Genomic DNA, 230,686 nt, shown 5'->3' on the forward strand with positions numbered 1-230,686 from the left:
ATTCATCACAACCGCCCAAATTCCATACTTGAATAACGTTATGACAGCAAGTGCTTCAATATACGGTACGTTCCGATTAAATAGAAAAAATAGCAAAAAGACCGTAAAAAACAAACTAGCTGTGGGACTATCCGGAACAAACAGTAAAAAAATTCTAGGTGTATCGTAAAGTTGGAATCGGTACCAATAATAGCCATAAGCAGTACCTAATAAGTTGATTATAAATAGGATTAGTAAAAAACGTCTATTTGTTAGTATGTATCGTATCATGTCTAATATCCCTTCTTTTAAGCATGACAGAAAGCGTCTATTCAAAATGCTCATGCCTACTAAATACCTGTCTGACTTATGAAAAAACACCTTCACCAACTGTCTTGGCAAAGGTGTTTTAAGGAAAACACGTTTTTTTACTTTTCATTAACGGATACGATGAAATCTGCCAGTTTCTGTAGCTCTTCATCCGATCCGGTAAATTGGTCTGCTGGCATGGACCCTATTCCTTCTCGAGCAATTGTAGCAATTTCGTCTGCAGATTTGTCAATACCAATCAGTGCTGGTCCTGCAGTACCCTGCATATCCTCACCGTGACAGCTCATACAGTTACTCTCATATACGGCATACCCATCTGAATCCTTATCAATGTTTACTTCTTCGGATGGTGGGACAGGCTTATTCGCTTCCGCACGCTGTTCCCAGTCCACATGTGAAGCTGATTTATAGGTAAGCCAAATGGTAGATGTCAACGCCAAAAGCATCATGCCAACTGCAATTGGGCGCTGATGCGGCCGTCTTCCCGGTCCCTTATCAAGGAAGGGTGCTAACAGCAACCCGCCAAATGCTAGTCCAGGTATAATCAGGATACCGAATAAAATATAAGGGCCACTGGCAAAATTATATTTCAGTAACTCGTACAGGAACAGAAAATACCAGTCCGGCAATGGAATATAGCCGGCGGCAGTTGGATCGGCCATACCTTCCAAAGGCGATGGATGGGCAATTGTCAAACATAAAAAGCCGACTAAAAACACAGACCCCGCCAGCCATTCCTTTAATAGAAAGTTGGGCCAGAATGCCTCTGTTCTTCCGGGATATTCTGAATAGTCTTTTGGTATACTCGATTTTCGTTCTGAGGAGATACGAGAATCCCCGACGAACTTCATTCCTTTACCCTTATGCACAGCTTAACCTCCTTTGTTTACAATGGTCCGGAAATTCCTTGTCTTCGGATTAGTATGAAGTGTACTCCCAGCAAGGCAAACAATGCTGCAGGCAGGAAGAAAACATGAATCGCAAAGAACCGTGCAAGCGTTTGAGCGCCGACGATATCTGCGTCTCCAGCCAGCAATACTTTAATTTGTTCACCAATGATAGGGACATCTTCCGCAATATTCAATCCGACTTCTGTTGCGAAATATGCTTTATTATCCCATGGTAGCAAATAGCCTGTGAAACCTAATCCCAGAATGGTAAAGAACAAGAGGACTCCAACAATCCAGTTCAGTTCACGCGGCTTTTTATATGCGCCCTGGAAAAACACCCGCAATGTATGTAGCAAGAGCATTACAATAACAACACTGGCTCCCCAGTGGTGCATGCCACGAACGATCTGACCATGTGCGACTTCTGTTTGCAGATAATAAACAGAACGCCATGCATTTTCAATGTCAGGTACATAATACATGGTTAAAAACATACCTGATAATATCTGAATGACTACTACGAAAAATGTCAATCCCCCAAAGCAATAAACAAAAGCAGAGAAATGATGGGCCGGATTAACATGTTCAGGGACTTCATGGTCCGCTATATCACGCCATATAGGCGTAATGTCCACGCGCTCGTCTATCCAGTCGTATAACTTTTGCAGCATCTTCTATTACGCCTCCTCTCTCGACTGTGCTTTACCAAGGAATAACATCCCATTCTCAATTTTGTGATCATATACGTCCAATGGTGCCGTCGGTGGTGTGTTTGGAACGTTTACACCATTCTTATAATAGCGTCCGTCATGACACGGGCAGTAAAACTGGTTCGGATAGTCTTCGCTGCCTGCCCAAGAAACAATACAACCCAAGTGTTTGCAAATCGGGGAAAGTGCAACTATATCACCATTTTCATCTTTATAAACCCATGCAGATTTAGTCACTTTGGATTCGTACCAGCCATCCACCTGTTGAATTTCCCAATCGACACGCTGTGGCTCTTCTGTGATATCTTCTACAGCAAGTTTAACATTTGTGTAATCACCTGATGCTGTCGATTCTTGAAGCACCGGGTCAATTGCCATACGGATCGGTGACACCACTAGGCCAGCTGCCATAAAACCACCCACACCTGTAAGCGTATAGTTTAGAAATTGACGACGGGATACTGGTTGTTTGTCTTCGCTCATGATTTTTCCCCCCTCTATACATTTTTCACGGACAAGTTTATTAAATCAGTTTACTAGGACAATACCATGATAGCGCAAACTGTATGACGGGTCAATATAAATCCCTTGTTCTCCCAATGAAATCTTTAAGAATTAATCAGGATAGAAGCCGCATCCGATTCTTTGCGACTAAACTGCTTACGCTTTCTGATCATCTTTCCAGTAACTTCTGATCAGTTCACTGACCTGTTGCACATGTTCCCGGATAATAGGCTGCATATTCTCTGGGTTTGCTGTATCACCTGCTGTTATAGGTAGCCAAATTAAGGTCCCGGGCAGTTCTTGTTCACTTTTTTTCCAGCTTGAATCAGATGTTATAAAAAAAACATGGCGGAACGGTTGTGCTTGTACATCTCCAACCCATGATTGAAGCCGGTTCAATTCAGCATCTTTGTCTGCAGATTTTAAATAACGGTAATCAGGTGTCAGCATCACCCTTCCGGTAAGTTCTTTTTCTAGTTCGCGCAAAAATACTGACTGTGCCTCTGATTGGAATGCGTCCCTTTCGAGTTTTGCATCATCTGATAATTGAAAAGAAAGCAGCGGAACAATTGCGGTGTCTACATATTCTTTCGCTTTGACAAATTGCTGCAAGTCTTTTTTTATCCATTTCATAGTATACTTCCTGCCCTTCTGTTTATTCTTTAAAAAACAAGAAATTATTGTGCCAAGTTTATTATCCTAAGTACACAAAAAAAAATCAACCTATTCATTTAAGAATTAGGTTGATTTAATTTCTCACGGTCAATTCCGTTTAGCTGTTCAACAAGCTCAAAAAAAGTTTGTCGATCCCCTTCATCAAGCGCACGATCTATTTTTCTCTTTAGTGCTGTGCGCTGATATTCATGTACAGTCAGATCCAATATCTTTTTTGCCGCGTCCCTGTCGTGCTTGGTAATAAAATAATCGTCCGGTATAAACGGATTTTCAACAAGAACCGCTGCATAGTAACTGTTCTGGTGTGATTTATTGAAATTCAATTGAATATATAATGGCTCGTTCTGGTTCATGCGAATATCATGAAAGGATTTTTCAGCGTCCGTTGTAACGAGTTGTTTTTTATAAAAGCGGAACGGAACTTCTTCCGAGCAATGGCTGGACATAATTAAGCCTCTTGGGCAGTATTTCGCCTCACGAACGAAATGTATGTTTTTAAGCAGATTTTTGTGGTTAATTATATAGTTCAGGATCCATACACTTTCCCGTTTTTTTAACTGATAATGGTTCAAGAACCATTGAATGAAACTTTTTTTGTCTTGCACGGAAACAGGAGTCTGCATTTACAAGGATAACCTCCCTCAATATCCATTTAATGGCTATGTTTCTCGTGTCTGTTTCAATCGGGACACATATTCTTCAATATCCGCATCAAGTGGCTGTATGCGCAAGTACTCCTCAAACAATTGAATGGCGTTGTCAATCCTCCCTTCTTCGGTTAAGAAGTAGCCGTATTCTTTTAGAAAATCACTATCTTGGTTTAAGCTATTATATGCTTCTTGGTAGTGTTTTAATGCATTGTTATAAGATTCCGTTTCATTATAGGCACGTGCAAGTTCCCACTCATACAGTGGATCTTTGGCTCCTGTGTTGCTGATTTCTGTTAACAGTTCGATAATGTCTTCTGTTTTATCTTGCTGCTTCAGCAGTTCAACTAAAAATAGCACCGCCTCTTTATAATCAGGATCAAGTGTAATGGCTTCACGCACCCACTTTTCGCTTTCATTATCGTTGTTCAACTGGTGAGCCATCGAACCCGCGAAAAAATATAGTTCTTTATTAAATTCATCCACTTGGATACCTTTTAAGGCAGTGTCATATGCTTCCTGAGGCATTTCTTCTGATTCATAAGCTTTTGCCAATTGATAATAAGCCGTGTGATAATACATGTCCTGCTCGATCACATGTTTCCATGCTTTGATGGCGATATCTCGACGTCCCGCATGTAATGCAGTGAACCCGTACTTGAAGAGCGTATCTGGATCCTCGCTGTCAATATCCTGGTAAATATCAAGCGCAACTTCATAGTCACCGGATGCGGCGTACGCTTCAGCTAGCCGGTCATTGACAGATACATTGTTGATTTCTTTTGTAATGGGCAGTACCTTTTCATAATACGTGATGGCTTGGCGAAACTCTCCATTTGAAAACAGGAGTTCCCCAAGAGCAAAGTCAATAATTGGTTCATTTGGTTCATGATGTTTGGCACTCAGTAGTTTTTGCTCGGCAACTTCAAATAGGCCTTGTGCGTGATACAAATCGGCTAATTGTAATAATGTTTGTACATATGCCGGATCATCTTCATCTATCTCATCCAGCAGATTGATGGCTTCTTCATCATTATCCAGATCAATATATACATCTGCTAGCATAATTTTTATTTCACTTTCTTTAGGAAAACGATGCATCAATTCATCTAGAACATCAGCCGCATCGGTTAAAAATCCCCACTGCACGTACAGTTCAGCAATGGTGAATTTCTCTTCATCATCAGCTTTTGGTAAATAATCTTCAAGAAGTGAAATAGCTTTTTCGGTTTGTTTTGTTTCCATTAAATTAACTGCTTCCATTATGGTTGTATCCATCAGGTACATCCTTTCCGCTGTCGTACTCATTTATCTTTTCATCATACAGAATACAATTTTTTTATTCAATCAGAAAAGAATCTGCCTGGATGGGCAGATCCTTTTTAATGACGTCAAAAAGTATAAAATATGGATGACCTTATAATAAAAACTTCGGCATCGCTATAAGTCGAGGCGAATGCCGAGTTATTCTAATACACAAAAGATATATAATGCGACGTAAGTGCTAGGTTGATTTCCGTTCCAGCCAGTCGCTTTCCGCGGGCAACGCTTCAGCTTCCTCGGAAGAAAACCGCTTCCTGCGGGATCTTCAGCTGTTGCTTTTCCCGCAGGAGTCGACTGGCCTCCACTCCAATCAACCATCAAAATAGTAGTTCATTATTCTTTGTGATTTAATTATGTATAAATGTAGTTAAGCACAAGCGGAGGAAATACACGGAGACTCCTGCGGGAACAGTGGCGAAAGTGAGACCCCACAGGAACGAGCGATACATCCACCGAGTACGCTACGAGTTGCGAGGAGTGCTGCTCCACTGAAACCACTTACAACACGACGAGCACACCGGATGTCCGAGGAGGCTCACGGGTCACCCGCGGAAAGCGTAGTGTATTTCCGCAGCGGCGGTTTAACACTCATACAAAATTATGTCGCATTATATATCAAATGTGATGATAAACAACGAATCATACATCCAAAAAGTCAACTAGCGTAGTATATGTCTAACTTTCTTCATTCTTTCAAGCCTTATGTGTTCATCTTTCAGGTTGCGAAAGTTGAATGATTACTAATTATTTTGCGCAAATCCCGAAAGAAATTGGGATAGGAAATGTCGATTGAAGATACATCATCAATAACCACATTCTGTTCGGCAATTAACGAAGCCACTGCAAGCATCATGGCAATACGGTGGTCATTGTATGCTTTTGTCTGACCCCCGGTTAAAACTGAACTGCCTTTAATAACCATGCCGTCATCAGTTCCTTCGACCTTTGCACCAATGCTGGTCAGTTCTTCTACTGTGGCTGCAATACGGTCAGTTTCCTTCAATCGAAGTTCTTCAGCATCACGGATGACAGTATTTCCTTTGGCTTGCGTAGCGACAAGGGCTAAAACCGGAAGCTCATCAATTAACCTCGGGATAATATCCCCCTCAATCACAACCCCATTTAAAGGACGGTGGACAACCGTAATGTCCCCGAATGTTTCCCCACCGACTGTCTGTTGATTGGTAATGCTGATTTGTGCTCCCATTTCAGATAAGACATCAATAATTCCTGTCCGACTATGATTGAGACCGACGCGAAGCAATGTTAGCTTGCTTTCTGGCACGATTGCTGCAGCAGCCATAAAGAACGCTGCTGAAGAAATATCACCAGGCACGACCACATCTGTTGCTATTAAAGCCCGTTCATTTGTAATTCGTATATGACCATCATTATCAGCTATATCCGCACCGAATGCTTGGAGCATATTTTCCGTGTGGTTTCGTGAAGGTGTTTCCTCAATCACCTCGGTCGTTCCTTCTGCAAATAACCCGCCCAGCAACACGGCTGATTTCACCTGTGCGCTTTTAACTGGAAGCTTGTAATGAATGCCTTTAAGATTGCCGCCTCTTACTGCAAGTGGTAAGTAATTACCGTTATTTCGTCCGTCGAATTTCCCACCCATCTCAGAAAGCGGTCCTACCACACGATCCATTGGCCGCTGCGTTAAATGGGGATCACCGTATACTGAAGTGAAAATTGGCAAACCAGCCAAAACCCCCAACATTAATCTGGCAGTTGTCCCTGAATTTCCAAAATAAATTGGACTGGACGGCTCGTTTAGGGTTGTAGGGCCATTGCCATAAATCTTAAGTAAGCTGTCATTTTCCTCAATCTTCACACCAAGCTGTCGAAAAGCTTCTACCGTGCGTCTAGTATCTTCACTTCTTAAAAAATCCGTAACGGTTGTTATACCAGTTGCCAATGAACCTAATATGATAGCCCGATGAGAGATGGACTTATCCCCGGGAATCTGTAGTTTCCCAGATATCGGAGACTGTGCGGGTGCCAGTGTCAATTCTTTCATTTTGTTCCCTTCCTTTACCTATTACTCTTCTAGCATTAAATCATATCCTTTTTCTTGTAGTACCTGATAGCTTTTTTGTTGCTCCTCTTTTGTCGATACGGTCAGTCGTAAAGCACCCATTATCCCCTCACGGATTTCGAGGATCTGAATGTTGGTGATGCTTACACTTTCTTCTGCTAATAGATTAGCAACTGATGCAATGGCTCCTGTCTGGTCGCGTATATCCACATATAAATCGTAAAATGCAGGAATAGCCCCTTTTTTCTTAGCACCGAGCCCATCACGGTAATCTTTTGCCTGCTCTAAGTAGGATGTCAGCTGTTCTTTTTCATTCTCATGCAGCATCTGTTTTAGGGCCGTCATTTCCGCTGTCCAATCGTCAATCAGCTGTATCATTTTTTGTTTATTATGATAAAGAATATCCTGCCAGAGTTCCGGACTACTGGAAGCGATACGTGTTACATCACGGAATCCCCCTGCAGCTAGTTTAGGAATAAATTCGTGCGTATCCTGCCATTTCTTCGCCTGTTGAACGAGTGCCGAAGCTATCAAGTGCGGGAAATGTGAAATGACACCGGTCATCTCATCGTGCTCATTTGCCCCCAGGCGAACAACATTACTTTTTGTATCCTTCAGTACTTCCTGAAGCAGTTCGACAGCTGATGACTGGCAGCTTTTTGATGGTGCTAGTACATAGATGGCATTTTCAAACAGGTGCCCTTTTGCCGCGGTAATTCCCTTTTTGTGGGAACCAGCCATCGGGTGCCCGCCTACAAATTGTATCTTGCTATTTTGTAAACGATTCGCCGCATCAATAATCGGCTTTTTGACAGATGATACGTCGCTGAGAATAACATCATGATCATATGTAATGGTATCCAGTGTGTGCATCATCTCAATCGTTTCGGTTATTGGTGTGCCCAGGATAATAATGTCGGCTTCTTTAGCTGTCATCACTATATCCGTACTAACATCGTGAATGATGCCGTTTATCCGGGCAAATTCAATTGTTTTTCGGTCAATATCATATCCTATAACACGATTTTTATTAGATTGGGAAAGGCACTTGGCTAACGATCCACCAATCAGCCCTAATCCAATCACAAATATGGTTCTGTTCACATTGATTGCTCCTTATCCAGTTTAAGATGTAACTGATACAACACTTTCTGCAGTTGCTGCATATCTGTTTCTGTTCCAATTGTTACCCGAATTGTATTGGGAGCGCCAAGTCCTTCGCCGGCTTTGACGATAAATCCATTTTCCAGTAAATATTGAAATACACGTTCTCCGCTTATCGGTGTCGATATCAGCAGAAAATTGGTGTGTGATTCAAAGTAATGCCAGCCAATGGAGTCCAAAAAATGTTCAAACGATTGTTTAATAGCATGAATTCTGGTTATGGCTTGTTCAAGAAAGGCATCATCTTCCATTGCTTTTAAAGCTGCTTTTTGCGCTATAGTCGATACGTTGAATGGTCCTCTGACAACATCTAGTTTTCGAATCAATGTTTCTGATGCAATACCATACCCGACTCTTAATCCGGCAAGTCCATAAGCCTTGGAGAATGTACGCAGCACCATCAAATTTTCGTATTGTTCCAAATGATCCAGTACACGCAGGTTCCACTCGGCACTCACATATTCATAGTAAGCCTCATCAAGCACAACCAAAACATTTTCCGGGCATTTGTCCATAAATGCATAAAAATCGTCTTTTGAAATCACGCACCCTGTTGGATTATTCGGTGAACAAAGCCATACAACACTTGTCCTGTCATCAATGGCAGAAAGTATACCTGATAGGTCATGGCAACCGTTGACTGTCGGAATTTCCTTCACCTCAGCGCCTTCAATACGTGCGCTGTGTTTGTACTGAGGAAATGTCGGTGCCGCCATGACTGTGTTCACACCAGGATACAGAAATGCACGGCCGATTATTTGAATAATTTCATCTGTTCCACTGCCAAATATTAGCTGTTCTTCTTTAACATTTAAATTTGCTGCAGCTGTACGTCGCAGTTCTGTTGCGTATCCATCCGGATAAATGTGATGTTCGAGCATGTGGGAGATGGTTGTATTCACTTGTTCAGAATGACCAAATGGATTTTCATTTGATGCAAGCTTCACAATCCGGCTAAGACCGTATTCCTCCTTCACTTCTTCTATCTGTTTTCCGGGTTTGTATGGTGTCATTCCATCAAGTACTTTTTTATTTTTCATTTCTACTCCCCCATCTATTAATTTCTATGTGTCAATTCCTCGAAAAAAGATTCCAGATAATCAAGTAACGCGCAATCATCCACTTCAGCCATTGACGGCTGCCCAACAGCTTGTAAAAGAACCATCTGTACTTCAGAATTAAATGCCTTTTTATCCAGTTTCATTTTTGAAAGGATATCACCGGGATCAATAACAGGTAATGCTAGCGGATACCCATTATTTTTTAGCCAAGTATATAACTCGTCAAACGGGAGATTTGTGGCAAAGTTTTTTTCACTTACCCGTATTGCAAATAATAATCCAACCGCAACTAGTTCTCCATGTGTCCACTTTCCATAACCGAGCAAGGACTCCAGCGCATGACCCAATGTATGTCCAAGATTTAGAAATTTACGAATGTTAGACTCGCGTTCATCCTGTTCAACGATGGATGCTTTTATATTGATTCCTTTTCTTATATGATCGGTAAGCTGGCGATTGGTAAGTGAAGCCAGGCGCTGATTTATTAATTCGTGAAAAAAGTCCGCATCACCTAGCAGTGCCTCTTTAATTATTTCTGCATAGCCCGAACGCACTTCCTTATTGCTTAATGTATGCAGAGTGTTTATATCATAAATAACCGCATCAGGTGGATAAAAACTGCCAATCAGGTTCTTCCCTTGTTCGTGATTAATCGCAACTTTTCCACCGACACTGCTGTCGTGGGCAAGTATAGTTGTTGGCATTTGCACAAAATCAATGCCCCGCATGAATGTTGCAGCGACGAAACCCGCTGCATCTCCAACAACACCACCGCCAAGTGCGAGGATTAGTGATCGCCTGTCGAGTCCGCATGTAATTGCCTTTGTTTGCAATTGATAAAATATATCGATGCTTTTAGCTTTCTCGCCTGCAGGAATCGTGTGGGTAAACACCCGGTCATGTGCAAGGGCCTGTTTGACATCTTGCAAATAATGACTGCCGACACAATCATCGGTAATAATTAAAATTGCCGTGTATGTTTTTGATAAAAAGCGATTCACATCATGACGAAGATCTTCTCCGATGTACACAGGATATGTTTTTGTGTCTGCGTTCACGTGAAGCGTATCCATTAAAAGCACCTGATTTCTTCACGGTAATCATCGATAGCTTGTTGTAACTTCGGAAACTGGTCATGTGGAAATTGTTCTGTAATTGCCTTTGCCAGCTCAAAAGCCACCACGTGCTCCATGACTACTGAAGCTGCAGGGACAGCGCAGGAATCAGATCGTTCAATACTTGCGTTGAATGGTTCTTTTGTCTCGATATCCACACTTTGCAGCGGTTTGTAGAGAGTTGGAATTGGTTTCATAACACCTTTGATGACCAATGGCATACCTGTTGTCATACCACCCTCGAAACCTCCGAGACGATTAGTTTTTCGATAATAGCCATCTTCCTCGTCCCAGGCAATTTCGTCATGAACTTGGCTGCCGTTTTTTCGGGCCGCTTCAAACCCCAAACCAAATTCAACACCTTTAAATGCATTAATGCTCATGACGCTGCCGGCTATTCTGCCATCCAATTTTCGATCATAATGAACGTATGATCCGATACCAGCGGGCATACCTTCTACATACACTTCGATAACGCCACCAATGGAATCTCCATCCTTTTTAGCTTGATCGATGGCATCCATCATTTGTTGCTCTACATCTTTATCGAGTGTCCGGACTGGAGATTCCTCGGAAATACGCTGTCTATCAGCAATGGATAAGGAACTATTTTCTTTTGCCGTGATTCCTGCTATTTCTTTAACATACCCCGAGACAGTAATGCCTAAATGATTAAGAAGTGTTTTGGCAACTGCTCCTGCCGCCACCCGTGCCGCTGTCTCCCTTGCCGATGAACGTTCAAGGACGTTGCGCATATCACGGTGACCATATTTTAGTGCACCATTCAAATCAGCGTGTCCGGGTCTCGGCCGTGACACTGTTCGCCGTAGTTTTTTATTCGTTTCAATGGGATCTTCCCCCATGATATCAATCCAATGTTTGAAATCATCGTTATGTATAACAAGCGATATCGGTGACCCGAGCGTGTAACCATGGCGCACCCCGCTTGTGATATCGGCCATATCTTTTTCTATTTGCATTCGTTTGCCGCGTCCATGCCCTTGCTGTCTCCTGATTAATGACTGATTGATATCTTCCTGAAGAAGTGGCATGTTAGCGGGAAGCCCTTCAATAATCGTAGTCAGCTGTTTACCGTGGGATTCACCGGCTGTCAAGTAACGCATATGTTTTCCTCCTTAACGGAATTTTGTATTACTATATCATATTTTAGCAAGTTTTTGGTGGATTTCGTTAAAATTTGCTGTATCTTCTGAAGGTAAGAAAAATACGTTTGTCCTTAAACAAACGTACAGATGAACTGTTTCTATATTAAATTATACTAAGATTTACGTCATACGCTGATAAAAAAATGTATCAAGCAAGCGGAGTCCGTAGTTATCGGGTTTGAATATTTGTTCGGTGCTGCCGATAAAAATCACTCCATGTTGATTTAATGAGTGTGAAAATTTGGTATAAATAGCTGCCTTCGCATCATCTGTAAAATAAATCAGTACATTTCTACATATGATTAAATCAACATTTGATGGGTATGTATCGGCGAGCAAATCGTGTTTTTTGAAGGCAACATGTTGTTTGACTGATTGATCAACTGAATATAAGTTTTCATCCTGTTTGAAATATTTGTAAATCAGTTTATCTGGTATTCCTTTTACCGACCGTTCCGTATATACACCCTGCCTGGCCTTTTCAAGGGCGCTACGGTCGATGTCGGTAGCCAGAATATGAAAATCATAATTAGGAAAAAACTCCTTTAACATGATTGCCGTACTATATGGCTCCTCCCCCGTGGAGCAGGCGGCACTCCATATCTTAAGTTTGTTAGACAATGCACCAAGCTGCGGCAAAATAGACGTTTTTAGTACTTCCCACCGGTCAGGATTCCTGAAAAACTCGGATACATTGATTGTCATATGATCCAAAAATTCATTCAGCAGCAAATTATCCCGTTTCATTGCGCAAAAATATTGACGAAACGTTGGATAACCTCTCTTGTCCCGCAATGATACAAGTCGTCGTTTCATTTGTGTCTGTTTATACATTGTCAAATCTATGCTAAGTCTTTTTTTTACATTGTTGATAAATTCGATATAGTCATCTGTCATGCATGAACGCCTCTTTTAAACTAATTCTATTTATCAGTACAGTCAATGGATCCATTTCAACGTTTAATGGGATACCATACCAAGTTTTAAAAGCCCGTTTTATACAAAACCTCCGTTAAAAAACGGAGGCTTTAAATTTAATAAATCCACTCACTATCCTGTTTTGAATATGTTTTAATTTCACTATCCTGGAAGAAAAGGTTAATTTCCCTTTCAGCACTTTCAGGCGAGTCAGATCCATGGATGATGTTCTTCCCTACTGTCATTCCATAGTCACCACGGATTGTTCCCGGAGCCGCTTCAAGCGGATTGGTTTTGCCCATCATGTCGCGGGCTGTCGAGATGATGTTTTCACCTTCCCATACCATCGCAAAAACAGGTCCGGATGTGATGAATTCCACTAGTTCCCCAAAAAAAGGCTTATCTTCATGCTCTCCATAGTGTGTTTTTGCTGTCTCCTCAGAAATTTGCATAAGCTTAGCACCAGCAAGTTTAAAACCTTTACGCTCAAACCGGCTTACGATTTCACCGACCAAATTACGCTGAACGCCATCCGGTTTAACCATTAAAAATGTCTGTTCCATTTTCTGCACCTCTTTTTCATATGTATTTTACTAAAGACAACCGATAAGAATTTTACCAGACTTCGTACACAATAACAATATACTTATGAACGTCTTTTGCCAATATATTTGGCAATGCTCTGCAACGTATGCTTTGCTTTGTTATGTGGAATATCATCTAACTGTTTAAGTGCTTTTTGCAAATATTGATTACTGATTCGATAGGATGCCGCAATAGCATCTGTTTGCTTCAATGAGTCAAGTAGGTTGTCCATGGATGTTCTAGTAACCAGCTCCGGATCTGCAAACGTTTCACGAAGTTGTCGTTCAAATGAAGGGTCTTGCATTGCCAAAAGTACCGGCAACGTGACATTTCCTTGTAATAAATCATTACCTGCAGGTTTACCGAGTTCCCTTTCCGATGCAGTAAAATCAAGAATGTCATCAATAATCTGGTATGACATCCCGATGTAATAGCCATACCAAAACAACTTAGCAGCTCGCTTTTCGTCTACATTAGAAGCAATAGCGCCGAGTTTACAGCTTGCCGCGATAAGCAATGCAGTTTTTCTTTTGATTCTTCGTAAATAATCCCGTAAGTTTTGATTCCAGTTATATTTATCCCTGATTTGTTCAATTTCACCTTTAGCCACTTGCACCATCGTCCCGGAAAGAATGCGATGGGCAGACGGATTTTTCAGTTTGGTGATATTCTCTAATGCTCTGGCCAGAATAAAATCACCAGTATACATCGCGGTGCGGTTGCCATACAATTGTTTGATAGTGGGTTCACCTCGACGCAAAGCTGCATCATCAATCACATCATCATGAACGAGTGATGCCATATGTATCAGTTCTAACGATACAGCAACCGTTGTAACACGCTCGGCGTTATATTCCCCGAGTTGTCCGCACAACAAGACAAAAACAGGGCGGATACGTTTTCCCCCTGCCTTTAGCAACTGTGTGGAAGTTTCGCGCAAAGTATCATGTTCGGCCTGAATCGCATCGGCCAGAGCATATTCAATCATATCCAATTCTTTTTTTAAGTGCCCATATGTTTTCGTCAACTTCATGCATGTCACCTTTTTTATCCAGCTTGAACGATACCGCAGGCAAGAAGGCCATCACTTGGCACATATTAATCTGCACCGTTAAAGATTGCCGCTTTCTTTCTTTATTCCCATATGCATGGCGGCTACTCCTCCTGTATAGTGTTTCACCTTAACATAATTAAAGCCTGCTCTGTAAAACATTTGTTTAAGTTTCTTTTTATCAGGAAAATTCTTAGCAGATTCATACAACCATGCGTACTCCTGATAACTTTTTGCGAATAACTTTCCCAATAATGGCATAATAAACCGGAAATAAAGATAATACCCCTGGCGAAAACCAATCATAGTTGGTTGTGAGGTTTCCAAGCATACCACTTTTCCACCAGGTTTAACGACCCGGTACATTTCTTTCAGCACTCTCATATAGTCAGGGACATTGCGCAACCCAAATCCGATGGTAACATAATCGAATGAATTGCTTTCAAATGGTAGTTCCATGGCATTTCCTTGAATGAAAGATAGCTGTTTGTATTCTAAATTCCGATTTTTTTCTCTAGCGACAGACAACATGTTGTCACTAAAGTCCAGTCCAATTACTGCTCCGGAATTCCCTGCAGCTTCCGCCAAAGAAATTGACCAATCCCCTGTTCCACAGCATACATCCAATGCCTTGGCTCCTTTTTGGACATTCATCTGCTTCATGACGTCTTTTCTCCAAGCTTTGTGTCGCTGAAAAGAAATAATTGCGTTCATGGAGTCATAGCGGTCATATATTTTCTCAAAAACATCATGTACTCGTTCTTCTTTTGATGGTTGCTGCATGGCTATTACCCTTCTTCCGCAATCGATCTACTATTGGCAAGTGATTCATTCAGTGTCTCTTTTAATTCTGTACTTAGCCCGGCAAGACGGGACGGAAACCGAACCAAATGATGGTTAATGGATCTTAATTCCCTATTAAGGAATGTTTCAATGGTTTGACGGTCCTTACTGGCGATGTGTTCATCCCAAATATCTAGAGGTACCTCTTTGACGCCACTATCTGAAGGTTTTCGTGCGGTGGAAAGCTTTCTAATCGTCAGCCATTCAGCGGCGATATCGCGAATCATTTTTTCGCCGGTAAATTCTGCAACCCGTATAATTAAAAGTGATTCTACTTTTTTAATAAGTTGCATCGATATATAAAATGAGTCTTCATTCATTTTATAGTGTAATTCCATCTTACCCTCATTAATTTCTTTAATAGCAGTCGCAAGAACTCTAATTAGTTCAACTTCTTCTACTTCCGAAAGAAGCAAATAATATAAGCTACTATAATAATCTCCTGCCAAAACGGATAATTGCTTCGACTTTACTTCATCATCCGTTTGCAGACAATCATTTGTTTCAGGGACAGCGTCATGTATATCTAATGCCATCTGGACAAGCATGGCGGCCGTGATGTAATTCTTCTTTTTTTCATCCGGCAACGCTGTATTATTAAGAACTAATGTTAACATATATAATTTATCATCATTCAAATAAGGAACTTGTACATATTTTTCGATTAATGAATTATGTATTTTCTCATTAATTAGCACTTTTAGATTGTTTAATTCCATACTGGATGTTTGCAAAACAACCACCTGCACCCTTCCATTGACTCCAAATCATATAGCTATTATAGCATACTTCAGGAGTGTTCCATAACAAAAAATGAGCAAAAGTGAAGAAGGGGCACAGCAGTTTATAACTAGTCGTTATACATCTCTCCGTGGCTCGTTTGGATGACAGCTTTACCTCTAACTTTTACAGCAGAGGTATGCTCTGTGAACTGTGCAATCATCACTTCATTCTCATCCAATTTTTCTGAATGGTGGAAGCGCGTATCTGTCCCCCTTGTTAACCCGATTACATTCACACCATCTTCCAGTGCTTTAATAACAAAAAAGTCATTGCTTTCCATATTAACACTCCTGGACCGTTTTAATCATGTTCCTCGCAACAGCTTAAGTGGATCAAGGTCGTTCTTAAAAATGAATGGCGGTTACAGTAAACGACTGTTGAGAAATTCATCTTAAAAGTTATAAAAAAGAGCACGTCTATGCGTGCCCTTCTGCCCTATGTAAGGAAAAATTACTGTACACTTTCTTTAAGGGCTTTTCCTGGTTTGAATGCAGGAACTTTACTTGCAGGAATTTTAATTTCTTCCCCTGTCTGTGGATTACGACCTTTCCGTTCTGAACGTTCGCGCACTTCAAAGTTGCCGAATCCTATTAATTGAACTTTTTCACCTTTTTTAAGTGAATCCATGACAGATTCAAAAACCGCATCTACAGCTTTTGTAGCATCCTTCTTAGAAAGATCGCTTTTTTCTGCAACAGCATCAATCAAGTCTGTTTTATTCATGACATTCACCTCCTCCCAAGAAGATTCAAAACGACATAGGAACATTTTGCAGTTATACAATCATTCGTTCCCATTTTGTCCATTTTTATACCTGAAGCCATCAAAATCAATGATGACAAGGCTTATATTAAACGAGTTTAGAGCAAAATTCAACAATAAGCCCTGAATTTGCCCATAATTATTCTTGTTCAAGCGCAATTTTTCGCTAATCCACGCTGCTATTGAATTTTTATGGGATATAAGGCGTTCAACAGCCGAATCCGCTCTATACTGCTTATACTAAAGATATACGACATAAAATTGGTGAATCCTGCCTATATCCGAAAAACTTTTTAGCTAAAAAAAATAGCAACTATGTATAGCTGCTATAAAATAATTGCTATTAACCCGCCGGAACCTTCATTAATAATTCGTTCAAGCGTATCTTTTAATTTATACCTTGCATTTTCCGGCATGAGTGAAATCTTCGCCTGTATGCCTTCCCGAACGATAGAGCTCAAGGATCTTCCGAATATATCAGACTCCCAAATGGACAGTGGATCTTCTTCAAAGTCTTGCATCAAGTATCTGACCAGTTCCTCGCTTTGTTTTTCGGTGCCAATAATAGGTGCAAATTCTGATTCAACATCAACCTTAATCATATGAATAGATGGAGCTATCGCTTTTAGTCGGACGCCAAATCTGGAGCCCTGACGGATAATCTCCGGTTCATCCAGTTCCATATCCTCTAATTGTGGTGCCGCGATACCATATCCAGTTTGTTTTACCATTTGCAATGCACTAGCAACTTGGTCATATTCTCGTTTTGCATGTGCAAAATCTTGCATCAATTCAAGTAAATGTTCTTTGCCGCGTATTTCTTCCCCGACAATTTCTTTCAGAACCTCGTCATACAGATAGTCTGGGGCATGCAGGTCAATTTCGGCTATCCCTTCGCCCATTTCGATTCCTGCAAGGTTGGCATTGTCAATGTGCTCGTATCCGGAGAAATCCTCAACAATGCTATCTACATCCCTAAGTCTCCGGATGTTTTTCACGGTTGTCTGGATAGCTTCCTGATAGTCCTTGCGAAGCCAGTGCTCATCATGCAGCACCATTACCCAGCTTGGCAGATTCACATTGACTTCCAATACTGGGAATTCATATAATGCTTCGCGCATCACATTATAAACATCATGTTCTGACATGGATTCAATGCTCATTGCCAGTACTGGTATATCATATTTTTCCGAGAGTTCCTGGCGTAATAATTCTGTTTCATGACTGCTTGGCCGTGCAGAATTAACAACCATGATGAAAGGTTTGCCAACTTCCTTCATTTCCTCAACAATTTTCTCTTCCGGATCCTCGTAATCGGAACGCTCAATATCTCCGAACGAGCCATCTGTTGTGATGACAACACCAATTGTGGAATGTTCCTGAATGACCTTTCTAGTACCGATCTCAGCTGCATCGTGAAATGGAATAGGTTCTTCATACCATGGTGTATTGATCATTCTAGGGCCATTCTCATCTTCAAATCCTTTCGCCCCTTCTACTGCATAACCAACACAATCAACCAGTCGAACATTCACATCAAGACCTTCATCAACATGGACAGAAACTGCCTGATTGGGAATGAATTTTGGTTCGGTTGTCATAATCGTCCTTCCGGCAGCACTTTGTGGTAATTCATCTTGCGCCCTGTCACGTTCACTTTCATCAGATATATTCGGCAGTATACCCAATTCCATAAAACGTTTAATAAATGTTGATTTCCCGGTCCGGACAGCACCTACAATCCCAAGGTAAATATCTCCATTCGTCCGTTTCGAAATATCTTTGAAAACATCAACTCTCTCCAAGTGATCCCCTCCGATCTCCTTTTCCATAATCATAAAGAGCCTGCAATTTATTGACATTACAAGTCTATGATGTTGTCCTAATGAAATATGACCTAATAAGGGCTAAAAGAATCAAAAAAGATGAATAAATTTTTAAAAACAAAAATCCCTTGCAACACAATATATGTCAGAAGGGATTAATTATGATTATTTATTTTTTACAGAGACCTGGAATACCGGTTCACCATCTTGAATGGTGTATGGTAAGGAATAAGCAGGAACGAAAGGCGTATTTTCAGCAAGCAGATAACGAATATCGTCTCCTTTTTGATAATCATGCTCATATTTCTTAAGTGCTTGATTTAAATCAATACGGTAATCTACATACAGTTTTCCCTCTGTATTCATCACTATAGGGAGATTTTCTCCAGAATAGGGGCTTTTCACTTGCGGCCGTTTATCTAGTCCCATTTTTTTATAATCTAGCTGGAAAACCCCGTCTGAAATTTCGTTTCCAAATGGTGGGTAAATATTCTCATCACGGTATATTTGTAGTTTTAATGTTATTTGTCTAATCGCATCCGCAATGCGCAGATCAATCAATTTCACCCGTGGATTCTCATCAGGTGTTATGATTGTATATTGATATATACCACCATTTTCATAGGCGGTTCCGGGTACTTCCGATAACAGGTTTCGCTCTTTCAATGGCTGGAAATCAATTAAGTGTTTCCGAAATATCGGCGTATCGTTCGGTTTCGTTTTAATTGGCAAAAGCCCTTCAGTTTCTTTACTGTATTGATCGACAGCAGTTTGTACTTTTTCAAGCTGTGCTTCATTCGGTACGCTGTTTTTAGAAAGTTCTTGTTCTGGGTAAAGGCATCCGCTTAATAAAAAAACTATAAAAAACAAACAAAAAAGCCGCTTGTATGTATGGATAAACATGTGTAACCTCCTACCGTGTTGGTCCGCTAAATACAATATATATAATGATGACAGCACCAAGCAGTAATGATAGATAGGCTATAAGAGATACAATCCCGGCTAGCCACCCTTTTAGTTTATACCTGCTTAGTAAGATAAGCCCCATGGCTAATAGCAGCAGTCCCATGCCAATAAACGAAACCCACATATTCAGCATTCCTTCAGACATCACATTCACTCCAATGCATAACTGTAAACAACGAGTATTATAACATAAGCAAGATGAATAGACATTAAAAATCCGGGCCTTCCCTTGTTTAAAGCGTACCTAAGATTTATTTCATTTGTCCATCATACATTTTCGACGTGACAAAAAAATTCCCGGGAGAAGGGGGCTGACTTCATCCCGGAATGACTAAATAATACCCACAGCAACTCTATCCATGAATGCTTGTGCGTTTTAGTTTATGCAAGCATACTAAACAGTGTATCCTCACTTGCCCAGTTTGAACTATTTTTTAAACATTTTATTTAATGTCTGCATATCCACGGGCATATTATTATTCGTGATCGTTTCTACAATCCTGTCTTCCTTCGCTTTTGATATTGGTTTATCGGCCATTTGCGCTAAATGCTGAACAAGTTCCCTTACCGTCTGTTCATCTGAGAAATCAGCATTTTTGACAGAGTTTGCAACTTTATAAATGTCGTTTGTATTTATATTAGACTGCTCCTGTACCTTGCCAAAAAGATTATCCTGACTGTTACTCATTTGTTCGCCTCCTTGCATAGTCATTTCAACATATTGTATGCATAGCAGGCGATGACGTGTCAGTCACGAAAATCAGTTCGTATAAATGCAGCTAAATCGTCCATTTCCTCACGTTTACTTCGGTTCATCAATTGATCGACCACATCTCTTGGTTTTTTATCATTAAAAAGAACTTGATGCAATCCATTTGTTATCGGCATTTCAATTTGCTGCTCACGTGCAAACTGATTTGCCGCCTTTGTTGTACGGACGCCCTCAACGGCCATCCCCATCTGCTCTAGTACGTCATCAAGCTTGTGCCCTTTACCCAAAAGATTACCTGCACGCCAGTTGCGACTATGTGAGCTTGTACAAGTAACAATCAGATCGCCGACCCCCGGAAGACCCAAAAAGGTTAGTGGGCTGGCACCAAGAGATACCCCTAGCCGAGTTATTTCAGCAAGTCCTCTGGTTATAAGTGCTGCCTTTGCGTTGTCACCATAACCAAGCCCATCAGAAATGCCTGCTCCAAGTGCAATGATGTTTTTTAGCGCACCACCAAGTTCAATACCGACCATATCCGTACTTGTATAAACACGGAACGATTCATTAATAAACAAGTCTTGGGTGAACGTAGCATTCTGTTCATTAACAGAAGACACAGTGACGGTTGTTGGCAGGCGTTTACCGACTTCTTCGGCATGGCTTGGACCGGACAGTACAACAATATCTTCATAATTATATGTACTCATTTCCTCGCTAATCAACTGAGATACACGTTTGAGCGACTCCGGTTCAATACCCTTTGTTGCATGGATAAGCGTCGGCTGATGGCGAAGTTTTTCATTCAGTTCACTACAAACTTCACGGATTGCTTTTGTTGGTACAACGATTACGATTGCCGATACATCATCAATCGCCTTTTCAAGTTCATCAAATGCCTGAATTTGTTGCGGCAAATTCACTTGTAAATAACGCTTATTCGTATTAGTTGTGTTTATTTCGTCAGCTTGCTGTTTGCGATGTGTCCATAGCCGCACATCATGTCCATTATCGGCTAAAACAATACTTAATGCGGTGCCCCAACTACCGGCACCTAAAACAGCTACTTTTTGCAATGATACTCCCCCTTAAGCGCGTTTTCGTGCAAAAATGTTAATTGGTGACCCGACAAAGCCAAAAGCCTCTCTAATCCTGTTTTCCAAAAAGCGTTTATAAGAAAAGTGCATTAACGCAGGATCGTTGACAAATATGACAAATGTCGGCGGTTTAACAGCCACCTGTGTTGCATAAAGCACCTTCAGCCGTTTCCCTTTCACGGTTGGTGTCGGATTTAATGCCAAAGAATCCATAATCACATCGTTCAGAACATTGGTTGGAACTCGTTTAGCATGATTCTCGCTGGCAGTTTTTAACGCTGGTATCAAGGTATGCAACCGTTTTTTCGTTTTTGCTGATAGAAAAACAATCGGAGCATAATCGAGATACTGAAAATGAGAACGGACTTTTTCCTCAAATTCTTTCATGGTCTTTTCATCCTTATCAACAGTGTCCCATTTGTTGACGACCATGATAATTGCTTTACCGGCTTCATGTGCATAGCCGGCAATTTTTTTGTCTTGTTCCCGTATACCTGTTTCCGCATCAATAAGCGTTAAAACTACATCTGATCGTTCAATTGCCTTCAATGCACGAAGGACACTATATTTTTCAGCCGCTTCATAAACTTTGCCGCGTTTGCGCATGCCAGCCGTATCAATAATGACAAAATCCTGGCCATCATTACGCAGTCTAGTGTCAATAGCTTCTCTGGTTGTTCCCTCCACATCACTAACAATGACCCGCTCTTCATTCAGCAATGCATTAACAAGCGAGGATTTTCCAACATTCGGTCGCCCAATTACGCTGAAATAAATGGTGTCTTCGTCCTGGACTTCATCTTGCTGTTCAGGGAAGTATCCAACAACGGTGTCAAGTAAGTCACCAAGTCCGAGACCATGAGCGCCCGATATCGGGTGTGGTTCGCCAAAACCCAGTGTATAGTAGTCGTATATTGTCTCGCGCATTTCCGGATTATCGATTTTATTCACACCAAGAACAACTGGTTTATTTGATTTATACAGAATTTTAGCAACCTCATCATCTGCTGCTGTTATTCCTTCTTGACCATTGACCATGAAGATGATAACGTCCGCCTCATCAATGGCAATTTCAGCTTGGTGGCGCATCTGTACAAGGAGTGGTTCATCACTCATTTCAATTCCGCCAGTATCAATTAAGTTAAACGTTGTCGTTAGCCATTCAGCTTCGGCATAAATCCGGTCGCGTGTCACACCCGGCGTATCCTCCACAATGGATATCCGCTCCCCGACAAGCCTGTTAAAAATAGTTGATTTACCTACATTTGGTCTTCCTACAATTGCTACAACAGATTTCCTCATGAAGGGACATCCTTTCCGCTTCTCTATGTCAATACTAGGTAATTATTCTAGCAAAATAACTACGTAAGCACAATTATAGTATAAAAATTTCTTATTGTGCTTTCTTTTTAACCAATGCTTTTGGCTTTGATGATGCTTTAAAAACCATGTTTTTGAACTTTAATTTTAGTTTTAAAAGTAAATCCTGAAGTGTAAGGGCAGCTGTTAGTAAAAAAACAATATCAAAAAAACGCATGTCCCCGATGATATCTTGGAATGAATATCCGTTAAGGATGAAACTGTAAAGCCATTCTCCTCCTGATATACCAGTCAGACAGGTGATAAGTTTATTCCAAAAACCTTTAGCAAGTAGTGTTGCTAGCAGAACAAGAAGACATACAGTCACTTCAAGCTGGGGAAGAAAATGTCCCAGAGGTGTGGAAAATCCCCAAATAAACATGCCAGTGTATCCGATCATGATAGTAAATGAAATGAAAACATGGTGCATAGTCCGTGAAATCCTGGCGTGCAAACAGATAGTCACAGCAAATAAAACAAAATAACTAGCCGAAAAACTGAATTCACCAATGGTTATATAAGTATTAGAAAGGAGAATCAATACCATTATCCAGGAAGCAAGAAACGTGCGCTGTTTTGCACTTTCCATAAAAAAAGTGATGATAATCCAAAGTATCCATGCTAACCAATAAAAAATAAGTCCATTACTCATAAAAAACACCTGCCACTACCAGTATGACAGGCTTTATGATGTTTTAAACGTTAAAAGGGCTCTTTCCATACTGAAAAGAGCCCAGTTTTTCGGGTAGAATAGCCCCGGTAAGGCAGGATTTCATTTATTTATATTTATTTAACTTATCTCCAATGAAATCACCAAGCTGGAAACCTGATTGATCTTCATCTTTTTCATACTGTTTGACTTCGCTAGCCTCTTGTTCCTGCTGCAACTCCTTGATGCTTAACGATATTCGTTCATCCTTTTCACTGACATCCAACACTTTCACTTTTACCTGTTGGCCTACTTCAAGCACTTCTTGCGGTGTCCCAATATGTCGATTAGCTATTTGGGATATGTGCACTAACCCTTCAACACCTGGGAATACTTCCACAAAAGCACCAAAGTTCACAAGACGTTTAACAGTACCTTCAAGTACATCCCCCTGCGTTACACGGTCTTCAATATTTGCCCATGGACCAGGTAATGTTTTCTTGTGAGATAGCGAAATACGCTCATTATCCTTGTCAACTGACAATACTTCCACTTTTATCGTATCACCTTCAGCGACTACATCCGAAGCTTTTTCAACATGTTCATGTGCTAGCTGGGATATATGTACAAGTCCATCAATACCGCCAAGGTTCACGAACACACCAAAGTTGGTCAAGCGCTCCACTACCCCTTCGAGAACTTGCCCTTCTTCCAATGACTGGAGTACTTCATGTTTTTTCTCATTCAGCTCATCCTGTACAACATCTTTATGGGAGAGGATTACACGATTTTGCTCCCGGTCCAGATCGACAATTTTAACACGTATGGGTTGATTAATATAGTCGGAAAAATCATCTACATAGTACGTTTCCACTAGTGAAGCAGGCATGAACCCGCGTACACCCACATCAGCAACAAGTCCACCTTTTACAATTTCCTTGATTTCAGTCTCAAAAACATCACCAGTACGATACTTTTCTTCCAATGACTCCCATGCTTTTTCCGCATCTACCGCTTTTTTGGACAAGATGACTTCATCGTCTTCCATTCTCTTAACATACAACTCCAGTGTGTCATCCTCCTGTACAAGGTCACTGGCTTTCTCAATATGGAGGCTGGACAATTCACTGATGGGAATAATCCCCTCCGTCTTATAGCCGATATTAACAAGAACTTGTTTTTCTTCCACCTTTACAACAGTTCCTGTCACAATATCACCTATATTCAATTGTGGCATTTCGTTACTGGATTCACTCATACATTCGCCCTCCTTAAAATACAAACAACAAAACTAAAAAAATCCTTTTTTATAACTTCTAATATTTATAATTATTTGTCAAGAGATGCATGCTGGGGATTATAATTTTCAATCAGCTTTCCGATTTCAGCCATAATTGCATCTGCTGCATCTTTTGCGTTAGTCTTGGCGGATCGGTGTGCTTCCATGTCCATTGGTTCGCCGTAAATAACGGTTAGTTTTTTCCCGGGTTTGTAGGGGCCAATTATGGCACATGGAACGATGGCTGCATTTGACCGCAATGCAAAGAAGCCTGCGCCTGCCATTGGCTTTCCTAGTGTCCCAGTTTTGCTCCGGGTACCTTCCGGGAAAAGTCCTAATGTTTTTCCATCTTCAAGTATTTGCAATCCTTGGCGCAATGCATTACGATCTTTCATCCCTCTTTTAACCGGGAATGCATGTATTGCACGAAGCAGTTTCCGCAAAAAGACATGTTCAAAAAGTTCCCCTTTTGCCATGAAATAAATATCCCTTGGTGATGTTATTCCGACAACAGGGGGGTCAAAATTTGAAATATGGTTGGAACAAATGATAACAGGGCCATGCTTTGGGACATTTTCTTTTCCTATAACGCGAATGCGATATAAAGGATAAAAAATAGCTGATAAAATTGTTTTGGCGGCAGTATAAAGGCTCATTATCAACCCCCCCTGTTTTTCAGCACTTTATTGACCTTTTCAAGGATAGCTGCAGCAACATCATTGATGGACAAATCAGTTGTATCTAGTTCTATGGCGTCATTGGCTTGAACCAATGGGGCAACTTCCCTCTTTGAATCAATCCGGTCCCTTTGTTCAATCTCTTCTTTTAGTTTTTCCAAATCTGCAGCAAATCCTTTTTGCATATTTTCCTCATATCGCCTTCTAGCACGTTCCTCAACGGTAGCTTTCAGAAAGATCTTAACTTCTGCGTCTGGAATGACATGTGTTCCAATGTCACGTCCGTCCATGACAACACCACGTTTCCTGGCTAATTCCCGCTGCCGATTGACCATTTCTTCGCGAACAATTGCATGTTTCGCGACATAAGATACATTGTTCGTCACATGTTCCGATCGAATGACTGAAGTTACATCTTCCCCGTCCATGAGAACATGCTGTGTACTATCCGACTGCTTCAGCTGAATGTCCGTGTCAGCAAGTAAATTGGTGATGGCCTTGTCTTCATCCAAAGGAATTTGTTTCCTAAGCACTTTCAATGTCAAGGCACGGTACATAGCACCTGTATCAATATAAATATAGGCTAGTTCGTTTGCTACGATTTTGGCAACGGTACTTTTCCCGGCAGCTGCCGGACCGTCAATTGCTACTGCTATTGCATTTGTTCCCATTTCTGTCATTTGCTTCCCTCAAATCCTAAGTTACCTTCTTGTTCGCCACCTAGTATGTATCCCCTCAATATAGATGATAACATACATAAGAAAAAAAGTTCTACTCGTATTGTTCCTTACGATAATTCTTTTCTCCTGGTTTTCAGCTGTTCATCGAAGCAAAAGCGGATGATTTTTTGCTGCGCCGCGTTTGTAATTTCTTTGAATTTAAGTGAGATCCTACTTCCATTTTTTTCATGGTTTATGCGGACCACCTCAGCAGCTGCTTGAATATATTGATACTCCCCTGTACGCATTATTAATACTAACCAGACAGTTAATATTTCTTTTTCCTTTACATTAATTCCAGTCGGCAGAACAATTGATAACCCGCCGGCACTAATATCCTGTGTTACCGTAGTGAAACCAAGATTTTTTCCGTGCACCGCCACATCCACAGCAGTTTTGACGCGGACGAACCGGCGTCGCTGGATTGTTTTGATTTGCTCGGCATCAGGCAGTTGTATTGCCAGTGCCGGGATATTATCCAGCCTGTATGTTCCCGCAGCCTGTGTCTTAAACATATGAACCGATTGACCATCACCGATATAGACAGCAGTGAATTGGGTTCCTTCCCGGAAGAAAGTTGTTTTGTCTGTATGCGTATCAATCGGCAGGTTTATAAACAAATATTGCTTATTTTGGTCAATAATTTTGCTACGATATTTACTGACTTCACCACTGTCAGGGTCGCTAACTTCCAAGCTTAGCGCCATACCGATTTTCATTAAAAGCCTCCCCCTATGCTCCCTTTAAACATATTATTACAACAAAATGATCAAAGCGCAAGCACTTCGCCCAGCTTAGAAGGGAGCCGTATGAACTAACCCTAATAACACAGTGCCATGAAGAAATAGCTGTTCGCCGTCTTTTTCTTTGGATAGGAGGGTGAAATAAGTGATCAATTTTTACTGGCAAAGTAAAGCCATGTCCAGCTCCGACGTACAGAACATACTAGTGGCGGCGTGACACAAGACATAACGGCTTTAGTCGGTAAGGACGCTTGCACATTTGCTCTTATACACTAAAAAGGGAAGACATGAATCTTCCCTTGGTAATAGACGCGAAGTTAATTTCCGTGCCATCAAGTTTTTCCACTTTTTCTTCTGTACCATCCATCGCATTGATGAAAATGCGATATGTTTCATTTCCGAGTACACCTAGAAACTCGTATACCAGTACCTCGTCACCAACATCATTGTCAATGATCGCCATATGTTCTTCGTTGATGTTTACATTTGGGTTCACTTTATCCTTAGCTTCTTCAGAGGTTAACTCAGGATTAGGTATATTACGTTTTTTATGGTTCATAAAATAGTTCCTAGCGGTCAGACCAAGTAGATCACCATGATCAAGGGCAACCTTCACTTCAATCGCATCAGAATACACTCGTATACCATCCTGGTTGTAAAGGAATGAGTAAACGCCTACATTATCAAACTGATTGCTTTGAAATAACGTCATATTATCAAAATTATATTGTTCCAGATATTGTTTTGCTTTTTCCAATCCTTGATTCAAACTTATTTTTTGTTCGCTAACACCTCGGTTTACTAACAATGTGAGCGGGTGTCCCCCTTTTTGCGACATGTCGAGGTAACCACTTTTATTCCCATTTTGATAGGAAATACTGTATATTGGCAAATCGGCACCTTTACCGCTATTGGTGACTGTTAAATTATTTTTATTTTTAACATTCAATAGCGCTTTCCCCTTTTTGACTGCTTCTTTTTTATTAATCTTTTCTCCATCTAAATTTTCATATTGATGTTCTTCGGCGGAAGTGCCAGTAAGTGCGGAATCAACGTTGCTCTCAGCAAACCCTTCCACTTTCTTTTCAACCGTTTTAAAACCATCAACAATGGTGTTATCCGATTGTTCGTCCTGTGTTGCAAGGGCTAATTGAACATCCATCCACCGAAGATCTTCATCTAACACAGTGTTTTGAACCTTTCGCAATTCATCTTTCAAATCGCCGGATTGTTTGTAAAGACTTCTCAGCGTTGATTCTTCCTTTTCATTCAACGGCTTGTTGTTTAAATCCCTGACTGCTGTTCGATATGTGAAGTCGCCTATTTTAGAAAGAAACTCCTCTGTTTTGTTGAACGGCATTAATGTCAAGGGAAGCTGCCCGACGTTTGATACTGCCTCTGAAGTGAGTCTCCAAATTTCAATCATCTGCGGTGAAAGACTTTCCTTGGAGTTCATAGCCAGTGCCGTACCTATTTTGTCATTCAGCAGATCCATATGATAGGACAATTCATGGAAAGCTCGCTGATAATTGTTTTCCGCCTGTATTAAAATAGCGTTTTTCTCTTGGTGCTCCTGATAGCCCCAAAATGCGGTGCCTGCAACACCAATTGTAAGAACCCCTATCAATATCCAACGTAGCATGCTGATTACTCCTTCCTATTTGGCGTAGATATGTTTCCCGATTTTTTTTATTTGTGGTCTGGACCAAATCCAGTCCGAAGTTGCTGTATCCGGGTTAAAATAATACAAAGCATTGCCTGATGGATCCCATCCGTTAATGGCATCAAGTACTGCCTTGCGTGATGTCTCGTTTGGCTTGAGCCAAATTTGTCCATCAGCCACTGCAGTAAATGCCCTTGGCTCAAAGATCACTCCAGAAACAGTATTGGGAAACGTGGGACTCTCAACACGATTTAAAATAACAGCGGCAACAGCCACTTGACCTACGTAGGGTTCCCCTCTAGATTCACCATGGACTGCATTCGACATCAATTGAATATCATTTTTGGAATATCCCTGAGGCACGTTTGCAGCGGTAGGTTCTACATTAACATCCTCATTACCGCCAGTATCCTGATTTGATTTTGACTGTTTAGTTTTATCTACACCACCGTAATGCGTAAATTTTTTCCCTTTTTTGATTTGCTCTTTAACATAGCCTTTATCATATTCGGTGGCATCAACCAGTTTCTGCTTCGTTTTAGATCCCGCGAGTCCATCAACGTCGAGGCCGAATTCTTCTTGAAAGTTCCGTAGTGCCCAATAGGTTCCCCATCCGAAAACACCATCAATATCCCCTTTATAAAAACCGTTATACTGCAATCGTGCTTGCAATTCAATCACATCTTCGCCGGTTGTTCCGTGCTGTATAACTTGGGATGAGAAAGCACCTACCTGTTTTGGAGAAAGGGACGGCTGCAAACCTATTGCAAGTAAACATATCATCATAAACAAGCATATCTTTTTATAAGTCATCTTATTTCCTCCTGATAATCGAATATCATTCTGCTTGTATTTTTTTACGAAACATCTTTTTTATTCATCAGAAGGCCGTCAATAGAAAAGTCTCTGTACAATTTAATACAAAGCTAGTTACTTTATGGCATGTAAATGGCGGAATAAAAACTGATTGAAATTCACTTTATGTTATAGTTATGGAGAAAGGTGAATGAAAATAGACATACAGAGGTGGAAATTTTGAAGCATATTGCACTTATACATACCGGAGGAACAATTTCAATGGTTGAAAACAAACAAACGGGTGAAGTGACTACGACAGATACACATCCGTTGACAGATTTGACTTACTACTTTACGTCTTTAGCGAATGTAGATGAATTTATCCCGTTTTCACTTCCCTCGCCACATATAACACCAAGTCATATGCTGCACTTGGCTAATAAAGTAAAGGAACTATCCAATGATTATGATGGCTTCGTAATCACACATGGAACCGATACACTTGAGGAAACGGCTTATTTTCTTGATTTGGTATTGGATTTACAAAAGCCCGTTGTCATAACAGGGGCAATGCGATCTACCAATGAAATAGGCTCTGACGCCTTATATAACCTAATCAGTTCACTTCGAACGGCAACAAGTGACAGCGCATGGGATAAAGGTATATTGGTTGTTATGAACGATGAAATACATACGGCGAGAAGTGTAACAAAAACGTCTACCAGTAATGTGGCAACGTTCCAGAGCCCGCAAAATGGTCCCATTGGTATTATTACGAAAGAAACAATCATCTTTCACCATACCATTCTCGAACGGCATACGTATCCGGTAAACCAAATTACAAAAAATGTATTTTTACTAAAGGCGTATGCGGGTATGAATAAGCAAATTCTTGATACGGTAAAACAGGCTGCACCGGATGGACTCGTAATTGAGGGGCTTGGTGAAGGAAATCTGCCAAAAGACACGATTACTTCATTAAAACAGTTTATTAATCACGACATCCCTGTAATACTGGTGTCAAGGTGCTACCAGGGAGTTGTCCAACCGACTTACGGGTATGAAGGGGGCGGAAGAGAGCTTAAGAAACTGGGTATCATTTTTGCGAATAGTTTAACTGGACCAAAAGCACGACTTAAGCTGCTGATTGCATTAGAACAAACAGTTGAAATGGAAAAATTAAGAAAAATGTTTGAACGGGTTTTCTGATAATCGGGTACTTTCTACATCAAAGAGAAAACAGGAGAGATTCAGCTGTAGGCCTAGTTCTCTCCTGTTTTCTTTGTATCTTATTTTTGACCGGTTACCTGTTTTTCCGTAATTGCTTTAGCAATCTTCCCGCCATGATAGCGTCCGTTTTCAATAAAAATTTCGTTATTGTTATACCCTGCTGCTACAACGCCCGCTACGTATATATCGTCAACATTTGTCTCCATTGTTTCAGTGTTAAAGAACGGCTTTCCGGATTGTTCATCGATGATAATACCAACTTGTTCCAGAAAATGATGGTCGGGTTTATATCCGGTCATAGCAAATACAAAATCATTTTCCACCTCTTTTGTTCCCTCATTGGTGGTATAGATTACTTTATCAGTTGTAATTTGCTCTACATTTGCATTGAATTCCATGTGAACAATCCCTTTTCGGACTAATGACTCAAATTCCGGCAATATCCATGGCTTAATACTTTTGGAATATTCTTCTCCACGATACAGCACTGTAATATGGGCTCCGGCTTTATTAAGTTCCAGCGTCGTGTCAACAGCGGAATTTTTGCCTCCGATAACAACAACATTTTTGTTGAAGTACGGGTGTGCTTCCTTAAAATAATGCATGACCTTTGGAAGTGACTCTCCTGGAATGTTCATTTTGTTCGGCTGATCATAATAACCAGTGGCAAGGATAACCTGTTTGGCAGCATATTCTTTTTCTTCACCATGTTTTTTCACAGTTTTAATGTGAAAGCCGTTTTGCACTTTTGTAATACCTTCCACCTTTTCATATGCGTTTACTCGTAAGTTTTCGCGGCTAGCAATAGAACGATAGTACGCCAGCGCTTGATTGCGGACAGGTTTTTGTCTCTCGGTAATAAAAGGAATTCCGCCAATTTCTAGCTTATCACTTGAACTGAAAAACGTCTGATGGGTTGGAAAGTTATAAAGGGTATTGACCACATTCTCTTTCTCGATGATTAAGGGGGCGGCGCCACGGTTCTGAAGTTCGATAGCACAGGCCATTCCACAAGGGCCGCCGCCTACGATAATGGTATGTTCTTTTTGCATCGTACGCACTTCCTTATTAAATAATTTAGCTTCTTATTTAGTTTGGACAAAAAGCTTTGCTTGCAGTGGTTCTTTTTTAATAATACAATTTTTAGAAAATCTTTATTGTAAGGCAATCAACATTCTATACTTTTCTGCAGTTATATAACTGAAAAAACTCCTATCCTACTATACATGATAAGAGTTTTTTCGTCATATATTTTGATTTGTTCTTCGTGTTCGCCTGCTTTAACAGGCGCGAACATTCCGCTTCGGAAACGTGGGGAAGCAAGTAGTAACCAATGCAAACCACCCCTTTAATTGGTGGTTTCATTTTATAACCTACCTACGTTTATACCCATCCACGGAACCGTGCAGCTTCAGCCGTTTTTCGGACACCGACCATATATGCTGCTAAACGCATATCGACATGTCTCGTTTCCGCGGTATTATAAATGTTGTTGAAAGCTTTTATAAGGATTTCATGAAGCTTTTCATCAATTTCTTCAGCCGACCAGTAATATCCTTGATTGTTCTGAACCCATTCAAAGTAGGATACAGTTACACCACCCGAAGATGCAAGCACATCGGGAACAAGTAAAATACCACGCTCAGACAATATTTTGGTCGCTTCCAGTGTGGTTGGCCCATTTGCCGCTTCAACCACAATACCAGCTTTAATGTTGTTTGCATTTTGTTCAGTAATTTGGTTCTCAACTGCGGCGGGAACAAGAATATCGCAGTCCAGTTCCAGCAGATCCTCATTTGATATTGTGTTATTGAACAGGTTCGTCACCGTTCCGAAACTATCTCTTCGGTCAAGTAAATAGTCTATATCAAGTCCATCAGGATCATGAAGTGCCCCATAAGCATCAGAAATACCTACCACTTTGGCACCGGCGTCATACAAGAATTTAGCAAGGAAGCTTCCGGCGTTTCCGAAACCTTGTACAACGATTCTTGCTCCTTTAACATCAATGCCCTTTTTCTTGGCAGCTTCGTTAATGCAAATTGTAACTCCTTTTGCAGTTGCAGATTCTCTACCATGTGATCCACCGAGAACAATTGGTTTACCAGTAATGAAGCCGGGATTGTTAAACTCATCGATTCGGCTGTATTCATCCATCATCCATGCCATAATTTGCGAGTTGGTAAATACATCCGGCGCGGGGATATCTTTATTCGGGCCAACAATTTGGCTGATTGCGCGAACGTAACCGCGGCTAAGGCCTTCCAGCTCACGGAATGACATTTCGCGCGGATCGCAAATGATTCCACCTTTTCCGCCTCCATACGGCAAATCGACAATTCCAGCTTTTAAACTCATCCATATGGATAAAGCTTTTACTTCTTTTTCTGTAACATTCGGGTGAAATCTAACCCCGCCTTTTGTTGGCCCTACAGCATCATTGTGTTGTGCGCGATAGCCAGTAAAAATCTTGATAGAGTCATCGTCCATCCGTCCGGGATGCGCACTGTCATCAGCCGGACTGGATCTTTCAATAATTCAAATACCTCATCAGGGTAACCCAACTTCTCCAATGCATTCCTGATAACAGTCCGTGTGGAATCCAACACGTCCATACTTTCATTTTTTTCCTTGGCAGAATCTGCTGTGTTATCGGCTACCATGAATTTACCTCCTAGATAATCGAAAAATAATTAATTATAGCTGTACTCAGAGATTAGTATACACCTTCATCATAAATATGCAATAAAATAGATCGATTTTGTGACAGGTTTTAATCGAGCAATGAAAGCGGTTGCGGACATTTGTGTTAACGCAATTATTTCCTACGCATAAAACGTATTCATTATTTCTATGACAGCAGACGAATTCATAATGACTTTCCCGTATTCTTTTAGCCTGTGGGAGGTAATGATGCTTGGGGAAGCAAACTCCGACATAATGGCTATCACATCTTCCCTGTCCTTTTGCAGCAGTTCCTCTTCTTGCAATAACATATAATAGCGATGATCCATATGATATATTTGCCCACCTGTTATCGGTAATGCATTTAGATAGGAAGCTACCTGAATGATATCTTCAAATTCATTGAATGAAAAGATTAATTCACGGCTCTCGTCCAGTGTTACTTTCATTTCAACAAAGTCATCATCCCATTCTGTCTGCTCCTTTTTTTGGGTTACAACAACATGCATCCCTTGTGCCTGCATGAGCTGAACCTGAACCAGTAATACACCCTCCAATTCAAATCCTAATTCTGTACTAGCTTCATACATCATATCACTGAATAAATTTCGAACATTGGCAACGTCATACCACAAGTCTTCTTTTGTAAAACCACGGTCGATCAAATCATCAAACGTAAGAAATATCGTGAATTGGTTGTTGGATACCCGCTCCATACGCATAAAGCATCCCCCTTTTTTACGTTAAGTGTAAATCCACTCTCTGTAACAATTGCGTGTCACAGTAGCATCTTCCGTTTACTATACTATATGCTACTGAAGCAATTGTTGAACATGATAATTGTGATTATGTATAGTGATTGGGCTCTTATCATTACTTTTTTCAACCCTAGAGTACCATTATACAAATGATAACGATGAAATGAAAGATTTCCAATTAAACCTGAATAGGACAAATTTACACCGGCATAGAGTTGTATTGTGTTCAAAATTCAATGATAGGATGGGTGATTACATGGATGATTCATCAAGATACTACAAGAAAACCGGGAAGAATGAGAAAGATGAGCAACTGGAACAATACCGGGAAGCCAACACAGGTCCGGGCAAGGATTTAACAAGTGATGCCGGGCTAAAAATTTCGAATGATAGGTGGTCATTACGGGCAGGTAGACGTGGCCCTACATTATTTCAGGACTTCCATTTTTATAAAAAACAGTCGCATTTTAATCGGGAACGAATTCCGGAAAAAGTGGTTCATGCCAGAGGTGATGGAGTGTATGGGGAATTTGAATTATACAAATCCATGCGCCATGTTACAAAAGCTCACTTTTTGCAAGAACCAGGCTGCAAGACACCTGTATTTGTCCGTTTTTCTACTTTTATTGGAAATAAAGGCTCCAAGGATACTGCCGTCGATATACGCGGATTTGCAACCAAGTTTTACACGCAAGAAGGCAATTATGATATGCTGGCGCTCTCGTTTGCCGTCTTTTCTGTTATGGATGCGATGAAATTCCCGGATTTTGTGCACGCGGTTAAACCGAATCCACGTACCGATGTTCCACAAGCCACTATTGCGCACGATAATGCCTGGGATTATATTGCCAACAATCAGGAAATCGCCCATTTTATTATGTGGCTAATGTCCAGCCGAGGTCGCCCGAGAAGCTGGCGAATGATGGAAGCTTGGCCGGTTAATACATTTCGGTTTATCAACGAACATGGGAAATCGACCTTCGTCCGGTTTGTTTGGAAACCTGTTCTTGGTGTCCATTCTTTATTGCTCGATGAGGCAAATATCATTGGAGGGGTCGATCCGGATTTTCATCGACGAGATTTATATGAGGCGATTGAACGTGGTGCTTATCCAGAATATGAGTTAGGTGTACAGTTAATTCCTGAAGAAGATGAATGTAAATATGATTTTGATATTTTAGATGATACAAAATTATGGCCGGAGGAAGTCGTTCCTGTTGAAATTATTGGTAAGATGACACTAAATCGACCGGTGGATAACTTCTTTTCAGAGGAAGAACAATCTTCATTCGATCCATCAACGGTTGTTCCGGGAATTGACTTTACCAATGATCCCGTCTTGCAGGGCAGATCGTTTGCCTACAGAGATACGGATTATCACCGATTAGGAACAGGTAATATTAATGATATACCAGTCAACCAACCAATCGTTGAAAGAAATTTTAACCAGCGACAAAGTGATGTGAGACATCGTATTGATGTTGATTCCGTTCACTATCATGAAAACTCTTTAGCTAATAATACACCGTCAGAGACACCTCCCGAAAAAGGTGGGTACGCACACTACCCCGAGGAAGTAGCGGGGTACAAAACGAGAGAACGCCCAAGCGAATCGTTTTATGATTTCTTTTCACAATCTAGACTTTTTTGGAACAGTATGCCACCTGTGGAAAAACAAAATATTGTGGAGACGTTCAACTTTCACCTAGGATATGTACAAAGTAAATCGGTCAGACAGCAAGTTGTTGATATGTTTGCGAATGTAGACAAGGAGATGGCAACGGTCATCGCGGACAACATTGACGTCAATCCACCAAGCGGGGGAAATGTTCCTGTATCTGCTAGTTCTCCAGCACTTAACATGGAGAATACGCCACATTATGCTTATACCCAGAAAGTTGCCGTGTTAATTGGTAATGGGTTTGATGGACGTGAAGTATGTAGTGTGCTTGATACGTTACGGCATTGCGGCGTTTTCGTCGATATTATCAGTGAAAAACTAGGTACAATCACAGGAGCAGATGGTGCGAAACTGGAAGCCAATAAGATATTTACTTCAACCTACCCAGTTCTGTTTGACTCGCTCTATGTTGTTGGAGGAAGAAGTGAAGGTGAAGCAAAATTTGAGCAAAACATCATGCATTTTGTAAATGAAGCATACAGACATTATAAACCGATTGGTGTGGCAACGACTGGACAATGTTATATCCAGGCGTCAAAAGATAATAATCTAGCTGGTGTCGTATTTGCAGCAAACAATCCTAATTTTGGCGATGACTTTGTTTCTGCCATCGCTCAACAACGTTTTTGGCACAGAAAATAAGGCTGTTATTATGGGAATCTCCCTTGGTGGTATGCCGCCTAACCTAAACGGAATAGAGGTGCCTATTAGTTGCACCTCTATTCGCTACATACTTTTAATGAACTCCACAAGCTCTTCTCCCCACAGAAACAAAGCCCCTCCTATTAACACAACTATAATGATGATGACTGTTAGTAGACGAATGGTGATGCTGTTCATTTTAAATCTAATGCCTTTTTTGTTCTCGGTGTGTACCTCTTTACGCGGTGGTAGATCCAGTATATTAACATACCCCTCCCCTTGTTCTTGTTTTTTCGTATCATTCACATCCTCGTCTTCCTCGTCATTGCTAAGATTATTGGCGTTTTCAGATTCACTGTGGTCATCTTGAATTTCTGCGCTTTCTACTTCTTGAAGCAGTTCTCTTAAATCTTTAGCTTGGTCGTCGTATTCCTTTGTTTCTTTAGTCACTAACCCCACCCCACTTTTGAAAACGAATAATCATTCCTAAAATAAAATCAACAGTGAAATGTGCCATAATGGTTACAGCCAAGTTTTCCGTAATAACAAATATATATCCGATATAAAAGCTCACAATCAGGACAGAAATGAACAATACGGGTTTTTTAAAATAACGAACATGAATCAATGCAAACAAACAGCTTGCGGTAATATAACCGAATACAGTCTGGATCACCCCGCGGAATAACAGTTCTTCACTGATGGCCACTGACAAAGCAATCAAAAAAATCCCCGCCACCGAGCGATTTTTAAAGATCCTTTCATTTATACCACCGTCATCATAGTATTTCTTTGGAAACACATACATTAGAAGCAAATCAGCGAAAACAATCACGCATCCAGTTAATATACCATAATAAATAATTTCATTTATATCTATTCGAAATAAGTCAATCCACATTACCATCTTATCAAAGAATAGAAGGCTCAGTACAATACTTGTACCCAATAATAACAATTGAGTGAAAAACAGTTGAATAAGTAATTCTTTATCGGATAGTTGCTTGATTAGTTCACTCTGTTTCTGCATATTCATCCCCGGGTAAGAATATATTTTTTAATTTTAATTCCCATGATGGCACTGGTTGACTTTCTTTCGTCTGTTCGGGTGTCCAATTTGTAAAGGAAAACCCGCAGTTGCTGCAGCATGCGAATAATGGTGGTTTAAGTGTACTTTGAAATCCTTTATAAAGCTTTTGGCGCAAACAGTTATCTGTTTGTATCCAGCTAGTCACTTCATATAATTTCCGGATTTTCAATGATGAGCGTTTATCGATAAATTTACTAATTTCCGATAATGTGTGTTTCCAGTGGTCCTGATGATAAACAATTGTATTATTCCTGATCATACCATTTTCTTCCATTTGGTAGCGTAAGAATCGCCATTGAATTTCATTTAACTCCAACATTGGCAACAGCTCTTCCATTGGCGGCAGCGCATCCAATTGTTTCAGCTTGCCGGCAATGCTGTACAACGCTTCCTGCCCAGGCAATTCATTTTCGATGATGGAGTTTGGAATTACTTTATCAGCCGGGCTATATAAGAGTAAACTTACACTCGATTTACCGTCACGTCCTGCTCTGCCAATTTCCTGAATGTAGGACTCGATCTGCAGTGGGAAGTGAAAGTGGACAATCAAACGTATATTGTGCTTATTGATCCCCATCCCGAATGCACTTGTGCAGCAAATAACGTCGAGTTGGTCATTCATAAATTGCTGCTGAATCGTTATCCTGTCCATTTGATCCATATCTCCATGGTAAAATGCAATCCGATGCGAGGGGACATGTTCAGTGAGGAGTGCAGCAGTCTCCTCTGTTTTTCGTTTGCTGGAAAAATAAATGAGCGTTGGGACACGATATCGCTTTAATAAACTGACAAGGATGTTCTGTTTTTCTTTATCACTATTTACTTCCTTTACCGTAAACGTGATATTGTCCCGGTCCATCGGGTATATATGTTTTTTCATGGCAGGTCTATTCAACGATTTAATAATATCGTCCTGAACTTCCGGTGTCGCTGTAGCACTCAATGCCATGACAGCGGGATTACCCAATGATTTTAAAACTGTCCCAAGACGCAAATAATCTGGTCTAAACTCATGCCCCCATTGTGATATGCAATGTGCCTCATCAATAACGAAGAGCCGAATAGAAATCTGTTTTAATCGCTGAAAAATCTCATCGTACTGCAAAAGTTCCGGTGATAAATAAATTAATTTGAATTGATTTAATTCCCGAAGCACACGTTTTTTTTCCGGTACATTCATAAAACTGTTCAAGGCAGCCACTGCTTTGAATCCTGTCGCTTTTAGCTGTCTGACCTGGTCTTCCATTAATGAAATTAGTGGTGAAACCACAATTGTCATTCCCCCAAGAAACGTCGCGGGCAATTGGTAGCATAATGATTTTCCGGATCCAGTAGGAAGTATTCCCAATACATCATTTCCGGAAAGGGCATCTTTGATAATTTCGGCTTGTCCTGGCCGGAATGATTCTAGATTAAATTGTTCCCGTAGCTGCTCTTTTAACTTATGTTTATCCACTTCCATTATCTGTCCCCCTCCTTCATAGTTGTTCATCTTATTCTTCATCCATTGTGTAACAAGATAAGATTACTCACGAAAGTCTTTCCACCGCCAAGACGAGCCGGATTTGAAAATAACTGATTGATTCGTTTACTTCTTGTTTAATATCTTTTAGCTTATACGTCAATGTGCTCTGTACGGCTTTTTTGATTTCCGCTTGTTCGGCAGGCGTTACATACTGACTAAGGGGGAAATGGACATCGTACAGGGCAATTTCAACTAAATGATCATAAATGGTATTCAATTTTAGCTTTCGGATTGTTGCAATCTCTTCAGCCGTGTATTGGTTGTCCAGTAAGTTTTTTGTTTTCTCCGCTGAGTTAGATAACTCCGATTCTTTCGGAAGCTCCTTCATGATATGTGCCAGAAGTGGGCAGGTTTCCTGATTCTGTCCAATGATGGTCAACATACGGTGAGTGATGGCTGTTTTTAATAGCGGAACATCTAGTTTATCTAGACCATAATCTTCACTGATTTGAAAACTACTTAGCCCGTACTGCTGATAACCAGTCAGACTGTCGGTGAAAACAGATGCCTCAAGTTCAGAGAATTGCTGGAGTAGCGCGTGCAGTTCATCATACAGATTGCTGAGAAACGTATCTAAGTCATTCCGGCACTGATAAAATTGTTGTTTCACCCAACCGGTTACGACTGGTTTATCAACAACTGGGATAAAGTTCAAATTGCCCATTTTACTGTTTGTGAGTGTCTGAATAAGTAGCAATAAACGCTCGAAAAATACAGGGGCTAAGCGATGGAACTTACTTCCATTGAAATACTGAATCGGCAGCTTTTCCACTTGGTCGTTCATCCATTCGTAAGCAGCTTTAGACGGCGATACGGCCGTTTTGTTGATCAGCAGAAGATAATTATTCGTGCAAAGCTTATGTATGCGTTGATCAAAGTCTTGCTTCCGAAGGGTCGGATACACACCGAAAAAATGTTCCAATTGATAAAGACGAGCATCTTGCAGCGTTTGAATGGACCGCTTTCCTTTCAGCAAGTGATAAATGGCAGCGATGCTTCTCCCCTTCTGAAATCGGGAGCAGCTTGTTAAAATAATATAATCAAAAAGCATGGCATCCCCCCCTTTAAATACAACATTAATTTTACATACAACACATTCTACTTTATCTTAACACGTTACGCACCAGTTGAAATGTCCGAAATACCGTTTTACAATAAAGATATAGATAATTAAACTAAAAATGAGTTTACGAGGCAGTATTTGTGGTTCCGGCTGCATGTTGTGGTTTTGAATTACGACCTCAGTCTACAAACAGATAATCCGACTATTGCCGGATATATAGCAAAGGGATGAGTGATATGCCTAGATTTACAATCGTCGATCAAGAAACATGTATAGCGTGCGGGGCATGTGGGGTTACTGCACCTGAGTTGTATGATTATAACGACGAGGCACTTGCCTTTCATATTCTTGATGATAATCAGGGGACGGCCAAAATTCCCGAGAACTTGGAAGATGATGCACTGGATGCATACGAAGGGTGTCCGACAGACTCGATAAAGATTGCTGATTGTCCATTTGATGGCGATCCACTAAAGTTTGAGGATGAATGACGAACGGTTATGGGGCAATTGTTCTTAAATGATGGTTCCTAGTTGAATAGAATTTTTATTTCCATATAAATAATAATCACTTTTGTTTGAAAAGTCAAAAGAAAAACGTTCTTAGTGGAGCACTGCCGCTAAGAACGTTTTAACTGATTTTATGAATCTGGAGTGACAGGATTGGCACCAAGTGGAACGTTGATTGGTTTTGTTAAGTCATACGGTCCAACTGTATCGTTCCCTGTGTTTGAAAATAATACTTCCTTATAACCGAAATTTTTAGCCGTCATTAAAATTGCATCAATCATTGTAATTACTTTCTGATCGGCAATTATTCTATCCCCATTGGAGAATGCAATTTCGAGCCGCGAACCATTCGTTTCTACTGATAAATTGGCTTGTTTTGGGATTGTTTCATAAATATTAAACGGTTCTTCGTCTTTTTTCATCTCCGCTAAAGCTTGGCTAAAATCAGCCTGTTCGTTAATTGGAATCTGCGCAAGAAATTTTCTTTTGTTCTCTGCTGCGTGGTACTTTTTGTAGATTACCTTCTTTGAACGTAAAGGTAACTGTTTGACTTTTCCAATTTTGCCAAGGTTTACTTGCTTTTTGAAAACAGCCTTGTTTATACCATATGGACGAAACATAACAGCCAATTGATCCTCAAACATGGCTGCGTTTAAAGAACCTTGTAAAGAAAAATCTTTCGGAAGTTTGACGTTCACCTGATGATTGTCATCGTCGATACGGAAAGTTATATCGCTAAACATGTAGTTATTAACGCCCCACTTACTTTCTTGCAAATAACTGTCCAATTTATTTATATATGTCATTCGATTCGATGATTCCGGAACTACAAGCGATATCGGTATAATATATTGCCCTTGTAAATCTCCAACGGCACCATGAATGACCATTTTGTCCCCATCAGAAGGTTGGACGATAAGTGAATCTGATTCTTTATTCATCATCCCCGCTTCATTGTTGGCTGCATCAAATGATTTTTTATCTTGCATTATATGTGCGTCATTGCTAGATTCTTCATCATGCCCGGATCTTTCAAGCGAAGAATGATTATCCATTGCTTGATCAGCAGAACTGTCATTGGTATTTTGAATCATTGAATTATTTATTGTCGGAATGAGTAAAAGAACTAACCCAATGGCCATTATAGTAGAAATGACAGGTATAAAAGCAAATCGTTTGTGTTTTCTTAATCCCGCCGGACCGTTGATTTCTGAGGAGACACGTTGGAACAATGTATCTTTATCAACATTGCTTTCTATTTTCGGCATTTGTTTTAATGCGTCTTTGATCTGCTTTTCGTTTTCGCCTGATCGTTTCACAATGCATCTCCTCCCTCTTGCTGCTGTAGATTAATGTATTTTCGCAATTGCTTAAGTCCACGGTGTTGGGTCGTTTTCACTTTACTAATACTGAAATTCAATACTTCGGCAGTCTCTTGTATCGAGAAGGACTGAATATAACGTAGAATGAGCACACTTCGTTGATCTGGTGTACATTTATTCAAATAACGGTAAACAGTTTGGATCATTTCATTTTGCACGGCAATTTCCTCGGGAAGCGGATGTTGATCGTGGATTAATTCACCTTTCTCACTCCAGTCAAACAACTGAGAAATACGTTTGCGCTTCCGTTTTTGTTTACGAAAATAGTCAATTGTTATATGCCGGGCAATCGAAAAAAGCCATGTTTTCGGACTACTATCGCCTTTAAAGGAATCATATGAGTTCATTACTTTAATATAGACTTCCTGAACGAGGTCTTCACACGTTTCTTTGTCTTTGACCATATAAAAAATAAATTGGTATAAATCATCATGATAATTTTCATAGAAGTACGCAAAAGTAGATTCCATTCAAACCCCCCGTTCATATTAATTGACGACTGAATCTACTATAACGTTACAATGACTTACTATATAAACTGAAAAATACCAATCTGTTTAAATTGGTATTTTTCAGTAAAACCCATTATGGGCATATCTTTAAAGCAGACAATAGTAAGCGTATCCGTCAAGTCAAGGAGTATCGGTTAATAAGTGTTCAGCTGTTGATTACTGTGCATGTAAATCGAAACTCACTTGGTCACCTGGTGATAATTCGTATGCTGTAGCATCAACATTTGGCACTTCATCATTTACAGTGAATGTCCAAACTTTTTCCTCGTCTTCTTTTGGTGCCACACGTTCAATGGACGTTATTTGACCATCCGGAGCCGTTTTAACATAGAAATTTTCTTTCAGGACATCCATCAAAACCGCGCCTTTTTCAATTTCAATCTCTTTTTCATTTATATATTCCTGCTGATGATCCTTAGATATGGTAATTCGAACGATATCTTCATTCTGTTCTTCCATATCTCCATTTTCCTCTGTTTGTTGAGTTTGGTTGTCACTCTGGGACTGTTCAGCTTCATCAGCACTACACCCTACAGCAAAAACTGCAATGAATAGTAATGTTGCAATGTGTAACAACCATTTGTTCATGTCCAATTCCTCCTATTCATTCTACTGGTATGTTGAATTCAAAGGTTGTTCCTTCGTTCATTCTGCTTTTAACGTTTATAGTGCCACCATGGGCTTCTACAATATTTTTTGCAATAGCAAGTCCGAGCCCCGTACCCTTCTTCTTCCTATTTCTAGTCCGGGACTTATCCGCCTTGTAGAACCGTTCAAAGACAAACGGTATGTCATCTTCCGGTATGCCGGCCCCGTTGTCTTCAATTGACACATAAAAGTTGGATGCAGTACTTTCAATAGTAACATTTACAAAACCATTTTCTCCGGTATGCCTGATAGCATTATCAATCAAATTGGTGAAGACTTGTTCCATGCGATCCGGGTCAAAGGCAATAGTTCCTTCCTCCAAGTGTTTTTCCAAGTGTAGTGTAACATTATTCTCTTCTGCCGGACCTTTAAATTTTTTCAAGATCCGATTTGTATAGGCGCTGGCATCAATCATTTCCTTGTTCAATTGATTATGCCCCGCTTCCATACGCGCCAGGTCGAGCAGTTCATTGACAAGACGGCCCATTCGCATGGATTCATCGTGAATGATTTGTGCCAGTTCGTTTTTCTCTTCTTTCGATTCAGCAACACCATCAACGATTGCTTCACTGTACCCTTGTAACATCGATATAGGTGTACGCAGTTCATGCGAGACGTTAGCTATAAAATCCTCCCGCAGTTTATCTGATCGTCTTTCCTCTGTCATGTCTCGAAGCACCGCGACGGCACCTCGGATATAAGATTGATCATAAAGCGGGGTCATAATCATCACCCATGTACGCCCTTGTGTGGTAATTTCCTGAATCGCTTCCTTTTCATCTTGAATAACACTTTGAAGTAGCGTGTTTAAAGGTTCTGGAGCTTTGGAATTGTCTTTTGTGTTTGTAAGGTCATTTTCATAGTATAAGTTCTCAATGAACATTTCAGCGGGACGGTTCGTAATCAGCATGTCACCATTTCGGTTAAGGGTTATAACCCCATCGGCCATGGAAGTGACAATACCGGAAAATTGCTCCTTTTCCTGCCTTAAGGCATTAATATGAAATTTCAGCTGTCTACCCATCCGGTTAAACGCCATTGCCAATTCACCGATTTCATCATGGGTAAGGATGGGTACCTTCGTGTTGAACTCCCCTCTAGTAAGGTCAATCGCTGCTTCCCGCATTTTAATTAACGGCGATGTAATCCTCGTCGATAGGAAAAAAGCAAATATTGTTGTAAGTATAATGGCAATCCCGGCAGCAAGCAAAATAATTTTTGTTGTTTCAGCCTTGGTTTGATTAACGATATCTAATGATTGGTAAACAAACACGGCACCATTTTGATTGATTGGTTTACCGACAACCAAAGCCTCAATATTTGTATCAGGAAGAAGGGTTTGTTTTTTCACCTTTTCCCCTTTTGCAAAAACGTTCTTCAGTTCTTCGTCATTACGCAGCCATTTAGCATTCAGATCGTTTAAATCGCTGTCCGCACTTTCTGAGGTCCAGAACGCACCATCACCGGAAATAACAGCAACTCGACTGAGCGGGTCTTTGACTAATGAAGCGTTTTCCAGGGCAAGATCATGATCTTCATACTGCTCGATCATCCTGGATACCTTCTGTGCGGTTTGCATCATATCCTTTTCCGCCTGTTCGACATGATAATCCTCGAAAAACTCCAATAATAATATAGTTAAGATGAACAGAACAAAAGAAACTAGCAATAAGATGGTTATTGCTAGTTTACCTACAACACTGCGCCAAAACATCACGTATCATCCACCTCAAATTTGTAACCGACACCCCAAACCGTAACAATCATATTGGCAGCATCCTTGGATACTTTTGTAAGTTTTTCGCGGAGGCGTTTTACATGCGTGTCAACTGTGCGTAAATCCCCAAAGAATTCATACTCCCAAACTTCTTTAAGCAATACTTCCCTACTAAATACTTTGTCAGGTACCTCAGCCATAAAACATAGAAGTTCGTATTCTTTTGGTGTAAGACTCACTTCTTCTCCATCTGCCGTCACACGATGTGCATCATAATCAATGGTCAGATGAGGGAACACAATAAGATTTTTTGTCGGTGTCTCCGCCTCATTATAATCGTGAGAAGAGACTCGTCTAAGAATCGCCTTGACTCGCAGCACAACTTCTCTCGGACTGAAAGGTTTTACAATGTAATCATCACTTCCAACTTCAAGGCCTTCCACACGATTGGATTCTTCCCCTTTGGCCGTAAGCATAATAATTGGTGTATTTTTTTCATTGCGTAATTTCTTTGTAACCTCAATGCCATCCATTTCCGGCATCATAATATCAAGTAAAATGACATCATAATCATTATCCAACGCAAGTTCCAATGCTTCCTTACCATTTTCGGCTTCTTCTACAATAAAATCTTCTTTTTCTAAATACATTTTTACCAGCCGACGAATCCTGTCTTCATCGTCGACAACCAAAATCTTAGCATTCTTCTCCATGCAAATCCCCCTACTATTTCAAAATATAACACCCACACTCATGTTTCATGCGTACGAATGAAGGCCTGCTAACACAAGGTTAACAGCAACCAAATTAAACATAATGATTGCAAATCCTCCTACGGCAAGCCATGCTGATTTTTCACCATGCCACCCTCTTGAAAGGCGCAAGTGTAAAAATGCCGCATAAAAAAGAAATGTAACCAATGCCCACACTTCTTTAGGATCCCAACCCCAAAAACGATCCCATGCCTTTTGAGCCCAAATAGCTGCGAAAATCAGACCGCCTAGTGTAAACACCGGAAAACCGATGGCAACTGCCCTATAGGATACTTCATCAAGCATGTCCGGCTTTACCTTGCGCAGAAATGGCTGAATAAAAGCTCCAACGCGTTTGCGAAGAATCAGTCGTGCTAAACCGTATAATATCAGTCCAGTTAATATTGACCAAATAACGGTGTTAAACTTTCTGGCCGCATTGACGCCTTTCATCCAACCCGGTGCCTCAAACAACGGATTCATTCTGTCCCCTGTTATCAAGTTACCTTCATTTGGTCCGGCTATCGGTGGTAGATGATAGTCGGTCGTTACCGTTTGACCGTTAAAATTGTACTCAAATTCCGCCGAATATCCTGACAAATTAAACGAAGTAGAAATAATACTAAATCCAGCAAAAATAAACAAGGAAAGCAAAACAACCTCTAGCCATGTTGTCCGCTTACTGCTGACGGACTGATCAATCTGTCTGATTAAGTAAATCAGTCCTGCTACAAAACTGATTGATAGAATGGCTTCACCCAGCGAAACAGTTGTTACGTGAATGTACAGCCAGTTACTCTGCAGCGAAGGGACAAGTGGTGCAATTTCTGTTGGAAACATACTTGCATACGCGATAACAATGATTGCTATTGGTAATGCAAATAATCCTAAAATATTCAATTTATAAATAAAATAAAGGATGATGAACGCAAAAACAAGCGCCATGCCGAAAAATGTCATAAATTCAAATAAATTACTGACAGGAGCATGCTTACTTGCGATCCATCTTGTAATGAAGTAGACAATCTGCGCTAGAAATCCAATAATTGTGATCGTAATCCCGATTTTTCCGCTTACGCCAATCCCTTTGTGAGAGCCTTTGTTTTTATCTCTTATTGTGGCACCAAAGAAAAAGGTGGCAATCAAATAAAGGATGAACGCCGTATACAGCATGGTACTACTGACGTTGATTAGTGAATCCATATATATCCTCCTTCAAGTACACTTAGTCGGTTTAATCCGTTTCCAGTTGGTCATCAACCATGTTCACATTGGTATCGGCTATAACTTGTTCTATATCTTTTTTCAAGCCGAACCAGTTCTTATTTGTATGACCTGCAACCATGATGCCTTCTTCCTTTGGATGCAACCAGATTCTGCGATGCTGCCAGTACATGCCTTGAATGACACCTATCATAAAAATGGCTGCCCCAATGATAAAAAGTGGCAATGTGTAATCACGTCTGACAGTTAACCCACTTACATATCGTGTGTCAAAGTTTTCTATCCCCAATTTGTAGTCATTTTCCCCCGTAGCATCGATGTTTTTACCAATGCCGACGAAACTCGTTTCTGGTTCTTCATTCTCTGGAGGATGGACAGTAAAAACAAATGCCGGGTTTCTCGGATAAGGTGTTTCAGATGCCGGTTCATCTTCTTCTAGTTCATAGTCCGGATAATATTGAGTGACATCGACACTGAAGCCATCATCCAATTGGTATTTATCTTTTGGCTCGGTCAAGTCGATGGTAAATGAACCGAGCGATGTTTCCTTAGGGTCGTCGGTTTCATGGACTTTAAAGGTCATACTTTTAAATTCATTTTGTTGATAACCGGCTTGATATAGTGTATATCCGTCAAACTTTAACGGATGATTCATGCGAATTTTTTCTTCCGTCACTTTTTCCAACTCCGGATCGGCACCTGCGACATTGTCGCCTTTTTTCTTATAAATGATTGCATTGGTCTGGTAATTTTTAGCGACGTTACCTTGTTTATTTATTGCTTCTTTAAACCGTTCGTCATTTTCGTCATAAGTTTCCAGAATAAAATCTTTATTCTTAATGTAATACTCCCCTTCAGTGCCAGGTATGACGGTTTGTTCACCTTCCCTTACCCAAACATAATCATCAATATACATAAATGTCGTCATACGTAATAATGCTGCAATGAGGACAAGAATAAGACCGATATGATTGACGTAAGGACCCCAACGGGAAAAACGTCCCTTCTCAGCAAGTACGTGTCCGTTTTCTTCCCACACTTTATAACGTTGCTTTTTCAATCCGGAAACCAACTTCTCTTTTTCATCGGCTGATACTTGTTCCGTTTCACTGAATAGGCGCTGCCTTTTGAGGAATGTAGTATGACGCTTCGGTTTCTGCATTCTTAGAGCTTTATACAGCGGAACAAAGCGATCAATACTACAAATAACTAGTGAAACGCCGATGAGTGCAATCAAGAGCATGTACCACCAAGATCCATACAGGTTATGAAAGCCCAGTTGATAGTATATTTGCCCTATTGTTCCATATTGTGCTTCATAAAAAACAGATGGAGCGCGGGACGTCGCATCCGCCGGTATGTATTGTTCTTGCGGGAAAATGGTCCCTATCGCCGATGCAATTAAAGCCAAAACAATCAGCCACACCCCGACTTTAACGGAAGAAAAGAAATTCCATATTTTATCAACAATTGATTTATTGTAAGTTTGCGATCGGCGTGCACTGCCATCATACCGCATATTAAGAAGTTTCCGTTGGTCATTTCCATCAATATGCTGGTTGCCTTCAACCGGTTTACCACATGCTTCGCAAAGGACCGTTCCCTCTGGATTGACATGGCCGCACTCACATTTTATTTTATTCATTCGTATCCCTCGCAATTGGTGCATTCATTTACTGTTCAGGCAGTATCTGTTGCAAATAGCCCTCTATTTTGTTCAGCGTCATTCCGCCTTCAACCATTTCTACTATTTCCCCGTCAGGATTAATAAAAAACGTGCTTGGAATGTTTCCAACTTGATAACTGTCCCGCACCTCTTTGTTGGAGTCATATGGAACAGGGAATGTTAAATCGAACTTATTGATAAATTTATCCACAACAAGCTTTGTCGTATCAAGATTGACTGCTATGATTTCGACACCTTTTTTCTTATATTCGGGATAGAGGGACTGCATATAGGGCATTTCCTTTTTACAAGGATCACACCATGTTCCCCAAAAATTGAGCATAACACCTTTACCCTCATAATCACTCAGTTTTACGTTTTCTAGATCATTATTATCATTGATTTGTTCTAATTTGAAATCAGGTGCTTGTGAGCCAACACTGATGTCTGTTTTATCTTTATTAAAATTCGATACTAACGCATATATGACCGCAACAAGCAATAGGGCTAAAATAATTGTCCGGAAAATCAACCGGTTTCGTTTTTTGTTTTTCTTTGCAGCTTTTGCCTTTTCAACACTCATGGTCATTCACCTCCGACGTTATTGTATCATTGAACTGCTACGGCAATTTTGACTATTATTCAACAATTTTCATTGGTAGCTGAATGACGCATTTTTTTCACTTCATGCGGTGTAAGACGACGAAAGTTACCGGGATGCAACCCTTGCAAATCGAGGATGCCATACTTTTCCCGTTTCAGCTTCATAACCGGGTAGCCAAGTTCCTCCATCATTCGACGGATATGTCTATTCTTTCCTTCATGTAGTGTGATCTCCAATATTGTGGCATTTTTTCTCTTATCAGTTTCAAGTACTTTGTATTTGACCGCTTTTAATAGCTCATTATTGGAATGAATACCTTTTTTTAGTTCTTGAAGCTCTTTCTTGGTTGGAATCCCTTTAACTTTGGCCACATATATTTTATCAATCTCATATCTCGGGTGCATTAATTGGTTAGCGAACGCTCCATCATTTGTCAGCAGAAGGATACCTGAAGTGTCGTAGTCAAGCCTACCGATGGGGTATATACGTTCTGGGATATCACCAAGATAATCGGTTACTACTGTCCTTCCTTTATCATCTTTCAAGCTTGAAATAACTTCCCTAGGTTTATAAAAAAGATAATAAACGGGTTCCTCCTTTTCCAGTCGAACGCCATTTACCTCAATCTTATCTTGAGCAGACACTTTTGTTCCCAATTCCGTTATCACTTTCCCGTTAACCTTCACTTTACCGTCTACAATTAGCTTTTCCGCTTTCCTTCTGGACGTCACACCGCTTTGGGCAATCACTTTTTGTAGCCGTTCTTTCGTGTTTGTCATTATATCACCGTTTTCCCTTATTGTTACCATAATAATAGCGTTAACTATATAGTTAACGCCAGTTGCAAGGTTTATCCAAATAATAACGTAACTACAACTATAGAAGCAATTATACCAACAAGATCGGCAAGTAGTCCAACTTTTAATGCATAATGCATTTTTCGTATGCCGATTGCACCGAAGTAGACAGTTAATATATACAGTGTTGTATCGGTGCTTCCCTGCATGGTTGAGGCAAGTCTGCCAATAAACGAATCAGGGCCGTGTGTACCAATTAATTCGGTGGTCATTCCTAATGCAGCTGTTCCTGAAATGGGTCTGACGAGCGCTAGCGGAATGATTTCCGGTGGTACCCCGATGCTTACCAGCAACGGAGAAATAAGCTGAATAAACGCCTCAAGGGCACCGGAACTTCGTAAAATGGATATAGCAACGATCATCCCCACTAAAAAGGGGAGTAAAGAGAATGCCATTCTGACACCATCTTTCCCCCCTTCAACAAACACTTCATAAGCAGGAACACGTTTCCATGTTGATACAATAAGGACAATCGCGATGAAACAGGGGATTAGCCAGGTGCTGATTGTTGTTATTATACCCATAAATCATTTCCTCCTAAGACTTCTATAATAAAAGAAACGGTCAATCAACAGCGCGCTAACAGAAGATATGAGCGTTGCAATGATTGTTGTACCAACGATTTCAGTGGGGGAAACCGAATCATACTGCATCCGGATTGATATGACTGTCGTTGGTATAATGGTTAAACTTGACGTATTTAATGCCAAAAATGTAATCATGGACCTGGAAGCTTCATCCGAACCGCTCAATTCTTTCATTTGCTCCATCGCTTTAATGCCCATTGGGGTTGCAGCATTGCCTAGACCAAATATATTGGCTGTAATGTTTGATAGAATATAGCCAATCGCCGGATGGTCTTTTGGTATATCGGGAAATAACCTGATAATAATCGGCCTGAACAATTTAGACAGAAATGTAAGGATACCAGCCTTTTCAGCAACTTTCATCATTCCAAGCCAAAAAACCAATATACTGATCAACCCAATTGATAAAGTCACAGCCTCTTCAGCACTTTCAAACAATGCTTCATTAACCTTGTCCATCGTTCCATTAAACATCGCATAAACGATGCCGATAATTGCCATTGCAGCCCATATGATATTAACCATTGATATCAACCCTAGCTATTTGCCTATATATGGATACGACGTGATCAAGGAAATCGGTTTTGCGTTCACGTTTGGCGTATATAGGTGTTTCAGCAATCGGAATGCTACCTGAAAAAAATACCGTTTTACCTATTACATCTTCCCCCGAACGCTGGGAACCTTTTAATATAAATGACTTTTTATCTATTTGTAGCTGTTCATCTTTTGTAAGTGGAACGTTTACGTTTTGTTGTAAATAACCGGTGACTTGATTGCCGGTACTCTCGATGTTATACCTGGATAACCCCTTTTCGGAAATTGTTGTCATATCATAGTTTTCAAACCCCCATTCAAACATTCCAATATGGTCATTCCAATCAGCGGAAGCGTTTAATGTTACAGCAATCAGCTCCATATCGTCTTTTTTTGCAGCTGTCACCAATGTTCTACCAGCCGTACTTGTGTAGCCGGTTTTCCCTCCTATGGTGTATTGGTAGCGTGACGTCAGTAATTTATGTTTGTTACGCCAGACATATTTTTGGTCATCTGATTTATAAACCTTTGTTTGCGTCACCTGTCTGAAAACATTATTATCCATTGCATAGCGCATCAATAATGCCATATCATACGCGGTGGAATAATGATTGTCGGCATCAAGGCCATGTGGGTTAGCGAATGAGGAGTTTGTCATACCGATCCAACTTGCTTTTTTGTTCATCAAATGGACGAATCCCTCTACACTTCCGCCGACATACTCACTAATAGCAACGGCCGCGTCATTTCCGGAACGAAGCATTAATCCGTACACAAGATCTTTCAGCTTGATTTTTTCTCCTTTTTCTAAGTATATAGATGATCCAATCGCATGGACTGCTCGATTGCTGACAGTCACCGTCTCATCCAACTTCCCCGACTCGATGGCAATGATTGCGGTCATGATCTTCGTAATGCTTGCAATCGACCGCTGTTCATGTGCTTGCTTATCATATAGTACTCTCCCCGAGGACTGTTCCATCAAGACGGCATTATTCGCCGATATCCCGGGCTTCGCTTGTCCGACAGACGGCGATATCAAGGTACTAACAAGAAAAAAAACAATCATTAAAACTGCATATCCACGCATAACTTCTCCTCCTGCAGATGTGGTATCTGTACAGTTTATGCTTACTAGACAGGAACATATGACTGAAATTGGACAGCCTATCTGTAAACAAAAAATCCTTACATCTAGTAAGGATTCGGAAAATTGTATGTGTAGTTGTTACTCATCAACTGGTTCGTGAAAATTCTCAAAAAACAGATTAGCCTCTCGTTCAAACTCCTGTTCACTGAAATCTTCCGGAAGGGGTGGCAGCTCATCCAGTGACGTTAAACCAAAATATGTAAGAAATTCCTTTGATGTGGCGAATAAGATTGGCCGTCCAACGCCTTCTTTTCGACCTGCCTCCTCAATCAGTGATCTGTTCATTAATGTCTGTATTGGCCGATCACTTTTCACCCCACGTATTTCCTCGATTTCCGTCCTGGTAATAGGCTGCTGATAAGCTATAATAGCTAATGTCTCCAAGGCTGCTTGTGACATTTTTGAAGATTGTGCTGTTTCGAGGAGTTTTTTGAAATACGAGCTGTACTCCGGCTTCGTTGTCAGATGGACTCCATTGTGTGACCGCATCAGCAGTATACCTCGGTCCGTATTTCCATAATCATATTCCAATTCTTCCAGCACATGTTCAACCGCTTCGTTCGTTATATCAAGAATACGTGCAAGCTGGCTGACAGTTACCCCTTCGTCTCCACTAGCAAACAGTAACCCCTCTGTTATAGCTTTTAATGCATTCATTTCCACGATTATTCCCCCAAGTTATTGAAAACATATAATTCACCAAAGTGCTTTTCTTGGCGGCAGGTAACTTCATTGTTTTTCATCAATTCCAAAATGGCGATAAATGTAACAACGATATGAGATCGCGATGGATACGCAAACAGTTGTTCAAACGCTATACCATTCCTGCTTTGTTTTACTGTATTGAGCACTTCCGTCATTCGCTTCTCAAGCGGTATATCCCCACTTTTAACTTTTGTTTCCAGTGGTTCAGTCCATTTATGTCGCTCAGTCATTCGCTTTAGTGCATCCAGCATATCATATATGGAAATATCCCCTTTTTGCTCCGGACGGGTTATTTCTGCATGCAAAAAGGCAGTAGGTGGTCTCATAAACGTTTGCCTGGATTCTGCTTCTTTTTCTTTCAGTTGTTGTGCAGCTTCTTTATATTTGCGATACTCAACTAGACGCTGCATCAATTCCTCGCGAGGGTCTTCCATATATTCTTCATCAGGGTCTTCTATTTCCTGTTTCGGAAGGAGCATTTGACTTTTGATTTCCAGTAATGTTGCAGCCATAACGAGATATTCACTCGCTATATTCAGCTCAAGCTGTTGCATGGTATGTATATAATGCATATACTGTTCTGTTATTTGTGCAACAGGAATATCATAAATATCTATTTCGTACTGATTGACCAAATGCAGCAAAAGATCTAAAGGCCCTTCGAATGTGTCCAACTTAACACGATATGATTGATCCACAACCCGCCTCCTTTCATAAACAATTGAAATATGAGTGATTTAGCGTAATCGCCTATACAACATAGCAGATAATTTCATAGGTTATTAATGTAAGATAAATGTTGGCCAAAAAAACATTTATCCGTTAAGCAAAAAAGGAGGAATATCACTATGGGTTACAATTATGGCGGAGGATTTTCGCTGATCGTTGTATTGTTCATTCTCCTGATTATCGTCGGCGCTGCTTGGATGTAACTAACGGTACAAATTCATCTGCACGCATCACAGACGAAAGCCAGCTTTTCTAAAGAGCTGGCTTTCGTTTAGTCATTTTTATCATTTTGCTGCTCGGTGTCACTACACTTATTATAAAATTGCTGTGTCAAATCGTCGGCACAGACTGCATATTTATCCCCATACATATCATGTACTTCGTTCACCATCTTTTTGCCGACTCCCGAATTGCGATGGGAAGGATTGACCGATATATGCTGGATGACAGCGTTAATATCATCCTCAATCCTGATACCAATTGCTCCTATTACATCCTCTTCCTTCCAGAGAAAAAGGTGCCAGTTATCATTGGTCTCGTATTCTTTGATTGTCTGCTGCAGTTTTTTAACATCCTTTTCTTCAGGCATAAAAGACAGCAAACCCATTGCAATTTTTTCGTTATTCTTCTTGTAACGTATTAACATACATATCCCTCATTATGAAATGACTTGCCAGCCACTAAGAGCAAAATAATTTAACTGTTATCAAACATCGTAAGCAATTAGAATCCTAAGTGGAGCGGCTCTTTTCCTAAAAAAACAAATCTAAACGAATACGATTTTAAGCATGAAATAAATATTAATTAACTGGAATTTTTTGCGTTCACTTGTATTCGATTTACGCTTTAACAAGCATTACCAGTCTTCCATTAAGCAAACGGTGCTTTTATTTAAAGGCGATTGCTTTATAAATCGTATATCCATCCGATTGTTTTCCTCTAAAATGAAATGGAATGAAATTAATAAAAGCAATCCATAAATGCAATAGTATCAGAAGCATCATATAATCGCCCGGATAAAACAAGTAGAATACAAAACATAAGGCGGCTGCCAGAGCACTAAGCAACGGGCCGGCGAGCGCTATCAAAATCACTTCTTTCCGGTGATATGGTACTGTTGTTTCACTATAAGTCATGCCGCCTAAAAAGAAAAGCGTATGAATGTAAATGGACATATTATTCCATTCGCTATGGTGAATAACTTTACCTGAACCAATTGAAAGAACAATTTTGTTGGCTCCGACCCATTTAGCACCAAATGCGTGACCAAGCTCATGCGTAATTGTACCGATAGGACCGGCGATAAACACAAGGTAAAGCAATAGAACGATAACCATAGCTAATCTTTATTCGGAAAAGACCTTTACTTCTTTCATGACGTCACCATTTTTCATTGCTTTCGCATATTCAATCCCGGAAGTGACCTGCCCAAAAACGGTATGAACGCCATCCAGATGTGGCTGTTGTTCATGAACGATAAAAAACTGACAACTTCCAGTATCCTTCCCTGCATGGGCCATTGACAGCGACCCTTCAACATGGTGATGCGGATTACCTTCCGTTTCACATTTTATTGTATAGCCAGCTGATCCGGTACCATTTCCGTTTGGGCAACCTCCTTGGCTTACAAACCCGTCAATAACACGGTGGAATGTGAGCCCGTCGTAGAAGTTATTGTTGGCCAGTTTCTCGAAGTTGGCAACGGTATTCGGTGCTTCATTCGGAAAAAGTTTAAAAGAAATCTTATTACCGTTTTCCATCAATATGTATCCTGTCTTGTCCATTCTTCCATCTCCTTTATACATCACTGCCCAAGCTACAATCTTGCAAGCCAAGCAGTCGTTCTTATTTTATTTTATCCGACATGTTTAAAGAAAACAATATGATTATTCATACGAGATATCATTTTTCACCATATCATGATACGTTTCTCTTCTAACGACTAATTGCGCACTTCCATTTTCTGCAAATACAACTGCCGGTTTCGGAAAACGATTGTAATTATTTGCCATAGCATAACCGTAAGCTCCTGTTGAAAAGACGGCCAAAATATCATTTTCATCAACGTCAGGCAGAGGCAAATCCCATATGAGCATATCGCCTGATTCACAGCATTTTCCAGCAACAGAAACAGTATCTGAAGCAGTAGCTGATGCTTTATTTGCCAGCACACCTTCATATGTCGCTTGATAAAGTGCAGGTCGCAAATTATCCGTCATACCACCATCTACTGCGATATAGTTTCGAACACCGGGAACTTCTTTAATCGAACCGACCGTATATAACGTTAATCCGGCATTCCCGGCGATTGCACGCCCTGGTTCTATCCATATTTCTGGCATTGGAATACCGATGGAAGAAGCATGTTCTTTTACAGCGGATGTCAGTTCTTTCACAAATTCTGGATAAGGGAGTGGTTCATCTTCTCTTGTATAACGGATGCCAAAGCCACCCCCGAGATTTAGTACGTCAGGGATAAACCCATAATCAGTATGCCAGCAATCCAATTTCTTGAATAGCAGTTCAGCTGTAAGCAGCATCCCTTCAGTTTCAAACAGTTGCGATCCTATATGGGCGTGCAGTCCTTTAAAATGAATGTTTGGGTTGTTACGCAAACGCAAAAATGCCTGATCTGCTTGTCCATTGCTAAGGTTAAAACCAAACTTAGAGTCTTCATTGCCCGTCATAATATACCGATGTGTATTCGATTCAATCCCTGGGGTCACGCGCATTAGCACATCAATGGTTTTATTTTTATCACGAAGAATTCGTTCGATTAGTTCAATTTCGTGAAAGTTATCAACGACAATACACCCTATGTCATGTTCAATGGCCATAGTTAATTCTTCCAGGCTTTTATTATTGCCATGCATATGGATTTTATTGACAGGAAACTCCGCCTGCAATGCTGTATACAATTCGCCTTGTGACACGACGTCGAGGCTCATTCCCTCTTGGTTCATGACCTGCAGCATAGCGATGGTAGAAAAAGCCTTGCTTGCATAGGCAACTTGTGCACGAACTCCTAAACTTTCAAACGTGCGAACGAATTTACGGCAATTTTCTCGTATGATGGCAACATCATAAACATATAAAGGTGTACCATATGTTTCGGCTAGTTGTACCAAATCGACACCACTTGCCTCGAGATGCCCTGCACTATTTATTTTGAATGGATGATTATCCGTTATCATTTCTATCCCTCCATTCAGTCCCGGACTTTATTAAGGTGATTAAAAACAAGTATTATCTACGCTTCAGTGTGTATGATGATTATGTGATGTGTCATCCTTTGACATGTTTTGCATCGTCAAGTGTAAAAACACCTTACCATAAGAAGACAAAAAATGAAAGGGAGAAAGAATCCCCTGTTCGCGGAATATTCTTCCTCCCTATGCTGAGCAATATGACTTAGTTTCATTTACCGGTTGTTTTTGGCTGTGAGAAATCGTTCCTTGGATGAACAACACCCGGGCGTCGATTTGAATACGGTTTTGGAACACGAAAGAGGAGTTCATACATTCCTCTTGGGTCAAACGGTAACAACGGCCACATATATGGTGCCTTAATTGATTGCATACGGACAAGCAGCAGGATATAAATAGTTGTTGCAATGGTGAACCCAATCATACCGAACAGGCCGGTTATGATGACCAGACCAAATCGGCTTATTTTATTGGCAACGCCCAATTCATAACTTGGTGTCACATATATGCCGATTGCACTTACGGACACATATAAAATAACTTCTGGTCCGAACAGGCCGACGTCAATAGCAATTTGACCAATCAGCACTGCAGCAATTAATCCCATGGCAGTTGATAAAGGTGTTGGTGTATGGATGGCGGCCATTCGTAAAAACTCCAAACCAATATCGGCGATAATTAACTGTAAGGCAATCGGTATCGTCCCTTCGTCTTTTGGCCCAATAAATGTAAGTTCACCTGGAAGCAAAGTCGGTTCCAGTGCAAATAAAAGCCATATGGGTAAAAGAAAAATGGATATCATAATCGCAAGAAACCTTATCCATCGAATAAATGTCCCAAGAACTGATGTTTCACGAAATTCTTCAGCATGCTGTACATGGTCGAAAAATGTTGTCGGCAATATCATGACACTTGGTGAAGTATCCACAATTACAAGAACATGACCTTCCATTAGATGGTTAGATGCTATATCAGGTCTTTCGGTGTAGCGAACTCTAGGATATGCTTTCCATTTCTCATTAAGGATGAATTCTTCCAGCGTCTTATCAGCCATTGGAATACCATCTACTTCAATTTGGTTAATCCTATCTTTTACTTCATTTACTAGTCCTTCGTTAGCTATATCTTTAATATAACAAAGACAGACATCTGTTTTGGATCTCTCACCCACCTTTAACATTTCATGACGCAGACGTGCATCGCGGATTCTTCTTCGCGTTAGGGCAGTATTTTCAATGATATTTTCTGTAAATCCATCTCGTGAGCCCCGAACAACATGCTCTGTATCAGGTTCCTGTGGGGTCCGACCTGGATAATTACGGGTATCAGCAATAAACGCATATTTGATTCCATCTACAAATATGACAATCAACCCGGACAACATTTGGTCGACTGCTTCATCAAGCGATTCGGTTTTATTCACTTGCATGAAGATAATACGATTTTCAATAATCTCAGGCAGTTTTTTTGTATTACTTTCGTCATCGTTAATTTTTACAAGTTGCCGAATGATATGCAATACAACAGAACTGTCACAGAGACCTGTCAGGTAATACAGGTGCACTTTTCTTTTTAAAATACTCAATTCACGGAATCCAAGATCAAATGAAGTTCCAACCCCAATATTATCTTTCATATAATCGTCGTTTTTTTCAATCTTTGCATAAATAGGGCTTTTAGTTGTATCTTGCTTCATGCATAACCCTCCACTTATTAAAAACTGACTCCATCCTTATTGCGTAACATAGCAAACACAGTAAAAACGGGGACAATACTGGCGAAAATTCACTTAACAAAAATAATCCATTGAAAAAGCGATCCCGCCACTTTACCAAATACAATTGCCATCAAAAGCCAAAGCAGCTTATCATCCATCCTTATTCGCTTTGCTAATATCGGGAATACATTGAGCACCTCTGTCAATGCGGCCGCAAGCATACCGTTAAAGATGCCATGAAATAACCCCCATAAAATTAATAAAATCACCGGAAAATCCCATGTTATATCCGCAAATGACATATAAATGCCTAACTGCGATCCAATGATGACACTTGCAATATACGATTTGATGAATGTATCTGACTTGCTTAGTTGAATCAACCGTGGAATAACCCCTAAAAGTGTCAAAAATGCAACAAAACCGCCTCCTACAGCAATACCAGCAGCGAACCCAATGATTGCTTCCAGCAGGCTAATCCATACGCTTAGCATCATTCAGGTTATTCTCATAATGCGTGAGATAAGTATCTAGGTCTTGCTGATAGTTAAATATTTCCACTTCTAGAGGGCTCGGCTCATCGTTAAAACGTTTAGTAAACCAGTGATTAAAAAATAGAAGCATACCGACACCAAGACCAAGCGAATAAGGGATTTGAATCCATAACGGATAGTCACTTTCATCCCCTGTCAGTAAGTAGTGCAGCTTTTGCTGTACTTCCTGCATACTGACATCATAATGAAAATTCATGATAGTCATCGCAGTACCAATGAAAAGCAGCAGCCAAACTGCCGATACGATTAGAATATTGGTTGGCTTTTTATAATCTTTAATACGAATAATGGTTTGTGCTGGTCCAATAAGTTGAAACTCTAGATCACTATATTGTCTGTTCAGATGATCAATTACTAAAAAACTGTCAACAACTACAACATTGTGATCCTTTTTAGAAATTTTATATATCGGTGTTGCCTCTAGTTTATCTTTCCATTGGATGCCTGCAGAAATATAAGCGATGTCTTTGAGCTTCACATTTTGCGAGTACGCAAGCTCTACGTTTTTTTTCATTCGTACATAAACGATGTGTGACATACAGCAATCATTCCTTTGGTATTCATTCGTTTATATAGTGTTTACTGAAATCGGAATAATTATCACAGAGAAAAAGTACTGATTTAAGTCAGAACTAACCTTTTGTTGTTCAAGTAGTGTGAAATTTAAATTTGCCGTTCTATTAAAAATATCTTTTTCATAACTTCTTACTAAGGTCATTAATAGAGGGAAATGTTTCATAGTTGGTTCGAGGCGTGAAAGTGGTCGGTACCTCTTCATTTTTAGAGCATTATTACGGAGCCACATCAGACATTCTTACAAAAGAAAAATCAGCATACATAAGTGATTAATCTGTTGGAAAGGTTGATTATTGAATGGAGCATAAATTAAAAAACCATATTCTTGTATATTTAGCAGGCATCATTATCATATTTTTACTTATATCATTTATTTCACTGTCAAAAAGCCAAAATCGCTTTTTTCATTTTTCAATTGTCAGCCAACTGACAGAATCTGCGCTCATCTCGGAGTCTTTATTACTGATGATGAGTTCAGAGGTACCACAACTAGGGAATAATTTAAAAGAAAATGATATCGACATGCCGGATCCATCAACACTATTCTTTGAATTCACATCTGGGATAACACCGAATAATTTTACAAGTTTACTCGGGGTGGAACTACCTGGAATGAACGCGATTTCAAATGGCGCACGAATGGGAGGAATAGGATCAGGTACAGCTATGGCAATCGAGTCACCCCCTCCCGATTTTGAGAAATTGCTTGAGGAAGAAGCAAAGGAAAATCAACCTGAACAGGATGAAAATATACAGGCGAAAAAAAATGCCAATGTATTCATTTATCACACGCACGCTTGGGAAGCTTTTTTGCCGTTAATGAACGATACGAATAAAAAACCAAGCAATGCCTCAAGCATAAATAATAATGAAAATATTGTGCAAGTAGGATCTATGCTGACTAAGCAGTTGAAAAAGAGAGGAGTGACGGCGATCCATGACAAGACCAATGTTACAGCGAGCCTGCACGAACGGGGCTGGAATTACAACGATTCCTACAAATTTTCCCGACAGACACTGCAAGAAGTAACAGCTTCCAACGAGAAAATCGATTATTTTATTGATGTTCACCGAGATGCTCAGCGCAAAGATGCAACCACAGCAACGATTAATGGAAAGAAATATGCTAAGCTTTATTTCATTGTAGGCACCGGTCACAAAAACTACGAACAGAACTTAGCATTTGCTAATAAAATGAATGGCATGATTAATGAAAAATACCCTGGTCTCAGCAAGGGGATTTATAAAAAAAGCAAATCTGAGGGGAATGGTATTTATAACCAGGATATTTCCAAACGATCGGTGTTAGTTGAATTTGGCGGTGTGGACAACACTCGAAGTGAACTTAAGAATTCGTCAGAGGCACTTGCTGAAATCATTCAGGAACATCAGCAAAATGCATTAAAAGTAAACAGCGCAAAATAATCGCCTGTTTCACGGTAGTCAGCAATGGCAGCAATCCGGTCCATCGAATGGGAATGAACACCTCTAGTCAGAGAAAGGCTGTTCCAATAAAATTGGAACAGCCTTTCATTATCAATTCATATACACTTTTATTTCGTCTAAAATTTTCTTCTCAAGTCTTGATACCTGCACTTGGGAAATTCCTAGGCGCTCTGCCACTTCCGCCTGTGTTTTGTCTTTATAATACCGGAGATAAAGGATTAATCGCTCCCGTTCATTCAATTCCCTAATCGCTTCCTGTAATGAGAGTTTATCGAACCACGTTTTATCATCATCGGCAATCTGATCAAGCAATGTAATTGGGTCACCGTCATTTTCAAATACAGTTTCATGAATGGAATGCGGTGATTTGGCTGCTTCTTCAGCATGAACGACTTCCTCGGTTGTGATATGCAGTGATTCTGCGATTTCAAGTACCGTCGGTGATCGTCCCAATGTTTTGGTTAATTCATCCCGTTTTTTACGGATTCGATTCCCTGTTTCTTTAAGGGAGCGACTAACTTTGACACTGCCGTCATCCCGTATAAACCGCTGTATCTCCCCGATAATCATCGGAACAGCATATGTAGAAAACCGGACATCGTAGGACAAGTCGAATTTATCAATAGATTTAATTAATCCAATACTGCCGATTTGAAATAGATCATCCGGATCGTATCCCCGGTTAATAAAGCGTTGCACAACTGACCAGACAAGCCTGACATTCTTTTCAACAAGAATGTTGCGTGCTTCCATATCGCCTTGCTGACTTTTATGGATATACGTTTTTACCTGTTCATCCGTCAACGACTCCTGATTGTTATCTTGTTTAACGTTTACATCCATAGGCATCCCTATTTAGAAACCGTTTTTTTTGATAATTGTTTTTTCATATGGACAGTTGTGCCATTGTCAGGTAGTGATATGATTTCCAGATTATCCATGAAGTTTTCGATGATCGTAAATCCCATTCCGGATCGTTCCAATTCGGGCTTTGACGTGTATAGTGGCTGTCTGGCTTCATCCACATTTCCAATACCGATTCCCTCATCCTTAATAATTATTTCCACCTCATTTTCATCCAATACACAAGAAATGGAAACATAATGGCCTGGTTCATTATTATAGCCGTGGATGATTGCGTTCGTCACCGCTTCCGAGACAACGGTTTTAATTTCTGTAAGCTCATCCATCGTCGGATCCAGCTGGGCTACAAACGATCCGACTGTCACCCTTGCAAATGCCTCGTTTTCACTAACACTCGAGAATTCTACATACATTTCATTTTTCATGAAGCCACCCCCAACGTAGATAACGCATGTTCCTCGTTCTCCTCCAAACGGACAATTTTAAACATGCCACTCATATCAAACAGCCGGTGAACAGGTGCTGATACAGAACATACCACCATTTCTCCTCCAAGCTGCAACACTTCCTTATATCTGCCAAGGACAACCCCAAGTCCGGAGCTATCCATGAACGAAACGTCTTCAAGATTCAAGACTACATGTCTGATGTCGTTTGCATACATCATTTCTTTCCAATCGTTCCGCAATGTTTCTGATTCATGGTGGTCCAACTCACCGGACATGCGGACAATTAATACATCTTGTTTCACATCAAATGAAGTAGACAGACTCATTCCAGTTCCTCCTTAATTTCATTGTACTTATTTATTCAAGGCAGGCAGGGATAATTCCTGCCCCTCGACAAAAGAAGAAGAAATTCGCCTGAATACGCGTTATTCCACTATGTTTTTCACGGTTCGCTTCAAAAGTGTGAGATACGATGCTTTCATAACATCCTGTTTAACGACTAGTGGTGTCACAGATACTGTTTTCCCCTGCCTTTTTACAACCAGTTCACCAACTTGCTCCCCTTTATTAATAGGCAATACCAAATCGGTTTCCATTTTCACGGATGCATTCACGTCTTTCTCCGGCTCCCCTTTTTTATGAATCGTGCTGACTGATTCAGATACGGCGACATCAACTGTTTGCTCTTCTGCTTTCAGGAATTCCATCGTCGTTATCGTTTGTCCTTTTTTATATAAATTTTTAGTCTCATAGTGATTAAATGCATAATCAAGCATCTTGCTAACCGTTGCATTTCGTTTTTTCGTTGTATCCGCACCCATGACTACTGTAATCATACGCATGTCATTTTTTTCGGCAGTTGCAGTCAAGCAGTACTTTGCTTCATTTGTATAACCAGTTTTCAGACCATCAACACCTGGATAAAATTTCACCAGTTTGTTTGTGTTAACTAACCAGAATTCATCCTCCGTACCTTTTCGCAAATATTCCTCATAAACTGAAGTATAGTCTGTCACCGATTCGTATGTCAAAAGTTCTTTAGCCATGACAGCCATATCATGTGCGGTGCTATAATGGTTTTTTGCAGGCAGACCGGTAGAATTCTGGAATTGTGTATTTTTTAATCCCAATGCTTTTACTTTTTTGTTCATTTTTTTTACAAACGCTTTTTCGCTTCCGGCAATTCGTTCTGCCATGGCAACACTGGCATCATTAGCGGAGGCAATCGCTATCCCTTTAAGAAGGTCGTCAACGGTCATTTCCTCTCCTTGTTCAAGAAAAATCTGCGAACCTCCCATAGATGCAGCTTGTTCACTTACACGTACCGTTTCGTCTTTTTTGATTTCACCATCTTCAAGGGCTTCCATAATCAATAAAAGTGTCATGATTTTTGTCATGCTTGCAGGGGCAAGTTTCTCTTCGGTGTTCTTTTCGTATAGTACTTTTCCTGTATCTCGCTCCATCAAGATGGCTGATTTGGCATCTGGGGCTAGATTAAGTCCCTCATCCTTGTTATTACCTTGATCGTCCTCTGCGGCAAATATAGAGGCAGCTGGCATTAATAAACTTAAAAGCAAAACGCCAGTCAGTAAGACAAACTTTTTCATTTTCCACCCTCCAATATGTAATATAATTCTAGGATTGCCATTTGAGGGTGGTTTTATACCGTTTTGGCGCAACCAGCAAAAAAAAAGCACACTTCATAAAGTGTGCTTTTTATACAGTTAACAGCTATAAAAAATTTTGCTTATCTGACAGTACTATGAATGAGCGGCGGTGCCTCAACTGCATGGTCCGATACGTTGATGCTGGCATACAATTTTTCTTTGATAGTATCAATGGAAGAATCGTTGGTATGGATAGTTACCAGCGGCTCTCCTTCATTTACAGTATCACCGATTTTTTTATGCAGAACTATTCCAACAGAAAGATCAATTTCCGAATTCTTCGTAGACCTGCCAGCGCCAAGCATCATTGCCGCGGTTCCAATATTGTCGGCAATGATTTCCGAAACGGTTCCGGACTTCGTGGCAGGCAGCTCAATTTTATGTGTCGCTTGTGGTAATAATTCGGGATGATCAATAACACGGGAATCGCCGCCCTGCGATTCCACAAAGGTTTTAAATCGCTCCAGCGCTTTTCCATTATTGAGATTTTCGGTCAAACGTTTCTTCGCCTCTTCGACTGTATCGGCCTTACCAGCTAAAACGGTCATATGGCTGCCGAGTTCAAGGCATAACGCTGTCAAATCACTTGGGCCATTACCTTGTAATGTGTCAATCGCTTCTTTTACTTCCAGCGCATTTCCGATTGCTTTTCCCAGTGGCTGGTTCATATCAGAAATGATCGCCAAGGTATCTCTGCCAACATGATTGCCTATAGATACCATCGCTTCAGCCAATGCTTTTGCATCGTGATAGTCTTTCATGAATGCACCAGCGCCTGTTTTAACATCAAGGACAATTGCATCCGCGCCGGAAGCTATCTTTTTGCTCATAATGGAACTGGCAATAAGCGGGATAGAATTAACCGTAGCAGTAACATCTCGCAAACTGTATAACTTTTTGTCTGCCGGTGTTAAATTACCTGTCTGTCCGACTACGGCAACTTTATTTTTATTGACCGAGTCGATGAATTCATCATTGCTTAGCTCAACATGAAAACCTGGAATTGCCTCCAACTTATCAATCGTTCCACCGGTATGGCCAAGTCCACGTCCACTCATCTTAGCAACCGGGACTCCCACCGAAGCAACAAGCGGTGCTAGGATAAGCGTTGTCGTATCCCCTACTCCGCCTGTTGAATGTTTATCCACCTTCACACCGGAAATCGCCGAGAGGTCTATCTGTTCACCAGAAGCCACCATTGAAGCAGTCAATTCCGCACGTTCGGCTTCGGTCATATCCCGAAAAAAAGTAGCCATTAGCAGCGCACTCACCTGGTAGTCCGGGATGTCGCCATTTGTATAACCATCAATAAAAAAATGAATTTCGTCTTTAGACAATTCTTTTCCATCACGTTTTTTTTCGATGAGATCATACATTCTCATAATTATCACCTGCATTTTTATTTTGGGAATGTACGAATGATTTCACTGATAAACCGCAGAAAATCATCGCGTACTTTTTCAGTTGTTTCCATCACTTCTGAATGCGTAAGCGGCTGGTCAAGCATCCCGGCAGCCATATTTGCTATACATGAAATGCCAAGGACACGTAAGCCAGCATGGGCAGCCGTTATCACCTCGGGAACAGTAGACATGCCAACTGCATCCCCGCCCAGGGTCCGGAGCATTCTGACCTCTGCCGGTGTTTCATATGCCGGACCGGTATTCCCGATATAAACACCTTCCTGAATGGTTATGCCTAGTTTTGCTGCACAATCCTTTGCATGTCTTAGAAGCGGTCTATTATACACTGTGACACGTCTGGAAAACGTTCGCCCATCGTTTCATCATTCGGTCCGATCAGTGGATTGTCACCCATATTGTTAATATGATCTGTTATAAGCATTAAGTCACCTGGGCTAAACAATTTATTAATACCACCAGCCGCATTAGTAATAACAATCGAATCAATTCCCAGTGCTTTCATGACACGTACAGGAAACGTCACCTGCTTCATGGAATATCCTTCGTAATAATGAAAACGCCCCTGCATTGCAATTACCTGCATCCCTTCTAAATTTCCTGCTACAAGCTGTCCCTTATGCCCTGCAACAGTAGATTCGGGAAAATGCGGTATGTCTTTATATGGAATGGTGGTCGAATGGTCTATCTTATCGGCTAACACACCAAGACCGGATCCCAATATGAGTCCGATTGTAGGAATGTCGGAGAACCTTTCCCTGACATATGTCGCTGCTTCGTTGATTGCTTTTTGATCCATACAAAGCCCACCTTTTTATTTAATTTTATTCAAAAAGCTTTTTCCGTGCTCTGGCAATTTAATGTTGAAATTGTCTGCGACGGTAGCACCGATATCAGCAAATGTCTCCCTAATTGGCAGTTCTTTTCCTGATTCCATACCAGGATGATGGATGAGCAGCGGCACATACTCCCTTGTGTGATCTGTCCCATGATGAATAGGATCATTGCCGTGATCAGCTGTAATAATCAACAGGTCATCTTCATTCAATTTGTCCATTACTTCTGGAAGTCTGGCATCAAAAGCTTCCAAAGCCTGTCCATACCCTTCAGGATCGCGTCGATGGCCATACTTAGCATCAAAATCGACCAGATTGAGAAAGTTTAATCCAGTGAAATCTTTAGACATGGATTCAATAAATTTTGTCATTCCATCATTATTATCTGCTGTGCGAATGGCTTCTGTAATACCTTCACCATCATAAATGTCTGAAATCTTCCCCAAGGCAACAACATCAAAATCATTATCTTTCAGTTCATTCATCACGGTGCGACCAAATGGCTTCAGCGCATAGTCATGACGGTTCGGTGTGCGCTCGAAATTGCCTGGCTCCCCAATGAACGGACGTGCAATCACACGACCAACCATATATTTTTCATCCTTTGTCAGTTCACGGGCGGTTTCACAGATGGAATATAATTCATCAAGTGGAACCACCTCTTCATGAGCGGCAACCTGTAGAACAGAATCCGCCGATGTATAAACGATTAATGATCCTGTGTCCATATGCTCCTTACCTAATTCTTCAATGATAGCAGTGCCTGATGCCGGTTTATTAGCAATAATTTTTCTTCCCGTTTTTGTCTCCAGTTCTTTGATCAATTCATCTGGAAATCCGTCTGGGAATGTTCGAAATGGTTGTTGGATATGCAACCCCATAATTTCCCAATGGCCAGTCATGGTGTCCTTCCCATTAGATGCCTCTTGCATTTTCGTGAAATGAGCCATTGGGGATGTTGCTTTTTCAATACCTTTAATCTCTCTAATATTACTTAGTCCCAGTTTTGCCATGTTAGGCATGTTAAGACCATCCATTCGTTCGGCAATGTGTCCGAGTGTATCGGCACCCTCATCTCCAAAAGCTTTAGCATCCGGTGCCTCCCCAATACCGACTGAGTCCAATACAATAAGAAATACACGCTTGAAATTTTGCATATCACATATACCTCCTTAGTTTTGTTTTACCCTTTTTTGCTTTTTAATATGTTTCACCATTTTGTTGTATGATGTCTGACAACTGTGTTGAAAAAATTATGCTCGCGGATGATGTTCCCGATAAATATCCTTCAAACGGGCTTTTGTTACATGTGTATAAATCTGCGTTGTTGAAATATCAGCATGCCCTAACATTTCTTGAACAGAACGCAAATCTGCACCATTCTCCAATAAATGTGTCGCGAACGAATGTCGCAATGTATGCGGCGTAATTTCTTTCTTTATCCCGACATCGCGAGCGAGCTTTTTGAGAATTTTCCAGAAGCCTTGTCGTGATAGTGGTCGTCCGTGCTGATTGACGAACAATGCATACTGATCCTCATTCCGTTTTACAAGGCTTGTTCTGGAAAACCGTAAATAATCGTCAACAGCTTTTCTGGCAACGTCTCCAAGGGGGACAATTCGCTCTTTTGATCCTTTACCAAGACAACGAACAAACCCCATGGTCAAATGTAGGTCACTCACCTTTAACGAGACCAGTTCACTCACTCTAAGCCCTGTCGCATAAAGCAATTCAAGCATTGCTTTATTGCGCATCTCTAGAGGTGTATTCCCGCTAATTGCTAGTAGCGTATCCACATCCTGATTAGACAGAATCCCAGGTAGCTTTCTTTCTTTTTTCGGTGTTTCAATATGTATCGTTGCATCGTGATTGGTTATCTGTTCCCTGACAAGAAACCGGTGAAACGAACGGATGGATGAAATAGTCCGTGCAATGGTAGCAGATGATTTCCCGTCATCCTTCAGTTTATATAAAAAACTGGTAATATCAGTCCGGTCAATATCGTTCCATGCTGACTTCTGGACCCTCTTTTCAATATACAACAAATATTTTTTCAAATCTCTCTCATATGACTTTAATGTGTTCTCTGAAACGCCCTTCTCCACCTGTAGGTAATGCATGAATTCGTCAAAAGCGGGCTTGAGCATGATCACTACTCCCCCAACTGAAAAAATAAATTCAAGCGGTCTATTAAACTCTTATCAGCATCAGTATTGAACACTTTCACCGAAGGACCCTCAGGCGGATCGTATCGATGATATTGTTCATATTCAGCATGTATGTAACGCAGACCTGCATAGAACAGACATGTGCAAACGATAAAGATGACAAAAACTTTCAACGTATCCCACAGCGCCTGCTTCATCTTCCATCACCTCTTTTTTGGCTTTCTATTATTAAATCTATGCCAAAAAAGGAGGACAATATACATATTTAGAAAAACTTATAAGCTACCCTATCCTTAAAATAAACCATTTCTCTATAAAAGTAAATAAAGAAGAATCAGCCAGCGATGAGCTTTCTAAGCGAAGATGATTACCTTAAATTCACTGATTGTGATTGTCCGAACCTTGAAAATGCGCTAAGTAATGGTTTCTTACCGTCAAAAAACAAAAAGCCTTTCTTCTCATTCAGAAAAAAGGCAGTCCCATATGAATATCAATTATTTCGTTGACTCGACTACTGCTTCCTGACATTGTTTACAAATGCCATGAAAAGTGAGCCGGTGATCTTTCACTTGAAAACGCCAGTCCTTTTCGACGATACGTTCAACTTCTTCTAAAAGATCTTCTTCAATTTCCTCAACAGACCCGCATTCGATGCAAACGAGATGGTGATGAAAATGCTCCGCCCCTTCTTTTCGCAAGTCGTAACGTGACACACTGTCACCAAAATTTATCTTATCAACAATTTTCAATTCCGACAACAATTCAAGGGTCCGGTAAACAGTGGCCAGCCCTATTTCGGGAGCTTTTTCTTTAACGAGCAAGTATACATCCTCAGCACTAAGGTGATCTTCTTCACGTTCAAGCAATACTCTAACCGTTGCCTCGCGCTGCGGTGTAAGTTTGTAGCTTTGAGCATGGAGCTGCTTTTTTATCTGTTCCAACCGATGTTCCATGGCAAGTCTCCTCCCTAATATATCCCCTATATCCCCACTTTCATTATAGGTACAGATACAAATTGTGTCAAAGTATAATTATTATAAATTGTTATGTGGAATTATTATTATATAATAATCATTGTTGACTATAAAAGGATTTTATGATCAATTCCATACCTTCATTTGCAATATAGGCTTCCAACACTGCGGCGGCTAATGAAACGACGATTAGGGAGACAAATGCCATTACATACTTACCAAACGGCTGTAATACCGGTCGGGAGAACTTCCGGGAAAAAAGCTTGTTCAATAGAGTTAGGGAGAATATCATCGACAAACTACCTGCAGCGATATATACCGGGATTACAAGAATGTTTTGCGGTGCAATGGATATCGAAGCCAGAAATAGCCCCTTCATTCCCAGTTGATTAACGATAAAACCAACCGAAAAACCAACAATCATCCCCTTCAGAAACAGCAAAACCCAGACCACCGGCAGCCCGATAACTGATAAACCCAAAACAAACAATATAAATAAATATTTCACATGATAAAAAAAACTGTCTTTTAATATGGCATTATTTCCAGCTTGTTCGTCAGCAGCTATATCACCAAAAAAGCGTTCAAGATAAAAAAACAGGTCCTGCTTCTGGATAAAGTTCATACTGTTTACAATGATTGCACCAAAAATAATCCCTGTCAAAAACAGGATTATCATAAAAATATAAATGGTTGCGTGCTCTTTTACGTGGTCTACTAGAAGCGTCCGTTTATTGTACATTGGAATCCTCCATTGCCCTGTTTTTTCCGGTGTCCTTTTGTGAACATCCTCTACTAGAATCTATGAAGAATCCCAAATAAACATACCAAATGTTTTTTAAAAAAAGATAAGAAAATATAAAATGAAGCGATACAATTTTCACTGGCGAAGTTAAGCCACGTCCGGATCCAGCGCCTTTATTCAAATGATATCAATAAGTTGAAACACTTCCATATTTTCCACCACCACCGGCTTTAATAGCCAATTTCCCTTCTCTCATATCGATGATGGATGTTGCTAGTTTTTCCGGTACGACCTTATGCAGTTCATGAAATGGGACATGATGGATCACATTCATTTCCGTTTGAAAATGCTCCAGTAATTTTGTAAACGTCTTAGGGCCGAGTGACGGCAAATATTCTAAAGGAACCTGGTATAAATAAGGCGGGCGGTTCGTTTTTACGGAATCAGCATCCTGCAGCTCTTTGATACGGTCGAACACGCCTTTTACAATTTTTTTCGAACCACAATTATGACATTCCAAGGCACTGGCGGCAAGGGGTTTCAGACATTGGCTGCAAACAGTTGTGTAGTATTTTCCCAGATGGGGATTCATGCCGAAATTGCGCTTTATCCCACGGTCATGCACCTGATGCAGCGCCCAGTTAAATTCTTTAAACGAGGCCTCAGCCATGATTAATTCCTGGTATTCTCTTGCTATCTTCGGAAGCGAATGAGCATCTGAATTGGACAGAAAGGTAAAGTCATGCAGTTCACTTATTTGATCGGCCATTGCTGTATCCGAGCTGAGCCCCAATTCAATTGCGTCCAGCAAATCCGGGTCGAACACTTCTGTCATTGACCGATCGACACCTTTTCCATACATACTTTTAAAAGGTGTGAAAACATGTGCAGGAATGAAAATGCCTGAAAGCTCCTTTACTTTGTACTGCAAATCTTTGGCGGTTCCATAATAGCGCTGGGAACTTAGCGTAATGTTTTTCATTTTCGTTGTCAGCCATGCTGAGAACTTTTCCATTTGATCCAATGTTGGAAGAAAGCAGAGAACGTGGATGGGGCCCCAACAATGTTCATCATAAATTTCGATTTCCGAACCGAGTAGTAATGTTACATTTTCAAAACGGATACCCCCGTCATTGAGTTCATAGGCGTGCCCGGACTTGATAAGTTCTTTGATTTCCTGCTGCACAGCTGGGGCATGACTGTCAATCACGCCAACGAGATGAATCCCTTTATTCCGGCTTGCCTCTTTCAGAACATTTGTCAGTGTTAAGGTTTTAGCTCCGGTTATTTTTACCGGGTGATTATACATATCACGTCCAATGTGAATATGCATATCGGCAAAAAACGATTGCAGCATCGAACTACATCCTTTCTAACGATTCCAGGTATAGTATGGCGTAATTGGTTTTCGCATCATGAATCTTTCGTTCATTCACATATTGCTTTGCTTCTTCTAGCGTTAGTTCCACTCGCTCGACAAATTCATCCTCATCAGCTGCCGCGGCGTCATCCACCGATTCTATGTTCTTCGTCAAATAAAGGTACATCACCTCATCAGCAAATCCGGGCGAGGTATAAAACGACGTCACAAACTGCAAGGAATCTGCCCTATACCCTGTTTCCTCTTCCAGTTCACGCAATGCTGTCACTCGTGGATCTTCGCCGTCTTCCAGTTTTCCGGCCGGTATCTCTACTAGCGATTTCTCCAGCGGTTTTCGGTATTGTCTCACAAGAACAATCTTATTATCTTTTGTAATTGGGATAACCCCTACCGCCCCGGCATGTCTGATAAGTTCTCGCTTGGATGTTTTCCCGTCTGGCAGCCTCACGTCATCTACCTGCAGTTTGACAATTTTACCGTCATATATATGTTCTGTGCGAATGGTTTTTTCTTCAAATTCCTTCATATCTGTTTCCCCCTTTAATAGCAGAATCCTTCTTCTATTGTAGCACACCGTAAAACATTGTACTTGTACCGGCCCCTCTTTTACAATGGAATGAAAGGATAACGAATGGGAGGTTCATAAGATGAAAAAGAATCAGCTAGGACAATCGGATTTATATGTTTCTGAGCTGACACTCGGCTGTATGTCGCTTGGAACGGACAGCAACCAGGCAAAAGCAATCATTGACCGTGCATTGGATGCTGGCATCAATCATTTGGATACAGCGGATTTGTATAGTTTCGGCCGAAATGAAGAAATTGTCGGCAGTGCGATAAAGGATAAACGGGATCAGATCATTTTAACAACAAAAGTTGGTAACCATTTTGATAGAGATCAACAGGACTGGTTCTGGGATCCATCCAAAGAACATATTGAACAAGGTATCAAGGATAGTCTGCACCGTTTGGGGACGGATTATATCGATTTTTATATGCTCCATGGCGGAACAATTGACGACCCGATCGATGAAACCATCGAAGCATTTGAAAGCCTAAAATCGGAAGGGCTCATTCGGGCGTACGGCATCTCCTCCATCCGGCCAAATGTCATTCGCGAATATGTGCAACGTTCTCATATGGATGCGGTTATGATGCAATATAATATGCTTGACCGCCGTCCTGAGGAAGAAATATTGGATCTTTTGCACGACAATCAAATCAGTGTTTTAACGCGTGGTCCGCTGGCAAAAGGCATGCTCAGTAATCGCGCAAATGAACAAATTGCTAAAAAAGGAAAAGATGGTTTTCTTGATTATTCGCATGCTGAACTGAAAACCATTCAGCAAAAACTTGAACAACTTGCCGGTGATGAGTCACTAAATGCGCTTGCATTAACGTATGTACTGAAGCATCCCGCGGTTGCCAGTGCCGTGTTTGGCGCAAGTTCTATGGAGCAAGTGACGGAAAATACACAATTTGATCCTGCCGTACTAAGTGATGAAATATATAGGGAAATACAGGAAATGACTAAACCTGTTAAGTATACCAACCACCGATAGTTTCCTTCTTTATAATCATTGGTTGTCAGATTAAAAAAGTGGCATGAATTATATAAAAGCCATCCCATTTCAGTGAGCGCTTTGGCCAGTTATGCGGGACAAATTTCCATTGATAATAGTTCATAAAGGGCATATAATAATAGGAACAAATGTTCTTAGTATTGAGGTGTGAACAATGGATTATGCCAACTACCCGCGGAATGATATCCTGTGTATTGATATGCGCTCCTTTTATGCGAGTGTCGAAGCCGTGAAACGAGGGTTGGATCCAATGACTGCCCAGCTGGCTGTCGTCGGTGACGTGAACAGGCCGGGGAGCATCGTCCTGGCCGCCTCTCCGGCATTAAAGAAAAAGCACGGCATCAGTAATGTCAGTCGCTTTTTTGAACTGCCTAATGACCCTGACATTGTCATTGCACCGGCACACATGGCAGACTATTTAGCAGTGTCCATAGAAATCACCAAACTGCTTAACCAGTATGTCCCGAAAGAAGCGATTCATCCGTATTCGGTTGATGAGGTCTGGGTAACGGTGAACGGAATGGAGAAATTATTTGGCAGCCGGTGGCAAGTTGCCGCTTCCATCAAACGCGATATCCTGGAAAATTTCGGCATCACCTGTTCAATCGGAATAGGTGACAATAAATTCCTTGCTAAAGTGGTGATGGACCTATACGCCAAAAAAGAGGGCATAGCAGCATGCACGTATGAAGATGTCCGGGAAAAACTATGGCCACATCCAGTGCAGGATATTTGGGGAATCGGCCGGCAAATGCAGCGCAATCTAAACCGGATGGGGATTATTACGCTCGGACAGCTCGCTCGTTTTCCGTTTAAGCAATTAACAAAACGGTTTGGGATTATGGGGGAACAGTTATATTGGCATGCCTGGGGGGTTGACTTAAGTCCTGTCCTCGGCAACTTTACAAAAACAGAACAAAAAGGATTTGGTCATGGCATCTCGTTATTGCGTGATTACTCCAACGATGAAGTAGCTGTCTGTATGCTCGATTTGTGTGAAGAAGTATGCAGAAGAGCACGAACAGCAAATAAAGCCGGCCGAACCATTCATCTTGGTATAGCTTATTCCAAGACGTCAGGAGGCGGGTTTAGCCGATCGAGGTCCATTCCGCTGCCAACCAATAGTACCATGGACATGTATCATGTTTGTATGGAGCTGTTTGGTGAATTTTATGACGGAACAAGTGATATAAGACATGTTTATGTAACATTGGGCAATCTGCATGACGACTATGGTGATGCGCAATTGAGTTTATTTGAAGACACTGCCGGAAAAAAAGCTATCGGCTACGTGATGGATAACATTCGTGCAACATACGGATCCACTGCCATTTTACGTGCTACAAGCTATACAAAAGCGGGAGTTACTATCGACCGAAGCGCAAAAATAGGTGGGCATCAAGCATGATACCAATCGTCAATTAACTCCACCTCACAAAAAATTGACGTTCATCTTATTTTTCCAGCTCATCTTTATCTATCATTCTTACAAAATCAGTATTTTTATCATGAAAACACCCTTTGGACAATGATATCCAAAGGGAAGTGTTTTATTTCTAAGGGAAGCCCTTGGCGCAATGTCAGCAATTGTGTTGTGGCATAGAATAATACAACCAAAGTCATCTCATTCATATTCGTTCCACACGTCTCTAGGCGAGATATTTGTGATAGAGTGATTTTGCCTTTACTTCATCATTTGTCCCATGCACAAGTACACGACCATCCTTAAACATCACCATGCGATTCTCACCGGTCTTAAATTGCAATAAAAAGTCATTCTGTTCTACTTTGCCAAGTTTGGATAAGGATGCGGCAACAGTCTCCAAATCCCTTTGTTCGTTTGCTGCCGGCCGAATTTGCACGGTATCCCGGCCGCAAAGGACTGCAGTCTTCATTTTATTGTCATACGTCAAGAATGGATAAGTCGCCTCGGATCCGCATGATGAACATGCTGCCTTTTTTACTTTAGAAACGTTGATTGATGCGTGCTGGTTTGTCCATAGATCAAAGGAAATTAATTCACGGCGTACGTATTCCCAGTTTTCTGTTAATATCTTAAGTGCTTCAGCCGTTTGATGGGCAACGACTAACTGTACAACCGGAGAAATCACCCCTCCCGTATCACAGGTCATGCCACCAATAGGAACATCTTCCATCAGACAATGCAGGCATGGTGATGTTCCCGGAATAACGGTAAAACTGACGCCGTAACTGGCAACAATTGAACCGTAAATCCATGGAATTGCATATTTCTGCGATATATCATTCATAATCATACGAATGTCAAAATTGTCAGTAGCATCGATGATTAAATCGATCCCATGAACAAATTGTTCCATTTCTAAAGGTGTAATATCAACAATGTGTGCGTTAATTTTCACGTCGGAATTGATTGTTTCCAACCGTTTTTTTGCAGCAATTGCTTTAGGCATATGATTTCTGGCGTCTTCCTCGGTGTATAATTGCTGGCGTTGCAGGTTGCTCCATTCGACATAATCACGATCTGCTATAGTAATAGTGCCAACGCCGGACCGGACCAATATTTCCGCATTTCCGGTACCGAGCGCCCCCGCACCAATAACTAATACGTGCTTATTTTGCAGCAGTGCTTGACCTTCCTCGCCAATGCCGGAAAATAACATCTGTCTGGAATAGCGTTCCTGCATTATACACTGATTCCTTCCATTGGACTGCTGGCAGTTGCGTATCGTTTTTTCGGAATACGCCCTGCCTCATAGCCAAGCCGTCCCGCTCGAACAGCCAGCTTCATCGCTTCAGCCATTTTAACAGGGTGTGCTGCAGCAGAAACCGCTGTGTTCAACAATATACCGTCAGCACCGAGCTCCATTGCCGCCGTTACATCATTAGGGGAACCTATTCCGGCATCAACAATAATAGGAACAGTTGCTTGCTCAATAATTAAGCTTAAATTAAGAGGATTAATAATACCTTGACCAGAGCCAATCGGTGATGCACCGGGCATAATCGCGTGTGCACCGGCATCGGCAAGCCGTTGGGCGAGCACAACATCATCCGACGTGTATGGCAAGACTGTAAACCCTTCCTTTACCAGTTCTTCTGTTGCTTTTAATGTTTCAACAGGATCGGGAAGCAACGTCTTGTCACAGCCGATTACTTCCACTTTAATCATGTCACAAAGACCGGACGCTTTCGCCAGCTTTGCCGTACGAACAGCTTCCTCAGCCGTTTTCGCTCCCGCTGTATTTGGAAGCAGGCTGTACTTTTCCACGTCAAGTTTCTCCAAAAAGTTTGGCTGTGATGGCTCAAAAATGTTCATCCGTCGTACCGAAAAAGTCAGTACTTCTGTTTCCGAGACATCCACTGCCTCTTTTTGTGTATCGAAATCCGGATATTTTCCTGTACCTAAAAATAGTCTTGAATGAAATTGTTTATCTCCAATAGTTAACATCTCAACCGCCTCCTACAAATTGTACGAACTCAATTTTGTCACCGTCTGTTATTTGCTTATCAACGTGAGTAGATTTTTCTAAGATATCGCCATTATGTTCCACAATGACACCGGGATTCGTGATATTCAAATGCAGCTTGACATCTTCAATCGTTTTCACTGTTTCCGGCACATGTATCTCATTGCCATTTACGTTTAGCTTCACGAGTTCACCTCCTCCAAAAGCTTACGGTCAATCGCAAACGTATCATCAACTGGTTTGCCTTCTAATAAGTCAGCTACAAGTATACCTGTAATCGGACTAAGCAGAATCCCATTCCGAAAATGGCCGGCTGCAACAGATAAGCCATTTACATGAGGGCACCTACCAATGTAAGGTAAGTCGTCACCTGTTTGCGGTCGGATACCTGCCCAAGCATTTTCCCATTTGGCCTCCTTCAACGCCGGAATCATGTTTGTAGCATTTGCTATCAGGCCTGACAAGCCATGCAAATGTACAGTTTGATCGAAATCACCGGGCTTTTGTGTGGCGCCAATGATCAACCTTCCTCCAGACTTTGGTACAATGTAACCATTTGTCAGAAAGATACTAGAGGATATCATTTGCTGATCATGCTGAACTGCAAAACATTCCCCTTTCACAGGATAAACATCTAGTGATTCACCGGCTTTTTGGAGGATGTGGCTGCTCCATGCTCCACCTGCAACAACTATTTCCTCGGCATAATAGGTACCGGCAGTAGTTTTGACCCCAATAATACGATTATCTTTCCGTATAAAACTGTCGACTTTCGTATATTCCAGCATATCTGTACCTAAAACAGCGGCCGATTGAGCAAAAGCTTTAGACAATAGCGGCGCAGAAACCTGTCCGTCATTCGGTATATAGAAACCACCTAAGGCAGCAGCAGAAAGTTCCGGTTCTTTCATCCTTATTTTTTCTGCCGATAACCATTCCGCCTCTTGCCCCATCGATCGCTGTAGTGCTGCAACAGATTTTAAATGGGTAAGTTCATCTTCTGTTTGGGCCACTTTTAAAATACCGGTTTGTTTGAGTTCGATATCTATGCCGGAGAGGGATTTTAGTTCCTCAGCTACCACCGGAAACATCGCCCTGCTTTGTTGGGCCAATGGAAAAAGCTGATGATCACCTTCCAGTTCTGACTGCGCACCTAACATTCCTGCTGCCGCGCTGGAGGCCTTTTTCGCCATCCCATCTTTTTCAATGATCAGCACTTGCATGTTTCGTTTACTTAGTTGATATGCAATGGAACTTCCCATCACTCCCCCGCCAACGATAATTGCGTCATAATGCTGTTTCATTTTATTCCCCCTGCTAGACATTCTTGATATTTCTTCACAGCTTTCAGTGGATCTCGCGCCAGCAAAATTCCTGACAAAACCGCAATACCACTGGCACCACTTTGCAAAACAAGTTGAGCATTTTCGGGCGTTATTCCGCCAATGGCAATAACGGGTGCCGTTGTGTTATGGGTAACTTCCTCCAGTTGTTTCACCCCTCTAGGTGCTATTCCTGGTTTTGAACCGGTTTCAAAGATATGCCCATAAATGAGATAATCTGCACCATGACCGGCGGCATCAATAGCTTCCTTAACTGAATGAACCGAACAGCCAACGCGCAAGTGACGATAGAATTTTTTTACCTCCGTTACGTCCATGCTTTCATTGGTAAGCTGAATTCCATATGTTTTCATCACGTGTGCTACATTAACACGAGTGTTCACAACGAGTTTGTTACGGGGAACACCTTCTTCAATAAGTAAATCAATTGCTTCTATCATTTCATTATCTGTCCACGAAGGTTCGCGGAGATGAACGAAGTCTATATATGGATGTATATCCTTTATAATCGACACAAATTGCGCTCTAGTCTGTTGCCCGGTCGAAATCACATGAAGCTCTTTAATCGCAACCCCTCCCTTTCGGACGTTCAGCTAAACACAAAAAACCACTTTCCTGTATCAATCCGGAAAGTGGTTAGCTCGGTAATTTAATAGATAAACGACCTCGTCCCACCACTTCCCTGCGCCGGTATTAACCGTGTCAAGTTCAAAGAGTCCCAAAGTCAAGCACTTTGATCTCAGCCTTTTAGAAAGGCACCCCTAGTGGAAATCGCAAAATTATTAAGTTATGAATTAAATTTATCACGAAGATTTTAAAATGTCAATTAAATATTTTGTCCTCATAGTTCAACGTAACTAATCGTTAAAAAAGTATAGCAAAAGGTGGGCGGTCTCTAACTACGCTTTTTTACACGGAAACACTTGTAAGGCGTTTTTTATAGTACTGTTGTAAAGTGGCAACAGAAAAATCATCATCAGCTTGCCAACATTCCATTACTGTTTTTAATGTGTCGATACAGGTAAATAACGCTACTTGGTTGTTCGTTGCCAATTTTCTGGCCACATCGCCACTTTTTTTCTGCTGTACACCTGATGGAATAATCACCGCACCTGCAAGTGACCGTTCGTGAAATAGCGTGTGCAACGCTTCCGGGCTGTTAGCCACCGTTTCGTTTTCGATTCCGCATGCTCGCAGATAAGAACTTGTTCCGGGTGTTGCCAATAAATGAAATCGCGCAGCCAGTTTTTCCAGCAATGGGGCGGCTAAGATTTTTTCTCTGTCAGCAATAGAACAGAAAAGACCGGTTTTCGATGGGTTTGTCTCCAGTGTAAGGGAAGGTATACCCGTTGCTTTAGCAAGCGCTTTTTCATAGCTTGTATCTAGTCCAAGTATTTCCCCTGTTGATTTCATAACAGGACCTAATAATGGATCCATCCCTTCCATCTGAGCCGAAGAAAAGACTGGTGCTTTTACTGCATAGTATCCAAGTGTTTCAGGCAATACATCCTTTCCAAGCATCATACCAAGTTGTACATGGACAGCATTATCGACCATAGCTGTATCCGTAAGTTTGCTGACCATTGGAACTGTTCTGGAAGCACGTGGATTTACTTCTAACACATAAACGGTATCATCACTGACAACAAATTGAATATTTATCATACCGACAATGTTTGTTTTTTGGCAAATGGCTTTTGTGTAATCCAGCAATTTTTCCTGTTGCCTTACGGTTAAATGAACAGGAGGCATAACAGCAATACTATCGCCGGAATGTACTCCTGCCCGTTCAATGTGCTCCATTATAGCAGGGACCATAATGTTTTGCCCGTCACTGACACAGTCCAATTCCACCTCAAGGCCTTGAATATATTTATCAATCAAAATCGGCCAGCTTCGTTCATTCAGCTGTTTTATTTCTTGGAGGTAGGAATCCAAGGCATGTTCATGGTAAATAATCTGCATTAACTCCCCACCAATAACATAGGAAGGCCTTACAAGCACAGGGTACCCAATTTTTTCAGCACGCAACTTTATATCATCCATACGATAAGCCATTTCTCCCTGAATATGCGGAATGTTCAATTGGTGTAGTATTTTGTAAAATAGATTGCGATCTTCCAACTGATTTACGGTATCAATCGGTGTTCCATAAATATATACACCTGCTTCTGCTAATTCTTCGGCAAGATCAAGTGCTGTTTGGCCGCCAAATTGAATCAGCGCACCGGATATATTCTCATATTGAATAACGGATAAAACATCTTCAGCTGTTAATGGTTCAAAATAGAGGTGGTCCGCCACAGAACTATCTGTACTTACCGTTTCCGGATTATTATTGATTATCACGGTTGTATACCCCGCCTTTTTTAAAGCATACGCGGCATGGACACAACTATAATCAAACTCCATTCCTTGCCCGATGCGAATTGGTCCCGAGCCTATAATAAGCACTTTATCCTTCTCGTTAGGCTGTGATTTCGTATAAAGGTCTCCTTGCCATGTGGAATAGTAGTATGGTAAATGATTTTCAGTTATAACCGTTTGATACGCAGGGGTTAGTCCCATACTGTTTCGTTTTTCTCTAATTGCACTTTCAGTTGTCTGTAAACATGCAGCCAACGCTGTATCACTGATTTGCAGTTCTTTCGCTTGTATCATCATTTCTTGTGAAATAGATTGCAGAGACATGGTTGTCAGCTGTTCCTCCATTTCCACAATGTGATTAATATTCTCCAGAAAGAACGTGCTGATTGCTGTCATTTCTTCGAGTTCTTGTATTGTTTTTCCTCGGCGAAGTGCCTCAGCAACTGCGAATAGTCTTAGGTCAGTTGGTGCTTGCATGTGTTCAAACAACGCTGTTTCTTCCAAATCACCTACCATAGAATGCCGGAAGCTGTACATGTTACAATCTAATGAACGAATGGCCTTGTTTAAAGCTGCAGCAAATGAACGGTCAATTGCCATCGTTTCCCCTGTTGCCTTCATTTGGGTACCCAATGTCCGGTTTACTTCAGGAAATTTATCGAAAGAAAAGCGCGGTATTTTCACGACCGTATAGTCAATTTCAGGCATATAGACAGCTTTATCCTGGACAGGAAAATAATCTTTCAAATGACTATTAAGTGCACATTTCGTCGCTAGCAAAGCAATCGGACAGCCGGTTGCTTTGGAAGCTAACGCGGAAGATCGGCTAACACGCGGATTTACCTCAATTACATAATAATCATTTGTTGATGGTGACATGGCAAATTGTATGTTACAAGCCCCTACAATCCCTAAATTACGGATAATTTTTACGGCTGCATCACACAACAGCTTATTCTGTGTTTGTGACAGTGTTTGAACTGGTGCCGTAACAACAGAATCACCCGTATGTACACCAACAGGGTCAACGTTTTCCATACCGCAAACAATGACACACGTATCACTTTTATCCCGAATAACTTCAAACTCAACTTCTTTCCAGCCCTTAATGCTTTTTTCAACTAAAATCTGATGAATGGAACTTGACTGTAGACCGTTGGAAGCTACTTCTCTTAGTGCATGTTCATCACTGGCAAAGCCACCACCTGAACCACCCAATGTATAAGCAGGCCGGACAATAACCGGATAGCCAATGATATCCGCATACTCAATGGCTTTTTCTACTGACGTAACTGTATAAGATTCCGGTACCGGTTCTAAGAGGTCATGCATGAGCGCACGAAACTTTTCACGGTCTTCTCCTTGCTGAATCGATTCAACAGATGATCCCAAAAGCTTCACACCATGCTTTTCCAGTAGTCCTGACTGATACACTTCCATGGTCAGGTTCAATCCTGTTTGGCCGCCAAGGGTGCCTATCATTCCGTCAGGTTGTTCTTCACTAAAAATCTTTTCTATCGTTGCCACTGTCATCGGTTCCATATAAATGGAATCTGCTACGGCTTTGTCAGTCATAATTGTTGCAGGGTTGTTGTTTAACAGGACAACTTCAATACCCTCTTCCTTAAGCGCTAAACAAGCCTGCGCACCTGCATAATCAAATTCTGCAGCCTGACCGATTACAATTGGGCCGGAGCCAATTACAAGAACCTTTGATACGTTATTCATGCTTTACCTCCCATCTGTGTGTTGGTACAACGTATCGTTTTCATCCTATTTACTATATGAGCCATAGACGGCTTCAAGTACTTGTTGCAGTTTATCAATAAATTTATCCAATTCCGTTGTTGTTACGGTAAGTGGAGGCAATATGCGAAGGACGTTGGCCCCAGCTGTTAAAATTAAGAGTTTTTGATTGATCGCTTCTTTCACTATTTCCCCGGCCCCATCGGTTAATTCTATACCGACCAACAGCCCTTTTCCTCTAATTGTTTTGATTTGCGGATACGCCTCTTTTAGTTCTGTCAGTTTACTGAAAAGAATGTCACTTTGTCTGTTTACATTTTCCAAAAGGGACGGTGACGTCAGCTGTTTCATAGTTGCCACACCAGCAGTCGTTGCCAGCGGATTGCCGCCAAATGTACTTGCATGACTTCCAGGGCCGAAAGCTTTAGCAACATTTGTTTTTGCAAGCATGGACCCGATCGGAAAGCCGGATCCCAAACCTTTGGCTGTTGTGAGTATATCCGGTTCAAACCCGTAATCCTCATAGGCGAATAAAGAACCCGTTCGACCGAGACCTGTTTGTACCTCGTCTACAGCAATGAGAATGCCCTTTTCCCTGCAGATACGGACAAGTTCGTTAATCCAAGCCTGTTCGGCGGGGATAACACCACCTTCCCCTTGAACAAGTTCAAGCATGACAGCAGCCGGCGGGTTGTTAGCCAGAAAAGTAAGCGACTCGTAATCGTTGTATGTCAAATGAGTGAAACCGGATAACAATGGTTCAAATCCTTTTTGAATTTTTTCCTGCCCTGTCGCACTGGCTGTACCCATTGTTCTGCCGTGAAAAGATTTTTCAAATGTAACGATGTTTTTATTTGTTGTGTTATACGAACGTATTAACTTAATGGCGGCTTCATTTGCCTCTGCGCCACTGTTGCAAAAGAATACTTGATCAAAACAGCTATAAGCTGTCAGCAAATTTGCCAATGTCTCCTGTGACGGAATATGGTATAGGTTGGAACAATGCCAAAGTTGTTCTAATTGATTTGATACCGCTTCTTTTACTGTATCCGGCACATGACCAAGGTTGCATGTGGCAATACCAGATGTGAAATCTAAATAAACATTGCCAACGTCGTCCCAAACGTAACTCCCTTTCCCTTTTATAACGGTTACAGGAAAACGGTTATACGTCTGCATAATGGCAGATGTCTCTGTTGAATTTGTCAATTGGAAGCCTCCTCTGCTACGGTTTGCTTATTTCTCCGTTGAACGGATTCAAATACCGTACCTGTTTTCTCTTCTATAAAAAAGTCCATTAAACTATTTTTCTCGGCACCGTTAAGAATAACGACTTTCCGCACTCCTGCTTCAATACTGTTCAAGGCTGCTTGTACTTTAGGAATCATACCTCCGTATATGGCACCACTATCAATCATTTCTTCTGCTTCCTTTGCTGACAGCTTCGGCACAAGTGTATCCTGATGAAGTACGCCGTCTACATCAGTTATCATGTACAAGGACGCTTGCATGGTTGTTGCTACTGCCGCTGCAGCAAGGTCTGCATTAATATTCCAGCGCTGGCCCTGCTGATCAACTGCCAGTGGGGAAAGAACAGGGATAATTCCTTTGTCAAGCAAGGCGTTCAGTCCAGTTAAATGCACGGAAGCAACTTGACCTACATAGCCCAGCTTCTGATTAGATGCCAATGGTTCGGCTTCTAATGTCATATTATCTACACCACTTAACCCGATTGCTCTGCCATTTTGGGCAGTAATTTCACGGACAATTTTTTTATTCACGATTCCTGATAAACCCATTTCCACAACATCTAAAATCTCTTCTGTTGTTACCCGCATTCCGTTAACAAAAGTCGTTTGAACATCTAATGTTTGCAACAAATTGGATACCACCGGTCCGCCGCCATGAACGACAATCGGCTTTAAGTGATATTGTTCCATCAATTCAACGATATTTTTATAAAACGTATCCGGGAGTTTATCTAACACACTGCCACCACATTTAATCACGATATACGACAAGCAACTCTCCCCCCTCGTTAAGTTCGGTACGATGCGTTAATTTTTACGTAATCATAAGATAAGTCACATCCCCATGCGCTGGCTGATTGTGTTCCGCTATGGAGGTTTACAGTGATAACGATTTGTTCGTTATACCGTAAGTATTCAGTAACAACTCCATCCGCGAAGGCTGCTGGCATCCCGTTTTCCACAACTTTCACATCACCTATTGCGACTTCCAAATTACACGTATCAAGGGCAACTCCACTATAGCCGATGGCACAGATAATTCTTCCCCAATTTGGATCTGATCCATAAATGGCAGTTTTTACAAGGCTGGAACCAACAATAGCTTTGCCGATTGCACGGGCATCGCTTTGCAGCTGTGCTCCTGTTACATTTACTTCAATTAATTTTGTTGCACCTTCACCATCTCTCGCTATTTGTTTGGCTAGCTCCCGACACACATATGTTAATGCTTCAGTAAATACTCGACATTGGTTTAGATCTCTTGATGTAATAGGTGTATTCGTTGCCATACCATTGGCCATTACCATCACTGTATCATTTGTACTTGTATCCCCATCTACGGTAATGCAATTAAACGTCTTGTTTACAGCGGTTTTCAGAGCCGCATCAAGACTTTCCTGTTCAATAGCTGCATCGGTCGTTAAGAATGCCAGCATCGTTGCCATGTTTGGTTCAATCATTCCGGAACCTTTGGCAGAACCGCCAATGGTTATTTGCTCCTCGCCTATTTGCACCTGTACACAGACATTTTTTGTGAACGTATCCGTTGTTAAAATTGCTCGTTCAAAATTTTTCTCATCGGTATCATGAAGATTAATCTGTTCAATTCCGGCAGCTAATGTATCCATCGGCAGTTGCTCACCAATAACTCCTGTTGAATTGACGGCAACCAAATGTGGTTGAATCCCCAGTTTTTCCGCGAACCAGCGCCGCATTTGATATGCATTTTGCAAACCTTCCTCACCTGTACATGCATTAGCAACGGCGGAATTAATAAGCACACCTTGAATCCGTTTTTCCTGTGCAATACTTTCTTTGGTAACCTGGAGTGGTGCTGCTTGAAATTGATTTGTCGTATAAACAGCTGCTGTATTAGCCGGTGCGTCCGAATAAATCCACCCTAAATCCGGCCGTTTCCGCTTGAACCCACAATGAACCCCCCCTGCGTGAAACCCTTTGGCCGAAGTGAGCCCACCTTCCTTTGGTTCAATCCCTACATCCGTTACTTCTGTATATGTTTCCATTCTTTCCTCCTTTATGGGTATGTTGGAATCGTGTCAAGTCCCAATTTCTCATCCCAATGGTTTACTAGATTAAGATTTTGTACCGCTTGACCGGCAGCACCCTTAACAAGGTTGTCGATTACGGATACGACAGTAAGGGTATTGGTACGCTGGTCAAATCCGACACCAATATCACAAAAGTTTGTTCCGTAAACTTCTTTTGTTGCAGGCCATGTTTTTTCAGGTCTAACCCGAATAAAGTAATCATCCCGATATGTCTCTTTATAAAGTTCAGTAAAATCCGTATCAGTTAGATTGTCATTTATGGGTATATAAATAGTACATAAGATTCCTCTGGTCATTGGAACTAAATGTGCATTGAATAAAATCGTCACCTGCTGGTTATTTATGTCGGATAATACTTGTTCCATTTCCGGTATATGCTGGTGTGTACCAACTTTATACGCTTTTGTATTCTCGTTTATCTCTGAAAAAATGGTCCCTAGTGCAGGCTTCCGGCCCGCACCGGAGACACCGGTCTTACCATCAATAATAATGGTCCGGCTCTCATCGATTACACCGAGTTTTATGGCGGGAATAATCCCGAGCAACGCGGCAGTAGGATAACATCCGGGATTAGCGATAAATGCTGCCTGCTGAATATCACCTCGGTATAGTTCGGCAAGTCCATAGACAGCGTGGTCAAGGAACTGCTGCTGGGCAGGTGTGTTTTTATACCACTCGCTGTATACATCACCATCTTTTAACCTGAAATCACCGGAAAGATCAATACACGGTAAGCCAGCCTCGATAAACGCTGGGGCAATATCCTTTGTTATGCCGGATGGTGTCGCAAAAAATACAACATCCACACGATCCAATATTTCATTTACATCCAATTTTTCCAATGGCAATTCCACTATATTTTGTAATTGCGGATACTGCGCAGTAATTGCTTGCCCCTGTGTTGAATGGGAAACAAGTACGTCAATCGTTACCTTTGGATGGCTATAGAGAAGACGAATAAGTTCAATCCCCCCATAACCGTTTGCCCCAATGACACATGCCTTCAATAGCATCACCCGCCTTTTCACTTAAAATGATTGTGTATCATTATACATAATAAAGAATAATTATACAATACCTGTTTTAAAATTATATAAAATTTTTAGAAATGTCATATTAACTTTATTTTCTGGTGAGTACCGAAAAAGAAAAGCACGTACAACTCTAGCTGTTGTACGTGCCTACTTTTTATAATCATCCAAGAAATCCTTTTGAAAACTTGTCCGCAAATCGTCATCGGTATCATTTTGTAGTTGTTTAAAGGTGTTTTTTCCGTACTTTTGTGTTAATTGATCTATAGTGGTATAAAGCTTCTCCTTCTCCGCTTCCTTTTCATACGTAAACAAGTCTAACTGTTTAGCGATATTTTGCTTCTCATCCACATCTTGAACAGTTATGCCAAGGAGCCGGATTGGTTCGGTATTCCAGTGCTTTTGAAAAAGCTCGTTAGCTGCATAAAGGATATCCTCTTTTTTATCAATATAATCATGCAGTTTTTTACTACGAGTTACTGTTGTTCGATCATAATACCTAATCATAATCTGAATGCTGCGCCCCACTGCTTGTTTTCTTTTCATCCTTCGTTCCACATTGTCAGCGAGCAAATTCATCAGTTGTCGAATTTCGTCTTCATCAACCGTATCTGTGGGCAAAGTCTGTGAACTGCCGATACTTTTAAATTCATGTACGGCATCCGGGTCGACAGGTCGCTCGTCCATTCCATTTGCCCGATTTTTCAGCCGTTCGCCATTAATTCCAAATAGCTGTTTAAGCTGGTAACCATCACCATTCGCGAGGTCGCCGATTGTTTGGATATCGATTGCGCGCATTTTGGCAGCCGTTTTCTCGCCGACACCGTACATTTCCTCAATCGGCAGTGGCCAAAGCTTTTCACGGATATCCCGTTTCCGCAAAATGGTGATCCCCATCGGTTTTTTCATGTCAGAAGCCATCTTTGCCAGAAATTTATTGGGGGCAATACCAATGCTACATGGAAGGTCCAGTTCGTTTTTGATTTGTTGCTGCAGGTTTTCAGCAATTTCGATAGGACTACCATGCTCTTCGGTACCGGTTATATCCATATATCCCTCATCAATAGACACCGGCTGAACGCATGTAGTGATTGCCGCAAGCATTTGAAACATTTCTTTGGAAGCAGTTCGGTACCGGTCAAAATTAGGGCGAAGAACTGTCAGATCCGGGCACAATCTTCGCGCCTCCCACAACTGCATCGTTGTCCGAACCCCTTTCGCTCTCGCTTTATAGCTGCTTGTAACAATAATGCCTTTACGTTCCTCTGGATTTCCGGCAATCGCCAACGGTTTTCCTTTTAGTTTTGGATTATAGGCCATTTCTACCGATGCATAGAACGAATTCATATCAACATGAAAAATGACCCTGCCTTTTTTGGGGTACCATTGTGACATCAAACGACATCCCTTTTTAATCATATTGCTTCTATTATATCATATCAGTTTCAATTCACTGGAAATCATTATCCGGACTGCGCAATTAAATTGACTTCTCTTAAAAAATAACACACAATCAAACAAGAGGTGAATAAATTGCCAACCAACATTTTTGCGCATCGAGGTGCAAGCGGGCATGCACCGGAAAATACCATGGCCGCCTTTGAGCTTGCGTATCGACAAGGTGCTGATGGAATAGAAACCGATGTTCATCTGACAAAAGACAATATCCCTGTATTAATGCACGATGAACAAGTCAACCGAACGACAAATGGCGCCGGATACATAAAAGATTATTCACTCAAGCAATTGAAACAACTAGACGCAGGTTCCTGGTTTTCTTCAGCATTTGCTGATTCCAAGATCCTGTCACTGGATGAGTTTCTTACATGGATCCGCCACAAGGCCTTATATTTAAATATTGAACTAAAAAATAATAAAATAGACTATACGAACTTGGAAACAATTATCTATAACAGATTAGCACATTATGGGTTGTTACATCGCAGCATACTGTCAACATTCAATCCTAACAGCATGATGCGGCTAAAAAAAGCTGAAACAGACACTGAAACTGCCTTATTAATTTCAAGACGTTTTAAACATAAAAAATTGATAACCTATGCATTGGATTTAGAAGCATCAGCTGTACATATAAAATATCGTCATCTCCGTCAGCGGCTTGTTGACCGTATCCATCAGAAACAATTGGCAGTACGTGTATTTACCGTTAATGAACTAAACCACATGGTCCGTTGTTTCTCGATGGGGTGTGACGCAATTTTCACCGATTACCCAGAAGCAGCCGTGCAATCCCGTCGACAATTTAACAACCGGAATGCGAGATAAATCAGGAGGAATCATAATGAGCAAACTATTTACACCAATTGAATTTAACCATGTTCAGTTAAAAAATCGTATCGTCATGTCACCAATGTGCATGTATTCCTGCATGAAACAGGACGGAAAAATGACTCCTTTCCACGAAACACATTATATTTCCCGGGCGGTCGGTCAAGCCGGTCTTGTTATGACCGAGGCAGCCGCTGTTCTACCGGAAGGACGAATTTCACACGAAGATTTAGGTATATGGAGTGACGAGCATATAGAAGGATTGAACAAGTTAAATGAACAGATTCACAGCTATGGTTCGAAGGCAGGAATTCAACTGGCCCACGCAGGCCGGAAAGCACAGCTCGACTCGGCAATCTATGCACCGTCAGCACTTGCATTCAATGAATCATCAAAAACACCGACCGAAATGACAATTACAGATATCAAACGAACGATTGACGCGTTCAAAGAGGCGACTAGACGTGCCAAAAAAGCTAATTTTGACATAATCGAAATTCACGGTGCGCATGGCTATTTAATCAATCAATTTCTATCTCCGCTGACCAATAAACGCACAGACGAATACGGTGGAAGCAAAGAAAATCGTTACCGCTTTCTATCGCAGGTGATCGATGCAATTCAAACCGCCTGGGATGGGCCGCTATTCGTACGTGTGTCTACTGATGAATATGATGAACATGGGAACACAATGGGAGACATCATTTATTTTGCTGAACAGATGAAACAACAGGGTATTGACCTGATTGACTGTAGCTCGGGTGGCGTTGTACCAGCTTCTATCAAACCGTATCCGGGTTATCAAGTGAAGCGGTGTGAAACCATCAAACAAAATGCAGCCATTGCCACTGGTGCTGTTGGACTGATAACGTCAGGGCTGCAAGCGGAAGAAATCTTACAAAATAACCGGGCAGATCTTGTGTTTATCGGCCGCGCGCTGTTGAGGAATCCGTATTGGCCGAAAGTAGCAGCTGATGAACTAGGTGATCAATTAGACGCACCGAAACAATATGAGCGAGGTTGGCGATAATATGGAACTCGTCTTTCTTGGCACCGGTTCAGGTGTGCCATCCAAAGAGCGGAATGTATCCGCCATAGCACTTAAACTACTGCAAGAACAAAACAGCATCTGGTTGTTTGACTGCGGGGAAGCAACCCAGCACCAAATTTTACGTACGAACATCAAACCACGTAAAATCACAAAAATCTTCATTACGCATATGCATGGAGATCATATTTTTGGATTACCGGGGTTATTAAGTAGCCGTTCTTTTCAGGGAGGAGAAGACCGTTTAACCGTCTATGGGCCTGAAGGAATTAAAAACTATATTGAAACAAGCATGGCAGTAAGCGGAACGACACTCACCTATCCCCTTTCCATCGTGGAATTCAAGGAGGGACAACTGTTGGATGATGACCAGTTTATGGTCACATGCAAACAGCTCGATCACGGTATTCCAAGCTTTGGCTTTCGAATAATCGAAAAAGACCGCCCAGGCAGACTGCTCGTTGACAAATTGAAGAAAGATGGGGTTGAGCCGGGACCGGTCTATCAGCAAATTAAGGAAAATGAAACTGTCCAATTATCGGATGGTCGCGTCATTCACCGCAGACAGTACATTGGCCCGGATAAACAAGGACGAGTCATTACCATTCTTGGTGATACACGGGCAACAGAAGCAGCGCGTCCACTCGCTGAAAATGCCGATGTATTGGTGCATGAGGCTACCTTTGGCACGGATCGGGCGGCACTCGCGACAGATTACTTCCATTCAACAACACAGCAGGCAGCAACATTAGCCAGAGACAGTGGTGCAAAGAAACTAGTGCTAACCCATATTTCATCGCGCTATCAGGATGGTGATGATGCCCAACTGGCTGATGAAGCCAAAGCGATTTTTTCTGAGACCGAGCTTGCCTATGACTTTTACCAGACTATTATTGAAAGTAAATAGCGCAAAAACGGGTATACCATTCCGAAAGCCGTGATGATAGGAAAAGAGCGTTCCTCGTATTGAAACGAAGACCGCTCTTTTTTGATAGTAGTATTCAGCAATAACACGAGGCGAAACAAATTTTAGTAGTTCAATTTTATTATTTCCTTACGCGTTATATCGGTATGGCTTCGACACACGTGGAAAACGCTATTCGTTTGCTGCTTCCTGTACAATTGCTGTGACGAGTTCTGTGATTTTTACCAGCTCCTCTACTGGAATCCGTTCATTGGTTGTATGGATGTCCTCATAACCGACAGCCAAGTTGACGGTAGGAATGCCTAAACCCGAAATAACGTTCGCATCACTTCCGCCACCGCTCGCCTGCAAAGTGCTGTTGCGACCTATCGCTTTTGCAGCATTCCGGGCAACTTCTACCACTTTTTCGCCTTTATTCCGTTTAAACCCGGGATACATAATTTTTACATCCACTTCTGCATTGCCGCCATAGTTTGCCGCAACATCTTCAAAGGCCTGTTTCATTTCAGCAACTTGTTTTTCCATTTTGTCCGGGTTTAATGATCTGGCTTCAGCTAATATCTCAACATGATCGGCAACAATGTTTGTTTGCTTTCCGCCTTCAAATCGGCCGATATTGGCGGTTGTTTCTTCGTCAATCCGGCCTAATGGCATCTTGGATATGGCTTTGGCTGCGAGTGTAATAGCTGAAACACCTTTTTCAGGTGCGAGTCCGGCATGTGCCGTTTTCCCTTTCATAACGGCATTCAATTTAGCCTGGGTTGGCGCCGCTACAATAATGTCACCTACAGCGCCATTACTGTCGATGGCATAACCATATTTCGCATGAAGTACTGATTCATCCAACGCTTTCGCTCCAACCAACCCGGATTCTTCCCCAACAGTAATGACAAATTGAATGTCACCATGTTCCACATCATTTTCATTCAGTGTCCGAATGGTTTCTAACATAGCGGCTAAACCAGCTTTATCGTCCGCACCAAGGATTGTCGTCCCGTCTGACTCGATATAACCATCTTTTATGGAAGGGGTGATTCCCTTGCCGGGCACGACCGTATCCATATGTGATGTGAAATAAATTGGGTCGACCCCTTCTTTATTGCCCTTAAGCGTACCAATTAAATTACCTGCACCATGCCCTGTTTGCTCTTTCGCATTATCTTCTGCTACATCCAGTCCAAGTTCTGTAAACTTTTTAGTTAAAGTGTCAGCAATTTCTGCCTCGTAACCTGTTTCTGAATCAATTTGGACAAGTTCAAAAAATTCTTCTATTAATCGATCTTTGTTAATTGAAAGCATTGTCTAATCCTCCTGGGCTAGCTATATAGTTATTCATTTCATCATAACTGAATATGTGATTATTTTGTCGTTCTCCTCTAAATATGAGCATGTTGAATCTTTGTATGAAATTGATTTCCGCGTTATTTAATTTAACTATTTTATACTTTTACTCACTTGTCCTATTCGCTATTTAACGATAAAATACAATTATAGAATAAGAAATGAGGAGGAATGGGAATGGCTAAAAAAGCAGCAAAAGCACAAGCTCCCCGTAAAAAGTCAAAACGTGAACGACGAATGACACTTATCGTCTACATTATGATTATTGCAATGGTGTTATCTTCCATGACCATGGGGTTGTCTATGTTTATATAAACTGGGCTTACTGGTACCACCATTCATTAAATTCCGGAATATATACTGACTTTCATATTTATATAGCTAAAAGGCTGGGATCGGCTATTCCGGTCTTTTTTTTACCCGGATTCGAGCAGATACATCACTTTGTTTAAACTTTTCCTTCAACAGTAAATAGTCTTCAATCTCGTGAAGCAGCCGAAATAAATTTGCTCGTGTTATGAATGCCTCGCGTGTTTCCGGTAGCTCTTCCTGATCAAAAGTGTTGCGCAGTTTACTCAATTCATCTAAATAAAGGATAGCTGTATTGCCGGGATGTACAGCATCTGATAGCTTGTCAAAGAAATCAGCGACCTGTACTGAGATGGCATCTGTTTTAGGTAATCTGCTGACAAGTGGCAACATTTTTTGCAGACATTCAAATTGTTTACTCCGCATAACGAAATAATCGTGATATGGATGCTCAGTTCTTAGCAAATGATTTTCCTTATCAAGAGATACCAAATTCATAGCTTCTTGTATCAGTTCCTCACTCTTTGTCAGTTCCTTTCCGTCCCAATCCTCATTTTTATTACGTATGTATAAAGCGATTTCTCGTAAAATGAGCTGAAAGTTGCGTTCCAGTTCGGTTTGTTTCTGTTTAAGCTGTTTATCTAGACTAGGCATATATAAATTAACTAAAAGCCCTGTTCCAATTCCGACAATAATTAATAAAAACTGGTCAAACAGAAAAGAACGAGAGATACCTTCCGCACCATATAAATTTAAAATAATAACCGAACTTGTCGCAATACCGGGAGTCACTTTCAGTAGTACCGTCGTAGGTATGAAAAAAAGCAACATAATACCTACAACGATTGGATGATAACCAATCAGTTCAAAGAAGATAATAGAAAACAATGAAGCAGTGACACAAGCAAGAAAACGGTGCCACGCACTCAAAACAGAACGTTTCCGGGAAGGCTGAATACATAAAATAGTCAAAATCCCTGCGGAAACGAAATTGCTCACCCCTAGAAGTTGTGCAACCGAAATGGAAATCGGGGTGCCTATTGCAGTTTTAATCGTCCGGTAGCCGATTCGCACAATGATATCTCCTTATTAACAATTAATCTAATAAGACCTCTTTCCGCTCCCTATAACTGTACATCCTACCGTGATGAAAATGAGGCTGTTCCCGTACTTCTTGAGACAGCCTCGCTTTCGACCGGTTGTTTACCGGAAGATGTTAAATTTCTTCACAGTGTTCATCAAACACTTTTTGTAGTTTGCCGACTACTTCCATTGCACTGTAGCCTTCGATGTCAGAACGCTCAAGCATCGTGACAATTTTACCATCCTTAAGGAAAGCAAAAGATGGGGATGACGGTGGGTACCCTTCAAAGTATTCTCGTGCCTTATCTGTTGCTTCTCGGTCTTGTCCCGCAAAAACAGTGACTAGGTGATCGGGACGCTTATCATAGTGAATGGCGTTAGCTGCTGCAGGACGTGCAACACCTCCGGCACAGCCGCATGTTGAGTTAATCATAACCAATGTCGATCCTTCACGGCTTAAGGCCTCGTCAACGGATTCAGGCGTCGTCAGTTCTTCATAGCCTGCTTCCTTAACATCACTGCGGGCAGCGTCTACTACGTCTTTCATAAACAGATCAAAATCCATATAAATAGTCATCTCCTTATCAGAGGTTAAATTTAGGTTCATATTTTTAGCTTATCAATTTTTAAGTATCTTTTCAATGCAGACAACTTACCAGTCAGTATATATGATAGTTGAATACTGCATCCATAGGGTATGAACTGGAAAAGTCGGAATCACCTTGTAACCGGTAGTTTTTAATAGATACTAGTTGTATCTTTATTAATGTTTTCTAGAATTTCTTTGACCTTTGCTAGGAACTGCCCGACGACGAGTCCATCCAATACCCGGTGATCAAGTGACAGGCAGAGATTAACCATGTCACGTGCTGCAAACATGTCATCGATAATAACCGGTCGCTTAACAATGGATTCCACCTGTAGTATCGCTGCCTGTGGATGATTGATTACCCCCATGGACTGTACAGACCCGAATGCACCGGTATTATTAACAGTGAAAGTTCCGCCTTGCATATCATCAGCAGTCAGTTTTCCGGAGCGAGCCCTTGTTGCCAATTCGTGGATGTCTCTAGCTATCCCTTTAATGCTTTTTTCATCCGCATTTTTGATGACAGGGACAAATAATTCCTGGTCCTTGGCTACAGCAATCGACAGGTTAATATCCCTATGCTGGATAATCTTATCTCCGGCCCATGTGCTGTTCAATTGTGGATATTCCTTCAATGCCTGTGCAACGGCCTTTACAAAAAAGGCAAAGAATGTAAGGTTGAACCCTTCTTTTTCTTTAAATGATTCTTTCATCTGATTGCGATAAGTCACAAGATCGGTTACATCGACCTCAACTGCCATCCACGCATGTGGAATTTCCTGGGTCGAGCGGACCATGTTCTGCGCAATCGTTTTTCTTACACCGGTTACCGGTATTTCAATGTCACCGGAATTGGTTATCTGTTGCGACGGCGTGTCTTGTCCTAAAGCTGTTGATGCATCTGGCTTATGTGATGTCGTTGCTAATACTTTTTCTGTTGTCTTCTCTGTTTTCGCTTGTGTACCCGAAGCAATTAATTGTTCTATATCTTTTCTCGTTATACGGCCGCCACGTCCTGTTCCTTCGACCTGCCCAAGCTCGATACCATTTTCCTGCGCCAGCTTTAACACAGCTGGAGAATAACGCTTTTTCATCGATGTGTCATTCTCTGCAGCTTCCGTAGCGGGCTCAACCTGTCCTTCTGTATTATCATTAACTTGTTCACTCTCGCCTGTACTACGTTCCTCTTCGACATCGATGTAACAAATAAGGTCACCGACCCGGACAGTATCCCCAACCTGTGCGACGAGCTCGCTAATGACACCTGTAAATGATGATGGGACCTCCGCGTTTACTTTATCTGTCATGACCTCTGCAATCGGATCATATTTATTTACTTTATCACCCTCGCCGACTAGCCATGAATTTATCGTTCCCTCTGTTACACTTTCACCGAGCTGGGGCATATTGATTTTTTCTGTTGCCATATGTAACCCTCCTTTTAGCACATCGTTTGTAGCAATGTCAGCATTTAAAATTCCGCCATGTCACGGATGGCTGTTTCAACTTTTTCCGGGTTCATCATGAAGAATTTCTCCATGGTTGGTGAAAATGGCATGGCAGGAATATCCGGTCCGGCAAGGCGTTGTATAGGGGCATCCAGATCAAATAGACAGTTCTCAGCGATAATTGCCGCTACTTCTCCGATAATGCTTCCCTCTTTATTATCCTCGGTAATCAATAGGACTTTTCCGGTTTTTCCTGCTGCCTCAATGATGGACTCCTTATCAAGCGGATAAACAGTCCTTAAATCAAGAATGTGGGTACTGATGCCCTCTTCTTCCAGTTTTTCAGCTGCCTGCAATGCAAAATGGACGCTTAAACCGTATGTGATTACGGTAACGTCAGAACCTTCCCGCTTAATGTCCGCTTTTCCGATGGGAAGAACATAATCATCTCCCGGAACTTCTTCCTTTAAAAGACGATAGGCCCGCTTATGTTCAAAAAAGAGTACAGGATCATTATCACGGATGGAGGCTTTCAATAAACCTTTTGCATCGTATGGAGTAGACGGCATGACGATTTTAAGTCCCGGCTGATTCGCAAATACTGCCTCAACCGACTGTGAATGGTATAGTGCCCCGTGTACACCACCGCCATATGGTGCTCTTATTGTAATGGGTGCATCCCAGTCATTATTGGAGCGGTAGCGAATTTTTGCAGCTTCCGAAACAATTTGGTTCACAGCCGGCATAATAAAATCAGCAAACTGCATTTCCGCTACCGGACGCATGCCATACATGGCTGCACCTATTCCGACACCTGCTATTGCTGATTCGGCAAGTGGTGTGTCCAGCACACGATATTCCCCGAATTCGTCATAGAGACCTTTGGTGGTTCCGAATACGCCACCTTTTTTGCCCACATCTTCACCTAAAATAAATACTTTCTCATCACGCTGCATTTCTTCCCTTAAAGCAGTTGTGATTGCTTGAATATACGATTGAACTGGCATTTTCGCTTCCCTCCCTTATTCTTCATATACATACTTGAGTGCTGATTCCGGCTCCGGATATGGCGCATTTTCGGCATAGTCGGTAGCCTCATTGACGATTTTTTCAATATCTGAACGCAATTCGTTTTCTACTTCCTCCGTCAAGACACCTATCTCTTTCAAATAAGCTGCAAAAGTAATAAGAGCGTCATTTTTCTTCGCCTCATTAACTTCCGAACTTTCCCGGTACTGACGGTCATCGTCATCACTTGAGTGGGCAGTGAATCGATAAGCAACAGCTTCAATCAGTGTTGGCCCTTCACCATCGATGGCTCGTTCTCTAGCTTTTTTGACTTCTTTATAAACGGCAAGTGGATCATTCCCATCAACGGTAACTCCCGGCATACCATAGCTTTCTGCACGTTTAGAAACATTTTCGCTGGCAACTTGCTTATCAAAAGGCACGGAAATAGCGTATTGATTGTTTTCCACCATTGTTATAACCGGTAGCTTGTGGACACCCGCGAAATTCAGTCCCTCATGAAAATCTCCTTGATTAGATGAACCTTCACCTAATGTTACAAACGAGACAGTATCTTCCTTTTCCATTTTTGCAGCCAGTGCTACTCCTACTGCATGTGGAATCTGTGTTGTTACCGGTGACGACTGTGTCAGAATTCTATTTTTCTTCTGTCCGAAATGACTTGGCATCTGACGCCCACCGGAATTGGGATCTTCCGCTTTGGCAAAGGCCGATAGCATCAGTTCCTTTGCCGTCATTCCGAATGCTAGCACAACTCCTAGATCCCGGTAATATGGTGAAGTATAATCCTTGGTGCGATCAAGCGCAAATGATGCACCAATTTGCGATGCTTCTTGCCCCTGACAGGATATGACAAACGGTATTTTTCCTGCTCTGTTCAGCAGCCACATCCGTTCGTCCAGCTTTCGAGCCAACAGCATGTGTTTGTACATGTCCAGCACATGTTCATCAGTCAGTCCTAATGATTCATGACGATTTTTTACCATACATTATTCTCTCCTTCAATGGATTGAAATACAATTCCTGTTATCTCGAAAAACAGATTGCTAACCATGTATTTGTTTGCCATCAACAGCCAGTGCTGCTTCTCCCATCACTTCTGAAAGTGACGGATGTGGGTGGATATTATGCGCTACTTCCCAAGGTGTTGCATCGAGTACCTTAGCCAATCCGGCCTCTGAGATCATATCGGTAACATGTGGACCAATCATATGGACACCTAGAACATCATCCGTTTTTTTGTCAGCAATTACTTTGACGAAGCCGTTCGATTCTCCATCTACCAATGCCTTACCAACTGCTTGGAAAGGAAATTTACCGATTTTAATGTCAAATCCTGTTTCCACTGCCTGATTCTCTGTCAGGCCAACACTTGCGGATTCCGGATTAGAATAAATGCAGCTTGGGATATTGCCATATTCCAGTGGAAATGGATTGTTCCCGGCCATATGTTCCACCGCGGCAATACCTTCGTGTGAAGCTACATGGGCAAGCTGCATACCACCAATCACATCACCAATAGCATATATGTGTGCCTCTTTCGTCTGATAATAGTTATTTGTCCGGATAAATCCATTTTCAACAGCAATGTCTGTATTATGCAGCCCGATATTGGAAGTGTTAGCAGCGCGTCCAACTGAAACGAGCATTTTATCAGCCGAAAATGTTTCTTTTCCATTGCTTGTTTCCGCCTCAACGGCAATGCCCTTACCTTTTTGCAATGTTTCAGGCAGCACTTTCGCACCCTTAACAAACTGGACACCTTTCTTGGATAAATGTTTTTCCATTTCAACCGCTACTTCCTCATCTTCTGTCGGTAAAATACGCTCAAGATACTCGATAACAGTTACGTCAACCCCGAAATCAGCCAGCATGGAAGCCCACTCAACCCCAATGACACCGCCGCCTATAATAATCATGGAGTCGGGAAGCTTCTCCATATGTAATGCCTCATCAGAGCTCATGACATTTTCCCCGTCAATTTCAAGGCCGGGAAGCGATTTAGGATGGGAGCCGGTGGAAATCAGTACATGCTTTGGTACAATCATCGTGTTTTCATCACCGTTGTCATATTCAATGGAAATAGGCCTGGCATGGGTGAGAATATACTAGGACCAAGAATCCGCCCAAATCCTTTAAAAACGTCAATTTTTCCTTTTTTCATTAGCCCTTGCACACCTTGATGAAGTGTCTGAACGATACGATTTTTACGTTTCTGTACATTTGCAAAATTAAGGGTTGGTTCTCCAGTATCTACACCATATGTAGCCGCTTCTTTCGTCTGTCTGAACACTTCCGCACTTCGGAGCAGCGCCTTGGACGGAATGCAACCGCGATGTAGACAGGTACCGCCGAGTTCGTCTTTTTCGACAACAGCGACTTGCATACCAAGCTGAGATGCCCGGATTGCTGCCACATAACCACCTGTCCCTCCGCCAAGGACAACTAAATCATAATCTTTCGCCATGTAACGAATGCTCCTCTCTATCTTGATTAGATGGATATACTTTTGCTGTTTCTTTTCCTTGTAAAACTCGCTGTGCACCTTCGTACAATGTCTGGAGTTCATTTTCTCCAGGATAAATAAGCGTATCAGCAATCCAATTAACCCGGTCAACAATCATATCAGTAAACATCTTCCCATACGCCAGACCGCCAGTCAAAACGATCGCATCGACGTTTCCGTTCAGTACTGTACTTGCCGCCCCAATCTCTTTAGCAATTTGATAAGCCATGGCATCATAGATGAAGCTTGCCTCATCATCCCCATTTTCAATTCGTTCTTCCACTTCTTTAGCGTCATTGGTATGCAAGTAGGCTACCAAACCTCCCTGGCCGACTATTTTTTTCATGATTTCATCCAGATAATACTGCCCAGAAAAACACATGGACACGAGGTCACCAGCAGGCACGGTCCCGGCCCGCTCTGGGGAAAATGGACCGTCACCGTGCAACCCGTTATTTACATCAATAACTCTCCCATTGTGATGGACACCTACTGTAATCCCTCCGCCCATATGAGCAACTATCAAATTGGCTTCTGCATACGGTATATTCATTTCTTCAGCAGCTTTACGTGCTGCTGCTTTCTGATTCAACGCATGAAAAATACTTTTTCGCGGAAGTTCAGGAACACCAGAGACCCTTGCAATGTCCTGTAGCTCATCAACGACGACTGGATCAACAATAAATGCCTGTATATTCAATCCATTGGCAATTTCATGGGCAATGATGCCACCCAGATTCGACGCATGGTCTCCATTATAACCATTTCGCAAATCCGTAAGCATCGTTTCGTTGACTTCATACGTGCCGCCTTCAATGGGACGGAGCAGTCCACCACGCCCACAGACAGCACTTAATTTGGAAACATTAATACCTTCTATGTCAAGCTGCTGCAAAATGACCTGTTTTCGGAATGCGAATTGTTCTATTATATGCTTAAATGATGCTAGTTCAACGGTGGAATGTCGGATAGTCTTTTCCAGAATGCATTTTCCATCATCGAACACACCAAATTTGGTTGACGTTGATCCTGGGTTAATTACTAATATTCGGTTAGGCTGATACTGTGACACTTTAATTTACCTCCGTGTTGTAGCATGGCTTATCGTCTACTCAATGTATGATGACCATTCAATAAAAATTGACCGCGAGATGCCTTTAATGATTGAATACGCTCCTCTGCCATCCGGTCTGCTGCAATATTGGCAGGTATATTATCGCGTCTGGAAATCGCAAAGACTTTTGACAAATTATCGTAAATCGTGTCCACTTTCTTCATCGCCCTATCCTTATTATAACCGTTCAACTCATCAGAGACATTGATAACGCCACCTGAGTTGATGACATAATCTGGTGCGTAAACGATTCCTTTCTCGTGAAGGAGTTCTCCGTGTTTATCTGATTTCAATTGATTGTTGGCAGAACCTGCAATTACTTTTGCTTTTAGCTGCGGAATAGTTTCATCATTAATTGCAGCACCCAACGCACACGGGGCAAAAATGTCACATTCAGCGCTGTAAATATCATCCGGGGCAACCGCTTTGGCACCGAACGCATCTTCAGCACGTTTGATTGCTTCTTTATTGATATCAGTGACAATTAAGTTAGCACCTTCCGCGTACAAATGTTCACATAATGTATAAGCAACATTACCGACACCTTGCACTGCAACAGTCTTACCCTCAAGAGAATCACTACCGAATGCTTCGTTTGCTGCAGCCTTCATGCCCTTGTATAGTCCATAGCCTGTAACAGGTGATGGATTACCGGATGAGCCGAATTCCGCTGAAGTTCCTGTAACAAAATCTGTTTCCATATAAATCAAATCCATATCGCCGACAGTTGTACCTACATCTTCTGCAGTTATATATCGTCCGTTAAGACTTTGTATATATCGTCCGAAAGCGCGAAACATCTCCGGATTTTTGTCTTTTTTTGGGTCACCAATAATAACTGCCTTGCCTCCACCGAGATTTAAACCCGCTGCTGCATTTTTGTATGTCATACCTCTTGCCAGACGAAGCGCATCTTCTATAGCGTCAGCTTCTGAATCGTAGGACCACATTCTTGTTCCGCCCAAAGCCGGACCTAGCGTTGTATCATGTATCGCAATAATTGCTTTCAGCCCGGAATTTTTGTCTTGACAAAATACTAACTGTTCATAATCACTTTCTTCCATATACGGAAATATTTCCATTAGTTAAACCCCCTGAAAAGTTTTTTCGGAAACGAGTGCCATTGCAAGAGAATTTAATTTGCTAGCACTGGAATCCGCTCGTGACGTTAATACAATTGGAGCGGTTGCACCACTAATAACGGCAGCAGCCTGTGCTCCCGAAAAATACATAAAAGATTTATACAGAACATTGCCCGCTTCAATTGAAGGTACTACCAGTATATCAGCATTTCCCGCGACATCGGACTTAATTCCTTTTTGGGCAGCAGCTTCAGCAGAAACCGCATTATCAAATGCCAGCGGTCCATCAATGGTGCAACCGCTGATTTGTGCACGTTTTTGCATCTGTGTAAGTGCTGCTGCATCCAATGTAGCTTGCATTGCGGGATTAATTTCTTCAACTGCGGCAAGTACAGCCGTTTTAGGATCCGAAATGCCAACACCATGTGCCACACGCACCGCGTTCTTAATGATTTCAACTTTTTCTTCTAAACCCGGCGCTATATTCATCGCTGCATCCGTCAGAAAAATAAGCCGATCCTGATTCGGAATTTCAAACAGTGCAACGTGCGACAGAACTTTACTTCCTCGCAGTCCATTGGTTTTATCTAGTACAGCTTTCAACACATTTTTCGTCGGAATGTTTCCCTTCATCAAGATGTCGGCTTCCCGGTTATGGACATCCTTCACTGCTGCAGCTGCAGGAACCTCTGTATGCGTTATTGCGATTGATTCCGATGTTAAGTCAAGGCTAATTACTTCAGCAATAGAAGCTATTTCACTTGCACACCCGAACAAATGGAAGGAACACATTGTTTCATCCACTGCTTGCTTCACTGCTGCTAAAACTTGTTCATCGGCAGCGCCAGCTACTGCAACGACCTTATCCTTTGTATATATTGCCTGTTGCTTTAACTCTGACAAAGTATTCATTCAAGTTCTCCTACCCTCCTATGAATTATATAGCAAAAATCGTGCCAACCCATTATGTTTTGTAAGCGCTTTTACGGTAAGATTTGTTGCGTGCAATAAATTGCAATCAAGAAAAATCTTGCATGCCATTTTTGTCAATGCCGTGTTTTTCAAGTTTATAGTACAGATTTCGAATTGATATATTTAATTCATTGGCAGTTTGCGTTTTATTATAATCATTTTGCTCTAAAACAGTACGGATATATATTTCTTCATACTGTTCCATAGCGGCTTTTAACGAACGGCTGTCAGTAAGCACCCCGCTAGATTCCGCTTTTTTATGATTAGCAGTTGGATGCAGATTAGGGATGTGTTCTTTTTTGATTACTTCTTCATTCATGTCCATATAGATCATGGCGCGCCCAATCACATTTTCCAATTCTCTGACGTTCCCCGGCCAATGATAGCTTTGTAAATAGGTACAAGCCGCCTCTTCAATGGTTTTTATATTCCGTCCATAATCCTGGTTAAGTTTTTGGATAAGGTATATTGCCAATTCAGGCAGGTCATCTATACGTTCATTAAGCGATGGAATATAAACCGGCAGGCGATTCAGCCGGTAATAAAGATCCTCACGGAATGCTTTAGTCATAATTGCTTTCTCAAGATTGACATTCGTTGCGGCAATCACCCGTACATCAATAGATATTGGACTGACAGACCCGACACGGATGATCTCATTTTCCTGAAGGACACGAAGCAGCTTTGCCTGCATATGATGTGACAGTTCGCCGATTTCGTCGAGGAAAATGCTTCCTGAGTTGGCCTCTTCAAACAATCCCTTTTTTCCGCCCCGTTTCGCTCCTGTAAATGCACCCTCTTCATAGCCGAACAATTCGCTTTCGAGTATATTTTCTGCAATAGCAGCACAGTTGACGCGAATGAATTTGTTGTGCTTTCGGTCACTTTCATTATGAATGGCATGGGCAAACAACTCTTTCCCCGTTCCGGATTCACCCCTGAGTAGTACTGTAGCTGGTGTTCTTGCACCTACTTTAGCCTGTTCAAGTGCAATTTTCATTTCAGGTGACGGGCCGACAATATCGTTAAATGAATATTTTGCCTCGAGGTTGCGGATGATTTGCCTTGCCCGCTTAAGTTCATTTGTCAACGTCCGAATTTCCGATACATCATGAAGAATACCGACACTGCCTTTTATTTTTCCATCAACAATAATCGGCGCAACATTCACGATCACATCTTTTTTAGCAGGACCGACCTTCATCCGTACGCCACGGACAGCTCGCCGTGTCTGCAGCACTTTCATGTGCATGCTTTCCCCTTCATAAATATCAACACTTGCAGGGTTTCCTATAATGTCTGATTCTTTTAGGCCAGTGATACGCGTATAGGCGGGGTTGATCATCATGCCATTTCCCTTTTCGTCCACAACGGATATGGCTTCATCTGAAGAATGGATAATGGCTTCAAGCATTGTTTTAATTTCTTTTAGGTCGGTGTTTTCTTCAGCAAGATTCATGACCTCTGTAATATCTTTAAACACAGCAAAAGCACCAAGCAGTCTTTCTTGATCATTAATCATGGGTATACGGGTTGTAATCACTTTTTTGGCATTTTCCAGGACAAGCTTCTGATTTACTTCCTTCCTACGGGTATGCAAGACATGAGGAAGCCTTGAGCCGGAAATAACATGTTTAATATCCCGGCCTTTTAATTGATCCCTCGAAAGACCGAGAATCCGTTCCGCACTTTTATTGGCAAACTGCACGGTCTCATCCCCGTTGATAACAATCATTCCGTCATGAATATTGTTAAGAATCAGTTCTTGGTTGTTTGCCTGCAATTCCAACTGTTCCAATAACGTTTCTTTTTCTTCCATCAGCTCGGAAATGATATATGCAACGCTTCCCGGAATGACAACGGTCTTTTTGCTTCTTTTGTCGAGTAACTCGTCAAGTACAGCCTCATCACCTGTAGCCTCGATGATAATATCAATATCGCCATTTATCCAATCATTATAATTCTCCCCGGTGGGAATGCTCTTTTCCAATGCTTTTTTCAAACCTATAGCATTAGGATTTTTATCGATTACACCAGTAATTTTCATACGGTCCGTTTTAGCAAGTATTTCTAATAATGCGCTACCACCTTTACCAGCACCAACTATGATTACGCGCTTCATGTGCATCCCCACCCCTGCAATAATTTGCACAGTTTAAGTATACGTTATTATATTGTTGAAAACAAATGATATCTTTAGAAGCTTTTAAAACCATCTTTTTTCCGAGATTGCACAGCTATAAGATGCATTAAATCTGTTTCTATTTTTTGTACAATTTGCTATAATTAAAAGATATTCAACACCAAAGGAGAAAAGACATGGCTCGTTTTATTGCAGTGCTACTGCTGTTATTACCCGGCCTATTGTCAGCGCTTGGAATTAAACTTATGCGTGACACACTCTTTAACGAATTCAGCCCAATATTTGTACATGCCGGTATCCAATTTGCCGCCGGATTCCTGTTCTTCCTTGCAGGTCTTGCATTTATTGGCGGTTTTATCGTTCGCCGGGACAGGAAAAATTTGAAGAAAAAAAAGGAAAATGGGAAAAGAAAACGAAAATAATAATAACTCAACTGTTATTTTATTCAATCAAAGTTATGGAGCGATGTTTATGAAAGTGGCAAAATTTGGAGGAACTTCCGCAGCAAGCGGGGAACAAATCAAAAAAATCAAGTCAATCATCACAAGTGATCCAGATCGAAAAATCATTGTTGTTTCAGCACCAGGAAAACGTTTCGAGGCAGATTCTAAAGTAACTGACCTATTAATTGCATTAGGCAATGCAGCCTTTGCGAATGAACCAGTCGATGAATGGATGGAAAAAATCTCAAACCGCTTTTTTGCTATTTCAGAAGAACTACAAATTCCTAAATCCGTTGTGGAGGAAATTGAACAAACGATAAAAGAAATACTTTCAAGCAATCTGCCTGAACATATGAAAATGGATGCTCTAAAAGCCGTCGGTGAAGACAGCTCAGCTAAACTAATCAGTGCATATTTGGAAATATCAGGTTTCCAAGCTAAATATGTGAATCCAAAAGATGCGGGGATTATTGTCAGCAATGAACCAGGTAAGGCAAAAATTTTGCCGGAAAGTTTATCATTGCTGGCTGATTTGCGTGAAGAAGATGGTATTATTGTTATACCCGGTTTCTTTGGATATACGAAAAATGGACAGCTAATGACATTTCCAAGAGGTGGTTCTGACATAACCGGGTCCATTGTTGCTGCGGGGGTTAAGGCTGATTTATACGAAAATTTCACAGATGTAAATTCGGTTTATACTGTAAATCCAACAATCGTTCAAAATCCAAAAGAAATACGTACTTTAACATATAGAGAAATGCGTGAGCTATCATATGCAGGCTTTTCTGTCTTTCATGATGAGGCACTTATCCCGGCATTCGAGGAAAAAATACCTGTTTGTATAAAAAACACCGGTAATCCTAAAGCACCTGGAACAATGATAGTAGCTGATAAAAAACCACAGGAAAAGTGTGTGGTTGGCATTGCAAGTGACACAGGATTTGCAAGTTTGTACATCAGTAAATATCTAATGAACCGCGAAGTCGGATTCGGAAGAAGGTTACTACAAATACTGGAGGAAGAAGATGTTTCATTTGAACATGCGCCCTCCGGAATTGATGAAATGTCCGTTATTATTCGCGAGACACAGCTTACGCCAAACAAAGAGGATACTTTAATCAGACGGATTAAAAGTGAACTGAGTCCAGATATGATATCCATTGATCACAATTTCGCGATGATTATGGTCGTTGGAGAAGGTATGAAGAACACGATAGGGATTGCTAATAAAGCGGCTGCAGCCTTATCAGAGGCGAATGTAAATATAGAGATGATCAATCAAGGGTCATCTGAAGTATCAATGATGTTTGGTATTAAAGCAGATAAATTACACCAAGCTATCCAATCCTTATACCGAACGTATTTTGGTTAAATAAAAACTGTATGTGTTCGTCACATACAGTTTTTATTTCTTATTAACTGGCTTTATGTTCCAACCGCAGCCGGTCGGCCACCATGGCAATGAACTCTGAGTTAGTCGGTTTTGCTTTTGAAATATTGACTGTATAGCCAAACAAAGCTGAAATGGATTCAATGTTTCCGCGGCTCCAGGCAACCTCAATAGCATGACGGATAGCACGCTCAACACGAGATGAAGTCGTGTTGTATTTTTTTGCTATATCCGGATAAAGCACCTTTGTAATGGAACCTAGCAACTCAATGTCATTATAAACCATTGTAATTGCTTCTCTTAAGTACATATATCCTTTAATATGTGCTGGTACACCAATTTCATGAATAATATTTGTTATACTTGCTTCCAAGTCCTTCTTCTTTCGCTCCTTATTTACCGGTTTTTTTGTTGCCGGCTGGTTTAAGATGTTCGTGCCCTCTCCGTGTACCTGACGAATCTGATCGGCTAGATTGTCTAGCTCAAATGGCTTTAAAATAAAATAGGAAGCGCCTAGATCAACCGCTTTTTTCATGACTTCTTCCTGACCAAACGCCGTCAGCATAATAACGTTCACATCATTATTGTTTTGACTTCCCCGAATAGTATTTAAAACACCTAGCCCATCAATATGAGGCATGATAATATCCAAAATAAGAACATCAGGTTCTGTCCCCTCGAGCATTTCCAAACACTCTCGACCATTGTGAGCAATTCCTACAACGTCAATATCTGCTTGATCCTCAAAGTATTCTTCCATTAACTGGATGAGTTCCCTATTGTCATCAACTAAACAAACTGAAATCTTTTCCACGTGTAGTTCCTCCTTTAATTCGAGCTTTCTCCACGTAACATATTCGACATAAGTTCCAAATATCCTTTTTTTATTTAAAAAACTTTGTATTTTTTTGGTCTTGCTCTAATTTTCTCCGTTTTAATTTAAATATCGATATGCTTCGATCATTTTTGACAAAGTTTGTCGAAAAATATTTTGAGCATGAAAAAAACTTGCTATAAGATAATAATACATATCCTATAGCAAGCATATAGTTAGCTGGCTTCTTGTTTAGACTGTTCTTTAACTTTTATTCCCGCTTCCTGCAGCATCCACTCAATGTGGACACCGTAACCGCTTGTCGGATCATTGACGAAAACATGTGTTACTGCACCAATGATTTTATCACCCTGAATAATCGGGCTACCACTCATTCCTTGAACGATTCCCCCTGTTTTATTTAAAAGTTCCTCGTCTGTTATTTTAACTACCATTCCTTTTTTGGCAGGGAATTTTTGTGGAACGCTGCTGACAATCTTCACATCAAAAGCTTCCACTTCTTCTCCATCAAGAACCGTTAAAATCTTGGCCGGCCCCTCTTTTACTTCATGGGGCAACGCTATTGGCATTGGTTTATCATATTTGCCATTCTTTATTTTTTTATTTAATTTCCCGAAAATACCGAAAGGACTGTTTTTAGTAATGCTACCGATTTTTTTATCTTTTACGGAGAATTTCGCCTGTTTTTCACCAGGAGTTCCATTATTCCCTTTTTCAATTGAGGTTACTTTGGAACGTACTACGGATCCATTATGGATTTCAATTGGTTTTTGTGTATCCATATCGGAAATGACATGACCAAGCGCTCCATAATTTTTTGTTTCCGGATCATAAAAAGTCATTGTTCCTATTCCCGCAGCGGAATCACGTATATACAAACCAATACGATATTCGTCTTCTTTTTTATTTTTTACAGGATTTAATGTTGTTTCAATGGTCTCATTGTCCCGCTTAATTGTTAATGACAATGCTTCGTTTTCCTTCCCCGCCTTTTCTACAAACGGTTTGACTTCTTCCATTTTCTTTATTTCTTCATCATTTATTTTCAAAATGACATCACCCACTTGGATATCTGCTTTTTCCCCGGGGGATACCATTCCGTTGTCACTTTTTACCTGATGATGCCCGACAACGAGAACGCCAAGTGTATGAAGCTGAACACCAATCGATTGTCCGCCTGGGATAACACGTATGTCCTCAAGAACGGAGACATCCACTTTTTTGAGCGGGAGTCCGGCCGCTTCATACATAAGCTGACTATTCCCCTGTTTTTTTGGATAAAATACTGACGAATCCACGGCTTGAATACTTTCCCCAGAGGAATCAATAGTTACATTTTTACCAAGTACAGGCATATCCAATGATGAGGCACTGTTGTTAAGTGCGACAGCTTGATTTGGAATGGAAAGATATTGCTGGACTGGTTTTAGAAAAGGAAGTACCAATACGGCCGTCAAAAGCAGAATGCCTGTAAATATGCGTATTTTGCTATATTTCTTCACCCAATTCACTCTCCTCGGCCAACCCCATACCATTAATTTTTCTTTGTACTTCTAATTTGACCGAACCGATCTTATTTTAAACTGGTGAAAAAAAAGAAAAGCAGTGTATCTTTTCCTTTTTAAAAAATACCAGCTTTTCATTATGAATAAATATTATGATTACATTTGTTTATAACTGGAGGCCATTTCCAGCATTTCTCTAGCATGATCTTTCGCCGTCTCCGTCAACTTCGTCCCTGTGATCATCCGGCTTAATTCGTCAATTTTTTCGTTTTCGCTCAATTCTTCCACAACTGTTGCGGTTCTGTCATTTTTTTCGTATTTCTGAATAAGCTTATGAATATCTGCCATTGCCGCCACTTGAGGTAAATGGGTAATACATAGTACTTGTGATTGCCTGGAAATTTGCTGAATTTTTTCGGCAATTGCTTGTGCAACCCGCCCACTTACACCAGTGTCCACTTCATCAAAGATGACACTGGTTATACCTTGATGTTTAGCAAACAGTTTTTTAATAGCAAGCATAATTCTGGACAATTCACCGCCGGAAGCTACTTTACTCAGCTGTTTCATTGGCTCTCCGGGATTAGCGGAAATAAGGAACTGAACGTAATCAAATCCGTCCCGGTGTAGCTTTGGATCTCCTTCCCGCCCAGATGCAGTTTTCGAATCAAAAGAGGTCGAAAAGGAGGCTTTTTCTAAATAAAGATCGGCAAGTTCAGCGTGTATATCGTTTGTCAAAGCGCGAGCGGCTTCTTGACGCAATACATGCAGTTCTTTGGCTTCGAGATAAGCGTCCTGATACGTTTGATAAATTTGTTCTTCAAGTTTTGCTAAGTGTGTATCTTTGTTTGTAAGTTGCTCCATTTCTTCCTCAATTTCACCCAGATATTCCAGTATATCATTCACTGAAGCACCATATTTCTTTTTCAGGCAATCGATTTCATACAGTCTTGATTCAATTTCATTAAGCCGTTCCGGATCATATTGAAGAGAATCAACATAATTGCGCAGCTCGTACATTAATTCCTCAACCAGGAAATAATGATTGGATAATTCTTCTGCTTTTTCAGCTATAAAGGAATCATATTCACTGCCGCTCTGAAGGGACTGGCTTGCTATATTCAACCACTCAGTTCCTTTTTGTTCACCGTAAAGTGCATTATAGGCATCCTGTAATGCGGTATAAATTCGCTCGAAATTAGTTAGCTGACTGCGCTCCTCTTCAAGCTGCACATCTTCACCCGGGACAAGGTTTGCCTGTTCAATTTCACTTTGCTGAAATTTGAGCAAGTCAAGTCGTTGTGTCATTTCCTGCTCATTAGCACTTAACTCCTTATATCGTTTTTGCAATGATAAATATTTTTCGTATAAGCGAGTGTATTCGATTTTTGTTTTCTCTATTTGTTTCTCACTGTACAAATCAAGGAGCCGGATATGGTTGTTAGGATCCATTAATGATTGTGTTTCATGCTGACTATGTATATCGATTAACCGTTGTCCAAATTCCCTTAAAATGGCTAGTGTGACTAGTTTACCGTTCACTCTGCAGATACTTTTTCCGCTTGAAGTAATCGTTCGGTTTAATACAATCATGCTATCCTGAATGTCAATTCCATATTTGTCGGCAATATCATACAATTCTCTATTATCGGATCCTAATATAAAAAGTCCTTCTATCCTAGCTTTACTTGTCCCATGCCGCACGTATTCAACTGAACCTCTTCCACCGGCCAGTAGCTGAATGGCATCAATAATAATGGATTTACCGGCACCTGTTTCACCGGTTAAAACAGTTAGGCCATCATCGAACGTGATGTCAACTTGATCAATAATAGCAAAATCTTGTATTGATAATTCTGTCAGCACATACCTCACCCCTACAACATATGCAGGAAACGGTCTTGGATAACGGCTGGGTCATCTTCCGTCCTACAGATGATTAAACATGTATCATCACCACATATCGTTCCCATGATTTCATCCCATTCCAGGTTATCAATAAGAGCGCCGATTGCATGTGCATTACCAGGAAGAGTTTTTAATACAATAAAATGACTTGTGTGTTCCATTTTTACAAATGCATCATTTATTAACCGCTTTAATTTGTCCAGTGGATTGAAGCGATTATCCGCAGGCAGACTGTATTTATGATTCCCGTTTAGAGATAGTACTTTTACAAGGTGCATTTCTTTTATGTCCCGTGAGACGGTCGCCTGCGTTACATCATATCCTGCAGATTTAAGCTCATCGGCAAGTTCATCCTGGGTTTCAATCTCTTTTTCAGTTATTAGTTCTCGTATTTTTATATGGCGCTGAATTTTACTCATAAGAGCCTCCATTAAAAATCAGATGTCCACTTTTCCCGGTAACGTGAATCCGCAGAATACGTCAGCGTTTAATTCTTTTCTCTCAATTCACGGTGAGCTGCCTTGACCACTTCCACTAATTCGACATCTTTGCTTTCCGCCTTTTTTCCCCAGCCAAGATGGGCGAGAAATTCAATATTACCATCACCACCGGTTATCGGTGAATACGTTAAATCCAGTAACTGGTAACCTTCCCAGTGAGCAAAACCTATCACGTTTTCCAAAACCTGTAAATGCACGTTTTCATCATGGACAACTCCCTTTTTTGCAACTTGTTCTCGCCCCGCCTCAAACTGCGGCTTAATAAGCGCTACAATGTCGCTTCCCTCTTTCAGGAGCTGTTTTAACACAGGTAATATCAGTTTTAGCGAAATAAAAGAAACATCAATTGCCGCAATGTCTGGCTGACCATGGCCAAGCATGTCCGGCGTAACATACCGGAAATTCGTTCTTTCCATTACAATGACACGGTCATCATTCCGCAACTTCCAGGCCAATTGATTGTACCCGACATCGATGGCATAACTGAGCGATGCCCCATTTTGCAACGCACAATCCGTAAATCCACCAGTAGAAGACCCAACGTCAATCATGGTCTTTTCATTTAGTGAGATTGCAAAATGATGGATCGCTTTTTCCATCTTTAAACCGCCTCGCCCAACATAAGGGATATCTCTACCTTTTAACGTAATCGGAATGGACTCACTTACTTTCATACCAGGTTTATCAAGCCGGTTCTGCTCAGAGAAGACAAGCCCAGCCATGATGACTCGCTTTGCTTTTTCCCTCGTAGTAATTAAATTTCGTTCCACCAATAATATATCTAAACGTTTTTTGCCCATTCCTTATCCCTTTTCTTCCTTTTAAAATGAGTGTTCCAATCATTTATTTATTTTTCCTTGTGTTGTTTTCATTGGGAAATAATTTAATCTTTAGCCGTTGTTCCATAAATGCGACAATCTTCCCAGCAAAAAAAATAAGGTTTGTCGATGCGTTAATGGCAGCATATTTTCCAACTGCTTTCCCGCCTACTGTCAAAGCCGCAACTAGGCTAGTGAGCATAGCGGATAGAACAATCTGGAGCGTGGACCCGTCACCTTGTTCAAACATGGTTGCAACCTGTAGCACGACAGTTGCTGATGCGGTACCGCTGACAACACCGGATATATCACCAATCACGTCATTGCAAAAACTGGCGAATTTATCGGCATTACGAATGATTTTAACAGATTCCTTTGCACCGTGAACCTTTTCAGCTGCCATTGCATGGAAAGGTTTTTCACTGGCCGCCGTGGCTGCAATACCAAGCATGTCAAATAACACACCAATGCATACGATAAGAAGAACAATCAGTAGTCCAAACACCCAAATAACATTACTTAGTAACGATTCAGATACCACTGAAAAAATAGCCGCTAACACAAACGTGATAACGGCAATTGTAACACTGAAACGCAGTGATTTTTTTGTTTGCAGTTTCATTTTAACCTCTAAATTTAAAAATTATATGTATGAAAGGAATGGTCATTTAAAAGGTAAAAACTGCGGCTTAGGTCCAGTAGGTTTTCCCAGATGGATACCCTATGTTGCCATAAAGGCGGTTTCCCTTTAAATCCATCTCGGCTCCGTCGCCGAAAGCCGGACTGGATTACCACTTAGTCCGCACTATAATCCCTTTTAAATGTCCGATGAGCAGTCTAGGAGTTTTCCTCAGCAGCCTTTAACCGTTCCCTAGCCTCTTTTGCAGTGATGATTTCATAGAAAATAAATAACCAAACCGATGGCCATCCGGATTGATTATTAGTGTTCTAATCCCCTCACCACCACTCAAGGCAGGCTACGCTGCAAATAAGGCTCCCTCACCCTATTGTGCAGGTTCATACCCCATTCCATAGCAATCCCTAGGCTTAGGTACCACTACAGATATGGGCCTCCGCGGTAATCGGGTCAACGCCCACATGCCTTTGTGGATCGCCCGAAAACCTTAACTCCCAGCACTGACCCAAGGCTGGGCGCCTCAAGCCAGCACAAGGAACTTCATCGATGTGCCCTTTAGCGGATTTTTAGGCCCGCCTTCAGGAGCGGAGGGCTGACTAGAATACTGCACCATCCCTTTTCTAAGCTAATTATAACATAAAAAGTACAAAATGACTAATAGATATTAATAATCCCTGCTGCTGAAATAATCAGTTAACAATGCGAGATAAGATGAAGCTGCGCCAGCATGATACAATGATTCCTTAGCTTTATGGACATAATGGTTTTTTTTCGCTTTTGCACCTTCCAGTCCGAGTAACTTAGGATAAGTATTTTTGTTATTCGCTTCATCGCTGCCTACCGGTTTCCCGATTTTATCCGGATCACCGGAAACATCGAGAATATCATCCTGTACCTGAAAAATTAAACCGAGATGATAGGCGAATAGTCCTAGGTGGTTAATTTGTTCAGGTTCAGCTCCGCCAAGCGAAGCCCCTGTACTGATGGCAAAACGGAGCAGTGCACCGGTTTTTAGTGTGTGGATTGTTTCCAGCTCTTCAAGCGTTAACGCTTTATGCTCAGCTTTCATGTCAAGCATTTGCCCAGCGACCATCCCTTTCGGACCGCTCGCTTCAGAAAGCAACTGTATCGTTCGAACTTTCTGCGAATCTGTTAAATGGGGGTCGTTTACAATCAGTTCAAAACTATATGTTAATAAAGCATCACCGGCTAGAATCGCCGTTGCTTCATCATACATCTTATGATTTGTCGGTTGCCCACGCCGTAGATCATCATTATCCATTGCTGGCAGGTCATCATGAATAAGAGAGTAAGTATGAACCATCTCGAGTGCTATTGCAGGTGCCAGCGCTCGTTTTGTATCGTTGCTGTATGCTTGATACGCTGCCAACAAAAGAACAGGCCTGAGCCGTTTGCCGCCAGCTTCAACCGAGTAAAGCATCGAGGCTTTTAACCGTTCTGGAATGTCCAGACCATGTAGATGTTGCCTAAGTTCCTGCTGTACGGCTACTTTTTGTTCACTAATGAATTGGTTCAGCCTCTCCTGCACAACTATTCATCCCCCTGTACATCAAAAGCTTCCAGTTGGCCCTGATCATTCATAATTTGGGTCATTTTTTTCTGAACATCAGTCAATTTATCACTGCAAACTTTTGAAAGTTTCATTCCTTCCTGGTAATAGGTAATTGCCTTTTCCAATGGAACGTCACCTTTTTCCAGCTTTTCTACTATTTTTTCCAGCTCAAGCATAGCTTCTTCAAAAGAGAGGCTATTCTCCTTGTTCTCCTGCTCCATTGTTTTCCTCCTTTACCGCCAGTACTTGACAGTCCAATGATCCGTCTGCAAGTTTAACGGCTATACGATCTTTTTCCAATACATTGTTAACAGACTTCACCAGTTCTCCTGATGGATCGTAGAGAATGGCGTACCCACGCTTCATCGTCTCCAGCGGATTCAAAAGTGACAGTTTCTCAATAGCTGCCTGCAGCCTATCTGTATTTTTGTCTATACAGCTATTAATCAAATCGTTAAGCTGTTTGTAATATTGATTAAACTCCCGGCTGGCGTGGTCAATCTGCCGGTTCGGATGTGATGCAGCGAGCCGTGTATTCATTTGTGCCAATGATTCATGTTTGCGTCGCCATTCCATATGAAACATTTTGTCAATACGGTCAACATATTTATCCAGCTCCTGCTCTTTCTGTACCATCAGTTGCTCTGGATAACGAAATGCATAAGACTGTTTCAGCCGTTTTAAATGCTGTTTCGCATCAGCTGTATATTGATTCATTACTTTTGTCAAATACCGCTGCACATTGTTCAATTTATCGATAAGCTCAACCTGTGATGGTACAGCTATTTCAGCAGCACCTGTCGGGGTTGGCGCGCGTACATCGGCTGCATAATCACTAATAGTGCTATCTGTTTCATGCCCGACAGCGGAGATAACCGGGGTGGATGAATGAAAAATAGCTTTGGCCACTACCGCTTCATTGAAACTCCATAATTCCTCTATGGATCCGCCACCCCTGCCGACAATTAAAACATCGAACAGCCCACTTTCGTTAGCCCGTTTTAGCGCATCGGCGATTGACTGCGGTGCATACGGTCCTTGAACGAGCACTGGTACTATTGTTGTTCGGGCAATGGGGTATCTTCGTTTAAGTGTTGTAATGATATCACGAACAGCCGCCCCTGTTGGGGATGTAATCACACCGATATGACGTGGAAATGCTGGCAATTCCTGCTTATATTGCACATCGAAGTAACCCTCTTTATGTAATTTTTCCTTTAACTGTTCAAACGCAAGATAAAGCGATCCAAGACCGTCTGGTTCCATTTGCTGTATGTACAATTGGTACTGGCCGAACTGTTCAAACACACCAACTTCGCCCCGAATAAGCACATTCATACCATTTTCCGGTCTGAACTTGAGACGCCGGTTGTTGCCGGCGAACATGACTGCTTGTATACGTGCGTTATCATCTTTAATTGTTAAATACATGTGACCCCGGCTATGATGTTTGAAATTGGAAATTTCCCCTTTTAACCAGATGTTTTTCACATGCGGGTCAGTCTCAAATTTCCTTTTAATGTATTTTGTTAAAGCCGTAACGGTTAAATATTTATTTTCCAACTGCAGGCATTCCTTTGGCGGCCATGATTGTATTTTTCAGCAGCATGGTAATTGTCATTGGTCCTACACCACGTGGAACAGGCGTAATGTGTGATGCTTTTTCAGCTACTGATGGGAAATCTGCATCTCCTGTCAGTGATCCATCCGCCATCCGATTTATCCCGACATCGACAATGACAGCCCCAACTTTCACATGCTCACCATGAATAGAATTCGGCCTTCCCATTGCCAAAATAAGAATATCCGCTTCTTTTGTGAAGTCTGTTAGGTTTTTCGTTCTGGAATGGCAGTACGTAACGGTTGCATTCTCATTTAATAGCAACTGACCTACAGGTTTTCCAACAATATTGCTCCTTCCTACAATAACCGCATGCTTACCCTCAATACTGACATCATAGGCTTTCAACATTGTTAATATACCGTATGGTGTGCACGGAAGGAAAGTACTGTTCCCCGTCATCATTTTGCCGACGTTAACCGGATGAAAACCATCTACGTCTTTTGTCGGACTGATGGATTCGATAACTTCCTGTTCATTTATGTGATCCGGAAGTGGTAGCTGTACTAAAATGCCATGAACCGTTTCATCGTTATTAAGTTCCTCTATTTTCTCCAGAAGGTTTTTTTCTGTTGTTGATGATGGTAATTCAATGATGTCTGATGAAATGCCTGTTTCCTTTGATGCTTTTTCTTTGCCCCTAACGTAAGATCGGGAAGCCGGATCATCACCCACGATGATAACTGTTAAGTGTGGTATAATACCATTCTCTTTCAATTGCAGTACTTCCGACTTCATTTCCTCTCTGATTGTTTGTGATAGTTCCTTCCCATTCATTTCGGTAGCAGCCAAAGTCTCCATCTCCCTTCATTCAATTCACCCATTTTATGCTAGTTTGATTTAGTTATTCTTTAATTTTTGAAAGTACACCATTAACAAATTTACCTGACTTTTCATCTCCATATAAGTTGGCGATCTCCACTGCTTCATTAATGGAAACATTAACGGGAACATCTTCCTTTTGATTAATTTCATAAATAGCGATGCGCAATACCGTTCGTTCCACTGAAGCAATCCGGCTGATGGTCCAATTTTCCAGGTGGTCTGAAATTGTACCGTCAAGGGTCTGTTTGTTTTCAGCTACACCCTTTACAAGGTCTTTTAAAAATGGATCGATTTCCAGTGATTCTAAGTAATCTTTCATCGCCTGTTCAGGCTGTTTATCATTCATATCCAGTTGAAACAGTATCTGGAATGCTTTTTCTCTTGCTGCATGCCGGTTCATCATCAATAACTCCTTTGAAATTCTTATCTCTTTGAAATCATAACACGAATGATTGTGAAAAAGCCAGAAACAAAGGGGTGAAAATAAGCAAAGGCCAAAAGCAATCTTTTGGCCTTGCGCTACAGTATTCATTCATTGCTCTCTGTCTGTTCCATTTGAATACCAACGACATGAACATTTATCTCATCAATTTCTAATGCTGTCATCGTTTTTAATGTATGACGGATATTTTCTTGCAATTTTTGTGCCACTTTCGGTATGGAAATACCAAAACTAAGTACAACAAACAAATCAATCAAGATTCCATTTTCGGTGAGGTCCACTTTTACCCCTTTTCCATGGGACTTCTTTCCAAAACGTTCAACAACCCCGGTTGCAAAGTTACCACGCATTTCCGAGACACCGTCCACCTCAGACGCCGCAATGCCTGTTATGACCTCGATTACTTCCGGGGCAATCTCGACCGTGCCAAGACTTTCATCATCACCGACATTTAATAGTGGCTGTTCACTCATTATCTCACTCATCCTTTTCTAAAATGGGATTTTCGTTCAGGAACCTCGTATTAAAGCTACCATCCACAAAAACAGGATGATCCATTATTTTACGGTGAAAGGCAATTGTTGTATCAACACCCTCAACGACAAATTCATCAAGTGCCCGCTTCATTCTACTAATAGCATCTTCGCGGTCATCTCCGTAAGAAATAAGTTTGGCGACCATTGAGTCATAAAATGGGGGAATACGATATCCCGGATAGGCGGCAGATTCAATCCGCACTCCTAAACCGCCTGGCGGAAGGTACATAGTCATTTCTCCCGGTGATGGCATGAAGTTTTTGAATGGATTTTCTGCATTAATACGACACTCGATTGCCCAACCATTAAATTCGATATCCTCTTGTCCGAATGACAATTGCTCGTTATCAGCTACTTTTATCTGTTCTTTAATTAAATCGATACCGGTAATCATCTCTGTCACAGGATGTTCAACCTGAATTCTCGTATTCATTTCCATGAAGTAAAATGACTTAGTTTTTCTATCAAAAATGAATTCGATCGTTCCGGCACCGACGTAATCAACAGCCTTGGCAGCTTTTACTGCCGCTTCACCCATTTTTGCACGGATTGCCGGTGTTAATGCAGGTGATGGCGCTTCCTCGACTAATTTTTGCAGTCTACGCTGAATGGTGCAATCCCGTTCACCTAAATGAAGGACATTGCCATAATTGTCTGCTAATACTTGGATTTCCACATGCCGAAAATCCTCGATATACTTTTCCAGATAGACTCCAGGATTACCAAAAGATTTTTCAGCCTCTTCTTGTGTCAGGCGTATACCTTTTAATAGTTCATCTTCCGTTTCAGCAACGCGAATCCCTTTACCTCCACCACCGGCTGTCGCCTTAATAATGACCGGATAGCCAATTTTTTCGGCAATGTCAATGGCTTCCTCTTCACTTTCAATAATACCCTCAGATCCCGGCACAGTGGGTACATTTGCTGCTTTCATTGTTTCCCGTGCCACATCTTTGACACCCATTTTTTGAATGGCATCAGCAGTTGGACCTACAAAGGTAATATTACACGCTTTGCAAATCTCTGCAAAGTCGGCGTTCTCAGCCAGGAAGCCATAACCGGGATGGATGGCATCCACTTCAGTCAATGTGGCAATACTCATGATGTTTGTGAAATTCAAGTAACTCTCTTTGCTCGGTGCTGGACCAATGCAGTAAGCTTCATCAGCCATTTGCACATGCAAGGCGTCTTTATCCGCTTCAGAGTATACAGCTACAGTCTCAATATTCATCTCTCTGCATGCGCGAATTATTCGTATCGCTATTTCTCCCCTGTTTGCAATCAGAAGTTTATTGATCACCCGTGACATCCCCTTACTTTTTCTTCACTCTGAAGAGCGGCTGTCCATATTCAACCAGCTCCCCATCTTCCACAAGAATTTCCGTGATTTCACCTGTAGTTTCAGCCTCAATTTCATTAAACAGTTTCATAGCTTCAACAATACAGACTACTGTATCTTTTTCAACCTTGGAACCAACTGTTACATATGAATCGCTTTCCGGATTTGGCGATGCATAAAATGTTCCCACCATAGGAGAAACAATTTCATGGTCAAAATCTGCCGTCGTTTCCACGATAGGTTTTTCATCTGAAGAACTTACTTCAGTTTGTTCAACCTGAATGTTAGGCTGTGAGTTTTTAACCGGGTCGACGGGGTGATCTGTATGTGCTCCGTTATCAGGAACAGCAGCCACCGCCTTGCTGCCGGATTTTTTCATGGTCACTGTTTCTCCACTTGTCTCATAAGTAAATTCATCAATTGCTGATTCATCAACTACTTTTATTAATTCGCGTATCTCCTGTACTGTCAGCATTGCTGGCACCCCTTTGTTTATTACGTTATAATATCAGGTACTAATAACTCCTCGTAATATTTTACGATAGTTTCATTCCATACTTCAACCCAGAATAACAGGCTAAGCAGAACAAGCTATGTACTGATCATGATTTAATTATCAGCAGTTCCTTTTCCATATACTTCTGAAGTAAGGAATTAGCCGAGAAAACAAACCAATTATTACAGAAACTATTATAGCAATCCCGAGTATTTTTTGCGAATCATACTGTAAAGTGGAGTGAAATAAGCAAAATCTCAATTAGGCTACGGAAGCGGTATATCGCACGCAGAAAAAGTGCCAAGTACTTTACATATTATCACCTGGCAACCCCGCTACTCCTCGCTGGTCTTATGTTCGAAATTTAAAAGTGTAGGGATTACCACGAAACACGAAAACCGGGTGAAAAACACACCCGGTTAGCCACATTCTATTATTTATCTGTAGGTTGATAATCGACTCTTACAGGTATGTCTCCAAACTCATCTTTGACCATTTGCATAATATTTACTACTTCTGAATTAGATAGCTTCTCTGATTCTTTTACATAAACCTGTACTCGATCCTCATCATGTCGGATTAGTACATCACTGTAATCTGCTGATGATATGATTGATTCCTCCAAAATTCTTTCTTTACTGGATATTTTGTCCAATTTATTCATTTCATTCCTGGCTTCATTTTTTTCTTGCACACTTGCTGAGCTTGAGGCAACAACATCATCAAGACGGTCTCTTGCTGCACTGCGTTCATCTTGGATTTGCATGCGAATGGTCGCAAACAGCTGATCTTCTTCCAGTTGAGATATGTCGCCCACTTGCGCACCCTTATCTTTTGCGTCGGTATCTTCTTCTTTTTTAGCAGCATCCGATGCCGTCTCTTCAGCAGAATCTTCCCCTTCCGGTAGATACGCAAGGTCACCACCGTTCGGCGATGTAATATAATAGACACTCAGCACAATCATCAAACTTAACATTGTCAAAAGCCATACAGTCTGTTTCTTTAACATAGTTACACCCTCCTAATTTTTTGGCATTACAGATACTCTATGTGTTGGTACATCAAGCACCCGGGAAACAGCTTCAATCACCCATTTTTCCACACTTGCATGATTAACCCCTTTTGCTACTACAAACACACCCCTAACATCCGGCTTTTTTGTCTGGACGAGAAGTGGAACCTCTTTATCCCCCTGCCTTACTAGTACAACTTCTGTCTCATCAGAGTTTTCTTCTATTTCTCTCTCGCCCCCATTCGTATCCGTCTCTTTTGTTGATTGCTGACTTTGTATCAGATTTTTTTCAAAGACTTTTACTTTGGTTGAATCCAAATTGACCATGACTTCCGCTTTTGATACCCCTTGAATCTTATTTAGCAATTCCTGTAGGTCTTCCTCATAGTTTGCCTCTATGTCTTTAACGCTGGAACTGGAAGTTTTAGATTTGTTCAGCAGCGTTTCATCCGCTGTCTGCTCCTTCATCTTTTCCGGCACTTCCTTGCTTATAGACGGATCTTCTTTCGCTGTGGAAGAGAATACGTTCCCCAAAATTAGCAGCAGCAGTCCCATTAAACCAATAACAAGGATATATCCGGCTTTTTTGGAAGGTTTGCCCGTGTCCCCTGACAATCCAAACAATTTTTGCAAGTATTTTTTCAAGATGGCCCTCCCCCCTTGCAATGGTTATTTTTTTCTTATCCACTTCCCATACATTTTGCAATAAATTTTTGATTCCTTCTGTATCCACTTCATTTTCATCTGAAACCGGCTTGTCCGTATCAATTACAACATCTTCAACAACAGCCATTCCCCCTTCCACTTCCTCTGTTTGCATTTCCCGCAGATGGACAATGATTTGTGTAAGCTTCTTTTTTAGGTTTTCATCTGCAGGGTCCACCTCTTTTGAAAATTGGAGGTCGATATCAGTAATTTTCTGCTGATAGTTTTTCTTAAGAGGCTCATTCCCCAATTCTTTTAGTTGGACAGCCGTTTGTTGTACAATATATGCATTCTGGGAAGCTTGTAATTCATTTTTTTTCATTTTCGTTGCATTTTCCAGGCTATTTTTTTTCGTTTGTTCATCCATCATTTCTGTATAGGACGTTTTTACGGCTTGCTGGACATCCATATCAAATAAATAGAATACCGGTTTCAAAAAAATGAGTATCAAAATCAAGCCAACTGTCAATTTAATATATTTCTTCATTGAATTTGCCGGAATCAAAAGATCGACAACAGAAGCTAACAGTAAAAACAGAATGATCTGTGTGACCCACTCAACTAAGATATCCATTCCCACACCCCTAACGAAGTAGAATCGTTATATTGCTTGCGGCAACGAGAATGACGATGGCCAGGAAAAACATTAATGTTACAGCAAGTAACGACGCCAGAACAAACACAATATATTTACTTATGGTGTCCATAACAGAAATGACGGGTCCATCACCAATCGGCTGCAATATAGCCGCTGCCAGTTTATAGATGAGTGCAATAGCAAAAATTTTCACAGCCGGGAAAATGGCGATAAGGATAACGATAAGAACACCAGCGATGCCAACTGCATTTTTCAAAAGTAATGATGCGCTTAAAATAGTATCCGTTGCATCGGTGAAAGTCCTTCCAACTACAGGGATAAAGTTGCCCGTGATAAATTTGGTTGTTTTCATCGCCACGCCGTCTTGCACAGCACTGGTGGCGCCTTGAACAGACATGACCCCAAGGAAGATTGTTAGAAAGATACCAAGGGTTCCCATGCCCACCTGTTTAAATAAGTTCGCCAGCTTTGATACACTATAATTTTCATTTAAATTGCTTACAATCAACAACAAGGCAGCTAAAAACAATAAAGGCAAAATGAATTTGGACACGAGTACGCCGCTTATGTTGATGAGAAAAACAATGACAGGATGGAAAAACGATACAGTCATGACGTTACCAAGGGTTGCCATGATTCCCAGCATCAGCGGCAACAGTGCTATCATAAAGCTCTTCATCGTATCTATCGCATCATTGGCATAGGAAACAGCCACGTAAAAACTATTCAATGCCAAAAAGATCAGGACAATATAGACAATATAGTACGCTACTTTACTGACAGCACTTCTTTCAAAGGCGGTGTGAATGGTTTGCAGCATAACAGAAAACAACGTGAGCACCAGTAGCTTTCCGAGCAATTTCCCATTCTGGATTAGTTCATGTAGCATGAACTCGACAAGTCCCCACAATATATTTTTTATTGAAAAAGATCCATTGTCCTTAATGAATGCATACACACTTGTTTTCTCAAGCTCTGGTATATATCCCCCATAATCACTTTCAAGCGTTTCCCAGAATGACTGAATCCCATCAAGTGAAATATCATTTAACAGCTGGTTCTCGATATCAGCCGAATTTTGTCCGTCTTGCTCCTCCTCGGCGGAAACAATTGAATGTCCAAGGAGAAATGACAGCAAAAGGAAAATAATGCCGATCATCCACTTCGTCTGTTTCACAGAGCACATTACCCCTTTCCAGGACTTTCCTATACGGAAGAGACAAAACGGAGGATAGTTTCAGCCACAGCACTTATAATGGGTATTGCCAATAGCAGGATGAATATTTTCCCGGCCAATTCGATCTTCGCTGCAACAGAGCTGAGTCCGGCATCCTTCGTCAAGTTGGCCCCTAACTCGGCAATGTAGGCAATGCCAATTATTTTTAGGATTGTTTTCATGTACATCCCATCAACATTTGCTCGTGTCCCCAGCGATTCAATCAGCTGAAAAATAGTACCGATTTGCTTAATAACAACGAGAAAAATCATGATTCCGGTAATGACAATTAATAAAAAGGCATAGGAAGCATTAATATCTTTCAGGATTATATAAAGAATGCTCGTAACAATACCGATGATAACGATTTGTATAATATCCATTCATCACTACCCCTGGAAAAGGAATACAGATTTTATCTGCTGAAAAAGGTCCGAGAGACCATCAATGACGATAACCATCACGATAATGAAACCTACCAGTGTTGCAAATTGGGCGATTTCCTCTTTACCCATTTGTTTCAGAATCGTGTGAATGAGTGCAACAATAATTCCTATCCCTGCAATTTGAAATAGTATGGATGCATCAATTGCCATAGCAGTGTGCTCCTTTCCCTTCTATATCAGCAGCAATACGACAAATAATCCACATAATACCCCTAAACTTTTTGCCATTTTACCGTATTTAAACTGATTTTCTCTTGCCTCTTCCAACTGACGGTCCAAATGATTGATTGTTAAATGTATGTGCTTTTGCTGCTGAGCAAAGTCATGCTGTCCGAGCGTCCTGCCGAATTGTTTCACTATTTCCCCTTCAATATCGGATAGTGATGATGTTTCTAATAATTCATTGACACAACGGTCCCAGACACTATACAAATCGGTTCCCACATCGTGCATGGAAACATGCAACTCGTGAAAAAAAGTGCTCAGTGGTTCCGGTATTTGCCTTGCTATGATTTCAAAAGCCTCTGGTAAAGGCAGCTGACTGTATAAAATTTCTGCTTCCAGAATTTGCAAAGCATTCTTCATCTCCCGGATATGTTTTGGACGCTCATTAAGTTTTCTGCTGACCTCAAACCCGATCAGTGTTGTTGTGCCTATAAAAAGAAGTGCGCCAATCCACTTCATCTGTTAAGCACCCCGATTTCCGCCATAGGTTTTCTTCATCCGAATTATAAATGCGATGAATGTCTCCGGGCTTTTTTTGTCTGTTCAGTACGACAAAACGTCGGAATACGTCATGTTCAAATAACGGCTGAAGTGATGGCCGCTTTTTCAGTGTCTCTAGCGAATCACCATGAATGGTACAAATGACAGTGACTCCGGCGTTGACCGCCTCCATTAATGCGGCGACATCGGATGCACTCCCGATTTCATCAACAATAAGAAGCTCCGGAGACATCGAGCGAATCATCATCATCATACCTTCATCTTTGGGGCATGCATCCATCACATCAGTCCGCACGCCCAAATCGTGCTGCGGGATACCTTTTTTTGAACCGGCAATTTCCGAACGCTCGTCCACGATACCGACTTTACGTGCCGCAACACTTCCCCAACCCGTTCCAATCAACCGTGCTATATCACGAATCAGTGTTGTCTTTCCGGTTTGCGGTGGACCAACGAGAAGCGTGCTAAGATAATGCTGGCGGTAAAGGTATGGAATCAACGAGTTAGCGGAACCAATTTTTTGCTTAGCAATCCGGATATTAAAGGAAGCAATGTTTTGGATAGCTTTCACTTGTCCATGTAACGTATTTACTTTTCCTGACAATCCGACCCGGTGACCGCCCTCGATTGTTACATAACCTTCACGTAGTTCATCCTCCATACGGTATAGTGAAAACTCACTAAGCTGGTTTAATACAAATGTACCGTCCTTCCGTGTTGGCTGTAGATGCTCAAGCCATTCAGCATGATCGTCAAAAACGAGTTCCACAGGCCGGTGCAGCCGAAAACGAATTTCCTGCATAGCCTCCCAGCGATTGCTAATCTTTTTTTGTATAGCCCATTTCATTCTTTCGGGAAATAATCTAAGTATTTCTTCCATGGCATGTCCTCACTTTTGCAATAGCTTATTAGTAAATATATGTTGGTTGATATGAAATATGACTTAACGTTTTTAAGAAAATAGAAAGAATAGATACGTAATATCAGATATCAGGGCAGAATGAATTATTGTGAAACAAACAGGAGTGTGACACCAATAATAAGTGCCTAAGTCAATGGTTCCATCACACAGGAATAGCTAGTTTAGATAAGCAGGGGGCGTTACCTTTAGAGGTGAGGATATGGCAGGTTAAACACACTTCTTATTAAAAAAAGAGCAGAAAAAAAACGGCCCTTTCCGAGGACCGCTTTTTCCGTTATGCTCTTGATACATATTTGCCTTCTGTTGTATTGATTACTAACTCATCTCCCTGATTCACAAAGAAGGGAACTTGTACCGTGTATCCGGTTTCCAGCGTGGCAGGCTTTGTCCCCCCACTTGCGGTGTCACCTTTCACTCCCGGTTCTGTTTCCGCCACCGTTAATTCCACGTTTTTAGGAAGTTCAACACCGATGATTTCACCTTCATACGTCGTAACCGAAACCTCCATGTTTTCCTTCATGAAATTTAGTTCATTTTCAATTTGGCTTGTTTGCAGTTCCAGTTGTTCGTATGTTTGTGTATCCATAAATGCGTGCGTATCACCGGATGCATACAAATATTGCATCTTTCTGTTCTCAATGTGTGCTTTGCTCACTTTTTCGCCGGCGCGGAATGTTTTTTCTTGGATATTGCCGTTCCGCAGATTCCGAAGTTTAGATCTGACAAATGCAGCACCTTTTCCAGGCTTAACATGCTGGAAGTCCACTACTTGCCAGATGTCATTATCCACTTCAATCGTTAGTCCGGTCTTGAAATCATTTACTGAAATCATTTAAAATCCTCCTGTTACGCTATAGTTGAATGAGATCTTTCGGTGCGGATGTTAGCCGGTCATTGCCAGATTCAGTTACAACGATATCATCCTCAATGCGGCAGCCGCCAACGTTCGGAACATAAATACCTGGCTCAACCGTAACAACCATACCGGCTTTGAGCTCTTTATCAGAACGAAATGACAGGCTTGGACTCTCATGCACTTCCATTCCAAGTCCATGCCCTGTAGAATGACCGAAATAGTCACCATAGCCTTGTTCCTTGATATAATCCCTTGTCAGTGCATCTGCTTCTTTTCCGGTTATTCCCGGCTTAACTCCGTCAACACCAAGAAGTTGGGCCTTTAGAACAGTATCATAGATTGTATTTAATTCGGTACTAATTTCACCTACCGCAACAGTTCTCGTAATGTCTGAACAATAACCGTTGAATAATGCGCCGTAATCCATGGTAACTAGCTCACCGGATTGAATTTCTTTATCAGAAGCAACGCCATGTGGAAGCGCACCGCGATAGCCTGATGCAACAATAATATCAAAGCTGGACGATTCCGCACCTTGTTTCCGCATAAAAAATTCCAATTCATTAGCAATATCTATTTCTTTGGCACCAGGTTTGATATAACCTTGAATATGTTGAAATGCATCATCAGCTATTTGAGCCGCCTGCTTTAAAATACTTAGTTCATCCTTAGATTTAAACAGACGTAAAGCTTCTACCATTCCGCTCACACCGGTCAATTCAGCGTCAAATGTCTCTTTATACAGTTCATAGGAAGTGAAAGTTACATGGTCTTTCTCAAAACCGAGCCGTTTCACATTCATCTGGTTTAATTGGTCACGGATTTCCTGGTGAATTAACTGTTTATGTTCGACAACCGTAAACCCGTCTGCTTGTTCTCCTGCCTGTTCTATGTAACGAAAATCAGTAATAAACCGGGCATCGTCGTGACTGACAATGACCGCACCCGCAGTACCCGTGAATCCGGTCATATACCTTCTGTTTACAGGACTCGTAATTAAAATAGCATCGAGATTCACTTCTTCCAACTTTTGACGTAGTTTGTTTAATTTCCCCACTATACCATCCCTTTCTATTTGTTTTCCAAAAATGCCAGTGCAGCCAGTCGGTAGCTGTTCTTGCCAAAACCGACAATCTGTCCATAACACACGGCCGCCAGCATTGATTGGTGGCGAAACGTTTCCCGCTGATGAACGTTTGAAATATGCACTTCAATGACAGGTGTATCAATCGCTGCAATGGCATCACGCAGGGCGACACTTGTGTGGGTGTATGCGGCTGGGTTAAACAGAATGCCATCATACTTCCCATTTGCCCGATGAAGACAGTCAATCAATTCCCCCTCATGATTGGACTGGAAGCTATCCAGTTCACCCCCATATTCGCATACCAGTGCTGACAGCTCATGCTCAACTGTCTGTAGTGTGAATTCCCCGTAAACTTCTTTTTCCCGCTTACCAAGCAGATTAATATTCGGTCCATTAAGAAGCAAAAGACGATTCATTGCACTCATTCCTTTATCAATTCAGAATAGTTGCAGACTGCTATATTTTATCACAAACAACAGCATTTGAATAATGATAAAGGTTGAAAACATTGCAGGGCAATAAGTCATGGCACACTCGTGGTGCGGTTATTTTCGTTCCTCTTTAGCCTTTAATTGGTGCACTGCTTCATTGTAATCATACGAGATGGAATAACCAATAAACGTGCCATATAATATATATAAACAAACAGTCGAAACAATGGTATAGGCATTCAAGTCAACTAAAGACGGTACGTTCGGAAAAATTGGTTGCAATAAATAAAAAACAATTCCCCATAAAATGAGCCCGTAAGCACCCCCCATTAAAAATGTTTCTATTTTCTTAAAGAAAATGTAATAAATAAACGCAACCGCAATTGATAATAACCCTAAAATGATGATTGTCAGTGTGTTTCCTAGCCAGCTGTCCGTCCAGTCAGCTATGATCCATGAGCGCAGCAGGTAGCTTTTCGGTGTCACCTCTGAAAAATTAAAATAGTAAAGGGCAATTCCCAAAAAGCCAAAAACAATACCACCAACAAAACCTGTAATCAACGATCTGGAAAGTACAGTTAATGGCTCCTCTTGTTTATTCTGTTCCAGTTGCTTATCCTCTGTTCCCATTTCAAAACACCTCCAATTTTTATTGTTGCCAATGACTGAAAATCCAATCATAGTATTTTAAATTAATTTGTTGATGAATATTATTAGTGAAAAGGAGGATTTTTTAGTAAAATAGAAATTAGATACAATATGAATATTTTAAAATGAACAGGAGATAATGTTAGTAGTAGTTTCATTTAAAAATCTTTTGCTGAAATTGATAAAAGTAGCATATTAGTGGTATATACATTAGTAAGCACTGCTTAAACGAAAGGGGGATTTTCAAGTGGTTCGCAATAAGGCTTTCCTTCTGGCTTATGCAATTATCGGCCTTGCCATTATTGGTGTCATCGCACAGTTATTCACTAACACCATTTCCTTTCTAATGAGTGTACTGATGATGATTGGCTTTGCTGTTGCTTTTTTTGCGTTAATCTATTTTTTCTTTTTGCGGAGAGGTAATTCTTCCAATGACGCGAAAAAATATAGACAGGCCGTGAAACAATCCAAATCGAAATACAACCCTAAACAATCAAACCCAAACCATACCGCTTCCCAACGTCCACAGAAAGCTGGAACAAAAAAGAAGCGGAACAAACGTGCATCCCACTTAAAAGTAATCGACGGCAATAAATCCAAACGAAAAAACCGGGCCAGTTTCTGATAACTGGGCCGGTTTTAATTTGGCCAATGTCTTAAGAACGCATCAGCCTGCTCTTCACCTACGCTTATTAACTGTTCCTTTAATTTATCGGAAAGGGTAAAGTCGGTAGCAGAGACATGATTGACTGGAATAAATATAATGTGGTGTTCATCTGACTTCGAGACGTACCGGGCATCATGAGCATGCAACATTGTGCGAAAAAGTGCATGAAACATATCAAGGCCGTTTCTAATCTCATGCGGTTCAGCTTGTGCAGGATAACCGCTCAACTTCACACCCAACACAGGGCGTGTGGATCGCTTTCTTCCATCTTCAAACACCCATAATGGAAAATTACTTAATAATCCACCATCAACCATCAGACTCTTTTGCTTTTTTCTTCCACGTACTTTTTCTGGCATAAAAAAATATGGGAAACCAGCACTCATGCGTACTGCTTTAGCAACTGGAAAGCCGTTTGGGTTTATACCATATACCCGCTCCAAATCATCTGGTATAACGACCAATTTCCCAAGTGAAATGTCACTGACAACTACTTTTAAATAACCCGGTTGTAAATCACTAAAGGTGTAGACGCCTTTTTTCGCCAATTGTTTATACATCCAATGTTCTAGTTTTTTCCCTTTATATAAGCCAAGCCGAAAATAGAGATTGAGCCATTTGGAAAACGGTATAAAATCCGTCCACTTTGGCGAATCAAGAAACTCTTGCACATCAAGTTCCTGCATTAGCCGCTCTAATTCATCGGCGCTGAATCCAGCTGATAGAAGCGAGGCCATCATAGCACCGGCTGATGAACCTGCCACCCGTTCAAACGTATGATTATATGCGGAAATCTGACGTATGGCGCCTAGAAGGGCATATGCCTTCACACCGCCTCCGGAAAACACACCATCAATTTTCATTTTGCCATCCGCCGCCCTTTATAGAAATCCAGTTTAACAAGGTTTTTTCACTTGTTACTTTATATATAGGCATGCATTCGGCAAAATAGAACAAACCATCGCTATTTCAAGTGCTATACGTCACTTTTTTCTATAGCCTGGCGCAGATTTTCAACACGGATGCTGTCTTCTTTGAAATACTGCACAAGATCACCTATTCTGTCAATGGCATTCCAGCTGAGATGGTGCTCAATACCCTCGACGTCTCCATATATTTTTTCACTGTCCACACCGATAACCTCAAGAAATTCCTCAAGCAGTTCATGGCGGTAAACAAGCCGTTCACCAAGTTTTTTGCCTTTAGCTGTTAGAATAAATCCCCGGTATTTCTCATAGTTCAAATACCCATCCTTATCAAGCTTTTGTACCATTTTCGTAACAGATGATGGGTGAACTTCTAATGCTTCTGCTATATCGGACACGCGGGCATATCCTTTTGATTCCATTAAATTGTGAATCAATTCAATATAATCTTCCATGCTCGGAGTAGGCATTGTATCACTCAATTCATAGGAATAATTTTTAGATAATGCAACATTGTTTCTATCCTAATCATACACGATTTGCGGGGTTTAGACAAGTTATTGCAGAACAAAGGCGCAAGCGCCCTTGCAGGCTAAGAACGCGACGTCCTGTATGTCGGAACTGGACGTGGCGAATTTGGTACCTCAGTTGCCCACAGCAATCCAAATCAACAATTACCTAGATAAAAACAAAAAGAGGAACCGATGAATTACTGTCCCGGTTCCCCCTTTACATCCTATAATCCACATTTCAGCTGGGCACCACAGCTAGTACAAGTATTGCATCCGCCAATTTCTTCAATAGTCCCACTCCTGCACACTGGACAAGTATCACCAACTTCAGATCCAAAGGTGACATTGGTTTTGTCCAATTCCTGGATGGTATCCATCAGTACTACTTTAGGCTTTTCATCTTCAAAAAGTTCGGTTTGTTCGCTTGCTGTATTTTCTTCCGCTTTAAGTGTTAGCACCTGCGTGTCACGGCTTCCATCGACATATACCGTTCCACCTTTGGCCCCACCATGATATAAACGTCGGTAGACACTCTCCACTTGGTCAACCGTATAACCTTTTGGTGCATTAACCGTTTTAGAAATAGAACTATCCACCCAGTGCTGGATAACACACTGCGTATCCGCATGTGCCTCCGGGGAAAGATCCATTGCCGATATAAACCAGTCAGGCAAATCATTAGGATCCTGTTCAGGATGATTGTCCAAGTATTCCTGAACTATATCAGCTTTGACTTCGATAAACTTTCCTAATCGTCCGCTTCTGTAATAGGAAAATGAAAAATATGGTTCCAGTCCAGTACTTACTCCTGCCATTGTACCGGTGCTTCCAGTCGGTGCCACTGTAAGCAAGTGTGAATTGCGGATTCCATTTTTACGGACACCTTCCCTAATATCATCGGGCATTTTTTGCATGTAGCCAGTATTAACAAACGCTTCCCTTAAGTCTTGTGTCTCCTGTTCCGTATCTCCTACAAGGAACGGAAAGCTACCCTTCTCTTTGGCCAGTTCAATGGACTCACGGTATGCAGTTGTCGCTATTGTTTCAAAAATGCTATCAGCGAGTTTATTTCCTTCTGCTGATCCGTATTTCGTTTCACAATAAATCATTAAATCATGCAGCCCCATGACACCAAGACCTACACGCCGTTCACCAAGTGCCTGCTTCTTATTTTCTTCCAGAAAGTATGGGGTTGCATCGATTACGTTATCCTGCATCCGCACACCGGTCCTTACCGTTTGTCTTAATTTCTCATAATCAACCGTTTTTGTATTCTTATCCGCCATTTCCGCTAAGTTAACTGCTGCAAGGTTGCAAACGGAATAAGGTGCAAGCGGTTGTTCTCCACACGGGTTTGTCGCCACCACCTGATCGCCATATGCCTGTGCGTTTGTCATTTCATTGGATTATCAATAAAGAAAATACCCGGTTCGGCAGAATATGTTGCACAAATATTAATCAAATTCCATAATTCTTTCGCTTTTATCCGCCGATAGACACGAACTCCATACCCCATTGCTTCCCATTCACGGACATCCCCAACTTCATGCCATTTTTCATTATAAGCACGCATCTCTTCTTCCGTGTAATTTTCAACATCCGGAAAGCGGAGTTCATGGTAATCGTCATTCTCTACGGCTTTCATAAAGTCTTTCGTTATACAGACGGAAATATTGGCTCCTGTCAGGAACTCAGGGTTATGAACCGTATATGTCCCACCGGTCAGCAGCTTTTCTTCCGCCTCACGGATAGCGGCCTGTGTAAAACCGCCTTGACCTGGCATGGACCGGTAGTTGACGATACCCTGATACAAATCAGTTTCGGTCTCGGTCAAAGGTGTGAATTTCAACTTCTCCTGAGCCAATTTCTTTATATGTTCATCTTCTGTATTCTCAATTAGATACCGTAAAATTCTTGGATTCTGCATTTTTGAAATGATGAATTCAAGAATGTCGGGATGTGAATCAACAAGCATAATCATTTGTGCCAATTGGTTACACTGGTTCGTTACACCAGCTCTCCGGATCACTCCGAAGTTCAGACCATATCTTACACACTTAGTCATACCATGTGTCCCCGCGCTTCGGAATCACTTGATCCCTACTCTACTTGCTGCGTTTTCACGCGCTTTCGATGGCCGTTGAACCTTCTTCTAAACGAAGCTTGGCTGCTGATTGTCTTTGTCCACTTGCTGTTTTTACGCATTCACGTTTACCGTTTCCGGTTACGTTGTAGCCAGCAAGTCATAAAAGAGTTCCCAGCAATTCACGGGGTTTTTTTATAGACGAGGCACTTGTTTACCACGTCTTGAACCACCTTGCTCCACGAGATGTGTCAATTTGGCAATATCATCAAGCCATGATACGGAACCTGATGATTTTCCGTTCACACCTCTTGCCAATGTATTCCGTGGTCTAAGTGTCGATCCATTGGTGCCGACACCGCCACCTCTTGACATAATTTCCATTACCTGCTTGCGATGATCCGAAATTCCTTCACGGGAATCACTGATGAAAGGCATCACATAGCAGTTGAAATAAGTGACATCTGTATCAGATCCGGCACCATAAAGAACACGTCCAGCAGGAATAAAGTTCATGCTCTTTAATTCCTTGTTGAATTGTTCAAACCATTCATCCCGATTAGATTTCGTTGACTCGACTTGTGCCAAGCCTGTTGCATTTCGTTTGGCAATTTGTTCATAATAAATTTCAAGCGGCTTATCAATCACATCAAGTGAACGCCTGATAATCCCTGTGGAAGCTTCCTCTTCATCGTTAAGAACTGATAAAAACTCAGACTCTATTTGAATGGATGCTTCCTTGTTACTCCAATCGATAGATTTAATAAATCCAAACCCACGCGCAGGGAATTTAGGGTCGGGCTTCACTGTTAGAACAACGAAATCCCCGGTTTTAAGTGTCTGTTTACTAGTATCTTTGAATGCATATCGGTCAAGCATAACTAGCCTGGAAACACCTTTATGGGTCCGTTTCATATCTGCTGTTATCGGATGTACTTGCGGAAACAGCTTTATATCGTCATTTAATGATTGCACATCGATGGTCAGTTGCTTTTCGACAGCGGTCGACATAACGGGATCACTCCTTTATATGATTGTCCGGCATGGAAGTTCCGCCATGCTGTTACTATTAACGTATCATACTCTACCAAAAAAGCCAATATGTAGTATAATTATTTTCTAGTGAATACAATATATAGAAAAAAGAACAAAAATAACGCCATTTGTCAATCACACTAAGGAATAATTATATCAAGATAACGAAAGCATAAGCAAGCTAATCACGAAAAAAACAATTTTTAAAAGGATTTTCGGATATGAATTGTACGAGTGTTTTCAACGGTATTCCGCGTTTTTCGCCAATGCTGCTGTTCCGTTTCATACGGTTCGTCATTGTAACTTCTACCAGTCTAAAATGATCTAGAGGTACCAGTGATTTGCAACCGAAAAAAATTCTTTGAAAAATGCAGGCATACACCATATAATAGAATAGATAGTAATGAGAATGACGGGGGATTAATAATGGAGTTTTTAATTATAATAGCAGTAGCACTTCTAGCTTTTGGCATGTTTCGGTTTTTCAGACAGAGAAGCTTTCTGAAGACCTTAACCGAAGATCAGTTCCGTGAAGGCTACCGGAAGGCACAGCTTATTGATGTACGAGAACCGAACGAATTTAAAAAAGGCCACATACTTGGCGCACGGAACATTCCATTAACTCAATTGAAACAGCGACTTGTCGAACTTCGTAAAGATAAACCGGTCTATCTTTATTGCCAGAGCGGTTCAAGATCGGCAAGAGCAGCACAACTCCTTCATAAAAAGGGTTATGAGGATTTAAATCAGCTTAAAGGCGGCTTTAAAAAATGGACAGGAAAAGTGAAATAACAAATCCTAAAGTATTCCAGCCGACCTCCTGGCAATAGACTAGGACAACCCGCTAGGTAACCATTCCTTACAAAATTAAAAACGATTGGGCGGATTTTTCTACCGTCCAATCGTTTTTGTTTGGAAATAGCCGTAGTTTGTATATCTGTATCAGTTTGAGTGGCGCAATATTGGCTTCCGGGCCGCTGTCGTTTCATCCATTCTTTTAACTGGTGTAAGATGCGGCGCCTCTTGAACAATTTCCGGATCGTTTTGTGCTTCCTCGGAAATAGCAAGCATCGCATCGATAAAGCTATCCAGCATTTCTTTTGATTCCGTTTCCGTCGGTTCTGTCATCATCGCCTCTTCTACGTTGAGCGGGAAATAGATTGTCGGCGGATGGTAGCCATAATCGAGCAGCCGTTTGGCAATATCCAGCGTGCGCACACCTAGTTTTTTCTGGTTTTTACCAGACATGACGAATTCATGCTTACAATGCTGCGGATACGGCATGACATATTCCTTTTCCAGTCTGCGCATCAGGTAATTTGCATTCAGCACAGCATATTCACTAACTTTTTTAAGACCTTCCGCCCCCATTGTCCTAATATAGGTATAGGCACGCAAATTAATACCGAAATTTCCATAATATGGTTTTACTCTGCCAATGGATGAAGGGCGATCATCATCAAACATATACTGATTGTCTTTTTTGACAAGCAGTGGCTTTGGCAAGTATGGTGCAAGTTCGCTTGTGACCCCAACTGGACCTGAACCGGGTCCTCCACCGCCGTGCGGACCAGTGAACGTCTTGTGCAGATTCAAATGAACGACATCAAAGCCCATATCTCCAGGCCTTGCATAGCCCATGATGGCATTCAGATTGGCCCCATCATAATATAATCTTCCACCTGCACCATGCACGATCTCAGCCATTTCAAGAATTTCGGTTTCGAACAGACCAAGCGTATTAGGGTTGGTCAGCATTAGTGCAGCCGTCTCCTCATTGACAACGCGCTTCAAATCATCCAGGTCAACCAGGCCCTGATCATTCGATTTAACTGTAACAGCGTCAAAACCGGCTACTGTCACGGAAGCCGGGTTTGTGCCATGAGCTGAATCCGGCACAATAACCTTCGTCCGATTATAGTCACCATTAGCCTCATGAAAAGCCCTAATCATTAGCAAACCAGTCCATTCTCCCTGTGCTCCTGCTGCTGGCTGCAGGGAAACTTCATGCATACCCGTTAGCTCCGCCAAGGATGTCTGCAAATCGTACATCATTTCCATTGCACCCTGCACGGTTTTCGGGTCTTGATATGGGTGAATTTGACTAAAGCCGTCAAGCCTTGCCACATCTTCGTTAATTTTCGGATTATATTTCATTGTACAGGACCCAAGTGGATAGAAACCTGAGTCAACCCCATAATTCCGTTGGGACAGCCCCGTATAATGTCGCATGATTTCCAGCTCGCTTACCTCGGGTAAATCCGGGGCTTCAGCGCGAATGTAAGCATCATCAAATTCACTGTCCAAGTCTGTTTCCGGTACATCCAGCTCTGGTAGACTATAACTTGTTCTGCCTTCCCTACCGCGTTCAAAAATCAATGGAAAGTCTTTATTTGCCATAAATATCCCCCAATTCTCTTACAAAAGTGTCTATTTCTGCTTTTGTACGAATTTCCGTAACGGCGATTAGCATATGCCCTCGCAATTCCGGATACGCCTTTTCCAAATCATATCCACCAATGATTCCGCTGGTTATTAGTTGATCGTTCACATCAGTGACATTTTCCGGAAGTTTTACAACCAACTCATTAAAAATCGGTCCGTCAAAAGCAATCGGAATACCTGCCTCCACTAATCTCTGTTTCAAATAGCGTGCCTTTTGCATATTAAGAACAGCCATCTTCTTTAGACCATGTTTTCCAATTGAGGTCATAGCAACTGAACTGGCGAGTGCATTTAGTGCCTGATTGGAACAGATATTGGAAGTTGCTTTATCTCTTCTAATATGCTGTTCTCTCGCCTGCAGTGTGAGTACATATCCGCGTTCCCCTTCTTCGTCCGTTGTCTGCCCGACCAGACGTCCGGGAACTTTGCGCTTTAGTTTATCTGTTGTTGCGAAATAACCGCAGTGTGGTCCGCCAAATTGTGACGGAATGCCAAACACTTGTGTGTCACCGACTACGATGTCCGCACCAAAGTCGCCCGGAGGAGTCAAGTAACCTAATGCAAGCGGATTACTGGAGGTAATAAACATCGTCTTCTTTTGCTGGCGGATGATTGTATTAATTTCCTGTAACGGTTCCATTTGTCCAAAAAAGTTCGGGTATTGTACAACAACCCCAGCAGTGTTTTCGTCGATTTCATTTTGCAATTGTTCAAGATTGGTTTGGCCATCCTTGTAATCAATTTCGATAATCTCAAGATTTTGTCCTTTTGCATACGTGTGAATAACCGCTCTTGATTCTGGATGAACAGTTTTAGAAACGATTACTTTATTACGTTTTGTCTGACCGGCACTCAAGGTAACTGCTTCTGCAAGTGCTGTCCCGCCATCATACACAGAAGAATTAGCCACTTCCATTCCGGTTAGTTCACATATCATGGTCTGAAACTCAAAAATGGCCTGAAGTTCACCTTGGGAAATTTCCGGCTGATATGGTGTATAGGCTGTGTAAAATTCGGATCGAGAGATAACATGGTCAACAACTGACGGGATAAAATGGTCATATACCCCGGCGCCAAGAAAACTACTGTATTCATTTAAGTTGGCATTTTTTGCAGCCATTTTAGCCAATTCTTTTTTTAGCGATGCTTCATTTGCCGGTTTTTTCAGGTTTAATTCCCCTTTAAACCTTACTTTTTCAGGAATATCCGCGAACAGTGTCTCCGTTGTATCAACTCCAATGGTATCAAGCATATCCCGCTTATCTGTCTCAGTCATTGGTAAGTAGCGAAATTCCATACAAAAACCTCCCCTTTATTTATCACGTTTATAAAATGGTGTTTCAACAACGACAGCTTTTAATCTACGTTTGCGCACCTGAATATATAGTTCTGTACCTAGTTCAGCATAATCTCTATCTACAAGTACAAGTCCGATGTTTTTTTGCAATGTCGGTGACTGTGTTCCGGTAGTTACAAAGCCAATCTCATCATCGCCATCCAGTACGGGATAACCTGTACGTGGGATCCCTTTATCAAGCATTTCAATACCGACAAGCTTTCTCGATGGACCATTATCAATCTGCTTTTTCAATGCTTCTTTCCCGATGAAATCTGTTTCTTTTTTTACTTTGACAGCAAAGGCCATCCCTGCCTCAACCGGGCTAATTGTTTCGGAGATTTCTTGGCCATACAAAGGTAAATTCACTTCAAACCGTAATGTGTCCCTTGCCCCAAGTCCTGCCGGTTCCACGCCATATTCTTTGCCCGCATCCAGAATCAGGTTCCAAAGTTCTCGGCCTTTAGTTGCATCGAGATATATTTCAAAACCATCTTCTCCAGTATATCCTGTACGGGATACAATGGCTCCAGCGTCAATTCCCGAGAAGTATACCGGGTTTTCAAAACGGAAAAACTTTATCTCCCCCAAATCCGTACTAGTCAAATTCTGGAGCACTGTTTCGGCCAATGGACCCTGTAGTGCGATCTGGGCGTAAGCAGATGATACATTATTAATGGAAACATTCTCGTCCGGACCTTTCTGCTTCACTATCCATTCATAATCGCTTTCTGTATTAGCCGCATTGACAACTAGTAAGTATTGATTAATATCAAGCATATAGATGATAAAATCGTCTGCTGTCCCGCCGTCCTCATAACACATAAACGTGTATTGGGCACGCTTGGGGGTCATTCGGGAAACATCATTAGTTACCACTCGCTGCAAGAATGCTTCGCTGTCTTCACCTTCCACCAAAATTTCCCCCATGTGGGAAACATCAAACAATCCTGCTTTTGTTCTTGTCGCATGGTGCTCCTGCTTAATGCCACTGAACTGAACAGGCAGCTCCCATCCACCAAAATCAACCGTCTTTGCTCCCGATTTTTCATATTCCGGATAAATCGGTGTTCGCTTTAATTCACTCATGTCATCCACTCCCTTTAAAAGAACAATAATAAGTTGCAGACTAACTGTGAAAACAAGAAAAACTAATTTTGTTACAGATCCCGCATCTGGTCCCGACAACTGAAATAAAAAAACGCATTCGGAAGTTTTTTTCCATAAAAATAGAGATTTCTCTGTTGCCAGGGAAATCTCTGTCCTTCAACCAGAAAGTTGCACACTTTTGTAACCAGTTACGTATTACAAAGAGCGCTTGCTTCGTGGGTGGTTTACAATTTGTAAACACTCTCCAGAGGTGCGTCCTACAAGAGTCTTTTTGCCTGAGAGATTCACATATGTTTGCTCCTTCGGCGTTACTGCGTACAGTAAGCTCTCCCCTTGTATTCATTCGCATTATGATATTCGTTTTTTTTGGTTATACTATGTAACGGATGATATACGTATCTGCAATCATAAGTATTATATCACAGGGAACATTGTAAAAATAGGGATAATCACATTTTTATGAAAAAAAGGAAGTATACGATGAATCAAATAGACTTAAAGCGCGACAAAGATTTCATTCATGGATTGGAAACAAGGCTTAACCAGGAAGGTCCATTTGCTGCATGGGATCTGTTTCAGATGAACTATCATGCCGCCCAGACGACTATGTCTCCATCCTTTAATGGATTAAAAGCGCTCGAATATTTGCCGCATATGGAATTCATGGATCATCAACTTTCCAGCGCTAAGCAAGTCCTCGAGGATATGAATGGACGCGCCATACTGGCTGATGAAGTCGGTTTAGGGAAAACGATTGAAGCCGGACTGATTTTAAAAGAATATATGCTTCGCGGCCTTGTAAAAAAAGCGCTTATCATTGTTCCGGCATCATTGGTCAATCAATGGGCAAAAGAACTTAACGAAAAATTCTTCATCCCGGCGGTGACCTTCAGAAAAACTTACCCGTGGGATCAATATGACGTAATTATCACATCGATGGATACGGCAAAACGCTCACCACACCGTGAACAAATACTTGAACAGGATTATGACTTTTTACTAGTAGATGAAGCGCATAAACTCAAAAACCACAAAACAAAAAACTATGCATTTGTTAAATCATTGAAGAAAAAATACTGTTTACTACTGACAGCCACACCGGTACAAAATCGTTTAGTCGAAATCTTTAATCTTGTGTCCATCCTCAAACCAGGTCACTTGGGAGATTATGATTCATTCTTGAAACAATACGGCAAAGACCGCAAAAAACTCGGTCAGGATGGGTATTTGAAACAGCTAATCCAAAAAGTGATGATCCGGAACACACGGCAGACTGCAACATTCGATCATATTAAACGAAATATCGAAACCGTTTGGATTGATTTTACTGACGAAGAACACAGTGTGTACAGCGAGCTGGAGAATATGACAGAAACGCTTCCCGCATTTTCAAAAATTACGTTGTTAAGGGAGCTCTGCTCTTCCAGGGAAGCTTGTTACCTGTCACTTAAGAAAATGATGACGGAAGATCAAACAAAAGAACAATGGATCAAGCCGGTAACAGAGGCGATTGAACAACTGCCTCAACACACGAAGGCGGCAAAAGTTGTTGAACTCATTAATAAAACCGGTGGCGAAAAGGTCATTGTATTTACCGAATATCGGGCAACACAATTTTACCTGCAGTGGTATCTAAAAGAAAACGGTATCACCTCAGTGCCATATCGAGGGGGATTTAATAAAGGAAAGAAAGATTGGATGAAGCAGCTGTTTGAGAATCATGCACAAGTACTGATTGCCACTGAAGCCGGCGGAGAAGGAATCAATCTCCAATTCTGCAACCACCTGATCAATTATGATCTTCCATGGAACCCAATGCGTCTGGAGCAGCGTATTGGTAGAATTCACCGATACGGGCAAAAAAGAGATGTGCATATATATAATGTGGCTGTCCGCGATACAGTTGAAGAGCATATTATGACATTACTGTACGAAAAGATAAATCTATTTGAACAGGTTATCGGTAACTTAGACAGCATTCTTGCTGAACTGAATATTAGTGATATCGAATCTGAAATCCAGTCTATTTTCTCCGAATCGGCATCAGCCGGAGAAGCAAAAATAAAACTGAACAACTTGTCCTCTGTCATTAAAATGACACATGATGAAACAATGCAGGAGGAACAGCACTATGGCAATTAAAGATTTACACCATTTTCTTGAGTCGTATTTCTCAGCACATCATTGCGACATTTTGCACAATGAGGGAGGTATGCTTACCGTTCAACTGACTGAAGAAATGGACCGTGCGTTGATGAACCGGCCTTTTTACTGGCATTATATCAAAAAAATGGGTTATCCGGGTGATCCAAAGCAGCTAACACTGATTACAGACCCGGAAAAACGAGACGGCAAGCATGAATGGATTCATTTTGGTAGTCCGCGGTTGCATCAAATCCTTAATCATTTAAAAGATAACGAAAAGTATACGAAACTGTTTGAGCGTATTGACACAAATCAAAAAACAGCTTTATTCCCCTGGCTAATTACTAACATTAAAATCAGTTATCAAGGAAAACAAAAAATGGATGAAATGATTTCAATTGGGCTCCATCTTGTGAATGGGTCCATGAAAGTAAACATGATGGAAGAATTACAGGACAAATCAATGCAAATGTCCATTTCCGATTATTGCTATACCATTGCACCAATCATAAAATTACCAAGTGGTTTTAAACGTATCGAAAACGTGCTGGAAGATTATGTTCAGAACCAGCCACACGACTGGGCGGAATCATCTTTGAAAACAATGGAAGAGGAAATCAATTTACTGCGGCATTTTTACAAAGGGGAACATGATGGAAGCGAAATTGAAAAGGAAGTTAAAGAAATAAAAGAACGTTATTTCCCGTACATTCATTTTGAAGTGATTAATGGAGGTATATTTTACCTAACCGAAAACACAGCTTGAAATAATCTAAAAACAGGCTCCTTTTTCGACAGGAGCCTGTTAGTCTGCTTTATTTAAAAATAATTTCCATGCAAATGGCAATAATCCGAGCCAACGGTTTGTGCAAACGGGCTGAGCGGTATAATCCGGTTTTTGTGACCTCTTTTCATCCGGTGACCTATCAATAAATTTTGTGAATTGTTGCGTCATGTATTTCACATATTCATTTACAGACATGACAAAACACCCTCTTTCATTTGAATGGTGGTGTCATTATTATTAACTGCTATTTTCACATTTATACACAGCTACGATTACCGTAACTGGGATGATATTTCTTCTGTAATATTCTGTGCCGTTTTGCCATCGGTTAAAATAGTCACGTCTGCTGCCGCTATATATAATTCTTTCCGGCGGTTATATAAACGGACTCTTTCCGCGTAATTTGTTCCCCACAGTGGCCTGTTAGGGTCATTTCCCAATCGAGAGGCAATCTCATTCATGGATGCATTCAAATGAAAAATGATGCCATTACCGTTCATGAAGGCTATATTTTGCTCCTGTTCGACAATACCTCCGCCGGTTGAAACGATGTGATTATTGTCAGGTATGCGCTTTAGCATTTCCGTTTCATACGTACGGAAAGCCTTCTCCCCTTTATCTCGAAATATTGCTGAGATTGGTCCGTATTCACTCTCAACCATTTGATCGGTATCCAAAAAAGGAATACCCAGCTGCTCACCCAACATCTTTCCGACTGTACTTTTTCCACTTCCCATAAACCCAATTAAATAAATCGTTTTCATAATCTTCCCCTACCTTTAAAAATTTTTCAAATAAAATGATAAAAAAAGAAGGATTTACGCAAACCATGTCGAATATAGTGTCTAAGAAAGGAGGTGAGATAGTCGTTGGACACAGCTCTCAAATTCTCAGAACAGCTTCTCCGGGATGCTGTCAGCTCTAAAGCTTCGGATATTCATTTCTTCCCGTTTACAGATCATGCATCTATCCATTTTCGGGTGCTTGGGGCGCGCATTCACCATAAAACAATTCCCATCAGTCAATACCAGTTACTGCTTACTTACTATAAGTTTACATCAGGAATGGATATAGGTGAAGTCCGCAAACCACAAAATGGGACAATTATTCATGAACTATCGAATAGCCGCTGCGCACTTCGTTTATCGACGCTCCCGGTAAACGACACGGAAAGCCTTGCCGTTCGGATCCTCCCACAGGAACATAACCTTTCACTTGAGGAACTTTTTCTTTTTCCAAGTCAATTACAAAAACTGAAAAGCTGGGTAAGAAACCGCAACGGAATCATATTGTTCACAGGTCCTACAGGTGATGTTATGTAAATACAACCTTTATAAAGCTTGATATGTCGCTTTTTTCACCCATTTTTCAATTTTATTCTTTCAGCTAATTATTCCTTCTTTTTTTATTATCTAAAGCCGTTCATAAATTCATGAATACTCCCCAAATAAAAAACAAACATATGTGACTGATCATTTTTCGATTACTTATCATAATCATAAGAAAGTCACCCGAATAACACAAAAATCCGCAACGCTTATCTTTGTGAATGTTTGTTTCTTTGCAACCCGTTGTGTCTTTAGCCGGACTACATGCTGAAGTACCACAAGATTAGCATAGATGTTTTTGAGTTTGATTATAAGGGCCATTTAGCTGTTAAAACATCCAGCATATTTATAGACCGTTTTCATTTAAATAACAGTAGGGTGGCTATCCACCAATTTGAATCTAAAGGAAAGTTTCTTAGCACAGAAATTACTTTGTACCAATCCTTTTAACATTGGCTTATTTTAAGTTGTACAAAACCTTACAAAATGCTTTATTCCTGCAATTTTAGCATCTTTTTTCAAAATTACAGGATATGAAAAAGTACACTTTTGTAATTTTAAAGTGACCATTCTTGAGCAACTACGGTGTCGTTAAATATGTTCCATTGATTTTCATCAGTGTTAAAGAGAAAATATGTTTTTAAGGTTCACTTTACCGAATCCATTTCTAAATAAAACCATCCTAAATTTCCCAAAGGTGTACAGTAGTACGGATTCTGTACTATTGCTTTAGCCGGTTTTAATTCACTTCAAAAATGTTGGCACATCCGAACTTGGCAAAAAATAAATTTCACTCACTTTTAAGGTTTATCAAAATTTCGGGGGTGTTCTGGGGGTGCTTTGGGGGTGAATTAAAATATTATTAACCCTTAGCACACCATGTTGTCAGCGGTTGTTGAACTGTATTTGTATTAGGTCTTAAACTTTGTTAAACGAAAATAAAGGGTCATGCACTACCTATCCAAATTAAATCACTAGAACAACCATACTTATAACGATCGCTTGTACCTATGATTCCGAGGAATAAAGATAGTAGGTTTCAGTACTTCATGGGGATTCTTTCATGTTTTTATAATCGTCTTTATGAATTACTACCCGGCAAAAGTTAGCCTTTTAAGCCCCTCCATCCGCACAGCCAGCGTACCACGGACAATCACTTCTAAGTTCTGCTGGCGGGACCCGCCCCCCTCGGTGCACCATTGGCTGGTTGTTCGAAGAGGTCAAATAGTTGATCTCCGGCCGTATTTGTATCAATAGTGACTTTTCGCCTTAAGTGGCCCTCTTCATTTATTTTGCTTAGCAAGTTCTGTAATGTAATCAAAAAAAGTATTCCGATCCACTTCATACACTAATTCTACTTCTCTTCCATTCTCAGAGAGTTCAGTTCTTCCTTGACTTCCGTGAATCACCACGTTATTTCGGGTTCCTATCTCCACATTAATCCAGCCAAAAATCTGAAATAATCCACAAATATTTTCACGCTATTTCAAATTTGCACATTATCCCATTTTCTTCTTCAAATTATTCCAGATGGTACGTGTTAGAATGTGGCCCCTTCTCTTCAAAAAGGGACCACATATGGTTTATAATCAGCTGTATTAATATGGACTTTATAGACTTCTGTTTTCCGTAAATTAAAGGCTACGCCATCAAGTTCGATTGTCCAGTTTCTATATGCATCCGTATCTGAAATGACTACAACTTGATAATATTGATTATTGATGCGTAGTTCCATCGAGTCGCCTGAAAATACCTGGTAGGCAGTCTGTCTAATCCAGATGACCCATCCAAAGGCGCTATCAAACATCATAATACTGCGTTTCATAAGCCACTCTCCTCGGCGGACAAACGGACGACTTCCCCGTCAATTTTATCCTTCTTCATTTAATAGCCCAATAGAAGGCAGTTTGTCGCCAGTGTGTTTATGAGGCGTGGCCAACCTTGAGAATGTAATGCTATCGCCTCAAGGGCCGAGTCAGCAAAGATGGGCTTTTTCGCTCCGGCTTCTTTGAGGTGATACGATACATACTGTAAGACCTCTTCTTTGCTTAATGTCCCCATTTGATATCGCATGATTAGTCGCTGCGCTAACGGCGGTTTTGATTCAACTTTAGCCGTGTTCGTAAATGCGGTAATCCTGAAAGAATAAGTAAAAACGGATTCGATGCTTCAATCCGAAAATTAAACAAAACGCTGAGGTCATTGAGAAAGGCGTCTTTCTCCATATGCATTTCATCAAGAATGAACACGGTGTTATGTGTCAATCTTGAACATCCGTTCAATTCCACTTTGAATTTGTCGGAATAAGTCTACTTTACGAAATTTGGGCTCCTCACCCAATCCATAAGCCAATCCTCGGTAAAAATCCATGACACTTCCCGTTGCATAGAGGGAAATAAATGACGTGATACAAAGATGGATTTAAAGACGCTTGAAAGGCTCTTAAAGCGAATGTCTTGCCTGCGCCAGGTTCACCCACCAATAACCCCATACCTCTGATCTTTTTTAGGTAATCCAAACGTGCAAGGGTTTCTTGATAAGACGAAGAAGCGAAAGCTTCCGACGAACTAATCTCTTTTGTAAAGGGCTCATGAGCCAATGAATAAAATGACTTATACACTTAATTCACCATCCCTGCCTTCTGCCATCTTAGAGAAAGACATGGACGAGCGATTTCGCTTGATGTGGGCATTATCCTTCAACGCGACTGGATGGATTTCGGCCTCCATATTCCCATCTTCATAGAAATGAACATGGGCGATAGCCCATGCTATAAAAACTCTGAACTTTATCTCTAAAAGAGATAAGCGGAGGATTAGAAATCTGTGTGATATACGTTTGATTATCATGAAATCACCGTTTATCCATAAGATATCGTTACATTAAAATATACATATTAGGGAATTATATATATTGGTCAAGTTTTACAATCCGCTAAATTGCCATGAGGGAAGGATGTTTAATATGTCTGAAAGAATTTTTATCAGCCCCGCGAAGTATGTACAAGGGAAAAATGCAATCGAGAAAATCGGGGGCTACCTGAAGGATATTGGAAGTCAAACGGTTGTTATTGCTGATGAAACCGTATGGGATATTGCTGGACATAAAGTTGTAGATGCACTGAAAAAGAAAAACATAGCCTCAGAAGAAATTCTGTTTAATGGTGAAGCTTCAAATGAAGAAATTAAGCGGATTTCTAAAGAAGCCAAGGGTGCAGGGGCTACGATTGTTGTTGGTGTTGGAGGAGGAAAAACATTAGATACATCAAAAGCGATAGCAGACGAGCTGGACGCTTATACCGTTATTGTACCAACTGCTGCGTCTGCTGATGCCCCAACAAGTGCATTGTCGGTGGTTTATTCGGACGAAGGTGTTTTTGAATCATATCGTTTTTATAACCATAATCCAAATTTGATTCTTTTGGATTCACATGTTATTTCAGAAGCACCTCCACGTCTGTTGACATCGGGTATAGCAGACGCAATGGCCACATGGATTGAAGCAAGAGCAGTAATTAATTTTGGTGGAAGTAACCAGGCAGGAGGAACAACTACTATAGCTGCTAAGGCGATTGCTGAAAAATGTGAAGAAACCTTATTTAGATATGGTCATTTGGCATATGAATCCGCAAAAGCGAAAGTCGTAACCCCGGCACTTGAGGAGATTATTGAGGCAAATACGCTCCTTAGTGGTTTAGGCTTTGAAAGTGGTGGATTGGCTGCGGCTCATGCTATTCATAATGGATTCACAGCACTTGATGGCGAAATTCATCACTTAACACACGGTGAAAAAGTAGCTTTTGGTACATTGGCCCAATTAGCACTGGAAAAACATTCACTCGAAGAAATGGAAAGATATATCGGATTTTATATCAGCCTGGATCTGCCGGTTACACTGGAAGATATCAAGCTGAAAGATGCCACAAGGGAAGATATTATGAAGGTAGCTGAGGCTGCGATAGTTGACGGCGAAACGATTCACAATGGATTTAACGTCACAGCTGACGAAGTTGCGGACGCAATCTTTGCCGCTGATCAGTATTCAAAGGCATATAAAAAGAAATATAAGTGATGAATTAAAAATGAATGGAAGGGAGAGTTCCCTTCCAATTCATCCAATAGATGAGACAGAACTAAGCAATCGAGCATAAAATCCGGTCACAGACTCGAAAAGCGTCCAGACCCGTGATTGCATTTATTTGTTCAACCCAAGCACCATGCTTTACACCACCCCATCGGGAAGACCGATTCCTCACTCTATGACTTTCTTGGGTTTTTTTCCAGTGCATATCTTACTTTATGATTTTCTTTAATCCTACTACCATTAATATTCAACTCTGCAAGCTTTTCACAAACTCCAACACCACATTATTAAAACCCTCTGCTTCATCTTTTATCACGTTATGACTGCTGTTTTCGAATATAACCAATTGACTATCCGGTAATTTTTCAGCTATTAACTCGTTCTCATTTACGGGTGTAATCCAATCATGCCTTCCTGCAATGACCAGTGTCGGAACTTGAATATCGTGTAGCTCGTCAGTCACATCAAATTCTCTCAAAAATCCGCCGAACCCTTCATTCAGTGCCTCATATGACCGGAATGTTTCCGGCCTTGGTTCCGGGCTTTCGGAAGATTTATCGGCCACGGAATATAATGGGGCCATTATCTCGTAATACTTCGCCAGCTGTTCATCTGATGTAAAAGCACCTTCCCACAAAACATCCGCTATTTCCTGTTGTTCTTTCGTTCCATTTCTAGCCACAAAGGACTTTGCCTTTTCAATAAATCGATAGCTCGGCGATGTTGTAACAAGCAACATCCCGACCAGATTTTCTCGATACCTTGCAGCATAACGCATTGCCGTCATCCCGCCATATGAGTGGCCAAGCAGTAAAATTTTCCCCAAACCAAGATACTTTCGCAATGCTTCAATATCTTCTACATTATTTTCAATTGTGTACATTGATTGTGGCTCTTTTTCCGAAAAACCACTGCCACGATTATCGATGTACACCAGCTGCATTCCGGTTGTCAATTTATTTAAATATGGTTTGAAATTCACATGTGTTCCACCAGGTCCGCCATGCAGGATGAAGCAAACAGGCTTTTCCTCCAGTACATCTTTATTGACTCTGTAACCAGCACCATCAATATCAAAAAACAGCTTTATGCCATTCACCTGCGCAAACATGTTATCGAACTCCCTTTAATTTTTTTGAGGAAAGATATAGACTATAAGCAGCACAACGCCTAATGTCAGTGCCACCAGTGTTATTAAAATAAGCCATGGCCACATATTCAAATTCATAAATCCAAAGAGGAACAATATGAATATTATGCTGACAATCCCAAGAAACTTAAGATCCTTTGATGCAACAGATTTAAACTGAAAGACATCTCCTTTTTCATAGTCCGGCTTGGAACTTAAGCTGCCAATTACTGTTCCGGCAATAGAGAAGATGATACCAAAAATGACAGGGTCCAGCGATGTTTGCATCAGCACTGCAATGATGGTAGTCAAACCACCCAGGATGATTCCCGCCATAGCACCTGTAGCGTTCGCACGTCTCCAGTACAGACCGAATAATATAGGCGCAAAAGTTCCCCCCGCAAATACACCTAATGTAGTCAATATTAATTCCATGATGGACGGTGTTAAAATGGCAGCCAATGTACCCAGTAAACCAATAATCACGATTGTCCATCTTGTAACAAGTATACTGCCTCTTTCATGGATAACTTTGCCACGGGCTTTCCGCTGCCGTTCATATAAGTCCCTGGATACATGAATACCTGCTCCTAGCAAATTAGAGTCAACCGTAGACATACATGCACCCAAAATTCCGGTTACCACAATCATACCCATAAACGGATTGATGACTTCCATCGCCATCATGGGAAAGATAGTTTCGGGGTTACCAATTTCAGGAATCACATTTTTTCCAATAATGCCTACGAGTGCAAGTGCAAAGGCGGAGAATAAACCTACAAACAATACCATAATCAGGCTAACCCGTTGAATGCTTTGTTCACTTTTAGCAGCGTACACCCGTTGAATTTGGGTCTGTGAAATGGTATTCAGCGGCATAAACGTAATGACCCAGGCCAATACCATAATGAATGTTACCCCTTCAGTAAAGCTTAAAAAGTCGTTTCCTACCGTTTGTGACAATACTTCTGTAAATTCGAATGAAGATGAAATAATGCCACTGTCAGGCACCAAAGAGGACATTCCGAGCGCAACAACAAGAATTAGCCCAACAATCATAATGATGGACTGTATCCAATCAGTCAGTGCTACACCCATTAATCCACCAAGTGTTGTGTATGCAATCGTCACTATAGCTGTTATCAATATCGCTACAGTGGTATTCAACCCCAGATTGCATGCAGGATGACTCCTACGCCAAGAATACTGCCTCCTGCTCCACCTATCAGTGAAAAAAGGGAAAAGGCAGTTGTCAATAATGCAACTGGCCTGGAGTAACGTAATTCCATTAAATCGGGCAAGGTAAATACATTGTGAGTTTGAGCTATGCGGCGTATTTTCCCGGAAATGAAGAAAAGGAGAAAATAGGATGATCCGGCTGCAATCAGCATCCACATGATTGAAAATCCACCATCGTACACCATACCGCTAAATCCCATGTAAGTGTTTGCACCCACTACTGTCGAAAAAATGGTTGCGAAGAGTATACCGCTATTCATTTTATTCGATGCTACATAAAAATCTGACCTTGTTTCCTGCCGTTTCGATACAATAATCCCCATAACCACCATCGCTACCAGATAAACTGCGGGAATAATGTAAAGTGTCGAATTCATTGTGGACTGCCTCCTTCTGAAAAGTACCATTGTTAAACTAATTTATAAAATTACATTTAACTCTAAATAATTTTTTAATTCAGGTCAATAGAATTAACTAAATTTTTCAATTAATCAAGAAGGTAGTTTAACCCCCTTCATTTGACAGAGTTCGGCTGACAGTGCTTTAATGGGAATCAAAGTCAGTGACAAATAATTTATAAGACTTTCAAAATTAAATAGCGTGATACGGTTACGGTATGTGGACCGTGCTCCTATCAGAACCATCATGGGTAAGCATACGTTCTCCCTTCCATACCCCCAGTGCCACTTACTATTGGTACCCTTTGGCAGTAAGGCCTTGACTTAGCTTGCAGACTAGCCCAGGTACACCAAGTCTCCTATGGAGTTCGTGTCCTAAAGGCAGAGGTTTACCGCTGACTTCCTTGAGATTCTGGTTAACCAGGCACCCTTGTCATAAGCTAATCGCTACTACCGCCTTCACGATTCGGACTCGAACCCTAAAGAATGTGTGCATACCTGGCACACGAACAGTGACCACAGCATAATGTTGTGGTCACCAGATCGCGCCATATAAAGGTTGTAGAAAAGGATTTATATTATGCCGCCCATTAGACGACTACTTTTCTTCTCGCTTTCTATTAACAAAAAACCTTAAATTTGACAATCACCGTGCCTATCCTAAAATCCTAATTCACACTTTTATGAAACATCTTCAGTCTCAAAATTCATTCCTTCAAATTAAGGTATAAAGCTACAATGTTTCTACCAACAGACTAGCAATAACAACCGATCCTACTGTTACAGAAGTGAACCCACCAATAAGCATTGGGGTTAATATATCATTTAGAATTTTTTCCCTTTCCTCTTTGTTTCTCCCAATACTACGACTGATTTCATTTGAAATTAAATAATCACCAGGAAATCCATACATTGCTGTTAGAGTTACAGATATTCCCTTTAAAGGGTCCCATTTAAAAATCTTAGAGCCAATAAAGCCGCCAATAGAAAGTCCTAATGTGCCTATAACAATAATTGCAGCAACAGCTGGAAGAATATTTAAAATATCGGAGAACGATAAACCAACTAACCCACTTAAAACAATTACGATAAGCCCTACCATTGCAACTGTAAATCCATTTGCACGTTCCAATACATTTTTTGGATAAAAGCCGATATAGGAACCAAATATACCAATTACTAAACCATAAAGGCTATAGTTAATCCCGGTGAGGCTATCCAACCCAACTGAAATAGCTCCACCTATAAATATCATGAAAAGTAAAATAAAGTTACTATTTAAATATTTTTCTGGGATAAGCATTTTTTTCTCAGGCTCTTCTTCTAATACATTTTTTGATATCCCGGTATTGCCTTCAGTGGTTACAGCTGTTTGATAATTACCTTCGTCCATATAACGACGAATTTTTAAACCATAACGGTGTAGTAATAGTGAAGTCAATGGCATGCCTACTAAACCTTGTATAGAAAGTACTATGATTGGAATCGCAACTAAGGAAGCCAGTCCAGCTGCTTGCAGTGCTTCTTCAGTCACTAGGTAAGCGATTAACCCACCTGTTAATGGACCAGCTCCCGCCACAGCAGTACCATAGTCGAAGAACAAAGGCATAACAAGTAAAATAGTGGCGACTGAAAAAACCAATCCTATTGCGGTTATAAGAACAGCCTTGTATTGTTTCTTCATAACACTTATCGGTATTAATGTACCCATATGCACTAAAATCGCTGGTTGTAAAACTGTTCCTACAACGGTAAATGTGGAAGCTTCAATAATACTTTCTGGAACAATATTAGTTTGAAAAAGAATGAGTAAGCCTAACATGACAATAAGCAGCATTGGTATCCTTGCTTTTGACTTAAGAGAAACAATTTCACCTACAGTAATTAAAGCTAAAATAACTAAGGCCGCTACGACTGGATGCATAATACAACCTTCCTTTAATTAAGAATAATTTCTTATCAATTTCTTAAAATATAAAAGGAGTAAGTACAAACTTTATCTTACTCCTTTTATAAATACCTATGTTAGATTTGGATAATAAATTGAATAAACAGTCCTAACTTAGTATTTTTTTAGGCAAGCTAGTTAAAATCCGAAGACCATTTTCTAATGCGTCCTCATCAATACCAAAACGAGGATGATGATGCGGATAGCTAAATCCTTCTTCTTCGTTGCCAGCCCCAACAGGTATAAAACACCCAGGTACTTTTTCTGAGAATGCCGAAAAGTCCTCTCCACCCATTATGGCATCGCCATATTCAACGGCATCACTTCCAAATTCCTCAACAACCGATTCTTCAACTATTTTAGTTAGTTTGTCATCATTTATGACAGAGCTATATCCATACGTATAATTGTATTCATAAGAAGCGCCATGAGCTTCTGTTATCCCTTTTACAATACGCTCTATTAATTGAACAGCTTCTTCCCTGATTTCCAGGCTATACGATCGAACGGATGCTCCAATATCTACAAATTCCGGTATAACATTTTTAGCAGTACCCGCGCTTAGTTCAGTTATAGATATGACCAATTGATCGGATGGGGATAAATTTCTGGATACAATATGTTGTAAGTTATTAATAATTTGGGCGCTAATAGCAATAGGGTCGACCGAATTTTCAGGTTGGGATGAGTGCCCGCCTTTGCCAATAACTCGTAAATCAAACATATCCGTATTAGATGTTAGGGGACCATAGGTGATGCCAATCTTCCCTTTAGGAAGCGTAGACATAAGGTGGAGACCAATAATATGGTCAATGTCATCGACGACACCCGCTTTTACCATTTCTTGAGCACCACCAGGAAGTAATTCTTCAGCATGTTGGAAAATAAACTTAATTTCACCCCTTATTTCATCCTTCCTTTGGCTCAGGATTTGAGCGGCCCCCAAAAGCATTGCAGTATGACCATCATGACCACAAGCATGCATAACTCCTGGTTTCTTTGAGGCAAATTCCAATTCTGTTTCTTCATTGATAGGAAGTGCATCCATATCGGCCCGCAAACCTAGGATTTTCCCCGATTTATTTCCGATTAATCTCGCAACCACACTAGTTTCCGTCGGGCGATAAACCTCAAGACCCTCAAATGATAAAAGTTTGTCATAAACAAACTGCGACGTTTCTTTTTCTTCAAATGACAATTCCGGATTCATGTGAAGATATCTTCTCCACTCGATAACGTTTTCCTTTACTTCTGTTAATTTTTCACTACTGCTAACACTCATCTAGTAAGACCCTCCCAGATTTTATTTAATTAATTGTCATTCTCCAATAATTATTAGATATATTACTATACATTTATTTACACGTCAAACTGTTTTGAAAATTGCGAGCGTTGGTTAGCAACCTTGATTGATGGTAACTACACGATTTTTCTTTTTAATCTCGACTACACAGCGTTATAAACAATACACTATACAACCAATCAATAAGAAACATTGAAGCAGAGTAATTTGATAATCGCGTGAGTTAGGAGCTAAAGAACCCGTCATCATGGTGGATCACTATCTTTTATAACAATCGACGTAATCTGGTGTTGGAAGAGTTAGCTGACAAGGGTCGGGACAATCAAGATTAGGTATTCCGTGATTTCTTCAACCATCCAGCGGGCACTAGGTCCCTACTTATGTTGAATGGAAAGCACCCAATGTCATGCTCACACTGAGTGCGTGCTAATCGTGTGAAGTGTGTTCACAGTGAGCTGCTTATATTTAAGAGATGTTGTCCAATATCTATTTGATTTCTACGGCACTTTCTCTTATAATAAGAACAAAAGTTCTGATAGGTGATTCCATGAATGTAATGGAGAAATACATCGCACTCCCGATTGCACTCAAAGTGTTCCGGCATGACTATAAAGAGTTCGCTAAATTCAAGACGGCTAATGTTTATCTTAATAAAATAGACGCTGTCATCGAGCACATGCGGAATGACTATTTTGGGATTAAAAAGCAATTAATCACAATATATCACACTGAAATAAGGTACATCGGCAAAACCAGCGATGTGGTAAAATATAGATGGCGAAAAGGGAATGAATGCGGTGTGACTGAATACACTTCGGAGCAATTGAAAGATATGACAAGCGAGGTTATGCAGAACTATCTGATAAATACGCAATCTGATATTAAGGAACGACCATGGTATTAAGTCTGTGTACGCTTTTTGTTTAACCATCTAATATAAATGTATAACAATGTTTCCTCAGAATAAGAAGGAGGCGAACAATTCCCCCCTCATTAAGCCACTCGCTTTTAAAGGCTCTTTATCATTTATGAAAACTTGTTTACATCATGCCGCCCCTTTAACCTTTGATTATTTTAAATTGTACAAAACATTACAAAATGCTTCATGCCAGTAGTTTTAGCATCTTCTTCCCCAATATCATAATATAAAAAAATACACTTTTATAAGAAAATAGTGACCATTTTTGAGCAACTGTGATGTCGTTAAATTTTATAGCCAATTAAATGGGCGACTGCTGCACTATTCGGCAATCGTTTGCCTGCTCTCTTTCCGAGCGTCGTATTCGCTTTCCATTCAATTCTTTTGTATTTTAGGGTGATTGCTTAACCTCCCGAATGAATTTCTAAGAAGATTATCGCATGGACTACCACAGCTACCACGTGTATTTTATTTGACGCTAACTAATCAACGTTAAGGGCGGTTACTCTAATTCAAACAAATTTCTAATTTGTAATTTAGCATATTCTTTTATTACGTCAAACAGTACGGACCCAACCCTTTACCCTTAATCACCTTTAAAGTATTTATAATTTATATTCGCTTTAAATTTATGTACCAAGTAATCGCTTAATTTTTTCTTGCAAGGCAGCAAATTTATGTTAAACAGACTCATTATTGTTGGGATTACCACTAAGCAAATAATAATAATTTTACTAAGCATTGGGTATTCATTTTTAATCTTATCAAAATTAGACAGATAGATAGATAAACCTATTATGATGGATAGGAAAACGAATATTATATTAGATGTTATTTTTGCTCTTTTCTTTGCAAGTGAATTTACCCTGTTTTCTTGTAATTCAGTTGTTGTTGCCATTTGCTCTTTCGAATCCCTTAATTGCCTCTTTAAGTCATTAATTTCCTGTTCTTTACATTTACTTAATTCGTCTAATTTCTTTTGCTCTCTCCTTGCTTTTTCGTTTAAAATATCTGAAATGGTTCCAGTGGATATAATATCTTCATCACCCATTGTAATATCCATAACCAATTCCCTTGCAGCTTGTGAGTAATGAAGAAACACAAAACTCTCATCAGATATTTGATGTGTACGAGTATAAATATTAATTACTTCCAAATATCTGCTCCACACATGTTCTGGTGGTTGTGTGGCAGCAAATGTTTCTGCGATAAGTTTCTTTCTCGGTAAATCTGGAGCTTCAGATGGACTTTTTAACCACATTATATTCGTAAGAATAGAATCGTGTAAGACAGGGGGTATTTTTTTGGGATCCTCCTCATCAAAAAAATGTTCCTTTACATTTCGGGCCAATGCAAAATTGTTTGTAACAAATATTGCCCCACTTTTCTCGATATGTCGAGGTTGAACTCCTTTTCTTAAACGCATAATTGCAGCAACGGAGTGTACGTCCCTTTCTCTAGCAACTTCATTTCGATACGTCATATTTTTTTCTAAACGTTCGTGTAATTCTTCGTGTGAAATTACATGGGAATAATTATCGTAATCAACCCATTCAATTACTTTAATACGAAATTTTTCCTTAAGTTCATTTTCAATACCGTAAATAATTCTATCAATGTCAATGGAACTATACCCCTTGTCCAGAAAGTTATTTATTGTTCCATGAGGATCATGAACTTTTTTAGTTAAATTATTCTTACAAAACTCTAAAATCCCTATCATTTCCTCTATATTATGTCTGAACACCCTAAGTATAGCATTATTAGACCGTAACATATTAATAAGTTCTAAACATGGCTCTTGTTGAGCCTTTCCGGCATATCCTAAAGCATAAATAAGAAATGTTGAATCAAAAAACACCTCAGTACCTTTAAATTTCATATTTAATGTTGCGATATCTTCTTTGTAAAAAAGGGCGTTGGTCAACATGGTTCCTTTTACTATATCAATTATATATTCAAATGAAACCGAATGTGATTCATGGGCATTCTTTATAAAATCAGAAATAATGTACATTTCTTGCCCTTCCTTTTTATCATCTGTACTAATTGCTGGCGGGATTGAGGAAGGGTTCAAAGATGAGCCTAATAGAACTAATTGATGTTTTTCCAGAAATGCTTCTAAAGCCTTTTCGGTTTCACTAATACTTATTTTTTTATTGTATTTTTCGTTGGCATAGTTAATGATATCTTGTATAAGTTTTTCATGTTTCCCCATCATTTTTTGTTTTATTTCTTGAAAATTTGAATCCTTAAGTTCATCGTAATTAGGTATTAATATATTCCCATTTTTGATAACTCAACTTTCGCAGGTTAAAACAGGCAGGTATGCCTTGATATAATTGGGCAGGCCCGCTAGCCATTGTTGTAGTTGACTTTTGATAAGTTGTTTCATTTTCTTATTACTTTTGGACAGCGTATCTTCAAGAAGCCCAATTAACTGTTGCAGGGCAACAGCCCAATCGAGGTCATGGACTTCTTCACATAATTCATAAAACATGCCACCCAAGGTTCGGTCATCTGTGCTGCAGCGATTCTGCCACGAAAGCACTATATACCTTGCAAACACAATTGTTGTGTGACTGATAAGAGCGTCATAAGAACGGCTTTGGAATTCTTTTTGAAGTTTTAAAAGGGATTTTGTTGTTTTGAAGAACACTTCAATATCCCAACGCATGCCGTAAATTCGGATGATTTCCTGATCACTCAAGGTGCAATCCGTGCTCAGGATCGCAAGCCAGTCACTTTTCTTATTTCGATTACGGACGAAAACGACTTTGACAGGCACACCATTCGCCTGTGTCGTATGAATGGAACGCAGGATACGCTTGTTATCAGCGCTTGGCTTAGCCAAGCGATACAATTGATCCAGGCTGACGCGCTTGCCATCTACAATGTAACGCTGCTTTAATTTTTTGACCATGCCAATCACATCCAACCCCTGATCTGTCAGATTCTTAATAAGGGGCTGCTGAGTGAACCATGAATCCATCAGCACATAAGATGCATCAATGCCAGCTTTCATTGCCCCTGCAATCATCCCCGGAATTTGTTCCGGTGCTGTTTGCAGAGCTTCTTTCCGACGTTTGTAACCGGAACTCCGTTTATCAACGTTTTCAGATATACCGTTGATTTGGCTTTTTTTCGAACTCAATAACGAAAAATCAACAGGCAGAAATGTCGAGCCATCAGACCAGCCCAGGGTCAACATGCGGAATCCTTTATAGAAGCGCATTTTTTGCGAGGCATGATCAAAGCAGCGAGCTAAAAGCTCGACGTCTTTACTTCGGTTACGATCATAGGATGAATCGTCCAATATAAATACTTTGGGACGGTCATGTCGGGTTAGCTTTGACACCTTCACAATCGTTTGAGAAGCCAGTGAAAGCAGAAAACGACGCCAGTTAAATGTCGATTGATTGAGAAATCGATAAACGGTATCCTTGGCCGGTATATCCCCGGATTGTTTGCTTTCAAGCGCTCGAAACCAATTTTTGTTTTCAAAGATTAAACAAAAAATGAGCTGGAAAATATAAGCACATGAAAAACCAAACGATTTCGTGATACCTGCGTTCCGCAGGTGTCTGAACACATTCAATTCTTTAAACGTTGCTTTTATTTCTTTTGGGAGTTGATTATTTGGGTTGTTTTTAGCTATCATAGCAGTAGGCACCTCTTCTGTTTTGGTAGTGATTCTGGTTAAATCAACTATACCAAACGTTGAGGTGTTTTTTCATGTATAAACATCATTGTCAATCATGATATGTCAGAGGCTACAAGTTCCTCTATGTCCTGAGTTTACTGCGATTTTATTGGTGCGAAAGTTGAGTGATAATATATCTTTGTGGCAACAATTTTCTTTTAAGAATTGTATTAATCACACTAATCGGTAACTCAATTTTAAAATGCTCTATTATTTTGGCTTTTAATTCATTCGAGGATATGGTTTCTACTCCCGAACGTAATAAAGCCTCTTTTACAAATGGAACAAAATGGTCAAATTGATCAAGATTGTTACTATCATTTACATTCATTATTGCAAAAGAGACTAGCTGTTTTTCCTCCATAACATCCTCCATATAATGTACTAACTTGGCTTCTTTATAATCAAAAAAATAGAAATGAAGTGAGTCATCAGCCCATTGAGTATTGTTTTTAACATATTCAGCTTGATCTAATATTTTTAGATGAGATGCAACAACTTCACGGTCTAAATTAGACTGAAATTTTAAGTTCTTTTCGACCATTGTTATTTACAAATTAATTAACTTAGTAAATCAAGAGGTTACATATGAATAGTCTCCCCTTTCAATCCCCCTGTGTTGCAGGGGGATTTTTTATGACTCTGACTTATAGAGATATTGATCAAGCATCTTAAGATTTGTTTCCACACGGATAGTAGCAGTTGACAGCTGACATAAAGAATGATAATTTATATTTACCAGCTCATCTACCAGGTTGTAGAAGGAGACTCCGGTTTTCGCATCGCGATTACCGGTTTTTATTTTTTAGTTAATTCCAGAGTAGCAATATATTCTTGATACTTTTTGTCAAAAGTATATTTTTTATTCACATAAAATGTTGGAAATGCAGTAATTAAGTAATAATCTCTTAATACTCCTTTTCTATACCGTTCTTCTAACACCAAAGTATAATCTGCTCCTTGATGCTTAAACCTTATATAAATTTTTTTATTAAGCCTTTTCCCTTCAATATCTTCTTTCCACAGCATTATATTTTCATCATCTTTATTGGCTAGATTAAGTATCTCATTTACCCACGGAAGCCTTACCCCTCTGTATAAGCAAATGTTTCTTTTTTGGCCATTGGTTAATTCAACTGATTCGTTTGAATTCAAACAATTTACTGCCGGGCAAAATGTGCCTGATGAACAGTTGTTGCATGGCAATATATTAAACTTTTCATTTTCATGTAGACTAATCAAATGCCAAAATAACTCGTTTTTGTGATAGATCCATTTATTGCAGTCAACATAGATATAATTACCAAAAAGCTTATTCCTTTTTTGTTGATTCATTATATTATCCTTAAAGAATCTATAAAGTAACTCAACATTTTCTTTAAAGGTAAAGGATGGATTCAAAATTATTGGATTAGGCAATTTTTCCGAAAACATATGGGTCTGCTACACCATCCTTGGCATCCAATTGAACAAATTGAATTTTTCTTCTCTTACTGGAGTATTTTCATTTAAGTTTCTATCTGTCCATTTTATAATATTGCTTATTAGTGCTTGTTTTCCTTTGTTTTTCCCCGACAAGTAAAATCCTCTATGATAGTATGATAGTGCTCCGATAAAAAGATCGCACAGTTGCATTATTTCAGATTCGTGTGAGTGGATCTGATTAATATCTTTTATGACCTCTTGGCTGAAATCATATTTACTGTTACTTAGCACTTCATGCAGTTTGTTTACTTTTTTTCCACCGTTTGTATCCTTAATGTCTATAAACACTCTATAATTCTCCTCAGGAAAAATAATTGGGTCTAATAAATAATAGTACATTTTATAGTACCACTGATCGTAAGTATTCCCGTATCTTTCATGGTCCAATTGGTTTTTACCTTTCATAATGATGCCTCTAAAGCTCAAATATTGATTATTAAAGAAGTATTCAACAAGTTCATTGTAAAAGTTTAACTTTGATTGTGATACTTTCGTCCATTTAATTTCGAACCATGAACTTAAATCATGTTTTTCCTTTATTTTTCTGATATCAGCAAAGACTGCTTGTTTAGTTAATTCTGGAACTAAAATACCACCAAGAACCATAACATTTGAAAGATCGTTTTCTAAGTGACAACTTTCATCACAATATATGTATATCATTAATACACCTCACTAAAATGCCTTAGTTAAATTCGACTTATTTAGCTATTATTATATCATATCACTAATTTATCCACAATGAACGCCCGACTTATCCACAGTTTTAAATTTATTATAAAATAATCTTTGTAAACAGAATTAAAGGAGGGAAGCAGCAAGCCCCCACCCTGTATACGTTTCGTACATTTCTAAATCAACATCAAACTCATGAATAAGTTGCGTCATAAAAAAGCCCTCCTGAAACATTGTGCTTAAACATTAGCAAACAGTTTCGGTGGAGGAAAGACTAAAATCTACGAGAATTTGATTAAATAGGGGACTCTTTTGATGAAATAACTGCCGGTTCACACTATTTTCTTATAAAATTCGGTTATTTCAGTATCCCCTTCTTTGTTCTTTCAAGTTCTTGCTTCCAAGTTGTGTTTAGAAAAAATAAATGACTTCCTCACGGAAGTCAAATATCAATCCTTAAGCATTTGCTATAATTTCTTTTGGCAAGTCTTGAAGCACATTTGAAAGTTCGTTTGCAACATACCACATTAAAACGGGGGGGATTGCATTACCCAATGCCTTATATTGTGTTCCTTCAGCACCCGTAAGTGTGAATGTATCCGGAAATGACTGAATCCTCGCAACCTCACGTGGTGTGAATCTTCTATAACGGTTATTTATTTTTAATACCGGGTCTGTGCTTCGACAAGTAGGTAATGCGGTTCCGCCGCTATTATCCAAAGCAATAGCAAAACACTTACAAAAGGTTTCAGTCTTTTCCAGATGACTTTATTTTCAACGGAAATCGTAGTTAAGACTTACTTTTGCTAAATGTGCACCCACGGTATTACAAGGTTTATTTATGTCTTGGGATCGTCCCTTATTCATTCTTTTTTTTACTTTCATCATTCCGTCTACTGCTTTTTGGCTAAAATAATATTTCTCATCTATTTCATCTTCTGAAAAAATTACGTCTTTTAACGGAACATAGGCGTTTCCTGCGAATGAATTTACTCATGAATTAAATGCAGCTATACGAAGATACCCTGGTAATCTGAACAGAACCCATCACACCAATATCTGCCAAATATGCTATAATCTAATCGGGTGATAAATATGATACAAGTAATTGGTGAAACAACCTTATATTTTAAAACGGATAAATTTTCCATGAACCTAGTTCAAACAAGATTAAATGATGCATTTGAGAAAATTGACATCATTTCTCACGACATCTATAAAGTGAAACACAAACTACATATTAAATTTATTATGAATATGCAGGAAAACCACAAATGCAAACTTCTCGATGACTACATAAGCTACGTATTACCAGAATTAAAGAGTCATTTTCCGTGGGAATTCGAATTTCAGCCTTTAATAGTTCACCAAATCACAAAGTCATACCAATCTCTTCAGCCAAAGAAGAAGCATATGACTACATTTATAAATAACAAACTGAGCAATAATGATTAACGCCCAAAGCTCCCTTTATGTCTTCGGACCAAAGAACATTTATTTGAGGCTTACTTTTTACGGACTTGATTAAAAAATAACCCAACAACTTCCAACCTTAAGTTACAGTTGATCCATTTTATCCAACATTTCAGTCTTAGTTGGATTCGTATACAACAAAGTCGTATGAATATTCGAATGACCGGCCTGATTTGCCACTTCATGAATACTCAAGCCTTTGGCAATTGCATTGGAACAAAAGAAGTGCCTCAACACATGAGGGGTGATTTTTTTGCCAACTTCTTTGGCGTATCTTTGAAATGCTGTATTAACAACAGTACGATCAAGACGCCGGTTCCGATTACTCGGAAATAAGTATTCACTATCTACTCCGTTGTTCTTTCTTTCTTTTAACCAGGACTGTAATGCAGTGCGAACCTTCTCGCTCATATAAACAATTCTTGTTTTATCCCCCTTTCCTTCTCTTACCGTAATTTCTCTCGTCACCAGATGAACATCGTGAAGATGCAAATCCAGTGCTTCCGATAGTCTTAACCCCGCATAGGCAAATATCGTAGCTAAAGCATAATAACGCATATGATTGTTATCCAAAATAACCTGACGAAACTTCTCCACATCATGATATTCTACTGTCGATAAAGAGGCATATTGTTGTTGCACTCTTTCGAAGTCTTTCTTTCCAATGACTACTTTAGTTTGCACGCGGTACTCTTCCATCAGAAATTGATTGAATTTTATTAAACCACTCAGTTTTGTGTTGATTGTTTTCGGATTTAATTTTTTAACGGTCTTCAAGAATGAAATATACTCAAGTACATTTTCTCGGTGAAGTTTTTGAAATGAAACGTCTTTTGATTCATCAAACCATTTCAAATAACCTTTGACTGACTGGAGGTATCCTTTTATGGAATTTTCCTTTAAACCTTTATTCTGTAAATAAGCATGAAAGGATTCTATCAACGTGTCCCACCTCCTTAAATTATGTTGGGTTCTCTAATTCTCTTTCCCTTCTAAATTATGTTGGATTATACACTCATAATTCTATCAGATGATAAGAAAAACACAACATAAATGACATTATGTTGTGTAACGAAAAACTTTCAATGTATCATCTGTATGTCACTTTGATTGATCGCTATTTTGCACCTTTTTTGAGCGATATTTTGCACTCACATTGTGTAAATAAAGCCTAACCTCTTTTCCTTTGATCTAGAGATTGGCTTCCTCACTTGTTTGTTCAACAATCGCGCCCGTTCGTATTATATGGTTAGTCAGTCATTGTACTGGCTGACCTATTTTAATAGGTTTTATCCTTGGGGAAGCCGGGGTAGGACGCTCGCGCCCGTGGGACACTGATCCCGTCCGTAATACTGTCCACCCCTTCCTTATAGAAACATGTTTGAGGCTGGTTGGGACATGATCCCGTATAACACACGAAGCTATGAAACTATAAGTGAAAGAGGGGCGCACCGGCGAATTTATTAAAGGAGTTGTGATTTTCATGGATCCTGTTATTGGTCTGGATATCGCTAAAGGCGAAAGCCAGGTCCAAGCCTTTTTAAAAAGGAAACAAACTTATAAGCAGAGCTTTAAATTTGCTCACGATCTACAGGGACTTCATGCTTTTTATCGATTTTATCAAGAAGTGGAACAGGTTTCTGGCCAAACACCAGCTGTAATCTTTGAATCTACTGGACACTATCATGAGCCTGTGCTTCAATTTCTTGAGAATCATGATGTAACGTATTATTTAATCAATCCGGTGGTTTCCTATGAAGCCAGAAAAACGAGTCTACGCAAAGTGAAAACGGACAAAATTGATGCTTTCCATCTAGGGGAGCTGTACTACAAAGAAGATTTGGAAGTTTTCCAGAGAAAAACAGAGCAGTATTTAAATCTGCGGCAGTTAACCAGACAACATAGTGCTTTAACAGACAGCTATGTCGAAATCAAACTTCAGTTTCAGGCTGCTCTGGATCAGATTTTCCCGGAATATCATGGTGTTTTCAGTGATCTTTATGGCAAGATGTCGCTCAACACCTTACTGCATTATCCGACTTCTGTGGATGTTCAAAAGATCTCGCAGGAAACCTTGGCCACCGAAATGCGTCAATTTGGAGCCAAACGTTCTGATGCATGGTTTAGGAACAAAGCTGCTCAATTAAAGGATGCGGCGGATCGCAATCCATTTCAACAGCCAGTCTGTCATGGTCATATTGTCAGCATACAGATGTATATTCAAATGCTCTTTCAATACCAGGAGCACCTATCTAAGTTACAAAAAGAGATAGACGCCCTGGCTGAATCCTTTTATGATTATGAATTGATCCAATCCATTCCCGGCATCGGAGGCAAGATTGCGGCAACAATCCTCTCTGAAACAGGTGGAATGAATCAGTTCGAACACCCCAAGCAACTAGCTGCCTATGCGGGTGTAGACCCTTCCGTTTTTGAATCCGGGAAGTTTAAGGCCTCCATCAACAAAATCACAAAAAGGGGGTCATCAAGATTGCGTCAGACTCTTTATACGGCTGTACAATGCGGTCTCGCCAAAAATCGGAACAAGAAGCTTATAGCCTTCTATGATCGCAAACGAAACGAGGGTAAGCCACACAAAGTCGCTGTAATCGCTTGTGCTAATAAACTAATTCATTGGATTCATGCCATGTTGAAACGGCAAGAAGTTTTTGTAGATCAATAATATAGAGTTTGATTTATTGCCAATTTTCAAAACCTTATTGGCCTCACAATAAGGCTATTTGGATTGTTTAATTTTAGTCTGACATGTTTTTTATAACTTTTTTAGACCGAATTGTTGACAGCTATTAGCTGGTATTGCTTAATACTCGAATACACATATTACACTAACCCTTATGATCATTTTTTGCCCTTTTGACAGATCGCACAACCAACCAGGTGACGAAACCAACCAAGGAGACAAAAATGATCAGCGCAACATTGGCAGTACCTATGATTTCCACTTTACCCCTCCTGTTATTGATGTCTTAAGATATGTGATTTTTCAAGAATAGTCAGCAATAGGTAAGCCTTTGAAGTTATCTCCAGCTTTTCCCCTGCTCCACACAGAGCGTGCAGGTTTCCCCGCACTCCGCGTTCCATCTACCAAAATTACTCGATTATAAGTTCCTCGTTACTTCATATTTGAGATTTTCACACGGATTCAAGCTTACACTTTTCGCGGAATCGATTGACCTTTTGAATCATTCCGCTAGTAAGTTGAAATTTCCTTTTGAGTTCATCAATCATCTCTTTATCCATAGTATGAATCAATCGATGCACGTCTTCATGGATAATGCGAAGGTTATTAAATTGATCACTTCCTCCAAAATTTAGCGGCAGGTAGTGATGACAATGGACATCTGAAGCAGGTAGCTCCATACCTGTAATTTCGCATTTACCCATTTTCATGCTGTACCGGCTGATTCGATTATCCAAATATTCAACGCTTCGGTTCGGAAGTGTTGATTTCATCAACTCACCAACTTCCCGTTGGATATCCGGGCGCAACTTTTTGTGTATTTTATCCCTGCCTTCTTTGTAAAAGGAGTCATTTCCGGACTGAATCCCATGGTGTTAACCGTTTTAACATCCGCTAGCGGGAATAAATATACACCAGCGATTTGAAATGTTTTAAAGCTACTGTGATACAGCTTTTTATAAGTTGGCGGTGGATTAGCCGGACGGCCGTATTTACCTACTGGTCTGAGATGATTATATATGAACGCTCTTAAGTCATAGGCAAGACGTGAGAACTCCAGATTGACCTTAGTAGCCCTTTTGAAATAATAATGTATTCCCAGAACAAAACTGTTAAAACGCAAAGCATTAAGAGCCGAAGGCGACGACCTGATTCTGCGAATCAGCTTCCGTGCTTCTTCCTTGATTTTACGCTTTTTATCCGGTTTAATACCGGTACGTGCGACTCGCTTTTTACGCTTTTTATTGGCACGAATAGTGAAGCCTAGAAATTCGGATTCCCGTTTCCGAAGATTCACGATTTGTGATTTTTCCGGCGATATATCCAATTTCAAACGGTCTTTAAGGTAAAGCCTTACAGCGTGGTACCATTTCTGAGCTGTTTTGCCGTCCTTACAAAGTATTTTAAAATCGTCCGCGTAGCGGACGAGATATCCTTCTTTTAGGTTCGTTCGTTTCTTGGCATGCCTTGCAGAATCATCTGAGCTATATGGATTAGTAAGAGGAAACGTCTCCCATTGTCCAGCAACCCATTGGTCAAGGTCATTGAGCACTATGTTTGCCAATAACGTTGATAATAATCCGCCCTGGGGTACGCCCCTGTAGGTATGCCTTCCCCATCAATTTCAGCTTTCAGCATTTTGTCAATGCAGGCTAATACCTTCCGGTCTTGAATCCCCATGTTCCACAGTTGCTTTATAAGCAGCGTATGGTTAATATGGTCAAAGAAACTTTTAATATCAACGTCAACCACAAAGTGAAAGTGGGATAGATTAATAAGTTGTTGAATTCTTGCCATCGCATGGTGCGTCGAGCGGAGAGGCCTAAATCCATAACTATGCTTATAGAATCTGGCTTCCGCGATTGGTTCAAGTACCTGTTTAAAACTTTGTTGGATAATGCGGTCTAGGATACAAGGAATACCTAGAGGTCTCCACTTTCCATTGCCTTTATCTACCCATTTCCGTCTGACTTTCTTTGGGCGATAATTTTCTAATTGCCTTCGAATTTCCATTACTAGTTTTGTTTCAGGCCACTTTTTCATGTCATGGATAGTATTCCCATCGGTTCCAGGTGTTTTGGAACCCTTATTCGATTTAATGGTACGATAAGCTAGTAAAATATTTTCTCTTGATGTGATAATGCCGTAAAGATGAGAAAAGGGTTGTTGTTTTAAGCTTTTATCGTACAAGTCTGAAAATGTCTCCGTCATTTCGTAGTAATCCCAATATCGTAAAGCTTGCACTGTGGCACCTCTCCTTTCGGAGTGATGTTCCCACGTTCTTACCCGACCGGTGCAATACACGAATGGAAAATAATCTTTCAATTTCGCTAGACTTGGGGCTATTCCTCCACTCCCATTACAGGAGGTTCATCAGTCATGCCCCTACCCTCAAAAGGATAAATACCTTTCGGCACAAGCCTTATAGTAACCGTTTAGGGTGACAGCCCCTGTTACAACGTTCCTAGTTTTCCAAGTCCCTTACAACCTAGCTTTCCTTTCTGAACTTAGGTGTTCCCCTGTAAGCCTGTGAGCTGGATACCGCCTTTGTTCGGCATAGCGTGTTTCAGAGGGCGCATTTTTACTCCACACCACTCACGTCATCGTTAGATGACCTATAAGATTTCCTTATAGTCAATCTTTAGACCCGTATGTTCAGTTGTTCGTCAGTTTCATTCCGCTGAAACCATTCTCACCTTATCCAGTTTTTCAGCCATGCGGCATATCCGTCAGCATACCTTCTCCTTGGGAGTGGCTCCAGCCTTCGTTCTGCCGAATCTACCTGTACTTCAGACCCCATAACCTGTCAGTTATGACGCATGCAGGAGTATTGATGGGATGGTTTCGGGAAACATGGTTCCGTCATTCCCATCCTCGGTTGTAACGTTTAGATAATAATCTTGTATAATCTACTGCCTTTCGCGTTTGAACACGTTTATAGCAGAACTTGTCGACCGGCGCCCGATAGTTGAAGAGTTACTTTGCCTTTGTAATAACTTTAAATAATCCAAATACGAATAAAGTAATTCCCATAACTAATAATAACCCAACAAAGAAATTATCAAAGACACCTGGCATACTTGGTTCACCAGGATAAGAACCACTTCCGTTCAATTTTACCGGAAAGCTTTCACTGGCGTATTGAAATACAGCAATAAACCTTTCCAAAGTAAATAAAATACCACTTAATGCAATCAATCCAATTCCCGTAAAGAAACTCATTTTCCCCATTGTTCTCTCTCTCTTTTCTATATCTTATTTTTGTTAATGGTATCATATCTTTCTTAAACTATTCTATCCGTTAGTCTAATAAGCCTTCTTCAATTAAAGGCTCCAGTGTGTTGAATGCTGTTATTAAATAAACGCGCCCGTTTCTGGCATAAGGAAAAAATTACTCTCCACGGATATTGTGGCCGTCTTTTGTTAATACCTCTAGGGCCTTTTCTAAACTATGTTCCTTTATCAATAGGTAATCAGTGTTGTAAGTCGAAACTGCAAATATGCTAATACTTGCTTCTGCAAGTGGCGATGCCAGCGATGTTAAGACTCCAGTGAGAGAAAAGTCAAGGGGGCCATCAACTTTAATGCATCTCCAACCTTTTTCAACAACCATTTCATGATTATCTGGAATGACATTTTCCAAACAGACAACCGACAGTTCCTCTTCCGTGTATGTAACTGAAATAAACTTTTTGTTATCAAAAATCCATGAAGGGATGTTCTTATCGGGGCTACCTTTTAAAATTGCAATCTTTTCATGTAAAACAGATAGATTCATTTCGTTACTCCTTTCAACTAATGATCTTGGAATAAGTTCATCATGTCCCATTAACGTACAGCTTTGGATGATACTTATTCAATAATGGCCATCTCCGCAAGCTAGGGCGCTACCTCTGTTCCTGATAAGCGCCCTTTTGTTTAAGACGATATTTGTTTCTTAACCCTTAGTATAAAAGGATATAACAGTGATAGTCCAAAGGCGGATATAATAATCCGACCTGTTATCCCAAATTTATTACCTTTCCACATAAGGATAAGCCCTGCTGGGAAAAATAAAATTAACATAAATACTACAAACCAAGTCCTGTAATAATAAGGGTAGTTCTCTGACATTGATTATTCTCCTTTCTGTTGTTTTGTTTAAAAATAGTAGAACTTCCATTTGTTCAACTAAATGGCCCGTTAATGGAATAACTTTTTGGTCGCTTAACAACTCCTTATAAATATATATGCTTTTCTTTCTCATAATAAATATAGCTATAATAAATTGGCAGCCACCAATTTTTCTGTAGTAAGAAAATGTTATCTTAGAGTTTCAAAAAAGTCATATTTATCCACGATATATCTAAACGTTCCGAAATCCTTCAAAGCATATTGCAATGCATAGCAATCTTTATGCATCACTGAATTCAAGACATCCAAACAGACTTCCTCATAATATTCAACAACATTACCGCATTCGGCACAGCACAATTTTGTCACAGAACCATCCCCCATTTGCTTTATTAAGTTTTCTAACATAAATGTTTATCCTTATTACTATAATATTCGGCAAAGTTAACTAAGAATCCTCTTTTTTAAACAAGGGTTTTCCTTAATTCAACAAAAAGTGATATAGTCGAGAAAAGTTTGTATTGCACTGGTTGGATCATGAAATAATCACATTAGTATCCCGCTAAAATGGAATAAACCGCACACAGTTTGTTATTGTGTTCTATACAAGAAAGTAATATTTTAGAGGCAAAGGAATGAGACTGTGGCAAAAATCATCCCGTTTCAAACACGAGCACAATTGGAACAGAAAAAACGTGATAAGGTTTGGGCTGACTGGGAAGAATGGCTAGAATTCGAAGAGTATTACCTCCATCAAGAGCTGACAACAAATAATGATCATGTTCCTCAAGAAGACCAAGAAAACGATAAAAAAATAACAGAACAGGAAATTATTGAGGACGTACGACAACACCTAACGGATGAAGAAATGCAAAAAATTAAAGCGTTTGATGCCTGGCTACAGCAACATACCAATAAATAATCATCCAATTATATCTTAGAAAGCACTAAGTGTTTGAAAACACAGCCAAATGAGGTATAATAACAGTAGATAATCATATACTAAAAAGACCGAATGGTGCACTAACACCAAACGGTCGAGTGTAACAGCCCTTCAAGGGGGCGGCTCGCAACAAGGATAACCACCTAGTTGCTTACCAGGCTTATAGGGTGGTTATTTTTTGTTTGACATAATCGACACGACTAACGTTGCAAATGCAATCATTAGCAAAAGTGTTTGGAATACTGTCATAAGGCATCACCCCCTTTCCAGGGGAGTGAGCCACCACCCATGAAAGCCTTATTACACCTTCTATCATTGTAACAAACTTAGCTATTTTATGGGGAATGGTTTTCCAAATTAATCCCTGTTAAATATAAAAAAGACCCTAGAACCACATTCTAGAGTCTTTCTGCAGATTATAGTTCAAATGCCGAAAAACTTCCTTCATCCGTAAAGTCCTGAATCTCCACGACTTTATCGGAAAAGAGCTTTACTGTATCACTTTTTGATCCGACTAATAATGATATCACGTTAAAACGCTTTTTCTTTTTATGCTCCTGAAACTTTTGGCGAAATGAATCGGAAAGGTTATCTTCCCCATCTGTTACAAAAATGATATCCGCATCTTTCAAGATACTCTCTTGCATCGCCTCTTCTGCTTCCTGCAATGCACCTTCAAAGTTCGTGCCGCCACCAAGAAAATGTTGACATAGACGCACCATATCCTGTGACGACATGTTTCCTTTTTTATAAATGTATCGTTCTGCGTGACTGGAAAAAGGGATGAATGCAAAATCGCGCTTCTGTTTTTTGGCGATACTCATTAAAGCCAATGCAAACCCTTTGGCTTGGTTATCCAAGTTCTTCATACTGCCGGACTGATCTAAACACAATACAATCGGGCCTTTGCCTAATGCCTTTTTGCCTTTCGTATCATGTTGGCGTATTTTACGTTTGGCAAAACGACGTAGAAATTCTGCTTTGGTTCCTTCATGTCGATATAAGGCTAACTCGGACGGCAATAACTGTTCCGGATTGTTACCAAGAGTCACCCCATTTCGACTGGTCGAATTCTTATAGTTGCTTTTCTGCTTTTTACGTGCTATCTGTTTAAACCGTCCAGCCCATTCGGTTATCTTTTGAATGGATTTATCCTTTTGAATACGATCAGCTAAAGCAAGTTGGTCACGTAAAGGCATATTGCGTAGTTCGGCTTCTCCGCTACCGGGTTTCGTACCACCAACCAGAGCTTTAACACTCTCTTTGGTATTTTGGGTATCCTCCATGGCCTGTTGCATGGCTTTATCGAATCCATGATGATCCTGTTTTAAAGCATTGGCCACATAATCATGAAGGTCTTCGGTCTTTTGTTGGACATCGGTTTGAAGTTGTTGATTAACTCTGTCCGATCCATCGTCCCTTTCTTGTTTTTCGATCTGACGCTGCAAAGCATTTACTTCTTGCATATGCTTATCCAGCGCTTCATCCTGTTCACGCTGTTTTTCCAACCAGTCTCGTGTTTGTTTACCAAATTGGACCGTCCCAATGGCTGAAGCTAAATCATCAAGCTTCGTATACGCCCGATAGGATTCAAATTTTTCATCACGCAGGATACGCTCCATGAAAGCGTGATTCGTTTGATACGTTTTGGAAACATCCTCAATTGGCTTTAACTGTGGTAAGGTTTTATACAAACCAGCCCAGATATCTCCCAGCAATGCCTCATAGGTGGGGAATACTTTCTCTTGATTCAAGTTTTGCAGCCCTTGTGATTGTTGATAAAGCTTTGCGAAACGTCTTTTATCAAATTGGTCTGTGTTCATGACTGACTCAGTTGTATCCATTATTTTCGGTAACATGGTTTTTCATTCCTTTCTCCTATAAAAAAAGCCAGGACTCACAGCCCTGACTTTGCGTTTATTTTATAATGTCGGTTCCTGCACCGGTTCCAATATCGAATCGGTAAGCTGTTCCGCATGTTGTTTTAATTTAGCTTCCATGGCCTCCAACGCTTGTTGGCGCTCAGGATGTCTATCTTGTAATTCCTGCACTTCTTTCATTAAGGCTTTTAATTTACGATTGGCTTCCAATACATAATCAGTAGTGTCATTATCGGTTAGTCCCTGCATAATTTCTTGTGCTTCACGATCAATCGATTCCTGCATCATGGCTACCTCATCCTGTGCGTTGCGACGAATAACGGTGGCTACGGTATCACGTTGATCAATATGTTCCCACAAAACATGCTGTAGAAACAGCAGATCTTCCGGTTCAACGATTTGACGCTGTTCAATTAAAGCCTTTGCCTGTAACACAGCATGCGCTTTTCGGAAACGACGATCGGATGGATGAATGCCTTCATCGCCCAGTTCCACCCAGATATCAGCTATTTTTTCATAAATCTCATGAGGAATTTCTACCATTTCTCGTAGAAATTGCAGACTTTCCAGTTCCTCCAGTGTCATTGATGGCATGGTCACTGGCTGTTCGTTTCCTTTGAGCATGTTCAAGAAGTTGCTATGGTCTTTTATCGTATCCACATCAAAACGTATTAAGAAACGGTCAAACAAAGCCTCTAATCCTTCATCGTCTTCCGGGTACTCATTCGAAGCACCGACAAGCGTCATTAATGGCATTGCCATTTGTTCATGTCCGTTCTCGAACGTTCGTTCATGAATAGCCTTTAATAAAGCATTTAGTATCTCGGAACTGCTCTTAAAGATTTCATCAAGGAATACCAGATGAGCTTCCGGCATTTTGGCATCGGTATTATGCTTATAAATCCCTTCTTCCATATCTTTCAGCATCACGCCCCCGAACACTTCATCCGGGGTGGTGTACTTGGTTAACAACCACTGGAAATAAGTTGACCCGTCTATCATGGTTGATAATTCTTCGGAAAGCGCACTTTTGGCTGTTCCCGGTGGTCCTACCATAAGCATATGCTCTTTGGCTAATAACGCTATCAGCATGCCTTCAACCTGTTTTTCCCGCTCCATATACTTTTCATTTAGCGCCTGCTGCATTTGTTGTAACTTTTGAAGGTTATCCATCGTATTTTTGCTCCCTTTCTTGGTTTTCTGGCTGGCATCTCAACAGCATCTATCCCCTTTTGACAGAAAAATTCCGCCTAACGATTAGACGGAATTTTGGTCTCGTTAATATTCATGTGGCAATAACCCCGTACAGATAATAGAACCCTCGGATTCATCAAAAATGAACCATATATTTTCCGGAATGGTTAACGATAGTTCATTCAAAACATGATCGTTTCCATCAGTTACAAGCGTGGTAACCTTATTTGCATGAAACGCAATAAAGTAGCTTTCCGTTGCAAACGTTGCTGCTGTTTTAACCATATGCTCTACATCTGTAAAAGGCAGAACACCCTGCTGGATATAGTTTTCTATACCTGGTGTCAAAACCACGAAACATTCGTTTATCATGACATAACCCCTTCCAATTTTTTAACCTGCATGAACATGGAACGATTTGTACTGTTCAACAATGGATTCAAAATGATCATCCGCCCATTCGTACAAGCAATCATCCTCACAGAAAAAGACTTCCTCATGTTCATCGAACAGGGCATTATCCAACGGCAAATAACCGCCGCACTTTTCACACATCACGTTTGTTTGACGCATGTTTAGCCACTCCTTTTGATTTCTAATAAAAAGACATCCGAATCGACATTCAGAATGCCTTTTATAACTCTTATCACTTTTTACATGAATCCTTTTTCTTTCAGGCTTACAAACTGCCGGTCTCCAATCACCACATGGTCTAATAATTCAATGCCAATGGTTTTCCCGGAATCAGCCAGTCTGCGTGTGATGTGCCCATCTTCCTGGGACGGTTCCGGTGACCCACTTGGGTGATTATGGGCAACAATGACAGATGCAGCCGAACATTTTACTGCTTCCCGGTATAATTCTCTCGGATGAACAATCGAACTGTTCAAGCTACCGACAAACAGCGTCTTTTTGCGGATTAACTCATTTTTCGTATTTAAGAATAACCCAACAAAATGTTCCTGTTTTAACTGCCGCATTTCTTCCATCAGAAAATCAGCTGCATTCTCAGGTGAACGAATCATTGTTGTGGGTTCTGCTTTGCTTTGGGAATAACGTTTACCCAGCAATAAAGCTGCATGGAGCGTTAATGCTTGGTTACGCGTTAATCCTTCTGCTTCCATTTCTTCAACAAACATGTCAGCCAATTCCGGTAAGGCATATTCGCTGAGTTTCTGCACCGTTTCTTTATTGGCAAACGGTCCCAAAACGACTGATAGCATATCGGTTGTATGAAGAATAGCGTGATTGCCAATGGATTCGTATTTAGCTACGGCCTCTCGAGCCTTTTGAATAACCGTCATGTAATCTCCTTTTCCATGCAACACAGGCACCAGATGGCACCTGTGTTGCATGCCATCTGATTGTTATGCCTTGATGGAAGGCTTATTTTTTAGTAGACTAAACTTAACTTAAATTTTATTTAATTTCTTTTACGTGACGTAAACCTTTGCGTCACTTTTTTTGTGCCTAATTGCGATAGACGCTGTTCATCCCAGCCCAGTTTATTGATATTCGATTTCGATATCGACAACATTGACCAGGGATCTGTGCCTTCCATCGCCATTTCCCGTGCAACCTGTTTTAAATGGCTGCTGTCAAACTGCCACGAAACGGACTCAAAATAATCCCAGACCTCTTCACCGGTATCCACGCCGCCCTGTTCTTTGACGTAGGCTTTTAACTCATCCTTCATCTGCTTCAGAGCAGCTTCGGTCCGGTTAATGTCGTTAGCCAGTTGAACCGCTTCATCGTGTGACTGCAGGCCATGTTGCATTTTGACTGCGTTGCTCATTGTACAGCGCTCCTTTTCTGCATATTTTCAAACGAACCAATACCACGGAATGTTACTTCCTTGGCAGAGATCATCCGAAAGATACGATACGCCTCGTCTTGGCTCAATCGCTTAATCTCTTTTCGTCTGGATAAGTGAAAATATTGTTTTCCCTTCCGAACCAAAAATTGGTTCTCATTTGTTTCATCGGCATAAGCGATGAAGACCTTTTTCTGCTTTTTGAACCATGCGTGTGACATGTTCATACCTCCCTTGTAAGAATTTTATATAATAAAAAAAGCCGACTAATCCCCTAAGGGATCAATCGACTTTTTTATTAGCATGAAAAAAGCATTGCTTTACGCAATACTTGTTTTAATGACTAGAGGTGATACACTTGTTGTGTATATTTTTGGCAAGTAAATTACATGCCTGCGTTCAGCCTTTCCTAAAAAATCAATGGACTATCCGAACAAGAAACCCATTGTGCCGAATCTCCTTCTTGAATATGAAGGGGTGACGACTTTTACTCGAAACGAGTAACACAAGAACTAAAATACTATATATATTCATGATATCGAATTAAATGACTACGGTCAAGGTGTATAGAGAACAAAAGATCTCTTACATGACAATAATCGTAATTATATAATATTGTATGAATATATTTAAATTTAGCTGTGTTAACTGATTTTAAATAAAACCAATCTTCTGCAAACGGGCCATATTATGTAAGAACGGCAGGCATTTTTATTAAGAAAATCGAATTTGTGATTCATAAGCACGACTACCCTTTGATCACTCACTTTTGGACATCCAACATTTATGGTGATGGTGCATGACTTTTCCAGTTTAGTGTTGTAATGCTGCTTTATCTTACTTTCCTTTTTTCCTCCAGTTTCAAAAGAGAAACCACTATCCACCGAACAATAATACCTACGATTAGAAAAAGGAAGAAATCAATTGTTGCAGAAAATTTCTTTATGTAGACAAAAATATTAAAATAATCTAATATCAAGTTATAATATACAAAGGCTAACAGTCCGCTCCAAATTGTAATCCAAATTAAATAGCTTCGCCAAGTGGAATTGTATTGGTAAACCAACATAGCATATAAAGGAATAAGAGTAATGTTGCCTAAAAAGAAGTTTGGCTGGAAAGGTAATACATTTTCAAGGGTTGCCCAGTAATTTAATTGTTCGCCGATGGAGTCGTATACGGCAAATGCAACTGCAACTAAAGAACCGTACAGAAGTATTTCTGTAATTCGTTTTTTGTCTACAAGATAGAAAAATATGGTATACGTAAAAATTATTAAAACCACTTGGAATATCCAACTCGGAGACAGAAAAATTTGATTAATCCATTGGGTTTCGATTAAATCATTTAAGTTTCCTGCTTTTTTAAGAATTTCCTCATCAGTAATCATAACGATATCCCCTTATTTTATAAAGACTAATTATATTCTTTCACTTACGAATAGATACTATTCATTAGCTGATATGTTAATTAAATCCATCTCCCCCATAGCTTTTCCATTCACTCAACAAGATATCGAGATGCAGGTGGAGAGATTGAAACATTACTTCTGAATCATGACGAAGAATTTACAAAGGAGTTGAAAGTTAAAAATTATGTGAGTAAACCGAATGAGCCTTGGAAATACCCTTAATAGAATGAAATATTGTATTCCATTAACGGGCGCTTTCGCGGAATAAAAGGTCTTAAACATAGGGTGGTCAGAAATGTATTTATTGTTTTTGGTGTTAATTTTTATTGGCATTTTTCTTGTATTTGATGCAATACGGAAGGTTAACAACAACATACTTGAACAGACTGAGGAACTAAAAAGGATACGTGAGGAATTAATAAAAAATAATAAAGATTAGCCTATTGCTTCTCTGCGCCAATTCCGGGTATTGTTCAAGAAAAGGGCGCGTTTGCGGAACAATCATAAGCCTAATTCCTCACTAAAAACACGGAGGGATTAGGCTTGTTCTCTCGAAGGCCCTTATTTTGTGAATTCCGATTTCTTAACGATACCTACTGGAAAATACAATGGTGATAAATGGTACATCGAGTTACAATCGTTGGTAAAAAACATGACAAAAGTGGCTATTTGTATGACCATTTTTTAAATTACGGTAGCGATTCACACACTTTCCCGTCCCCGTCAGATCCATCCAAACGATGTGGATCTTGCTCAGGTCCGCCTGCTTTTTTATAAAATTCTTGTGCAGCTGCTTGTGTATCAAAATCACTACAATCCCGATCAGGTCCGTTCGGATTATATCCTGAGGAAGAACTTCCTGACTGTGAAGTTGATTCCGTTTCTGTATCGCCTGAGTCCTCCGATTGAGAGGCGTAGCCGTCCGATGTGACATAACCCTCCATACTCCAAATTCCTAGCTGATTGCTACGAGCATAATCCTCCGCTTTTTGGAGCGCTTCCTGATGCGTGTACGGTGGGTCATATACATAGGCGTATCGAGCCAGCCCCTTTCTTAGCAGCTGCTTATTAAGATTCTTGCCATCATCCCAAATATAACCGAGCAACCTGTCGTAATGATCACGCTTCGGCCCATCAAATTCAATATAAACTGTTTCGCCTTGTTCCAATTTCTCTTTGGCAAAATTCGATGCTTCCGGACCAAACGGCTGTACTGGTTTTGACGGATGAACAGTCTCAGGTGTATCAACTAGAAGCAGTCGAACGTCCTCAATGGATCCTTTATATTTGATTTCTATCGTATCTCCGTCCACAACCCGATTAATGGTTGCCTTTTCAGCGCGATCTGGGGCTCCCCGACTGGATTGCTTCGTTTCTTTCTTCTGGTTGTTGTTTTGTTGTTCATTTGAGCTTTCGCTATCTTCATTGCTATTGACTGTCTCGGATTGGGCTTCATTTGTTTCTTCGGCTTCAGTGTCTTGATCCATGTTCGATTTATCCGTTTGGACCGTCTGTGTTTCTTCTTTTTGCTCTTCAGATTCAGTGTTTTCTGCTGAGCAGCCAATCAATGAAAAACCAATAATCATAACCAGTGGGATAAGTTTGATTGCTGTGCGCTGCTTCACCAAGGTAAACGTTGCCAACGTTATAAAGCTAATTAGTAATATGGCTTCCATATATGCTATTCCCCTAACTACTAACATACATTTTTGAGTTAAGTTTACACTAATACCCTGATTCAGTACATCGATTCAGGGAAAAATACTATTAATCTATCACAAAAAAACATCGCACAGATTACACTCCATGCGATGTTAAGACATTACTATTACTTTTCAAACATTCCCAAGCAAATGGGCAATGACGGCATAACTTTGAAGGATGGGCTGGAAACAGCATTCCAGCATTATCGGGATGCCTTTTTAATAAAGCTAGTCTACCATATATCTCATTTGCAGTATTTAATGCCCATTGCCTTGCTTGTTCCATGTCTTCTGGTGTGAATACATGGCTTCGTTCTTGACAAAAACGTAAAAAATAATAACTACCTTCTACACTTTGTAGTCCTTTTAATTGACTGACTGCCCAAGCATAAAGGGCTAACTGATGATTATCCAGTGTCTTATAAGGAACACGATTCGTTTTCCAATCAGTAATCCTGCCACTGGGCTGAATCAAATCGATGAACCCTTGTAGCTGCGGTGCATTGGCTTCGTCTGCCAACTTCAACTTAAAATACGTTTCGGTGTCTCCCATACCTTGATGGATTGGCGCTTTTAGCACTAAATCATCTATTTCCGACTGCGTTAATTCTTCATAAAAATTAGCCTCTGCATAACCGTTTAATACCGCTTCATGATGAGGTATGCCATTGATTTTATCCTCAATTGCCTTGTGCACAGCTTTTCCTAAGGCAAGTGGCTGTGTCATTGGTTCGTCTTTTTCAAGTACATACTTGTTATAAAACCGATACGGGCATTGTTTATATAGGTTTAACCGACTAAAGGAAAAAATCATCGTCTCACCCACTTTCTAAATGTATTTAAAAAAGAGAGATGAATCGAATCATCTCTCTCTAGTCGTAAGTATTTAAAATGGCAAATCCTGATCATCCACTTCAACGGGTTGCCCCTGTCCCTGGAACGGGTTAGATTGCCCTGATGATTGATTAGATGAACTGCCTTTTCCCTGTGAAGTTTTGGTATCCAAAAATTCTACTTGGTCACCAACGACTTCGGTCATGAACACAGGCTTGCCATCCTGTCCTTCAAAGGAACGTGTTTGAATGCGACCAGTGACACCAACCTGTGACCCTTTTTTACAGAACTGTGCGGTATTTTCCGCAAGTTTGCGCCACACCTGACAGCGAATGAAGTCGGCTTCACGGTCTCCGTTTTTATTGGTGAAGGGACGATTCACCGCTAATGTGAAGGTAGCAACGGCCACTCCGTTCTGCGTGTATTTCATGTCTACATCTTTTGTCATGCGTCCAATTAATTGTGTGTTATTCATCGTATAAAACTCCTTTATTGTTGAATTTTATCATCTTACTTGCTACTCTGATTCAAGCAAGATTACCCTCTGATATGGACACATTCCGGTTTGGAACGTGTCCTTTTTTATGCTCTATTTTTCGTAAGTACTGCAAAAACACGATATTGACGAAAAGCGTATCCATGTCAAAATCAATCGTTTCTAAACAAGTACCCCAGGCAAGGCGTCCCAAAATGGTACCTTCCACAGCCCATGTTTTGGGCGCCTTATTCGGTTCTTTTAGAAATTCGTCCTGAATACGGTTGTACATATTTGGAATCGTGGCATGCCAACATTTGTCTATCAACCACACAAGCAATTCTTGTTGCCGTTTTTGCTGATTTTCTAAATGGGCAATACAGAGGAAAATCGCATAGTGCAATGCTAATTTTTCATGTGTGTATTGCTTCCAATCGTTTAAGATTTGCTTTTTATGCATTTGAAATTGCTTAAAAGAGCGCCGTTTATAGTCCTTCCAGCCAATCCGTTCCAGCTGATACGGCGTTAATTGGTAGACTGGATGACATAATTGATGGCATGTACCGAAATAGTTTTGCTTGATTTCCAGATACGGTTTACCGCTTAATTGCACTTCAAAGTCAAGAACGCCTCCCGATTTTTTGCAGTACCAGCACTTGTACACCTGGTCTTGTGTATTCAGGGAAAGATAAAATTTCTTTCGTTTGCTGGCATCCCCTTTGCAAAAGGGGCATTTGGCCAAACTTTCTTTCTTTCCGAACGATTTCGATTGGAACTGAAGGTCATACTTTTGTGCAACATCAAGAATGCTTGGCAACATGGTCATCACCCTGCCTGCTGGTTGTCTTCCATGACTTCCACTAAAAACCAAAAGCCATTTTCTTTCTTCAAAGCAAGGGTGACCTGGTCACCTTGTTCTAATTGTTCAGCCTGTTGCACTTCTTTCTCTCCGCGCGCAATCATTAGCGTTGATTCACCGTTGATTTCCCCGGCAATTTTCGCAAATTTAGCGCCGTTCTTTTCGCCGGTCGTCACATTTTGAATGATGGTACTGTACGTATCATGAATGGATTGATCTGCGTTCATCGATGGCTGTTCACCGGGTGATGATTCCGCTTGCTGATCGCTCCCTTCCTTGTCCTCCGAGGAAGGCGTGTGTATATCGTGCAGGAAGTAAAAACTGTTTTCCTGATAGATAGCAAGATTCAGAACTTCCCCTTCCGCGGTTTCTTTTAAAGCCTCCATAAGGTTTTTATCACGAACCAGTACGTTGACGGTTTGATCTAGTTCTTTTGGCTTCACTGTCAGCAGACCATATTGTTTATGGGAAGAACTCGTTTTAACGGCATAGGACTGCACAATCATTTCCCGGCTGGTAACAGATTTAGCAGCAGGTGTTCCTTCATGAGATGGTGTGTTTTCTTTTGGCTGTTCTTTTTCACCTTTTTGCGTTTGACTTGGCTGTTGGCCTGAACGATTGTCGGTTCCCTGCAGATTATCCTCCAGCCCCATTTCTTCCTGAGTATATAAACCACCTAAAGGAAACTGCCTGCGCAGCACAAACGTTTCCGCGATTTTCACAATCATGGCGCTCGGCAGCGTATCCCATACGTTAGGGTTCCCATACTTGGAATTCACTTTGCCGCTATTGGCATTGTAGTACTCATCAAAGTCCACAAACACGGCAACCGGATGGTGCTTTTTGTGCTTCATGATGGCATAGGCGCCAATAATCTTGCCCCGTTTGGTTCCAAATTTATGTTTGACGTCTCCCTCACTTGGAAGAAATTCAAAATCATCACCTTCTTTGACCACGTTGGCATTAGGTGGACCAACATAACCAGGTTGACGTGTGGCTACACGGAGAAGCCCATCCCGTGTTGTAATAAACTGGGTTTTTGCCCCGCGTTTGGTTTCATATCGCTGGAAAACCACATCTCCCAGTAATGGATTGAGCCCGAAGTTCTCACACATTTCTATAAAGTGCTGCGCTTCTTCATCACTTCCATTAACTGGCTGGATAAACCGGCTCCAAATTAACGACTTTTCCTTTTCTGTAAATTGAATTGCTTTTTCCATTTTTATCGCTCCTTTAGTCAATAATTTTGGATTCATGTTTTAGACAATAGCTTTCATCACAACATGGAATCACCTCCTTAACGAGAATTTTTATCCATTAAAAAAAGCCAGTAAATCTCAACTGCATGAGATGAACTGACTTTTAATAAGCAATAGAAAAAGCGTATAGCAAACGCCATACACTTGTTTAATTTCTTGATTATGAACACACGTCATGTGTGTTTTTTGTGTAAACGTACACGAGTCTTTTCTTTCCTAAACTATCAAAGGAATCTAAAGACAAGAATACTTCATGCCGAATCTTCCTCAAAAATGAGGAGGTGACGACCTTCACTCAATGGTGACGAAAATACAAATTAACTATAAATCCAAAATAGCAAAATATTAAGATTACGTCAATTCTCACCATATCCAGTTTTCAGCCGTGCGACATATCCGTGCGGCATACCTTCTCATTTTGAGTGACTCCAGCCTTTGTTCTGCCGAATCACCTGTGCTTCATACCCCAAGACCTGTCAGCCTTGACGCATGCAGTAATATTGATGGGATGGTTCCGGAAACGTGGTTCTGTCATTCCCATTCTCACTTGTGAAGTTGGGATCAGCCGCTAAGTAACCCCTCCTGTATTACACGCTCTAGTACGTTTATAACAGAACTTATCGAGAGGCGCCCGTTAGCTTAACAGAGAATCTAATACCAATGGTATGATAATTAGCAATATAGCATTCAAATCATGACGATTAGATTGATGTGGTTCGGTTTGGGGAGAATGATTGGAGGTTGTACAAAGAGGACCACCTATATGGAAATGATCATCTGCTAAACGATTTCTTCACGTTTATCGTTTTTTAGTTCAGTCACACCTTAGACGGCAAATGACTGAATGAGGTATTGTTCAATAAATTCAGCAAGACCATCCTGTTCATAATGACCGGTTGTAACATCTGCGGACGCTTTCACTTCTTGGCCAGCATTCGCCATTGCGGCGCTGATTCCGGCATAACGCAGCATTTGAATATCGTTTGGGCCGTCACCGATGGCTGCTGTTTCTTCCGGATTAATGCCAAACGCCCTAATAAGCACTTGAATGGCAGCCCATTTGGAAACACCGGGGGCAACTATCTCAAACCCGTCCTTCCAGTTAATGACATCCGCTTTATCACGAAATAAATGTGACATATGCGAACCATGGCAGCCTGTCCTGACACTGTATTTCAGTACGTTCCGGTAATCTACATGCCGCAAGTCGCCGATATACCTTGGCGGAACCTTACCTTCCTTGGTCCACTCATCAACCACCTTGCACGTCTTGTTGCAATAGAGACCGTCGGTTGTGTGCACAATGATATTGCACGGGATTTCATTCGTTACACGATGAAAATGCGCCTCATCCAGCACAACCGGGTTCATCCGGACAACCCTTCCCGTGAATCCATCATGAATGGAAGCGCCATTTAGGCAAATCATCGGTGCTTTCAAGCCAAGCAGACTATGGTAAGGTGCTGTGATCTCATATTGACGTCCTGTCGCCAGAAACACTTTAACACCCTGATTTGCTAATCTGTTGATCGTTTCCGCATTGCGCTGTGAAATCTCATTTGATGACGTCAGCAATGTTCCATCCATATCAATAAACAATGCACGTATAGTCATTTTTTCCTCCCTCCTATTACACATCAAACATATCACCTAAATGTAAATTGTGTATTAACTGTGTGTAATGATTTGATGAAGAATTGAGGGAGGAGTGTGATATGATAATGATATAAACCGTCGATGCTTGTAGTACGGATTATAATGGACCCAAGATTCTAGACACGAAAAAGGGAGATGTTAAGGTAGGTATATGAAACGCAAACAATATACACCCGAATTCAAATCACAAATCGTGTTGGAAATTTTGAAGGAAGAAAAACCGATGAGCCAAATTGCTTCGGAAAACGGAATCCATGTGAACCAGCTTCATAAGTGGAAAACGCATTTCCTGCAAGAAATGCCGCAAATGTTTAACAAGCAAAATAAAGATCAGGAAAAAATGAAAGCCGACTATGAAGAAAAACTGGAAAACCTCTATACGGAAGTCGGAAAATTAACCACGCAATTGTCGTGGATCAAAAAAAAATCTGGCATCCACGACGACTAGACGGGAACGCATGGAGATGGTGGACTGGGAAGCAACTGAACTTCCCATCTCTCAGCAGGCTGATTTGCTGGGAATCAATCGCTCCAGTCTTTACTATAAGCCTGTTCAGCCATCACCGGAAGAGGTTGCCATAAAACACCGGATTGATGAGATCTATACCAAATATCCGTTTTTTGGCTCCCGCAGGATTGCCGAACTATTAAACGTCAACCGCAAAAGAGTCCAGCGCCATATGCGTGAAATGGGGATACAAGCCATTTATCCGGGTCCCAATCTAAGCAAACGCAACCTGCAGCACCGTGTTTATCCCTATTTATTGAAAGGCGTGACCATCAACCGTCCTGATCAGGTTTGGAGCATTGACATTACGTACATTCGGCTGCACAATAACTGGATGTATTTAACGGCCATTATTGATTGGTATTCGCGCTTTATCATCAGCTGGGAACTGGATCAGACGCTGGCGATCGACTTCGTTCTGGACACTGTTCGACGGGCTCTTACGATAGGGACGCCGGACATCTTTAACAGCGACCAGGGCAGTCATTTTACCAGTCCAAAGTATATAGATCTTTTAAAAGAATATCCACTGCAAATCAGCATGGACGCCAGAGGCCGGGCATTGGATAATATCATGATCGAGCGCTTTTGGCGCAGCCTCAAATACGAAGAGGTCTATTTAAAAGACTATGGCACGCCAAGAGAAGCAAGAAAGAATATAAGGGAATATATGGACCTTTACAATTATGATCGGCCCCATCAGTCGTTAAATTATAAAGTGCCGGGCTCCATCTATTTTCAATAGGTTATTGTTCATCCCATCTTTAGGCCATTATCTTTCCTGGGCCAGGTTCCGTCAAGGGAAAGGACGCCCTTGACAGAACCTGACCCAGGAAAGGCAGGGTTTGTAAGATGGGAAAGAACAAAAGTGATGACCCACCTTATTTTTATAAAATATGTGTCTTGACATTGGGGTCCACTTTAGATTGTGGTGCTAAACCTTTGGCAGGTGGCTCTTCAGACTGCAAAAATACACCCTGTATTTTTAGCATATTATCGATAAATGAAAGCTAAAGCCTTTGAGGATTTCCTGTACTCCGTCTCACAACCCCGGTATGATCAAAAGAGGTACTTCTCCTTTTCCAAAGACAACATAGTTCATTTCTGTATGTAAAGGTTTTCGCCTTTGCACTAAACATCACATTCCCCTTCTTCCCACTTGCTCAATAATCTGGTTCAACCAAAAGTTTCTGATTCAACTCTTGCGCCCGTTCGTATTACGGAAATTTTAATTAGTATACGAAGGTCGGTTTTTTTATTTTTGTTTGGATTTATCATATATGGCTACCGAAAATCCCGTAATCGCAAAAACTATTAAACCACTCCATAAAAGAATTAACGAGTTATACATCAAGGGACCACCGAAAAAGAATTCCCAAGCTGAATTGAGTATCAAGAATCCGCACCAAAATATAAAAGTAACCCAGCATGCTATATCGGCCCGTCTCCTAGTTGCTTCCGGGTCTTTGCTGACTTTAAAAAACACTTACTAGCCCCTTCTTTCCTTATACCCTATATTGTTCCATTAAAACGCAAAGGTTGGACACCAAGCCTTATTCCGGAATGGCGCCCGATCGCTGAACAAACATATACTTAATCACATAAATATGATTTATTTCTATTACCATTTGAATGTTAAAGCATCTTTTAATTTTTCAGCTTTCTGATGCAGATTATTGTAACTCTCATTTAGCTTTTCATTCTTTTCATCGAGCTTATCAACCTTATCCGACAACTCTTTTACAGCTTTTAAAATTTCTTCATTCGTTACTTCGCTCATTAAATACTCACCTCATAAATAATTTTATTTGTATTTGGTATACGGTTAATTCAAGAAAAGATTTTCATAATCAGGTCTATATATTTTATTAAAACCCTAAAATACCTTTATTTAGCTTAATTTCTTATTCCATTAAATGGCCCGATGAAGTAACAACGGGCACACGAGGCTTATTCCGTTCTTGCGCCCGTTCGTATTATATGGTCAGCCGGTCATTGAACTGGTTGACCTATTTTTTATAGGTTTTATGCTTGAGGAAGTCGGGGGAGGACGTGTGCGCCCGTGGGACACTGATCCCGTCCGTAATACTGTCCACCCCTTCCTTGTAGAAACATGTTTGAGGCTGGTTGGGACACGATCCCGCATAACAAGCGAAGCTATGACACTACAAGGGCGTGTAAGGGGAGCACCGGCGAATCTACTTAAGGAGTTGTGATCAGTTATGAATCCTGTTATCGGCCTGGATGTCGCCAAAGGAGAAAGCCAGGTCCAAGCCTTTTTACAAAGGAAAAAAACGTATAAGCAAAGCTTTAAATTTGAACACCATCTACAAGGACTTCACACGTTTTATCAGGAAGTGGAACAGGTTGCCGGTCAGCCTCCGGCCGTCATTTTCGAATCCACCGGGCACTATCATGAACCTGTGCTTCAATTTCTGGAGGATCAGGCTATCACGTATTATGTCATCAATCCGGTCGTTTCTTATGAGGCCAAAAAAACGGGTCTGCGTAAGGTGAAAACAGACAAAGTCGATGCGTATCATCTAGGTGAGTTGTACTATAAAGAAGATCTGGAAGCCTTTCAGAAGAAAACCGAGCAATACCTGGATCTGCGTCAATTAACCAGACAGCACAGTGCTTTAACGGATAGCTATGTTGAAATAAAATTGCAGTTCCAAGCTGCAGTCGATCATATTTTTCCGGAATATCATAATGTCTTCAGTGATCTTTGTGGCAAGTTATCGTTGAACACCTTACTGCATTATCCGACTGCTTCGGCTATTCAAAAAGTCTCTCAACAAACATTAGCCGACGATATGTGTCAATTCGGGGCTAGACGTTCCGACGCATGGTTTTTGGATAAAGCAGCCCAATTAAAGGCTGCGGCAGACCGTAATCCCTTTCAGCATCCTGTCTGTCATGGTCATATTGTCAGCTTACAGATGTATATTCAGATGCTTTTTCAATATCAAGAGCACCTATCCCAATTAAAACGAGAAATAGATGCCCTTGCTCGGTCTTTTGAAGACCATGGATTGATCCAGTCGATTCCCGGGATTGGAGATAAGCTTGCAGCCACAATCATCTCCGAAATCGGGGGCATCAATCAGTTCGAACGCCCGAAACAACTGGCTGCTTATGCAGGACTAGATCCAAGTGTTTTTGAGTCAGGCAAGTATAAAGCTTCCATCAACCGTATCACCAAAAGAGGATCATCACGATTGCGTCAGGCCCTTTACACAGCTGTGCAATGCGGTCTTGCCAAAAACCGAAACAAGAAACTGATAGCCTTTTACAGTCGCAAAAGAAACGAGGGCAAGCCACACAGGGTCGCTGTGATTGCCTGTGCCAATAAACTCGTTCACTGGATTCACGCCATGTTCAAGCGTCAGGAAGTCTTTGTAGACCAATCCTAAGAAACTATTAAAGTTCACAATACTCTGAAACCTTACTGGTTCAGCAGTAAGGCTATTTGGTATGTTCAATTTTTAGTGTAACATGTTTTTTCAAACTTTTTTAGACTTAAGTATTGACAACTATTGGCTGGTATAATGGAATTATCCACTTCTACTATTAGCTGGTATTGCAGAATATCGTCAATATTCTTCTTAAAGAAGAGTTCAATATCACTTCGCTAATTTATCTACCTGGACCTAGCTGACAGTCATAACAAAACCCCAAGTAACAGCTGCTACTCAGGGTTAAATAATACATTTTATTTCTCACCACTTAATTCCACTAATATTTTTGCTTGTGATTTATCGTTTGTCAATGCTTCGAATCCATTTTCAACAATATCATCCAATTGAATTTGGTCTGTAATAATTCCCTGTGGTTTTAATTGTCCTGTTCCCATTAAATCTACAGTTTGTTGGAATGTAGTAGGTGTATATGCGATTGTTGATGTAACTTTTACACCTGTATTTGTAAGCTGTATTGGATTCCATTCAATCTCCCTAGCAAATATAGAAACAATAACCATTGTTCCACGTGCCCTTGTTGCATCAATTGCTTGTTTAAATGTTGGTGCTACTCCGGCAACTTCAAAGGAAACATCTACTCCATCTGGAACAATTTCCTTGATTGCTGTAACAGCATCTTGTTCGCTAGAGTTAACGACATGGGTTGCTCCTAATTCTTTTGCTTTTTCAATTCTAGTTTCCGACAAATCTAAAGCAATAATCTTGCTGGCACCAGCAGCTTTAGCTGCAATAATTGTCACTAAACCAATTGGACCTGCACCAAATACAGCTACCGTATCACCAAACTGCAGTTTCCCTTCTTTTACAGCTTGTACGGCAACCGCAGTTGGTTCTACTAAAGCTCCATCCTGTAGTGTTAAAGATTCTGGAAGTAGATAAACGTTATCTTCTGGTACATTTGCATATTTAGTAAAACCACCGTCACCGTGAAGGCCGATAAAGCTGAAACCATCATAAGGATCAAGGTCTTCCGACTTATTTCCATAAGTGATTGTTGGATTAATTGCTACTCTATCGCCAACTTTATATTTTGTCACCTTTGGACCTACTTCTTCAATAACACCCGCAAATTCATGCCCCATGGTTAGCGGAGCGATTTCTCCAGTTAACGGATCCTCTTTTTCATTTGGTACAAACACCGGTCCCTCTTCATACTCATGTAAATCACTGCCACAAATACCTGCCCAAGCTACCCTTACTTTAACATCGGTATCTTTCGTTTGTTTTAGTTCTATTTCCTCTACCCGTAAGTCTTTTTTTCCATACCAGACTGCAGCTTTCATTGGATATTACCTCCTGCTTAATTAGTAGAAAATAGTTATAAGAATACTATATTGAAGGAATAATCAATATTAATTCCTATGATTTTATTATACTATTGATTTTTCCAACCTTCTATTAAAAAGACTTTAATTTCTAACCAAATACACATATCTCATTAACAGTTTTGCGATTGTTTATTTTAATTCGGTTGCATGGTTTATTCTCGGGTCTCTGTTCATATAATTTTACCATTCCTCGATATTTACCTTTTTACTTATCCAGTTTATTCAGTGAACTTTTATTTAACCGTACAAATATTCATAAGAAGAATTCCCCCTCATCTGAATCTCTTTTTATTTTCATCGTATATGGATTATTTTATTCAATAAAATGACCCTTATATATGATGCTCACGCTAATCCTTATTCAAGAATGGCGCCCGTTTGAGGAAGATCATGGCAGATGGGCATGAGCGCTTTATCTATTATCAAATAAAAAATAAAGAGAGGCTGCATGATTAACAGCCCCCCTATACGATCGACGAATTATTTTTCTAAAAGCTTTAGAGATTCGCGATTGAATGCAGGAAGATCATCAGGTGTTCTGCTTGTTACAAGGTTTCCATCTACGATTACTTCTTCATCTTTTACAGTTGCTCCTGCATTTTCCAAGTCTTTTCTTACGGAAACAAAGCTTGTTAGCTCTCTACCTTTTAGTTGGTCTGTATTAACGAGAAACTGTGGACCATGGCAAATTGAAAATATGGGTTTATTATCTTGGAAAAATGTTTTCGCAAACTCACTATTCTTCGGATTAATACGTAGTAAGTCAGGAGAAAACCCGCCAGGTACGAGTAATGCATCATAATCGTTTGCATTTACTTCATCTATACCTCTATCTGCTTGTATTTCGTCCCCATTTTTGCCATTGATGGTTTTTTTTGCTTCATTACTGATAATATCTACCGTATGCCCAGCTTCTTTGTAAGCTTTCACAGGATCAGTTAATTCAATTTCTTCTACCATGTCTGTTACAAGGACTGCAATGTGTCGACTCATATAGCACTTCCTCCCTTTATCATTCTCGAATATATTCTAGCAGACTGCCCATAACTTTATTAAGCAGTATGCTCATGAACCGTATTATACACGAACCAAATAACGATGCTCTAACTGACAGGCACTTGTTCCCTTCTACCTTATCGTGTTACATAAACGTGCACTACAATGGCATTTGGGAGCTGGTCTTTATTCCCCAACTGCGCCCGATTAAAGAATAACCATTATTTATTTCAAATAGGCGCAGATTAATTGAACTTCCCAGAATTGTCTCCGTCCATTAGGCTTTTCATGTCTGGAACGTCTTTATAAATTTTTGATATCTTATCTAAAGTTTCCAACTTCACATTATCTCCACCGTTCCCGGTCATTGCAGTGTTAACAAAGCCATAAATAATTTTTAACAATGATCTAGCATTTTTGCAGGCAAGGTTATCAACTTTATTTAAAATATTTTCAAATTCCTTTGTATCAGTTACATCTGTCAATCTAACACCCCTCAATATATGCGAATAATTTTTAATAAGATCTATTTAATTAAATGGTCCTTTAAACCAATAGAAGGCGCAGCAGGTTTTGTTCCGGAATGGCGCCCGTTTGCGGTAGTTTAGTTAGCCTTCTAGTAAACCTATATATGGAATTTCTTTACCATTTAATTTTACAATGTAAATTGGACCATTCTTTTCCTCAGATTTATATATTTCGGTTCCAGCAGGTAATTTTGAAGCAGTAAAGTTATCAAATCCTCCATTATCGTCGGTTTGATTTTTAATTTCGCCGACTTTTTCGCCCGTATTGAGCTCTTCTTCATTTACCCATTCGATATCCTCTGCATTTGTATAGACCGTACCATCCATTAAAAATATATCTACATCTTTATCATCTGATAAAATATCCTCTGGTGTTGGGTTACCAATAACATTATCATCTGTTTCATTCCCGTTACTATTGTTATTGCAAGCTCCTAAGAAAATCAGCAAAAATACAGTCAATAATAACAGCAGACTTTTTCTATACAATTTTAATCATCCTCTTAAAGATAAAGTTGTTCTTCCACATAATGGCTCCGATTCTAACACAAAGCCTATGCGACAATTGCGCCCGATTCATTAACAAGCAATAACTAAACGTGACTGTCATCCTTAATACTTCCCCTTTTTTTATTACTGAAGTATTTCCAAAGATAATAAGTTAGCCAAAAAAGAGATACATCAATAAATCCTAAAATTAAAAATGCTTTAGTATTACTATCACCGATGAATATAGAAAGGAATACTAGAATAGTTAAAAATGGAAGTAAAAGAATCCAATAAATTTTATCTTTAAACGTATTTAAAAATATATTCACACCCCCTTATATTTAACAATCTGGTCCTACAATGGCAAATTAGGCGCTATCCTTTATTCCAGATAGGCGCCCGTTTGCTTAAAATACTGTTTTGTTGATGTCTGAAAACAAAAGCTTTATTTCTCCCCTGCCCTTGATTTCCGCTTTGTGTAAAACACATAAATAGCGTTCCCAATCGTTAAAATTATTGCTGCAGTTAAAAGTCCAAGCATTAGGTATAAATCATAATCAAATATTAAGAACAAAATAGCTGCCACAACAAATGCTCCCCAACCTCCGATAGCAAAACGCCACGGATATTTTTTATTATTAGACATAATAACTTTCCCCCTTACTTGTTCTGCATAATGGACCTACAATGGCAATTTGGGCGTTATCCTTTATTCCAGATGTGTGCCCTTTAGCTGAATAAATTTCCGACAAGTAATATATAGCCAAGTAAAACAGATAGACTTAACGTTAACACTATTGTAAATATACTTCTTGCTAATCTTTTTAGGTTCTTTACCTCTGATAACCCAAAAATACTAGACAAAATGTTAATAAAGTAATCGTCAGGACTATTGCCAGAGGATGAATGCCCATTATAGAGGTTCCAAACCAGCCAGAAAAAGATACCAGCAGAAATAAAATTACACAAATTATTGAAGACATAAACGACCACAAATTAACTTTTGCTTGCATTTTAGTCTCTCCCTTTGTCCATTAACCCAGCGTATACTTACTTAACTAAATAGCAAATAATTGAACGCTTTTGTTCCGGCTAAGCGCCCTTTAATGGCATAAAACAAGTTACAATGCTAAAATAACTTCCTGCACATTTGAAGTACTCGTTCAAGATCATGCTTATGTAATACACCTATATGCCGTTTTAATTCAGATCCATGCACAGAAATAATTTTTGAAGTACGAGCCACAGATGGTTTTAATAACCCGGCCTCGTTCCAATACTCCAAAACCACATCAAATTGATTTCGTGGCTGTTGGCTGGTGACTGGAGCAATAATGGCATCCACATCCAGTGCCAATTCATTTCCGACAATAATAACAGGGCGCTGCTTAGTTTGACGAGTCCCTTTAAAAAGGACATCTGCCAACCAAACATCACCCTGCTTCATCCTACTGCTCATTGTAGATGTCATCCTCCTCATTATCCCACCAGGCATAATTTTCACCTAGTAAAATAACATCCCTAGACATATATTTTTCTTTAATTTTATCGAGTACCTTTTGCCTTTCGCCATCACTCAACATGTCAATTTCCTTGATAATTTTATCCGGAATAGACATATCATACACCTCCATTTAGTTGTACCCTTATTATATCTTATATTCGATCAGACATAAAACGTTCAAGAGGTTTTCTTTATTCAGGAAAATTAGCTGTTTCCGATAGGACACCGATTTTTATTCCAGATAGGCGCCCGATGATTGAACAAGGTCTGACCACTTTTTAACCAAATACCACATCGTATATAATAATATTAAAGTATTCACAGAAAGGGTGAATATGATGTCTCGTAGGGTTCGACGTGTCCGCTATCAGTTAGATACGAAAAATATTAAACGCTTGTCAGACTCAGATATCCGAACCATATTACGTGGTGCGGATCCCTTAATCATGACCGGTGGGCGAAATTTACTTGCAAAAATATTAAAAGGATCGAAAGAGAAAAGAGTATTGGAATTAAATTTGGATGATTGCCCGGTGTATGGTGCTTTTCAAAGTGAAAAACTTGAAACAGTCAAAGCGAAAATTGACTGGATGATCAAAAATAATTACCTGGAAATTGAATATGATTACCGACTACCTTTTCTCGTTTTCTCTGAGAAGGGCTGGGCAATTGAAAGAGATACGTATTCGGATGAATTGCTTCAGCAAATCAGAGAAATTAAGAACCCTGAAAGTCATGATTTTAAAGAGCATTTGCTAGACCGGGATCGCGGCATGATCTTATTGCTATTGAAAAAAGTTGAACAAGCAGGAGACCCTTCTTTCATACCATCTCTTGAAGAATGGAAAAAAGTAGACTATAAAAAAGTACGAAAAGAAATTAATCGGGTGATTTATTCGTTGTCGGAGGGTCTTTCTTAAATTGTTCAGCAAGACGGTATTGATTAAATTCTTCTTCTCAATAAGCGCCTACATCCGGAAGAAAAGGGCCTCCCCTTTATTCCGGATTTGCGCCCTTTTCTTTAATAAGCAATCCCCCACTAATTCATATCGTTGAAGGCTTTCGCAGTTCGTTGTCAAAGTTTAAATGCCTCTTCATATAACGAATGAGTATACACCCTTCGTGATAATCAGTACGCCTTTTCCCGAATGGTTTCCACTTCCTCATTAATCGATTGAACATTGAGGTTTGGTGTCTTTTCATCCGAAAGCTGGTACTTTTCTTTCAAGTGTGTGATGCGTTCAACGCTTTCATTAATCCTTTCTTCGCTTATTTCCCCGTTTTCAACAGCAGTTTTTAATTTATCAAATACAGTGGGAATCAAATCCGGATTATGGGCAACAAGCAATAAATCTCCGCCTGCTTTCACTGACCGGACGGCTGCCTCAGCGACATTATATTGATTTGTAATGGCGCCCATCGTCAAGTCATCGGTGATTACGACACCATCAAACTCAAGATCCTCCCGCAAAATGCCCGTGATTATCTTTTTTGACATGGAGGCAGGATAATTTTCATCGATTTTTGGCAGCAGAATATGCGCAACCATGCTGACATCAGCACCGTTCGAAATGGCTTTCCTGAATGGAGCAAGTTCCAATTTAGACAGTTCCCCGTAGCTTTTATCGACCTTAGGAAGTTTTAAATGGGAATCCTTGCTGGTATCCCCATGCCCGGGAAAATGCTTCATGACTGAAATAATCCCTTCACTTTGGATTCCTTTCATCGTCTGGATACCCAACTTTGATACGATTTTCAGATTGTTGCCAAACGAACGATCGCCGATAACAGGATTATCCGGATTACTGTTAACATCAAGGACAGGCGCAAAATCCAAATTGAAACCGAGTGTTTTCATCTGCTCACCGAGGATGGAACCAGCTTGAAAGGCCACATCTGGATCATTCATCTTCCCAATCGAACGACTTGACGGCAAACTTTTCACCCCATCAGGCATTCGCGTCACACTGCCGCCTTCTTCATCGACCCCCAGTAATAATGGGTAAGGATTGTCAGCATTCGCAGTTTTCATCTCATTTAAAAAGTTGACGGTTTGCGTCTTGCTTGTAATGTTATCGCCATATAAAATGACACCTCCAACATGATACTTTTGAATGATACTTCTTGTCTCAGCCGTCATTTTTGTTCCATTGACACCGCTAAAAATCATTTGCCCGATTTTTTCATTAAGGCTCATATTGTTGTCTGTATCACCTGAACGAACGCCTTTATCGCCTCTGCTTATTTCCTTCGATAATGAAATATGATCCACGTCAGGGTTATCAGCATCACCGGAACGCTTCGGGAACACCCATTTCAAGACATAATCATTGGAAAGTTCATAAACAAGAATGATTTGATTGTGATCATCATCCTGGTAATAATGCGTATCATCAAGTTTTTTATATGATTTAATTGTTTCAAAATCGAACGACGTGAATTGATCCTGCGATGAACGCATATCGGACACAATACCGTCTGTAATACCGACATCAATGTCATGTGACGGATAGTTCAAAAAACGACCAACATCCGTATCCGTGGTCTTATCCGGTTTCCCCCAAGTTTTTTGCACCGCATCGGTGGTCGTTTCACCGACAACGATATTGCTTTGCGGGATTTTTCCTTGTTTGGCTAGGTTAAATATATTGGCCAATGCTGCTTCAGGCTCCTGGACCTCTTCATTCTCATGACTCGATGATGGATTCTTTGGTTGTTGGTCTGCTTGTTTATCATTTGTCTTATCGCTCAATGAACGGGTGAAAAAGAAAACCGCCCCAAGAGTGATGATAACAATGATGATTATAATAGCGATACGCCTGATCATAGTAATTCCTCCGCGAATAGTCATTCCATAATTCGGTAGCAGTGTTATTTCTCATTTACATCTCCAACTCTCCAAAAAGAATAATAATATTTTAACATGTAAGATCCACCTAAAAACTCCTCCAATAATCCAAGAAAGGGAGCAATACTTATTCCATTCTTGCGCCTTTTTCTGGAATACTTATGCAATCGATATTATTCAAAAAGTCGTTCATCCTTATCACTTAATTTAATACGAAAAAGCAGAAAGGGAACAAATATAAGACTTAAATACCCTAGTGTAAATAATTTTTGTGTTCCAATCGAAATGTATTGTCTATGACCACAATTAGGACAATTCTTCCCATTCTTTGAAAATCCGAGCGACAAAATCTCTTTAACTTTCCACTTGTAATTACAGTTAGTACAACGTGCCATAAAATCCCCCTCCTATTTTTCTTTGAAGAAGTATTTCACAAACTGGCCCTTATATGCTATGCGATTGTGGCGCTAACCCTTATTAGGGAAAAGCGCCCTACAATGGCAATTTGGACGCTGTACTTTATTCCGCAAGTGCGCCCGCTTTTTGAATAATTTCTTATGGTTCGCTAATTCCTACTGCTCCGAGTAAAAGAAAATAAGCAAATACTAACACTGCGCTATTCAACAGAATTCCTATTATAACAAACCACATTTTTTTAGATATTATAGCAAAAATAATTCCAAGCATAGAAAGTATTGTAAACACGATTATTACCGAAATAAAATTTATATCAGGACCTCTTACTATAAAGAAAAAAATGATATTTATTAACACAGTTAATATTGACAACACGCCCAATATATTCTTTGCTTTTTTCTTATGCAAAATTACAACCCCCCTTTAGATCAAGAACCTTGTTCAACAATCTGGCCCGTTAATTGAACAGTTCATATGCCATTCATTTATTTCATTATTTTCCTATAATAGGATTATTTCAAATACGACTAATAAATGCAATTGCCTTTTTGAGATAATTTTTCTATATTTAGCAAATTAATAATCCTTTAGACCTCTTTCACCACGTTTCCATGTTTATCAAAGAAATAAAAAAGCTGCGACATGTCATGGTGTTTGTTTTGTAATTCCTGATCTGTCGTTATACGTATTTTTGTCGTTTCCGCATAGTTGCTGCAGAACGCCACATGTTTCCATGATTCGGTTACCATGATGACACGCTGAGGAACTGCATGCTGCTTCCACTTCAAAAACAGCTGTATATCCTTTGTGTCTTCTCGGATGACATAAACATAGAATACCTTTCCCTTAAATTGTATCGCCCCAACAAACGGATGTGCGGCTGGAACCACTTGCGCTTCCGGGAAGAAAGCATATAATTCAAAGAACATCAGCATTTGTAATACATCTTTGGTCTGAAATCGCACCCAATCATTCGGTTCATATTGCGGAAAACTCGTGATTTTGGCTCCTGCCTTTCCGAGTGTATAAATCGGTATCGGTTGTTTGCCTTTTCGCAACTCATGCCGTACCAGTTTCTGTTCCCGCACCATGTTTCTTAAACGCTTTTTGCCTAAGTTGAATAATCGGAAGAGTTGTTCTCCCCCGATTATGCCAACCTTGGCTATGGCATCCAATGCAGCACATTCTTTCGGTGATTCATCATTGATATAATTTGGTTCTTTCAGATTGGATGGCAATCGAGTCCAATGCAGGTGCCAATCATGCTGGATAGAGTATGGGCTGACCATGTTGAGCCTCCTTACAATACATACGTGATACGTGTGCGAATTTGTTCTTTTTCCACATCAACGTTATCCACTCGCACCAGCACCTGATCATCCTTCTGGACATTTTGAAACTTCAAATGGCTGGACAGAGAATCAACACCCGGCTCCAAACGAACAAAGACACCGTATTCCCGTACACCGGAAACGGTACCAACATACTCCCCATTTTTCTGATAGCGTTTCACACAGTCCGGCCACGGGTTCTGCAACAGAGCTTTGGCGCTAACGTCTACGTGCTGTTGTTCTTCGTCGATGGCCATTACCTTAACTTTGATGGCCTGACCTTCCTGAAATTCGTCATGTAAATTATCAATCCAGCCATAGCGAATGTCATCAATCGGGATAACCACATGAATACCACCGATATCTGTTAAAAGATATCCTTCATCTACATGACGGATGACCGCCGGTGTCACATCCCCTACTTGCAGTTTCCGAAGGGTAATGGCCGCAAGTTTCTCCCGTGCCTGCGTACGTGACGCTGTAAACAGTTCATTGTCCTGATCGTAATTCAACACCATAAAAGCAACGTTTTGTCCTGTCATGGAGCGCAATTGGCGCAGATTCTGCGCGCCTGTATACTCCAGTGGAATTAAACCGCGAATGGATCCCACCCTTACGACGGCACACGGGTGTTTTTCTTCCCCTGGTTGTCCGATTTTTTCAATTCCGGCAATAGGTGCATACAAGATTTTGCTGTTTTGATAGGCCGCGTAGATCTCTTTCCAGTTCTCCAGCGTATGATCCTGTTCCTGTTCTACCATTTTCGATGGATCAAATCCCTCAATCATCACGTTGTCGTTAAATTCGTCTGTCATTATGAATCGCTCCTTTTCCAATTGTTTTAAATGTAGCGCCATTTGGCTTGCTTACCAGCTGCTTTGATACCTCGTTAATAATTGCTCGATAATTTCTATCGCTGTTTGCAGTGCCTGTTCTTTTGTTTCAAATAATGCCCGTGGCCATGTTACCCCCGCTTCTGCCAATTGGTTATGGCCGGCACTTGTGAACGAGCGCAAAGCTTCAGGAAGATACACCCAATGCTGATGGCTCGGCTCAATCGTACAAGCAAAATAGTACTGTTCCCCCGGAACGTTATACAATGCTATGGTTGCGGCCCTCACCCCCTTAAAGCGAAAATGATACGTTTCTTCCTGATACAACAGGCTTCCTTCTGCATGTTGATACGGATAAGTGTCCATGTCGTTCTGCTCCTTTCTCTTGTTAAATGCATATAAAAACACCCTTTTCCTGTGAAAAGCGTGTTAATCCCAAAAGCCATCATCTGCGGCCTGCCCAATGGGCTGGTTCGGTTTGGCCGACGTATTCTTTTGTTCGGTTTCCTGTTCCTGTACTGGCGGTTCGACTATTGGCTCTGGTTCTTGTTGTAACTGCGAAACGTCTTGGTCAACGAGACCGGACGATAAATGGTTTTCGTCTAGCGCGTTTTGTGAGGCATCATCGGAAACCGTTTTTTGTTCGTGGGGCACTGAGCACCTATGTTTGTCGTTATCTTCCACCGGTTCAGGCCGATTAGGTGTTGACTCTGCTTGTTTCTGTTTTACATTAGCAAGACGTTGGAACGGCCTTTTCAGTCCAGCCCCCGTTTTTTCTTCCGCCTGATTAACGACTTGTCGCAGTTTCGCTTTTAACCCATGATCTTCCCATTCCCGTTTTTCCTTCCAATCTGATGGCACAAGATTGCCTCTTGCCAGAGCCGGTTTCTGCATCGCCGCTTCATACATAACTTTATGGATAAAGCTATACTTCGGTAAGTTGTCCATAATATCCGTGGGATCAAAACGGTATTCTTCCGATTCTGTATCTCGATAAGAGTCCGGGAAGACCGTCGGCATTATCACGTGATGCTTATATGTTGATTGACGCATCATGATTTTATCTTTTCCGAACTCATCGGCAAATTCCTGAGCATCCTGAAAACCAACACCATTAAAGCATAGTTTATTCCGACAGTTCGTCATAATCGCTTGTTTCATGGCACGGGGGCTGATGTCGCCTGCTTCCACTTCCATTGGCCCAATGACTGGGAGGCAAGAATGCCTGAAACCTTATAGGACGCTGCAAGCGACAGAAAAATCTCCACTTGCGGATTGATATAGCGTTTATACTCATCAATGAACATGAAATGCGGACTACGGGTGTCTTCCGTTCCTGGACGGCGGAATGTGCCGTTTTGCAAATGCATAATGAGAAATTGTCCAAACGCATCACCTGCTTTTTTGAGTGTACCCAGTGCTGTATTGACAATGAGCACCCCATCATTAGCAAAGTGTGCGTCCACATCCACGTCGCTCTTACCTGTCATGATGTTTTTAAGCAACTCATTACTCGTGATGTTTTCCAATTGTGCCCGCAGCCCAATAACAAACTGCCTGTACTTTTCTGCCATACTGCCTAACAGCTCATTGTCAATGGAGTGTATTAAATCGGTTTCCCCTTGTTGCATACGCAGTTCATTGGTTCGCTGTTGTAATAAGGTAAAGTCCCTTAATGTCTCCAGTACTTCCATTAAGTCGGTATCATCCCCCTTCAATTCTTTTAATAAGCGTGTTACGTTACGTGCGGCCAGTTCCTGCACGTTGGCAAAGAAAGCATCCTGTTTGCCGAACAACCCCCGTAATACAATAACCGTTCCTTCCACCACATCCTCCACATTCCCTTCCATGGGATTAAATTTCTGCGTATGAGGACTGGTGGGATCAACATAAATATAGGGGATAGCCATTTCATCGCAGAAATCCTTTACTTTTTCCGCAAATTCGCCTTTGGGTTCCACCACGGATAAACCTAGATTTTTTCCTTGTTTCTTTTGCAGTAATAATTGATAAATCATCGGCTCCAGGACAGAGGCCGTTTTACCGGAACGTGTTGCACCAACCACCAGCATGTGCGTGAACATGTCTTTGCCTTTCCATACGATTGGCAGGTTATCCTGTTCAATGGAGTGTCCCAATACCGTCACCAGTTCATCGCTGTTTTTACGCTTGGACTGCTTAAAGTGTTTTTTATAGGTTTTATAGCCTTTCTCGGGGTTTTCGGTAATACGTTGATTGCCACGCTTTTGCCGGTAAGCCTTTTCGGCCCGTATATACATGATATTGGCGTATATGCCTGCCATTCCAAAAAAGACGATGGCCAATCGCATCATAAAGGCTTTGGAAACCATCTGCTCCCATTGCCAATACTGATAAGCCAGACTTCCTAAAGCCATGACAAGCCATAATGTCATGGTAAGCATCAGTAACCGGCTTGCTTTTGGATTGTGCATCTTTTTCCACCATTTCCAAGCGTAGAAAAGAATAACAAGAATGCCCCCTATTCCGAGTGGGAACAAGGGGGCTGGTATAAAGGTCGTCTGGAACATAAGGATAACGCCGGTAACTGCCATACAAAAAACAATGCCGGCATAGAGCATTAAAATGATAGTATCACCTCTTTTAGAGTTATATAAAAACGCCTGGCAGAAAGTTGCTTTCCACCAAGCGTTAGGTCATCTTTTCTATTTTGCTAGCTCTTTAAATTGCTTAATCAAATCTCTCACTATTGTTATTTCTGCCCTATGACGTAATTGACGGACACGTTCCTGTTTTATGTTGTGAGGTATACCCGCTTCTTTTAGGGTCATTCTTGGTTTTGTTAAGCCGTATAAATCGTCTAAAAGCTGTCGCTCCCGCTCCTTTAAAATATGCTTTTCATCTTTATCTCATTGTTCATTTATTTAGAAAATCCTGATCAATCGGTAAAAACTCCACATGGTGAATGTGTTTGAGCAACCGTTCATGTATGGGGCGCAAGCCCGCGTGTGTCAGTATCAGCACCTTTCGTCCATTACGCATATAACGGTCTTTACGATAGGCTAATACATGGTTGATTTTCACAATATCGGTGTCCAGTAAGTTGATGAAATATTTTTCCTCTCCGTTGTGCTGGACCATATGATGAAAGCCTTTAGGGTGATTGCTTTCCTTTACTGCTGGTTTAAATGTCAGGTTCTCATTTTGCTCTACATACTGATGCAAGCTAGCCTGGTCATCTGCGAATAATGGTACATAGCTTTTGCCGAATCCCAGTGGGAATACTTTCAAGCTGTTGCACTGCAGCATAGCCCGGCTGTCCATGAGACGGTCAATCACCCGAATAAAGCTATCCTGTCCTTTAGCGAATAGAGCATAGTTCTCGAAATAACGTTCGCCGGCTTGGGTGCGTTCGTCGGTACGGTGCATTTCCATTTCTCGTGCCGTTTTGGCCAGGTTTTTGGCAGATATGCCGTGCAAGAACGTGTAGACGACATGTGCCGCTCCGTTTGGACTTGTGACGATACCCTGTACATTGTCGGCACGGTTTAAGTTGAAGGTTCGTTTCACATGCCGGCTGTCATGAATCGTCCATCCTGCCTGTTGTAATCGCAGAAAGATGTCATTGGTTGTGAGCAGGTACGGGACGTGATACGTACGGACACGTAAGTCGTCGGCCCGACGCTCAACAGGATAGCCCTGCTTTCGCAAGCAGGCTATGCCAGTCTCGCTGATGCGGTGGTGATTGCCCTGTCTGGCCTGTTTGGCATTGTAGCCTTTGGTTGGCTTGCTGATGATGTAGCCGGTGTTGCGCAGAATGCTTATTTTCTTATAAGCATAGCGCCACGTTAGGTTATGGTGCTGTTGTATCTGCTGGGTGCTGAGTATGCGATAGTCGTATAAGGTTTTGAGTATGTTTACATCCAACGGTTGCAGTCGTTTGATGACCTGTTTTTTGGTTGGTTTAGCCAATTTATCACCTGCCTTTGTTGTTCGTGGACCAGGGCTGTTTTGTCTCCCCAGTTCTCCAGTCCTTCCGAAATGCCTCAACAAAACTATTCTCCCTTTGATTGAATAAGTCTGTTCGTTCTGCTGTACCGCAAATTGGCTCCAAACAAGGAGTCTAGTATTTTCAATTAGGTAGAATTTCCAATTTTCATTTGGGTAGAATATCAGGAGGTGTTCGAACTCGATTATGTCCTACCCATTTATAACGTGCTCTGGACAGGTAGAATATTAATGCAACTACCAAAAAATATTGTCTCTGTCCTCTATGGCAATTGCTTGCTCCTCTTCTTTAGATTTTTCAATGTAGTAGTCTAGATTACTGACTTCTGGTATGTGTTTTAAATCGTTATGGTGCTCCTGCAAATACGCCAAGAAAGAAACTAGGTTTTGTTCTTCCACCAGATAGGCTTGAATATGATTCTTATTGTCCGGATGCCCCTGTTGGAAAAGAGATAACTCTTTCCAACTATCATCTGCAATCAACCGCGTGTAACGAATGGCATCAATAATGCATTTGCTGTTGCTGTTATCCAAGTCCCGACGAATATTATCCCTGAAATAATGCAGGAGAATAAGCGTCGATTTGCCAAACTGCGCGTTTATGCTGGCATAGTTATAGGCTTGAAATGTAACCTGCTGATAATAGCTTTGAATCGCTCCAAAGTAACTTCGGTCATTATCCGTGTTCAAAGGCAACATCCCTGCATACGAGAATTGAAAAACCGGATATCCATCAATAACCAAAGGCTTGCTTGCAGCTAGTGGATTCTCGGGAAAACACCCGGTATCCATTTGATCATTATTCAATTCGACTAATCGCTCCAGCGTTTCTTCTTTTAACATTTCCAAACTCTTCAGGACATTTATATAATGTGTCTGTAGCATGTTTGTTCTCCTTTCTATTGGTCTGACGTTGTATACCCTGTATATTCAGGCGTGCATTCCAGCCAACGTCGGACATATTATTTTTGATTCTTATTCGAAAAGTCGATTGTCTGACACTATTTGTTGAAACACCTGCCTTAACAAGGGATAAGCCTACATAATAACGTCAGACAAGCAACATGGAAGCTGTCTGACGTATTATGATGAAATATTGGTTTAATCGTGCATATAAGCCTTTTATTACGTCTGACAGGTTTATCTGTCATTCATTCTCTAAAAACGTGTTTACATATGGCATGGGATCCACCGTCTTATATGTGCCATCGTCCTTTTTCTGATGCACTTCAAAATGAAGATGGGCACCTGTTGAATTCCCGGTTGTACCAATTTGTCCAATAATTTGTCCTGCTCTTACTTTTGTTCCTGCTGAGACACCCGTTTTCATCATGTGCGCATAATATGTTTGCAACCCATTGCCATGTTGAATGATGACTAAATTACCAAAGCCACCGTTGTTAAACTGCGAATAGACAACTTTCCCTTCAGCAAAAGCCGTGATAGGTTTACCGCGATCTTGCCCATCCGCAATATCAATACCTGCATGGAAACTTCTTTCTCCCTCTATGATACGATACCCATAGGATGATGTTAGGTTTTTCGTATCCGGAGCTATCCATGCCTTATCACCCTTCAGTTCCACGTTTGCTTCCTCTTTAGATACAAAGCCAGCATTATAAAGATTATAAAAATGCATGACATCCTCTACATACCAATCAGCATGATTATAAGCACGTATAGCTTTTTGTAGATTACCGGATTTCCCTATATAAGGTTCCAAATGATTGGCTGCTGCAAAAATAGCGTCTTTTTCTTCCCATGGACTTGCCACCCCATTACCATTGGCATCTACACCAAATCCTCCGTATTTATCAATCTGTTCCGGATCTGTTCTGATATCTTTAGGAATTTCTGCGTCACCTAACCCTTTACAAAAAGGATAGTCCCAACCCAACCAACTACATGGCATGAATTGGAGATGCCCTTCCGCTCCGACTGGTGATACCATATCAACGGAGGAAAATACGGTTTCGACACGATGGATGGCCGCAAGTAGCAACCATGGCACATCGTATTTCTCCCCTGCTTTCTTATACATAGGGATAAACTGTTCCGGTATTTCTTTTTCAGCTATTTTTGAAGGTGTCCCTGCATTCTGGTCATGTTTCTCTTCAAAACCTATATCACCAAAAAAGACGCCTAAAAATAATACCCCCACAAACAAAACAATACAAAAGAGCATGATTAAGACAACAACAAGGCCAATACTTAGTTTAAGAATTCCTCTCATAACTACCAGTAATCCTTAATGATCTAAGACATTCAACATATAATTGCTGACCTGGAATGTTTTTTCTGTCTGTTTCATTTTAAGGGTGTATTCGACTATTTCCCTTTTTGTTTTATTAGCCTTGCTATTGTAAACATCACCTGCGATTCGGACTTTCCAAACAAAATAATCTTCGCTTGGTTCATAAGGCTCATAAACCTCTGCGGAGACTATCTTCTTTTTGTATGTGGCTGCCGTTGGTTTAGGTGTATTTACACTGAGTTTTTCATACATCTTATCTGTCATAAATCGGCGAGCATCTTTAATGTGCTGCATCGGATCATCGCCGTTAAAGGCATAATAATTTGTTGCAAATTGTTTAGCTGCCTTTTTAGATTGCTTTATTTGTTCATCGGTAAAATGCTCACGATAAAAACCTTCCGGCTCTTTTAATGCATCTGGATCCGGTGTTATTATCTCCTTCTGCTCATGGTTTTCTTGTATAGTATTTGGTTCCTTTGTGTTCTCTTCCGCTGAGCTATTTTGCTTTTTATAATCATGTGTCCGTTTCTCGGCTTGGGCAGACACATCACCGTTTTTTGATTTATCTTTTGTCGCATCCTGCATCATGGTGTTACCAATAACGATAGAAATGAAAAACAGCGTAATGATAATACCCATTACGCTGTAAATAATCATATTTTTTGTTTTGTCATCCATAACCGCGTGAACCTCCTGTTTCATTCTAATTCTGCGTAATCATTAACATCCGTTTGTTGTTCATTTTCCACCGGAGGAATGTGTTCTTCCAGTGAAGCCAAATTCGCTAAATCATCCTGTTTGGACATTTGCGTATTAACCGGCTCACCATGTTGCTGCGTTTCTGGTGTTGAGTGATCGATTGTTTTTGGACTATCTTTATCAAACAGCGTATCTTTAGCTCCTAAATTACCTCCCGTTGTCGTACCACCAAATGATTCATTTGATTGATTAACATTTAGTTGGTCACTATTCATGACAGATGTATTGGACTGGCTTGTACTCGATGATAACGACTCCGATACCCCCTCGTTCATGTTCTTTGTTTGGTCATGCGCCTTATTAGTTTCTAGTGATGCTTCACTTTGGTTCTTTTCTGGTTTCTCTTCCGTTACTGGGGAAATGGTACCGCCTTCCTTGATCGGGGCATTTTCACTTCTATTGGTATTCAAACTTGGCATTGAATCATTTTGGTCATTGTCCTGGTTGTCAGTTCCCGTTTCACCACTAGTATTGGGAGTATCTAATTTATCAACCGTTGCATTGGCGTTCACATTTTTCCTTGATGGTTTTTCATGTGTTGCCAGTTTATCTAATCCCGTTATAGCTTCAGAATCATCCTCTCTTTCCAGTGAACTTAATTGCTTAGAGCGTTTCGCCTGCATACCACTTTTAGCCACATCGCCAACACTGCCTTCACCTGTGGCCATTTTTCCAACGGAACTTCCTATATTCGCACCAGCTAATGCTCCTGTTCCACCTGTAGCAACCCCCCCAATGGCTGCACCGTAAGTTGTTGCTAATCCCTGCGTTCTTTTCTTCAGTGGATTGCTGAAATCACCCACGCCTTCTCGTATTTCTTGGACACCTTGAGATCCAGCTGCAAAGATATTTTTAATACGTTTGCGTAGAAAGAATAACAGCATGAATAAAACGAAGTGAATTAAGGCTGCGGCTATATATCCCATAAACGGATTACCAGATTGAGTTGCCGTAAAATCAGCCTGATATAGTAATTCAGAAATCGCAAATATGATCAGTGCTGAAAATGCCACCACAATTTTTAATACCAATGGCAATCCTAGTTCAATAAAGTACCGTTTAACCACATTAAATTGGCCGGGCATGGCTCCAAATAAAAGAGCAAATGGAGCAAATATAGCGATTAACATAAACCAGAATTGAAACAGCAACAAAGCCAATGCTAAAAAGTATACTGGAAGCGATGTGATTCCGTTTATCGCTAAATACAGTGGTGTGAAAGATAACCGTTTGCTTATGTTGTCATATAATAAATAGTTATTACCTTTATTAATCTCATTAGATATTGCTTTGTAACGTGATTCTGAATTTGGTTCATTTTTAAGGATCTTGTTAATACGATTAATTGCTTCCTCTTTACTAATGTTGTTTCCTATATTGTTTAAATTTGTTTCTCCGTACATCATGTATAAATATGGACGGTCCACAAACAACGTCCAGAGGTTATCTTTCATTTCTCGTTTCAGACTTTCTTCATTGAGATTGGTTGGTGCAGCATTTTCAACTTTTTGAGAGCCGTTCTGGTTTTGTTTATTAAAATCACTCGCTAGTATCAACGAACTGGCTTGAGTAGTAACCTGATTCAGCCCAGATAAAAACGTGGAGTAGTTGGTAAACAACAATAATGCTATGGTTAATGCTAAGACTGTTTGTAAAATGGTTCCAAAAGATGAAAACATCGATCGCTTCCAAACCATTAGAAATATAGCATAAATTACTGTGAACACAGCTACGAACTTTGCTAGGTTTCCAAATATACCATTTGATGAAAAGTTACCAATGCCAGTAACACCGGTGATTTGCTGCATGATACTGTCCAGTTTATCAATAATTAAATTGATAAAGTTAAAATTGTATGCAAAATCCAAGGAAGAAATCATGAAATTGGTCATTAGGATGTTCATATCAAAAGCAACATTGACAAGATAGTTGAAAAACTCATTCATTTTCTGTCCTGCTTTATCTTTCACGTCTAGGAACCAGAATTTATCTGTTACTTTATCTGCAAAACTTTTTTCTTCATTAAAATCATCCGGCACCGCATCTAAGTGATAATAAGACTTACCATTATCTTTTAAAGCTCCTAATTGCTCTTGACTACTCTCATTTTTATCTTCTGCATAAACAGTCTGCGTAGTTCCCATTGCAATATTTAAAATGAGAAAAACTAAAATTAACTTAGTTATGCGTTTCCAATATTTATTCATATTTATCCATAAAAAATAATCCCTATAATAAGGGATTATTTCAAGGCAGAGCCTCCTCTCAAAATTAGATTGTTAATTCTTATCTTCAAATCCATATTCACCTTCACTAGATTTGTTATACTTTTTATACTCATGTAAAATAGTCCCAGAATTTTTGCTCCTAACCTCTTCTGGTATACTCTCTTTAAAAGCTTTTACCTTCCATTCCCCATTCTCATTCTGTTTAAGGCTAATGAAATTAGAATCACCTTTTTCAAAATCATAGTTTCTCCATGGCTTAACATAATAAACAATCTCTTTTGATTCTTTGCTATAGGTGTAATCATACCTTCTAATTTCATATTCGTCATGAAGCTTTTCAAATTCTTTAAATTGATCAGGATATTCTTTCTTGTATCTTTCATATTGCTCAGATTTGATTAAATCACTTGCATAAATTTCACTGCCATTATCCTTAACGATTTTGGTATTATAACTTCCAAATGCAGTTTTTCCTTCAAGCTTCTTTTTACCTTTAGGCGAAAGCATGTCATATGCAACAGGAATATTTAATTCAAAACCAGCCTTGTAAAACTTTTTGGCTATTTTATCCGTTTCTTCAAATACCTTTTCACGCTCTGACTTTTCCTCGCTTTCGGTATCACCTTTTTCATCATCCGGGCTGGCTTCTTTATCAGATGAACAAGCAGCCACAAATAAGAACATACCTATCATCAGTAACATAAATAGTGTTTTCTTTTGCATCAGACCTACTCCTTTACTTAGTAAATGACCGGTTTCTTAAGACGTTTGCATCAACTCTCTTTGTTTTTCTTCCTCCGTTGCGGTAGATGAATCAAACGCATCTAATAAATCTCGGAACACCGGATTAATATGAATAACCGCTGAACGTCCAAAGATATCCTGAAACAGGGCATCACCACGTCCAAGGTTTTTTAGTACATCAATATTTTCCTGCGTCTGTGGCAGGTTTAGATAATTTAACATCTCCTGGGCTTCTTCTGTTTTCCGTAACCCAAAACTGAATTTCATGCCCATGTTTGCCACGTCCTGTCCGTGATCCGAGGCATTTTGTGAACCTTTTATAAGCGTTGTATTATAGAAGCGTCCCATACGCACAATGAAATCCATCAGCTCGGAGCCGACAGCACTTTGTTCAATGGAGCTAGCTTCATCCTGTAAAATAAACTTATGTCTCATACGGTCTTGATTAAACATGTACTGTTTCGTGAAAGCTGTAAGCGAAATCATAATTGCCTCAGATATTTTATGTTGAGGCCGCATTTTTTTCGTTGTTTTACTTGGCAAATTGAGATTCTGTACCATTAGTACTTGAATGGGGACATCAGGATGCAGTACTTTATATTGCTGTCCCACTTCCCCAAAAAGTAACTTAGCAAGCTGATTACGACGCAATGTTTCTAACATGCCTTTTAATTTATCAACAGCGTTAAAACGGGAAGGATTCAGGTTTGCTTGGTTATAAATATTTTGCAAATACGTTATGACCGCCCCTATGCAAGGGTCCTCCTGTTTCGCTACATGTTCTATTGCTTCACTTAAAATGGTGTAGGCATCATCTTCAATATCCACATTTGTAAGATGTGTCAAAATATCCATGCAGATATCTTTACCTTCTTCCAAATCAGTACTTGTTCGGAAAGGATCCAACGAACCAGCATCCTTTGCGTCTTTTCCCATTTGCCAGACAGAAATATACTCTTCAGGAATATAAGGAAGTCCTTTTGACCAATTTTTACGGTCACCCTTTGGATCAATAATTAACCCCTGAGAACCAGTCATGGCAGCCAAATAAATAAATAGATTCATAAACAAGGACTTTCCTTTACCGGTCATCCCAGCTACCATGACCGAAATCGAGTCAAACACATTATTGACATTTTCATACGCTTTGGCCGCAAGGTCCGGTTTAATAAAAACAGGCTTTTGAAATTGACGTGTATAGCCGATGTAGAAGCCACGGTTATCCCCGATATTCGTTGTAGCACCAAACATCATACCTGCCAAAACCGTTGGAGATACGTACATAGGAAGATCGTTATTAAATTGTTTCGATCCCGGTATGGTTTCCATTAGTAAATTAAGTTGTTCACCATATGGCGAAACAATACTCACCCCAAATCGGGATAATTCGTCGGTTAATTGCTCAACCCGTGTTTGCAATGTCCGTTTGTCTCTGGCAATGACTTTAAATACAAAGGAACAATTATATCCCGGCTGCCCTGTCTGCTTAAAGTAGTTTTCCATTTGCACAGCACCCTGTTCCGATTCAACGACACTTTGATCGATGCTGTCTTGCCCTTTGGCAGCTTCTTTTCTTTGATCTTTGTATTCTAATCGTGCATTACTCAATTTCTTTTGCACTAACCGATTGGGCTGATGATGTGCCCGTATGGAAATAGTAACCGGAAAAGGCATTCGAGACTGCACATGGTAAAGCCATTCAAAGCCAGGGTGACTACTGACGTCATTCATATCATTACAGACTAAATACTGCGTATACAGCTCCTCAATGTCATTATTTCGTATTTTACTTAGCAGCAATGTTTTAGGGCCAATCTCATCAATATTCGCATTTTGCAGATCAACAAACGCATTTTCTTTTGGACGGACAGCTTCATGATGGATATTATTGGAATCTACACCCTTAACTTTATCACCCGATGCAAACGCTTGTCGATATGACACATCCTGATTCGTAGGAGAAACAGAATAGGTTTTCTCTGCCAAATAAATAAGTTCTCCTGTTGTGGCTGATTTTACCATAGATGAAAAACCGTTAGCCATATTTGTTATTAAACCTTCTGCCTGTTTCTGATACGCCTCTATCACTTCCAAAGGAATATCATAAGGATTTAACCCGACTGCCCGATAGACTGGTGAACGCAGACCCTCTAAAAAGTTCTTAAACTGATAAATTAGTGTGTTTCCCGTATTTGGCGATACATATCTATTTTTGGAAGGGTCTAATTGAACACCCAGGTAATGGATGTATTCACCTGACTCATTCTGAGAACGTTGTTTGTTTAAATGCTGATTGACTTGTTCCATAAAATGCTTTCCATTCTCTTTCAATGAATAATCCAATCGCTGCATTTCTTCTAAGGTTTGATTCACCACACCACTAATATTTTTAGGTGTCGGGTCAATGACAAAGTGCAGGTCATGCCCATTATTCGATAAATAACTTAACTGTTGCTGAAAAGGTTTTACTTTATCATCAAAATCCAAAAAATCGTAACTGAATCCTTCAATCCGATAATAGGCCCATACGGTATTATCGTGTGCAAAAACCAGATTATTTTCAATATGCCTAATGGGAAATTCTAATATATTTGTTAGCATGCAATAACTCCTTTCTTAGTCACTTAAAGGTGACAAACCCTTTGTAACGATGTTTTGTTGGTTTAAAACGATGTTTCTTAACACCATAGGTATAATAACTATGGAAAATATGCGTTCGTTCTTTGGGTATTTTTCGTCCATGTACGTATGTTTTTCGGCCTATCTGCCGCACATGATAGAGCAAAAAGGAACGGAAAAAATATATCGGGGACCGCCCTTCTGTTCCGACATCTGTTAATAACCAGGCCATCGTAATAGGTAACAGAATCAGAATGCCATCGGGGATCCACCGAATGAATTGACCTAAAACCGGAGTTACCAACCAAATAATTTCTCCTATGCTAAATGCAAGCAAATAAAGCAGTCCTTTAAAAGGAATAGGTCTGCCCAATTTCAGGCCAAACAGCTGATAAATTTTACGATCAAATTTTAAAAAGTTATTTAATACATACAATGGGATGCGCTTATTTTGTTCATCTTTCATATAACGCTCCTTTGACTGAATAAGGAACAGCACTGACAGAATGCTGCTCCTTCATTAGACTTAGATATTGTCATTAAGGTCCAATTTTAAGTTTTTTGCTAAACCATTCAGATAACCTCAAAATAAGGTCCGGGTTCAGCACAAAGATGCCAATAATGGAACCGGCTATGAGAACGCCTACTGCGAACAACCATGCACGCTTAAAAACAGCCACCATTAACAAAACAATGATGATAAAAAACAGCACATACTGTATTTCTTCGGTAAACCAATTAAACAAAGGTTGGAAACTCATCCATACATCACCCACTTTCCCATTGTTTTATTCGGACCCTAGTTCCTCAATTGTTTGATCGGCTTTCAGATTTGACACAACGTAATGGTCTTGCTTCTTGGAAACAACTAACCTGTATACAGTATCAAATTGAATGCTTGTCTTCGGGTCCTCCATCGTTACATCAGCAATTACAATAAACTGCGATTGTTTTCTCCCTTCGTATACATCAGCGCTTTTTACTTCCTTGAAAGTCAGCTCACCCTGCAATCCATTTTGATGCTTTTCATCTGTCAAAATGTAGCTCAATCGATCTTCTGAGTCTTTGGCATAACTGGCAAAGAACGTGTCTAAAAAGTGTTTAACATTGGTTACTTGTTCACCGGTTTTCACCGACGTTAAATCCTCCCGATAGTTATTAGCATCTTCGGTTACCGTCGTTGTTTCATCCACATTTGTAATAAATGGTAAATCGTAAACGCCATAAGATGCTCCGTTATACGTAATGGGGACAGCAAAAAACTTCGTTAGCTTTTTGGTTTTCGTTTTTGTCTTATCCTTCTTTTTTTGCTTTTTCAAGGGCACTTTCCGGCTCATTTCTGTCGTTGTTTCAAAAATAATATGCGCTTTGTTTTCTGTTATATTTTCTACTGTTTGTAGCCTGACACGTTGAATAGATGCATCCCATTTTAAGCCGTCCTTAACCAGTCCTGCTTGCCTATCAAGTCCTTCAGCTAAAAAGCTGGAAAGCCGTTTTTCACGGACTTTCCAGCTATCACGTTTCCAGGTGAAATAATTCTTTGCAAAGTCTTTAGCAAATTGAATAGCTTCCGGCTTTGTTGCAGGATTGATTGTTAGATCCGGCCGGGTTTGTTCCTCTTCAGCAGAGTTCGTGTTTGACGTTATGTTCACTGCCACCACTAAAAACATGAAGGAAAATACTATCCAAAATGTAAGAGCGCCAAGCCTACGCATAAGATAGCTTTTGGGACGCTTTGGTTTCTCTTTTTTGGGCTTTGCACTAAAAAATACTTTCATGTTTTCCATAAAACGTTTTACTGCCTTGATATTTTCTTTATTCTTTTTCTTCTTTTGAATGTTTTTCAACTATTTAACCTCCCTCCTGTTCTGTTTTTATTCATTTTATATTTTCCTGCTGGAACCAAATACGATAAAAATGGCAATAATGATAAGAAACGTCGTTACAGCCCCGTAACGAACAAGAGCCATATCGTATAAACGAACAATGGCCTTTTTAAACTCTTGCCATAGAGGTTGAATAGCCGGAAACTCTTCCAAAATGATACTTCCGACAACTAAGAATAAAAATATACCTAACAGCAGACCAAGAAAAAAACGAATCATTGTTTCACCTCCCTCCCATGACATCACTTAAATTGAAAGATAAAATTTTGACACATTCCCCCTTTCAAGGCATAAAAAATACCCTGCAAATGCTGCAGAGCACGTCTCTCATCTATTTTTCTTACAGTCTATGTTTGCTTTTATTGACCCTCTTTGTTTCAGAGATCATCGACATTCGTTTAATCACTTTCCTGAAAACCAAACGACGTAAGAAAAGCATTGGCTGTTTCATACATAGTTTGTTCATTCGCTTCATTGGAATGCGTTTCCTGACTAGTTGTTTTCGGTTCGTTACTATTATCCAACTTCCGCAGCATCTCTTGCTGGTTGTCTTTTAGGATTTCTATATCCTTCCTAAGTGAATCAATCATCTTTTGTTGTTCTAATCCTTGTTGAGGCCCATTTACTGCAATACTTAACAACTTGCGTATACCTTCACTGCGCTGATTAGCAGGTAGTTGTTCCAAATAGTCATAAATGGCTTGATCATCACTGGTTAAACGGAAACTATACCGTTTTTTCCAATTCGTCGGCATACACTAACCCATCTTTTTGTCCTGCTTTTGATTGGTGATGGATCGTCCGAGCCGCAGGTAACCGATGGTATTGGCAAACTGACTTGCCGTTATGCGTTTTAAACGATAATCAAAATGGGGCTGGGCAAATGATTCAAACAACTCACCACCGCCTCCTGCCAGAAAAATAGCGTCGAACAGATCGCTTTCTTCTGCCCATACGCTTTTGAGTCGGTCGGCAATATTGGTTGCTATTGATTCCTTGCTTTTATAAATGGCTTCCGCAAAATCGATGCGTTTCCCTTTGTACGTTAAAAACTCGTTATTTAAAATTCGACTGATATGAAACTCATTTAAATCAGCGCCTCCTGATTGAGCCTTAAACACTTGCCGAATGTCTCGGTGCAAATTAATAACACCTTCATCTACCGTCCCCGATAGCTTAGCATGCGGTACGAAAGACCCGTTTTTTTGCATTTCGACCACAACAAAATCGGTTGTTCGGAAACCAATATCCACTAAGGCAAGTAAATTTCCCTGCCCCATTAAATGCGGAAATGTATATTTTCCTTCATGGTTTAAGAGAGCTGCAAAAATGGCGGATGCGCCCTGCGGAAAAACCATCGCCTGATCAATATTCAAGCGTTTTTCCTGCCCTTTAAACGGACCGGTTTCCCACGTCATAATCGGTTGCATTCCTAAGATTGCCTGCCTAAATTCCTTTGCCTGTGACTGATAAAAATCCAGTGGCAGCCCGGTTGAAACCTGTACATGTTCATCATCTGTAACCAGCTGAACAGCTACATTTAATAATACCTGCGTATAAACATGAGTAAATCGTTCCTGTTCAAATATACGGGAAACAGAACGTGATTCATTGGCCAAGTCACCGACAAAGTAATCTTCTTCTTTAAAATAAACATGCATATTTTTTAGATTATTCGGTTCCTCCCCCATGACACTGGTAAGATTTCGATGATAGCCTTTCCCTACTAATGATGGAAACACAACGTGTTTTCCAGAAGACGACATAGCTTTTACATATCCATAACCCAAATCAACTGCGACATGCTCCATAATTTTCTCTCCTTTTCAAAAGCTTATTTTTAATCGTCAGGTCTTCTCCGCCCTTTTTATCGATACATTTCTGTAAAATAGAAGTCAGTCAAATCAGACTCTCCTTAATTGCCATTTTAAGCCTATATGGTCGTAATCATTTCTTTTCCTAAATAAACCAGTAACAGCAGTGCTGTGCAACGATCTATAAGAAAAAACGTCCTTTGTGTAACGTTCAGCCCAATTTCTTTGGGGGCTGGATAGAAACATTGCACCTTTCCGGTAAGCATATCGCCTATTATATGTGCTATCACCCCAAAACCTGCTGATAGCCATACCCACTCACGTGTAAATGGATACAATACCAGGACGACTGCTACGACAAATAATAGCGAATGTGTCGCGGTGCGATGACCAAACATTTTATTAATCAGAAGCGATAGCGGGAATACCATTTTCCCAAACTTCGATTTAGGCTCATCCAAATCTGAAATAACAGCAGCTATCCCACCTACCACAGCTGCCCGCCAGTCTCCTGTAACAACATAACCTGCAGCTAACCCAGACAACAGATGTGTCCTCCACTCCATAATCATTCCTCATTCTATTTACTTATTAGGCATAACAACTTCTCCAACGCCTAACTGTCCAACCCAGCTGCAGTGGAAACATATATAAAAAGCAGGGTCATTGGACATCTTGCCTAACAATAAGTATGTTTTACTATGACATTTCGGACATGGTGTAACTTGCGACATTTGAATTGTATAAGCCGATTTGAAATGGTTCATGGTACCTCTCTCCTTCTCCATAGTTATCTTCCAAAAATCTTTGTATGGCTTTCTCTGTTCCGACTTGTAAATTTAATCCATTTTTATCCTGCGTATACCATAAGACATTCTCTAATTCTATTAAACTAATACGCATCTTGATTATCTTACCTCCCGAAAAAGTCCATATTTGGCTGAATGCTGTTATAGAAATGCCAGCAGCATCCGGGTTGTATTTTGGGTTCAGCCCATCCTGTGCTACCAAATACTTTTAACATCATTTATTCAAAGCGTTAATCCTGCTTTTATTTTTCGCACGACCATGACACCCGTCTGAGCAAGAGCACATCATTTATCATGACAGCTGTATAGAGAAGAGTGAGAAAGGAAATCTCGACCCTGTTTGCCGTCATTACTGTCATAACAACGATGACAGGAATTTTAGGGTGTGGTTTTTTGACCACACATGTGTGGCTTTTTTGCCACACCCCCAAGGTGAAGATGTTGGAAATGTCAAGGTGTGATTTGATACCACAGCTTGACTGTATAACGTCGTTTAACCCCCGTCATACCAAGATTCGAGGGTGTGGCTTTATATCACACTCATTCATGTCGCTTGAATTGCAAATACGTTTTACGCCGATATAATCGACCGAATTCATGCCCATTCTTCAACCATAGTTTCCAGGCTAGATACACTTTTTTGCGTTCTAATATATCAAATTCCATCACCAATCTGGCCAATGTAGCATTAATACGGTTGCGATCTCCTGCATAAATGATTTCCGGATTCATAAATAGTGGACGTTGGGATACACTTCGTTTATGCACTTTTATCTCCTGCGCATTTACAAATTCAAATAGCATTCCTTTAGCAAGAAGTCGGGATACCGTCTTACTTGTAGCCGTGCGTTCTCGATTTAAATAGCGTGCTATCTCCGATATACTCATAAATTCATTGGTTTCTCGGTTAATAATGGCATTGGAATGAAATTGCACTAGTGGCATGAGAGACAGCAATAATCCTAATTCGCTATTCGTTAGATGTTTACTCTGGATGACGATATCCAAATTTTCCTGTATTGCCTGACAAAAAAGGGCTTTGTTTTTCTGCTTTAATTTATAAATTCCATAACCTTGCTGATTAGCTTTTGTTTCCTGCTGCGTTACCTCGCTTAAATCAACCTCTTGTTGCAGGCTGGATGACCGTGCTTTACCTTCTGCCTCGCTGAGGGATTGTCTCAAATTCTCTTTCATGATCGTTTTCCTTCCGAAATAAGCAACGTTCTAATTCAAACGTTGCCATATTCCCAAATGTCATCTTCTCGTTGAGCGGGCTCATATGAATTCGTATATTTATTTATTCGTTCAGCGAGTCGGCTGTTGCGTTTCATAATTTGGTTATTTGCAACAGCTGTATTTAAGGCTTTTTCTGTTCCAATGACCACCATTTTTTCTTTGGCACGTGTCATAGCCGTATACATTAGGTTTCTTGCGAGCATCATATAATGACTTGTCGTAGCAGGGATAAGCACAATCGGTGCCTCACCACCCTGTGCTTTATGAATCGTAATCGCATAGCCCAGATTCAATTCTTTGGTCTCTGTTTTGGTATATATGATCTCTTTACCAAAATAGTCAACTACCATAACGTCAATCGCGTTCCCGTCGTCATCCGTTGTTTTCCTGAATCCGGTAATGACACCCATATCGCCATTAAAGATTTGCTTATCATAGTTATTTTTTATCTGAATAACTTTGTCCCCAAGACGAAAAAGATTCTTACCTATTGTCCATTCTTGTTTCGTTGCACCGGATGGATTAAGTTTATCCCGAAGCATTCCATTTAATATTTCTGTTCCGACCGGACCTTTCCTCATGGGACTGAGAACCAGAATATCTGATAAGTCATAACCTAACTCATGAAAACGACTCGCACCTCGCACAAGTAACTCCGCAATCTTCTTTGGATATTGCTGAACCAGAAAATAAAAGTCATCTTTTTCTTTATCAAAGACAATGAACTTGCCCTGATTAACACGGTGAGCATTTCTAATGATCTGACTTTCTTGTGCCTGGCGAAATACCTCGGTCAACTTTATTGCTGGCAGTCCGGCTTGAATCATATCGCGCAGAACATTTCCAGGCCCTACAGATGGTAACTGATCAGTGTCCCCCACAAATAATACTTTCGTATTTTTGTTCAGTGCCTGCATTAGATTGTTGGCTAAACTAACGTCCACCATGGACATTTCATCAATAATAAGTAAGTCACAAGGTAGCTTATTATCCTGATGATATTCCGGGATCTCTCCCTGCCGATATCCAATAAGCCGATGAATGGTTGAAGCTTCTTTCCCGGTCACTTCAGCCAATTTTCGGCTAGCTTTCCCTGTAGGCGCAACAAGACGAATCCTATGGTTGGAAAACAATTGCTCATATATATTTATCATTGTTCGAATGACGGTTGTTTTTCCTGTACCGGGGCCACCCGTTAAAATGAGTAATTGCCTAGTCAACAATTCTTGAATAGCCTTTCGTTGCTCTGAAGCTAGAATTATCCCGTGTTTTTTTTGGTATTTATCTATCTGCTTTTCTAAATAAGGTGTTGATATGCCATCTTGTGCACTCTTCATTCTGGAAAGTTTCCAAGCCAGGTTTTGTTCGTGATGATATAAAAAAGACGGATATACACATTTATCTTCCATTACAATAGATTTTCCGTCCATATTCATAATACTGTTTTCCAATTCCTCGGCCGATATCGCATCCTCACCATAAGCATTATGGTTAAGTGCTTTTGTAGCCTCTTCCAGCAACTGTTCTTCCACCATATACGTATGGCCGGATTGAAAGCATGAATTATGCAGGACATATTTTAAACAGGCCTCTATCCGATACCCGGATGTTGGTATGGTACCTATACGTTTAGCAATTTCATCTGCTTTAAGAAAGCCAATAAGATTTAATTCGGTAAGTGTATAGGGATTTTCTTTTAAAATGTGAACTGAATTAGAACCCTATTCTTTATACACACGCAGGGCCATCTTCGCTGTAATACCGTATTCAAGCAGTTGCGACACTATTTGTTGTGCTTCAAACGTCGAACGGACACTTTCAGCAATTTTAGCGGAACGTCTCTTGCCTATCCCTTTAATGTTCAGTAAACAAGACTTGCCTTGCTTGGAGATAGTCGTCAATGCATTTTCCCCTAAAGCATTGACTATTTCTTCAGCCTGCTTCTTACCGCAACCCTTAACTAACGGAGAAGACAAAAAGGCTATCATCTGATTCCTCGTTTGTGGTAAGGGACGTTCCCATTGATCTACAATAAATTGTTGTCCATATTTTTGATGTGTTTCAATCGAACCATGGACCGTTAATGCTTCGTTCTTTTCCATCCCGTAAATATTGCCCTTAATTTTTATATCCCGCTCTTTCGTTCGCAACATAGCAATTAAAAAATCATCTTTTCGGTATAGTATACTTGTAATTGTTCCAGTCAGTTTCATCATTCCAACACCGCCTGGTTTTGTTGCAGCCACTGTTGTAATCGGCAGATAAATATGGAAGATGAGTTTAGTTGAAACGGGATAGAACCTTTTGGCACTATGTTTTGATATAGCTGTTTAAACATCGTTACAGGTAGCTTTACGATCTTACGATTATTTTTAATAAATGCTTTCACACGCTTCGCGATATTAACTACATTGGATGTTACCTGTTGAACTTCTTGTTCAATTTCTGTACTATTGCTTTAGCCGGTTTTAATTCACTTCAAAAATGTTGGCACATCCGAACTTGGCAAAAAATAAATTTCACTCACTTTTAAGGTTTATCAAAATTTCGGGGGTGTTCTGGGGGTGCTTTGGGGGTGAATTAAAATATTATTAACCCTTAGCACACCATGTTGTCAGCGGTTGTTGAACTGTATTTGTATTAGGTCTTAAACTTTGTTAAACGAAAATAAAGGGTCATGCACTACCTATCCAAATTAAATCACTAGAACAACCATACTTATAACGATCGCTTGTACCCATGATTCCAAGGAATAAAGATAGTAGGTTTCAGTACTTCATGGGGATTCTTTCATGTTTTTATAATCGTCTTTATGAATTACTACTCGGCAAAAGTTAGCCTTTTAAGCCCCTCCATCCGCACAGCCAGCGTACCACGGACAATCACTTCTAAGTTCTGCTGGCGGGACCCGCCTCCCTCGGTGCACCATTGGCTGGTTGTTCGAAGAGGTCAAATAGTTGATCTCCGGCCGTATTTGTATCAATAGTGACTTTTCGCCTTAAGTGGCCCTCTTCATTTATTTTGATTAGCAAGTTCTGTAATGTAATCAAAAAAAGTATTCCGATCCACTTCAATTCTACTTCTCTTCCATTCTCAGAGAGTTTAGTTCTTCCTTGACATTCCGTGAATCACCACATTATTTCGGGTTCCTATCTCCACATTAATCCAGCCAAAAATCTGAAATAATCCGCAAATATTTTCACGCTATTTCAGATTTGCACATTATCTCATTTTCTTCTTCAAATTATTCCAGATGGTACGTGTTAGAATGTGGCCCCTTCTCTTCAAAAAGGGACCACATATGGTTTATAATCAGCTGTATTAATATGGACTTTATAGATCTCTGTTTTCCGTAAGTTGAAGGCGACACCTTAAGTTCGATTGTCCAGTTCCTATATGCATCCGTATCTGAAATCACGACAACTTGATAATATTGATTATTGATGCATAGTTCCATCGAGTCGCTCATCCGTTCAATCCCGTTTTGGATTTGTCGAAATAAATTCTCTTTACGAAACTTGGGTTCTTCACCTAATCCATAGGCCAATCCCCGGTAGAAGTCCATGACGCTCCCCGTTGATAGGGGGAAATAAACGACATGATATAGAGAACGGTTTAAGAATGCTTGAAAGGCTCTTAAAGCGAATGTCTTGCCTGCGCCAGGTTCACCCACCAATAACCCCATACCTCTGATCTTTTTTAGGTAATCCAAACGTGCAAGGGTTTCTTGATAAGACGAAGAAGCGAAAGCTTCCGACGAACTAATCTCTTTTGTAAAGGGCTCATGAGCCAATGAATAAAATGACTTATACACTTAATTCACCATCCCTGCCTTCTGCCATCTTGGAGAAAGACATGGACGAGCGATTTCGCTTGATGTGGGCATTATCCTCCAACGCGACTGGATGGATTTCGGCCTCCATATTCCCATCTTCATAGAAATGAACATGGGCGATAGCCCATGCTATAAAAACTCTGAACTTTATCTCTAAAAGAGGTAAGCGGAGGATTAGAAATCTGTGTGATATACGTTTGATTATCATGAAATCACCGTTTATCCATAAGATATCGTTACATTAAAATATACATATTAGGGAATTATATATATTGGTCAAGTTTTACAATCTGCTAAATTGCCATGAGGGAAGGATGTTTAATATGTCTGAAAGAATTTTTATCAGCCCCGCGAAGTATGTACAAGGGAAAAATGCAATCGAGAAAATCGGGGACTACCTGAAGGATATTGGAAGTCAAACGGTTGTTATTGCTGATGAAACCGTATGGGATATTGCTGGACATAAAGTTGTAGATGCACTGAAAAAGAAAAACATAGCCTCAGAAGAAATTCTGTTTAATGGTGAAGCTTCAAATGAAGAAATTAAGCGGATTTCTAAAGAAGCCAAGGGTGCAGGAGCAACGATTGTTGTTGGTGTTGGAGGAGGAAAAACATTAGATACATCAAAAGCGATAGCAGACGAGCTGGACGCTTATACCGTTATTGTACCAACTGCTGCGTCTGCTGATGCCCCAACAAGTGCATTGTCGGTGGTTTATTCGGACGAAGGTGTTTTTGAATCATATCGTTTTTATAATCATAATCCAAATTTGATTCTTTTGGATTCACATGTTATTTCAGAAGCACCTCCACGTCTGTTGACATCGGGTATAGCAGACGCAATGGCCACATGGATTGAAGCAAGAGCAGTAATTAATTTTGGTGGAAGTAACCAGGCAGGAGGAACAACCACTATAGCTGCCAAGGCGATTGCTGAAAAATGTGAAGAAACCTTATTTAGATATGGTCATTTGGCATATGAATCCGCAAAAGCGAAAGTCGTAACCCCGGCACTTGAGGATATTATTGAGGCAAATACGCTCCTTAGTGGTTTAGGCTTTGAAAGTGGTGGTTTGGCTGCGGCTCATGCTATTCATAATGGATTCACAGCACTTGATGGCGAAATTCATCACTTAACACACGGTGAAAAAGTTGCTTTTGGTACATTGGCCCAATTAGCACTGGAAAAACATTCACTCGAAGAAATGGAAAGATATATCGGATTTTATATCAGCTTGGATCTGCCGGTTACACTGGAAGATATTAAGCTGAAAGATGCCACAAGGGAAGATATTATGAAGGTAGCTGAGGCTGCAATAGTTGACGGCGAAACGATTCACAATGGATTTAACGTCACAGCTGACGAAGTTGCGGACGCAATCTTTGCCGCTGATCAGTATTCAAAGGCATATAAAAAGAAATATAAGTAGTGAATTAAAAATGAATGGAAGGGAGAGTTCCCTTCCATTTTATCCAATAGATGAGACAGTACTAAGCAATCGAGCATAAATTCCGGACACAGACTCGAAAAGCGTCCAAACCCGTGATTGCATTTACACCATATTTGTTCAACCCAAGCACCACGCTTTACACCACCCCATCGGGAAGACCGATTCCTCACTCTATGACTTTCTTGGGTTTTTTTCCAGTGCATATCTTACTTTATGATTTTCTTTAATCCCACTACCATTAATATTCAACCCTGCAAGTTTTTCACAAACTCCAACACCACATCATTAAAACCCTCTGTTTCATCTTTTATCACGTTATGACTGCTGTTCTCGAATTGTGTTTGGCAAGTAAAAAGTACATAAAATGGCAGTAATTTTTACATAACCTTGCCAGCCCATTCACCTCAATGAAGCTTTCGCTTTTTATTATATTTTCAAGGTTCGAATAGTCCGTCGTGATAGCCGATTATTCAAGTGTTTTACTTTTTGACAAAGCATTTGTTAGTCGATAGCTCTCACCTGCGAAGGTGATGATATGAGCGTGATGTACAAGCCGGTCCATAATAGCCGCTGTGAGACGCTTATCGCCAAATATCGTGTTCCATTGCCCAAATTCCAAGTTGGAGGTAACGATCACGCTTATGTTTTCATAACACTCGGCAATCAAGCTGAAAAGCAATTCAGAACCGTCTTTATGAAAGGGCACAAAACCGAGTTCATCCAAGATGATCAATTCGGCTTTCCGGAATCCCTGCATAAATCGATGCAATGTCCCGTTACGGTGCTTTTCCAGTAGCTTGGAAACAAGGTCGTTTACGCGATAAAATCTCACCTCTTTTCCTCTCCGGCACGCTTCAACCCCTAATGCGGTGGACAGATGCGATTTTCCCGTCCCCACAGAACCCACCATCATGACATTTTGTTGGTTTTCCAGGAAGAATAAGTCCTTCAGGGCATCCATGGTAACCGTTGAAGGAAGTTCCGGTGCCCAGGACTCATCATAATCCTCCAACGTCTTCAGCTGGCTGAAGCCAGCCTTTTTGATTAAACGCTGCACTTTATTATGTTCTTGTGCCTGCACCTCTTTTTCCAAACAATGCAGAAGGAACTCTTCATATGTCTCGGCCTCGATTTGATCATAAATGTCGCCGATACGTCCCAGTTTCAGCTTTTTACAGTAAATCTGAATGCGTTCGTTCATCTCCATTATGACCTACCTCCCATGAGCGCGTTATACGCATCCAGAGCCGGTTCGTAATCCCTTAAATTGGAAGGTGTATAGGATTCCTCCAGATAGTCCGGTGCTTCCGGACGTATTGTACGATACAATTCCTGATAGACAATGCCTTCTTCGCCCCAAAGTCCAGTGGATATATGGTCAAGGGCTATGGTAATCTGATCCACATGGTATCCGTCGCCCAGCCATTGAATGAGGCACCCCATTCGCCTTTTTCGATGGGGAAGATCAGTCACACTCAAGTATCGCTTCAGCGTTTCAGGGAGTGCTGAGTAAACCATCGTGTAAGGAACCGCCTTCGGCTTATGCAACACTTGTTTTAATTCCTGCATCCAGTCGATTTCCTGCTGTTTCAGGCTGAACGGACGCGGGAGAGTAGCCAATGTTTCATACGTTTCATTCAGGACTTCCAAACGGTCCCAATATATTTTGAGTGAAACAAGCTGCTGAGCGCTTCCTCCAGGAACCTGAAGGCGCTCCTGATCCAAGTGAATCTTGCCATATTTATCTAGTTTCGTTGTTTCGAAGCAAACAACCTCAAACGAATCCCGAGGTAACTCCAAAAGCTTCGTTTGTTCTTCTTCCCACAGGGAACGGACAGATTGGTTATGTTTGTAATGCTCCTTTTCCATCGCTTCCTCGGCTTTTTGTCTCATCTCTTGATTAATCTGTTTCCAAGACGTCATGACGGGAATGGGCACAAACCAATTCCGCCTACTTGTTCCGACTTTATTTTCCACATTTCCCTTTTCATAGCCGGCCCTCGGATTACAGAAGACAGCCTCAAACCGGTAATGAAGTTTGAAACGTTGGAACATCTCGGTTAAATCACGTTCGCCATGGCCTTTGATCTTCACGACTGCGGCCGATAGATTGTCAAACCATAATTTACGCGGAACGCCTCCTGCCAGTGTGAAAAGCTGCTTGAGCCCTTCCAGGAAACAAGTGATATTCTCTCTGGGTAACACCACCAAAAAAGCACCGTTACTGTATGGAAAGGACATCACGAGGTATTTGACCTGAAGCCATTTGCCATCGTAAATAACCTCCGTAGTGCCAAAGTCTACCTGGGCCTCACCTCCGGGATGAATCAACTCACTGTAGGTTTTCTTCTCATCTTGGGCCAATGCCTTCTTTCGCTTGGAGACGTAGCCTGTAACGGTGCGAACTCCTCCGGTATAACCGCATTCATCACGAAGACGCTGGTAAATACGAATGTTCGTGTGACGCTGTTTTCGTTTCCGGGACAGGTCCTCCGTCAGCCAAGCTTCGATAATATCCAAATAAGGGCCCAGAATCGGATAACGTTTGATTCGTTTCTTGATTTCCGGACTCCAATCCTCCCGATCCCCGTACTTCTTGGCGGTTCGCCAATTAATGCCGAGCCGATTTGCCAGGGAATTGATGGATAGCCCTTCCTCCTCCCGTAAAAAATTGATATAGTTAACTTGAGCCATTGCTAGCATCCTTTCATTCCTCCCCCATGTTTATTGGACTTTACATGCAGGAGGTTAATAGATTTTGGGATGACTGGCAAGGCTCTTTTTTTATAATGGCAGTTGTGTATTTTTACGCTGCCGAATTATGTAGTTTTATTCTGCCATAAACACATGAAAAGTATTACAGAATTTCTTGAATACAAAGCCGGGGACAACAATAAACAAAGAGAAAAGTAAAGTAGGAACGCCTACAAAACGTAAGCTTTGGAGTTGTTTACACACAGTCCATAATCAAACAGGCTTCCGCCCGCATTTTAAGTCAAAAAGAAGTTTCGAAAAGAAACTCAAACAAATTACCAAACGAAATCTGGAAAAGGTGGAAAAAAGTCTAAACTAGATATAACAGTCTCCTGAAACTTGGAGCCCCAAAACCAAAAAGCATGAGAATAGGCCAACGCTCGTAAAGAAGACTGGAGAATTGCCAATAGATACATTCTTCATAGAACCATTACAAATAAATTTCTCGAAAAGGTTGGCTTTAAAGATTTAAACCAATTCTCCGATAAAGCACACTCAAATATTGAACCACCATAATACGGAACCGTACGTACGGTGGTGTGAAAGGTCGACTAACCAATTAATGGTTAGTCCGACTGACCTTCAAAAAATTGACGGTTTAATCCAATGTATTTGCTTTCCTCTTCCGGTAATTCGTCTTCCATATAAATCGCATCAACTGGGCAAACCGCTTCACAAGCTCCACAATCGATACAAATATCTGGGTCGATATAGAACATATCCTTCCCTTCCTCTATACAATCGACAGGACAAACCTCTACACATTCGCCTGATTTTTCACCGATACATGGTGATGTAATAATAAATGCCAATGTTTATTCACTCCTCAATCAAATCAGAGATTTATTACGCAAACACATTAGTGCTATGCTTTGGTTGAAAACGTGCTTTTGGATCGATACTACTTTTAGCACTACTAATGGCAATCGGCGCTTCGCCAAAACCCGTAGCGATCAACTTGACTTTGCCATCATATGTAACAATATCCCCACAGGCGTAAACACCCGGGATATTTGTTTGCATACGTGAATTTACTACAATAGAATTTTTTTCAAGTTCAAGCCCCCAATTTTTAATCGGACCAAGTGAAGACACAAATCCATAGTTGACAATTAATGCATCGAGATTAACAATCTTCGTTTCTTCACCTTTAACCTTTTGTATGACCATTTGATGAATTCCTTGGTCATCACCAATTAATTTAGCAGGGGCATACGGCGTACATATTCTAGCATTAGACTGCTTTAATTGTTTCAAACTGTGTTCATGAGCCCGAAAGTGATCCCGTCGGTGAACAATGTTAACATTTTTGGCAATTGGTTCAAGCATCAATGCCCAATCAACAGCAGAATCCCCCCCTCCGCAAATAGATACATTTTGATTCGCGAATTGATTGATATCATTGACAAAGTAATGAAGATTTTTTCCTTCATACAAGTTAGCATCTTCTAATTTCAATGGACGTGGCTGGAAAGCTCCAACACCAGCAGTAATAATAATTGTTTTCGTTAAATGAGTCTCTTTATCTGTAATCAATTCAAAAACTTCGTCATCATATTTATAAAACTGTTGAACGGATTGATTCAAAACAACAGTAGGGTTAAATTGCAAGGCCTGTTCTTTTAAGTCATCCACTATCTCTTGAGCAGGATTTTTAGGAAATCCTGCAACATCGTAAATATATTTTTCAGGATATAATGCTGATAGTTGCCCCCCCAATTGCGGCATACTTTCAATAATTTTCACTTTCATTTGGCGCATCCCACCGTAAAATGCTGTAAACAAACCAGTAGGGCCACCACCGATTATTGTTACATCGAAAACCTCTTGTTCTGGCATATACACCCTCCCTGTTCATCTCTGTGTTCTATATTAAGAAACGACATACCTTTAATTGATGTCTCTTGATTGTTTGTTTTCTATTCCTCTGTAATGAAAAACAAATCAAGCTGAGATGATTCATAATGTATCTTCTGTTCAAGAGAGCATTTTGAGTATATATTATCGATCTAGTTCTTAATGAATAACGCTTCAAGTGAGATCAAGAGTTTTTTAATAATACAGACCTAAACAATTGAAAAATAAATAAAATGTGTGCCCTATATTGTTCATATGCCTTTTTCCGATTTATAAGCGATGAACATGTGAGTCATGGAATTCTGTTGGATACTTCAAACCAAATCCCACTAACCGATCCATACCGATATGTGCAGTCCAAATTAACCCAATTTCTATAATGATGTCTGTATTCATAATCACCCCTAATAATAAGAATAGGATTGTGATTACGTATGTGTGGAATACATTGTACAATTGGTAACCAATGTGTGTGTGAATCAAATATCCTACCATTGAAATATCCGGAGATAAAGCCAATAATAAATACAGCCATACGTTGTCACTCATAGTAAAATACAGGTAAGTTCCCATTAGAAAAATAGCCAATCCTTCAAGTCTCACAGTAATTCTTACCATGGTGTTATCTCCTTATCCCACTATATTTTCTCCACTATTACCATAGCCCCAGCTGTTGTTTGCGTATGTGTAATCGAAACGTGACATGTATGATCGCCGGGAAAAAGTTTATTTATTTGTGTTGGAAAATTGATCTCGGGTTTCCCTAAATTATCTGAATACACTTCAATATCATAAAGATGAATGGATCCACCAAATCCGGTACCTATCGCCTTGGAAAATGCCTCCTTTGCTGAAAAACGTCCTGCTAACCATTCAACTTGTCTTTTCTCTGTTTTGAATTGAAATAACATTTCCTGCTCACTTTCTGATAATATATGGTTTAAAAAAGCCTTCTTTCCTTTACGGAAACCGTCGCCAATTCTTTTCAATTCAACGAGGTCCTGTCCTATGCCAATTATCATTAACGATTCAAATCCTTTTGCTTAATTGTACTTAATGCCATGCTGTAATTTACTCATGACCTTCATTTTCCAAGGCAGCCGGTGCAGCGCCCGCATTTTCACACGTCGTACAAGGGTTTCCATTTGAGATTTTGCTGCCAATATTTTTTCTTGTCGTTCTTGAAAATCTTGAACAAATTTTACAGTTTTTTTTCTTTTCTTCTCAAAAGGAATTAAGGCCTCCCTTGGCACTGTTTTCCCTGGATTATTTTGCAGGTGGTTAACAATGAAAGGCGATAACTCTACCGCATCTTGCATAGCAATATTTACACCTTGTCCCAATACTGGAGATAACGTATGAGCGGCATCCCCTATAAGAATCAATCCATTACGAGACCATTGCCTTGCAAAAGCTGTAAAAATATCTAACATTGTAAGGTCCTTCCAACTAGTAATATGTTGCTCCATTAATTCTTTAAAAGCTGGCTCTATTTCCGTCACCATGTCCCGAAATTCCTTTATACCTTGTTGCCTTGTTTCACGATAGCCACCCCTCGGAATATAAGTCCCTACACGGAGCATGTCCGGAAACGTAGGCAAGATGATCAAGTGCTTGTTTTTATGGACCTTGATCATGTTTGACTGGCTCCAGTTTTTCGGTTTTGGTAACTTAAACCAAACTAAATCGCGATCAAATGTTTTTACCTTTGTTTTAATATCAGCCATTTTTCGCAGCTGACTATGTCGTCCATCAGCCCCCACTACTAGCTCAGAGCGAACCTCAAACAATTCATTTCCCTGTTTACCAATCACACCAACAATTTCGCCATTTTGCTCTACCAGTTCAACACATGCGGTGCCCATCATGATCTCAAAATTCGGGTATTGACTCGCTTCATCTATAATGCTCTGTAAAACGACAGGTTGAGGAATATCGATTCCAAATTTTTGTTTATGTTTAAAAGACTCAAAGTCCGCTCTAAACAATAATTTTTCTCTTTCATACATTTCAATACATTTGACCTTTATAAAGCCATTTTGCTTTAAAGATTGTAATAAGCCTAATTCATCCAAGATTGCGACAGATCCTGCCGCAATTGTTTCGCCACGAAATTCTCGCTTAAACGTTTCCCGTCTTTCCATTACTAGAACACCGACACCTTGTTTCGCTAGTAACAATCCTAATAACACACCGGCCGGTCCGCCTCCAGCAATACAAACTTGTTTATTGACTTTTTGTGTCAAGTGTTTCTCCCTCCTTTGGGACATAAAAGACAAGCTCACCTTTAGTTATCATTTTATCCCCTTCTGTAATTCGGGCTTTAGCTGTCCGGTAATTTCCCAAAGAATCCTTTAATTCAACCTCAATTTTCAAGGTATCCCCAGGGATTGCTTGATTATAGAAGCGAAATTTTTTTGTTTCCACTAGATACCCTAGCTGTGGTTGCTGCGTGTCCTCAAGGGCGCCGGCAATGATTAAACTTGCTTGCGCAGCCATTTCAATCAATAAAACACCCGGAGCAATCGGGTTTCCCGGGAAATGACCCGCAAAAAATGGTTCATTGTATGAAAGATGTTTTGTACAAACAATACGCTGATCATCTATTTCATCCACCCGATCCACAAATAAAAATGGCGGAGACTGTTTCAACAATTCGTGAGGTTTTTTCTTCGTTACAGTTTTCACTCTTCATCCCTCCATTATTTTCCTAAATTTATGTAACTAATGATTTTTTCGTCACTTGAGACAAATATTCCTGAACCCTTGGATTTTGGAAACAATCCATTAATGCTGTTTTTTCAAAATTAATCTGTTCGTTGAATGTAGATAAATTAGAATGCTTCAATAATTGTTTCATTCGTGCGACGGTCTCCATGTCGCCGCTCAAAATTTGCTCACAAAGTTGTTCCACTCGCTCTTTCATTTCTTTTTTTGTCTTTGTTACTTCCTGAAAGAGCCCCCATTCCCATGCTTCTTTTGCTGAAAACATTCTTCCCGTCAGTATTAGTTCCATCGTTTTGGAATAACCGATCAAACGTGGAAGAAAATAACTCGCACTCAAATCCGGAGTCATCCCCATATAATGAAAATTCTCGATAAGTTTTGTTCTTTCCACAGCTATGCGATAGTCACAAGGCAGCATTATATTCAAACCACCGCCATAGGCATAACCGTGAATGGAAGCTATGGTGATTTTAGTAGAGTGGTAGATTTCCGAAATAATCTCATTAAGATTGGAAACAATTTCGTCCAATAAATTAAGGCCATTCTTCTGGTTAGCAATTTCTACTAAATCACTTGGATTAGGTCCGCTCGAGAAATAGGCACGTGCTGTACTCGAAAACACAATGATTTTGCAATGTGGATCCGCATTAACCTGATGAACGGCATCTAATAACTCTTGTGACATTCTTAAGTCAAATCCATTCTTTTTATCTGGATAGTTGAGTTCCACATATCGAACCATATCTTTGGAACGTACATCGACAATACTCATGTTGACACCTCCTATATAAATCACGTTGTTTGCATTTGCATCGTTTTAGATGTAATTTTTTTAGACAATTTATATCCAGAAAGAATAACGGAAACAACACTACCCCCCGGATCCGTCCATTGTCCTGACAGATACAACCCGTCGATTGGGGTTTCATGTTGTGGGCGCGATGACATTTGGTTAACATTTTGTTCCCAGCCATAAATGGATCCAAAGCTATTGTTCGTATAGCGTTCCATCGTCAATGGGGTTGCTGATTCAACCCATTCTAAATGTTGAGATAGATTTGGGATAACCCTCTCCGCCATTTGGATCATTTTTTCCTCATAATCGGGTTTAACTTCCTTCCAATTCTCCCCAATATCATAGGGGACAAGCGTTGTAATGATTACTGTGTGTTTTCCTTCAGGTGCTAAACTCGGATCTGCCAAAGTTGGGCACGAAATCGCTATCCCTTGCAACCCTTCTGGTCCAATTTCCCCAAGATTGAGATGATTTTCAACAAATTTTTCGTATTTGTAATCATCGTAAATAAAGGTCTCGTGACCTACATCATATTGCTCCATAGGTAAATCCACGCCCAAAAAGACTTCAAAGGCAGATAAGGAATGAGATAACCGAGATATGCGCTTTTTATAACGTTTTGGGAAGTGCTCTTCCCCAACTAGCTCATTCATCATCTTGAGCATATCCCCATTACATACAATCATTGGTGCCTGGACATACTCTCCTGTCTGTAATTCAACGCCCTTCACCTGTTTATCTTCAACAACTATATTGTTTACCTCATTACGTAAGCAAACCTCGCCATTTAATTCTTCAATCCGATCAACAAAAGCGTTCGCTAACTTTTGAAAGCTGCCTTCCAAATAATAAATTCCATCTTTAAAGTAATTCATGATAGCATAGGAGAAATACATCGCACTTCCCTCTGTAGGTGGAACACCATAATGCGTCCATAGAGTGGAGAAGGTATAAACTGCTTTTGGATCTTTTAAGAATCCGGACACCATGTCATGAAATGTCATCGTGCTATATTTCCTAATATATTTGTCTGACAGAAATTTAAAAGGATTATCTGCAAGCAACAAATCAGATGTTGCCGAATAAACCCCTTCCATTTCTCGAACAAGTGTCTCGATATTCTCCCTTTCATGCGGAAATAGCTCTGCATATTTATCAATCAACCCTTCCACATGAGACGGTACTGTGAAATGTAAATCTGGATAATATGCAGTATAAACATCGTCAAGCTTAATAAATGATAACTCATTTGCCAAACCAGCTTTATCCAACAGCTGATCTAATAAGCCGCCTTCCTCTGCACCTGCGACAATACGAACGGCGGAATCGAAAAAATACTTTTTTCTCCTAAACGCATGAGCATAACCTCCGACTCTGTAATGACGTTCCACCACAAGTACAGAGTAGCCCTGTTGTGCCAAATAAGCGGCTGAGCTGAGTCCGCCAATTCCTGATCCTATCACAATCACATCATATTGATTGTTTTTTGGAAAACGTGGTCTTTTTCTAAAGATATACATCACCCCTTACTAATATTTTCAAGATGGCTTTTTACGTCTGCTAAAATATCAGCTGCTATGGCACCATCAATCGCTCGATGATCAAAAGCTAAACTTAATGTCATCATTGGCCGTATTTGTATATCGTCTTCAACGACGATAGGTTTTTTTTGTATCGAACCGACTCCAAAACAGGTTGTAGAAGATATGATCGGATAAAATGATTGGATCGGCTTGTGACCCAGCGAAGTTACTGTAAAGGTACCTTGCAATTTTTCCCGTTTTGAAAAATTTTTGATCGTTTTATTATAAATCCATTGACCTATCCCTAACGGTAATGATTGCAACTTGCGAATAGGCTTGAATTCATCTACTTCCTCAAAAGAATGGTCACGATAATAGCCGATTTTTTTCTGGATGTCATTCAGATTTAACTGATCTGCTTCCGGAATCAATCCACTTAACACTACACGCGTCTGGTCAATATAACTGTCCATTGTAAATTTTGCTTGTATTTTGTTATACCAGGCGATTTTGGGAAATAGGGAATGTCGGACAGCAGAATTCGCTTCCGGATATTGTTGAAGGATCCGGGAAATGGAATAAATGATAAACGCAATATAGCTTATTTTCATCCCATTCTTTTGTAACTGGTGCTGTCGTACATTTTTGACTGCTGTAAAATCAATTTCAGTGTCCAATAAACTGGGCTGAACTCTTTTGCATGCCTTAAGAAATAATAGGTATGTCTTCTTGCCTTTGGAAAGCGTATAACGTTCTTCATTCGTTACTTCTAATCGCTAGCGCAATTTGTCCAATCGTTTTCGCATTCATGAAGGTTTCCATTGGCAACCGTAATCCTAAATCGACTTCAATATTGGTTAGGATTCTTAGTGCATTCACTGAATCCCATTCTTCTAACGTTTCCGGCCCCATGTCTGGGGAAATTTCATCTATTTCCAGATCAAGGACATCTGCAACGATTTTGATTAACTCGTTTTCTGCTTTCATATGGTTAAAACCTCCTTCATTGGATGTAAGGCAATCCAGTCCGGTTTTGCTGAAATATTATCTAAAGAGTGACAATACATCACGTAATCCCGCTCTTTTCTGACCATCTCAAACCCATGATCTTGATAAAAATTTTGTACGTAACCATTCTTTTTTGACGGGATATACTCACCATACACCGCTGAAACAGCTGATTTTTTCGCAAGGTGTAGAATCCATTGCAACACAGATGTTTCAATTCCTCGTGAAAACACACGACAGCTCATGATAAAATTGCGAATCCACCATTCTTCTCGATCATGATTTCTTACCTTTTCAATGTAAACACTGCCAACAATCCCATTATCTCCAAAACGGTCCGTTGCTTGGAAGCCAAATATGAAATAGTCATCGTGTTCCGCGCTGTCTTGGATGACCGATTGTGTATATCTTCGAGTCGTCAAGTTAAATTGGTTTGTCCTCATATTTAATTGGTGTAAACGTGGCAGATTTTCTTCTGTCGGATTCAATAAGGACACGTGAATATCCAAACCATGCAAGTATTCTTCAATCGAAGCAGTAGAATTTTGGAACTCTCTCCGCTTTACAATTTGCTTATACTTATCTGTTCGATTGGAATCTTCTTTTGTTAATTCAATACAATTGAACCACCCTTGAGACAATAGGGTACCTGTATAATAAAATGGTTCCTTTGGCATTTCGGGAACCGCCACATTTGTCAAAAATTCTCTGATAAGGTTGCGTTCAAATGGATTATCATCGACAAACACAAAACTGTCTAATCCAATATTTAACTGAGATGCGATTCGTTTTAGATTTTCATGCTTAGCGTCCCAATTTGCATGAATGGTGACAAAATCGTTTTGTTTTAGAACCATGTCCGGGTGTTTTTCAAATATTTCTTGAACATTGCTTGCTTCATTTTTACTGTTAACCGCCAATAAAACACCTTGGCGTTGCAACATCTTTAATTTATTCTGAAAATCGACAAAGGCTTTACCTGGAGGTGTGCCCCCCAATTGAATACCGTTTAAACCATCATCACCGGCAATGCCTCCCCA

229 protein-coding genes, 9 pseudogenes and 3 riboswitches (1 of these 241 cut by a window edge) are annotated in these 230,686 nt (G+C 40.5%); of the genes and pseudogenes, 26 read left to right on the forward strand and 212 right to left on the reverse strand.

From position 1 onward, the window contains the following. The 32 genes from FFL34_RS00005 to sleB all read right to left on the reverse strand — a co-directional run. The coding region (locus FFL34_RS00005; protein WP_138600188.1) for a DUF1405 domain-containing protein at positions 1 to 270 on the reverse strand (270 nt) is incomplete at its 3' end. Positions 271 to 407: 137 nt separating this feature from the next. Next, positions 408 to 1,178, reverse strand: a complete 771-nt coding sequence (locus FFL34_RS00010; protein ID WP_138600190.1) for a menaquinol-cytochrome c reductase cytochrome b/c subunit — start codon at positions 1,176 to 1,178, stop codon at positions 408 to 410. A gap of 17 nt (positions 1,179 to 1,195) precedes the next feature. After that, the gene (qcrB, locus tag FFL34_RS00015) at positions 1,196 to 1,870 is read right to left on the reverse strand and encodes a menaquinol-cytochrome c reductase cytochrome b subunit (protein ID WP_138600192.1); all 675 of its coding nucleotides are present in this window, start codon (positions 1,868 to 1,870) and stop codon (positions 1,196 to 1,198) included. 6 nt (positions 1,871 to 1,876) lie between these two features. Next, entirely contained in the window at positions 1,877 to 2,392 is a 516-nt protein-coding gene (locus FFL34_RS00020; RefSeq protein ID WP_138600194.1) for a QcrA and Rieske domain-containing protein, read from the reverse strand. Positions 2,393 to 2,569: 177 nt separating this feature from the next. Then, entirely contained in the window at positions 2,570 to 3,046 is a 477-nt protein-coding gene (locus FFL34_RS00025; protein WP_138600196.1) for a DUF2487 family protein, read from the reverse strand. Between the two features lie 98 nt (positions 3,047 to 3,144). Next, on the reverse strand, positions 3,145 to 3,711 hold the full coding sequence (locus tag FFL34_RS00030) for a ReoY family proteolytic degradation factor (protein WP_138600198.1): 567 nt from the start codon (positions 3,709 to 3,711) through the stop codon (positions 3,145 to 3,147). 36 nt (positions 3,712 to 3,747) lie between these two features. Next, on the reverse strand, positions 3,748 to 5,013 hold the full coding sequence (locus tag FFL34_RS00035) for a tetratricopeptide repeat protein (RefSeq protein WP_138600200.1): 1,266 nt from the start codon (positions 5,011 to 5,013) through the stop codon (positions 3,748 to 3,750). A gap of 760 nt (positions 5,014 to 5,773) precedes the next feature. After that, positions 5,774 to 7,084 (reverse strand): 3-phosphoshikimate 1-carboxyvinyltransferase, encoded by a 1,311-nt coding sequence (gene aroA / locus FFL34_RS00040; protein WP_138600202.1) that lies wholly within the window; start codon positions 7,082 to 7,084, stop codon positions 5,774 to 5,776. Between the two features lie 21 nt (positions 7,085 to 7,105). Further along, positions 7,106 to 8,206 (reverse strand): prephenate dehydrogenase, encoded by a 1,101-nt coding sequence (locus tag FFL34_RS00045; RefSeq protein WP_138600204.1) that lies wholly within the window; start codon positions 8,204 to 8,206, stop codon positions 7,106 to 7,108. Next, a complete protein-coding gene (hisC, locus tag FFL34_RS00050) occupies positions 8,203 to 9,306 on the reverse strand; it encodes a histidinol-phosphate transaminase (protein ID WP_138600206.1) in 1,104 nt (367 codons plus the stop codon). Before hisC ends, FFL34_RS00045 begins: the two co-directional genes overlap by 4 nt. Before the next feature lie 17 nt (positions 9,307 to 9,323). Then, complete coding sequence (aroB, locus tag FFL34_RS00055; RefSeq protein ID WP_138600208.1) at positions 9,324 to 10,400, reverse strand: 3-dehydroquinate synthase; 1,077 nt, start codon at positions 10,398 to 10,400, stop codon at positions 9,324 to 9,326. Beyond that, on the reverse strand, positions 10,400 to 11,566 hold the full coding sequence (gene aroC, locus FFL34_RS00060) for a chorismate synthase (RefSeq protein ID WP_138600210.1): 1,167 nt from the start codon (positions 11,564 to 11,566) through the stop codon (positions 10,400 to 10,402). Before aroC ends, aroB begins: the two co-directional genes overlap by 1 nt. A 162-nt stretch (positions 11,567 to 11,728) precedes the next feature. Then, the gene (locus FFL34_RS00065; RefSeq protein ID WP_138600212.1) at positions 11,729 to 12,505 is read right to left on the reverse strand and encodes a CheR family methyltransferase; all 777 of its coding nucleotides are present in this window, start codon (positions 12,503 to 12,505) and stop codon (positions 11,729 to 11,731) included. A gap of 137 nt (positions 12,506 to 12,642) precedes the next feature. Further along, the gene (ndk, locus tag FFL34_RS00070) at positions 12,643 to 13,089 is read right to left on the reverse strand and encodes a nucleoside-diphosphate kinase (protein ID WP_138600214.1); all 447 of its coding nucleotides are present in this window, start codon (positions 13,087 to 13,089) and stop codon (positions 12,643 to 12,645) included. Between the two features lie 83 nt (positions 13,090 to 13,172). Next, on the reverse strand, positions 13,173 to 14,144 hold the full coding sequence (gene hepT, locus FFL34_RS00075; protein WP_138600216.1) for a heptaprenyl diphosphate synthase component II: 972 nt from the start codon (positions 14,142 to 14,144) through the stop codon (positions 13,173 to 13,175). A gap of 78 nt (positions 14,145 to 14,222) precedes the next feature. Continuing rightward, complete coding sequence (locus FFL34_RS00080; RefSeq protein ID WP_138600218.1) at positions 14,223 to 14,945, reverse strand: demethylmenaquinone methyltransferase; 723 nt, start codon at positions 14,943 to 14,945, stop codon at positions 14,223 to 14,225. 5 nt (positions 14,946 to 14,950) lie between these two features. Next, positions 14,951 to 15,739 carry a heptaprenyl diphosphate synthase component 1 gene (locus FFL34_RS00085; protein WP_138600220.1) on the reverse strand — a complete coding sequence of 263 codons (789 nt, stop codon included), beginning with the start codon at positions 15,737 to 15,739 and terminating at the stop codon, positions 14,951 to 14,953. A 116-nt stretch (positions 15,740 to 15,855) separates the two neighbouring features. Then, entirely contained in the window at positions 15,856 to 16,068 is a 213-nt protein-coding gene (gene mtrB, locus FFL34_RS00090) for a trp RNA-binding attenuation protein MtrB (protein WP_138600222.1), read from the reverse strand. 170 nt (positions 16,069 to 16,238) lie between these two features. Next, a complete protein-coding gene (locus FFL34_RS00095) occupies positions 16,239 to 16,511 on the reverse strand; it encodes an HU family DNA-binding protein (protein WP_138600224.1) in 273 nt (90 codons plus the stop codon). Positions 16,512 to 16,876: 365 nt separating this feature from the next. Beyond that, entirely contained in the window at positions 16,877 to 18,355 is a 1,479-nt protein-coding gene (gene spoIVA / locus FFL34_RS00100) for a stage IV sporulation protein A (protein WP_138600226.1), read from the reverse strand. Between the two features lie 186 nt (positions 18,356 to 18,541). Next, positions 18,542 to 19,279 (reverse strand): hypothetical protein, encoded by a 738-nt coding sequence (locus FFL34_RS00105; protein WP_138600228.1) that lies wholly within the window; start codon positions 19,277 to 19,279, stop codon positions 18,542 to 18,544. A gap of 10 nt (positions 19,280 to 19,289) precedes the next feature. Beyond that, positions 19,290 to 19,487 (reverse strand): DUF2768 domain-containing protein, encoded by a 198-nt coding sequence (locus tag FFL34_RS00110; protein WP_138600230.1) that lies wholly within the window; start codon positions 19,485 to 19,487, stop codon positions 19,290 to 19,292. Positions 19,488 to 19,769: 282 nt separating this feature from the next. Next, positions 19,770 to 20,030, reverse strand: coding sequence for a stage VI sporulation protein F (locus tag FFL34_RS00115; protein WP_138600232.1), 261 nt, complete (start codon positions 20,028 to 20,030; stop codon positions 19,770 to 19,772). Positions 20,031 to 20,089: 59 nt separating this feature from the next. Continuing rightward, entirely contained in the window at positions 20,090 to 21,127 is a 1,038-nt protein-coding gene (locus tag FFL34_RS00120; protein WP_138600234.1) for an NAD(P)H-dependent glycerol-3-phosphate dehydrogenase, read from the reverse strand. A gap of 12 nt (positions 21,128 to 21,139) precedes the next feature. Beyond that, positions 21,140 to 22,450 (reverse strand): ribosome biogenesis GTPase Der, encoded by a 1,311-nt coding sequence (gene der / locus FFL34_RS00125; protein ID WP_138600236.1) that lies wholly within the window; start codon positions 22,448 to 22,450, stop codon positions 21,140 to 21,142. 91 nt (positions 22,451 to 22,541) lie between these two features. Beyond that, on the reverse strand, positions 22,542 to 23,159 hold the full coding sequence (locus FFL34_RS18490; protein WP_176960546.1) for a YphA family membrane protein: 618 nt from the start codon (positions 23,157 to 23,159) through the stop codon (positions 22,542 to 22,544). Positions 23,160 to 23,283: 124 nt separating this feature from the next. After that, on the reverse strand, positions 23,284 to 24,414 hold the full coding sequence (rpsA, locus tag FFL34_RS00135) for a 30S ribosomal protein S1 (protein WP_138600241.1): 1,131 nt from the start codon (positions 24,412 to 24,414) through the stop codon (positions 23,284 to 23,286). Positions 24,415 to 24,485: 71 nt separating this feature from the next. Next, positions 24,486 to 25,091 (reverse strand): lysophospholipid acyltransferase family protein, encoded by a 606-nt coding sequence (locus tag FFL34_RS00140; RefSeq protein ID WP_138600243.1) that lies wholly within the window; start codon positions 25,089 to 25,091, stop codon positions 24,486 to 24,488. A 2-nt stretch (positions 25,092 to 25,093) separates the two neighbouring features. Next, a complete protein-coding gene (gene cmk, locus FFL34_RS00145; RefSeq protein ID WP_138604620.1) occupies positions 25,094 to 25,783 on the reverse strand; it encodes a (d)CMP kinase in 690 nt (229 codons plus the stop codon). A gap of 116 nt (positions 25,784 to 25,899) precedes the next feature. Beyond that, a complete protein-coding gene (locus FFL34_RS00150; protein ID WP_138600245.1) occupies positions 25,900 to 26,550 on the reverse strand; it encodes a flagellar brake protein in 651 nt (216 codons plus the stop codon). A gap of 289 nt (positions 26,551 to 26,839) precedes the next feature. Continuing rightward, positions 26,840 to 28,216 (reverse strand): germination protein YpeB, encoded by a 1,377-nt coding sequence (ypeB, locus tag FFL34_RS00155; RefSeq protein ID WP_138600247.1) that lies wholly within the window; start codon positions 28,214 to 28,216, stop codon positions 26,840 to 26,842. Positions 28,217 to 28,231: 15 nt separating this feature from the next. Continuing rightward, a complete protein-coding gene (gene sleB / locus FFL34_RS00160; RefSeq protein WP_138600249.1) occupies positions 28,232 to 29,050 on the reverse strand; it encodes a spore cortex-lytic enzyme in 819 nt (272 codons plus the stop codon). Between the two features lie 222 nt (positions 29,051 to 29,272). On the opposite strand from sleB, the gene FFL34_RS00165 reads away from it, so the two are divergent. Then, positions 29,273 to 30,244 carry an asparaginase gene (locus FFL34_RS00165; RefSeq protein WP_138600251.1) on the forward strand — a complete coding sequence of 324 codons (972 nt, stop codon included), beginning with the start codon at positions 29,273 to 29,275 and terminating at the stop codon, positions 30,242 to 30,244. An 80-nt stretch (positions 30,245 to 30,324) separates the two neighbouring features. Here the strand turns inward: FFL34_RS00165 and FFL34_RS00170 are convergent, their stop codons facing one another. The 3 genes and pseudogenes from FFL34_RS00170 to FFL34_RS00180 form a co-directional block, all read right to left on the reverse strand. Beyond that, entirely contained in the window at positions 30,325 to 31,317 is a 993-nt protein-coding gene (locus tag FFL34_RS00170) for a YpdA family putative bacillithiol disulfide reductase (protein ID WP_138600253.1), read from the reverse strand. A 331-nt stretch (positions 31,318 to 31,648) separates the two neighbouring features. Beyond that, positions 31,649 to 32,928: pseudogene (locus tag FFL34_RS00175) on the reverse strand (Glu/Leu/Phe/Val family dehydrogenase). 162 nt (positions 32,929 to 33,090) lie between these two features. Continuing rightward, positions 33,091 to 33,672 (reverse strand): genetic competence negative regulator, encoded by a 582-nt coding sequence (locus FFL34_RS00180; RefSeq protein WP_138600255.1) that lies wholly within the window; start codon positions 33,670 to 33,672, stop codon positions 33,091 to 33,093. A 292-nt stretch (positions 33,673 to 33,964) separates the two neighbouring features. Here FFL34_RS00180 and FFL34_RS00185 point away from each other — a divergent pair, with 292 nt between their 5' ends. Next, positions 33,965 to 36,031 (forward strand): catalase, encoded by a 2,067-nt coding sequence (locus FFL34_RS00185; RefSeq protein ID WP_138600257.1) that lies wholly within the window; start codon positions 33,965 to 33,967, stop codon positions 36,029 to 36,031. Between the two features lie 84 nt (positions 36,032 to 36,115). Here the strand turns inward: FFL34_RS00185 and FFL34_RS00190 are convergent, their stop codons facing one another. The 4 genes from FFL34_RS00190 to FFL34_RS00205 form a co-directional block, all read right to left on the reverse strand. Continuing rightward, positions 36,116 to 36,481 carry a hypothetical protein gene (locus FFL34_RS00190; RefSeq protein WP_138600259.1) on the reverse strand — a complete coding sequence of 122 codons (366 nt, stop codon included), beginning with the start codon at positions 36,479 to 36,481 and terminating at the stop codon, positions 36,116 to 36,118. After that, positions 36,474 to 37,061 (reverse strand): CPBP family intramembrane glutamic endopeptidase, encoded by a 588-nt coding sequence (locus FFL34_RS00195; RefSeq protein WP_318279443.1) that lies wholly within the window; start codon positions 37,059 to 37,061, stop codon positions 36,474 to 36,476. Before FFL34_RS00195 ends, FFL34_RS00190 begins: the two co-directional genes overlap by 8 nt. Next, positions 37,045 to 38,583 carry a RecQ family ATP-dependent DNA helicase gene (locus FFL34_RS00200; protein WP_138600263.1) on the reverse strand — a complete coding sequence of 513 codons (1,539 nt, stop codon included), beginning with the start codon at positions 38,581 to 38,583 and terminating at the stop codon, positions 37,045 to 37,047. Before FFL34_RS00200 ends, FFL34_RS00195 begins: the two co-directional genes overlap by 17 nt. Positions 38,584 to 38,650: 67 nt before the next feature. Further along, positions 38,651 to 39,697: a YpbB family protein gene (locus FFL34_RS00205; RefSeq protein ID WP_138600265.1), complete on the reverse strand. Its 1,047-nt coding sequence runs from the start codon at positions 39,695 to 39,697 to the stop codon at positions 38,651 to 38,653. Positions 39,698 to 39,945: 248 nt separating this feature from the next. On the opposite strand from FFL34_RS00205, the gene FFL34_RS00210 reads away from it, so the two are divergent. Further along, positions 39,946 to 40,200 carry a ferredoxin gene (locus FFL34_RS00210; RefSeq protein ID WP_138600267.1) on the forward strand — a complete coding sequence of 85 codons (255 nt, stop codon included), beginning with the start codon at positions 39,946 to 39,948 and terminating at the stop codon, positions 40,198 to 40,200. Between the two features lie 149 nt (positions 40,201 to 40,349). Here the strand turns inward: FFL34_RS00210 and FFL34_RS00215 are convergent, their stop codons facing one another. The 14 genes from FFL34_RS00215 to FFL34_RS00280 all read right to left on the reverse strand — a co-directional run bounded on the left by FFL34_RS00215 (position 40,350) and on the right by FFL34_RS00280 (position 53,257). Beyond that, positions 40,350 to 41,537: a hypothetical protein gene (locus FFL34_RS00215; RefSeq protein WP_138600269.1), complete on the reverse strand. Its 1,188-nt coding sequence runs from the start codon at positions 41,535 to 41,537 to the stop codon at positions 40,350 to 40,352. Next, positions 41,534 to 42,070, reverse strand: a complete 537-nt coding sequence (sigX, locus tag FFL34_RS00220) for an RNA polymerase sigma factor SigX (protein WP_138600271.1) — start codon at positions 42,068 to 42,070, stop codon at positions 41,534 to 41,536. Before sigX ends, FFL34_RS00215 begins: the two co-directional genes overlap by 4 nt. A gap of 198 nt (positions 42,071 to 42,268) precedes the next feature. Continuing rightward, entirely contained in the window at positions 42,269 to 42,700 is a 432-nt protein-coding gene (locus tag FFL34_RS00225) for a DUF4430 domain-containing protein (RefSeq protein WP_138600273.1), read from the reverse strand. 16 nt (positions 42,701 to 42,716) lie between these two features. Continuing rightward, positions 42,717 to 44,474 carry an ATP-binding protein gene (locus FFL34_RS00230; protein ID WP_138604621.1) on the reverse strand — a complete coding sequence of 586 codons (1,758 nt, stop codon included), beginning with the start codon at positions 44,472 to 44,474 and terminating at the stop codon, positions 42,717 to 42,719. Beyond that, positions 44,474 to 45,190: a response regulator transcription factor gene (locus FFL34_RS00235; RefSeq protein WP_138600275.1), complete on the reverse strand. Its 717-nt coding sequence runs from the start codon at positions 45,188 to 45,190 to the stop codon at positions 44,474 to 44,476. Before FFL34_RS00235 ends, FFL34_RS00230 begins: the two co-directional genes overlap by 1 nt. Positions 45,191 to 45,235: 45 nt before the next feature. Further along, positions 45,236 to 46,432, reverse strand: coding sequence for a c-type cytochrome biogenesis protein CcsB (gene ccsB, locus FFL34_RS00240; RefSeq protein ID WP_138600277.1), 1,197 nt, complete (start codon positions 46,430 to 46,432; stop codon positions 45,236 to 45,238). 31 nt (positions 46,433 to 46,463) lie between these two features. After that, entirely contained in the window at positions 46,464 to 48,098 is a 1,635-nt protein-coding gene (resB, locus tag FFL34_RS00245) for a cytochrome c biogenesis protein ResB (RefSeq protein ID WP_138600279.1), read from the reverse strand. Positions 48,099 to 48,126: 28 nt separating this feature from the next. After that, positions 48,127 to 48,702 carry a thiol-disulfide oxidoreductase ResA gene (resA, locus tag FFL34_RS00250; RefSeq protein ID WP_138600281.1) on the reverse strand — a complete coding sequence of 192 codons (576 nt, stop codon included), beginning with the start codon at positions 48,700 to 48,702 and terminating at the stop codon, positions 48,127 to 48,129. Positions 48,703 to 48,761: 59 nt separating this feature from the next. Continuing rightward, the gene (locus FFL34_RS00255; protein WP_138600283.1) at positions 48,762 to 49,502 is read right to left on the reverse strand and encodes a pseudouridine synthase; all 741 of its coding nucleotides are present in this window, start codon (positions 49,500 to 49,502) and stop codon (positions 48,762 to 48,764) included. A 71-nt stretch (positions 49,503 to 49,573) separates the two neighbouring features. Then, positions 49,574 to 50,104, reverse strand: a complete 531-nt coding sequence (locus FFL34_RS00260) for a spore maturation protein (RefSeq protein ID WP_138600285.1) — start codon at positions 50,102 to 50,104, stop codon at positions 49,574 to 49,576. A gap of 3 nt (positions 50,105 to 50,107) precedes the next feature. Further along, positions 50,108 to 50,692 carry a nucleoside recognition domain-containing protein gene (locus FFL34_RS00265; protein WP_138600287.1) on the reverse strand — a complete coding sequence of 195 codons (585 nt, stop codon included), beginning with the start codon at positions 50,690 to 50,692 and terminating at the stop codon, positions 50,108 to 50,110. Next, the gene (locus FFL34_RS00270; RefSeq protein WP_138600289.1) at positions 50,685 to 51,794 is read right to left on the reverse strand and encodes a D-alanyl-D-alanine carboxypeptidase family protein; all 1,110 of its coding nucleotides are present in this window, start codon (positions 51,792 to 51,794) and stop codon (positions 50,685 to 50,687) included. The genes FFL34_RS00265 and FFL34_RS00270 overlap by 8 nt, the downstream gene beginning before the upstream one ends. A gap of 138 nt (positions 51,795 to 51,932) precedes the next feature. Continuing rightward, entirely contained in the window at positions 51,933 to 52,517 is a 585-nt protein-coding gene (gene scpB, locus FFL34_RS00275; RefSeq protein ID WP_138600291.1) for an SMC-Scp complex subunit ScpB, read from the reverse strand. 2 nt (positions 52,518 to 52,519) lie between these two features. After that, positions 52,520 to 53,257: a segregation/condensation protein A gene (locus FFL34_RS00280; protein ID WP_138600293.1), complete on the reverse strand. Its 738-nt coding sequence runs from the start codon at positions 53,255 to 53,257 to the stop codon at positions 52,520 to 52,522. Positions 53,258 to 53,407: 150 nt separating this feature from the next. Between FFL34_RS00280 and FFL34_RS00285 the strand changes: the two genes are divergently transcribed. Next, positions 53,408 to 53,491, forward strand: a complete 84-nt coding sequence (locus FFL34_RS00285) for a YjcZ family sporulation protein (protein ID WP_129674678.1) — start codon at positions 53,408 to 53,410, stop codon at positions 53,489 to 53,491. A gap of 68 nt (positions 53,492 to 53,559) precedes the next feature. Here the strand turns inward: FFL34_RS00285 and FFL34_RS00290 are convergent, their stop codons facing one another. The 7 genes from FFL34_RS00290 to FFL34_RS00320 form a co-directional block, all read right to left on the reverse strand. After that, positions 53,560 to 53,934 (reverse strand): GNAT family N-acetyltransferase, encoded by a 375-nt coding sequence (locus FFL34_RS00290; protein WP_138600295.1) that lies wholly within the window; start codon positions 53,932 to 53,934, stop codon positions 53,560 to 53,562. A 241-nt stretch (positions 53,935 to 54,175) separates the two neighbouring features. Further along, positions 54,176 to 54,625: a site-2 protease family protein gene (locus FFL34_RS00295; protein ID WP_138600297.1), complete on the reverse strand. Its 450-nt coding sequence runs from the start codon at positions 54,623 to 54,625 to the stop codon at positions 54,176 to 54,178. A 9-nt stretch (positions 54,626 to 54,634) separates the two neighbouring features. Then, positions 54,635 to 55,072, reverse strand: a complete 438-nt coding sequence (locus FFL34_RS00300) for a peptidylprolyl isomerase (RefSeq protein ID WP_138600299.1) — start codon at positions 55,070 to 55,072, stop codon at positions 54,635 to 54,637. Positions 55,073 to 55,174: 102 nt separating this feature from the next. Beyond that, a complete protein-coding gene (lysA, locus tag FFL34_RS00305) occupies positions 55,175 to 56,482 on the reverse strand; it encodes a diaminopimelate decarboxylase (protein ID WP_138600301.1) in 1,308 nt (435 codons plus the stop codon). A gap of 223 nt (positions 56,483 to 56,705) precedes the next feature. Beyond that, complete coding sequence (locus tag FFL34_RS00310) at positions 56,706 to 58,190, reverse strand: spore germination protein (protein ID WP_138600303.1); 1,485 nt, start codon at positions 58,188 to 58,190, stop codon at positions 56,706 to 56,708. A gap of 89 nt (positions 58,191 to 58,279) precedes the next feature. Next, entirely contained in the window at positions 58,280 to 58,708 is a 429-nt protein-coding gene (locus tag FFL34_RS00315; RefSeq protein ID WP_138600305.1) for a stage V sporulation protein AB, read from the reverse strand. Then, a complete protein-coding gene (locus FFL34_RS00320) occupies positions 58,686 to 59,303 on the reverse strand; it encodes a stage V sporulation protein AA (RefSeq protein ID WP_138600307.1) in 618 nt (205 codons plus the stop codon). The genes FFL34_RS00315 and FFL34_RS00320 overlap by 23 nt, the downstream gene beginning before the upstream one ends. A gap of 335 nt (positions 59,304 to 59,638) precedes the next feature. On the opposite strand from FFL34_RS00320, the gene spoIIP reads away from it, so the two are divergent. Beyond that, a complete protein-coding gene (spoIIP, locus tag FFL34_RS00325; RefSeq protein ID WP_138600309.1) occupies positions 59,639 to 60,766 on the forward strand; it encodes a stage II sporulation protein P in 1,128 nt (375 codons plus the stop codon). Between the two features lie 111 nt (positions 60,767 to 60,877). Here the strand turns inward: spoIIP and sigF are convergent, their stop codons facing one another. The 13 genes and pseudogenes from sigF to FFL34_RS00390 all read right to left on the reverse strand — a co-directional run bounded on the left by sigF (position 60,878) and on the right by FFL34_RS00390 (position 71,818). Further along, positions 60,878 to 61,630 (reverse strand): RNA polymerase sporulation sigma factor SigF, encoded by a 753-nt coding sequence (gene sigF / locus FFL34_RS00330; protein WP_138600312.1) that lies wholly within the window; start codon positions 61,628 to 61,630, stop codon positions 60,878 to 60,880. Positions 61,631 to 61,638: 8 nt separating this feature from the next. Beyond that, positions 61,639 to 62,076 carry an anti-sigma F factor gene (gene spoIIAB, locus FFL34_RS00335; RefSeq protein ID WP_138600314.1) on the reverse strand — a complete coding sequence of 146 codons (438 nt, stop codon included), beginning with the start codon at positions 62,074 to 62,076 and terminating at the stop codon, positions 61,639 to 61,641. Beyond that, positions 62,073 to 62,426: an anti-sigma F factor antagonist gene (gene spoIIAA / locus FFL34_RS00340; RefSeq protein ID WP_138600316.1), complete on the reverse strand. Its 354-nt coding sequence runs from the start codon at positions 62,424 to 62,426 to the stop codon at positions 62,073 to 62,075. The genes spoIIAB and spoIIAA overlap by 4 nt, the downstream gene beginning before the upstream one ends. Before the next feature lie 99 nt (positions 62,427 to 62,525). Then, the gene (locus FFL34_RS00345; RefSeq protein WP_138600318.1) at positions 62,526 to 63,707 is read right to left on the reverse strand and encodes a D-alanyl-D-alanine carboxypeptidase family protein; all 1,182 of its coding nucleotides are present in this window, start codon (positions 63,705 to 63,707) and stop codon (positions 62,526 to 62,528) included. A gap of 140 nt (positions 63,708 to 63,847) precedes the next feature. Beyond that, complete coding sequence (locus FFL34_RS00350; RefSeq protein ID WP_138600320.1) at positions 63,848 to 65,149, reverse strand: pyrimidine-nucleoside phosphorylase; 1,302 nt, start codon at positions 65,147 to 65,149, stop codon at positions 63,848 to 63,850. Positions 65,150 to 65,166: 17 nt separating this feature from the next. After that, a pseudogene (locus FFL34_RS00355) lies at positions 65,167 to 65,987 on the reverse strand (purine-nucleoside phosphorylase). Between the two features lie 15 nt (positions 65,988 to 66,002). Then, the gene (gene deoB / locus FFL34_RS00360; protein ID WP_138600322.1) at positions 66,003 to 67,181 is read right to left on the reverse strand and encodes a phosphopentomutase; all 1,179 of its coding nucleotides are present in this window, start codon (positions 67,179 to 67,181) and stop codon (positions 66,003 to 66,005) included. Between the two features lie 96 nt (positions 67,182 to 67,277). Then, entirely contained in the window at positions 67,278 to 68,171 is an 894-nt protein-coding gene (xerD, locus tag FFL34_RS00365; RefSeq protein ID WP_138600324.1) for a site-specific tyrosine recombinase XerD, read from the reverse strand. A 5-nt stretch (positions 68,172 to 68,176) separates the two neighbouring features. Beyond that, positions 68,177 to 68,389: a YqzK family protein gene (locus FFL34_RS00370; protein ID WP_138600325.1), complete on the reverse strand. Its 213-nt coding sequence runs from the start codon at positions 68,387 to 68,389 to the stop codon at positions 68,177 to 68,179. Positions 68,390 to 68,686: 297 nt separating this feature from the next. Then, complete coding sequence (fur, locus tag FFL34_RS00375) at positions 68,687 to 69,145, reverse strand: ferric iron uptake transcriptional regulator (RefSeq protein ID WP_138600327.1); 459 nt, start codon at positions 69,143 to 69,145, stop codon at positions 68,687 to 68,689. A gap of 118 nt (positions 69,146 to 69,263) precedes the next feature. After that, positions 69,264 to 69,908 carry a stage II sporulation protein M gene (gene spoIIM, locus FFL34_RS00380; protein ID WP_138600329.1) on the reverse strand — a complete coding sequence of 215 codons (645 nt, stop codon included), beginning with the start codon at positions 69,906 to 69,908 and terminating at the stop codon, positions 69,264 to 69,266. 190 nt (positions 69,909 to 70,098) lie between these two features. Further along, a complete protein-coding gene (locus tag FFL34_RS00385; protein ID WP_171046224.1) occupies positions 70,099 to 71,268 on the reverse strand; it encodes an endonuclease Q family protein in 1,170 nt (389 codons plus the stop codon). 4 nt (positions 71,269 to 71,272) lie between these two features. Further along, a complete protein-coding gene (locus FFL34_RS00390; protein ID WP_138600331.1) occupies positions 71,273 to 71,818 on the reverse strand; it encodes an NUDIX hydrolase in 546 nt (181 codons plus the stop codon). A gap of 121 nt (positions 71,819 to 71,939) precedes the next feature. On the opposite strand from FFL34_RS00390, the gene FFL34_RS00395 reads away from it, so the two are divergent. Continuing rightward, complete coding sequence (locus FFL34_RS00395) at positions 71,940 to 72,854, forward strand: aldo/keto reductase (RefSeq protein ID WP_138600333.1); 915 nt, start codon at positions 71,940 to 71,942, stop codon at positions 72,852 to 72,854. 175 nt (positions 72,855 to 73,029) lie between these two features. Beyond that, positions 73,030 to 74,283 (forward strand): Y-family DNA polymerase, encoded by a 1,254-nt coding sequence (locus FFL34_RS00400; RefSeq protein ID WP_138600335.1) that lies wholly within the window; start codon positions 73,030 to 73,032, stop codon positions 74,281 to 74,283. A gap of 241 nt (positions 74,284 to 74,524) precedes the next feature. On the opposite strand, the gene FFL34_RS00405 is transcribed toward FFL34_RS00400, so the two are convergent. The 11 genes from FFL34_RS00405 to FFL34_RS00455 form a co-directional block, all read right to left on the reverse strand. After that, positions 74,525 to 75,541 carry a thiazole biosynthesis adenylyltransferase ThiF gene (locus FFL34_RS00405; protein WP_138600337.1) on the reverse strand — a complete coding sequence of 339 codons (1,017 nt, stop codon included), beginning with the start codon at positions 75,539 to 75,541 and terminating at the stop codon, positions 74,525 to 74,527. Beyond that, positions 75,541 to 76,305, reverse strand: a complete 765-nt coding sequence (locus FFL34_RS00410) for a thiazole synthase (RefSeq protein WP_138600339.1) — start codon at positions 76,303 to 76,305, stop codon at positions 75,541 to 75,543. The genes FFL34_RS00405 and FFL34_RS00410 overlap by 1 nt, the downstream gene beginning before the upstream one ends. Position 76,306: 1 nt before the next feature. Beyond that, on the reverse strand, positions 76,307 to 76,510 hold the full coding sequence (thiS, locus tag FFL34_RS00415) for a sulfur carrier protein ThiS (protein WP_138600341.1): 204 nt from the start codon (positions 76,508 to 76,510) through the stop codon (positions 76,307 to 76,309). Then, positions 76,507 to 77,628 (reverse strand): glycine oxidase ThiO, encoded by a 1,122-nt coding sequence (thiO, locus tag FFL34_RS00420; protein ID WP_138600343.1) that lies wholly within the window; start codon positions 77,626 to 77,628, stop codon positions 76,507 to 76,509. The genes thiS and thiO overlap by 4 nt, the downstream gene beginning before the upstream one ends. Next, on the reverse strand, positions 77,625 to 78,218 hold the full coding sequence (locus tag FFL34_RS00425; RefSeq protein WP_325053258.1) for a thiamine phosphate synthase: 594 nt from the start codon (positions 78,216 to 78,218) through the stop codon (positions 77,625 to 77,627). Before FFL34_RS00425 ends, thiO begins: the two co-directional genes overlap by 4 nt. A gap of 111 nt (positions 78,219 to 78,329) precedes the next feature. Beyond that, positions 78,330 to 78,440: riboswitch (TPP riboswitch) on the reverse strand. 136 nt (positions 78,441 to 78,576) lie between these two features. Then, the gene (carB, locus tag FFL34_RS00430) at positions 78,577 to 81,762 is read right to left on the reverse strand and encodes a carbamoyl-phosphate synthase (glutamine-hydrolyzing) large subunit (protein WP_138600347.1); all 3,186 of its coding nucleotides are present in this window, start codon (positions 81,760 to 81,762) and stop codon (positions 78,577 to 78,579) included. A gap of 45 nt (positions 81,763 to 81,807) precedes the next feature. After that, complete coding sequence (locus FFL34_RS00435; protein WP_234031378.1) at positions 81,808 to 82,989, reverse strand: acetylornithine transaminase; 1,182 nt, start codon at positions 82,987 to 82,989, stop codon at positions 81,808 to 81,810. Beyond that, positions 82,986 to 83,801, reverse strand: coding sequence for an acetylglutamate kinase (gene argB, locus FFL34_RS00440; RefSeq protein ID WP_171046225.1), 816 nt, complete (start codon positions 83,799 to 83,801; stop codon positions 82,986 to 82,988). The genes FFL34_RS00435 and argB overlap by 4 nt, the downstream gene beginning before the upstream one ends. A gap of 17 nt (positions 83,802 to 83,818) precedes the next feature. Then, positions 83,819 to 85,054 (reverse strand): bifunctional glutamate N-acetyltransferase/amino-acid acetyltransferase ArgJ, encoded by a 1,236-nt coding sequence (gene argJ / locus FFL34_RS00445; RefSeq protein ID WP_138600351.1) that lies wholly within the window; start codon positions 85,052 to 85,054, stop codon positions 83,819 to 83,821. An 11-nt stretch (positions 85,055 to 85,065) separates the two neighbouring features. After that, complete coding sequence (gene argC / locus FFL34_RS00450) at positions 85,066 to 86,112, reverse strand: N-acetyl-gamma-glutamyl-phosphate reductase (RefSeq protein WP_138604624.1); 1,047 nt, start codon at positions 86,110 to 86,112, stop codon at positions 85,066 to 85,068. A 168-nt stretch (positions 86,113 to 86,280) separates the two neighbouring features. After that, entirely contained in the window at positions 86,281 to 87,525 is a 1,245-nt protein-coding gene (locus FFL34_RS00455) for a DNA polymerase IV (protein WP_138600353.1), read from the reverse strand. A gap of 129 nt (positions 87,526 to 87,654) precedes the next feature. Between FFL34_RS00455 and FFL34_RS00460 the strand changes: the two genes are divergently transcribed. The 3 genes from FFL34_RS00460 to rnz are packed head-to-tail and all read left to right on the forward strand — an operon-like array spanning position 87,655 to position 90,374. Further along, a complete protein-coding gene (locus FFL34_RS00460) occupies positions 87,655 to 88,416 on the forward strand; it encodes a glycerophosphodiester phosphodiesterase (RefSeq protein WP_318279446.1) in 762 nt (253 codons plus the stop codon). A gap of 16 nt (positions 88,417 to 88,432) precedes the next feature. Further along, positions 88,433 to 89,449: an NADPH dehydrogenase NamA gene (gene namA, locus FFL34_RS00465; RefSeq protein ID WP_171046226.1), complete on the forward strand. Its 1,017-nt coding sequence runs from the start codon at positions 88,433 to 88,435 to the stop codon at positions 89,447 to 89,449. 1 nt (position 89,450) lies between these two features. Further along, a complete protein-coding gene (gene rnz / locus FFL34_RS00470; RefSeq protein WP_138600357.1) occupies positions 89,451 to 90,374 on the forward strand; it encodes a ribonuclease Z in 924 nt (307 codons plus the stop codon). A gap of 189 nt (positions 90,375 to 90,563) precedes the next feature. Here the strand turns inward: rnz and FFL34_RS00475 are convergent, their stop codons facing one another. After that, on the reverse strand, positions 90,564 to 91,691 hold the full coding sequence (locus FFL34_RS00475) for a M20/M25/M40 family metallo-hydrolase (RefSeq protein WP_138600359.1): 1,128 nt from the start codon (positions 91,689 to 91,691) through the stop codon (positions 90,564 to 90,566). A 219-nt stretch (positions 91,692 to 91,910) separates the two neighbouring features. Between FFL34_RS00475 and prli42 the strand changes: the two genes are divergently transcribed. After that, complete coding sequence (gene prli42 / locus FFL34_RS18100) at positions 91,911 to 92,048, forward strand: stressosome-associated protein Prli42 (protein ID WP_171046227.1); 138 nt, start codon at positions 91,911 to 91,913, stop codon at positions 92,046 to 92,048. 84 nt (positions 92,049 to 92,132) lie between these two features. On the opposite strand, the gene FFL34_RS00480 is transcribed toward prli42, so the two are convergent. From FFL34_RS00480 to FFL34_RS00525, 10 genes and pseudogenes are all read right to left on the reverse strand, one after another. After that, the gene (locus FFL34_RS00480) at positions 92,133 to 93,116 is read right to left on the reverse strand and encodes an aromatic acid exporter family protein (protein ID WP_171046228.1); all 984 of its coding nucleotides are present in this window, start codon (positions 93,114 to 93,116) and stop codon (positions 92,133 to 92,135) included. Positions 93,117 to 93,258: 142 nt separating this feature from the next. Continuing rightward, on the reverse strand, positions 93,259 to 93,690 hold the full coding sequence (locus tag FFL34_RS00485; RefSeq protein ID WP_138600363.1) for a BrxA/BrxB family bacilliredoxin: 432 nt from the start codon (positions 93,688 to 93,690) through the stop codon (positions 93,259 to 93,261). 173 nt (positions 93,691 to 93,863) lie between these two features. Continuing rightward, positions 93,864 to 95,141, reverse strand: coding sequence for a dihydrolipoamide acetyltransferase family protein (locus FFL34_RS00490; protein ID WP_138600365.1), 1,278 nt, complete (start codon positions 95,139 to 95,141; stop codon positions 93,864 to 93,866). Between the two features lie 44 nt (positions 95,142 to 95,185). Continuing rightward, the gene (locus FFL34_RS00495) at positions 95,186 to 96,169 is read right to left on the reverse strand and encodes an alpha-ketoacid dehydrogenase subunit beta (RefSeq protein WP_138600367.1); all 984 of its coding nucleotides are present in this window, start codon (positions 96,167 to 96,169) and stop codon (positions 95,186 to 95,188) included. A 15-nt stretch (positions 96,170 to 96,184) separates the two neighbouring features. Then, on the reverse strand, positions 96,185 to 97,177 hold the full coding sequence (locus FFL34_RS00500) for a thiamine pyrophosphate-dependent dehydrogenase E1 component subunit alpha (RefSeq protein ID WP_138600369.1): 993 nt from the start codon (positions 97,175 to 97,177) through the stop codon (positions 96,185 to 96,187). A 60-nt stretch (positions 97,178 to 97,237) separates the two neighbouring features. After that, positions 97,238 to 98,658: pseudogene (gene lpdA / locus FFL34_RS00505) on the reverse strand (dihydrolipoyl dehydrogenase). Further along, positions 98,642 to 99,769 (reverse strand): butyrate kinase, encoded by a 1,128-nt coding sequence (buk, locus tag FFL34_RS00510; RefSeq protein ID WP_138600371.1) that lies wholly within the window; start codon positions 99,767 to 99,769, stop codon positions 98,642 to 98,644. The pseudogene lpdA and the gene buk overlap by 17 nt, the downstream one beginning before the upstream one ends. A gap of 29 nt (positions 99,770 to 99,798) precedes the next feature. Then, a complete protein-coding gene (locus tag FFL34_RS00515; RefSeq protein ID WP_138600373.1) occupies positions 99,799 to 100,893 on the reverse strand; it encodes a Leu/Phe/Val dehydrogenase in 1,095 nt (364 codons plus the stop codon). Between the two features lie 3 nt (positions 100,894 to 100,896). Continuing rightward, on the reverse strand, positions 100,897 to 101,805 hold the full coding sequence (locus tag FFL34_RS00520) for a bifunctional enoyl-CoA hydratase/phosphate acetyltransferase (protein WP_138600375.1): 909 nt from the start codon (positions 101,803 to 101,805) through the stop codon (positions 100,897 to 100,899). Positions 101,806 to 101,911: 106 nt separating this feature from the next. Beyond that, positions 101,912 to 103,987, reverse strand: coding sequence for a sigma 54-interacting transcriptional regulator (locus FFL34_RS00525; protein WP_138600377.1), 2,076 nt, complete (start codon positions 103,985 to 103,987; stop codon positions 101,912 to 101,914). 197 nt (positions 103,988 to 104,184) lie between these two features. Here FFL34_RS00525 and FFL34_RS00530 point away from each other — a divergent pair, with 197 nt between their 5' ends. Together FFL34_RS00530 and FFL34_RS00535 are read left to right on the forward strand one after the other, a co-directional pair. Next, entirely contained in the window at positions 104,185 to 104,430 is a 246-nt protein-coding gene (locus FFL34_RS00530) for a DUF2627 family protein (protein ID WP_138600379.1), read from the forward strand. Between the two features lie 49 nt (positions 104,431 to 104,479). Next, positions 104,480 to 105,826: an aspartate kinase gene (locus tag FFL34_RS00535; RefSeq protein WP_138600381.1), complete on the forward strand. Its 1,347-nt coding sequence runs from the start codon at positions 104,480 to 104,482 to the stop codon at positions 105,824 to 105,826. Positions 105,827 to 105,869: 43 nt separating this feature from the next. Here FFL34_RS00535 and spo0A read toward each other — a convergent pair whose 3' ends face one another. The 26 genes from spo0A to FFL34_RS00665 form a co-directional block, all read right to left on the reverse strand. Continuing rightward, positions 105,870 to 106,658, reverse strand: a complete 789-nt coding sequence (spo0A, locus tag FFL34_RS00540; protein ID WP_138600383.1) for a sporulation transcription factor Spo0A — start codon at positions 106,656 to 106,658, stop codon at positions 105,870 to 105,872. 236 nt (positions 106,659 to 106,894) lie between these two features. Further along, positions 106,895 to 108,214 carry a SpoIVB peptidase gene (gene spoIVB / locus FFL34_RS00545; protein WP_138600385.1) on the reverse strand — a complete coding sequence of 440 codons (1,320 nt, stop codon included), beginning with the start codon at positions 108,212 to 108,214 and terminating at the stop codon, positions 106,895 to 106,897. A 126-nt stretch (positions 108,215 to 108,340) separates the two neighbouring features. Continuing rightward, a complete protein-coding gene (gene recN, locus FFL34_RS00550; protein WP_138600387.1) occupies positions 108,341 to 110,050 on the reverse strand; it encodes a DNA repair protein RecN in 1,710 nt (569 codons plus the stop codon). A gap of 11 nt (positions 110,051 to 110,061) precedes the next feature. Further along, entirely contained in the window at positions 110,062 to 110,511 is a 450-nt protein-coding gene (gene ahrC, locus FFL34_RS00555) for a transcriptional regulator AhrC/ArgR (RefSeq protein ID WP_138600389.1), read from the reverse strand. 68 nt (positions 110,512 to 110,579) lie between these two features. After that, on the reverse strand, positions 110,580 to 111,392 hold the full coding sequence (locus FFL34_RS00560; RefSeq protein ID WP_138600391.1) for a TlyA family RNA methyltransferase: 813 nt from the start codon (positions 111,390 to 111,392) through the stop codon (positions 110,580 to 110,582). Positions 111,393 to 111,435: 43 nt separating this feature from the next. Further along, positions 111,436 to 112,032: a hypothetical protein gene (locus FFL34_RS00565; RefSeq protein WP_138600393.1), complete on the reverse strand. Its 597-nt coding sequence runs from the start codon at positions 112,030 to 112,032 to the stop codon at positions 111,436 to 111,438. 679 nt (positions 112,033 to 112,711) lie between these two features. Further along, positions 112,712 to 113,596, reverse strand: coding sequence for a polyprenyl synthetase family protein (locus FFL34_RS00570; RefSeq protein WP_318279447.1), 885 nt, complete (start codon positions 113,594 to 113,596; stop codon positions 112,712 to 112,714). A gap of 2 nt (positions 113,597 to 113,598) precedes the next feature. Further along, entirely contained in the window at positions 113,599 to 113,841 is a 243-nt protein-coding gene (locus FFL34_RS00575; protein WP_138600397.1) for an exodeoxyribonuclease VII small subunit, read from the reverse strand. Next, positions 113,816 to 115,183, reverse strand: a complete 1,368-nt coding sequence (xseA, locus tag FFL34_RS00580; RefSeq protein WP_138600399.1) for an exodeoxyribonuclease VII large subunit — start codon at positions 115,181 to 115,183, stop codon at positions 113,816 to 113,818. The genes FFL34_RS00575 and xseA overlap by 26 nt, the downstream gene beginning before the upstream one ends. After that, complete coding sequence (gene folD, locus FFL34_RS00585) at positions 115,173 to 116,033, reverse strand: bifunctional methylenetetrahydrofolate dehydrogenase/methenyltetrahydrofolate cyclohydrolase FolD (protein ID WP_318279450.1); 861 nt, start codon at positions 116,031 to 116,033, stop codon at positions 115,173 to 115,175. The genes xseA and folD overlap by 11 nt, the downstream gene beginning before the upstream one ends. A gap of 52 nt (positions 116,034 to 116,085) precedes the next feature. After that, positions 116,086 to 116,466, reverse strand: a complete 381-nt coding sequence (gene nusB / locus FFL34_RS00590; RefSeq protein ID WP_138600403.1) for a transcription antitermination factor NusB — start codon at positions 116,464 to 116,466, stop codon at positions 116,086 to 116,088. Between the two features lie 128 nt (positions 116,467 to 116,594). Further along, positions 116,595 to 116,981, reverse strand: coding sequence for an Asp23/Gls24 family envelope stress response protein (locus FFL34_RS00595; protein ID WP_138600405.1), 387 nt, complete (start codon positions 116,979 to 116,981; stop codon positions 116,595 to 116,597). A gap of 4 nt (positions 116,982 to 116,985) precedes the next feature. Further along, positions 116,986 to 118,344 carry an acetyl-CoA carboxylase biotin carboxylase subunit gene (accC, locus tag FFL34_RS00600; RefSeq protein WP_138600407.1) on the reverse strand — a complete coding sequence of 453 codons (1,359 nt, stop codon included), beginning with the start codon at positions 118,342 to 118,344 and terminating at the stop codon, positions 116,986 to 116,988. A gap of 13 nt (positions 118,345 to 118,357) precedes the next feature. Beyond that, positions 118,358 to 118,858: an acetyl-CoA carboxylase biotin carboxyl carrier protein gene (gene accB / locus FFL34_RS00605; RefSeq protein ID WP_138600409.1), complete on the reverse strand. Its 501-nt coding sequence runs from the start codon at positions 118,856 to 118,858 to the stop codon at positions 118,358 to 118,360. Between the two features lie 454 nt (positions 118,859 to 119,312). Next, entirely contained in the window at positions 119,313 to 119,888 is a 576-nt protein-coding gene (locus FFL34_RS00610) for a SpoIIIAH-like family protein (protein ID WP_138600411.1), read from the reverse strand. A 12-nt stretch (positions 119,889 to 119,900) separates the two neighbouring features. Next, entirely contained in the window at positions 119,901 to 120,446 is a 546-nt protein-coding gene (gene spoIIIAG, locus FFL34_RS00615) for a stage III sporulation protein AG (protein WP_234031380.1), read from the reverse strand. Continuing rightward, complete coding sequence (gene spoIIIAF, locus FFL34_RS00620) at positions 120,337 to 121,170, reverse strand: stage III sporulation protein AF (RefSeq protein WP_234031381.1); 834 nt, start codon at positions 121,168 to 121,170, stop codon at positions 120,337 to 120,339. Before spoIIIAF ends, spoIIIAG begins: the two co-directional genes overlap by 110 nt. Positions 121,171 to 121,180: 10 nt before the next feature. Further along, positions 121,181 to 122,371 (reverse strand): stage III sporulation protein AE, encoded by a 1,191-nt coding sequence (gene spoIIIAE, locus FFL34_RS00625; protein WP_138600415.1) that lies wholly within the window; start codon positions 122,369 to 122,371, stop codon positions 121,181 to 121,183. Positions 122,372 to 122,400: 29 nt separating this feature from the next. Beyond that, positions 122,401 to 122,793, reverse strand: coding sequence for a stage III sporulation protein AD (gene spoIIIAD, locus FFL34_RS00630; RefSeq protein WP_138600417.1), 393 nt, complete (start codon positions 122,791 to 122,793; stop codon positions 122,401 to 122,403). A 6-nt stretch (positions 122,794 to 122,799) separates the two neighbouring features. Next, on the reverse strand, positions 122,800 to 123,006 hold the full coding sequence (gene spoIIIAC, locus FFL34_RS00635; RefSeq protein ID WP_138600419.1) for a stage III sporulation protein AC: 207 nt from the start codon (positions 123,004 to 123,006) through the stop codon (positions 122,800 to 122,802). A gap of 21 nt (positions 123,007 to 123,027) precedes the next feature. Beyond that, positions 123,028 to 123,540, reverse strand: coding sequence for a stage III sporulation protein SpoIIIAB (gene spoIIIAB / locus FFL34_RS00640; RefSeq protein WP_138600423.1), 513 nt, complete (start codon positions 123,538 to 123,540; stop codon positions 123,028 to 123,030). Beyond that, the gene (gene spoIIIAA, locus FFL34_RS00645; protein WP_138600424.1) at positions 123,485 to 124,462 is read right to left on the reverse strand and encodes a stage III sporulation protein AA; all 978 of its coding nucleotides are present in this window, start codon (positions 124,460 to 124,462) and stop codon (positions 123,485 to 123,487) included. The genes spoIIIAB and spoIIIAA overlap by 56 nt, the downstream gene beginning before the upstream one ends. Positions 124,463 to 124,778: 316 nt before the next feature. Next, positions 124,779 to 125,336 (reverse strand): elongation factor P, encoded by a 558-nt coding sequence (gene efp, locus FFL34_RS00650; protein WP_138600426.1) that lies wholly within the window; start codon positions 125,334 to 125,336, stop codon positions 124,779 to 124,781. A 19-nt stretch (positions 125,337 to 125,355) separates the two neighbouring features. Beyond that, on the reverse strand, positions 125,356 to 126,417 hold the full coding sequence (locus tag FFL34_RS00655) for a M24 family metallopeptidase (RefSeq protein ID WP_138600428.1): 1,062 nt from the start codon (positions 126,415 to 126,417) through the stop codon (positions 125,356 to 125,358). Between the two features lie 14 nt (positions 126,418 to 126,431). Further along, positions 126,432 to 126,863 carry a type II 3-dehydroquinate dehydratase gene (aroQ, locus tag FFL34_RS00660; protein WP_138600430.1) on the reverse strand — a complete coding sequence of 144 codons (432 nt, stop codon included), beginning with the start codon at positions 126,861 to 126,863 and terminating at the stop codon, positions 126,432 to 126,434. 129 nt (positions 126,864 to 126,992) lie between these two features. Beyond that, positions 126,993 to 127,508, reverse strand: a complete 516-nt coding sequence (locus tag FFL34_RS00665; protein ID WP_138600432.1) for a YqhR family membrane protein — start codon at positions 127,506 to 127,508, stop codon at positions 126,993 to 126,995. A gap of 265 nt (positions 127,509 to 127,773) precedes the next feature. Between FFL34_RS00665 and FFL34_RS00670 the strand changes: the two genes are divergently transcribed. Then, positions 127,774 to 128,151 carry an SA1362 family protein gene (locus tag FFL34_RS00670; protein WP_138600434.1) on the forward strand — a complete coding sequence of 126 codons (378 nt, stop codon included), beginning with the start codon at positions 127,774 to 127,776 and terminating at the stop codon, positions 128,149 to 128,151. Between the two features lie 14 nt (positions 128,152 to 128,165). Here the strand turns inward: FFL34_RS00670 and FFL34_RS00675 are convergent, their stop codons facing one another. The 4 genes and pseudogenes from FFL34_RS00675 to FFL34_RS00690 form a co-directional block, all read right to left on the reverse strand. Beyond that, positions 128,166 to 129,056 carry a patatin-like phospholipase family protein gene (locus tag FFL34_RS00675; protein WP_138600436.1) on the reverse strand — a complete coding sequence of 297 codons (891 nt, stop codon included), beginning with the start codon at positions 129,054 to 129,056 and terminating at the stop codon, positions 128,166 to 128,168. Positions 129,057 to 129,169: 113 nt separating this feature from the next. Then, positions 129,170 to 129,589 (reverse strand): transcriptional regulator MntR, encoded by a 420-nt coding sequence (gene mntR / locus FFL34_RS00680; protein WP_138600438.1) that lies wholly within the window; start codon positions 129,587 to 129,589, stop codon positions 129,170 to 129,172. A gap of 266 nt (positions 129,590 to 129,855) precedes the next feature. Continuing rightward, positions 129,856 to 131,618 (reverse strand): annotated as a pseudogene (locus tag FFL34_RS00685) (vitamin B12-dependent ribonucleotide reductase); the annotation flags it as partial. Between the two features lie 312 nt (positions 131,619 to 131,930). Beyond that, a pseudogene (locus FFL34_RS00690) lies at positions 131,931 to 132,725 on the reverse strand (ribonucleotide reductase N-terminal alpha domain-containing protein); the annotation flags it as partial. 450 nt (positions 132,726 to 133,175) lie between these two features. Here FFL34_RS00690 and FFL34_RS00695 point away from each other — a divergent pair. After that, positions 133,176 to 133,541: a rhodanese-like domain-containing protein gene (locus FFL34_RS00695; RefSeq protein WP_138600442.1), complete on the forward strand. Its 366-nt coding sequence runs from the start codon at positions 133,176 to 133,178 to the stop codon at positions 133,539 to 133,541. Between the two features lie 150 nt (positions 133,542 to 133,691). Here FFL34_RS00695 and gcvPB read toward each other — a convergent pair whose 3' ends face one another. The 3 genes from gcvPB to gcvT are packed head-to-tail and all read right to left on the reverse strand — an operon-like array spanning position 133,692 to position 137,619. Further along, on the reverse strand, positions 133,692 to 135,149 hold the full coding sequence (gcvPB, locus tag FFL34_RS00700) for an aminomethyl-transferring glycine dehydrogenase subunit GcvPB (protein ID WP_138600444.1): 1,458 nt from the start codon (positions 135,147 to 135,149) through the stop codon (positions 133,692 to 133,694). Then, the gene (gene gcvPA, locus FFL34_RS00705; RefSeq protein WP_138600446.1) at positions 135,139 to 136,491 is read right to left on the reverse strand and encodes an aminomethyl-transferring glycine dehydrogenase subunit GcvPA; all 1,353 of its coding nucleotides are present in this window, start codon (positions 136,489 to 136,491) and stop codon (positions 135,139 to 135,141) included. Before gcvPA ends, gcvPB begins: the two co-directional genes overlap by 11 nt. Positions 136,492 to 136,506: 15 nt before the next feature. Further along, positions 136,507 to 137,619, reverse strand: a complete 1,113-nt coding sequence (gene gcvT / locus FFL34_RS00710) for a glycine cleavage system aminomethyltransferase GcvT (protein WP_138600448.1) — start codon at positions 137,617 to 137,619, stop codon at positions 136,507 to 136,509. A gap of 168 nt (positions 137,620 to 137,787) precedes the next feature. Continuing rightward, a riboswitch (glycine riboswitch) is annotated at positions 137,788 to 137,890 on the reverse strand. Positions 137,891 to 137,893: 3 nt separating this feature from the next. After that, positions 137,894 to 137,983, reverse strand: a riboswitch (glycine riboswitch). 137 nt (positions 137,984 to 138,120) lie between these two features. Here gcvT and FFL34_RS00715 point away from each other — a divergent pair. Next, on the forward strand, positions 138,121 to 139,782 hold the full coding sequence (locus FFL34_RS00715; RefSeq protein WP_138600450.1) for a DEAD/DEAH box helicase: 1,662 nt from the start codon (positions 138,121 to 138,123) through the stop codon (positions 139,780 to 139,782). Continuing rightward, positions 139,772 to 140,551, forward strand: a complete 780-nt coding sequence (locus FFL34_RS00720; RefSeq protein ID WP_138600452.1) for a YqhG family protein — start codon at positions 139,772 to 139,774, stop codon at positions 140,549 to 140,551. The genes FFL34_RS00715 and FFL34_RS00720 overlap by 11 nt, the downstream gene beginning before the upstream one ends. 39 nt (positions 140,552 to 140,590) lie before the next feature. Here the strand turns inward: FFL34_RS00720 and FFL34_RS00725 are convergent, their stop codons facing one another. Together FFL34_RS00725 and FFL34_RS00730 are read right to left on the reverse strand one after the other, a co-directional pair. Continuing rightward, entirely contained in the window at positions 140,591 to 140,767 is a 177-nt protein-coding gene (locus FFL34_RS00725; RefSeq protein ID WP_138600454.1) for a YqzE family protein, read from the reverse strand. A gap of 77 nt (positions 140,768 to 140,844) precedes the next feature. Next, on the reverse strand, positions 140,845 to 141,336 hold the full coding sequence (locus tag FFL34_RS00730) for a shikimate kinase (RefSeq protein ID WP_138600456.1): 492 nt from the start codon (positions 141,334 to 141,336) through the stop codon (positions 140,845 to 140,847). A gap of 105 nt (positions 141,337 to 141,441) precedes the next feature. Between FFL34_RS00730 and FFL34_RS00735 the strand changes: the two genes are divergently transcribed. Next, positions 141,442 to 141,894, forward strand: coding sequence for an ATPase, T2SS/T4P/T4SS family (locus tag FFL34_RS00735; RefSeq protein WP_138600458.1), 453 nt, complete (start codon positions 141,442 to 141,444; stop codon positions 141,892 to 141,894). Positions 141,895 to 143,461: 1,567 nt separating this feature from the next. Here FFL34_RS00735 and FFL34_RS00745 read toward each other — a convergent pair. Beyond that, positions 143,462 to 143,725, reverse strand: a complete 264-nt coding sequence (locus FFL34_RS00745; protein WP_138600460.1) for a hypothetical protein — start codon at positions 143,723 to 143,725, stop codon at positions 143,462 to 143,464. Positions 143,726 to 143,787: 62 nt separating this feature from the next. Next, positions 143,788 to 144,520: pseudogene (locus tag FFL34_RS18870) on the reverse strand (ExeA family protein); the annotation flags it as partial. 344 nt (positions 144,521 to 144,864) lie between these two features. Between FFL34_RS18870 and FFL34_RS00755 the strand changes: the two are divergent. Then, positions 144,865 to 145,971, forward strand: a complete 1,107-nt coding sequence (locus FFL34_RS00755; RefSeq protein WP_138600462.1) for a glycerol dehydrogenase — start codon at positions 144,865 to 144,867, stop codon at positions 145,969 to 145,971. A gap of 259 nt (positions 145,972 to 146,230) precedes the next feature. Here FFL34_RS00755 and FFL34_RS00760 read toward each other — a convergent pair whose 3' ends face one another. The 5 genes from FFL34_RS00760 to FFL34_RS00775 all read right to left on the reverse strand — a co-directional run bounded on the left by FFL34_RS00760 (position 146,231) and on the right by FFL34_RS00775 (position 151,979). Further along, on the reverse strand, positions 146,231 to 147,094 hold the full coding sequence (locus FFL34_RS00760; protein WP_138600464.1) for an alpha/beta fold hydrolase: 864 nt from the start codon (positions 147,092 to 147,094) through the stop codon (positions 146,231 to 146,233). A gap of 15 nt (positions 147,095 to 147,109) precedes the next feature. After that, positions 147,110 to 148,279, reverse strand: a complete 1,170-nt coding sequence (locus FFL34_RS00765; RefSeq protein ID WP_199799042.1) for a sodium:solute symporter family protein — start codon at positions 148,277 to 148,279, stop codon at positions 147,110 to 147,112. Further along, on the reverse strand, positions 148,276 to 148,728 hold the full coding sequence (locus tag FFL34_RS18755; RefSeq protein WP_199799043.1) for a sodium:solute symporter family transporter: 453 nt from the start codon (positions 148,726 to 148,728) through the stop codon (positions 148,276 to 148,278). The genes FFL34_RS00765 and FFL34_RS18755 overlap by 4 nt, the downstream gene beginning before the upstream one ends. A 754-nt stretch (positions 148,729 to 149,482) precedes the next feature. Next, the gene (locus tag FFL34_RS00770) at positions 149,483 to 150,673 is read right to left on the reverse strand and encodes a hypothetical protein (protein WP_138600466.1); all 1,191 of its coding nucleotides are present in this window, start codon (positions 150,671 to 150,673) and stop codon (positions 149,483 to 149,485) included. A 133-nt stretch (positions 150,674 to 150,806) separates the two neighbouring features. Then, complete coding sequence (locus FFL34_RS00775) at positions 150,807 to 151,979, reverse strand: M20 metallopeptidase family protein (protein ID WP_138600468.1); 1,173 nt, start codon at positions 151,977 to 151,979, stop codon at positions 150,807 to 150,809. A 568-nt stretch (positions 151,980 to 152,547) separates the two neighbouring features. Here FFL34_RS00775 and FFL34_RS00780 point away from each other — a divergent pair. Next, positions 152,548 to 152,904 (forward strand): hypothetical protein, encoded by a 357-nt coding sequence (locus tag FFL34_RS00780; protein ID WP_234031382.1) that lies wholly within the window; start codon positions 152,548 to 152,550, stop codon positions 152,902 to 152,904. 601 nt (positions 152,905 to 153,505) lie between these two features. Here FFL34_RS00780 and FFL34_RS00785 read toward each other — a convergent pair. The 7 genes from FFL34_RS00785 to FFL34_RS00820 form a co-directional block, all read right to left on the reverse strand. Beyond that, a complete protein-coding gene (locus FFL34_RS00785; RefSeq protein ID WP_138600472.1) occupies positions 153,506 to 155,140 on the reverse strand; it encodes a hypothetical protein in 1,635 nt (544 codons plus the stop codon). A 78-nt stretch (positions 155,141 to 155,218) separates the two neighbouring features. Next, entirely contained in the window at positions 155,219 to 156,580 is a 1,362-nt protein-coding gene (locus FFL34_RS00790) for an IS4 family transposase (protein ID WP_138600479.1), read from the reverse strand. A gap of 148 nt (positions 156,581 to 156,728) precedes the next feature. Next, positions 156,729 to 157,166 (reverse strand): hypothetical protein, encoded by a 438-nt coding sequence (locus FFL34_RS00795; protein ID WP_138600481.1) that lies wholly within the window; start codon positions 157,164 to 157,166, stop codon positions 156,729 to 156,731. A gap of 254 nt (positions 157,167 to 157,420) precedes the next feature. Then, positions 157,421 to 157,957 (reverse strand): hypothetical protein, encoded by a 537-nt coding sequence (locus FFL34_RS00800; RefSeq protein ID WP_138600483.1) that lies wholly within the window; start codon positions 157,955 to 157,957, stop codon positions 157,421 to 157,423. Positions 157,958 to 158,065: 108 nt separating this feature from the next. Next, entirely contained in the window at positions 158,066 to 158,770 is a 705-nt protein-coding gene (locus FFL34_RS00805; protein WP_138600485.1) for a DUF3800 domain-containing protein, read from the reverse strand. A gap of 468 nt (positions 158,771 to 159,238) precedes the next feature. Then, the gene (locus FFL34_RS00810; RefSeq protein ID WP_234031383.1) at positions 159,239 to 159,502 is read right to left on the reverse strand and encodes a DNA cytosine methyltransferase; all 264 of its coding nucleotides are present in this window, start codon (positions 159,500 to 159,502) and stop codon (positions 159,239 to 159,241) included. An 837-nt stretch (positions 159,503 to 160,339) separates the two neighbouring features. Next, positions 160,340 to 161,197 (reverse strand): tyrosine-type recombinase/integrase, encoded by an 858-nt coding sequence (locus tag FFL34_RS00820; protein ID WP_138600486.1) that lies wholly within the window; start codon positions 161,195 to 161,197, stop codon positions 160,340 to 160,342. A gap of 541 nt (positions 161,198 to 161,738) precedes the next feature. Here FFL34_RS00820 and FFL34_RS00825 point away from each other — a divergent pair. Further along, positions 161,739 to 162,938: an IS110 family RNA-guided transposase gene (locus tag FFL34_RS00825; protein ID WP_138600488.1), complete on the forward strand. Its 1,200-nt coding sequence runs from the start codon at positions 161,739 to 161,741 to the stop codon at positions 162,936 to 162,938. Between the two features lie 470 nt (positions 162,939 to 163,408). Here the strand turns inward: FFL34_RS00825 and ltrA are convergent. From ltrA to FFL34_RS00845, 4 genes and pseudogenes are all read right to left on the reverse strand, one after another. Further along, positions 163,409 to 165,200: pseudogene (gene ltrA, locus FFL34_RS00830) on the reverse strand (group II intron reverse transcriptase/maturase). A 732-nt stretch (positions 165,201 to 165,932) separates the two neighbouring features. After that, positions 165,933 to 166,187, reverse strand: coding sequence for a hypothetical protein (locus FFL34_RS00835; protein WP_138600490.1), 255 nt, complete (start codon positions 166,185 to 166,187; stop codon positions 165,933 to 165,935). 160 nt (positions 166,188 to 166,347) lie between these two features. Next, the gene (locus FFL34_RS00840; protein WP_138600492.1) at positions 166,348 to 166,734 is read right to left on the reverse strand and encodes an ACT domain-containing protein; all 387 of its coding nucleotides are present in this window, start codon (positions 166,732 to 166,734) and stop codon (positions 166,348 to 166,350) included. 524 nt (positions 166,735 to 167,258) lie between these two features. After that, on the reverse strand, positions 167,259 to 167,477 hold the full coding sequence (locus tag FFL34_RS00845) for a hypothetical protein (protein ID WP_138600494.1): 219 nt from the start codon (positions 167,475 to 167,477) through the stop codon (positions 167,259 to 167,261). A gap of 235 nt (positions 167,478 to 167,712) precedes the next feature. On the opposite strand from FFL34_RS00845, the gene FFL34_RS00850 reads away from it, so the two are divergent. Beyond that, entirely contained in the window at positions 167,713 to 167,991 is a 279-nt protein-coding gene (locus FFL34_RS00850) for a hypothetical protein (protein WP_138600496.1), read from the forward strand. Between the two features lie 192 nt (positions 167,992 to 168,183). Here the strand turns inward: FFL34_RS00850 and FFL34_RS18975 are convergent, their stop codons facing one another. The 15 genes from FFL34_RS18975 to FFL34_RS00920 form a co-directional block, all read right to left on the reverse strand. Continuing rightward, positions 168,184 to 168,261 carry a putative holin-like toxin gene (locus FFL34_RS18975; RefSeq protein ID WP_411712831.1) on the reverse strand — a complete coding sequence of 26 codons (78 nt, stop codon included), beginning with the start codon at positions 168,259 to 168,261 and terminating at the stop codon, positions 168,184 to 168,186. A 167-nt stretch (positions 168,262 to 168,428) separates the two neighbouring features. Then, complete coding sequence (locus FFL34_RS00855) at positions 168,429 to 169,871, reverse strand: vWA domain-containing protein (RefSeq protein WP_138600498.1); 1,443 nt, start codon at positions 169,869 to 169,871, stop codon at positions 168,429 to 168,431. Between the two features lie 63 nt (positions 169,872 to 169,934). Then, on the reverse strand, positions 169,935 to 171,065 hold the full coding sequence (locus FFL34_RS00860; protein WP_138600500.1) for an AAA family ATPase: 1,131 nt from the start codon (positions 171,063 to 171,065) through the stop codon (positions 169,935 to 169,937). A 105-nt stretch (positions 171,066 to 171,170) separates the two neighbouring features. Beyond that, positions 171,171 to 171,458 (reverse strand): hypothetical protein, encoded by a 288-nt coding sequence (locus FFL34_RS00865; protein WP_138600502.1) that lies wholly within the window; start codon positions 171,456 to 171,458, stop codon positions 171,171 to 171,173. Between the two features lie 21 nt (positions 171,459 to 171,479). After that, entirely contained in the window at positions 171,480 to 171,659 is a 180-nt protein-coding gene (locus FFL34_RS00870) for a hypothetical protein (RefSeq protein WP_138600504.1), read from the reverse strand. Positions 171,660 to 171,739: 80 nt separating this feature from the next. Next, the gene (gene radC / locus FFL34_RS00875) at positions 171,740 to 172,420 is read right to left on the reverse strand and encodes a RadC family protein (RefSeq protein WP_234031385.1); all 681 of its coding nucleotides are present in this window, start codon (positions 172,418 to 172,420) and stop codon (positions 171,740 to 171,742) included. A gap of 89 nt (positions 172,421 to 172,509) precedes the next feature. Beyond that, positions 172,510 to 172,881: a hypothetical protein gene (locus FFL34_RS00880; RefSeq protein ID WP_138600506.1), complete on the reverse strand. Its 372-nt coding sequence runs from the start codon at positions 172,879 to 172,881 to the stop codon at positions 172,510 to 172,512. Then, entirely contained in the window at positions 172,878 to 173,120 is a 243-nt protein-coding gene (locus FFL34_RS00885; RefSeq protein ID WP_138600508.1) for a hypothetical protein, read from the reverse strand. Before FFL34_RS00885 ends, FFL34_RS00880 begins: the two co-directional genes overlap by 4 nt. A gap of 611 nt (positions 173,121 to 173,731) precedes the next feature. Further along, entirely contained in the window at positions 173,732 to 174,289 is a 558-nt protein-coding gene (locus FFL34_RS00890; RefSeq protein ID WP_138600510.1) for a hypothetical protein, read from the reverse strand. 710 nt (positions 174,290 to 174,999) lie between these two features. Then, entirely contained in the window at positions 175,000 to 175,986 is a 987-nt protein-coding gene (locus FFL34_RS00895; RefSeq protein ID WP_234031386.1) for a thermonuclease family protein, read from the reverse strand. Positions 175,987 to 176,107: 121 nt separating this feature from the next. Continuing rightward, positions 176,108 to 176,827, reverse strand: coding sequence for a RecB family exonuclease (locus FFL34_RS00900; protein ID WP_138600512.1), 720 nt, complete (start codon positions 176,825 to 176,827; stop codon positions 176,108 to 176,110). A 72-nt stretch (positions 176,828 to 176,899) separates the two neighbouring features. Continuing rightward, on the reverse strand, positions 176,900 to 177,322 hold the full coding sequence (locus FFL34_RS00905) for a single-stranded DNA-binding protein (protein WP_138600514.1): 423 nt from the start codon (positions 177,320 to 177,322) through the stop codon (positions 176,900 to 176,902). Positions 177,323 to 177,374: 52 nt separating this feature from the next. Then, positions 177,375 to 178,148 carry a hypothetical protein gene (locus FFL34_RS00910; protein ID WP_138600516.1) on the reverse strand — a complete coding sequence of 258 codons (774 nt, stop codon included), beginning with the start codon at positions 178,146 to 178,148 and terminating at the stop codon, positions 177,375 to 177,377. Beyond that, entirely contained in the window at positions 178,148 to 179,401 is a 1,254-nt protein-coding gene (locus FFL34_RS00915) for a RecT family recombinase (protein ID WP_171046230.1), read from the reverse strand. The genes FFL34_RS00910 and FFL34_RS00915 overlap by 1 nt, the downstream gene beginning before the upstream one ends. Before the next feature lie 864 nt (positions 179,402 to 180,265). Then, positions 180,266 to 181,054 carry an HAD family hydrolase gene (locus FFL34_RS00920; protein WP_138600520.1) on the reverse strand — a complete coding sequence of 263 codons (789 nt, stop codon included), beginning with the start codon at positions 181,052 to 181,054 and terminating at the stop codon, positions 180,266 to 180,268. Between the two features lie 193 nt (positions 181,055 to 181,247). Between FFL34_RS00920 and FFL34_RS00925 the strand changes: the two genes are divergently transcribed. Continuing rightward, a protein-coding gene (locus tag FFL34_RS00925; protein ID WP_138600522.1) for an IS3 family transposase occupies positions 181,248 to 182,349 on the forward strand; the annotation gives its coding sequence in 2 pieces (ribosomal slippage) (positions 181,248 to 181,516 and positions 181,515 to 182,349; 1,104 coding nt in all). An 876-nt stretch (positions 182,350 to 183,225) separates the two neighbouring features. Here the strand turns inward: FFL34_RS00925 and FFL34_RS18105 are convergent. Then, positions 183,226 to 183,384 carry a hypothetical protein gene (locus FFL34_RS18105; protein WP_171046231.1) on the reverse strand — a complete coding sequence of 53 codons (159 nt, stop codon included), beginning with the start codon at positions 183,382 to 183,384 and terminating at the stop codon, positions 183,226 to 183,228. A 442-nt stretch (positions 183,385 to 183,826) separates the two neighbouring features. Between FFL34_RS18105 and FFL34_RS00930 the strand changes: the two genes are divergently transcribed. Further along, positions 183,827 to 185,020 (forward strand): IS110 family RNA-guided transposase, encoded by a 1,194-nt coding sequence (locus FFL34_RS00930; RefSeq protein WP_138600524.1) that lies wholly within the window; start codon positions 183,827 to 183,829, stop codon positions 185,018 to 185,020. A gap of 299 nt (positions 185,021 to 185,319) precedes the next feature. Here FFL34_RS00930 and FFL34_RS00935 read toward each other — a convergent pair whose 3' ends face one another. The 7 genes from FFL34_RS00935 to FFL34_RS00970 all read right to left on the reverse strand — a co-directional run bounded on the left by FFL34_RS00935 (position 185,320) and on the right by FFL34_RS00970 (position 190,060). Further along, on the reverse strand, positions 185,320 to 186,369 hold the full coding sequence (locus FFL34_RS00935) for a 2,3-butanediol dehydrogenase (protein WP_068446694.1): 1,050 nt from the start codon (positions 186,367 to 186,369) through the stop codon (positions 185,320 to 185,322). Between the two features lie 525 nt (positions 186,370 to 186,894). Beyond that, positions 186,895 to 187,407, reverse strand: a complete 513-nt coding sequence (locus FFL34_RS00940; RefSeq protein WP_010530576.1) for a type 1 glutamine amidotransferase domain-containing protein — start codon at positions 187,405 to 187,407, stop codon at positions 186,895 to 186,897. A 248-nt stretch (positions 187,408 to 187,655) separates the two neighbouring features. After that, on the reverse strand, positions 187,656 to 187,895 hold the full coding sequence (locus FFL34_RS00945; protein ID WP_138600526.1) for a hypothetical protein: 240 nt from the start codon (positions 187,893 to 187,895) through the stop codon (positions 187,656 to 187,658). A 123-nt stretch (positions 187,896 to 188,018) separates the two neighbouring features. Next, entirely contained in the window at positions 188,019 to 188,426 is a 408-nt protein-coding gene (locus FFL34_RS00950; RefSeq protein ID WP_138600528.1) for a hypothetical protein, read from the reverse strand. A 445-nt stretch (positions 188,427 to 188,871) separates the two neighbouring features. After that, the gene (locus FFL34_RS00960) at positions 188,872 to 189,072 is read right to left on the reverse strand and encodes a DUF2207 domain-containing protein (protein ID WP_138600532.1); all 201 of its coding nucleotides are present in this window, start codon (positions 189,070 to 189,072) and stop codon (positions 188,872 to 188,874) included. A 483-nt stretch (positions 189,073 to 189,555) separates the two neighbouring features. Further along, on the reverse strand, positions 189,556 to 189,885 hold the full coding sequence (locus FFL34_RS00965; protein WP_138600534.1) for a type II toxin-antitoxin system PemK/MazF family toxin: 330 nt from the start codon (positions 189,883 to 189,885) through the stop codon (positions 189,556 to 189,558). Next, entirely contained in the window at positions 189,875 to 190,060 is a 186-nt protein-coding gene (locus FFL34_RS00970; protein ID WP_138600536.1) for a hypothetical protein, read from the reverse strand. Before FFL34_RS00970 ends, FFL34_RS00965 begins: the two co-directional genes overlap by 11 nt. Before the next feature lie 208 nt (positions 190,061 to 190,268). Between FFL34_RS00970 and FFL34_RS00975 the strand changes: the two genes are divergently transcribed. Beyond that, positions 190,269 to 190,850, forward strand: a complete 582-nt coding sequence (locus FFL34_RS00975; protein ID WP_138600538.1) for an RQC-minor-1 family DNA-binding protein — start codon at positions 190,269 to 190,271, stop codon at positions 190,848 to 190,850. Between the two features lie 209 nt (positions 190,851 to 191,059). On the opposite strand, the gene nagZ is transcribed toward FFL34_RS00975, so the two are convergent. The 28 genes and pseudogenes from nagZ to FFL34_RS18875 all read right to left on the reverse strand — a co-directional run. Next, positions 191,060 to 192,757, reverse strand: coding sequence for a beta-N-acetylhexosaminidase (gene nagZ / locus FFL34_RS00980; RefSeq protein ID WP_138600540.1), 1,698 nt, complete (start codon positions 192,755 to 192,757; stop codon positions 191,060 to 191,062). A gap of 194 nt (positions 192,758 to 192,951) precedes the next feature. Beyond that, complete coding sequence (locus FFL34_RS00985) at positions 192,952 to 193,173, reverse strand: TIGR04104 family putative zinc finger protein (protein WP_068441527.1); 222 nt, start codon at positions 193,171 to 193,173, stop codon at positions 192,952 to 192,954. 160 nt (positions 193,174 to 193,333) lie between these two features. Then, complete coding sequence (locus tag FFL34_RS00990) at positions 193,334 to 193,603, reverse strand: hypothetical protein (protein ID WP_411712019.1); 270 nt, start codon at positions 193,601 to 193,603, stop codon at positions 193,334 to 193,336. A gap of 179 nt (positions 193,604 to 193,782) precedes the next feature. Next, entirely contained in the window at positions 193,783 to 194,484 is a 702-nt protein-coding gene (locus FFL34_RS00995; RefSeq protein WP_138600542.1) for a hypothetical protein, read from the reverse strand. An 11-nt stretch (positions 194,485 to 194,495) separates the two neighbouring features. Continuing rightward, positions 194,496 to 195,341, reverse strand: a complete 846-nt coding sequence (locus FFL34_RS01000) for a S1 RNA-binding domain-containing protein (protein ID WP_234031387.1) — start codon at positions 195,339 to 195,341, stop codon at positions 194,496 to 194,498. Positions 195,342 to 195,392: 51 nt separating this feature from the next. Next, positions 195,393 to 195,725: a hypothetical protein gene (locus FFL34_RS01005; protein ID WP_138600546.1), complete on the reverse strand. Its 333-nt coding sequence runs from the start codon at positions 195,723 to 195,725 to the stop codon at positions 195,393 to 195,395. 63 nt (positions 195,726 to 195,788) lie between these two features. Continuing rightward, a complete protein-coding gene (locus FFL34_RS01010) occupies positions 195,789 to 196,550 on the reverse strand; it encodes a type IV secretory system conjugative DNA transfer family protein (protein ID WP_138600548.1) in 762 nt (253 codons plus the stop codon). Then, positions 196,517 to 197,812, reverse strand: a complete 1,296-nt coding sequence (locus FFL34_RS01015) for a type IV secretory system conjugative DNA transfer family protein (protein ID WP_171046232.1) — start codon at positions 197,810 to 197,812, stop codon at positions 196,517 to 196,519. Before FFL34_RS01015 ends, FFL34_RS01010 begins: the two co-directional genes overlap by 34 nt. Positions 197,813 to 198,043: 231 nt before the next feature. After that, positions 198,044 to 198,229 carry a sigma factor-like helix-turn-helix DNA-binding protein gene (locus FFL34_RS18980; RefSeq protein WP_138604629.1) on the reverse strand — a complete coding sequence of 62 codons (186 nt, stop codon included), beginning with the start codon at positions 198,227 to 198,229 and terminating at the stop codon, positions 198,044 to 198,046. Positions 198,230 to 198,254: 25 nt separating this feature from the next. Next, positions 198,255 to 199,391, reverse strand: a complete 1,137-nt coding sequence (locus FFL34_RS01025; RefSeq protein WP_171046233.1) for a replication-relaxation family protein — start codon at positions 199,389 to 199,391, stop codon at positions 198,255 to 198,257. A gap of 192 nt (positions 199,392 to 199,583) precedes the next feature. Further along, on the reverse strand, positions 199,584 to 200,231 hold the full coding sequence (locus tag FFL34_RS01030) for a RusA family crossover junction endodeoxyribonuclease (RefSeq protein ID WP_138600554.1): 648 nt from the start codon (positions 200,229 to 200,231) through the stop codon (positions 199,584 to 199,586). A gap of 262 nt (positions 200,232 to 200,493) precedes the next feature. Then, positions 200,494 to 201,579, reverse strand: a complete 1,086-nt coding sequence (locus FFL34_RS01035) for a peptidoglycan DD-metalloendopeptidase family protein (protein WP_138600556.1) — start codon at positions 201,577 to 201,579, stop codon at positions 200,494 to 200,496. Positions 201,580 to 201,594: 15 nt separating this feature from the next. Then, positions 201,595 to 202,278: a hypothetical protein gene (locus tag FFL34_RS01040; RefSeq protein WP_138600558.1), complete on the reverse strand. Its 684-nt coding sequence runs from the start codon at positions 202,276 to 202,278 to the stop codon at positions 201,595 to 201,597. A 20-nt stretch (positions 202,279 to 202,298) separates the two neighbouring features. Then, positions 202,299 to 204,566 carry a CD3337/EF1877 family mobilome membrane protein gene (locus FFL34_RS01045; protein WP_138600560.1) on the reverse strand — a complete coding sequence of 756 codons (2,268 nt, stop codon included), beginning with the start codon at positions 204,564 to 204,566 and terminating at the stop codon, positions 202,299 to 202,301. A 72-nt stretch (positions 204,567 to 204,638) separates the two neighbouring features. Next, positions 204,639 to 205,310 carry a hypothetical protein gene (locus tag FFL34_RS01050; RefSeq protein WP_138600562.1) on the reverse strand — a complete coding sequence of 224 codons (672 nt, stop codon included), beginning with the start codon at positions 205,308 to 205,310 and terminating at the stop codon, positions 204,639 to 204,641. A gap of 36 nt (positions 205,311 to 205,346) precedes the next feature. Then, a complete protein-coding gene (locus FFL34_RS01055) occupies positions 205,347 to 207,932 on the reverse strand; it encodes an ATP-binding protein (RefSeq protein WP_138600564.1) in 2,586 nt (861 codons plus the stop codon). Between the two features lie 19 nt (positions 207,933 to 207,951). After that, on the reverse strand, positions 207,952 to 208,416 hold the full coding sequence (locus FFL34_RS01060) for a TcpE family conjugal transfer membrane protein (protein WP_138600566.1): 465 nt from the start codon (positions 208,414 to 208,416) through the stop codon (positions 207,952 to 207,954). A 73-nt stretch (positions 208,417 to 208,489) separates the two neighbouring features. Then, on the reverse strand, positions 208,490 to 208,711 hold the full coding sequence (locus FFL34_RS01065; protein WP_138600568.1) for a TcpD family membrane protein: 222 nt from the start codon (positions 208,709 to 208,711) through the stop codon (positions 208,490 to 208,492). 27 nt (positions 208,712 to 208,738) lie between these two features. After that, positions 208,739 to 209,797, reverse strand: coding sequence for a conjugal transfer protein (locus FFL34_RS01070; RefSeq protein WP_138600570.1), 1,059 nt, complete (start codon positions 209,795 to 209,797; stop codon positions 208,739 to 208,741). A 36-nt stretch (positions 209,798 to 209,833) separates the two neighbouring features. Next, the gene (locus FFL34_RS01075; protein ID WP_138600572.1) at positions 209,834 to 210,055 is read right to left on the reverse strand and encodes a hypothetical protein; all 222 of its coding nucleotides are present in this window, start codon (positions 210,053 to 210,055) and stop codon (positions 209,834 to 209,836) included. 179 nt (positions 210,056 to 210,234) lie between these two features. After that, a complete protein-coding gene (locus FFL34_RS01080) occupies positions 210,235 to 210,591 on the reverse strand; it encodes a hypothetical protein (protein ID WP_138600574.1) in 357 nt (118 codons plus the stop codon). Between the two features lie 3 nt (positions 210,592 to 210,594). After that, complete coding sequence (locus FFL34_RS01085; RefSeq protein ID WP_138600576.1) at positions 210,595 to 211,647, reverse strand: ParM/StbA family protein; 1,053 nt, start codon at positions 211,645 to 211,647, stop codon at positions 210,595 to 210,597. Between the two features lie 122 nt (positions 211,648 to 211,769). Further along, a complete protein-coding gene (locus FFL34_RS01090) occupies positions 211,770 to 212,216 on the reverse strand; it encodes a metal-dependent hydrolase (protein ID WP_171046234.1) in 447 nt (148 codons plus the stop codon). Positions 212,217 to 212,349: 133 nt separating this feature from the next. Next, positions 212,350 to 212,661: a hypothetical protein gene (locus tag FFL34_RS01095; RefSeq protein ID WP_138600579.1), complete on the reverse strand. Its 312-nt coding sequence runs from the start codon at positions 212,659 to 212,661 to the stop codon at positions 212,350 to 212,352. 338 nt (positions 212,662 to 212,999) lie between these two features. Beyond that, positions 213,000 to 213,653, reverse strand: coding sequence for a MarR family transcriptional regulator (locus FFL34_RS01100; RefSeq protein WP_138600581.1), 654 nt, complete (start codon positions 213,651 to 213,653; stop codon positions 213,000 to 213,002). A gap of 35 nt (positions 213,654 to 213,688) precedes the next feature. Then, positions 213,689 to 215,404 (reverse strand): annotated as a pseudogene (gene recD2, locus FFL34_RS01105) (SF1B family DNA helicase RecD2); the annotation flags it as partial. A 12-nt stretch (positions 215,405 to 215,416) separates the two neighbouring features. Then, a complete protein-coding gene (locus FFL34_RS01110; RefSeq protein ID WP_138600585.1) occupies positions 215,417 to 215,911 on the reverse strand; it encodes a YrrC family ATP-dependent DNA helicase in 495 nt (164 codons plus the stop codon). Between the two features lie 1,250 nt (positions 215,912 to 217,161). Then, positions 217,162 to 217,509 (reverse strand): annotated as a pseudogene (locus tag FFL34_RS18875) (AAA family ATPase); the annotation flags it as partial. A 344-nt stretch (positions 217,510 to 217,853) separates the two neighbouring features. Here FFL34_RS18875 and FFL34_RS01120 point away from each other — a divergent pair. Beyond that, the gene (locus tag FFL34_RS01120; RefSeq protein WP_138600589.1) at positions 217,854 to 218,960 is read left to right on the forward strand and encodes a glycerol dehydrogenase; all 1,107 of its coding nucleotides are present in this window, start codon (positions 217,854 to 217,856) and stop codon (positions 218,958 to 218,960) included. 487 nt (positions 218,961 to 219,447) lie between these two features. Here the strand turns inward: FFL34_RS01120 and istB are convergent, their stop codons facing one another. From istB to FFL34_RS01190, 13 genes are all read right to left on the reverse strand, one after another. After that, entirely contained in the window at positions 219,448 to 220,182 is a 735-nt protein-coding gene (gene istB, locus FFL34_RS01125; protein ID WP_138604630.1) for an IS21-like element helper ATPase IstB, read from the reverse strand. A 5-nt stretch (positions 220,183 to 220,187) separates the two neighbouring features. Beyond that, complete coding sequence (istA, locus tag FFL34_RS01130) at positions 220,188 to 221,684, reverse strand: IS21 family transposase (RefSeq protein WP_138600592.1); 1,497 nt, start codon at positions 221,682 to 221,684, stop codon at positions 220,188 to 220,190. A gap of 617 nt (positions 221,685 to 222,301) precedes the next feature. Next, a complete protein-coding gene (locus tag FFL34_RS01140; RefSeq protein WP_138600593.1) occupies positions 222,302 to 222,547 on the reverse strand; it encodes an indolepyruvate ferredoxin oxidoreductase subunit alpha in 246 nt (81 codons plus the stop codon). Positions 222,548 to 222,581: 34 nt separating this feature from the next. Then, positions 222,582 to 223,574: an NAD(P)/FAD-dependent oxidoreductase gene (locus tag FFL34_RS01145; RefSeq protein WP_138600595.1), complete on the reverse strand. Its 993-nt coding sequence runs from the start codon at positions 223,572 to 223,574 to the stop codon at positions 222,582 to 222,584. Positions 223,575 to 223,862: 288 nt separating this feature from the next. After that, complete coding sequence (locus FFL34_RS01150; RefSeq protein ID WP_138600597.1) at positions 223,863 to 224,210, reverse strand: DUF4260 domain-containing protein; 348 nt, start codon at positions 224,208 to 224,210, stop codon at positions 223,863 to 223,865. A gap of 20 nt (positions 224,211 to 224,230) precedes the next feature. Then, the gene (gene acpS / locus FFL34_RS01155) at positions 224,231 to 224,614 is read right to left on the reverse strand and encodes a holo-ACP synthase (protein WP_138600599.1); all 384 of its coding nucleotides are present in this window, start codon (positions 224,612 to 224,614) and stop codon (positions 224,231 to 224,233) included. Positions 224,615 to 224,635: 21 nt separating this feature from the next. After that, positions 224,636 to 225,838, reverse strand: a complete 1,203-nt coding sequence (locus tag FFL34_RS01160; protein WP_234031388.1) for an FAD-dependent monooxygenase — start codon at positions 225,836 to 225,838, stop codon at positions 224,636 to 224,638. After that, entirely contained in the window at positions 225,819 to 226,280 is a 462-nt protein-coding gene (locus FFL34_RS01165; RefSeq protein ID WP_138600603.1) for a 3-hydroxyacyl-ACP dehydratase FabZ family protein, read from the reverse strand. Before FFL34_RS01165 ends, FFL34_RS01160 begins: the two co-directional genes overlap by 20 nt. Positions 226,281 to 226,308: 28 nt before the next feature. Next, a complete protein-coding gene (locus FFL34_RS01170) occupies positions 226,309 to 227,091 on the reverse strand; it encodes an enoyl-CoA hydratase/isomerase family protein (RefSeq protein ID WP_138600605.1) in 783 nt (260 codons plus the stop codon). Positions 227,092 to 227,111: 20 nt separating this feature from the next. Beyond that, complete coding sequence (locus tag FFL34_RS01175) at positions 227,112 to 228,635, reverse strand: phytoene desaturase family protein (protein WP_138600607.1); 1,524 nt, start codon at positions 228,633 to 228,635, stop codon at positions 227,112 to 227,114. Next, positions 228,635 to 229,315, reverse strand: a complete 681-nt coding sequence (locus tag FFL34_RS01180) for a 2-oxo acid dehydrogenase subunit E2 (RefSeq protein WP_138600609.1) — start codon at positions 229,313 to 229,315, stop codon at positions 228,635 to 228,637. The genes FFL34_RS01175 and FFL34_RS01180 overlap by 1 nt, the downstream gene beginning before the upstream one ends. A 79-nt stretch (positions 229,316 to 229,394) precedes the next feature. Then, the gene (locus FFL34_RS01185) at positions 229,395 to 229,625 is read right to left on the reverse strand and encodes an acyl carrier protein (protein WP_138600611.1); all 231 of its coding nucleotides are present in this window, start codon (positions 229,623 to 229,625) and stop codon (positions 229,395 to 229,397) included. Continuing rightward, positions 229,622 to 230,686, reverse strand: the 3' portion of a protein-coding gene (locus tag FFL34_RS01190) for an HAD-IIIC family phosphatase (RefSeq protein ID WP_234031542.1). 837 nt of this gene lie beyond the right edge of the window; 1,065 of the gene's 1,902 nt are visible here — the last part of the coding sequence; its start codon lies off the right edge, out of view — the gene reads right to left on this strand; its stop codon occupies positions 229,622 to 229,624. The genes FFL34_RS01185 and FFL34_RS01190 overlap by 4 nt, the downstream gene beginning before the upstream one ends.

This window comes from Lentibacillus cibarius, assembly GCF_005887555.1.
GTDB classification, from domain to species: Bacteria; Bacillota; Bacilli; order Bacillales; family Amphibacillaceae; genus Lentibacillus; species Lentibacillus cibarius.

Excerpts from the sequence above, each read along its gene's own strand:
- qcrB (WP_138600192.1), bottom strand. The coding sequence starts at position 1,870 with ATGCTGCAAAAGTTATACGACTGGATAGACGAGCGCGTGGACATTACG.
- FFL34_RS00020 (WP_138600194.1), bottom strand. The coding sequence starts at position 2,392 with ATGAGCGAAGACAAACAACCAGTATCCCGTCGTCAATTTCTAAACTAT.
- FFL34_RS00025 (WP_138600196.1), bottom strand. The coding sequence starts at position 3,046 with ATGAAATGGATAAAAAAAGACTTGCAGCAATTTGTCAAAGCGAAAGAA.
- FFL34_RS00030 (WP_138600198.1), bottom strand. The coding sequence starts at position 3,711 with ATGCAGACTCCTGTTTCCGTGCAAGACAAAAAAAGTTTCATTCAATGG.
- FFL34_RS00035 (WP_138600200.1), bottom strand. The coding sequence starts at position 5,013 with ATGGATACAACCATAATGGAAGCAGTTAATTTAATGGAAACAAAACAA.
- aroA (WP_138600202.1), bottom strand. The coding sequence starts at position 7,084 with ATGAAAGAATTGACACTGGCACCCGCACAGTCTCCGATATCTGGGAAA.
- hisC (WP_138600206.1), bottom strand. The coding sequence starts at position 9,306 with ATGAAAAATAAAAAAGTACTTGATGGAATGACACCATACAAACCCGGA.
- aroB (WP_138600208.1), bottom strand. The coding sequence starts at position 10,400 with ATGGATACGCTTCACGTGAACGCAGACACAAAAACATATCCTGTGTAC.
- aroC (WP_138600210.1), bottom strand. The coding sequence starts at position 11,566 with ATGCGTTACTTGACAGCCGGTGAATCCCACGGTAAACAGCTGACTACG.
- FFL34_RS00065 (WP_138600212.1), bottom strand. The coding sequence starts at position 12,505 with ATGACAGATGACTATATCGAATTTATCAACAATGTAAAAAAAAGACTT.
- ndk (WP_138600214.1), bottom strand. The coding sequence starts at position 13,089 with ATGGAACAGACATTTTTAATGGTTAAACCGGATGGCGTTCAGCGTAAT.
- hepT (WP_138600216.1), bottom strand. The coding sequence starts at position 14,144 with ATGAAGTTGACGAAAACATATGGGCACTTAAAAAAAGAATTGGATATG.
- FFL34_RS00080 (WP_138600218.1), bottom strand. The coding sequence starts at position 14,945 with ATGCAGCAACCATCAAAAGAAGAACGAGTACATGATGTTTTTGAGAAA.
- mtrB (WP_138600222.1), bottom strand. The coding sequence starts at position 16,068 with ATGGAAAGCAATGACTTTTTTGTTATTAAAGCACTGGAAGATGGTGTG.
- FFL34_RS00095 (WP_138600224.1), bottom strand. The coding sequence starts at position 16,511 with ATGAATAAAACAGACTTGATTGATGCTGTTGCAGAAAAAAGCGATCTT.
- FFL34_RS00105 (WP_138600228.1), bottom strand. The coding sequence starts at position 19,279 with ATGTTTATCCATACATACAAGCGGCTTTTTTGTTTGTTTTTTATAGTT.
- FFL34_RS00110 (WP_138600230.1), bottom strand. The coding sequence starts at position 19,487 with ATGTCTGAAGGAATGCTGAATATGTGGGTTTCGTTTATTGGCATGGGA.
- FFL34_RS00115 (WP_138600232.1), bottom strand. The coding sequence starts at position 20,030 with ATGAGTAACAGTCAGGATAATCTTTTTGGCAAGGTACAGGAGCAGTCT.
- der (WP_138600236.1), bottom strand. The coding sequence starts at position 22,450 with ATGAGGAAATCTGTTGTAGCAATTGTAGGAAGACCAAATGTAGGTAAA.
- FFL34_RS18490 (WP_176960546.1), bottom strand. The coding sequence starts at position 23,159 with ATGAGTAATGGACTTATTTTTTATTGGTTAGCATGGATACTTTGGATT.
- rpsA (WP_138600241.1), bottom strand. The coding sequence starts at position 24,414 with ATGAGTGAATCCAGTAACGAAATGCCACAATTGAATATAGGTGATATT.
- FFL34_RS00140 (WP_138600243.1), bottom strand. The coding sequence starts at position 25,091 with ATGAGCCTTTATACTGCCGCCAAAACAATTTTATCAGCTATTTTTTAT.
- cmk (WP_138604620.1), bottom strand. The coding sequence starts at position 25,783 with ATGGGAACAAATGCAATAGCAGTAGCAATTGACGGTCCGGCAGCTGCC.
- FFL34_RS00150 (WP_138600245.1), bottom strand. The coding sequence starts at position 26,550 with ATGAAAATCGGTATGGCGCTAAGCTTGGAAGTTAGCGACCCTGACAGT.
- ypeB (WP_138600247.1), bottom strand. The coding sequence starts at position 28,216 with ATGCTACGTTGGATATTGATAGGGGTTCTTACAATTGGTGTTGCAGGC.
- sleB (WP_138600249.1), bottom strand. The coding sequence starts at position 29,050 with ATGACTTATAAAAAGATATGCTTGTTTATGATGATATGTTTACTTGCA.
- FFL34_RS00170 (WP_138600253.1), bottom strand. The coding sequence starts at position 31,317 with ATGCAAAAAGAACATACCATTATCGTAGGCGGCGGCCCTTGTGGAATG.
- FFL34_RS00180 (WP_138600255.1), bottom strand. The coding sequence starts at position 33,672 with ATGCGTATGGAGCGGGTATCCAACAACCAATTCACGATATTTCTTACG.
- FFL34_RS00185 (WP_138600257.1), top strand. The coding sequence starts at position 33,965 with ATGGATGATTCATCAAGATACTACAAGAAAACCGGGAAGAATGAGAAA.
- FFL34_RS00195 (WP_318279443.1), bottom strand. The coding sequence starts at position 37,061 with ATGCAGAAACAGAGTGAACTAATCAAGCAACTATCCGATAAAGAATTA.
- FFL34_RS00200 (WP_138600263.1), bottom strand. The coding sequence starts at position 38,583 with ATGGAAGTGGATAAACATAAGTTAAAAGAGCAGCTACGGGAACAATTT.
- FFL34_RS00205 (WP_138600265.1), bottom strand. The coding sequence starts at position 39,697 with ATGCTTTTTGATTATATTATTTTAACAAGCTGCTCCCGATTTCAGAAG.
- FFL34_RS00210 (WP_138600267.1), top strand. The coding sequence starts at position 39,946 with ATGCCTAGATTTACAATCGTCGATCAAGAAACATGTATAGCGTGCGGG.
- sigX (WP_138600271.1), bottom strand. The coding sequence starts at position 42,070 with ATGGAATCTACTTTTGCGTACTTCTATGAAAATTATCATGATGATTTA.
- FFL34_RS00225 (WP_138600273.1), bottom strand. The coding sequence starts at position 42,700 with ATGAACAAATGGTTGTTACACATTGCAACATTACTATTCATTGCAGTT.
- FFL34_RS00230 (WP_138604621.1), bottom strand. The coding sequence starts at position 44,474 with ATGTTTTGGCGCAGTGTTGTAGGTAAACTAGCAATAACCATCTTATTG.
- FFL34_RS00235 (WP_138600275.1), bottom strand. The coding sequence starts at position 45,190 with ATGGAGAAGAATGCTAAGATTTTGGTTGTCGACGATGAAGACAGGATT.
- ccsB (WP_138600277.1), bottom strand. The coding sequence starts at position 46,432 with ATGGATTCACTAATCAACGTCAGTAGTACCATGCTGTATACGGCGTTC.
- resB (WP_138600279.1), bottom strand. The coding sequence starts at position 48,098 with ATGAATAAAATAAAATGTGAGTGCGGCCATGTCAATCCAGAGGGAACG.
- resA (WP_138600281.1), bottom strand. The coding sequence starts at position 48,702 with ATGAGTGTTGAAAAGGCAAAAGCTGCAAAGAAAAACAAAAAACGAAAC.
- FFL34_RS00255 (WP_138600283.1), bottom strand. The coding sequence starts at position 49,502 with ATGACAAACACGAAAGAACGGCTACAAAAAGTGATTGCCCAAAGCGGT.
- FFL34_RS00260 (WP_138600285.1), bottom strand. The coding sequence starts at position 50,104 with ATGGGTATAATAACAACAATCAGCACCTGGCTAATCCCCTGTTTCATC.
- FFL34_RS00265 (WP_138600287.1), bottom strand. The coding sequence starts at position 50,692 with ATGGTTAATATCATATGGGCTGCAATGGCAATTATCGGCATCGTTTAT.
- FFL34_RS00270 (WP_138600289.1), bottom strand. The coding sequence starts at position 51,794 with ATGCGTGGATATGCAGTTTTAATGATTGTTTTTTTTCTTGTTAGTACC.
- FFL34_RS00285 (WP_129674678.1), top strand. The coding sequence starts at position 53,408 with ATGGGTTACAATTATGGCGGAGGATTTTCGCTGATCGTTGTATTGTTC.
- FFL34_RS00290 (WP_138600295.1), bottom strand. The coding sequence starts at position 53,934 with ATGTTAATACGTTACAAGAAGAATAACGAAAAAATTGCAATGGGTTTG.
- FFL34_RS00295 (WP_138600297.1), bottom strand. The coding sequence starts at position 54,625 with ATGGTTATCGTTCTATTGCTTTACCTTGTGTTTATCGCCGGTCCTATC.
- FFL34_RS00300 (WP_138600299.1), bottom strand. The coding sequence starts at position 55,072 with ATGGACAAGACAGGATACATATTGATGGAAAACGGTAATAAGATTTCT.
- lysA (WP_138600301.1), bottom strand. The coding sequence starts at position 56,482 with ATGATAACGGATAATCATCCATTCAAAATAAATAGTGCAGGGCATCTC.
- FFL34_RS00310 (WP_138600303.1), bottom strand. The coding sequence starts at position 58,190 with ATGAAGCAAGATACAACTAAAAGCCCTATTTATGCAAAGATTGAAAAA.
- FFL34_RS00315 (WP_138600305.1), bottom strand. The coding sequence starts at position 58,708 with ATGATGCTAAGCGTATGGATTAGCCTGCTGGAAGCAATCATTGGGTTC.
- FFL34_RS00320 (WP_138600307.1), bottom strand. The coding sequence starts at position 59,303 with ATGTCACACATCGTTTATGTACGAATGAAAAAAAACGTAGAGCTTGCG.
- spoIIP (WP_138600309.1), top strand. The coding sequence starts at position 59,639 with ATGGAGCATAAATTAAAAAACCATATTCTTGTATATTTAGCAGGCATC.
- sigF (WP_138600312.1), bottom strand. The coding sequence starts at position 61,630 with ATGGATGTAAACGTTAAACAAGATAACAATCAGGAGTCGTTGACGGAT.
- spoIIAB (WP_138600314.1), bottom strand. The coding sequence starts at position 62,076 with ATGAAAAATGAAATGTATGTAGAATTCTCGAGTGTTAGTGAAAACGAG.
- spoIIAA (WP_138600316.1), bottom strand. The coding sequence starts at position 62,426 with ATGAGTCTGTCTACTTCATTTGATGTGAAACAAGATGTATTAATTGTC.
- FFL34_RS00345 (WP_138600318.1), bottom strand. The coding sequence starts at position 63,707 with ATGAAAAAGTTTGTCTTACTGACTGGCGTTTTGCTTTTAAGTTTATTA.
- FFL34_RS00350 (WP_138600320.1), bottom strand. The coding sequence starts at position 65,149 with ATGAGAATGTATGATCTCATCGAAAAAAAACGTGATGGAAAAGAATTG.
- deoB (WP_138600322.1), bottom strand. The coding sequence starts at position 67,181 with ATGCAAAATTTCAAGCGTGTATTTCTTATTGTATTGGACTCAGTCGGT.
- xerD (WP_138600324.1), bottom strand. The coding sequence starts at position 68,171 with ATGCTCAAGCCCGCTTTTGACGAATTCATGCATTACCTACAGGTGGAG.
- FFL34_RS00370 (WP_138600325.1), bottom strand. The coding sequence starts at position 68,389 with ATGAAGCAGGCGCTGTGGGATACGTTGAAAGTTTTTGTCATCTTTATC.
- fur (WP_138600327.1), bottom strand. The coding sequence starts at position 69,145 with ATGGAACATCGGTTGGAACAGATAAAAAAGCAGCTCCATGCTCAAAGC.
- spoIIM (WP_138600329.1), bottom strand. The coding sequence starts at position 69,908 with ATGTACAATAAACGGACGCTTCTAGTAGACCACGTAAAAGAGCACGCA.
- FFL34_RS00385 (WP_171046224.1), bottom strand. The coding sequence starts at position 71,268 with ATGCTGCAATCGTTTTTTGCCGATATGCATATTCACATTGGACGTGAT.
- FFL34_RS00390 (WP_138600331.1), bottom strand. The coding sequence starts at position 71,818 with ATGAAGGAATTTGAAGAAAAAACCATTCGCACAGAACATATATATGAC.
- FFL34_RS00395 (WP_138600333.1), top strand. The coding sequence starts at position 71,940 with ATGAAAAAGAATCAGCTAGGACAATCGGATTTATATGTTTCTGAGCTG.
- FFL34_RS00400 (WP_138600335.1), top strand. The coding sequence starts at position 73,030 with ATGGATTATGCCAACTACCCGCGGAATGATATCCTGTGTATTGATATG.
- FFL34_RS00405 (WP_138600337.1), bottom strand. The coding sequence starts at position 75,541 with ATGCAGGAACGCTATTCCAGACAGATGTTATTTTCCGGCATTGGCGAG.
- FFL34_RS00410 (WP_138600339.1), bottom strand. The coding sequence starts at position 76,305 with ATGTTAACTATTGGAGATAAACAATTTCATTCAAGACTATTTTTAGGT.
- thiO (WP_138600343.1), bottom strand. The coding sequence starts at position 77,628 with ATGAAACAGCATTATGACGCAATTATCGTTGGCGGGGGAGTGATGGGA.
- carB (WP_138600347.1), bottom strand. The coding sequence starts at position 81,762 with ATGAATAACGTATCAAAGGTTCTTGTAATTGGCTCCGGCCCAATTGTA.
- argJ (WP_138600351.1), bottom strand. The coding sequence starts at position 85,054 with ATGGAAACATATACAGAAGTAACGGATGTAGGGATTGAACCAAAGGAA.
- argC (WP_138604624.1), bottom strand. The coding sequence starts at position 86,112 with ATGCTATTGAAGGCATGTGTCATTGGGGCAAACGGTTATGGGGGGATT.
- FFL34_RS00455 (WP_138600353.1), bottom strand. The coding sequence starts at position 87,525 with ATGTCACAATGGTACCCCAAAAAAGGCAGGGTCATTTTTCATGTTGAT.
- namA (WP_171046226.1), top strand. The coding sequence starts at position 88,433 with ATGAGCAAACTATTTACACCAATTGAATTTAACCATGTTCAGTTAAAA.
- rnz (WP_138600357.1), top strand. The coding sequence starts at position 89,451 with ATGGAACTCGTCTTTCTTGGCACCGGTTCAGGTGTGCCATCCAAAGAG.
- FFL34_RS00475 (WP_138600359.1), bottom strand. The coding sequence starts at position 91,691 with ATGCTTTCAATTAACAAAGATCGATTAATAGAAGAATTTTTTGAACTT.
- prli42 (WP_171046227.1), top strand. The coding sequence starts at position 91,911 with ATGGCTAAAAAAGCAGCAAAAGCACAAGCTCCCCGTAAAAAGTCAAAA.
- FFL34_RS00485 (WP_138600363.1), bottom strand. The coding sequence starts at position 93,690 with ATGGATTTTGATCTGTTTATGAAAGACGTAGTAGACGCTGCCCGCAGT.
- FFL34_RS00490 (WP_138600365.1), bottom strand. The coding sequence starts at position 95,141 with ATGGCAACAGAAAAAATCAATATGCCCCAGCTCGGTGAAAGTGTAACA.
- FFL34_RS00495 (WP_138600367.1), bottom strand. The coding sequence starts at position 96,169 with ATGCCAGTTCAATCGTATATTCAAGCAATCACAACTGCTTTAAGGGAA.
- FFL34_RS00500 (WP_138600369.1), bottom strand. The coding sequence starts at position 97,177 with ATGGTAAAAAATCGTCATGAATCATTAGGACTGACTGATGAACATGTG.
- FFL34_RS00515 (WP_138600373.1), bottom strand. The coding sequence starts at position 100,893 with ATGGAAATATTTCCGTATATGGAAGAAAGTGATTATGAACAGTTAGTA.
- FFL34_RS00520 (WP_138600375.1), bottom strand. The coding sequence starts at position 101,805 with ATGAATACTTTGTCAGAGTTAAAGCAACAGGCAATATATACAAAGGAT.
- FFL34_RS00525 (WP_138600377.1), bottom strand. The coding sequence starts at position 103,987 with ATGAAGCGCGTAATCATAGTTGGTGCTGGTAAAGGTGGTAGCGCATTA.
- FFL34_RS00530 (WP_138600379.1), top strand. The coding sequence starts at position 104,185 with ATGGCTCGTTTTATTGCAGTGCTACTGCTGTTATTACCCGGCCTATTG.
- FFL34_RS00535 (WP_138600381.1), top strand. The coding sequence starts at position 104,480 with ATGAAAGTGGCAAAATTTGGAGGAACTTCCGCAGCAAGCGGGGAACAA.
- spoIVB (WP_138600385.1), bottom strand. The coding sequence starts at position 108,214 with ATGGTATGGGGTTGGCCGAGGAGAGTGAATTGGGTGAAGAAATATAGC.
- ahrC (WP_138600389.1), bottom strand. The coding sequence starts at position 110,511 with ATGAGTAAAATTCAGCGCCATATAAAAATACGAGAACTAATAACTGAA.
- FFL34_RS00560 (WP_138600391.1), bottom strand. The coding sequence starts at position 111,392 with ATGGGCAAAAAACGTTTAGATATATTATTGGTGGAACGAAATTTAATT.
- FFL34_RS00565 (WP_138600393.1), bottom strand. The coding sequence starts at position 112,032 with ATGAAACTGCAAACAAAAAAATCACTGCGTTTCAGTGTTACAATTGCC.
- FFL34_RS00575 (WP_138600397.1), bottom strand. The coding sequence starts at position 113,841 with ATGGAGCAGGAGAACAAGGAGAATAGCCTCTCTTTTGAAGAAGCTATG.
- nusB (WP_138600403.1), bottom strand. The coding sequence starts at position 116,466 with ATGAACCGGCATGCAGCAAGAGAAAAAGCATTCCAGATACTGTTTCAA.
- FFL34_RS00595 (WP_138600405.1), bottom strand. The coding sequence starts at position 116,981 with ATGAGTGAACAGCCACTATTAAATGTCGGTGATGATGAAAGTCTTGGC.
- accB (WP_138600409.1), bottom strand. The coding sequence starts at position 118,858 with ATGCTGACAGTACAGGAGATACGCGAATTAATAAAAGTAGTTGATGAA.
- FFL34_RS00610 (WP_138600411.1), bottom strand. The coding sequence starts at position 119,888 with ATGTTAAAGAAACAGACTGTATGGCTTTTGACAATGTTAAGTTTGATG.
- spoIIIAG (WP_234031380.1), bottom strand. The coding sequence starts at position 120,446 with ATGGGACTGCTGCTGCTAATTTTGGGGAACGTATTCTCTTCCACAGCG.
- spoIIIAF (WP_234031381.1), bottom strand. The coding sequence starts at position 121,170 with ATGGATATCTTAGTTGAGTGGGTCACACAGATCATTCTGTTTTTACTG.
- spoIIIAD (WP_138600417.1), bottom strand. The coding sequence starts at position 122,793 with ATGGATATTATACAAATCGTTATCATCGGTATTGTTACGAGCATTCTT.
- spoIIIAC (WP_138600419.1), bottom strand. The coding sequence starts at position 123,006 with ATGGCAATTGATGCATCCATACTATTTCAAATTGCAGGGATAGGAATT.
- spoIIIAB (WP_138600423.1), bottom strand. The coding sequence starts at position 123,540 with ATGAAGTGGATTGGCGCACTTCTTTTTATAGGCACAACAACACTGATC.
- spoIIIAA (WP_138600424.1), bottom strand. The coding sequence starts at position 124,462 with ATGGAAGAAATACTTAGATTATTTCCCGAAAGAATGAAATGGGCTATA.
- efp (WP_138600426.1), bottom strand. The coding sequence starts at position 125,336 with ATGATTTCAGTAAATGATTTCAAGACCGGACTAACGATTGAAGTGGAT.
- aroQ (WP_138600430.1), bottom strand. The coding sequence starts at position 126,863 with ATGAATCGTCTTTTGCTTCTTAATGGACCGAATATTAATCTGCTTGGT.
- FFL34_RS00665 (WP_138600432.1), bottom strand. The coding sequence starts at position 127,508 with ATGGGAACAGAGGATAAGCAACTGGAACAGAATAAACAAGAGGAGCCA.
- FFL34_RS00675 (WP_138600436.1), bottom strand. The coding sequence starts at position 129,056 with ATGAAAATTGATGGTGTGTTTTCCGGAGGCGGTGTGAAGGCATATGCC.
- mntR (WP_138600438.1), bottom strand. The coding sequence starts at position 129,589 with ATGCCTACTCCGAGCATGGAAGATTATATTGAATTGATTCACAATTTA.
- FFL34_RS00695 (WP_138600442.1), top strand. The coding sequence starts at position 133,176 with ATGGAGTTTTTAATTATAATAGCAGTAGCACTTCTAGCTTTTGGCATG.
- gcvPB (WP_138600444.1), bottom strand. The coding sequence starts at position 135,149 with ATGGCAAATAAAGACTTTCCATTGATTTTTGAACGCGGTAGGGAAGGC.
- gcvPA (WP_138600446.1), bottom strand. The coding sequence starts at position 136,491 with ATGGAATTTCGCTACTTACCAATGACTGAGACAGATAAGCGGGATATG.
- gcvT (WP_138600448.1), bottom strand. The coding sequence starts at position 137,619 with ATGAGTGAATTAAAGCGAACACCGATTTATCCGGAATATGAAAAATCG.
- FFL34_RS00715 (WP_138600450.1), top strand. The coding sequence starts at position 138,121 with ATGAATCAAATAGACTTAAAGCGCGACAAAGATTTCATTCATGGATTG.
- FFL34_RS00720 (WP_138600452.1), top strand. The coding sequence starts at position 139,772 with ATGGCAATTAAAGATTTACACCATTTTCTTGAGTCGTATTTCTCAGCA.
- FFL34_RS00725 (WP_138600454.1), bottom strand. The coding sequence starts at position 140,767 with ATGTCTGTAAATGAATATGTGAAATACATGACGCAACAATTCACAAAA.
- FFL34_RS00730 (WP_138600456.1), bottom strand. The coding sequence starts at position 141,336 with ATGAAAACGATTTATTTAATTGGGTTTATGGGAAGTGGAAAAAGTACA.
- FFL34_RS00745 (WP_138600460.1), bottom strand. The coding sequence starts at position 143,725 with ATGAAACGCAGTATTATGATGTTTGATAGCGCCTTTGGATGGGTCATC.
- FFL34_RS00755 (WP_138600462.1), top strand. The coding sequence starts at position 144,865 with ATGTCTGAAAGAATTTTTATCAGCCCCGCGAAGTATGTACAAGGGAAA.
- FFL34_RS00760 (WP_138600464.1), bottom strand. The coding sequence starts at position 147,094 with ATGTTTGCGCAGGTGAATGGCATAAAGCTGTTTTTTGATATTGATGGT.
- FFL34_RS18755 (WP_199799043.1), bottom strand. The coding sequence starts at position 148,728 with ATGAATTCGACACTTTACATTATTCCCGCAGTTTATCTGGTAGCGATG.
- FFL34_RS00770 (WP_138600466.1), bottom strand. The coding sequence starts at position 150,673 with ATGCATCCAGTCGTAGCGGCCTTAGTTATTTTAGCTTTAATTACTGTA.
- FFL34_RS00775 (WP_138600468.1), bottom strand. The coding sequence starts at position 151,979 with ATGAGTGTTAGCAGTAGTGAAAAATTAACAGAAGTAAAGGAAAACGTT.
- FFL34_RS00780 (WP_234031382.1), top strand. The coding sequence starts at position 152,548 with ATGAATGTAATGGAGAAATACATCGCACTCCCGATTGCACTCAAAGTG.
- FFL34_RS00785 (WP_138600472.1), bottom strand. The coding sequence starts at position 155,140 with ATGATGGGGAAACATGAAAAACTTATACAAGATATCATTAACTATGCC.
- FFL34_RS00790 (WP_138600479.1), bottom strand. The coding sequence starts at position 156,580 with ATGATAGCTAAAAACAACCCAAATAATCAACTCCCAAAAGAAATAAAA.
- FFL34_RS00795 (WP_138600481.1), bottom strand. The coding sequence starts at position 157,166 with ATGGTCGAAAAGAACTTAAAATTTCAGTCTAATTTAGACCGTGAAGTT.
- FFL34_RS00800 (WP_138600483.1), bottom strand. The coding sequence starts at position 157,957 with ATGAATCAACAAAAAAGGAATAAGCTTTTTGGTAATTATATCTATGTT.
- FFL34_RS00805 (WP_138600485.1), bottom strand. The coding sequence starts at position 158,770 with ATGATATACATATATTGTGATGAAAGTTGTCACTTAGAAAACGATCTT.
- FFL34_RS00825 (WP_138600488.1), top strand. The coding sequence starts at position 161,739 with ATGGATCCTGTTATTGGTCTGGATATCGCTAAAGGCGAAAGCCAGGTC.
- FFL34_RS00835 (WP_138600490.1), bottom strand. The coding sequence starts at position 166,187 with ATGGGGAAAATGAGTTTCTTTACGGGAATTGGATTGATTGCATTAAGT.
- FFL34_RS00840 (WP_138600492.1), bottom strand. The coding sequence starts at position 166,734 with ATGAATCTATCTGTTTTACATGAAAAGATTGCAATTTTAAAAGGTAGC.
- FFL34_RS00845 (WP_138600494.1), bottom strand. The coding sequence starts at position 167,477 with ATGTTAGAAAACTTAATAAAGCAAATGGGGGATGGTTCTGTGACAAAA.
- FFL34_RS18975 (WP_411712831.1), bottom strand. The coding sequence starts at position 168,261 with ATGACAGTATTCCAAACACTTTTGCTAATGATTGCATTTGCAACGTTA.
- FFL34_RS00855 (WP_138600498.1), bottom strand. The coding sequence starts at position 169,871 with ATGTTACCGAAAATAATGGATACAACTGAGTCAGTCATGAACACAGAC.
- FFL34_RS00860 (WP_138600500.1), bottom strand. The coding sequence starts at position 171,065 with ATGGATAACCTTCAAAAGTTACAACAAATGCAGCAGGCGCTAAATGAA.
- FFL34_RS00865 (WP_138600502.1), bottom strand. The coding sequence starts at position 171,458 with ATGATAAACGAATGTTTCGTGGTTTTGACACCAGGTATAGAAAACTAT.
- FFL34_RS00870 (WP_138600504.1), bottom strand. The coding sequence starts at position 171,659 with ATGCGTCAAACAAACGTGATGTGTGAAAAGTGCGGCGGTTATTTGCCG.
- FFL34_RS00880 (WP_138600506.1), bottom strand. The coding sequence starts at position 172,881 with ATGAGCAACGCAGTCAAAATGCAACATGGCCTGCAGTCACACGATGAA.
- FFL34_RS00885 (WP_138600508.1), bottom strand. The coding sequence starts at position 173,120 with ATGTCACACGCATGGTTCAAAAAGCAGAAAAAGGTCTTCATCGCTTAT.
- FFL34_RS00890 (WP_138600510.1), bottom strand. The coding sequence starts at position 174,289 with ATGATTACTGATGAGGAAATTCTTAAAAAAGCAGGAAACTTAAATGAT.
- FFL34_RS00895 (WP_234031386.1), bottom strand. The coding sequence starts at position 175,986 with ATGGAAGCCATATTACTAATTAGCTTTATAACGTTGGCAACGTTTACC.
- FFL34_RS00900 (WP_138600512.1), bottom strand. The coding sequence starts at position 176,827 with ATGATTTTTTCCTTTAGTCGGTTAAACCTATATAAACAATGCCCGTAT.
- FFL34_RS00905 (WP_138600514.1), bottom strand. The coding sequence starts at position 177,322 with ATGAATAACACACAATTAATTGGACGCATGACAAAAGATGTAGACATG.
- FFL34_RS00910 (WP_138600516.1), bottom strand. The coding sequence starts at position 178,148 with ATGACCATGTTGCCAAGCATTCTTGATGTTGCACAAAAGTATGACCTT.
- FFL34_RS00915 (WP_171046230.1), bottom strand. The coding sequence starts at position 179,401 with ATGGAAAAAGCAATTCAATTTACAGAAAAGGAAAAGTCGTTAATTTGG.
- FFL34_RS00920 (WP_138600520.1), bottom strand. The coding sequence starts at position 181,054 with ATGACTATACGTGCATTGTTTATTGATATGGATGGAACATTGCTGACG.
- FFL34_RS18105 (WP_171046231.1), bottom strand. The coding sequence starts at position 183,384 with ATGAGCGAAGTAACGAATGAAGAAATTTTAAAAGCTGTAAAAGAGTTG.
- FFL34_RS00930 (WP_138600524.1), top strand. The coding sequence starts at position 183,827 with ATGAATCCTGTTATCGGCCTGGATGTCGCCAAAGGAGAAAGCCAGGTC.
- FFL34_RS00935 (WP_068446694.1), bottom strand. The coding sequence starts at position 186,369 with ATGAAAGCTGCAGTCTGGTATGGAAAAAAAGACTTACGGGTAGAGGAA.
- FFL34_RS00940 (WP_010530576.1), bottom strand. The coding sequence starts at position 187,407 with ATGAGTCGACACATTGCAGTCCTTGTAACAGACATGGTAGAAGAAATT.
- FFL34_RS00960 (WP_138600532.1), bottom strand. The coding sequence starts at position 189,072 with ATGTCTAATAATAAAAAATATCCGTGGCGTTTTGCTATCGGAGGTTGG.
- FFL34_RS00965 (WP_138600534.1), bottom strand. The coding sequence starts at position 189,885 with ATGAGCAGTAGGATGAAGCAGGGTGATGTTTGGTTGGCAGATGTCCTT.
- FFL34_RS00970 (WP_138600536.1), bottom strand. The coding sequence starts at position 190,060 with ATGGAGGTGTATGATATGTCTATTCCGGATAAAATTATCAAGGAAATT.
- FFL34_RS00975 (WP_138600538.1), top strand. The coding sequence starts at position 190,269 with ATGTCTCGTAGGGTTCGACGTGTCCGCTATCAGTTAGATACGAAAAAT.
- nagZ (WP_138600540.1), bottom strand. The coding sequence starts at position 192,757 with ATGATCAGGCGTATCGCTATTATAATCATCATTGTTATCATCACTCTT.
- FFL34_RS00985 (WP_068441527.1), bottom strand. The coding sequence starts at position 193,173 with ATGGCACGTTGTACTAACTGTAATTACAAGTGGAAAGTTAAAGAGATT.
- FFL34_RS00995 (WP_138600542.1), bottom strand. The coding sequence starts at position 194,484 with ATGGTCAGCCCATACTCTATCCAGCATGATTGGCACCTGCATTGGACT.
- FFL34_RS01000 (WP_234031387.1), bottom strand. The coding sequence starts at position 195,341 with ATGACAGACGAATTTAACGACAACGTGATGATTGAGGGATTTGATCCA.
- FFL34_RS01005 (WP_138600546.1), bottom strand. The coding sequence starts at position 195,725 with ATGGACACTTATCCGTATCAACATGCAGAAGGAAGCCTGTTGTATCAG.
- FFL34_RS01015 (WP_171046232.1), bottom strand. The coding sequence starts at position 197,812 with ATGCACAATCCAAAAGCAAGCCGGTTACTGATGCTTACCATGACATTA.
- FFL34_RS01030 (WP_138600554.1), bottom strand. The coding sequence starts at position 200,231 with ATGCTACAGACACATTATATAAATGTCCTGAAGAGTTTGGAAATGTTA.
- FFL34_RS01035 (WP_138600556.1), bottom strand. The coding sequence starts at position 201,579 with ATGAGAGGAATTCTTAAACTAAGTATTGGCCTTGTTGTTGTCTTAATC.
- FFL34_RS01040 (WP_138600558.1), bottom strand. The coding sequence starts at position 202,278 with ATGGATGACAAAACAAAAAATATGATTATTTACAGCGTAATGGGTATT.
- FFL34_RS01045 (WP_138600560.1), bottom strand. The coding sequence starts at position 204,566 with ATGAATAAATATTGGAAACGCATAACTAAGTTAATTTTAGTTTTTCTC.
- FFL34_RS01050 (WP_138600562.1), bottom strand. The coding sequence starts at position 205,310 with ATGCAAAAGAAAACACTATTTATGTTACTGATGATAGGTATGTTCTTA.
- FFL34_RS01055 (WP_138600564.1), bottom strand. The coding sequence starts at position 207,932 with ATGCTAACAAATATATTAGAATTTCCCATTAGGCATATTGAAAATAAT.
- FFL34_RS01060 (WP_138600566.1), bottom strand. The coding sequence starts at position 208,416 with ATGAAAGATGAACAAAATAAGCGCATCCCATTGTATGTATTAAATAAC.
- FFL34_RS01065 (WP_138600568.1), bottom strand. The coding sequence starts at position 208,711 with ATGAGTTTCCAACCTTTGTTTAATTGGTTTACCGAAGAAATACAGTAT.
- FFL34_RS01075 (WP_138600572.1), bottom strand. The coding sequence starts at position 210,055 with ATGATTCGTTTTTTTCTTGGTCTGCTGTTAGGTATATTTTTATTCTTA.
- FFL34_RS01080 (WP_138600574.1), bottom strand. The coding sequence starts at position 210,591 with ATGCCGACGAATTGGAAAAAACGGTATAGTTTCCGTTTAACCAGTGAT.
- FFL34_RS01085 (WP_138600576.1), bottom strand. The coding sequence starts at position 211,647 with ATGGAGCATGTCGCAGTTGATTTGGGTTATGGATATGTAAAAGCTATG.
- FFL34_RS01090 (WP_171046234.1), bottom strand. The coding sequence starts at position 212,216 with ATGGAGTGGAGGACACATCTGTTGTCTGGGTTAGCTGCAGGTTATGTT.
- FFL34_RS01100 (WP_138600581.1), bottom strand. The coding sequence starts at position 213,653 with ATGAAAGAGAATTTGAGACAATCCCTCAGCGAGGCAGAAGGTAAAGCA.
- FFL34_RS01110 (WP_138600585.1), bottom strand. The coding sequence starts at position 215,911 with ATGATGAAACTGACTGGAACAATTACAAGTATACTATACCGAAAAGAT.
- FFL34_RS01120 (WP_138600589.1), top strand. The coding sequence starts at position 217,854 with ATGTCTGAAAGAATTTTTATCAGCCCCGCGAAGTATGTACAAGGGAAA.
- istB (WP_138604630.1), bottom strand. The coding sequence starts at position 220,182 with ATGAACGAACGCATTCAGATTTACTGTAAAAAGCTGAAACTGGGACGT.
- istA (WP_138600592.1), bottom strand. The coding sequence starts at position 221,684 with ATGCTAGCAATGGCTCAAGTTAACTATATCAATTTTTTACGGGAGGAG.
- FFL34_RS01145 (WP_138600595.1), bottom strand. The coding sequence starts at position 223,574 with ATGCCAGAACAAGAGGTTTTCGATGTAACAATAATCGGTGGTGGCCCT.
- FFL34_RS01150 (WP_138600597.1), bottom strand. The coding sequence starts at position 224,210 with ATGGTAAGAATTACTGTGAGACTTGAAGGATTGGCTATTTTTCTAATG.
- acpS (WP_138600599.1), bottom strand. The coding sequence starts at position 224,614 with ATGATAATTGGCATAGGACAGGACCTCGTTGAATTGAAAAGAATTGGC.
- FFL34_RS01170 (WP_138600605.1), bottom strand. The coding sequence starts at position 227,091 with ATGAGTATTGTCGATGTACGTTCCAAAGATATGGTTCGATATGTGGAA.
- FFL34_RS01175 (WP_138600607.1), bottom strand. The coding sequence starts at position 228,635 with ATGTATATCTTTAGAAAAAGACCACGTTTTCCAAAAAACAATCAATAT.
- FFL34_RS01185 (WP_138600611.1), bottom strand. The coding sequence starts at position 229,625 with ATGAAAGCAGAAAACGAGTTAATCAAAATCGTTGCAGATGTCCTTGAT.